General features: G+C 61.7%; 236 protein-coding genes, 5 tRNA genes and 2 pseudogenes (2 of these 243 cut by a window edge). 91 read left to right on the plus strand and 152 right to left on the minus strand.

Going from position 1 to position 230,686, the window contains the following annotated elements; translation table 11 throughout:
- Positions 1-879, minus strand: the 5' end (the start) of a protein-coding gene (locus JRN21_05690; GenBank protein ID MDG6988803.1) for a sodium-translocating pyrophosphatase. The gene continues 1,221 nt to the left of window position 1, outside the view; 879 of the gene's 2,100 nt are visible here — the first part of the coding sequence; it begins with the start codon at positions 877-879; its stop codon lies beyond the left edge, outside the window.
- 292 nt (positions 880-1,171) lie between these two features.
- Complete coding sequence (locus JRN21_05695; GenBank protein ID MDG6988804.1) at positions 1,172-2,086, minus strand: deoxyhypusine synthase; 915 nt, start codon at positions 2,084-2,086, stop codon at positions 1,172-1,174.
- Positions 2,087-2,274: 188 nt separating this feature from the next.
- On the opposite strand from JRN21_05695, the gene JRN21_05700 reads away from it, so the two are divergent.
- Positions 2,275-3,237: a hypothetical protein gene (locus JRN21_05700; GenBank protein MDG6988805.1), complete on the plus strand. Its 963-nt coding sequence runs from the start codon at positions 2,275-2,277 to the stop codon at positions 3,235-3,237.
- On the opposite strand, the gene JRN21_05705 is transcribed toward JRN21_05700, so the two are convergent.
- The 4 genes from JRN21_05705 to JRN21_05720 all read right to left on the minus strand — a co-directional run bounded on the left by JRN21_05705 (position 3,191) and on the right by JRN21_05720 (position 5,161).
- Positions 3,191-3,988: a hypothetical protein gene (locus JRN21_05705; GenBank protein MDG6988806.1), complete on the minus strand. Its 798-nt coding sequence runs from the start codon at positions 3,986-3,988 to the stop codon at positions 3,191-3,193. The genes JRN21_05700 and JRN21_05705 overlap by 47 nt on opposite strands.
- Positions 3,967-4,326, minus strand: a complete 360-nt coding sequence (locus JRN21_05710; protein MDG6988807.1) for a hypothetical protein — start codon at positions 4,324-4,326, stop codon at positions 3,967-3,969. Before JRN21_05710 ends, JRN21_05705 begins: the two co-directional genes overlap by 22 nt.
- 96 nt (positions 4,327-4,422) lie before the next feature.
- Positions 4,423-4,800, minus strand: coding sequence for a hypothetical protein (locus JRN21_05715; GenBank protein MDG6988808.1), 378 nt, complete (start codon positions 4,798-4,800; stop codon positions 4,423-4,425).
- 1 nt (position 4,801) lies between these two features.
- The gene (locus tag JRN21_05720; GenBank protein MDG6988809.1) at positions 4,802-5,161 is read right to left on the minus strand and encodes a hypothetical protein; all 360 of its coding nucleotides are present in this window, start codon (positions 5,159-5,161) and stop codon (positions 4,802-4,804) included.
- Positions 5,162-5,234: 73 nt separating this feature from the next.
- Between JRN21_05720 and JRN21_05725 the strand changes: the two genes are divergently transcribed.
- From JRN21_05725 to JRN21_05745, 5 genes are read left to right on the plus strand one after another with little or no spacing between them, the layout of a single operon-like run.
- Positions 5,235-6,683, plus strand: coding sequence for a type II/IV secretion system ATPase subunit (locus tag JRN21_05725; GenBank protein ID MDG6988810.1), 1,449 nt, complete (start codon positions 5,235-5,237; stop codon positions 6,681-6,683).
- Positions 6,680-7,378, plus strand: a complete 699-nt coding sequence (locus tag JRN21_05730; protein MDG6988811.1) for a hypothetical protein — start codon at positions 6,680-6,682, stop codon at positions 7,376-7,378. The genes JRN21_05725 and JRN21_05730 overlap by 4 nt, the downstream gene beginning before the upstream one ends.
- Complete coding sequence (locus tag JRN21_05735; protein ID MDG6988812.1) at positions 7,375-7,995, plus strand: hypothetical protein; 621 nt, start codon at positions 7,375-7,377, stop codon at positions 7,993-7,995. Before JRN21_05730 ends, JRN21_05735 begins: the two co-directional genes overlap by 4 nt.
- Before the next feature lie 32 nt (positions 7,996-8,027).
- Entirely contained in the window at positions 8,028-8,237 is a 210-nt protein-coding gene (locus JRN21_05740; protein ID MDG6988813.1) for a hypothetical protein, read from the plus strand.
- Between the two features lie 7 nt (positions 8,238-8,244).
- Positions 8,245-9,963, plus strand: a complete 1,719-nt coding sequence (locus JRN21_05745) for an ATP-binding protein (protein ID MDG6988814.1) — start codon at positions 8,245-8,247, stop codon at positions 9,961-9,963.
- A gap of 176 nt (positions 9,964-10,139) precedes the next feature.
- Here JRN21_05745 and JRN21_05750 read toward each other — a convergent pair whose 3' ends face one another.
- From JRN21_05750 to JRN21_05780, 7 genes are all read right to left on the minus strand, one after another.
- The gene (locus JRN21_05750; protein ID MDG6988815.1) at positions 10,140-11,138 is read right to left on the minus strand and encodes a methyltransferase domain-containing protein; all 999 of its coding nucleotides are present in this window, start codon (positions 11,136-11,138) and stop codon (positions 10,140-10,142) included.
- A gap of 216 nt (positions 11,139-11,354) precedes the next feature.
- On the minus strand, positions 11,355-11,744 hold the full coding sequence (locus tag JRN21_05755) for a PIN domain-containing protein (GenBank protein ID MDG6988816.1): 390 nt from the start codon (positions 11,742-11,744) through the stop codon (positions 11,355-11,357).
- Entirely contained in the window at positions 11,741-11,971 is a 231-nt protein-coding gene (locus tag JRN21_05760) for an AbrB/MazE/SpoVT family DNA-binding domain-containing protein (GenBank protein MDG6988817.1), read from the minus strand. The genes JRN21_05755 and JRN21_05760 overlap by 4 nt, the downstream gene beginning before the upstream one ends.
- A 259-nt stretch (positions 11,972-12,230) precedes the next feature.
- Positions 12,231-12,818 carry an AAA family ATPase gene (locus tag JRN21_05765; protein ID MDG6988818.1) on the minus strand — a complete coding sequence of 196 codons (588 nt, stop codon included), beginning with the start codon at positions 12,816-12,818 and terminating at the stop codon, positions 12,231-12,233.
- Positions 12,796-13,353, minus strand: a complete 558-nt coding sequence (msrA, locus tag JRN21_05770; GenBank protein MDG6988819.1) for a peptide-methionine (S)-S-oxide reductase MsrA — start codon at positions 13,351-13,353, stop codon at positions 12,796-12,798. Before msrA ends, JRN21_05765 begins: the two co-directional genes overlap by 23 nt.
- 25 nt (positions 13,354-13,378) lie before the next feature.
- Positions 13,379-14,350 (minus strand): hypothetical protein, encoded by a 972-nt coding sequence (locus JRN21_05775; GenBank protein MDG6988820.1) that lies wholly within the window; start codon positions 14,348-14,350, stop codon positions 13,379-13,381.
- The gene (locus JRN21_05780) at positions 14,347-15,048 is read right to left on the minus strand and encodes a hypothetical protein (protein ID MDG6988821.1); all 702 of its coding nucleotides are present in this window, start codon (positions 15,046-15,048) and stop codon (positions 14,347-14,349) included. Before JRN21_05780 ends, JRN21_05775 begins: the two co-directional genes overlap by 4 nt.
- 445 nt (positions 15,049-15,493) lie before the next feature.
- On the opposite strand from JRN21_05780, the gene JRN21_05785 reads away from it, so the two are divergent.
- The 4 genes from JRN21_05785 to JRN21_05800 all read left to right on the plus strand — a co-directional run bounded on the left by JRN21_05785 (position 15,494) and on the right by JRN21_05800 (position 20,276).
- Complete coding sequence (locus tag JRN21_05785) at positions 15,494-15,733, plus strand: hypothetical protein (GenBank protein MDG6988822.1); 240 nt, start codon at positions 15,494-15,496, stop codon at positions 15,731-15,733.
- 1 nt (position 15,734) lies between these two features.
- On the plus strand, positions 15,735-16,652 hold the full coding sequence (locus tag JRN21_05790; GenBank protein ID MDG6988823.1) for an ABC transporter ATP-binding protein: 918 nt from the start codon (positions 15,735-15,737) through the stop codon (positions 16,650-16,652).
- Positions 16,653-16,658: 6 nt separating this feature from the next.
- Entirely contained in the window at positions 16,659-17,396 is a 738-nt protein-coding gene (locus tag JRN21_05795; protein ID MDG6988824.1) for an ABC transporter permease subunit, read from the plus strand.
- A 249-nt stretch (positions 17,397-17,645) separates the two neighbouring features.
- Entirely contained in the window at positions 17,646-20,276 is a 2,631-nt protein-coding gene (locus tag JRN21_05800) for a helix-turn-helix domain-containing protein (protein ID MDG6988825.1), read from the plus strand.
- Between the two features lie 10 nt (positions 20,277-20,286).
- Here the strand turns inward: JRN21_05800 and JRN21_05805 are convergent, their stop codons facing one another.
- From JRN21_05805 to JRN21_05820, 4 genes are all read right to left on the minus strand, one after another.
- Positions 20,287-20,769, minus strand: a complete 483-nt coding sequence (locus JRN21_05805) for a hypothetical protein (GenBank protein ID MDG6988826.1) — start codon at positions 20,767-20,769, stop codon at positions 20,287-20,289.
- 3 nt (positions 20,770-20,772) lie between these two features.
- On the minus strand, positions 20,773-20,952 hold the full coding sequence (locus tag JRN21_05810) for a hypothetical protein (GenBank protein ID MDG6988827.1): 180 nt from the start codon (positions 20,950-20,952) through the stop codon (positions 20,773-20,775).
- 4 nt (positions 20,953-20,956) lie between these two features.
- Positions 20,957-31,075: a hypothetical protein gene (locus JRN21_05815; GenBank protein ID MDG6988828.1), complete on the minus strand. Its 10,119-nt coding sequence runs from the start codon at positions 31,073-31,075 to the stop codon at positions 20,957-20,959.
- Positions 31,076-31,548: 473 nt separating this feature from the next.
- Positions 31,549-32,922, minus strand: a complete 1,374-nt coding sequence (locus tag JRN21_05820; protein ID MDG6988829.1) for a right-handed parallel beta-helix repeat-containing protein — start codon at positions 32,920-32,922, stop codon at positions 31,549-31,551.
- 425 nt (positions 32,923-33,347) lie between these two features.
- On the opposite strand from JRN21_05820, the gene JRN21_05825 reads away from it, so the two are divergent.
- Positions 33,348-33,551, plus strand: a complete 204-nt coding sequence (locus JRN21_05825; GenBank protein ID MDG6988830.1) for a hypothetical protein — start codon at positions 33,348-33,350, stop codon at positions 33,549-33,551.
- A 197-nt stretch (positions 33,552-33,748) separates the two neighbouring features.
- On the opposite strand, the gene JRN21_05830 is transcribed toward JRN21_05825, so the two are convergent.
- From JRN21_05830 to JRN21_05840, 3 genes are all read right to left on the minus strand, one after another.
- Positions 33,749-34,513 (minus strand): SDR family oxidoreductase, encoded by a 765-nt coding sequence (locus JRN21_05830; protein MDG6988831.1) that lies wholly within the window; start codon positions 34,511-34,513, stop codon positions 33,749-33,751.
- A gap of 317 nt (positions 34,514-34,830) precedes the next feature.
- Positions 34,831-34,920: transfer RNA gene (locus JRN21_05835), tRNA-Glu, on the minus strand.
- A gap of 81 nt (positions 34,921-35,001) precedes the next feature.
- A complete protein-coding gene (locus JRN21_05840; protein MDG6988832.1) occupies positions 35,002-35,229 on the minus strand; it encodes a histone family protein in 228 nt (75 codons plus the stop codon).
- Between the two features lie 202 nt (positions 35,230-35,431).
- Here JRN21_05840 and JRN21_05845 point away from each other — a divergent pair, with 202 nt between their 5' ends.
- From JRN21_05845 to JRN21_05865, 5 genes are all read left to right on the plus strand, one after another.
- The gene (locus tag JRN21_05845) at positions 35,432-36,166 is read left to right on the plus strand and encodes a TatD family hydrolase (GenBank protein MDG6988833.1); all 735 of its coding nucleotides are present in this window, start codon (positions 35,432-35,434) and stop codon (positions 36,164-36,166) included.
- 62 nt (positions 36,167-36,228) lie between these two features.
- Complete coding sequence (locus JRN21_05850; GenBank protein MDG6988834.1) at positions 36,229-36,408, plus strand: 30S ribosomal protein S17e; 180 nt, start codon at positions 36,229-36,231, stop codon at positions 36,406-36,408.
- A 3-nt stretch (positions 36,409-36,411) separates the two neighbouring features.
- Positions 36,412-37,233 (plus strand): ParB N-terminal domain-containing protein, encoded by an 822-nt coding sequence (locus JRN21_05855; protein MDG6988835.1) that lies wholly within the window; start codon positions 36,412-36,414, stop codon positions 37,231-37,233.
- Entirely contained in the window at positions 37,230-37,487 is a 258-nt protein-coding gene (locus JRN21_05860) for a hypothetical protein (GenBank protein MDG6988836.1), read from the plus strand. The genes JRN21_05855 and JRN21_05860 overlap by 4 nt, the downstream gene beginning before the upstream one ends.
- A gap of 76 nt (positions 37,488-37,563) precedes the next feature.
- On the plus strand, positions 37,564-37,917 hold the full coding sequence (locus tag JRN21_05865) for a hypothetical protein (protein MDG6988837.1): 354 nt from the start codon (positions 37,564-37,566) through the stop codon (positions 37,915-37,917).
- On the opposite strand, the gene JRN21_05870 is transcribed toward JRN21_05865, so the two are convergent.
- On the minus strand, positions 37,914-38,306 hold the full coding sequence (locus JRN21_05870; GenBank protein ID MDG6988838.1) for a THUMP domain-containing protein: 393 nt from the start codon (positions 38,304-38,306) through the stop codon (positions 37,914-37,916). The two genes, JRN21_05865 and JRN21_05870, sit on opposite strands and share 4 nt — an antisense overlap.
- Before the next feature lie 127 nt (positions 38,307-38,433).
- The gene (locus tag JRN21_05875) at positions 38,434-39,027 is read right to left on the minus strand and encodes a threonylcarbamoyl-AMP synthase (GenBank protein MDG6988839.1); all 594 of its coding nucleotides are present in this window, start codon (positions 39,025-39,027) and stop codon (positions 38,434-38,436) included.
- Positions 39,028-39,310: 283 nt separating this feature from the next.
- Here JRN21_05875 and JRN21_05880 point away from each other — a divergent pair, with 283 nt between their 5' ends.
- The 4 genes from JRN21_05880 to JRN21_05895 all read left to right on the plus strand — a co-directional run bounded on the left by JRN21_05880 (position 39,311) and on the right by JRN21_05895 (position 43,411).
- A complete protein-coding gene (locus tag JRN21_05880) occupies positions 39,311-39,973 on the plus strand; it encodes a triosephosphate isomerase (protein ID MDG6988840.1) in 663 nt (220 codons plus the stop codon).
- A 60-nt stretch (positions 39,974-40,033) separates the two neighbouring features.
- Positions 40,034-41,299, plus strand: coding sequence for a Glu/Leu/Phe/Val dehydrogenase (locus JRN21_05885; protein ID MDG6988841.1), 1,266 nt, complete (start codon positions 40,034-40,036; stop codon positions 41,297-41,299).
- 201 nt (positions 41,300-41,500) lie between these two features.
- Positions 41,501-42,523 carry an ATP-dependent 6-phosphofructokinase gene (locus JRN21_05890; GenBank protein ID MDG6988842.1) on the plus strand — a complete coding sequence of 341 codons (1,023 nt, stop codon included), beginning with the start codon at positions 41,501-41,503 and terminating at the stop codon, positions 42,521-42,523.
- A gap of 138 nt (positions 42,524-42,661) precedes the next feature.
- The gene (locus JRN21_05895) at positions 42,662-43,411 is read left to right on the plus strand and encodes an aldolase (protein MDG6988843.1); all 750 of its coding nucleotides are present in this window, start codon (positions 42,662-42,664) and stop codon (positions 43,409-43,411) included.
- A gap of 2 nt (positions 43,412-43,413) precedes the next feature.
- Here the strand turns inward: JRN21_05895 and JRN21_05900 are convergent, their stop codons facing one another.
- The 6 genes from JRN21_05900 to JRN21_05925 all read right to left on the minus strand — a co-directional run bounded on the left by JRN21_05900 (position 43,414) and on the right by JRN21_05925 (position 47,283).
- Positions 43,414-44,319, minus strand: a complete 906-nt coding sequence (locus tag JRN21_05900; protein MDG6988844.1) for an ABC transporter permease — start codon at positions 44,317-44,319, stop codon at positions 43,414-43,416.
- Positions 44,320-44,404: 85 nt separating this feature from the next.
- Positions 44,405-45,409: an ATP-binding cassette domain-containing protein gene (locus tag JRN21_05905; protein MDG6988845.1), complete on the minus strand. Its 1,005-nt coding sequence runs from the start codon at positions 45,407-45,409 to the stop codon at positions 44,405-44,407.
- A complete protein-coding gene (locus JRN21_05910) occupies positions 45,406-45,834 on the minus strand; it encodes a PadR family transcriptional regulator (GenBank protein ID MDG6988846.1) in 429 nt (142 codons plus the stop codon). Before JRN21_05910 ends, JRN21_05905 begins: the two co-directional genes overlap by 4 nt.
- An 86-nt stretch (positions 45,835-45,920) precedes the next feature.
- A complete protein-coding gene (locus JRN21_05915) occupies positions 45,921-46,283 on the minus strand; it encodes a ferredoxin (GenBank protein ID MDG6988847.1) in 363 nt (120 codons plus the stop codon).
- 183 nt (positions 46,284-46,466) lie between these two features.
- Positions 46,467-46,850 (minus strand): hypothetical protein, encoded by a 384-nt coding sequence (locus JRN21_05920; GenBank protein MDG6988848.1) that lies wholly within the window; start codon positions 46,848-46,850, stop codon positions 46,467-46,469.
- A 70-nt stretch (positions 46,851-46,920) separates the two neighbouring features.
- Positions 46,921-47,283, minus strand: a complete 363-nt coding sequence (locus tag JRN21_05925; GenBank protein MDG6988849.1) for a hypothetical protein — start codon at positions 47,281-47,283, stop codon at positions 46,921-46,923.
- Between the two features lie 820 nt (positions 47,284-48,103).
- Here JRN21_05925 and JRN21_05930 point away from each other — a divergent pair.
- The gene (locus JRN21_05930) at positions 48,104-48,817 is read left to right on the plus strand and encodes an FRG domain-containing protein (protein MDG6988850.1); all 714 of its coding nucleotides are present in this window, start codon (positions 48,104-48,106) and stop codon (positions 48,815-48,817) included.
- 2 nt (positions 48,818-48,819) lie between these two features.
- Positions 48,820-49,908 (plus strand): DUF262 domain-containing protein, encoded by a 1,089-nt coding sequence (locus tag JRN21_05935; protein ID MDG6988851.1) that lies wholly within the window; start codon positions 48,820-48,822, stop codon positions 49,906-49,908.
- Positions 49,909-49,912: 4 nt separating this feature from the next.
- Here the strand turns inward: JRN21_05935 and JRN21_05940 are convergent, their stop codons facing one another.
- Positions 49,913-50,176 carry a hypothetical protein gene (locus tag JRN21_05940; GenBank protein ID MDG6988852.1) on the minus strand — a complete coding sequence of 88 codons (264 nt, stop codon included), beginning with the start codon at positions 50,174-50,176 and terminating at the stop codon, positions 49,913-49,915.
- Between the two features lie 351 nt (positions 50,177-50,527).
- Here JRN21_05940 and JRN21_05945 point away from each other — a divergent pair, with 351 nt between their 5' ends.
- Positions 50,528-51,391, plus strand: a complete 864-nt coding sequence (locus JRN21_05945) for a hypothetical protein (protein MDG6988853.1) — start codon at positions 50,528-50,530, stop codon at positions 51,389-51,391.
- Positions 51,392-51,403: 12 nt separating this feature from the next.
- Here JRN21_05945 and JRN21_05950 read toward each other — a convergent pair whose 3' ends face one another.
- From JRN21_05950 to JRN21_05965, 4 genes are all read right to left on the minus strand, one after another.
- Positions 51,404-52,147: a hypothetical protein gene (locus JRN21_05950; GenBank protein ID MDG6988854.1), complete on the minus strand. Its 744-nt coding sequence runs from the start codon at positions 52,145-52,147 to the stop codon at positions 51,404-51,406.
- Positions 52,148-52,225: 78 nt separating this feature from the next.
- On the minus strand, positions 52,226-52,822 hold the full coding sequence (locus JRN21_05955; GenBank protein MDG6988855.1) for a DUF3800 domain-containing protein: 597 nt from the start codon (positions 52,820-52,822) through the stop codon (positions 52,226-52,228).
- Position 52,823: 1 nt separating this feature from the next.
- The gene (locus JRN21_05960) at positions 52,824-53,699 is read right to left on the minus strand and encodes a hypothetical protein (protein MDG6988856.1); all 876 of its coding nucleotides are present in this window, start codon (positions 53,697-53,699) and stop codon (positions 52,824-52,826) included.
- Positions 53,700-53,701: 2 nt separating this feature from the next.
- Entirely contained in the window at positions 53,702-54,832 is a 1,131-nt protein-coding gene (locus JRN21_05965) for a hypothetical protein (GenBank protein ID MDG6988857.1), read from the minus strand.
- 152 nt (positions 54,833-54,984) lie between these two features.
- On the opposite strand from JRN21_05965, the gene JRN21_05970 reads away from it, so the two are divergent.
- Both JRN21_05970 and JRN21_05975 read left to right on the plus strand, forming a co-directional pair.
- Positions 54,985-55,146, plus strand: a complete 162-nt coding sequence (locus tag JRN21_05970) for a hypothetical protein (protein MDG6988858.1) — start codon at positions 54,985-54,987, stop codon at positions 55,144-55,146.
- Positions 55,146-56,453 carry a hypothetical protein gene (locus JRN21_05975; protein ID MDG6988859.1) on the plus strand — a complete coding sequence of 436 codons (1,308 nt, stop codon included), beginning with the start codon at positions 55,146-55,148 and terminating at the stop codon, positions 56,451-56,453. Before JRN21_05970 ends, JRN21_05975 begins: the two co-directional genes overlap by 1 nt.
- On the opposite strand, the gene JRN21_05980 is transcribed toward JRN21_05975, so the two are convergent.
- The 6 genes from JRN21_05980 to JRN21_06005 all read right to left on the minus strand — a co-directional run bounded on the left by JRN21_05980 (position 56,431) and on the right by JRN21_06005 (position 62,640).
- Positions 56,431-57,258 (minus strand): hypothetical protein, encoded by an 828-nt coding sequence (locus tag JRN21_05980; protein MDG6988860.1) that lies wholly within the window; start codon positions 57,256-57,258, stop codon positions 56,431-56,433. The genes JRN21_05975 and JRN21_05980 overlap by 23 nt on opposite strands.
- 223 nt (positions 57,259-57,481) lie before the next feature.
- Positions 57,482-57,554 (minus strand) — tRNA-Gln (locus tag JRN21_05985).
- A gap of 38 nt (positions 57,555-57,592) precedes the next feature.
- The gene (locus JRN21_05990; protein ID MDG6988861.1) at positions 57,593-58,723 is read right to left on the minus strand and encodes an alanine--glyoxylate aminotransferase family protein; all 1,131 of its coding nucleotides are present in this window, start codon (positions 58,721-58,723) and stop codon (positions 57,593-57,595) included.
- A 47-nt stretch (positions 58,724-58,770) separates the two neighbouring features.
- A complete protein-coding gene (locus JRN21_05995; protein MDG6988862.1) occupies positions 58,771-59,406 on the minus strand; it encodes an HAD-IB family phosphatase in 636 nt (211 codons plus the stop codon).
- Positions 59,403-61,301 (minus strand): arginine--tRNA ligase, encoded by a 1,899-nt coding sequence (gene argS, locus JRN21_06000; GenBank protein MDG6988863.1) that lies wholly within the window; start codon positions 61,299-61,301, stop codon positions 59,403-59,405. Before argS ends, JRN21_05995 begins: the two co-directional genes overlap by 4 nt.
- A gap of 535 nt (positions 61,302-61,836) precedes the next feature.
- The gene (locus tag JRN21_06005; GenBank protein ID MDG6988864.1) at positions 61,837-62,640 is read right to left on the minus strand and encodes a hypothetical protein; all 804 of its coding nucleotides are present in this window, start codon (positions 62,638-62,640) and stop codon (positions 61,837-61,839) included.
- Between the two features lie 254 nt (positions 62,641-62,894).
- Between JRN21_06005 and JRN21_06010 the strand changes: the two genes are divergently transcribed.
- Together JRN21_06010 and JRN21_06015 are read left to right on the plus strand one after the other, a co-directional pair.
- Complete coding sequence (locus tag JRN21_06010) at positions 62,895-63,161, plus strand: hypothetical protein (GenBank protein ID MDG6988865.1); 267 nt, start codon at positions 62,895-62,897, stop codon at positions 63,159-63,161.
- Between the two features lie 786 nt (positions 63,162-63,947).
- Entirely contained in the window at positions 63,948-64,313 is a 366-nt protein-coding gene (locus JRN21_06015) for a nuclear transport factor 2 family protein (protein ID MDG6988866.1), read from the plus strand.
- A gap of 385 nt (positions 64,314-64,698) precedes the next feature.
- Here JRN21_06015 and JRN21_06020 read toward each other — a convergent pair whose 3' ends face one another.
- On the minus strand, positions 64,699-65,754 hold the full coding sequence (locus JRN21_06020) for an SDR family NAD(P)-dependent oxidoreductase (GenBank protein MDG6988867.1): 1,056 nt from the start codon (positions 65,752-65,754) through the stop codon (positions 64,699-64,701).
- A gap of 473 nt (positions 65,755-66,227) precedes the next feature.
- Positions 66,228-66,941, minus strand: coding sequence for a hypothetical protein (locus JRN21_06025; protein MDG6988868.1), 714 nt, complete (start codon positions 66,939-66,941; stop codon positions 66,228-66,230).
- 358 nt (positions 66,942-67,299) lie between these two features.
- Here JRN21_06025 and JRN21_06030 point away from each other — a divergent pair, with 358 nt between their 5' ends.
- On the plus strand, positions 67,300-68,955 hold the full coding sequence (locus JRN21_06030) for a long-chain fatty acid--CoA ligase (protein ID MDG6988869.1): 1,656 nt from the start codon (positions 67,300-67,302) through the stop codon (positions 68,953-68,955).
- A gap of 553 nt (positions 68,956-69,508) precedes the next feature.
- On the opposite strand, the gene JRN21_06035 is transcribed toward JRN21_06030, so the two are convergent.
- Positions 69,509-69,778, minus strand: a complete 270-nt coding sequence (locus tag JRN21_06035) for a hypothetical protein (protein MDG6988870.1) — start codon at positions 69,776-69,778, stop codon at positions 69,509-69,511.
- A gap of 265 nt (positions 69,779-70,043) precedes the next feature.
- On the opposite strand from JRN21_06035, the gene JRN21_06040 reads away from it, so the two are divergent.
- On the plus strand, positions 70,044-71,870 hold the full coding sequence (locus JRN21_06040; protein MDG6988871.1) for a hypothetical protein: 1,827 nt from the start codon (positions 70,044-70,046) through the stop codon (positions 71,868-71,870).
- A gap of 327 nt (positions 71,871-72,197) precedes the next feature.
- Positions 72,198-72,434 carry a hypothetical protein gene (locus JRN21_06045; GenBank protein ID MDG6988872.1) on the plus strand — a complete coding sequence of 79 codons (237 nt, stop codon included), beginning with the start codon at positions 72,198-72,200 and terminating at the stop codon, positions 72,432-72,434.
- Positions 72,435-72,559: 125 nt separating this feature from the next.
- Here JRN21_06045 and JRN21_06050 read toward each other — a convergent pair.
- Both JRN21_06050 and JRN21_06055 read right to left on the minus strand, forming a co-directional pair.
- Positions 72,560-72,649, minus strand: a tRNA-Arg gene (locus tag JRN21_06050).
- A gap of 76 nt (positions 72,650-72,725) precedes the next feature.
- Positions 72,726-73,943 (minus strand): MFS transporter, encoded by a 1,218-nt coding sequence (locus JRN21_06055; GenBank protein ID MDG6988873.1) that lies wholly within the window; start codon positions 73,941-73,943, stop codon positions 72,726-72,728.
- A 77-nt stretch (positions 73,944-74,020) separates the two neighbouring features.
- Here JRN21_06055 and JRN21_06060 point away from each other — a divergent pair, with 77 nt between their 5' ends.
- Both JRN21_06060 and JRN21_06065 read left to right on the plus strand, forming a co-directional pair.
- The gene (locus JRN21_06060) at positions 74,021-75,802 is read left to right on the plus strand and encodes an ABC transporter ATP-binding protein (GenBank protein ID MDG6988874.1); all 1,782 of its coding nucleotides are present in this window, start codon (positions 74,021-74,023) and stop codon (positions 75,800-75,802) included.
- Positions 75,799-77,595 carry an ABC transporter ATP-binding protein gene (locus tag JRN21_06065; GenBank protein MDG6988875.1) on the plus strand — a complete coding sequence of 599 codons (1,797 nt, stop codon included), beginning with the start codon at positions 75,799-75,801 and terminating at the stop codon, positions 77,593-77,595. Before JRN21_06060 ends, JRN21_06065 begins: the two co-directional genes overlap by 4 nt.
- Positions 77,596-77,610: 15 nt before the next feature.
- Here JRN21_06065 and JRN21_06070 read toward each other — a convergent pair whose 3' ends face one another.
- From JRN21_06070 to JRN21_06085, 4 genes are read right to left on the minus strand one after another with little or no spacing between them, the layout of a single operon-like run.
- Positions 77,611-77,895, minus strand: a complete 285-nt coding sequence (locus JRN21_06070; GenBank protein MDG6988876.1) for a hypothetical protein — start codon at positions 77,893-77,895, stop codon at positions 77,611-77,613.
- Complete coding sequence (locus tag JRN21_06075) at positions 77,880-79,355, minus strand: cytochrome bc complex cytochrome b subunit (protein ID MDG6988877.1); 1,476 nt, start codon at positions 79,353-79,355, stop codon at positions 77,880-77,882. Before JRN21_06075 ends, JRN21_06070 begins: the two co-directional genes overlap by 16 nt.
- Positions 79,356-79,366: 11 nt before the next feature.
- The gene (locus tag JRN21_06080) at positions 79,367-79,999 is read right to left on the minus strand and encodes a Rieske 2Fe-2S domain-containing protein (protein ID MDG6988878.1); all 633 of its coding nucleotides are present in this window, start codon (positions 79,997-79,999) and stop codon (positions 79,367-79,369) included.
- 42 nt (positions 80,000-80,041) lie between these two features.
- Positions 80,042-80,728 (minus strand): hypothetical protein, encoded by a 687-nt coding sequence (locus JRN21_06085; protein ID MDG6988879.1) that lies wholly within the window; start codon positions 80,726-80,728, stop codon positions 80,042-80,044.
- A 263-nt stretch (positions 80,729-80,991) separates the two neighbouring features.
- Between JRN21_06085 and JRN21_06090 the strand changes: the two genes are divergently transcribed.
- The gene (locus JRN21_06090) at positions 80,992-83,328 is read left to right on the plus strand and encodes a hypothetical protein (protein MDG6988880.1); all 2,337 of its coding nucleotides are present in this window, start codon (positions 80,992-80,994) and stop codon (positions 83,326-83,328) included.
- A gap of 73 nt (positions 83,329-83,401) precedes the next feature.
- On the opposite strand, the gene JRN21_06095 is transcribed toward JRN21_06090, so the two are convergent.
- On the minus strand, positions 83,402-83,794 hold the full coding sequence (locus JRN21_06095; GenBank protein ID MDG6988881.1) for a hypothetical protein: 393 nt from the start codon (positions 83,792-83,794) through the stop codon (positions 83,402-83,404).
- Between the two features lie 53 nt (positions 83,795-83,847).
- On the opposite strand from JRN21_06095, the gene JRN21_06100 reads away from it, so the two are divergent.
- Complete coding sequence (locus JRN21_06100) at positions 83,848-86,367, plus strand: M1 family metallopeptidase (protein MDG6988882.1); 2,520 nt, start codon at positions 83,848-83,850, stop codon at positions 86,365-86,367.
- Here the strand turns inward: JRN21_06100 and JRN21_06105 are convergent.
- The 3 genes from JRN21_06105 to JRN21_06115 are packed head-to-tail and all read right to left on the minus strand — an operon-like array spanning position 86,364 to position 89,437.
- Positions 86,364-86,723, minus strand: coding sequence for a hypothetical protein (locus JRN21_06105; protein ID MDG6988883.1), 360 nt, complete (start codon positions 86,721-86,723; stop codon positions 86,364-86,366). The genes JRN21_06100 and JRN21_06105 overlap by 4 nt on opposite strands.
- Positions 86,724-86,729: 6 nt before the next feature.
- A complete protein-coding gene (locus JRN21_06110; GenBank protein MDG6988884.1) occupies positions 86,730-88,751 on the minus strand; it encodes a GMC family oxidoreductase N-terminal domain-containing protein in 2,022 nt (673 codons plus the stop codon).
- A gap of 26 nt (positions 88,752-88,777) precedes the next feature.
- Entirely contained in the window at positions 88,778-89,437 is a 660-nt protein-coding gene (locus JRN21_06115) for an HAD family hydrolase (protein MDG6988885.1), read from the minus strand.
- Between the two features lie 224 nt (positions 89,438-89,661).
- Here JRN21_06115 and JRN21_06120 point away from each other — a divergent pair, with 224 nt between their 5' ends.
- The 3 genes from JRN21_06120 to JRN21_06130 are packed head-to-tail and all read left to right on the plus strand — an operon-like array spanning position 89,662 to position 93,836.
- A complete protein-coding gene (locus tag JRN21_06120) occupies positions 89,662-91,026 on the plus strand; it encodes an MBL fold metallo-hydrolase (protein MDG6988886.1) in 1,365 nt (454 codons plus the stop codon).
- 39 nt (positions 91,027-91,065) lie between these two features.
- Positions 91,066-92,505 (plus strand): TldD/PmbA family protein, encoded by a 1,440-nt coding sequence (locus tag JRN21_06125; GenBank protein ID MDG6988887.1) that lies wholly within the window; start codon positions 91,066-91,068, stop codon positions 92,503-92,505.
- Complete coding sequence (locus JRN21_06130; protein ID MDG6988888.1) at positions 92,505-93,836, plus strand: TldD/PmbA family protein; 1,332 nt, start codon at positions 92,505-92,507, stop codon at positions 93,834-93,836. The genes JRN21_06125 and JRN21_06130 overlap by 1 nt, the downstream gene beginning before the upstream one ends.
- Before the next feature lie 17 nt (positions 93,837-93,853).
- On the opposite strand, the gene JRN21_06135 is transcribed toward JRN21_06130, so the two are convergent.
- The gene (locus JRN21_06135; GenBank protein ID MDG6988889.1) at positions 93,854-95,221 is read right to left on the minus strand and encodes a TrpB-like pyridoxal phosphate-dependent enzyme; all 1,368 of its coding nucleotides are present in this window, start codon (positions 95,219-95,221) and stop codon (positions 93,854-93,856) included.
- A 114-nt stretch (positions 95,222-95,335) separates the two neighbouring features.
- Here JRN21_06135 and JRN21_06140 point away from each other — a divergent pair, with 114 nt between their 5' ends.
- Entirely contained in the window at positions 95,336-95,842 is a 507-nt protein-coding gene (locus JRN21_06140; GenBank protein ID MDG6988890.1) for a hypothetical protein, read from the plus strand.
- 1 nt (position 95,843) lies between these two features.
- Positions 95,844-96,800 carry a carbohydrate kinase family protein gene (locus tag JRN21_06145; GenBank protein ID MDG6988891.1) on the plus strand — a complete coding sequence of 319 codons (957 nt, stop codon included), beginning with the start codon at positions 95,844-95,846 and terminating at the stop codon, positions 96,798-96,800.
- A gap of 70 nt (positions 96,801-96,870) precedes the next feature.
- Here JRN21_06145 and JRN21_06150 read toward each other — a convergent pair whose 3' ends face one another.
- The gene (locus JRN21_06150) at positions 96,871-97,398 is read right to left on the minus strand and encodes a hypothetical protein (GenBank protein ID MDG6988892.1); all 528 of its coding nucleotides are present in this window, start codon (positions 97,396-97,398) and stop codon (positions 96,871-96,873) included.
- 106 nt (positions 97,399-97,504) lie between these two features.
- Here JRN21_06150 and JRN21_06155 point away from each other — a divergent pair, with 106 nt between their 5' ends.
- Entirely contained in the window at positions 97,505-98,230 is a 726-nt protein-coding gene (locus tag JRN21_06155; protein MDG6988893.1) for a hypothetical protein, read from the plus strand.
- Positions 98,231-98,253: 23 nt separating this feature from the next.
- Complete coding sequence (locus JRN21_06160) at positions 98,254-99,486, plus strand: isocitrate/isopropylmalate dehydrogenase family protein (GenBank protein ID MDG6988894.1); 1,233 nt, start codon at positions 98,254-98,256, stop codon at positions 99,484-99,486.
- Between the two features lie 9 nt (positions 99,487-99,495).
- On the opposite strand, the gene JRN21_06165 is transcribed toward JRN21_06160, so the two are convergent.
- Both JRN21_06165 and JRN21_06170 read right to left on the minus strand, forming a co-directional pair.
- Complete coding sequence (locus tag JRN21_06165) at positions 99,496-99,771, minus strand: acylphosphatase (protein MDG6988895.1); 276 nt, start codon at positions 99,769-99,771, stop codon at positions 99,496-99,498.
- Between the two features lie 3 nt (positions 99,772-99,774).
- A complete protein-coding gene (locus JRN21_06170) occupies positions 99,775-100,392 on the minus strand; it encodes a MarC family protein (GenBank protein ID MDG6988896.1) in 618 nt (205 codons plus the stop codon).
- Between the two features lie 60 nt (positions 100,393-100,452).
- Between JRN21_06170 and JRN21_06175 the strand changes: the two genes are divergently transcribed.
- The 3 genes from JRN21_06175 to JRN21_06185 are packed head-to-tail and all read left to right on the plus strand — an operon-like array spanning position 100,453 to position 103,514.
- Positions 100,453-100,779 (plus strand): iron-sulfur cluster assembly protein, encoded by a 327-nt coding sequence (locus JRN21_06175; protein MDG6988897.1) that lies wholly within the window; start codon positions 100,453-100,455, stop codon positions 100,777-100,779.
- Between the two features lie 55 nt (positions 100,780-100,834).
- Positions 100,835-101,824, plus strand: a complete 990-nt coding sequence (locus tag JRN21_06180) for a phosphate uptake regulator PhoU (GenBank protein ID MDG6988898.1) — start codon at positions 100,835-100,837, stop codon at positions 101,822-101,824.
- A gap of 46 nt (positions 101,825-101,870) precedes the next feature.
- A complete protein-coding gene (locus JRN21_06185) occupies positions 101,871-103,514 on the plus strand; it encodes a CTP synthase (protein MDG6988899.1) in 1,644 nt (547 codons plus the stop codon).
- Here JRN21_06185 and JRN21_06190 read toward each other — a convergent pair.
- The gene (locus JRN21_06190) at positions 103,503-104,438 is read right to left on the minus strand and encodes a hypothetical protein (protein ID MDG6988900.1); all 936 of its coding nucleotides are present in this window, start codon (positions 104,436-104,438) and stop codon (positions 103,503-103,505) included. The two genes, JRN21_06185 and JRN21_06190, sit on opposite strands and share 12 nt — an antisense overlap.
- Before the next feature lie 52 nt (positions 104,439-104,490).
- Here JRN21_06190 and JRN21_06195 point away from each other — a divergent pair, with 52 nt between their 5' ends.
- The 3 genes from JRN21_06195 (at position 104,491) to JRN21_06205 (ending at position 107,168) form a co-directional block, all read left to right on the plus strand.
- A complete protein-coding gene (locus JRN21_06195) occupies positions 104,491-105,075 on the plus strand; it encodes a hypothetical protein (GenBank protein ID MDG6988901.1) in 585 nt (194 codons plus the stop codon).
- Between the two features lie 67 nt (positions 105,076-105,142).
- Positions 105,143-106,186 (plus strand): hypothetical protein, encoded by a 1,044-nt coding sequence (locus tag JRN21_06200; GenBank protein ID MDG6988902.1) that lies wholly within the window; start codon positions 105,143-105,145, stop codon positions 106,184-106,186.
- Positions 106,187-106,241: 55 nt separating this feature from the next.
- Complete coding sequence (locus JRN21_06205) at positions 106,242-107,168, plus strand: hypothetical protein (GenBank protein MDG6988903.1); 927 nt, start codon at positions 106,242-106,244, stop codon at positions 107,166-107,168.
- Positions 107,169-107,174: 6 nt separating this feature from the next.
- Here JRN21_06205 and JRN21_06210 read toward each other — a convergent pair whose 3' ends face one another.
- Complete coding sequence (locus JRN21_06210) at positions 107,175-107,435, minus strand: ribonucleoprotein (GenBank protein ID MDG6988904.1); 261 nt, start codon at positions 107,433-107,435, stop codon at positions 107,175-107,177.
- Positions 107,436-107,476: 41 nt separating this feature from the next.
- Between JRN21_06210 and JRN21_06215 the strand changes: the two genes are divergently transcribed.
- A complete protein-coding gene (locus JRN21_06215; GenBank protein MDG6988905.1) occupies positions 107,477-108,217 on the plus strand; it encodes an AAA family ATPase in 741 nt (246 codons plus the stop codon).
- Positions 108,218-108,382: 165 nt separating this feature from the next.
- Complete coding sequence (locus JRN21_06220; protein ID MDG6988906.1) at positions 108,383-108,718, plus strand: hypothetical protein; 336 nt, start codon at positions 108,383-108,385, stop codon at positions 108,716-108,718.
- Here the strand turns inward: JRN21_06220 and JRN21_06225 are convergent.
- Complete coding sequence (locus tag JRN21_06225; protein MDG6988907.1) at positions 108,693-109,022, minus strand: hypothetical protein; 330 nt, start codon at positions 109,020-109,022, stop codon at positions 108,693-108,695. The genes JRN21_06220 and JRN21_06225 overlap by 26 nt on opposite strands.
- A 224-nt stretch (positions 109,023-109,246) precedes the next feature.
- On the opposite strand from JRN21_06225, the gene JRN21_06230 reads away from it, so the two are divergent.
- A complete protein-coding gene (locus JRN21_06230) occupies positions 109,247-111,037 on the plus strand; it encodes an NFACT family protein (GenBank protein ID MDG6988908.1) in 1,791 nt (596 codons plus the stop codon).
- Positions 111,038-111,046: 9 nt separating this feature from the next.
- Here JRN21_06230 and JRN21_06235 read toward each other — a convergent pair whose 3' ends face one another.
- The 4 genes from JRN21_06235 to JRN21_06250 are packed head-to-tail and all read right to left on the minus strand — an operon-like array spanning position 111,047 to position 115,744.
- Positions 111,047-112,867 (minus strand): (Fe-S)-binding protein, encoded by a 1,821-nt coding sequence (locus JRN21_06235; GenBank protein MDG6988909.1) that lies wholly within the window; start codon positions 112,865-112,867, stop codon positions 111,047-111,049.
- A gap of 53 nt (positions 112,868-112,920) precedes the next feature.
- On the minus strand, positions 112,921-113,853 hold the full coding sequence (locus tag JRN21_06240; GenBank protein ID MDG6988910.1) for an electron transfer flavoprotein subunit alpha/FixB family protein: 933 nt from the start codon (positions 113,851-113,853) through the stop codon (positions 112,921-112,923).
- Entirely contained in the window at positions 113,850-114,617 is a 768-nt protein-coding gene (locus tag JRN21_06245) for an electron transfer flavoprotein subunit beta/FixA family protein (GenBank protein MDG6988911.1), read from the minus strand. Before JRN21_06245 ends, JRN21_06240 begins: the two co-directional genes overlap by 4 nt.
- Positions 114,614-115,744 (minus strand): acyl-CoA dehydrogenase family protein, encoded by a 1,131-nt coding sequence (locus JRN21_06250; protein MDG6988912.1) that lies wholly within the window; start codon positions 115,742-115,744, stop codon positions 114,614-114,616. The genes JRN21_06245 and JRN21_06250 overlap by 4 nt, the downstream gene beginning before the upstream one ends.
- Before the next feature lie 134 nt (positions 115,745-115,878).
- On the opposite strand from JRN21_06250, the gene JRN21_06255 reads away from it, so the two are divergent.
- Both JRN21_06255 and JRN21_06260 read left to right on the plus strand, forming a co-directional pair.
- Positions 115,879-117,246, plus strand: a complete 1,368-nt coding sequence (locus tag JRN21_06255; protein ID MDG6988913.1) for an MmgE/PrpD family protein — start codon at positions 115,879-115,881, stop codon at positions 117,244-117,246.
- Positions 117,247-117,288: 42 nt separating this feature from the next.
- Positions 117,289-118,296: an LLM class flavin-dependent oxidoreductase gene (locus tag JRN21_06260; protein MDG6988914.1), complete on the plus strand. Its 1,008-nt coding sequence runs from the start codon at positions 117,289-117,291 to the stop codon at positions 118,294-118,296.
- Here JRN21_06260 and JRN21_06265 read toward each other — a convergent pair.
- Positions 118,280-119,182, minus strand: coding sequence for a prenyltransferase (locus JRN21_06265; GenBank protein MDG6988915.1), 903 nt, complete (start codon positions 119,180-119,182; stop codon positions 118,280-118,282). The two genes, JRN21_06260 and JRN21_06265, sit on opposite strands and share 17 nt — an antisense overlap.
- A 77-nt stretch (positions 119,183-119,259) precedes the next feature.
- Between JRN21_06265 and JRN21_06270 the strand changes: the two genes are divergently transcribed.
- The 4 genes and pseudogenes from JRN21_06270 (at position 119,260) to JRN21_06285 (ending at position 123,859) form a co-directional block, all read left to right on the plus strand.
- A complete protein-coding gene (locus JRN21_06270; GenBank protein ID MDG6988916.1) occupies positions 119,260-119,877 on the plus strand; it encodes a hypothetical protein in 618 nt (205 codons plus the stop codon).
- A 79-nt stretch (positions 119,878-119,956) separates the two neighbouring features.
- Positions 119,957-121,942 carry an acetoacetate--CoA ligase gene (locus tag JRN21_06275; GenBank protein MDG6988917.1) on the plus strand — a complete coding sequence of 662 codons (1,986 nt, stop codon included), beginning with the start codon at positions 119,957-119,959 and terminating at the stop codon, positions 121,940-121,942.
- Positions 121,943-121,980: 38 nt separating this feature from the next.
- Positions 121,981-123,321, plus strand: a pseudogene (locus JRN21_06280) (hypothetical protein).
- 40 nt (positions 123,322-123,361) lie between these two features.
- Positions 123,362-123,859 (plus strand): Zn-ribbon domain-containing OB-fold protein, encoded by a 498-nt coding sequence (locus JRN21_06285; protein ID MDG6988918.1) that lies wholly within the window; start codon positions 123,362-123,364, stop codon positions 123,857-123,859.
- A 9-nt stretch (positions 123,860-123,868) separates the two neighbouring features.
- On the opposite strand, the gene JRN21_06290 is transcribed toward JRN21_06285, so the two are convergent.
- Positions 123,869-124,783: a branched-chain amino acid transaminase gene (locus tag JRN21_06290; protein ID MDG6988919.1), complete on the minus strand. Its 915-nt coding sequence runs from the start codon at positions 124,781-124,783 to the stop codon at positions 123,869-123,871.
- A gap of 93 nt (positions 124,784-124,876) precedes the next feature.
- Here JRN21_06290 and JRN21_06295 point away from each other — a divergent pair, with 93 nt between their 5' ends.
- A complete protein-coding gene (locus JRN21_06295; GenBank protein ID MDG6988920.1) occupies positions 124,877-126,055 on the plus strand; it encodes an acetyl-CoA C-acetyltransferase in 1,179 nt (392 codons plus the stop codon).
- Here the strand turns inward: JRN21_06295 and JRN21_06300 are convergent.
- Entirely contained in the window at positions 126,036-127,691 is a 1,656-nt protein-coding gene (locus JRN21_06300; protein MDG6988921.1) for a long-chain fatty acid--CoA ligase, read from the minus strand. The genes JRN21_06295 and JRN21_06300 overlap by 20 nt on opposite strands.
- A gap of 333 nt (positions 127,692-128,024) precedes the next feature.
- On the opposite strand from JRN21_06300, the gene JRN21_06305 reads away from it, so the two are divergent.
- From JRN21_06305 to JRN21_06320, 4 genes are all read left to right on the plus strand, one after another.
- Positions 128,025-128,528: a hypothetical protein gene (locus JRN21_06305; GenBank protein ID MDG6988922.1), complete on the plus strand. Its 504-nt coding sequence runs from the start codon at positions 128,025-128,027 to the stop codon at positions 128,526-128,528.
- Positions 128,529-128,792: 264 nt separating this feature from the next.
- Positions 128,793-129,908 carry a DUF373 family protein gene (locus JRN21_06310; protein ID MDG6988923.1) on the plus strand — a complete coding sequence of 372 codons (1,116 nt, stop codon included), beginning with the start codon at positions 128,793-128,795 and terminating at the stop codon, positions 129,906-129,908.
- Between the two features lie 3 nt (positions 129,909-129,911).
- Positions 129,912-130,694, plus strand: coding sequence for a di-trans,poly-cis-decaprenylcistransferase (gene uppS / locus JRN21_06315; GenBank protein MDG6988924.1), 783 nt, complete (start codon positions 129,912-129,914; stop codon positions 130,692-130,694).
- A gap of 40 nt (positions 130,695-130,734) precedes the next feature.
- Positions 130,735-131,199, plus strand: a complete 465-nt coding sequence (locus JRN21_06320; protein ID MDG6988925.1) for a hypothetical protein — start codon at positions 130,735-130,737, stop codon at positions 131,197-131,199.
- On the opposite strand, the gene JRN21_06325 is transcribed toward JRN21_06320, so the two are convergent.
- The gene (locus JRN21_06325) at positions 131,196-131,591 is read right to left on the minus strand and encodes a hypothetical protein (GenBank protein ID MDG6988926.1); all 396 of its coding nucleotides are present in this window, start codon (positions 131,589-131,591) and stop codon (positions 131,196-131,198) included. The genes JRN21_06320 and JRN21_06325 overlap by 4 nt on opposite strands.
- Positions 131,592-131,680: 89 nt before the next feature.
- Here JRN21_06325 and JRN21_06330 point away from each other — a divergent pair, with 89 nt between their 5' ends.
- Entirely contained in the window at positions 131,681-132,358 is a 678-nt protein-coding gene (locus tag JRN21_06330; protein ID MDG6988927.1) for a hypothetical protein, read from the plus strand.
- On the opposite strand, the gene JRN21_06335 is transcribed toward JRN21_06330, so the two are convergent.
- On the minus strand, positions 132,355-132,768 hold the full coding sequence (locus tag JRN21_06335) for an NUDIX domain-containing protein (protein ID MDG6988928.1): 414 nt from the start codon (positions 132,766-132,768) through the stop codon (positions 132,355-132,357). The genes JRN21_06330 and JRN21_06335 overlap by 4 nt on opposite strands.
- Positions 132,769-132,891: 123 nt before the next feature.
- On the opposite strand from JRN21_06335, the gene JRN21_06340 reads away from it, so the two are divergent.
- Positions 132,892-133,209: a helix-turn-helix transcriptional regulator gene (locus JRN21_06340; GenBank protein ID MDG6988929.1), complete on the plus strand. Its 318-nt coding sequence runs from the start codon at positions 132,892-132,894 to the stop codon at positions 133,207-133,209.
- A gap of 84 nt (positions 133,210-133,293) precedes the next feature.
- Positions 133,294-134,355 carry an inositol-3-phosphate synthase gene (locus JRN21_06345; protein ID MDG6988930.1) on the plus strand — a complete coding sequence of 354 codons (1,062 nt, stop codon included), beginning with the start codon at positions 133,294-133,296 and terminating at the stop codon, positions 134,353-134,355.
- Here the strand turns inward: JRN21_06345 and JRN21_06350 are convergent.
- The 3 genes from JRN21_06350 to aspS are packed head-to-tail and all read right to left on the minus strand — an operon-like array spanning position 134,330 to position 140,979.
- Entirely contained in the window at positions 134,330-137,056 is a 2,727-nt protein-coding gene (locus JRN21_06350) for a hypothetical protein (GenBank protein ID MDG6988931.1), read from the minus strand. The genes JRN21_06345 and JRN21_06350 overlap by 26 nt on opposite strands.
- Positions 137,057-137,108: 52 nt before the next feature.
- On the minus strand, positions 137,109-139,640 hold the full coding sequence (gene radA, locus JRN21_06355; protein ID MDG6988932.1) for a DNA repair and recombination protein RadA: 2,532 nt from the start codon (positions 139,638-139,640) through the stop codon (positions 137,109-137,111).
- A 37-nt stretch (positions 139,641-139,677) separates the two neighbouring features.
- Positions 139,678-140,979 (minus strand): aspartate--tRNA(Asn) ligase, encoded by a 1,302-nt coding sequence (gene aspS / locus JRN21_06360; GenBank protein ID MDG6988933.1) that lies wholly within the window; start codon positions 140,977-140,979, stop codon positions 139,678-139,680.
- A gap of 181 nt (positions 140,980-141,160) precedes the next feature.
- Here aspS and JRN21_06365 point away from each other — a divergent pair, with 181 nt between their 5' ends.
- A complete protein-coding gene (locus tag JRN21_06365; protein ID MDG6988934.1) occupies positions 141,161-142,036 on the plus strand; it encodes a hypothetical protein in 876 nt (291 codons plus the stop codon).
- Here the strand turns inward: JRN21_06365 and JRN21_06370 are convergent.
- The 8 genes and pseudogenes from JRN21_06370 to JRN21_06405 form a co-directional block, all read right to left on the minus strand.
- The gene (locus JRN21_06370) at positions 142,008-143,171 is read right to left on the minus strand and encodes a hypothetical protein (GenBank protein ID MDG6988935.1); all 1,164 of its coding nucleotides are present in this window, start codon (positions 143,169-143,171) and stop codon (positions 142,008-142,010) included. The genes JRN21_06365 and JRN21_06370 overlap by 29 nt on opposite strands.
- Positions 143,168-143,788 carry a TIGR00296 family protein gene (locus JRN21_06375; protein MDG6988936.1) on the minus strand — a complete coding sequence of 207 codons (621 nt, stop codon included), beginning with the start codon at positions 143,786-143,788 and terminating at the stop codon, positions 143,168-143,170. The genes JRN21_06370 and JRN21_06375 overlap by 4 nt, the downstream gene beginning before the upstream one ends.
- 28 nt (positions 143,789-143,816) lie before the next feature.
- Positions 143,817-144,236, minus strand: a pseudogene (locus tag JRN21_06380) (hypothetical protein).
- A gap of 58 nt (positions 144,237-144,294) precedes the next feature.
- The gene (locus tag JRN21_06385) at positions 144,295-145,386 is read right to left on the minus strand and encodes a tyrosine--tRNA ligase (protein MDG6988937.1); all 1,092 of its coding nucleotides are present in this window, start codon (positions 145,384-145,386) and stop codon (positions 144,295-144,297) included.
- A gap of 27 nt (positions 145,387-145,413) precedes the next feature.
- Positions 145,414-145,863, minus strand: a complete 450-nt coding sequence (locus tag JRN21_06390; GenBank protein MDG6988938.1) for a COX15/CtaA family protein — start codon at positions 145,861-145,863, stop codon at positions 145,414-145,416.
- A gap of 33 nt (positions 145,864-145,896) precedes the next feature.
- Positions 145,897-146,232: a thioredoxin gene (gene trxA / locus JRN21_06395; protein ID MDG6988939.1), complete on the minus strand. Its 336-nt coding sequence runs from the start codon at positions 146,230-146,232 to the stop codon at positions 145,897-145,899.
- Complete coding sequence (thiI, locus tag JRN21_06400; GenBank protein ID MDG6988940.1) at positions 146,225-147,481, minus strand: tRNA 4-thiouridine(8) synthase ThiI; 1,257 nt, start codon at positions 147,479-147,481, stop codon at positions 146,225-146,227. Before thiI ends, trxA begins: the two co-directional genes overlap by 8 nt.
- 54 nt (positions 147,482-147,535) lie before the next feature.
- Positions 147,536-148,402 (minus strand): heme o synthase, encoded by an 867-nt coding sequence (locus JRN21_06405; GenBank protein MDG6988941.1) that lies wholly within the window; start codon positions 148,400-148,402, stop codon positions 147,536-147,538.
- A gap of 89 nt (positions 148,403-148,491) precedes the next feature.
- Here JRN21_06405 and JRN21_06410 point away from each other — a divergent pair.
- Positions 148,492-148,648: transfer RNA gene (locus JRN21_06410), tRNA-Tyr, on the plus strand.
- 308 nt (positions 148,649-148,956) lie between these two features.
- Here JRN21_06410 and JRN21_06415 read toward each other — a convergent pair.
- Positions 148,957-149,853, minus strand: a complete 897-nt coding sequence (locus tag JRN21_06415; protein MDG6988942.1) for a Rieske 2Fe-2S domain-containing protein — start codon at positions 149,851-149,853, stop codon at positions 148,957-148,959.
- Between the two features lie 480 nt (positions 149,854-150,333).
- On the opposite strand from JRN21_06415, the gene JRN21_06420 reads away from it, so the two are divergent.
- The 3 genes from JRN21_06420 to JRN21_06430 all read left to right on the plus strand — a co-directional run bounded on the left by JRN21_06420 (position 150,334) and on the right by JRN21_06430 (position 151,720).
- Positions 150,334-150,525 carry a hypothetical protein gene (locus tag JRN21_06420; GenBank protein MDG6988943.1) on the plus strand — a complete coding sequence of 64 codons (192 nt, stop codon included), beginning with the start codon at positions 150,334-150,336 and terminating at the stop codon, positions 150,523-150,525.
- Between the two features lie 53 nt (positions 150,526-150,578).
- The gene (locus JRN21_06425) at positions 150,579-151,073 is read left to right on the plus strand and encodes a hypothetical protein (protein MDG6988944.1); all 495 of its coding nucleotides are present in this window, start codon (positions 150,579-150,581) and stop codon (positions 151,071-151,073) included.
- Between the two features lie 62 nt (positions 151,074-151,135).
- Positions 151,136-151,720 (plus strand): ribosomal protein L13e, encoded by a 585-nt coding sequence (locus JRN21_06430; protein MDG6988945.1) that lies wholly within the window; start codon positions 151,136-151,138, stop codon positions 151,718-151,720.
- On the opposite strand, the gene JRN21_06435 is transcribed toward JRN21_06430, so the two are convergent.
- Positions 151,717-152,637: an 8-oxoguanine DNA glycosylase gene (locus JRN21_06435; GenBank protein MDG6988946.1), complete on the minus strand. Its 921-nt coding sequence runs from the start codon at positions 152,635-152,637 to the stop codon at positions 151,717-151,719. The genes JRN21_06430 and JRN21_06435 overlap by 4 nt on opposite strands.
- 80 nt (positions 152,638-152,717) lie before the next feature.
- Here JRN21_06435 and JRN21_06440 point away from each other — a divergent pair, with 80 nt between their 5' ends.
- Entirely contained in the window at positions 152,718-154,025 is a 1,308-nt protein-coding gene (locus tag JRN21_06440; GenBank protein ID MDG6988947.1) for an aspartate aminotransferase family protein, read from the plus strand.
- Between the two features lie 30 nt (positions 154,026-154,055).
- Here the strand turns inward: JRN21_06440 and JRN21_06445 are convergent, their stop codons facing one another.
- The 11 genes from JRN21_06445 to JRN21_06495 all read right to left on the minus strand — a co-directional run bounded on the left by JRN21_06445 (position 154,056) and on the right by JRN21_06495 (position 166,291).
- Complete coding sequence (locus JRN21_06445) at positions 154,056-154,670, minus strand: superoxide dismutase (GenBank protein MDG6988948.1); 615 nt, start codon at positions 154,668-154,670, stop codon at positions 154,056-154,058.
- Positions 154,671-154,701: 31 nt separating this feature from the next.
- A complete protein-coding gene (gene fsa / locus JRN21_06450; protein ID MDG6988949.1) occupies positions 154,702-155,367 on the minus strand; it encodes a fructose-6-phosphate aldolase in 666 nt (221 codons plus the stop codon).
- Positions 155,368-155,400: 33 nt separating this feature from the next.
- On the minus strand, positions 155,401-156,336 hold the full coding sequence (locus tag JRN21_06455; GenBank protein MDG6988950.1) for a transketolase family protein: 936 nt from the start codon (positions 156,334-156,336) through the stop codon (positions 155,401-155,403).
- Positions 156,337-156,338: 2 nt separating this feature from the next.
- Complete coding sequence (locus JRN21_06460) at positions 156,339-157,025, minus strand: ribulose-phosphate 3-epimerase (GenBank protein ID MDG6988951.1); 687 nt, start codon at positions 157,023-157,025, stop codon at positions 156,339-156,341.
- Between the two features lie 4 nt (positions 157,026-157,029).
- Positions 157,030-157,851 (minus strand): transketolase, encoded by an 822-nt coding sequence (locus JRN21_06465; GenBank protein ID MDG6988952.1) that lies wholly within the window; start codon positions 157,849-157,851, stop codon positions 157,030-157,032.
- Positions 157,848-158,888 carry a hypothetical protein gene (locus JRN21_06470; GenBank protein MDG6988953.1) on the minus strand — a complete coding sequence of 347 codons (1,041 nt, stop codon included), beginning with the start codon at positions 158,886-158,888 and terminating at the stop codon, positions 157,848-157,850. Before JRN21_06470 ends, JRN21_06465 begins: the two co-directional genes overlap by 4 nt.
- 31 nt (positions 158,889-158,919) lie before the next feature.
- Positions 158,920-159,426, minus strand: a complete 507-nt coding sequence (locus JRN21_06475) for a hypothetical protein (protein ID MDG6988954.1) — start codon at positions 159,424-159,426, stop codon at positions 158,920-158,922.
- Between the two features lie 25 nt (positions 159,427-159,451).
- Positions 159,452-162,403 carry an MMPL family transporter gene (locus JRN21_06480; protein MDG6988955.1) on the minus strand — a complete coding sequence of 984 codons (2,952 nt, stop codon included), beginning with the start codon at positions 162,401-162,403 and terminating at the stop codon, positions 159,452-159,454.
- A 75-nt stretch (positions 162,404-162,478) separates the two neighbouring features.
- Positions 162,479-162,790: a Rieske (2Fe-2S) protein gene (locus JRN21_06485; protein MDG6988956.1), complete on the minus strand. Its 312-nt coding sequence runs from the start codon at positions 162,788-162,790 to the stop codon at positions 162,479-162,481.
- A 100-nt stretch (positions 162,791-162,890) separates the two neighbouring features.
- Entirely contained in the window at positions 162,891-163,598 is a 708-nt protein-coding gene (locus tag JRN21_06490) for a nucleotidyltransferase family protein (GenBank protein ID MDG6988957.1), read from the minus strand.
- Positions 163,599-163,738: 140 nt separating this feature from the next.
- The gene (locus JRN21_06495) at positions 163,739-166,291 is read right to left on the minus strand and encodes a hypothetical protein (GenBank protein MDG6988958.1); all 2,553 of its coding nucleotides are present in this window, start codon (positions 166,289-166,291) and stop codon (positions 163,739-163,741) included.
- Positions 166,292-166,590: 299 nt separating this feature from the next.
- Between JRN21_06495 and JRN21_06500 the strand changes: the two genes are divergently transcribed.
- Entirely contained in the window at positions 166,591-167,097 is a 507-nt protein-coding gene (locus JRN21_06500; GenBank protein ID MDG6988959.1) for a zinc ribbon domain-containing protein, read from the plus strand.
- 67 nt (positions 167,098-167,164) lie between these two features.
- Here the strand turns inward: JRN21_06500 and JRN21_06505 are convergent, their stop codons facing one another.
- The 5 genes from JRN21_06505 to JRN21_06525 form a co-directional block, all read right to left on the minus strand.
- A complete protein-coding gene (locus JRN21_06505; protein ID MDG6988960.1) occupies positions 167,165-167,929 on the minus strand; it encodes a hypothetical protein in 765 nt (254 codons plus the stop codon).
- A gap of 65 nt (positions 167,930-167,994) precedes the next feature.
- Entirely contained in the window at positions 167,995-168,816 is an 822-nt protein-coding gene (locus JRN21_06510) for an ABC transporter permease (protein ID MDG6988961.1), read from the minus strand.
- Positions 168,806-169,894: an ATP-binding cassette domain-containing protein gene (locus tag JRN21_06515; protein ID MDG6988962.1), complete on the minus strand. Its 1,089-nt coding sequence runs from the start codon at positions 169,892-169,894 to the stop codon at positions 168,806-168,808. The genes JRN21_06510 and JRN21_06515 overlap by 11 nt, the downstream gene beginning before the upstream one ends.
- Positions 169,887-170,330, minus strand: a complete 444-nt coding sequence (locus JRN21_06520; protein MDG6988963.1) for a MarR family transcriptional regulator — start codon at positions 170,328-170,330, stop codon at positions 169,887-169,889. Before JRN21_06520 ends, JRN21_06515 begins: the two co-directional genes overlap by 8 nt.
- An 86-nt stretch (positions 170,331-170,416) precedes the next feature.
- Positions 170,417-171,016 (minus strand): TOBE domain-containing protein, encoded by a 600-nt coding sequence (locus tag JRN21_06525; protein MDG6988964.1) that lies wholly within the window; start codon positions 171,014-171,016, stop codon positions 170,417-170,419.
- Positions 171,017-171,077: 61 nt separating this feature from the next.
- Between JRN21_06525 and JRN21_06530 the strand changes: the two genes are divergently transcribed.
- From JRN21_06530 to JRN21_06550, 5 genes are read left to right on the plus strand one after another with little or no spacing between them, the layout of a single operon-like run.
- The gene (locus JRN21_06530; protein MDG6988965.1) at positions 171,078-172,130 is read left to right on the plus strand and encodes a substrate-binding domain-containing protein; all 1,053 of its coding nucleotides are present in this window, start codon (positions 171,078-171,080) and stop codon (positions 172,128-172,130) included.
- Positions 172,131-172,174: 44 nt separating this feature from the next.
- Positions 172,175-172,906 (plus strand): ABC transporter permease, encoded by a 732-nt coding sequence (locus JRN21_06535; GenBank protein ID MDG6988966.1) that lies wholly within the window; start codon positions 172,175-172,177, stop codon positions 172,904-172,906.
- Between the two features lie 28 nt (positions 172,907-172,934).
- Complete coding sequence (locus JRN21_06540; GenBank protein MDG6988967.1) at positions 172,935-173,540, plus strand: ABC transporter ATP-binding protein; 606 nt, start codon at positions 172,935-172,937, stop codon at positions 173,538-173,540.
- A 51-nt stretch (positions 173,541-173,591) separates the two neighbouring features.
- On the plus strand, positions 173,592-174,365 hold the full coding sequence (locus JRN21_06545; protein ID MDG6988968.1) for a uridine kinase: 774 nt from the start codon (positions 173,592-173,594) through the stop codon (positions 174,363-174,365).
- Positions 174,343-175,185: a hypothetical protein gene (locus JRN21_06550; GenBank protein MDG6988969.1), complete on the plus strand. Its 843-nt coding sequence runs from the start codon at positions 174,343-174,345 to the stop codon at positions 175,183-175,185. Before JRN21_06545 ends, JRN21_06550 begins: the two co-directional genes overlap by 23 nt.
- Positions 175,186-175,425: 240 nt before the next feature.
- Here the strand turns inward: JRN21_06550 and JRN21_06555 are convergent, their stop codons facing one another.
- From JRN21_06555 to JRN21_06595, 9 genes are read right to left on the minus strand one after another with little or no spacing between them, the layout of a single operon-like run.
- Positions 175,426-176,184: an electron transfer flavoprotein subunit beta/FixA family protein gene (locus JRN21_06555; protein ID MDG6988970.1), complete on the minus strand. Its 759-nt coding sequence runs from the start codon at positions 176,182-176,184 to the stop codon at positions 175,426-175,428.
- Positions 176,185-176,189: 5 nt separating this feature from the next.
- A complete protein-coding gene (locus JRN21_06560; protein ID MDG6988971.1) occupies positions 176,190-177,176 on the minus strand; it encodes an electron transfer flavoprotein subunit alpha/FixB family protein in 987 nt (328 codons plus the stop codon).
- Between the two features lie 4 nt (positions 177,177-177,180).
- A complete protein-coding gene (locus tag JRN21_06565) occupies positions 177,181-178,326 on the minus strand; it encodes a (Fe-S)-binding protein (GenBank protein ID MDG6988972.1) in 1,146 nt (381 codons plus the stop codon).
- Between the two features lie 7 nt (positions 178,327-178,333).
- A complete protein-coding gene (locus JRN21_06570) occupies positions 178,334-179,233 on the minus strand; it encodes a hydrogenase iron-sulfur subunit (protein ID MDG6988973.1) in 900 nt (299 codons plus the stop codon).
- Positions 179,230-181,761 carry a CoB--CoM heterodisulfide reductase iron-sulfur subunit A family protein gene (locus tag JRN21_06575; protein MDG6988974.1) on the minus strand — a complete coding sequence of 844 codons (2,532 nt, stop codon included), beginning with the start codon at positions 181,759-181,761 and terminating at the stop codon, positions 179,230-179,232. Before JRN21_06575 ends, JRN21_06570 begins: the two co-directional genes overlap by 4 nt.
- Positions 181,754-182,314 (minus strand): 2-oxoacid:acceptor oxidoreductase family protein, encoded by a 561-nt coding sequence (locus JRN21_06580; protein MDG6988975.1) that lies wholly within the window; start codon positions 182,312-182,314, stop codon positions 181,754-181,756. The genes JRN21_06575 and JRN21_06580 overlap by 8 nt, the downstream gene beginning before the upstream one ends.
- Entirely contained in the window at positions 182,311-183,195 is an 885-nt protein-coding gene (locus JRN21_06585; protein ID MDG6988976.1) for a 2-oxoacid:ferredoxin oxidoreductase subunit beta, read from the minus strand. Before JRN21_06585 ends, JRN21_06580 begins: the two co-directional genes overlap by 4 nt.
- Positions 183,192-184,331: a 2-oxoacid:acceptor oxidoreductase subunit alpha gene (locus tag JRN21_06590; protein ID MDG6988977.1), complete on the minus strand. Its 1,140-nt coding sequence runs from the start codon at positions 184,329-184,331 to the stop codon at positions 183,192-183,194. Before JRN21_06590 ends, JRN21_06585 begins: the two co-directional genes overlap by 4 nt.
- Positions 184,332-184,345: 14 nt before the next feature.
- Positions 184,346-184,609 carry a 4Fe-4S binding protein gene (locus tag JRN21_06595; protein MDG6988978.1) on the minus strand — a complete coding sequence of 88 codons (264 nt, stop codon included), beginning with the start codon at positions 184,607-184,609 and terminating at the stop codon, positions 184,346-184,348.
- Between the two features lie 182 nt (positions 184,610-184,791).
- Between JRN21_06595 and JRN21_06600 the strand changes: the two genes are divergently transcribed.
- Positions 184,792-185,829, plus strand: a complete 1,038-nt coding sequence (locus tag JRN21_06600; GenBank protein ID MDG6988979.1) for a hypothetical protein — start codon at positions 184,792-184,794, stop codon at positions 185,827-185,829.
- A 94-nt stretch (positions 185,830-185,923) separates the two neighbouring features.
- Here the strand turns inward: JRN21_06600 and JRN21_06605 are convergent, their stop codons facing one another.
- Complete coding sequence (locus JRN21_06605; protein MDG6988980.1) at positions 185,924-186,136, minus strand: hypothetical protein; 213 nt, start codon at positions 186,134-186,136, stop codon at positions 185,924-185,926.
- Between the two features lie 104 nt (positions 186,137-186,240).
- On the opposite strand from JRN21_06605, the gene JRN21_06610 reads away from it, so the two are divergent.
- From JRN21_06610 to JRN21_06645, 8 genes are all read left to right on the plus strand, one after another.
- A complete protein-coding gene (locus JRN21_06610) occupies positions 186,241-187,551 on the plus strand; it encodes a translation initiation factor IF-2 subunit gamma (GenBank protein ID MDG6988981.1) in 1,311 nt (436 codons plus the stop codon).
- A 3-nt stretch (positions 187,552-187,554) separates the two neighbouring features.
- Positions 187,555-187,920 (plus strand): hypothetical protein, encoded by a 366-nt coding sequence (locus JRN21_06615; protein MDG6988982.1) that lies wholly within the window; start codon positions 187,555-187,557, stop codon positions 187,918-187,920.
- Between the two features lie 60 nt (positions 187,921-187,980).
- On the plus strand, positions 187,981-188,784 hold the full coding sequence (locus tag JRN21_06620; protein ID MDG6988983.1) for an NAD+ synthase: 804 nt from the start codon (positions 187,981-187,983) through the stop codon (positions 188,782-188,784).
- 48 nt (positions 188,785-188,832) lie between these two features.
- Entirely contained in the window at positions 188,833-189,417 is a 585-nt protein-coding gene (locus JRN21_06625) for a DNA-directed RNA polymerase (protein ID MDG6988984.1), read from the plus strand.
- A gap of 6 nt (positions 189,418-189,423) precedes the next feature.
- On the plus strand, positions 189,424-189,609 hold the full coding sequence (locus JRN21_06630; protein MDG6988985.1) for a DNA-directed RNA polymerase, subunit E'': 186 nt from the start codon (positions 189,424-189,426) through the stop codon (positions 189,607-189,609).
- 4 nt (positions 189,610-189,613) lie between these two features.
- Positions 189,614-190,135: a DUF359 domain-containing protein gene (locus tag JRN21_06635; protein MDG6988986.1), complete on the plus strand. Its 522-nt coding sequence runs from the start codon at positions 189,614-189,616 to the stop codon at positions 190,133-190,135.
- Between the two features lie 63 nt (positions 190,136-190,198).
- Positions 190,199-190,540, plus strand: coding sequence for a hypothetical protein (locus tag JRN21_06640; GenBank protein MDG6988987.1), 342 nt, complete (start codon positions 190,199-190,201; stop codon positions 190,538-190,540).
- A 119-nt stretch (positions 190,541-190,659) separates the two neighbouring features.
- Positions 190,660-190,812 carry a 30S ribosomal protein S27ae gene (locus JRN21_06645; GenBank protein ID MDG6988988.1) on the plus strand — a complete coding sequence of 51 codons (153 nt, stop codon included), beginning with the start codon at positions 190,660-190,662 and terminating at the stop codon, positions 190,810-190,812.
- Here JRN21_06645 and JRN21_06650 read toward each other — a convergent pair.
- The 10 genes from JRN21_06650 to JRN21_06695 form a co-directional block, all read right to left on the minus strand.
- Positions 190,809-192,434 (minus strand): hypothetical protein, encoded by a 1,626-nt coding sequence (locus tag JRN21_06650; GenBank protein MDG6988989.1) that lies wholly within the window; start codon positions 192,432-192,434, stop codon positions 190,809-190,811. The genes JRN21_06645 and JRN21_06650 overlap by 4 nt on opposite strands.
- A complete protein-coding gene (locus tag JRN21_06655; protein MDG6988990.1) occupies positions 192,431-193,117 on the minus strand; it encodes a hypothetical protein in 687 nt (228 codons plus the stop codon). The genes JRN21_06650 and JRN21_06655 overlap by 4 nt, the downstream gene beginning before the upstream one ends.
- Before the next feature lie 40 nt (positions 193,118-193,157).
- Positions 193,158-193,616, minus strand: coding sequence for an Lrp/AsnC family transcriptional regulator (locus tag JRN21_06660; GenBank protein MDG6988991.1), 459 nt, complete (start codon positions 193,614-193,616; stop codon positions 193,158-193,160).
- 86 nt (positions 193,617-193,702) lie between these two features.
- On the minus strand, positions 193,703-194,056 hold the full coding sequence (locus JRN21_06665; GenBank protein ID MDG6988992.1) for a 30S ribosomal protein S6e: 354 nt from the start codon (positions 194,054-194,056) through the stop codon (positions 193,703-193,705).
- A 34-nt stretch (positions 194,057-194,090) separates the two neighbouring features.
- Positions 194,091-195,860, minus strand: a complete 1,770-nt coding sequence (infB, locus tag JRN21_06670) for a translation initiation factor IF-2 (GenBank protein ID MDG6988993.1) — start codon at positions 195,858-195,860, stop codon at positions 194,091-194,093.
- A gap of 47 nt (positions 195,861-195,907) precedes the next feature.
- On the minus strand, positions 195,908-196,327 hold the full coding sequence (gene ndk / locus JRN21_06675) for a nucleoside-diphosphate kinase (protein MDG6988994.1): 420 nt from the start codon (positions 196,325-196,327) through the stop codon (positions 195,908-195,910).
- Entirely contained in the window at positions 196,324-196,506 is a 183-nt protein-coding gene (locus JRN21_06680) for a 50S ribosomal protein L24 (protein MDG6988995.1), read from the minus strand. Before JRN21_06680 ends, ndk begins: the two co-directional genes overlap by 4 nt.
- 96 nt (positions 196,507-196,602) lie before the next feature.
- Positions 196,603-197,538 carry a hypothetical protein gene (locus tag JRN21_06685; protein ID MDG6988996.1) on the minus strand — a complete coding sequence of 312 codons (936 nt, stop codon included), beginning with the start codon at positions 197,536-197,538 and terminating at the stop codon, positions 196,603-196,605.
- Between the two features lie 30 nt (positions 197,539-197,568).
- On the minus strand, positions 197,569-198,126 hold the full coding sequence (locus JRN21_06690; protein MDG6988997.1) for a hypothetical protein: 558 nt from the start codon (positions 198,124-198,126) through the stop codon (positions 197,569-197,571).
- Positions 198,127-198,132: 6 nt separating this feature from the next.
- Positions 198,133-199,446 carry a cell division protein FtsZ gene (locus JRN21_06695; GenBank protein ID MDG6988998.1) on the minus strand — a complete coding sequence of 438 codons (1,314 nt, stop codon included), beginning with the start codon at positions 199,444-199,446 and terminating at the stop codon, positions 198,133-198,135.
- A 110-nt stretch (positions 199,447-199,556) separates the two neighbouring features.
- On the opposite strand from JRN21_06695, the gene JRN21_06700 reads away from it, so the two are divergent.
- Positions 199,557-200,132 carry a VWA domain-containing protein gene (locus JRN21_06700; GenBank protein MDG6988999.1) on the plus strand — a complete coding sequence of 192 codons (576 nt, stop codon included), beginning with the start codon at positions 199,557-199,559 and terminating at the stop codon, positions 200,130-200,132.
- A 136-nt stretch (positions 200,133-200,268) separates the two neighbouring features.
- On the opposite strand, the gene JRN21_06705 is transcribed toward JRN21_06700, so the two are convergent.
- The 14 genes from JRN21_06705 to JRN21_06770 all read right to left on the minus strand — a co-directional run bounded on the left by JRN21_06705 (position 200,269) and on the right by JRN21_06770 (position 211,708).
- On the minus strand, positions 200,269-200,487 hold the full coding sequence (locus tag JRN21_06705) for a 30S ribosomal protein S28e (protein ID MDG6989000.1): 219 nt from the start codon (positions 200,485-200,487) through the stop codon (positions 200,269-200,271).
- The gene (locus JRN21_06710) at positions 200,484-200,870 is read right to left on the minus strand and encodes a 50S ribosomal protein L7ae (GenBank protein MDG6989001.1); all 387 of its coding nucleotides are present in this window, start codon (positions 200,868-200,870) and stop codon (positions 200,484-200,486) included. Before JRN21_06710 ends, JRN21_06705 begins: the two co-directional genes overlap by 4 nt.
- Before the next feature lie 60 nt (positions 200,871-200,930).
- Entirely contained in the window at positions 200,931-202,646 is a 1,716-nt protein-coding gene (gene gltX / locus JRN21_06715; GenBank protein ID MDG6989002.1) for a glutamate--tRNA ligase, read from the minus strand.
- Positions 202,640-203,683, minus strand: coding sequence for a polyprenyl synthetase family protein (locus JRN21_06720; protein ID MDG6989003.1), 1,044 nt, complete (start codon positions 203,681-203,683; stop codon positions 202,640-202,642). The genes gltX and JRN21_06720 overlap by 7 nt, the downstream gene beginning before the upstream one ends.
- 10 nt (positions 203,684-203,693) lie before the next feature.
- Positions 203,694-204,425, minus strand: coding sequence for an isopentenyl phosphate kinase family protein (locus JRN21_06725; protein ID MDG6989004.1), 732 nt, complete (start codon positions 204,423-204,425; stop codon positions 203,694-203,696).
- Entirely contained in the window at positions 204,425-205,351 is a 927-nt protein-coding gene (mvk, locus tag JRN21_06730) for a mevalonate kinase (protein MDG6989005.1), read from the minus strand. Before mvk ends, JRN21_06725 begins: the two co-directional genes overlap by 1 nt.
- The gene (amrB, locus tag JRN21_06735; GenBank protein ID MDG6989006.1) at positions 205,348-206,193 is read right to left on the minus strand and encodes an AmmeMemoRadiSam system protein B; all 846 of its coding nucleotides are present in this window, start codon (positions 206,191-206,193) and stop codon (positions 205,348-205,350) included. Before amrB ends, mvk begins: the two co-directional genes overlap by 4 nt.
- Positions 206,194-206,202: 9 nt before the next feature.
- On the minus strand, positions 206,203-206,895 hold the full coding sequence (locus JRN21_06740) for a 30S ribosomal protein S2 (protein ID MDG6989007.1): 693 nt from the start codon (positions 206,893-206,895) through the stop codon (positions 206,203-206,205).
- A gap of 14 nt (positions 206,896-206,909) precedes the next feature.
- Positions 206,910-207,119 carry a DNA-directed RNA polymerase subunit N gene (locus JRN21_06745; GenBank protein MDG6989008.1) on the minus strand — a complete coding sequence of 70 codons (210 nt, stop codon included), beginning with the start codon at positions 207,117-207,119 and terminating at the stop codon, positions 206,910-206,912.
- A 6-nt stretch (positions 207,120-207,125) separates the two neighbouring features.
- Positions 207,126-207,557 (minus strand): 30S ribosomal protein S9, encoded by a 432-nt coding sequence (locus JRN21_06750; GenBank protein ID MDG6989009.1) that lies wholly within the window; start codon positions 207,555-207,557, stop codon positions 207,126-207,128.
- Between the two features lie 2 nt (positions 207,558-207,559).
- Positions 207,560-208,000: a 50S ribosomal protein L13 gene (locus JRN21_06755; protein ID MDG6989010.1), complete on the minus strand. Its 441-nt coding sequence runs from the start codon at positions 207,998-208,000 to the stop codon at positions 207,560-207,562.
- The gene (locus tag JRN21_06760; GenBank protein MDG6989011.1) at positions 207,990-208,343 is read right to left on the minus strand and encodes a 50S ribosomal protein L18e; all 354 of its coding nucleotides are present in this window, start codon (positions 208,341-208,343) and stop codon (positions 207,990-207,992) included. Before JRN21_06760 ends, JRN21_06755 begins: the two co-directional genes overlap by 11 nt.
- Positions 208,340-208,966 (minus strand): DNA-directed RNA polymerase subunit D, encoded by a 627-nt coding sequence (locus JRN21_06765; GenBank protein ID MDG6989012.1) that lies wholly within the window; start codon positions 208,964-208,966, stop codon positions 208,340-208,342. The genes JRN21_06760 and JRN21_06765 overlap by 4 nt, the downstream gene beginning before the upstream one ends.
- Before the next feature lie 189 nt (positions 208,967-209,155).
- Positions 209,156-211,708, minus strand: coding sequence for a hypothetical protein (locus JRN21_06770; GenBank protein ID MDG6989013.1), 2,553 nt, complete (start codon positions 211,706-211,708; stop codon positions 209,156-209,158).
- Positions 211,709-212,206: 498 nt separating this feature from the next.
- Between JRN21_06770 and JRN21_06775 the strand changes: the two genes are divergently transcribed.
- Genes JRN21_06775 through JRN21_06785 form a run of 3 tightly spaced genes read left to right on the plus strand, consistent with a single transcriptional unit; the run spans position 212,207 to position 213,653 of the window.
- Positions 212,207-212,698, plus strand: a complete 492-nt coding sequence (locus JRN21_06775) for a 30S ribosomal protein S13 (GenBank protein ID MDG6989014.1) — start codon at positions 212,207-212,209, stop codon at positions 212,696-212,698.
- 2 nt (positions 212,699-212,700) lie between these two features.
- On the plus strand, positions 212,701-213,243 hold the full coding sequence (locus JRN21_06780; GenBank protein MDG6989015.1) for a 30S ribosomal protein S4: 543 nt from the start codon (positions 212,701-212,703) through the stop codon (positions 213,241-213,243).
- 5 nt (positions 213,244-213,248) lie between these two features.
- Positions 213,249-213,653: a 30S ribosomal protein S11 gene (locus JRN21_06785; protein MDG6989016.1), complete on the plus strand. Its 405-nt coding sequence runs from the start codon at positions 213,249-213,251 to the stop codon at positions 213,651-213,653.
- A gap of 3 nt (positions 213,654-213,656) precedes the next feature.
- Here JRN21_06785 and JRN21_06790 read toward each other — a convergent pair whose 3' ends face one another.
- On the minus strand, positions 213,657-214,607 hold the full coding sequence (locus tag JRN21_06790; GenBank protein MDG6989017.1) for a winged helix-turn-helix transcriptional regulator: 951 nt from the start codon (positions 214,605-214,607) through the stop codon (positions 213,657-213,659).
- A gap of 154 nt (positions 214,608-214,761) precedes the next feature.
- Between JRN21_06790 and glmS the strand changes: the two genes are divergently transcribed.
- On the plus strand, positions 214,762-216,528 hold the full coding sequence (glmS, locus tag JRN21_06795) for a glutamine--fructose-6-phosphate transaminase (isomerizing) (GenBank protein ID MDG6989018.1): 1,767 nt from the start codon (positions 214,762-214,764) through the stop codon (positions 216,526-216,528).
- A 67-nt stretch (positions 216,529-216,595) separates the two neighbouring features.
- On the plus strand, positions 216,596-217,597 hold the full coding sequence (locus JRN21_06800) for a deoxyhypusine synthase (GenBank protein MDG6989019.1): 1,002 nt from the start codon (positions 216,596-216,598) through the stop codon (positions 217,595-217,597).
- A 23-nt stretch (positions 217,598-217,620) separates the two neighbouring features.
- On the opposite strand, the gene JRN21_06805 is transcribed toward JRN21_06800, so the two are convergent.
- The 20 genes from JRN21_06805 to rplX form a co-directional block, all read right to left on the minus strand.
- Entirely contained in the window at positions 217,621-218,835 is a 1,215-nt protein-coding gene (locus tag JRN21_06805) for an adenylosuccinate synthetase (protein ID MDG6989020.1), read from the minus strand.
- 1 nt (position 218,836) lies between these two features.
- Positions 218,837-220,312, minus strand: coding sequence for an IMP dehydrogenase (gene guaB, locus JRN21_06810; GenBank protein ID MDG6989021.1), 1,476 nt, complete (start codon positions 220,310-220,312; stop codon positions 218,837-218,839).
- Positions 220,313-220,498: 186 nt separating this feature from the next.
- A tRNA-Ser gene (locus JRN21_06815) sits at positions 220,499-220,640 on the minus strand.
- A 31-nt stretch (positions 220,641-220,671) separates the two neighbouring features.
- Positions 220,672-221,682, minus strand: coding sequence for an RNA-guided pseudouridylation complex pseudouridine synthase subunit Cbf5 (locus JRN21_06820; GenBank protein MDG6989022.1), 1,011 nt, complete (start codon positions 221,680-221,682; stop codon positions 220,672-220,674).
- 1 nt (position 221,683) lies between these two features.
- Entirely contained in the window at positions 221,684-222,244 is a 561-nt protein-coding gene (locus tag JRN21_06825) for an AAA family ATPase (protein ID MDG6989023.1), read from the minus strand.
- 10 nt (positions 222,245-222,254) lie between these two features.
- Positions 222,255-223,232, minus strand: coding sequence for a DUF106 domain-containing protein (locus JRN21_06830; protein ID MDG6989024.1), 978 nt, complete (start codon positions 223,230-223,232; stop codon positions 222,255-222,257).
- Positions 223,233-223,805 (minus strand): adenylate kinase, encoded by a 573-nt coding sequence (locus JRN21_06835; protein ID MDG6989025.1) that lies wholly within the window; start codon positions 223,803-223,805, stop codon positions 223,233-223,235.
- A 2-nt stretch (positions 223,806-223,807) separates the two neighbouring features.
- Positions 223,808-225,247 (minus strand): preprotein translocase subunit SecY, encoded by a 1,440-nt coding sequence (gene secY / locus JRN21_06840; protein ID MDG6989026.1) that lies wholly within the window; start codon positions 225,245-225,247, stop codon positions 223,808-223,810.
- Between the two features lie 10 nt (positions 225,248-225,257).
- The gene (locus JRN21_06845) at positions 225,258-225,620 is read right to left on the minus strand and encodes an uL15 family ribosomal protein (GenBank protein ID MDG6989027.1); all 363 of its coding nucleotides are present in this window, start codon (positions 225,618-225,620) and stop codon (positions 225,258-225,260) included.
- Between the two features lie 40 nt (positions 225,621-225,660).
- Positions 225,661-226,134, minus strand: a complete 474-nt coding sequence (locus JRN21_06850; GenBank protein MDG6989028.1) for a hypothetical protein — start codon at positions 226,132-226,134, stop codon at positions 225,661-225,663.
- The gene (locus JRN21_06855) at positions 226,135-226,764 is read right to left on the minus strand and encodes a 30S ribosomal protein S5 (protein MDG6989029.1); all 630 of its coding nucleotides are present in this window, start codon (positions 226,762-226,764) and stop codon (positions 226,135-226,137) included.
- On the minus strand, positions 226,764-227,348 hold the full coding sequence (locus JRN21_06860; protein ID MDG6989030.1) for a 50S ribosomal protein L18: 585 nt from the start codon (positions 227,346-227,348) through the stop codon (positions 226,764-226,766). Before JRN21_06860 ends, JRN21_06855 begins: the two co-directional genes overlap by 1 nt.
- A complete protein-coding gene (locus tag JRN21_06865) occupies positions 227,345-227,779 on the minus strand; it encodes a 50S ribosomal protein L19e (GenBank protein ID MDG6989031.1) in 435 nt (144 codons plus the stop codon). The genes JRN21_06860 and JRN21_06865 overlap by 4 nt, the downstream gene beginning before the upstream one ends.
- On the minus strand, positions 227,763-228,191 hold the full coding sequence (locus JRN21_06870; GenBank protein ID MDG6989032.1) for a 50S ribosomal protein L32e: 429 nt from the start codon (positions 228,189-228,191) through the stop codon (positions 227,763-227,765). The genes JRN21_06865 and JRN21_06870 overlap by 17 nt, the downstream gene beginning before the upstream one ends.
- A gap of 4 nt (positions 228,192-228,195) precedes the next feature.
- Positions 228,196-228,741: a 50S ribosomal protein L6 gene (locus JRN21_06875; protein ID MDG6989033.1), complete on the minus strand. Its 546-nt coding sequence runs from the start codon at positions 228,739-228,741 to the stop codon at positions 228,196-228,198.
- Entirely contained in the window at positions 228,731-229,123 is a 393-nt protein-coding gene (locus tag JRN21_06880) for a 30S ribosomal protein S8 (protein MDG6989034.1), read from the minus strand. The genes JRN21_06875 and JRN21_06880 overlap by 11 nt, the downstream gene beginning before the upstream one ends.
- A 9-nt stretch (positions 229,124-229,132) precedes the next feature.
- A complete protein-coding gene (locus JRN21_06885; protein MDG6989035.1) occupies positions 229,133-229,294 on the minus strand; it encodes a 30S ribosomal protein S14 in 162 nt (53 codons plus the stop codon).
- Positions 229,291-229,818, minus strand: a complete 528-nt coding sequence (locus JRN21_06890; GenBank protein MDG6989036.1) for a 50S ribosomal protein L5 — start codon at positions 229,816-229,818, stop codon at positions 229,291-229,293. Before JRN21_06890 ends, JRN21_06885 begins: the two co-directional genes overlap by 4 nt.
- Complete coding sequence (locus tag JRN21_06895) at positions 229,815-230,543, minus strand: 30S ribosomal protein S4e (GenBank protein MDG6989037.1); 729 nt, start codon at positions 230,541-230,543, stop codon at positions 229,815-229,817. Before JRN21_06895 ends, JRN21_06890 begins: the two co-directional genes overlap by 4 nt.
- Positions 230,543-230,686: the end of a 50S ribosomal protein L24 gene (gene rplX / locus JRN21_06900; GenBank protein MDG6989038.1), read on the minus strand. The gene runs 147 nt beyond the window's last position; only the last 144 of its 291 coding nucleotides appear in the window; the start codon falls outside the window, past its right edge — the gene reads right to left on this strand; the stop codon is at positions 230,543-230,545. Before rplX ends, JRN21_06895 begins: the two co-directional genes overlap by 1 nt.

The following is a 230,686-nucleotide window of genomic DNA, read 5'->3' on the forward strand; positions in this document are numbered from 1 at the left end:
CACGGCGGCGATGACCAGCGTGATGTTCAGCGCACGGAGCGGGTTGGACTTTATCGACTTCCTGATGTAGAGGCTCCCCACCATGGCGCCGACGATCCCAGAGGCACCGAGCAGGAGCGGATAGACCAGGAGCCCCTCCCCCACGCCTGCGGGGATCAGAGCCCCCAGTATCATCACGGCTATCGTCGTCACGACGTAGGACTCGTAGACGTCGGCCCCCATCCCGGCGCAGTCGCCGACGTTGTCGCCGACGTTGTCCGCTATCACCGCAGGGTTCCTCGGGTCGTCCTCGGGGATGCCGGCCTCCACTTTCCCGACAAGGTCGGCCCCGACGTCCGCCGCCTTGGTGTAGATCCCCCCGGAGACCCTCATGAACATGGCGATGAGCGAAGCGCCGAACCCGAGCCCCGCAAGAGTCGCAGGGGAGGAGGCTATGGTGTTCGAGTAGAACAGGTAGAAGGCGGACAGCCCGAGAAGGTCGAGCCCGACCACGGTCATCCCCATCACGCCCCCGCCCCGGAAGGCCATGGTGAGGGCGCTCCCCAGCCCCGACTTCGCCGCCTCGGCGGTCCGGGAGCTTGTCCTGACGGTGACAGCCATCCCCACGTACCCCGCGAGGGCTGAGAGGAAGGCCCCCACCCCGAACCCGACCGCGGTCGCCCCGCCGGTCGCGTTAGGGTAGTCGATCAGGCCAAAGATCAGCAGTATGATCACGACAGCCACGGGGGCGATGATGCGGTACTCCCTCGCGAGGAAGGCACCGGCCCCCTGTTTGACGGCGTCTGAGATCTCGACCATCTTCGGGTTCCCGCGGCTCTGGCGCCTCAGGTACCCCCACAGGGCGGCCCCATAGAGGAGGGCCAGGATAGCGAGCCCCAGGGCGAGATACGCGCTCGTCCCGTTGGGCACGAGACCGGATGAAACAGATAAGGTCGGAAGGGGGGTCTGCAGGGTCCCGAGGCCCGGTAGCAAGCGACGCCTGACGCCCTCAGCTTCAGTTTAAAAGAATTGGGGAGGGACCGCGTCAGGTTCGTTTCGAGGGCGCGAGAGGCGGGGGGAAGGGAGCAGGGGACTCCCTGCCGGGCGCGTATCGGAGCCGAAGGGGATCAGCTGCCAAATGGAGCGAGGCACAGCGTCACGTGATTCGGCGTCCGGCATGCGCCCCGCGAGGCTACTTCACCAAGGAAGAGTAGAGGAGGGGCAAGAGCACTGTGGCGTCCCCGTCGACGGTCACCTGCTTCGCGCCTGGCTTGACCTTCCCCCAGGAGATCGCCTCCTTCATCCTCGCTCCGGACAGGCTCCCGTCGAACTCCTGGGCCGTCGTGATGTACACGGCGTAGTCCAGCCCGCCCTTGAAGGCGTTCCACCAGATAACGTGGTGCTTGGAGATCCCACCCCCGAGGATCAGGGCGCCGGACCTTTTCGACTCGAAGACCAGGTCGCTCAGCATCTGCTCGTCCTTGAGCAGGTTCAGGTGGAACTTGTGGTTCTGGGAATACTGCCAGATCTGATATCCGACGGCTCCGTCCGTTATCCCCGGCACCACCACAGGGATGCCGTTCTTAGACGCCCAGTAGAGGATTGAGTCGTCCTTCAGCCTCTTCCCTATCTCGGCGCAAAGGCCGGCCGTGGAGATCTCCGTCCCCGCCTTGGACACGATGGAGTCGAGCCACCCGGCCATCTTCCTTTCGATGAGGGCGCCGTAGTTCGCCTGGGGGATGAACACGTTCCCGAGACGGTGGACCCCCTTCTTCCGCAACAGGCTGTCGTCGGCCTCGAAGCTCCCTTCGTAATACCCGCCGAAGCTCCGGGCTATGTCGTGGTCGAGCGTCCCGCAGGTGGTAATCAGCACGTCGAACCACTTTTCCTTCACCATGTCCCTGATGACGCCCCGGGTGCCCGTCGCTATCAGGTCTGCCGGGAAAGACAGGAAGTTCAGCGAGTCGCCGTCTTCGAGCATCTCCTTTACGATGTCGACGGACTGGCCGATCTTCCTCGCGGTGAAGCCCCCGGACTCCTTCAACTGCCTCAGCAGGTCCCTGGACGAGTCGCTGGTCAGGCGGATGTCCTTCACTCTGGCGGGCATGGCCACCCCGTTCCGGGAACTCGACTTGAAGGTTTCTGGCGGGGCGCCCGGCGGTCGTCCCGCCCTGCACTTTCGAGGGACGGGCGCCTCTCTTCTGCCTTCCGCTCCGCATGGGGCGGGCACCGGTCCACCCGGGCGGACGCCGCGTACCCGTCGAGGTGATGTGCGCCGGCGCCCAGGTCGGCGGCATGCAGAACGTCGAAGCCGACTGCTGTGCCCACTGCTCGGTCCCTCTCTCCGACACAGGAGACGAGCTGGTGTGCCCTAGCTGCGGCGAGGTCCGGGAAAAGACGGTGGTGGAAGTAGGGCTCTCGCCCAGACCTTCGGTGTTCGGGCGGCCGCACCTGGGGAGCTACATGGGGTCGAAGTGGGCGACGATGAAGGAGAGGTCCTCAGTGGGGGTCTCCGGGTCGCAGACCGGGTACCTGCACATGAAGGCCGTCTCGGACTTCGCGGGAAGGGACGACGGCCCCGAAGTGGAGTGCGCGAAGATGATCGAGCGGGTCGCCGAAAAGCTCGGCATCCCCAGGTTCGTGACCCTTCAGGCGGCGGCCATAGCGAGGAAGGTCGTCGCCAATCCGCCCCCGAGGCGGAGGCTCAACGTCGCGGAAGTGTCCGCCTATTCCCTGGTCGCTGCCAGCAGGGTGGAGGGGGTGCTGTCTGCGAGCGTCAGGGAGATCCTGAGAGCCCACGCCATGCTGGGGCGGAGGGTCACGACTTCGGCCATCATCCAGCTCTCCCTCGAGTCACCCGTGAAGACATACGCGAGGGGACCGGAGGACTACGTCACCCGGGTCGTGGGGCGACTGTCCCTGAACCAGGGGCTCTCCAGGCGGCTCCGCCAGGAAGGGGTCCCCCAGACCGCGTACTTCGTCGACCTCCGGACCCTGGCGCTGGAGCTGCTCCGAGCGACGGACAGGGTGTCCATGGAGGGGAAGAGACCCTGCGCGCTGGCGGCGGCCGCCGTCTACTCGGCCGAGGTCTGCCTGTCGCTTCTCGAGCGAAGGAAGCGACGCGTGACGCAGAAGGAGCTCGCGGACTGCGGGGACACTTCTGAGTACACCATCAGAGAGCAGTGCGCCTCGCTCTTCGCTCATCCCTTGGCTAAGATAAGGGGGTCAGCGAAGCTTGTCCTGACTCCTCGAAGCTGACGCCGAACTCTCCCCCTAGCCCTTCGACCCCCGCCTGCGAAAGTTGGACCGAGTAGGCTACGGAGCACCCGGAGGCGTCTGTGACGCTGTAGGACACCCCGAAAGAGAAGCCGTCAGCCCGCGCCCTGGCTCCCGGGGACCCGGCCGCGGCGTCGACTATCCCCTCCACGGAGCTGTACGAGCAGTCGACCGGCCCTGACCCGTCGAGGGCCTCCGACACCGCCCGGAAGGCGGCCCCGCAGTCGGAGACCGCGGCAGGGAGGCGGACCCCCAGATGGACCACGTGCACCTCGGTCCTGTTGAAGGAGACATCAGGTGAAGCGCCCCCGGTCGCTGAGACATGGAGCGCGATGTTGACGTCGCCCGCCACCCCTCCGTCCAAGGGAGCCAGGGCTGTGAGGTTGTCGCCCTCTCCAGAGCTGCCGGCTGGCCGCGCCTGGACCACGACAGTCATGTTCCCGGCCCGTTGGCGATAGGATGCCGAAGCGATCGCGGCGGACGCCGTCTGGTTGGCCGTCGGGCACGCGAGCGGAGAGGCAGACAGTGCCTCCTGGACCATGTACAGGACGTTCGCGGCTCCCGTCAGCTCCATGACCCTGAAGCCGTCCGCCGCGGAGTCCTCGGCGTTCGCCTGGGCGTAGAGGCTCGCCCTCCCCTGCGAGGAGGCGTAGACTGCAAGGCTCGAAAGCAGAAGGAGCGAGAAGACCACGGCGGACGCCGCCGAGGCCGCTATGCCTGAGCGCCTGACCAACCTAAGAGCGTCACCTCGAGCGGGATCAGATCCAGGTCCAGCGAGACAGACGTGGCCCCGGGCGGAGGTCCGCCGCAGGAGAAGGAGCCGATGGTGGCGGAGAGGGCGTAGGTCGCGTTGGAGGCCGAGGCCAGCTGGGAGCAGATGGCCGCAGGGGGCGTCTCGAGGAACCACTCGACCCCCTCGGATTCCGCGAAGGAGACAAGCATGTCCCTGAGCGTCGTCTTGACCCGCAGGCGAAGGGCCGCGGCGTCCCCGGCCGCGGGGCTCATGAGCAGGATACCGGTGATTGCCGAGGTCCCTATCAGGACCGCGACTGCGACGTCCACGAACATCAACGCGGGAACAGCCCCGGGAGGATCAACGCGAGAGCGAGCAGCGCGAGGGAGATCAGCACCGCGTACATCACGGCGACGTCGACGTAGGTCTCTGCCTCAGCCAGCCGGTACCACCTCTATCACCCCTCCCACGAAGAGCGCGAGATAACGCTCCGCCGGGTCGAGCGTGGCGTTCGCCAGCTCCCATCTAGTCCGGAACGAGAAGCTCCCGGACCCGTAGGAGACCGCGACAGTCCTGCCTCCGAGCGTTATGGCGTCCGACCCCTGCGGCGCGCCGAAGGAGAACCGGACCCTCATCCCGGGCTGCAGCGAGTCCAGCACCGCGCGGACCCCGTCCGCGCTCCTCCAGTCGGCGGCGGCGCGGGCGCCGCTGGCCGTGGACATCAGGGCGGGAGAGAGGACGAGAAGGAGGGCTGCGGCGGCAGCGATGTAGAGGGCCCATGAGCCCATGGCGCCGACCGAAGATGCGGGCATGCTAGCCCACCGAGACGGTCAGGGCAGACCGCTCCGCGTCAAAGGCCACCACGTGGACCCCTTGAGAGACGCTCACGACGAAGTCGCACGGGAGGGAGACAGGCTCCGCGGCGGAGAAGACGCCTGCCGTGAACAGGAGCGTCTCCCCTGAGCAAGATATCTGCGAAGCGGGGAGGGACAGCTCCGCCTCCGACCTCCCTTCCGCCACGGCCTGCGCGGCGAGGCCCTCTACAGCAGACGACGACGCCCCGAACTGCACCCTCGCCTCGAAGTTGAGGAAGGAGCCGTATGTCGCAGCCGACCCCGCCACGAAGAGGGCAGACACCATGACCACGAGGCAGTACTCTACGAGCTCGGCCATCGCGATACAGGGCGCCCGCAGAATATAACGCCCCACCCTGCCCCTTTTATCGACTCGCCGCTTCTGAGAGGGAGTGCCGTTGGGGTTCCGCCTGGCCGGGGAGTTCCTGAAGGCGGTCCGCAGGAGGGACCGCGAGCCGGACCCGGCGCCGCTCCTGGTGGAGCTGCTCGCCGCCCCCGAAGGGCCGGGGTGGCGCTCGGAGCATTTCCCCTTCTGCTACAGGGTGGCTTCGGAAGGCCCAGCCCCCTACTATGAAGTCGCCTGCGCGCTCCCCCAGCCGGTGATCGGTTCGATGAGGAAGGTCGTAAGGGACGCCTCCGAAGAGCTGGACCCGGAGGAGGTCGTCCCGCTGACCTTCGCCCGGCTCGTGGAGGTCATGACCCGGCTGACGGCTGAAGGGCTCGCCTCGTCCGGCGTCATGCAGAGGATCAGGGAGCTCTCCGAGCTTGCGGCCTTCGAAGCGCTCGGGCTCTCCAGGGTGCTGGCTCTGGCCAAGGACCCGCAGGTGACGGAGTTCTTCGTCGACTCGGAGGACTCCCCCATTTACCTGGACCACGTGTCAGCGGGGAGGTGCGAAACATCGATCGTCTTCACGCGGACAGAGACGGATGCGATCAAGACCCACCTGGACACTTTCAGCGGATACACCCTGGACTACCAGACCCCCTCCCTGAAGAACGACCTGACCGTCGGCGGGGCGGTCCTCAGGGTCTCCCTGGACCTGGACCCCGTCGCAGTGAACAGGTTCGCCCTCGACGTCAGGCGGCTGAACGTGTCGACCCTCACGATGCCGCGGCTCGTCAAGATGGGAGTCATCTCCGAGGAAGCGGCAGGTTTCCTGGTCGGATGGCTCGAAGCCGGAGGGAACGTCACAATCGTGGGGGAGACAGGGACGGGAAAGACGACCCTCCTGAACGCGCTCGACGCGAAGGTCGGGCGGAGGCTCCGGCGCCTCTACATCGAAGACGCGGTGGAGACTCGGGACATGCTGGCCGAGGGGTACCACCAGATGAAAGTCAAGGTCGACCCTTTCGAGCGCGGGGCCGGGGCTGGGAGGACAAAGGAGTCCGAGATAGTCAAGGCCCTCCACAGGTCCCCCGACATCGTCATACTGAGCGAGATCCAGTCGGAAGAGCACAGCAGGGCGTTCTTCCAGGCGCTGGCGTCAGGGGCAAGAGGGATCCAGACGTTCCACGCTTCCACCGTGGAACAGGCGGTCAGGAGGTGGGTCAACCTGCACCACATCGCGGAACAGAGCCTCCTCGACCTCGGCGTCCTGGTGCAGATGGCTAGACCAGACAGGCTCAGGCAGGAGAGGTACGTCAAGCGCGTCTGCGCCGTCGCGCCCGAGGGCGAGACGCCCAGGATCGTGGAGGTGTTCGCCAGAGACCGAGAGGACAGGCTGAGGCGCATGGCCGGACCTTCCTGGCCGGTCCTCCCTCAGGGGGTCGAAGGGGAGGCGCTCCGGGAGCGCGTCGAGGCAGCGCTCCGGGACATCGGGTCCGAACCAAGGATGCCATGAGGTTCGCGTCTCTCGAGCACTACGGCCTCTCCGCCTGGAGGGTGGCAGCGTGCGGGGTCGCCCTGGCCTCGGCGGCCTGGCTCGCAACGGGGTTCGCGGTGGGAAGCGTCCTCGGAGGGGCGAAGTCCCCGCTCCTCTACGCCGTCGCCGCGCTCGTGTTCTACGCTGTCGTGTCGGCTCCCAGGAGGATGATGGACAGAGAGAGGGCGAGCCAGGCGAGGGAGGCGGTCCCGCTCTCCTGCGCGATAGGGGCGCTCCTCGAGGTCACGCGGTCGAGCGCCAAGACCCTCGTCATGCTGACCCCCGGGGAAGAGACGATCGCCGCGCACGTCAGGGGTGCGGCGAGGGCGACCCTGCTCGGAGAGGACGTGGGGGCGTCGGTGGAACGCGCGGCGAGAGCCCTCGCCGCCTACTCCGCGGCAGGCGCCCTCAGGATGATCGGGGGGAACCGTGCGGGGTCGGCGAACCAGGACGATGAAGAGGTCAGGGGGCTGGAGCTCTCCTCGGAGCTAGGGAAGGAGACCAAGCTCCCTATGCTCATGACGGCGTGCTTTTTCTCCCCGATACTGCTCGTCCTCTATGCCGTCTTCGCTCACCTTTACAGCTGGGGGAGCCTGGCCGAGCTCACCGCGCTGGAGTTCGTCGTCCTCGACGTGGCGTTCTATTTCACTGCCATAGGCGGAGACGGAAGGTGAAGTCCGACCTCCCGGCGCTCCTGGCCCTCCGGAGGGTGCTCCAGTCCGCGGCCGACGGCGAGGGGATCGCGAGGTCCGTCGTCGAGGAGATGCGCGACCTCTCCCCGGCAGGAGCCTTGGCCGCCAGGAAGGTGCTGCTGGGGAACCCCCCGCCCGTCGCCCTCGGTCCGCTGCGAGACGAGTCTGGGGAAGAGGTGGCGACGCTCGCGTCGCTCATAGCCTCCGCCGCCAGGAGCAGCGTCCCAGCGGTAGGGAAGAGCGGAGGCGCCTTGGCGGCGACCCTTGAGCGCTGGGTGAAAGCGCGAGAGAGCAGGGTGCTCGAGCAGAAGGTGATGAGGTTCCGGAGCCTCATGACGTCGGCGATCCTCGGAGCCGTGACCGGCTTGCTGGCGGCCCTGGGCCCCGTGGTAGGGAGCATCCAGTTCTCAGCCCCTCCGATAGGCCACGGGGGGCTGGTCTATGGCGCGGCTGCCATGACCGCCGTGAGCTCCGGGATGCTGGGGGCGTACATGTCAGGGAGGGGATTCTACGTGAACGTCGCCCTTTCCCTCTGCGCCTTCGCCCTGGTGAACTCCCTCGCATCCCCCCTGGGGAGCCTGTCCCCTCTCGGGGCGTAGCGCGTTAAATAGCGTCGGCCGCCTGTGGGGTCATGGGGATCGTCCGTAGGCTCAGGGTGAGCAGGAGAGGGGCCCAGCTGATTGAAGAGGCTCTCCTGCTTTCCGTCGCCCTCGTGGTCCTTTCCCTCCTGGTCGGAGGGATAGAGTCCATCCTGAAACAGAGCGCCGCGTACAGCTCCAGCGTCTGGAACTCCATAACGAGCTCCTTCAACGGCATCTTCGGGTCGCTCTTCCACTGGTGAGGAAGCGTTGGGACAGGCGAGCGAGCTTGCGGCGCAGATTGCGTGGAAGCTGAAGCCCCAGTCGGCCCTGGGGATCGACGACCTGCGGATGGGAGACGGGAAGTACGTCCTGTCGTCCGACGGCTCGAAGGCGAGGGGAATCGCCTTCTTCAGGGTCGGGGTCCCGGACGTGGCGGACGAGCGCCGGATGGACTACTCGGCAGCGCTCAAGACCGCCCTGCAGCAGCAGAGGATGAAGGGTCTCTTCGAAGGGCTGCGCCGGGCAGGGCTACCTTTCGCGTACGTCATGCTGATGAGCGAAGCGGAGCCGGACGGAGCGGCTGCTCCACTGCTCGAGTTCGACCTTGTGGTCGGGACCTGGGTCGACTGCAAGAAGAAGGAGGACCCCGGGGCCGTCCTGGAGCAGCGCGCGAGCATACTCTCAGCCGCAGTGAGCGTCGCGCTCCCGAACGCCAGGGTCGAACGGCTCGTGAGGAAGGAGCTCGCGGGGTTCATGAGGTCCATGCTCCTCCCCGGAGGGAGGCCGGCGCTGCAGAAGGCGTCTGCGGCCGCCGCCGGGGCCCTCTGCACGTTCGAGGAGATGTCTCCCCTCTCCGGGAGCCTCGACAGCGCTCCCGACTTCTACGTCCCCAACGCGTCGGAGTCAGGCGCGGACGGCATCGTCCTAGGGGCCGTGAGGTCTGGAGGGCGCGAATACCACGACTTCAGGCTCCAGCTGGACGACCTTCGGAGGCACGTGAGCGTCCTCGGGATGACGGGCTCGGGGAAGTCGACCACGGCCGCCGCCATAGTGAAGCAGGCCGTCGAGGAGGGGCTCCCCGTCATGGTCCTGGACTGGCACGACGAATACGGAAAGCTGGTCGCGGACGCAGGCGGGAAGGTCGTGGCGCCTGGCACGGACGATTTCTCGATCAACCCCCTCGAGGTGGGGCCGGGGGCGGACCCGGCGGAGCACGTAGCCATGGTGTCCGACATTTTTTCCGACATCTACCACTTCAGCCACCCCCAGGCCTACATGTTCCGCAACGCGCTCCAGAAGCGGCTTGGCGAGACTTCGGCGGACGAGGTCCCTACGATCTCGGCGCTGGTCAAGACCATCGAGGCCTATCCGCTCAGGTCGGCTTACGACAACGAGACGAAGGTGGCGTTGCTCAGGAGGCTCGTCCCCCTCACCCAAGGGCAGTCGGGGAAGGCGCTCGGAGGCTCGGGCCCTCTGAAGCTCGAGGAGCTCCTGAGCACAGCCGTCTGCGTCGAGCTCGGGCACATGAGGGACATCCAGTCCAGGGCCGTCTTCTCTGACGTGATGCTGAAGATGGTCTACGAGGAGAAGGTGAAGCGGAAAGGGAGCCTGGACCACCTCACCGTGGTCGAAGAGGCGAGGAACATAGCGCCCGCGAGGCGGGCGGAGGACCCTCCTTCGGTCGGGGAGAGGATGGTCTCGGAGCTGCGGAAGTTCGGGGAGGCGATGATGTTCGTCGCGCAGTTCCCCAGCCACGTGGCAGCCGAGGTCGTGAAGAACTCCGGGACGAAGGTCGTGCACAGGCTGGCATGGCCCGACGACGTGTCGCTGATCGGAGACTCGCTCGGGCTGAACCAGAAGCAGCGGGAGCATCTTACGCGGCTAAAGGCAGGGGAGGCGGTCGTGGGCCTCGCACGGATCCAGAGCGCCATCCTGGTCCAGGTCAGGCCTGACTTCCAGGCCCCTGAAAACGGGGAGTTCCCCTGACCCGGCTTGGTTCGCGTCGGCAGCGCAAGGCAGGGCGGAAGGCGCTCGGAGCTTAGCACGCTGGGGCTGACTTGCCCTGTCCCCGGCGCCGACCTTCGCCGACACGGAGCTCAAACGTCCGTGACGCAGTTGCGGACTTGTGTCCAGCCCGAGCGCTTTGGGGAGGCGGAAGTACCTCAGGTCGCGTGCTTCCTGCGGAAACCCTCCCCCACCCCGCGGCGCACCCTCGGTAGGGACCCGCCCTTCCTTCCGGAGACTACTATCGACAATCCCGCATCCCAGTCGCAAGCGGCGTGCCGCCGAAGCCATTGGTCTCGCGAGTGGGTCAGCCTTATCAGCTCGCTGTATTCCTCTGGAGACAGATGTGCCGCGCCGATTCTCAGCTGGCGTTCCGATAGCGCGCTCTCGATGATCCGTCGTTCCGTACGAGTCGTCCGATAATCGTCAGGTGAGCGTCCATACCCCCAAGCGTTGAAACGGATCTGGCTGAGACGAAGATGATGCAGTAGGCCCATGAAAGACGAGGCGGGCCACCGCGGACTTCCGATTCCTGAGGGTGGGCCAGACAGGCGCAATCGCTCCGCCTTTTGAGTGAGCTGGTGAAACCTTCTAGAACCTGTGAAGCTGTCGGAAACCTCGAGCGAGTCGACCCCCGTAAACCCCATTCCCCATGGGCCGCTCACCGCCTCGCCCAAGCTCACCGTCCCTCCGGGACGGCAGACGCGGATCATCTCACGGACTGCCTTTTCTGGGTCCGTGAGCACGCCGACGCTCGTGTAACTTACAACCGCATCGAATGCTTCCTTCTCAAATGGAAGGTTATAGGCGTCCCCCACCCGAAACGAGACGTTGGAGATTTGTGCCCTTATCGCCTTCCGCGCTGCATGGCGGATGAACGCATTCTCCAGGTCAATGCCGGTGACGTGCCCCGGGGCCAATCCCTCGGAGAAGTATAACGCCATCGTCCCAGGCCCGCAACCAACTTCAAGGACTTCCATTCCTCGAGTCAGCCCAAAGTAGTCGAGGAGGACAGGAAGTAGCTCCGGACGAAAGCGCATGGCCCGAGACTGTTCCAAGTCCCTGATGGTTTGGATCTCGGTCCAACGACGAGGAGAGTTGTCCATCTCCCAATCGACCACAGCCTGCCTGTTATTTGGACGTATCAGCCCAAGCAAGGCTTCATCACCCTGCTAGCTGCGGCGGTTCTGTTGATCTAGCACCGTGACGGGCCTAGACATAGTGAGTTGCAAGCGCCCGACTCGGGGTGAGTCCCTTGGGTTCTTGAAGAAGACAACTGATAGGACAGGACGGACAGGACAAGGTCTGATTTGGTACCTGAAAGACAGGGAGGAAAGGTAGGCGCGCCTTTTTCGCTGCGGGGCGTCGGTGGGCTACCTAATCCACTTCAAAGTGACGCCGTCGATTCCCCGAAAATGTGGATCGTCTGTATAACAGGGAACATTGAGGATTCTGGCCGTGGAGGCCATTAGGCTGTCGGCAAAAGGGACGCCGTGTTTGTGCTTGATAAGAGCAGCCTGAGTCGCTACTTCTTTGTCGACGTCGACGAGCCTGAAATCCCTTGCTAGGGAATTTGCCCTAAGTTCGGCTACATCCCTGCCCTCCTTCTCCAAGGTCAGCTTGTATATCTCCGAAAGGGCCGCGGTTGAAAGGTAGTTGGGCTTCGAGCGCAGGAGAGCCCTCCTCACTTTCTCCCTTGTATCGGCCTCGTCGGCGTAGAAGAGCTCTATCAGGAATCTCGTATCGTAGGAGCTGCCTTTCACTCTTCCTCGGCTCTCATTTGGTCCAGCAGCCTCTTCATCTCCTCGACGGAAGCCCGCTTGGATCCTGAGCCTATCAACTCAAGCGTGCCCGTCGCCTTCCGGAACAATATCCCCTTCCCGGTATCTTCGACCTGCAACCTCGTCCCCTCGTAGATTCCATACTTCTCTCTCAGCTTCACCGGCACGGTCGTCTGGCCCTTGCGCGTTACCACCACTTCTTCGGTCATACTAGGTTCGAGTAGTATATGGTTGTAGTACTACTTAAGCCTCCCCGTTCCAACTTTCGTAGATTTCGAGGTTCGAATCGTGGGATAAGTCATCCCTGACTACGTCGTCGAAACCGAACCCATCCCGAGCCAATTCGCCACGGGCACGGACGGGAGTCGGACCCTTGTCTGGCAGGTGGTCCAGATATCAGCGCCATTTTCGTGACCGAAATGGCACAACCAGCCTGCCGATGCTGGCGCAGGCCAGGCGGGAGGACGTTCAGGACGGCGAAAGCAGCGCCCTGAGCTTCGGTCCGGAGTCGTAGTTCAGGGTCCAGTCGACCCTCGTTCCGCGCGGCGTGCCCCCGAAGGCCTCCACGACGGCCTCTGCGGCCTCTGACGGGGCTGCGTGGGTGGTGTCCACCTCCGACGTCTTCTTCGCCCCGAAAGCGGCGAAAGCCTCGGAAGACACGAGCCCGATGAGCTCAGCTTCCAGGTTGTCCGACAGCTTGGGCGCGGGATATCCCCTCCGGGTCAGCCTCTGTTTCAGCACCCCAGGCTCGCACCTGAGGACCACGACGGACACGACCGACCGCGCGTCGACCGCGTGAGGGAGCAGGTGGCCGTAGATCACCGCTGGGAGTTCTATCCCCCCTGAGACCCTCGCTCGAAGCGCTTCCGTGTCGACTGACAGGTCGTCACCGCTGCCTGCCGCGAGGTCGTATGAGCGGGCGAGGTCGTTCAAACCGTGGACAGGGAGCCCTAGCTTCTTCGCCACGAGCGGAGCGACTGATTTCTTGCCTGTCCCGGGGGTCCCAGTTATCCCGAAGACCCCGCCGGCGGCGCTAGACAGCCTGGGCCTGGGCAGCCTTCAGCTTCGCCTTCCAGTGGGACCTGAACTTCGCCAGCTTCGGGGCTATCACAGCCTGGCAGTACGGCTTGGAGGGGTTCCGCCTGAAGTACTCCCTGTGGTAGTCTTCAGCCGGGTAGAAGGCCGCGAGGGGGGCCACTTCGGTGATCACGGGGTTCCTGAAGACTCCCTCCCTGGTGAGCTCGGCGATAGTCTCGTCGGCTTCCTTCTTCTGCCTGGCGTCAGAGTAGAAGATGACGGACCTGTACTGCGTCCCTACGTCGGCCCCCTGCCTGTTGAGGGTGGTGGGGTCGTGGGTAGAGAAGAAGACCTCGAGGAGCTCGCGGTAGGAAATGGCAGAGGGGTCGAAGGTGATCTGCGCCACTTCTGCGTGGCCGGTGACGTCGGTGCAGACCTCGTCATAGGTCGGGTTGGGGACGGTCCCTCCCGCATAGCCTGGGAGCACTCTGATGACCCCCTGGAGCTCTGAGAACACCGCTTCGGAGCACCAGAAGCAACCGCTCCCGAAGGTGGCCGTCTCAGTGCCAGGCAATGTAGTTTGAGTGGTCTCGCCTGCATTAAAGCTTGCAGGTAGCGCCGCCGGCTATCCTCAGGGCGCCGCCGTTGAGGTCGATCACGGCCGCCCTCATCCCGTCCCAAACCGGAACCGGCCAGGGGAGTTTCGCATGCAACCTCGGCCCCTCGGCGGCGGTGATCCTCGCGGGCGCCATCTCTCCAGGGAGCTGGAGGTGGAGGTCCCGCGGCGCCACCTCCGACTTGTAGAAGGAGGACTTCGCGAACTCCAGGGTGACCTCGTCTGCGAGGGTGAGAGACCCGTCGTCGAGCCAGTGGCATCTGTCCAGGTCTTTGGGCTCGACCCCCCTCAGGGAGAGCCCCACCCTTATCCCCCTGCCGGCGGAGTCGAAGTCGACGTCGTTCACCTGGATCCCCTTGACGTCGGCCCTCAGCCCGGCCGGCCCCGGCACAAGACGGAGCTGATCGTGGATCGAAACCTCCCCTGAAAGGACGAACCCCAGGGCCACGGTCCCGACCCCCTTTACGGTGAACGCCCTGTCCATGTAGATGAGGGTCCCCGACCGAGGGAAGTCCCTCCTCGCGGATGCCCGGCCTAGGTCTATGGCCGCAGAGGAGGTCTGGCGCTCCTCGACGTCGAACCCCGCTACGGCAGTGCCCCGCAGAGCGGACCTAGCCGCCTCGGGGGTGGAAGAGCCGTCGAAGAGCTCCAGGGTCCCTCTGAGACCGAAGGCCGCGACCAGGAGGGCGAGCTCCCCGTCTGGGGCCGTCAGCCTCCCGGACTTCGGGTAGAGGTAGAGGGCGTGGTCCACCATCGAGGCTATGCGCGAGTAGCCCTGGACCTTTTCGGGGAAGTCGGTAGCATCGAGCAGAGAGTAGCGCCTTCCGCCTTCCGTGCGCGTGTAGACGGCCATCCCCTCTGCTTCGCTCTTCTTCGCCACAGCCGCGGCGAAGGCGGACTTGGTCTCCGCGTCCGACCCGAAGATTCCGACCGCGACCCCTTCCATCTGGATCACTTGTGCGCCTCGGGGGCAGCAGTTGGTGCCTCTGCACCGGGAGCGATGGGAGGGGTGGGCCGGTTAGCGAACTGGTGCACCGCGACCGCGAAAACGGCGAACAGGGGGATGAGGAGGAGGTCGTTGACCGCGACCAGAGCCTCCGCGAACCAGAAAGCGGAGAACGTGAGGAGCAGGCCCGAGACCACCACCTTCATGTTCGCCTGTTTGATCTTCCTGACCTGGGACCTGAGGACGAAGGTGGCCACCGCAACCACGGCTACGCCGGCTACGAACCCGACGGTCGCGGACCCGAAGTTCTCTGGTATGAGGCCCACCAGCACGATGGACGCTTCGAACGCCTCCACCGCCCCCACTGAGAAGCCGGTGTACATCAGCCCCTTCTCGAAGGCCTCGGTCGGGAACCCGGTCGTCCTGCTCCTGACGACAGAACGCCTGGCGGACCTTGCGAGTCTCTGCCCGAAGTAAAGCAGCAGGACGGCCCCGACCAGCCTGACGAAGAGGAGGGGGAGGTACGAGACCAAGTCCCCCACCAGGAAGGTGGGGAGGAACACCACCGCGGTCCCGGCGGCCACGTAGAGGAAGGCGGCATACCTTCCAGACTCCGCGAAGAGGGCAAGCCCCACCGCGGCGGCTTCTGCGAGCTCGAGCATGGTGATTCCCAGGGCGGCCAGGAGGATGCCAGGGTCGATGCTCAAGCTAGCACTCCGCTGGCGGGAGGGTTCCCTTTCTCGGCGACAGAAAGGGTAGAGAGTCCCGACGTCCGGTGGCCGGCGCTTCCAGCCGGTTCGAGGGCTTCTCCTTCCGGAGCCGCGAGCCTCGTACCCCAGGATACCGGATGCGCCCTGGCGAAGCCTGCGGGACCGCGCCCGTGATTTTCAACAGTCTCCCTGAAGCAGGCCTCTAGTTATCCATTCCCCGCTCCGCCAGATTCTAGGGTACTTTCGGACGCCCTCCGAAGAGACGGGACGCCGCAGGGAGGGTCACTTCGGCTCGACCATTCAGCAGCCATCGGAGTCCGTGCGCCAGGTTCGGACGGCGCGGCAGCCTGCTGTCCCGAAGTTCAGACGAAGGAGGCTGAGAGCATGTTTATCACACCCCTGCAGGAAGTTGGAGAAGAGCTGAGCGCACGAATTGGCGGTGTTGACCGTTGACAAAGCAATCTTGATCATTTCCGTCACCGCCATCATAATCGTCCTGGCATACATCTTCCGCTTCGGAGCGCTGTTCCGACCAAAACAGACCGGCGCAGGAACAGATTCAACCCCGGAGGCCGGCAGGGCAAGCACCCTTCTGACCCGGCCTGGCGCCCGCCTCGTTATAGGAGCAGGAAGAGCTGTTTCGGATGCCGACACGACGGTCCGGCTAAAGAACGGGATGTAGCTTGATCGACACCGATGGCCTAACGAAGAAGTTCGGCGACAGCACCGCCGTCGACTCGGTTACCCTGCACGTAGACGAAGGGGAGGTGTTCGGGTTCCTGGGTCCTAACGGCGCGGGCAAGACCACCACTGTCAGGATGCTGACGTGCCTCGTTTCCAAGAGCTCCGGCAGCGCCACCGTGGGGGGTTACGAGATCGCGAAAACCGCGGACCAGCCGAAGATAAGGAAGATGGTGGGCCTCCTCACGGAGAACGTAGGCCTGTACGAAGAGTTGAGCGCCTACGACAACCTGGACTTCTACGGCCGGTACTACAAGATCGGGGAACAGCAGAGGAAGGAGAGGATCAGGTATCTCCTGGAGATGCTGGGGCTCTGGGACAAGAGAGGCGCCGCAGCAGGGACGTTCTCGAAGGGGATGAAACAAAAGCTGGCGATCGCGAGGGCCCTCGTCCACGACCCTGAAATCCTGTTCTTGGACGAGCCGACGGCCAGCCTGGATCCGGAGGCCGCGAAGACCGTCAGAGACTTCGTCCTTGAGCTGAAGAAGGAAAAGAGGACGATCTTCCTGAACACCCACCTCCTGGACGAAGCGGAAAGGATCTGCGACCGGGTCGCCATCCTCAAGACGAGACTGGTGGCCACCGGGAGCCCGCAGGAGCTCAGGCGCTCGCTTACAGGCAGGAAGGTGAAGGTCCAGCTTCAACGCGTCGATGACGCGATGGTTTCCGCTGTGAGCAGTATGGGGTACGAGGTCGGAGAGGTGACAGACGACAGCTTCGTGGTCGGCCTGAATGAACCAGAGACGGAGAACCCTGAGATAATTAGGTCGGTCCAGAGCGCCGGAGGAAAGGTGGTCTTCGTCACAGAGGTGGGGTCCAGTCTGGAGGACGTCTACCTCAAGCTGGTGAAGGGAGAGTAGACGCTCGTGGACTTGCAGAACGCCTGGAATGTAGCCCTGAAGGATTTCAAGACATACTCGAGAAAGCCTTCTGTCATCTATGCGACGGTCGCCCTCCCCCTGATAGTCGGAGTCGGCTTTCCGCTCATCATCAACTACTCGCTCCACCGGACCGTCAAGGGACTGAGCGCAGCAGCCGCCCCCGGGCTCATGAACTCGTTTTCCATCTGGTTCCTGGTCGGGGCGGCGATCATCCCGACCGCTCTCGCTTCCTACAGCCTCGTAGGAGAAAAGGTGCAGAAGAGCCTCGAGCCGATGCTCGCCACCCCCATGACAGACGGGGACATCCTGCTCGGCAAGACACTGTCTTCTTTCCTCCTCCCTGTCGCGGCGCTCTACGCCGGCTCCATATCCTACATGGCGCTCATGGACTATTTCACCCACGGCGTGCTGGGGCGTTACTATTACCCTAACTGGGACATCGGAGCGATACTCCTCGCGGCGCCTTTCGCCGCCCTGCTCAGCGTGGAGGCGAACGTCGTCATCTCCTCCAGGATGACCGACGTGCGGAGCGCGCAGCAGTCCGGAGCGCTCATCATGCTGCCCTTCGTAGGGCTCTACCTCGTGTCAGAACTCGGATTCTTCACGCTGAGTGACACCAACCTGGTCATCCTGGCCGGAGTCCTCGCGGCCGTCAGCGTCGCCATGTTCTTCGTGGCAAAGGCGACATTCCAGAGGGAAGAGATACTCACCAGATGGAGATGAAGGAAGCAGGCGCCGCGTCTGACACATGGCAGACGGCAGCCCCTGCGAGCCGCACGGTGAGGCACCCGGCCCACCCGACGCGGCTGCCCCTTTGTAAAGAAGGATTCAGGCACAGTCTTTAAGGCGAGCAACCCATCGAAGCGGTGCCGGTTAGAGACGTGGAGCGACCTCGGCGTAAGGGGGTGAAGTGAGCTTACGGGTTACCTGGAGGGGGCGCGAGGAGACGAGGAGGGGGAAGGCGCGAGGACGGTGAGCTCTAAGAGCGCAGCTTCCGCGAGAGGACGCGCGGAACCCCTCAGGAAGAGGGACACCCCGGTCGAAGCCCAGGCACCTAACGCGCAAAGGGCATTCAGGCTCCTCTCCAACCCGGCCAACGCACTCATCCTTTCGGCCCTGATGGGGGCGGAGTCTTACCCCCGCCAAATCGCTCAGAAACTGGGAATGCGGGAGTCCCACGTGTCGGAGCGCCTCAGAGCCCTCGAGGAGCTGGGCTTCGTGAAGAGCCGTTGGACAAGGGCGAGAAGCCCTCAGAAGAACGTCAAGACGTACTCTGCGACCGTACGTTCGCTCAGGATAGGCCTCGATGCTGGCGGGGTGAGGCTGGAGGCGGCCGGAGAAGGGGCGGGAGGGACGATCGAGCTTGAACAGCCGATGTACAGCGTGACAGTCCCAAGGTTCTCTACGTTCGTCGGACGTGAGAGGGAGCTCCGCGCCCTGAAGGACAAAGCGGCCGGGCTGACCGTGGTGACCGGGATAGCAGGCATCGGAAAGACAGCCCTCGTGTCGAAGTACGCCCAGGACTGGACCTCCGCGGGGCGCGGCTTACGCGGCGTCTTCTGGCACGACCTGCGGGAGTCGGACAGCCTCAGGTACGTGCTGGCCAAGCTTGGGAGGTTCATGGATGGGAAGGGGACAGGGCGGCTTTCACGTCTCATCCAGTCCGGAGCATCAGAAGAAGGCACCCTGATAGACGCCGCCGCGCGCGAACTCCGCAAAGGGCGGTCCCTAATCGTGTTCGACGACTACCACTTCTGCAGGGACAGCGGCGTGACGCGCCTAATCCGGCGGCTCGCCGACTCGGCCGTGACTAGGACCGTTGTCGTGTCGAGGGCGCGGCCCACCGAGCTATACGTCGGGAGCGGCATCGTGCATGAGCTCCGCCTGAGCGGCCACAGCGAAGCAGATGCCAGGAAGCTCTTCGAGGAGAACGGGGTACACCTGGAGAGCAGCGAGGTCGCGCGCATCAACGCGGCGCTCAAGGGGCACTCCCTCGCCCTGACCCTCGCCTGCAGCTCCGTAGGAGCCATGGGGAGGGACAAGGCGATTGAAGCGGCCCTATCCACGGTGCGGGACCACGTATTGTTCTGGATAGAGAACGTTTTGGAGGAGCAGGAGCTTGGAACCTTGGAGAGCCTTTCAGTGCTGAGGGGGCCCTTCCCACTGGAAGCGGCCCGGGCGGTAGGGCCGAGCGGGTCGAGGGACGAGGTGCTGCTGCACAGGATGGCCGCCCTCGAAAGGGCAGGGGTGGTGACGAGGACGGGGAACAGCTTCGCCGTCCACGACCTCGTAAGGCAGGTGGCGGGCCAGCTCCTGGGTTCGTCTGCCGCTGCGCACGCGAGGGCAGCCGCGTACTACGAGGCCGAGGGTGAGAGGCGTTCGTCGCTCGAAGCCATCTACCACTACGTCAAAGCAGGGCAGACAGAAGCGGTCGTAGGCAAGTACCTCGGCAATGACGAATTCACAAAGATAGTTGACGAGGGATACGCGGAGCCCCTGCTGCGACTTTGCGAGGAGCTTCTCACCAGCACCGCGCAGTCGCACGAAGGGGAAGGCAGGGTCACGGGATGGCTCAAGATCGTCAGGGCATACCTGCTCTGGAGGACCCAGGCGTCGTACTCGCTCGCTCTGAGGAGCGCCAGGAGCGCCGGGGCCATCGGCAAGCAGTGCGGAGACCAGGTCCTTGTAGCCGCGTCATTCCTGAACGAGGCGCACGTGCTGTCGTCCCTTGGGAACAACCGGGGCGCGGAACGGGCGTGCAGGAGCGGCCTCAGGGTTCCCGGCATCGAGACAGAAGATCCGGCCGGGGCCGCTTACCTGAAGGAGACGATGGCAGACCTGATGGCGACCGAAGGGAAGTTCGAGGAGGCGATACGCTTCGGCTCGTCTGCGGTTAGCTTTTTCCAGAGGATAGGGGACCAGAGGAACCTCGCAGGCTCCATGGGGGGCCTGGCCGTCTACCACTACATGAAGGGGGACATCGGAGGGGCCGTCTCGTTGCTGACGAGGGCTCGCGCGGAAGTGCCGCCAGGGAACAAGGTGATGGCCGAGTTCGTAGAAGAAGCGAGCGGGCTCGTGATGGAAAGGGCGGGAAAGAAGATGGAAGCGCTCCTCCACCTCAACCGGGGGATACGTCTCGCGAAGGAGTCAGGGAACCGGCACGCCTTGCTCGAAGTGCAATCTGAACGGATTTTGCTGAGGTGCAAACTCGGCGACCTCGCCAGGGCGAGAAAAGAGATGGGAGAGGCCCTGGAGCTGAGGCGGTCGACAGAGCGAAGGTACTCCCTTGGGGTTCTGGAGCTTGCAGGCGCCGGCATCGCTCTGGCGGAGGGGAATGACGACGAGTGCAGGGCCCACCTCAGGAAGGCAGGCATGCTGCTTTCCGACGATGCCGTGTCGAGGGGGAGGGTCGCGTGGTGGAGAGGCGTTGCCGACGCGAAGGAAGGGCACCAGTCTTCCTCCAGGAGACGCCTCACCGGGGCGGAGAAGCTGTTCGAAGGCGTGGGCGCAGACGGCTACGCCAGGCAGGTGGCCTTGGTGAGAGCCAAAGTGAACGGGTCGCCCCCGAGAAGTGCCAGCGAGGCGCTGGCGCTCGTCTGGTGACGCCGGCCCGCTAGTGGAACCCCGCGGACACCATCGCGGCGAGGGTCAGCAGCATCAGCACGAGCTCGACCGTGGACGCCAGGCCGAGAGACCTCTGAGCGCTCGCGAGGCCGTCCCTGGGGGCGCCGTTCTGAACCAGCGCCGTGAGCCGCCTGCCCGCAGGCACGAGGGCCACGAGCGCGAAGAGATAGGTCGACAGGCCGAGGACTCCCCCCGCCGCCACGGCCAGACTCCACCAATCAAGGACGAACGGTCCATCCCAGGACATCGCCACGTACAGAGCAGCGCCGGAGGCAAGTAGCATAGGCACCACCGTGTTGAGGAACCTCTCCATCTTCGGGAAAAACCGAGTCACGAACTCTGAGCTGGACTGGGGAGAGAGGGCGGAGACGACCGGGCCCAGGACAGCGAAGAAAAGGACGGCGGAGCCTATCCAGATGGCGGCGAACAATATGTGGAACCATGCGATGAAGGCTATGAGGAGGGAGTCCAACAGTCACCCTTTCCGCCTACGGCCGGACCCCTCTGGCACCAAGCCGAGAGATTCGACGAAGCGCCTGACAGCGTCGTCAACCACCTCGTCCCTGCCTGCGTAGCCGAGCCTCCCAGCTATCTCGTCGAGGGTGCTGACATATGTGTGGCGTATCTTTACCTTGACGAACTGGTCTGCCTTCAAATCGTCAGTGCCACCAAGCCCTCTTTCTGCTGACCATGAGCACTCCAGCTACAACGGCTAGAAGGACGACCGCCAAGGCGATCTCGGCATACTCCATGGCTGTGGCCTGTGGGGAGGCTGCATACACGGAAGTCGTCGATGCCGTGGTCGTGGTAGTGAGCGGCGGTGGTTCTGGAGTTGTCGCTGTTGAAGAAGTTGTTGTCGTGGTGGTAGACGAAGCTGCCGTAGTGAATGAAGTCGTTGTGGCGGATGAAGTCGTCGTAGTGGTAGTGGTTGAAGTCGTCGTAGTGGTAGTCGTGGTTGAAGGTGTGACGGTGAGCGTGAATGCAGCCGTCTCAGTGCTGCTTCCACCGCTCGCGGTCACCGTGATGGAGTATGTGCCTGCGGGGGTTGTGGAAGAGGTGGGGATGGACAGAGTGGAAGTGCAACTCGGGGTGCAGGAGGTCAGAGAGAATGTACCAGGAGCCTCCGATGGAAGGCCCGAGGCTGATAAGCTGACTGGCTGGGTGGAGCCTGAAATGAGCGAGACGGTGACCGTTGCGGTGGCTGTGCCGCCCTGGGTCACGCTCTCAGATGAAGGAGAGACAGAGAGCGAGAAGGCGAATGCGACAGGCGAGGGCGGGGTGGACGGAGGCTGCGCAGCGGCGAACGGGGTGCCTCCGAGCTCAGAAACGCCCACTGAACCGCAGAGTGTGTCAGGCGAAGCGAACGTGGGACCGGAAGCCTCGACCCATGCCCCTTCGCCGACGGAGTAGTAGTAGAGCAGATCAGACGACGAGACCCCTGACAGGGTGAAGCAGACCGTGGCGCTCCCTGCAGAGGCGCCGACCACGCCTACGTCGAAGTAACCAATCGCTGTTGTTCCCGTTTGTGCGGAGAGGCTGGTCGTGCCAGGCGGCGTGGCGACGTAATCGAAGGTGTCGACGCCGACCGAAGCCCCCGGCGCGATTCCTGTAAGGACGACGTTAATCCCGTTGGAGAGGGCGCTGTCTGCTGAAGCCGCGCCAGTGCCGTTCGCGACGGCCGTGACGAATAGCTCTGTGAGGGGGGACGGCTGGACCACGTAGAGCGTTCTAGTCAGCGTCTTGATGACGTTCATGCCGTCTGTGAACGTGGCCTCGACGACCCAGGTGCCGTTCTGGCTCGGGGTGAAAGTGGACGATGCGCCTGAGGACGAGAGCGCGGTTAGAGAGGAGCTGACTGGCTGACCTGCCGGCGAGAGCCACGTGAACTGGACGTCCTTGGAGAGAGGGTCGTTCGTAGTCGCAGTGGCGTTGAGCGGCTCGCCTGGGGCGACGTCGGTGGCGTCCGTGGTCAGGGTGTACGTCAGGGGGGCAATTCCTGCTTCGGCCCGGAACGCCGAGCCCATGGTCATGTTAGCGTAGTTCTCCACACTAGGCGAGACCAGGACCGTGTAGTTGACCCCCTGCAAGAGAGGAGAGGACGGGACGAATATCGCCTCGCTCGTCAACGGCACACCCCCGGGCGAGAGCTGGGAAGACACAGGGAAGATGGTCCCGGTCACGTTCTGGCCTCCGTTGGAGGAGATTGCTATCGTCGTGCCGTTGAGGGTCGACGCGCGCATCAGTTGGTCGAAAGAGAGCTCGATGAAAGAGCCCGTAGAGTTTGAGAACACCGAGACGCCTGAGACTGAGGGGGGCGACGAAGGCGACAGGTCTATGTCGACACCTGTGGCTGGTGGCGGGACGTAGACCACTATGCTGCTGGCGGTGGAATAGCCTGGGGCTTGGACAACTACCATGTACCTGCCGGCGGGCACGAACCAGGCGTATCTACCCCCTTGGTCAGTCTCCTGTGGGTTGAGCTGGCCGAACCCCGACGCAGCCCAAGGCACCCACTGGCTGGTGGTGGAGTTGTACTGGAGGACAATGACCGTGGCGTTGGCGACCGGGTTGGTGAGGAGGCCTGCATAAACCACACCGCTGGGGTCGTACTCTTGATTCACGTTGGAGACCGGGTGGGTACCGCAGTTGATATCGCCGCCTAGTGTTGAGATGTCGTTTTGAACCTGGTTGACAATGGAGTTGAGATAATCGTTGCCTACGGCGACTACCTTCCCCGTGACTGCGCTCACCAGGAAGTCGAAGGGGGCCGTCGCCATGTTGTAGAGGTACTTCGCGCCCTCCGCCACGTCCACAAGATGCTCGTCTGCGAAGATTAGGTTGAGGTAAGCCTTCTGGCCTTCGCCCGGCTGCAGGTTCAAGAGCGCACACTGTGCAAGGTTGTTGAGTTCCTGATTCATGTTCTCCAGCGTGTAGAGGTTCTTCCCCGCGTCGTACAAAGAGACGAAGGTACTCAACGCGCTTTCAGACTTGTATACGAGTTCCGCCTTGTCTAGGGCGCTTGCTACCTTGATGGTTGTCGCTTCACCTCCAGAGCCGGCTCGGCACACTGCAGGGTAAGTCACGCAGAAGTCGTAGGCCTTGCTCAGGATCCCGCCATTGTAGGACCACATGAGCTTGAAGAGTGTGCCTATCGGGTCGACGACGCCTCCTGACGCGGCCAGGTCACTGGCTGCACCGACGACCTGCGCGTCGTTTGGTACGAAATACGAAATCTGCAGCAAGTTCACGGTGCTGTTCAACGCCGTCACCGACACGCTGAAGTTGTACACGGGGAGGCCGCTCGATAGAGCCTGGACGATCTGCGCCTGGGTGAGGTCCATCGAGTAGTTGGCCGTCAGACTCCCGGTTGAAGTCATCAAGAACGTCCCGTTGGGGAGAGAGATGGTCTCGGAGAAGCTCGTCGAGCTCTCCGACGTCAATGTTATGTTGAAGACGGGGATGCCTGACACCGATTGGTCTGGCGGCAGCTTCTCCGGGAGCGTCGGCGTAGGGAGAGTGCCGTTGTACTTCGGATAAGGCAGTTGAAGGTAAGTGACGCTTATCGTCCCATCCCATCCGCTTTCCCACCAGCTACCGCTAGGAACGTTGAACGACACGCTGTAAACTCCGTTGGAGCCGAGCGAGGCATTCCCGGAGACGGAGTGGCCGAGGTGCACCGCCACCCCAGTCACGTCGTTTGGCTCGTTGAAGTATAGGCTGAACGAGATCGGCTCGTATATCTCTATCACGTAGGGGAACTGCGCGACCTGGGTTGAGGGGTTCCAGCATACCAGCCTTCCATCAGACTGGTCCATGCACATCTTTGTCAGCTCTACCTGGCCGTCGACGTAACCGACTTCGATGGTCTTGGAATAAAGAACCGTCCCTCCGTTTGTGCTCGCTTCTGCGTGCAATTCGTTGGCGGACGAGTTCCCGACGTCAGGAAGCGAGAAGACCCCCTCCCAGTACCCCCCTGCAGGGACCAAGACGCTCCCGAGCACGGTCTGGTTGTCGTATACGGTGACGGTGCTGGCTTGCGGGGCCTGGCCCGACACGGACACGTTCAAGGAGGCGATCGATGAAGGCGCAAAGATGGTAACAGCGTTGGTCTGAACGTCGGCTGTCCCGATGAGCTCTCTCTGGACCTGGTTCTGGACGGAGTATGAAATGTAGACGCTCGAGCTGAGCTGAGTGGCGTTCAACGACTGCGAGAGCAGGAGCTCGTAGGAGACGATCCCCGATTCGCCTGCCGACAGTTCGCCGACCGGCACGTAGTAGTAGCTCCCGTTCTGGATGACTCCCTTCGCTTGCAGCAGGTTGAGCGCGATGCTTCCAGGGACGAGGGACGTCTGAGCAGGCACTTGGAGCTGCAGCGTGACATTTGCAAGGGTAGTCGTGGCTGTGCTGTTGTATGTCCCCCGAATCTCTACCACCCCCCCGGGTGCGCTCACAGATGGCAAGGAAGCAACGCCGTTGCCCTGCTTGCCCGTGAAATAGACGCCTGCGGAGAGCTCGACGTTTCCGAGGTTCGTTATCTGTGCCTGCGAGATGCTCACTTCAACGCTCCCGAAGAGCGTTTGCACCTGGCTATTCCTGCTGGATAGCTGGAACTCGAACTCCCCAGGCCCGGGCGGGGAGTATGATAGCGACGCACTCAAGTTGGAAATCGAGGTCACGTACAGAGCGAACCCAGTCGCGTTAACAGAATAGACGTTCGCTGACCAGCTTGAGACGGGCTCTTCAGGGGAGCCCGAGACGATTGTCGCCCTGACCAGGCCTTGTTGTGCCGCGTAGAGCGAGATAGTGGCGTTCCTTGAAGGGTTTAGCTGTGCCGAGTCGCAGACCAGAGGAAGACCGAACGAGTATCCGTTCCAGCAAGCTTTCACAACCTCCCCTGCATATCCGGCGAACTCGAACGGGTTCGAAGAGACGTCATACTCCTGCCCATTCGCGTCCGTGAGCGTCGGGTCTTTGCCCGCGTGGGCAGTCGTATAGCCGTAGACGAAAGGCAGGAACTGCGTCTGGTTGAGGTACTTCACAAACACATCGACGGCCACACTGCTGGGCCCGACTAAGGGTATGTTGAGGTCGAGGACGGTGGTCAGGCCTGGGGCGATGGTCGTATCTTCGAGGGACGAGGAGAGGAGCTGTGGCGAGGCGGCATAGGCTGTTGCTTGCCCCGAATAGAAAGCCGCGCTGTACCCTCCCGTCGCGTTGGTGAGCGCGCTGTCCGTAAGGGTCACGCCGTTGATCTGCTCGTCGATAGTGACGCGCGCGTCCGCGACGACCGTCCCGTTGCTGTAGGAGACAAGACCCTGGAGCGTGCCTGTGGGCAGAGGCTGCAGCTCTATGATGGGGGTGGTGCCGTTGACCGTGAACGACTCGGCGGCGGGGGTCTCATAGGGCAGGCCCGTCCCGTAAAGGTTGGTGGTGATTGTGAGGGTCGCACCTGACGGTGAAAGTACAGATGGCGTGAGGCCGCTGGAGTTGGTGGTGAGCAGCCCCGCGACTCCGCCAGTCCCCGAGAAGGTCAGCTGCACGCCTGCCACCGCGGTGCCCTGGGCGCCCGTGACCAAAGCGTGGGCACTCTGAATCTCGAATGAAACAGCGTTGCTTCCTGGAGCAAGAGTCACGGTCTTCGTTACGCAGAGACCGTCGACGCATGCTTGGACTGGTTCAGCCGAGCCCGAGGGAAGCCCTGTGAAAGCCAGCGTGCCTGTCCCCCCTGTGACGAATTCGAGCCCGGGGACTGAGACCGACACCCCGGAAACGGGGCTTCCGTCGGGCAGAACCGCGCTGACCTGGAGGGAAGAAGAAGAGACAGGGACGAATGTGGCGTTGAGCGGGGATATGATTGATATGGCACCGATCGAAGAATAGATCGAGGAGTACCCGGCCGATGTGAAGAGCTCGTTGGCGAGGGGGTCGTAGACCACCGCCTGCTGTCCAGGGAAATACCACCCGTTGTTGATACGGTAAATCGTCGCCCCGTCGTAGACCGCGCCTGCCGCCCCTGTCGCCGTATCGTAGGAGGCAAGGATGGGAGACCCGCCCATGGTCACGGCGACGTAGACCTCGTCGTTCGACGGGTCATAAGCTGCCGCCATGGTGCCGCAGACCTCACCCCCTGAGGAGCAGGGGAGCGACGTAATCGCGATGACGTTCCCCGTGGTCGCGTTTATGGTTGCCAGCTCGAATGGCAGACCGTCTCCTACGGTGTATATCGTCCCTGTCTTGCTGTCTACCGCCATGGCGTCAGAAAGAGGGACGCTGGAGTTCGCTACGATAGCACCTGTCGAGCCGTTGATCGCGTAGAGCCTGTCGCTCCCCTCCACGTAGCAAGAGTAGATGACCGACCCACACTCCGTTCCTCCGAGGGCATACACATACCCGGTTACAGGGTCGTAGGCGATCGCGCCGGTGGCGGACGGTTGGGCACCCAAGCTGATGTTCCCTGACAGGGTGTTGGTGGAGGCGTCTATCACGAACACGAACCCCCCGTTGCCGCTGCTGCCTGTCACGAAGACCTTGTTGCTGACGGGGTCGAAGGCTGCGGAGACCAGGTTCACCCCTTCGAAGGGACCGCCGGTCGTCGTGTTGACAGGTATGGTCGCGACGACGGTCTCGGTCATGGTGTCGAACACGGTGACATTGTCGAATTTCTGGGAGTAGCAGGCGTACCCTCCACCACCGGAGAGAGTAGCGCAGTGCGCGGGGGCTACGCTGCTCTGGCCGCTGACGACGTAGAGATACCCGTTTGTGGGGTCGTACACCATCCCTCCGATTGATACAGCCGAGACAGGCACGTTGCCTTCGACCTGGCCCGTGGTCGCGTTCAGGAACCACAGAGTGTTCGTCTGCCGGTCGGCGACGAAGACCAGCCCGTCGCTGGCGAAGGCCAGAGAGTCTGGCGTGGCCCCGAGGAGTATCTCGGACACCACTGTGTTAGACGAGCCGCCGACTACGGAGATGGCGTATGAGCCAGGGGACGACGCGTACACGTCTCCGTTCGCTGGGTTGGCCGCAGCGATCGTGTAGAGAGGGCTTCCCTGCTCCCCGGCGAGCCCTGTGATGTTCGCGGCCATGGCCCCTGTGGCGGGGTTGACGGCCGACATTCCATACACATTTGGAAATGGAGGAGGGAGGATCGGGTCGGAGACGTAGATGTAGCCGTTCTCTGGGTCGAACACCGTGTCAGCCGCGCATGCCATGGGTCCTACCTTGGCCAATGTTGAGCTGTTCGCGTCAAACGAATACATCCCCCCTCCGCCGCAATTCACGTAAGAAACATAGTAGTTCCCAAAAGCAAGGTAAGCCAAGCCGGTGTGGCTGTCGTACGAAATCGAGTTGAGGTTGTTGAGTCCGGACGTCACGTTCGAGAGCACCGCCCATGGCGAAGGCTTCAGCGCGAGGATCTCTGACCCTGAAGCGGTGCTGTTCTCGAACTGTCCGCCCAGATAGACCGTACCGCGCGCCGGGTCGACGGCCATGAGCGAGAGGGACCTGAAGGCGTCGGTGGAGACCGTGAAGTTGGATTCGACCGCGCCTGTAGTCCCCGACACGGCGTAGACCACTTCATTCGTGTATGTTTCAGAGGAGTTTGTTATCTGAACTAGGGCGTAGAAGGTGCCGGTGGAGCTCGCGAAGCCTGCGGATTGGACTCCGGTGATGTATTCGGCTGCGGAGGGATGCGGGAGGAGGGGGGCGACCGCGACTATCGCGCCGTCGATTGGATTGATGATCGTGACTGTGGCGCCCAGGTAGTAATCCAAGACCCCGTTGGAGTCGGCGTTGGAGAGGACTGAGCTGTTCGTCACGAGCAGGTAACCGCTCGATGGATCGACCGTAACGGTGTCTACGCCGACGACATTGAACTCCTGAATTATGCTCTTCGTCGTCGCGTTCACCCCCAAGATTCTGTTCGGAGAGGTAGAGCTCAGGGCGTAGAGCATCCCGTTGACCGGGTCGTACGTGAGCTGCCGAATCTGAGTGTTATAGGCGCCAAACGCAGTGAGCGCCGAACCCGGGTATGTCGTGCCATTGTAGAGGAGCAGCTGCTCGGAATAGACGAACCCTACGTCCTCGGTCACCCCCGAGCCGTTGACGAGCACCATCTGCGTGCGAGGGGGGACCTGGGGAACATACGGCCCCACATCAGGGAGCGTGTAGGGATAGTAACCGTCAGGGAAGCTGTAGTCTATCGTGCTCGAGGTGGACGTCTTCGTGACGTTCGCGAAGGTCACGGTCCAGGTCGTCCCCTGGGGGAGGCCCGCTTCGACGAAGGCGACCTGGTAGGTAGGCCCCGGAGGGAGGTAGCCGAACTGGGAGGTCGGCTGAGCGAAAGAACACGACTCGGGTGAGGTGGTACATCCGGGACCAGTTGGCCAAAGCACGGTCACCGTGTAGGTCCCGCCTATCCAGCCAGGACCTCCGGTGGTGAAGTTGTCGGAGAAGAGGCCAGTGGTGGCGTTGACTGCTACGGTGTCAGAACGGATGACTGCGCCGAGCGGGTTCGTCAGTGTCACCATGGCGTAGGTGGTGAAGTTGACAGAAGGACTGGCGGTCACGTTTCCGTTGACGAGCACTGTCTCTGTGCCGGAGTAGAAAGCAGAGTTGGTGTGGACATACACGTTGAGTATGCCCGCGCGCCCGAATATGGAATACTGGAGCGGGATTGAGATGTCTGACCCGTTCAAGGTAGCTGTGCCGCTGTACGGCGACACGCCGTAGCCGATGACCCCCAGATAGTCCGACCTTCCGACCGAGGACACGACGTAGGTGTAGTTCCCGTTAGCCTCTGTGAAAGAGACGGAGAACGGAGAGATTGCAGACGACTCGAAGCCGCTGAGGTTGGCGCCCCAAAGCTCGCCGTCTGGGAGCCCCGACTCAGTGAAGGTGACCGTGTAGCAGCCGGAACTGGTGAACTGGATGGTCTGCGACACGTCGCTCCCATTGACTGCGAGCATCCTCGAAGGTAGCGACGCGCAGTAGCCGTCCTTGGCGGTCACGTTGAGCTGGTAGACGCCGTTCGGGGCGGAGTACGTGATGCTGTTCGACGTCGCGTACTTTGGAGCGGTCCCTGCTATGACCGTCCCCCACTCGTCTCCGGACGGGAGGCCCGATTCGGTGAGCGTGATGTTGAAGCGCGTGTCATATATGACCGAGACCGTCCCTGAACCTCCACTCACGTCATACAGCTGGTTGTTGGATTGGTCGAATGCGATCTCCCGTGGCCCGCCGCTCGAGTATGCGAAGCCCAATAGGGCCTGCCCCCCCGTCAGCATGAACCCTACCGCCTTTCCCGTGCTCGGGTCTATCGCGCTTACGTTCTGTGGGTAGGAGCCGACGCTTGCGGTCGAATACAGGTACCCGTTGGCTGGGTCGAATGCCAGTCCGACGGGGCCGCATGTGCTTGAGACGTATCGGTATCCGCAGGAGACCTCGATGACTGAAGAGGTGTTTGCCTGAGGGTCGACCACGTCGATGGGGTAGGAGATGACGCCGTCAGATCCAGGAGTGTATGCGCTGTTCTCCTCGAGGTAGATCGTGCCACCAGGCGTGATGGTAGCTGTCCCTGCTCCTAAGGAGGATATACCGGTGTTTTCGGCTGGAATGGGTATCGTTGCTACCACTGAGTTCGTGCTGTTGATTCCAAACATGTCCGCGTGGCCGACGACGAAGGTCGCGCCGCAGAACCAGGTTGTCACGTACATGAGACCGTCATTCGCGTCGTAGACTGGTGCGAAGGTCCAGCATCCGCCAAGGCTGTCTATGGAGGTAGCGATGGAATTGCTGGTGGCGTTGATGATGACCACATTTTCCGTGCTGAAGGAATTGCCCGTCACGTACACCTCGTTGCTGGAAGCGTCATATGCGACAGCGACCGCACCGAAGTTGCTCGGCAAAGCGATTGACTTCAGGACGGTGTTGTTGTTTGTGTCGAAGACGACGACCACGGGAGTCGGGCATCCGGACGAGGTCACGTAGAGGTACCCGGTGGTAGGGTCGAGGGTCAATGCCGGCCCGTAGGAACCGCACTGCGTGTCGGCAGAAGGGACCAACGTCGTAGAGCGCACGACCTTGTCTGTCGTGGGACTGATCTCGAAGACTGTAGTGTTGCTGCTGCCTGTGACTCCGGCGACGTAGATCATTCCATTTGAAGGGCTCGTGGCGACAGATTCGGGGGTCGCAGGTGGCACCGCGCCATCGAAGGGGTTCGGCACGTCCCCCGGAAGGAGAGTGTCGTTGCTCAGGACGAGGGTGTTCTCCACGTAGCCGGCGGTGCTGTTCGGCGGGATGGGATTCCCTCTGGGGCTCGTCTGGGAGCTGGTAAGGGCCGAGAGAGGCGAGCCTGACAGAGCAGGTATGGGGGCGGTCAGGCCGCCATAGAGAGCAAGCATTCTTCCCCACAGCCAGGAGCTGAGATGCGTTGCGGTGGACAGCGCCGAAGTCCCGCTGGCGACGATGCCGCTCCATAGATTGGAAAGCGCGTCGAAGGCGTTCGACATCAAGAGTCCGAAGCGCTTCGACAGCGGGCAGCCTGCGCAGTTCAAAGGGTTCGGCGACCCGGACATCACCGGGACGACATTGGCCACCAGCACGCTTTCGCTGGCATAGTTCTGCTTGGGAGCACCGACGGTTGGGGGGGACGGGGTGAACAAGAAACCGAACCCTCCGAGGTTCACGACAGGAATTACCGTAGCAGAGGAGACCATCAAAGCGGCTATCACAAGCGAGACCGCCTTTTTCGGCCCGGCGCTCTTCGGGCCCGATATCAAGGTGCCTGGATGCACCCCCCAGGCTTCGGGCGGTACGGCACGTGACTCTCGCGGCTCCGCGGTGTGACGACCAAGGGCCAAGTTCAGGAGAGGAAGGCAGCGGAGATAAGGCTCAGGTTTCCCGACTTTAGGAAACTCGGCTCTTCACCGGCCTCTGCTGTGAAGCGGGAGGGCGACGCATGGACGAATAGGGAACTCTGATTTCTAGGCGAAGCCCGCCGCCACCATAGCGGTGAGCGTAAGGAGCATCAGCGCGAGCTCGACCACCGAAGCACGGCCGAGCGACCTCTGGGCGCTCACGAGCCCGTCCTTGGAGCCGCCGCTCTGGATCAGTGCCGTGAGCCGCCTGTCTGCGGGGACGAGACTACGCGGGCAGAGACCCTTCCTTCAGGCGGCCCCTTTGAGCGCTGTGTGCAGAATCTGTCCGGATCTACGAAAACAGCGAGAAATCGAAAAAGGATGGGCGTCGGCCCTTAGCCACGTTTCCTCACCGAGAGGACCATGGCTGCGAGGCCGAGCACTATCGCTACTCCTAGGGCTGTGTATGATACGATGCTCAGGGTTGACACCTGGCTGTTTGTGCTGTTGACGGTCGAGCTCAGGGAACCGACCGTGCCTGAGAGGGCGCTCAGCCCGCCGCTGAGCGAAGAGAGGGACAGCTGGGAGACGACTGCTCCCTGGACCGGAACTGTCACGGTGTGGTCGAAGCTGTTGTCGGAGAGGACTGCGGTTTCAGTCGCGTTCGCCGCGAGGACTCCGAAGAACTCGTTGTGTATGAAGTTCCCAGAGATGATGGTCTGCGTCACGACTGCGGAGCCGCTTATGGCGCCGATCAGGGTTATCCCGGTGGTCTTGGGGCCGAAGCCGGCGTTGCCGCTGACTATGTTCCCGACGACTCTGGTCCCGGAGACCAGGTCGCCCGGTGTGTTGCTGTGGACTATTATTCCGGGTATCAGGTTGTTGAGGACAGTGTTGTCGATTACGCTGTTGTTTATCGCTGAGGTGTGAGGGATGTCGGCGGCGACCACTATGCCTCCAGGGAGCCCGTTGCCGACATAGTTGGAGCTGACCACGTTATCGGTCACGCCCTCTCCGGGGTTGTACGCCGCCACCACTATTCCGCAGCCGCCGGCGTTGCCTATCACGGTGTTGCCTGTGATGACGTTGCCGAAAGCGGGGTTCGGAGTCCCGTTGCTCAGGCCGCCGGGGTTAATGTGCCCGTCGTCGGCCACCCCGATCCCTCCATCGGCGACGTTGTTTATGACAGTGTTGGCTGCGACGGTGGAGTTCGAGGTCCCGACCAGTTCGATGGCCTTGTTCTCCTCAATGCAGGGAGAGGTGGGCACGGCGGGAGCCGCTGGACAGACAGAGGGCCTGAGGCCGTTGTTAGCCACTAGGTTGCCCTCGATAGTGACGTCGACTGAATCCTGGACGAAGATCCCGTGGTTGTCTGCGTGCGACACCGTGAGCCCTTCGATTACGGTCCCGCTCGCGGCGGGGCCTATGACTTCTATGCCGTAGGTCTGTCCGATGGCGTTGACCACAGTTAGGGACGCCTCTGAGCTGGCCGACTCGATGGTGACGCGCTTGGTTATGTTCACCATCTCGTTGTAGGTACCGGGCTCGACGATGATTATGGAACCGCCGCTCGCCACGGAGACCGCGTGCGAGATGGTCGCATACGGGGCGGTCAGAGATCCCGTCCCGGTCACGTCGCTCCCCGCTGGACTGACGAAGATCTGCGGAGGGGACTGCGCGCCGGCAGGCAGGGCACCGGCGGCGCCGACGAACCCGGCGAAGAGCAGAGAGCACAGGAGTAGAAACGACTGAATGTTTCGCCTTTGCATTTTCGGCACCTTGAGACGTCTGCACGTAGTTAAGCGGCGGGTTTCCTTGAAGACGGAAACCCATCCGTGGGCGTAGCTCTGCTGACCCGCGCATCACGGCGGCCGCAGCTTGCGTCCCGAAGAGGGGACGGGGCGTCACGCCCGTTGAGAATTCTGACCCGAGCGCCCCGGGCGAGATTTAGACCGCAGATGGGTATGAATTTATGGCCTCGGGGAACGGGATAGGTTCGAAGCCGCGCAGTGAACATGTTCGAAGGGGCCCGCGTAAACAGCCGAGCGAGCCCTTGGTCGTGACGACCAGATGCCGGATTCGCTTCTCCGTCCTGCCGGACCGAGGCAGGGGCCTTTGACTGGCCTTTCATGCAGCTGTTTGACTGACGGCAGGGTTTAGTAAACAGCGTAGAGGAGAGCCACGACTTGCCGCCATGAGAGACGCAAGGAAGTTCGTTCTGGATTGGCTCGCCGCAGTGAGCATCATCACACTGGCGATTGTGCCCGTTCGCTTTTACTTGTTCTCCGGGAACGACTGGCTCGTCGGCGCCGTTTCTGTTCTCGCTCTTGCTTTCGTGGTAGCATACTTCCTCGTCGCTCGGCTCTGGAAGCCCAGTGTTGTCGGCTTGTCTCCCTGACGACCATCGTTCCGAGGAGACGACTTGGTCGATAGATCGCCCCGACGAGAACTGGGCGGAATGGCATCTGAACACGGTAAACCGTGCCCCGGGACAGATAGGGGCGGGCATTTGCATACCCGTGATTGCTTTTGGAAGCCCGTGGACGAGGCGCCCGTTGGTCCCTAGGCCCCTTGGGGCTGGATGGATAGAGTGTGCTAGAGGAGCGTCCAGCCGCCGTCGATTACGATGCACGAGCCGTTCACAAGGGACGACTTGTCGGACGCCAAGAAGAGGGCCAGCTCGGCGATCTCGCCCGGCTCGCCGGTCCTCGGCAGCGTCGCCATCGCCTTCATGAGGTGTTCCATCCCCTTAGGGTCGGGCGCCGTGCCCCCTACCCCTATGTTGGTATTCACTGCGCCGAGGACCATGGCATTGCACCTTATCCCCGCGCTCCCGTACTGGGCCGCGATGCTCCGCGTCAGGCCGATGAGGGCATGCTTCGAAGTCGTATAAGCGGCTCCCGCTACCCCTCCGAAGAACCCGGCCACCGAAGCCGTGTTGATTATCGACCCTCTGCCAGACGTTTGCATCAGCGGGATGGCGCGCCTGCTTGCACGGAAGGGCGCGTTGATGTTGATGTCCATGACCTTCTCCCAGACGCCGTCCGGGGTGTCTACTACCGGGCGGACCCCGTCCATGATCCCGGCGTTGTTGCAGAGGATATCCACCTTGCCGAACACCTTCGCGGCGTGGTCGACCATGAGGTCGGGACTCTCCTTGAGGGAGAGGTCGAGGGTCATCCCTTCCACCTTTGCCGGGCTCTTGGCCCGCGTTTCTTTCACCACCTGGTCGACCCTATCTGAGACGACGTCTACCACCAGGACGGACGCTCCGTTCTCAGCGAACTGGTTAGACATCGCCCTGCCGACCCCGGAACCTGCGCCGGTGATTATTGCGACTTTGCCGTCAAGTATGCCCATGCGCGGCTCGGCGCGTGCATCGCAGATAAGAGCGGCGGCCGGTTCTCGATAGTGAGAATGGCCCAAGTCCACGATGATCTGGGCTCTGATTCCACTAAATCTAGCTGCCCGATTATCCGCTCACGGAGGTCTTTCGCACGCCCTCGGGCGCGTCTTGGCGAACCTGTAGCATGCCCGGGGGGGCTGGCCGCTGAGCGGGCCGATGTTCTCCCTGCGGTCTCGAGCTGTCTTCCAGAGCAAAGGTCCTGCCCGAATTCGTCCCAGGCGTTCCCCGCGGCCGCGTTTGGGCAACGGAAGCATATGATGCACTCACGGGATGCCCCGGGCGAGATTTGAACTCGCGTCGCTAGCTGTCTCCCAACTACGTCGAGAGGCTAACATGCTTGACCGGGCTACACCACCGGGGCTCGGCGTGCCCTCAGAGAGAGTGGATATAGTGATTTGCCCGTGAAAACCGCGAGTTTTCAGGCCCCAGGCGGGCCGATCCCCTATTGGTTCGGCTTCAGGATTTCTTCGGCTGCCAGCTTGATGTCTGAGGGCTTGACCGTCTTCCTCCCCGCGTGAGCGGCGAGGGTCACGGCCCTCTTCGATATCTGCACGCCCAGGGCTTCGAGCTCTGACCGGAGCTCGATGGCCGCGTCGTCCCCCACCCTTTCCGCCCCGGCCTTCTTTATCACCCGGTAGACGGCCGCAAGGCCGAACTCCGAACTGGACATACGCCCTCGCATTAGACGCGGTGTATTTAAAAACCTTTAGCCCCTTTCGCCCTCTCTCCGGTCTGTTTTCGGCCCCAGAGAGCCCAGGTTCGCCCCTATTCGAAAAATAGGGGGAAAAAATGCAGTCGGTCGTTCACACGTCCAGCTTTATGACGGAACGCCATAGCGTGGCCTGAAATACCCACCCGAGCCTAGGCAGGGTGTGCGTTTCGTCGATTCCCACCTCCACCTCGACTCCCCAGACGCGGAGAGGGTCGTCTCCTACGCCGAGGCCAGCGGGGCGGTCCTGCTCCCCTGCGGGGTCGACGAACGGTCTTCGGTCGCCCTCCTTCGCGCCGCTGCATCCCATAGGGGGCTGGAACCGTTCGTGGGGGTCCACCCATCCGAGGCGACGAAGTCAGGAGACTTAGGGTGGCTCGGAAGAGCGCTCGACGGGGCAGCGGGAGTCGGGGAGATCGGGCTCGACCCCTCCTACTCCCCCACTGGTCCGGGGAGCGACCAGCTGAAGGCGTTCGAGGCCCAGCTCGAAGCGGCTGAGAGGAGGGGGCTCCCGGTGCAGGTGCACTCGAGGGGGGCCGAAGCGCAGTCGGTGGAGGTCCTTGGGAGCTACAGGTTGAAAGGGGTCCTCATGCACTGGCTGGAAGCCGAGGACGCCCTCGGCTCGGTGATGCAGCGTGGGTGGTTCGTCTCATTCAGCCCTGCCCTGATCTATTCGAAGAGGGTCCAACGCGTCGCGAAGCGGTGCGACCCTTCGCTGGCGCTCACCGAGTCGGACAACCCCGTCCCCTATGCCCCCCTGGGAGGAGTCGGAGGCACCCCGCTCGTCCCATCTGTCGCTTTCAAGCTGGGGGAGCTGTGGGGGAAGCCCTTCCAGGAGGCCCTCTCCCTGACGTCAGGGAACGCGATGGGCTTCCTAGGACGGCTCTCGAAAGGTTAATGTTGGCACTCGGGCGGGCTTGACGGAAGTTGGACAGGACCAGGAGGCTTTCAGAGGAGATCATGCAGAGGCACCCCGAGGCCTTCGGCATCGACTTCGAAGCCAACAAGAAGGCTCTCGAGGAGATGGCGATTATCCCTTCCAAGCAGCTCCGCAACAGGATCGCCGGCTACATCACCAAGACTCGCCAGGGTGACGCTGAAGACAGCGAAGAGCCGGCCGTAGAAGAGTCGAAGGAGTAGGCCTTGGCCCTGGCGACGGCGGGCTTCTCCCTGGGGATCAGGGCCGTAAGCTCGCTCCGCCCCCACGAAGAGACCATCCCAACACACGTCAGGGACCTCGTCGCGGAGATGACCGGCGACGGCGTGCAGAAGGACCCCATCATCATAGACAGGGATACGGGGACGGTCCTCGACGGGATGCACAGGATGGCGGCGTTCAAGGAGATGGGAGAGGAGAACGCGGTCTGCTGTTCGGTCGAGTACAGCTCGAAGGCCATCACTCTCGGCCGATGGGCCAGATGCTACACGTTGAAAGAAGGCGACTCGGCGGCAGCCGCCGTCGCTGAGGCGGGAGACGCGAGGAGGACGTCCCTGGCGGAGGCGTTCTCAGCCCTGCAGAGGCGAGAAACGCTCCTCGCCGTTTTGACCTCGGACTCGGCCTACCTGATGGGGGGGCGCGGGACGCAGGACGAGGTCGGAGCGGCAATGGCCATCTTCGATGGGCGCTCGGAGAAGGAAGGGTGGCAGAGGCGGTTCGTCCCGGAAGACGACGTCGACGTCGAGCTCCAGGCGAAGAGGAGGATAGTGGTCATCCCGAGGAGGCTGACCAAGGACGACGTCGTCTCGGCAGCAAGGACCGGCAGGCTCTTCCCCTGCAAGACGTCCATGCATTTGATAGACCCCAGGCCGGTGGCCGTCCGGTTCCCTCTGGCAGAGCTGCGGTCCGCCACGACGGAGACCCTCAGGAAGAGGCTACCGGACGGCGGGGGGCGGTTGGCCCCGGCCGGTACGAACTACGACGGGAGAAGGTATAAGGAAAGGCTCCTCTTCCTGAACACGGAATGATCAGGGTGAAGTGCATGGGGCACATTGCCAGCGCCGTCGGTGCCGAGGAGGTGTCGCTCGCCGAAGGGGGGATCGAGGCGTCCGAAGTGGTGGAGAAGGTCCGTGCGCTGGCCGCGCTCCGAGACCCAGGGTTCACGAGGTACAATACGCTGGTCGTCGTCGAAGATGGGGAGGCGTTCGTGCCCGCAGGGAGGGCCGTGCTGATCCCTGACGGCGCGAGAGTCGCCTTGGTCCCCTACTCCCACGGCGGGTGACCACGACCTGGCCCGAGCGAAAGCATTCGTCTGCAGCGGTTCCCTCACCCCCGACCTGGCCAAGAGGGCCCTCAGCATGGAGAACCCCGGCTCGGTCGTCCAGGCGGTGGGCCGCGAAGCGGCAGACAACGAGTTCTTCGTCGAGATGCTGGCCGCCCAGACATTCGAGGCCATGTCGTCTGGGAGCATGCTCGCGAGGAAGCCCGAGATAGACCTCCTCCTGAGGCTCGCTGGGACGACCCAGATCAAGAAGGCCATAGAGACGCGGGGGGCGAGAGGCGGCGCCCCGTTCATCGCGATCGTCGCCGGTCTGGAGGACCCGAAGCGTCCTCCAGGGTTCTCTGGGGAGGAGCTTCCTAGCCGCAGGCTGAGCAGGGCCGAGCTGCACAAGATAGAGCGGGCGGCTCTCTTGGGAGCGGAACGCGGCTAGACTGCCCGCTTGAGCTTCTGGATGCTGACTATCTCGTCGGGAGAGATCACGGATATCCCAGAGTATTCCCCGAATATCTCCAGGAGGACTATCTTGTCAGGCGACTCCAGGTCGACCTTCCTGTCGACGGCGTCGGCGAGGGCGTCGATGAGCTGCTTGTCAGTGTATGGAGACTCCCTCGCTTCGATTGTTATCCTGAAAGTCTCCCCCGGCCCTATCCCTGCGGAGAGCTCCTTTACCGTCTTGACGATCTCCTCCACCTTCGTGTCCACCACCCGGTGGACGGGGATTATCCTGAGTATGTAGTGGACCCTGAACGGCTCGGAACGGACATATTCTGTGATGAACGAAATGAGGGCCTTCGGGTCCTCGACGTCCACCTCTATCACCCCGTCATAGGCGGACCTGTCTATGACCAGTTTCCTTATCCCGGAGAGCAGGGCGATCTCCTTGAACTCTGCGGAGGCTCTCGCCTCGAGCCCCTTGCCTGACGTGACTACGAGGTTCGTCCGCCCTTCACTTCGTTTCGACCCCGACCGGACCGGTTCTTAAGATTGTGACCACCCCACCGACCACTCTGACGACGGTGGACTCGGCTCCCGACGCCGGGCCCCCGTCGAGTATGAGGTCGACTGACGCCCCAAGCTGCCTGCGGGCTTCGTCGGCGCTCTTCGCCGAAGGCCTCCCCGAGATGTTCGCGCTCGTCCCGGTCAGCCACCCGCCGCAGGCCGAGATGAGCTCGAGGCATCCGGGATGGTTCGGGACCCTCACCCCGAGATATGGCCCCTGGCTCAGACGGTCCGGTACGCGCATCTTGAGAGGCGCCACGATTGTGAGCGCCCCCGGCCATCTCGCTTCCGCGAGCTGCCTGGCCTTCGAGTCGAGGTCGACTAGGTCTCTGGCCTTGTCGAGGGAGCTGCAGAGCACCGGGACGGCCTTCGCCTCCCTCCCCTTGGCCGCGAAGAGACGGTCGACGGCGCCCTCGTTGAAGGGGTCGCACCCCAGCCCGTAGACCGTGTCCGTCGGATAGACCACAAGCCCCCCGGCCCTGACGCTCTCCGCGGCCCTCGCGACCGACCTGACGTCCATTGGAAGGATGGCCGCGGCCAACGGCAATCGTTCGCCTGGAGTTTCTGTTAACCTTTGTTTTCCGGCGGAAAAAGCGGCGGACGAGTCTGAGACCGCGACGTTTAATAGGGCAATCTAAATCGGCGGGCGAGCATGTCCGAAGAGGACCAAGAACTTGACGAAGAGCTGGACGAGGACTTGGACGAAGACGGCTGGGAAGAGGACTCAGACGACGACGGGGCGTAGTGCGACCCCTGAGCCGGACAGCCATTCCTTCTACGCCACCCTTTAAGACACCCTGCAGCCGCTCGACACCGCACCTCCGTTGAGGACGATTATCGTAAACTGCAAGAACTACCCTGAGACGATGGGAGACGGCTCGCTGAGGCTGGCGGAAGCTGTGAAGGCCGCCGGGGAAGATCTGAGCGTGGAAGCGATCATCGCCCCTCCGCTCCCGATGCTCGCCCTGGTGGCAAGAACGGGGGCGAAGGTGTACAGCCAGGCCGTGGGAAGCGAGGTCGGAGACAAGACCACGGGAGCGGTGCTCCCAGAGGCCGCTAAGGCAGCCGGCGCCGTGGGGACCATACTGAACCACAGCGAGTCCAGGCTCCCCTTCTCGGAGCTGTCCGAGCTGGTCCCCAGGGTGCAAGGGATGAGGATGGGGGTCTGCCTCTGCGCCAGGACGACCAGAGAGGCGTCGGTGCTGGCCTCCCTCTCTCCGAGATATGTCGCCGTCGAGCCGCCGGGGCTCATAGGCAGCGGCATCGCCGTCTCCCGGGCGAAGCCCGGCCTCGTGCAGAAGACGGTGTCGGCTGTAAGGGAGTCCGGGTTCAAGGGAGGCATCCTGTGCGGTGCGGGGATAGTGTCAGGCGAGGACGTGAGGAGGGCCGTGGAGCTGGGGGCGGACGGGGTCCTGGTGGCGAGCAGCGTGGTGAAGGCGCAGGACTGGCGGTCCAAGGTGACGGAGCTCGCTGGTTCTCTGATGTGAGAACCGACGCTTCCTGTTATATAGAATATTAAAAAGGCCAAATTTGTGGCTCAGAAAGCAATGATGGAAGAAACCAATCAGGCTAAGCCTAACCCGTTCGAGAGCGCGACCCAGCAGCTGCGGAACGCCGCGGGGTACCTGAAGCTTGACGAAAACACGTTCCAGATCCTCTCCGCGCCGAAGAGGCAGCTCACGGTCTCACTCCCCGTCAGGATGGACAACGGGAGCGTCCACGTCTTTACCGGATACCGGGTTCAGTACAACGACGCCCGCGGCCCGTTCAAGGGCGGCATAAGATATCACCCCGGGGTCACCCTGGACGAGGTGAAGGCCCTTTCCGCGTGGATGACTTGGAAGACCAGCGTCGCTGACATCCCCTATGGGGGCGCCAAGGGAGGGATCATCTGCGACCCCAAACACATGTCTCAGCAGGAGCTCGAGAGGCTCACCCGCAGATACGCGGCAGCCATAGCGCCGTTCATCGGCCCGTACAAGGACATCCCGGCGCCCGACGTCTACACGAACGCCCAGACCATGGCGTGGATATTGGACACCTACAGCGCCCTCGAGGGGCACATGTCCCCCGGCGTTGTCACCGGGAAGCCCGTCCCGCTGGGCGGGTCGCTCGGCAGGGACAAGGCGACCGGCAGGGGCGCGGTCTTTTGCACGGTAGAAGCGGCCAAGGTGAACAAGATCGACCTGAAGAAGGCGACCTTCGCGGTCGAAGGCTTCGGGAACGCCGGCTCCAACTTTGCTGAGATCCTGCAGGGGTACGGTCCCAGGCTCATGGGAGCCAGCGACTCTCAGGGCGCGATCACGAGCAAGACGCCGATCGACGCGACCAAGCTCATCGCCTACAAGGAGAAGACCGGCTCGGTGGTCGGCTTCCCTGGGAGCCAGAAGGCGTCTGAGAAGGAGCTGCTGCAGATGGACGTCGACATACTCAGCCCGGCCGCCCTCGAGAACACCATCCTCCCAGAGATAGCGAAGGGGGTCAAGGCGAAGATAGTCACGGAGTGCGCGAACGGCCCCACTACGCCGGAGGCAGACAAGATCCTGCACGCCAACAAGGTCTTCGTCGTCCCGGACATCCTGGCCAACTCAGGCGGAGTGATCGTAAGCTACCTGGAGTGGGTTCAGAACCTCGAGAGGATCGGATGGACAGAGACAGAGGTCAACGACATGCTCCAGAAGAAGATCACAGGGGCCTTCGGAGACGTGCACGCAGCCAGCCTCAAGCACGATACAGACATGAGGACCGCCGCGATGATAGTCGCGGTCGGCAGGGTAGCCGACGCCGTCAGGACCCTCGGCATATTCCCATAGGGCAAAGCAAGGGCGCCTCCAGTCTTTGGCCGGACGCGCGGCTCCCACCGTTCGGCCCGGAGATACTGCGGCTGCCGACGGAGGCTGGGCTCGGGACTTGCCGCCTTCGCACGGCCCTGCCCTGCGAGGGAGTCGGCAGGCTCTTACGCCGGAGCGGAGTGCCCGTTATTAACGGGCGTTCTGGTTCCCCGACGAGGAAGCATGAAGATCGGGATTCTGAGCGGCGGAGGAGACTGCGGCGGGATCAACGCTCTGATCAGGGCCGCCGTGCACCGGGGGGAGGAGTACGGCTATGAGATGGTGGGCATCCGGAGGGGATGGGCAGGGCTGGTCGAGCCCGACACCTTTCACCTAGCCTACGAAGCCGTCGAAGACATAGTATCGGAGGGAGGGACGGTCCTCCTGACGAGCAGGACGAACCCCTACAAGAAGGAGGGAGGCCCGGAGCTTGTCATGAAGAACGTGAAGAGACTGGGCCTCGACGCGCTCTTGGTGATCGGCGGAGAAGACACCCAGGGGGTCGCCCACAGGCTGGCGTCCGCCGGCCTCAAGTTCGTGGCGGCGCCGAAGACCATGGACAACGACCTCTCCGAGACCGACGTGACCTTCGGATTCGATTCGGCGGTGAACGTCGCCGTCGAGGCCATCGACAGGGTGAGGACGACCGGGGAGTCGCACGAGAGGGTCATGGTGGTCGAGGTGATGGGAAGAGACGCAGGCTGGGTGGCGGTCCACGCGGGGATCGCCTGCGGGGCTCATGTGGTCCTCGCCCCGGAGGAGCCGGTGGACCTGGACGAGGTATGTTCGGTCCTCGATCGGAGGAAGAACGCAGGGAAGAGGTTCTCGCTGATAGTGGCTGCCGAGGGGGCCAGACTTGCCAACGCCTCGCAGTCGACGGTCGGCCAGAGGCTCGACCAGTTCGGGCACCCCATCCTGGGAGGGATCGGGGCGCTCCTCGCCTCCGAAGTGACCAAGAGGACGGGGCTGGAGGCCAGGGAGGTAGTCCTGGGGCACCTGGTGCGCGGGGGCCCCCCTTCGGCCTTCGACAGGGTCTATGCGACCAGGCTCGGCGCTGCGGCAGTGGACCTGATAAGGGAAGGGAGGTCTGACGTCATGGTCGCCCTTCACGGGGACGAGGTAGTCCAGGTCCCGGTCGAGAAGGCGCTGAGACCGAAGAACGTGAGCACGGGCCTCCTGAAGCTTGCGCAGTCCTTCGGCCGCTAGACTCGCCGACAGGACGAGGCATGCACCGGAGGTCAAGTTCCTAGAGGTTGTATGGTATCGTCCCCTGTCGGCCGCGGGGAGGGGCTCGGACCTGGCGAGGGTGGCATCGTTAAATACGCCGGACGAGGTTCGGGTTTCATGAGACACGAGCGGATGGCCCCGTTCCTGAAGGACGGGAAGAGCATGCTCCTGGCCTACGACCAGGGGTTGGAGCACGGCCCATCGAAGGACTTCGACGACAGGAACATAGACCCCGCCTTCATCATGGACATCGCGTCCAAGGGAGGGTTCTGCGGGGTGATCTTCCAGAAGGGGGTCGCTGAAAGGTACTACGACGGGAAGGTGCCGCTGATGATAAAGCTGAACGGGAAGAGCAGCCTCCCAAAGGGGGAACCGATCTCGAGCCAGGTCTGCAGCGTCGAACAGGCGGTCTCGCTGGGGGCGAAGGGGGTCGGCTACACCATCTATCTCGGCAGCGAGCGGGAAGCCAAGATGTTATCGGAGTTCGGCAGGATTCAGGAGGAGGCCCACGAGAGGGGGCTCCCTGCGGTCGCGTGGATCTACCCGCGAGGAGAGTCCGTCCAGAACGACACTTCGAAGGAGATCGTCGCCTACGCGGCGAGAGCGGGGCTGGAGATAGGAGCAGACGCCGTGAAAATCAAGTACACGGGCGACCCCGCGACGTTCTCCTGGGCCGTCAAGGCGGCTGCGGGGGTCAAGGTGTTCATGAGCGGGGGTCCGAAGGCGCCGACCGACGAGGGCTTCCTGCAGCAGGTCCGCGGGGTCATGCAGGCGGGGGGGACGGGGGTCGCGGTCGGGCGGAACGTCTGGCAGAATCAAGACCCGCTCGCTATCGCCGAGAAGCTCGGGAAAGTCATCTTCGGCTGATTTTAGTTCGACAGAAGCCGCCAGGACAGGACTATCCCAAGCGCCGAGAGGACCAGTGCGAAACCGGCGAGGACGCTGAAGTCGACCCAGAGAGGCGCCAGGACATGGTACCCCGCGGCGGCTGCCGAAGCGGACCCTGAGCCTAGCAGCATCTGTCTCACCCCGTCAACGGCGTAGCTCACGGGATTGTATTTCACCACGGACTGGAGCCAGGATGGCATTATGGCGACCGGGAGCATGGCGTTGCTGGCGAAGAGGAGAGGGAGGTTGAGGAGGTTGATTATGGCCATCTGAGTCTGCCAGTCGCTGGACCTGAGAGCGAGCATGACGAAAAGCGAAGAGAGCCCGAAGGACATCAGGAACAGTATCACGAACGACCCTCCTATGGTGAGCACGCTGAAGTGTGAGGTGTCCATCTGGACCCCGCCCACGCTTCCCAGGACGACCGCGATGACGAGGACTATCGCCGCCTGGATGAGGGACCGCACCGTGCTCTGGGCGATCTTCGCGACCACGATGGCTCCCCGCCCGACCGGGGTGCTCAGCGCCTTGTTCATGAACCCGAATCTCCTGTCCCAGACCACTGACATACCTGAGAAAGCCGCAGTGAACAGGATGATGAAGGCCAGCATCCCGGCGGCGAGGTAAGAGAAGTAGCTGCTGGTGCCAAAGGTGCCGAGGTTGAGGGCGCTCGCTTCGGCCGGTGTCACCCCCGGGAGGCTCGTGAAGATCTTACCGATATTGAAGGCGAGGCCAAACAGGCCGAGCCAGACCACGGGCTGGACCAGGGATATGATCAGCTGGATGGGGTTCTTGTACCACTTCACCAGGTCCCTGTTGGTAAGCGCCCACAGGCCGTGGAGGGGGCTCTTGTTGAGCTTGGGAGCCGCCCGGAACGACCTTTCCATCTCCCGTTCCTTCCGCTCCTCCTCTATCACCTGCTCTTGCGTCGTGACCGTGGACCTTGCCGGGACGTCCTCTGCCACCTTCATGTCACCTGCGGGCCCTCATCATGGTCACCCTCTGCTTGAACGCGTCCATCTTGCCGGCTTCCTCCTCCCTGATGCTGCGCCCGGTGAACTCCAGGTAGGCTTCGTCCAGGGTGGGCTTGGTGAGCGATATCTTGGTCACGTGCAGTCCCTTTGACCTGATCAGGTCGATGACCTTGATTGAGGACTCCTCGCCTGCCTCCGACTTTATCCTGTATTCATGGTCGGTCTTCTTGACGTCCTTCACCAGCGGTATCTTCTTGATGTCGTCCGAGATGTCCGGGCCCGCCTCAGCCACCCCGACCACGATGACGTCTCCGCCGATGCTGGCCTTCAGCTCGTCCGGGGTCCCTATCTTTATGATGTGGCCATGGTCGACGATGGCTATCCTGTCGCAGAGGGAGTCGGCTTCCTCGAGATAGTGGGTGGTGAGGAAGAGCGTCATCCGGTAGTCTTCCTTGAGCATCCTGATGTACTTCCAGACTGCCGCCCTAGTCTGAACGTCGAGTCCCAGGGTCGGCTCGTCCAGGAAGAGGAGCTTCGGGTAGTTTATCAGACCGCTCGCAAGCTCGAGCCTCCGCCTCATCCCGCCGGAGTAGGTGCTCACCTTCCTGTCAGCCGCGTCCTCGAGCTCCACGAGCCTGAGGAGTTCCATGGCGTGCGGCTTCGAGTTGCTCCTTGGTATCCCGTAGAGGTCCGCGCAGAGGATGATGTTCTGCAGCCCCGTCAGGTCTTCATCCGCGGTGTACTCCTGGGGGACGACCCCCACCCTCCTCCTCACCTCGTTGGGATGCTTGTGGATGTCGAGGCCGTCCACGGTCGCAGTCCCCCCGGACGCCCGGAGCAGAGTGGTGAGCATGCTGATTGTGGTGGTCTTGCCTGCGCCATTGGGTCCCAAGAACCCGAATATCTCCCCCTCGTATATCTCGAAAGAGACGCCGTCGACCGCCTTCAGGCTCCCGAAGGACTTCGAGAGACCTTCTACCTTGACGATTGTCTGCTGGCTCATAGGCTCTTCTCCAGCCTGGATACCCTCGTTGCGAGCTCCCTAATCTGTTTGGCGCTGGCGGCGAGCTTCTCGTCCTTCGACTGGGCGAGGTCTTCGAGATATGAAAGGTTGTTCGAGATCTCTCCGAGGGTCCCCTCCACGGATCTCGGCTCGATTCGGCTCGCCTTGGCGGGCCAGTCCGCCTCGGCCCTCCCCTGCGGAGTAATCTCATACTTGTTGTCCGTCTTGCGCTTCTTTACCAGCCCCTCCTCGGCCATCTGTTGGAGCATAGGGTACACCGAACCAGGCGAGGGCCTCCACCACCCCCTGCTCCCTGACTCCATGGCATCCATGATCTCAGCACCGTTCATCGGCTGCTTGGTAACTATCATGAGGATCCACGTCCTGAGGCCCCTGTGGGCGCGTTTCGTCCAGTCCATCCACATATCGGTAATCCTATATCGGTTTTCCGAGTCAGTAGTTAAACCTTGCTCAGCGGTGCTCGCTGGACGGTCTGGGAGGCGCGGTGCCCCTAGCCGCCCTTGACGATGTAGTCCCCAGTCTCGGAGTCCCTAAGGTAGATGGCCCTCCACGGGCATGACTCGGCCGCCCGCTTCAGTCTCTCGAGCTCGACGAGGGTCTCATCTGCGTCCGCGATCCCCAGGGGCTCGCTTCCGATCTGCCTCCGTTCCAGGGAGAAGTGCTCAGGCGCCAGGACCGCGCAGAACCCCGTCCCGAGGCACAGGTCTTCGACGATGCCTGCCTTCACTTTCTTCCCCTCGATGGTCACTATCTCTATCTCTCCACGCTTCTGGAGGTTGGCCTTTCTGATGTCAGGGTTGCGCACTACGGCGTCGGAGATGGACTCCCCGTGCCGCTTGGCGTTGAGGAGCATCTTGTACGCCTTCTCGGTAAGCTCCACGTTCTGGCTCATACCCTAAATCCGCGCGACCGGTATTTCTCTGCAATCCCTAATCCGGATGCATTCCCGCTGCACCCCCGGCGGCGGCCGAGGCGTTCCTGGCGAAGACGAACGGCGTTAGAGGCCCTTCATCTCGAAACTGGCGCCGTAGTCGGACTACGCCTGACCAGCCTTCCCCCGGCAGCGTTGGCAGAACCTCTCGCTGCCCGTCATCCGCTGGACGTAGAAAGCATCCCCGTTTGCACAGATGAAGAGGGCCGCCCTGTCAGGGTCCTCGCTCTTGGCTCGCCTGTAGTTCTGCGTCCAGTACGCCTCCGTTAGGACCAGGTCGTCTCTCTCGCTTTTGATGCCCAGGTCCCACGCATAGCGCTTTGCCACCCTGACGTCCGCGTCCACTACCTCCTGGGTACCCTGGAGCGCTTTCTGCACGAACCCCTTGAGCTGACCGGCATCGGGTTCCCTCCCGTACCTTATCATCCGCGAAACATACCTACCGGGACAGACATGAACGCCGATCGTCCCTCCCTCGACGTACTCCATGGCTGCCTTGCCGCCACAGTGGGAGCACTTCGCCTCAGTGGCGAGCAGCGTCCGGGCCGTGTCCGCGGAGCTATTTTGCAGTGGCTCCACCCTGGAAGTAGGGGCTGTTCAGGAGGTTGGCTACGGCACGCCTCGTCAGTTCCACCCCTTCCGAGTAGCCGGTAAGGACGTGACGGATAGTCCCATCCTGCATCTCAAGGAACACCTGAGGTATCAGATAGTCCTCCGACCAGTCTCCGTACTTCCGGACGAGGTCGTCTGCGATCTTCTCCTGGTCAGGATTGTCGATGTCGTAGTCGTGGAAGTCAAGCCCTAGCCTGTTCGCGGCATCCCTTGCAGGCTCGACTGTGGTTGGGTGGCAGTGCGGGCACCAGGTCGCATGCACGACGTGGACTCCCTTGACCTGCTCCGCTCGGTCTTTCGATTCTTGCATGTCTCTGGCGGGCGCTGCGTTCATTTAAAATTGACTGCGTCAGGCTGGAGGCTGGGGTCGCAGTGGGGCCAGGGGAGGGAAAACAGCCTGGCTCGGGACCTGTTTGATAGCCCAGCCAGTGGCTGCTGCTGGTTAGGGGGGTCCAGAAGGCGAGAGGATGACTCGGTTCGGCCCCCATGGAGTGGCCAATGGTTCGAGACGGAAGGGATGACTCTGCAAAGCAAATCCGTTGTCAGAACTCGTAATGTTACAATCGTTCCGACTTGGCTAGATGACTCCAGCTTGGATAACGCGAGTTCCCGTTCGACTCCCGTGTGCCTCGGCGTTTGGTATTCAGCGCCTCCGACGGCCAGCAGTCGAAACGCGGCTTGATTCGTCAGACAGGATAGCGAAGCTTGAAGTCGAGGTAGCGACAGTGAAAAGAGAGAATTAGTTGGAATTTGCCAGCACCCGAGCAGTTCGGTTAATGCCCAGTTTACCAGTGAGCCATCTTAGGGGGTGAAGAAAGTAACCCGGCTAGGCTACTGCCGTCTTAGTTCCATAGCTTTTTTGGCTAAGCGAGGAAATTGCAGGCGTCAGAAGAGGAATCGAGGATTTATTCATAGCAGTGGCAATGATTTTCAGTCGCCAAGACAGATGCATGCAATCATTTCAGGTTTCTAGGACATCCAAGTTGGAATTCGAACCTATTCATCCCAGACACTTCGGACGCGACTACACCTTCGTGGCAACCCGCTTAATAGAGTGAAACCCTATAAATTCAGCATAAACATGACAGACGGCAGGTCTCTTGCGATTTCCCGATAGAACGATTAGGTCGGTGAATGATCTGACATCTTACCTTGAAAGCGATAGCAGGACGTTCTCAGGGCCGGTCTGGTATCGAGGCCAGTCTGATCTCCAGTGGAATTTGAAACCATCAATCTATAGGCTGAAGAAGAGCATAAACGAGATGGACCTTCTGAAACGCTTCAAACTCAACGCCACTATGCTCCTTGATGGCCTCCCAGACAGACCATACGAATGGCTTTTCGTTATGAGACATTATTCCGTCCCAACACGCCTCCTGGATTGGACGGAAAGTCCTCTAGTTGCAGCCTACTTCGCGGCGAGAAGACGAAGAAAGGCAGGGGCAATATGGGTCTTGTCTCCAATAAGCCTGAATAAGCAGGAAGGTCGTTCGTTTACCAACATCGACACAAGCCTCCCTTCGTTCGGAGAAGACCCAGGAATCGTGAACCAATACGCACCTTCGAGTGAGTTTGAGACTCAACCGGGAGCACTCCCTCCCCTCGCAATTAGCGCCCCTCGAAACAATCAGCGCATGCAAGCTCAACTGGGCACCTACACTATTCACCATCTTCGGAAGACACCTATTGAAAGAGTGGGGGACGCTACGCACGTATGGCGTTTTATAATTCCAGGATCGTACAAGAAGAAAATAATGAAAGAGCTTCGGACTCTTGGGATAACGCAATTCCAGATGTTCCCCGAGTTAGAGAGTATCGGAAGGGCGATAGCAGAAGAGGTCTAGAATTGGCTCATCTGAAGATATACCCAATGGGAAACTCCGCCATCCTGACTATCAACTACCTACGTAATTCAATCGATGTCAGCCCACCATACCAACGAAATAGTGACATCTGGACCCGCGAGAAGAGACAGTTGCTGATTGACTCGATTTTGAACAATTTCGACGTCCCAAAGATATACTTCCACTTGCTCAGCAAGCCCCGCATCCTTGCCTCTGGCAAGGCGGCTTCATACGCCATAATTGATGGTAAACAGCGACTGGAGTCGATTTGGAAATTCCTTGATGGAGAATTTCCTCTAGCCAGTGACTTCAAGTTCAGGTCGAACCCCTCGCTCAAGGTCAAGGGGATGTCTTACGCCAAGATGTCCTTGAAGTACCCAGAACTGAAAGTCGCCTTTGACGGTTTCAATCTTCCTGTTTGGATAGTCGACACCGACGACGTCGAGCTCATAGAAGAGATGTTTTCAAGGCTTAACGAAGCAGTGCCTCTAAGCTCTGCTGAGAAGCGTAACGCCCTGGGGGGCGTCATGGTCAAAGCAATAAAGAAAGTCTCCACTCACAGGTTCTTTGAACGGAAAGTCAGGATTACCAACAGAAGATATCAACACTTGGAGGTTGCCATTAGGCTTCTCTTTCTCGAGTATACCATTCAGAGACGTAACAAGGTCATAGACACCAAGAAGTTATACCTCGACCAGTTTGTCAAGTCGTATAAGGGAAAAGTCAGGAGGCCGCGTTCAACTGATTTGGTGAGAGACGTGACGAAAATCTTGGATGTGATGCTTGACTACTTTACAACCAGAGATAGGCTCTTAAGATCCCAGGCTGACGTTCCAATCTACTACCTCCTATTCAGGTACGCACTAAAACAGAAAAGGCTCGGGAAGCTCAGCAGGAAGGGCTTGCTCCGCTTCGAGACACTCGTAGCGGAGAACCGAGAGCTTGCAGAATCAGACATTACCAAGGCAGATTTCGACTTGCTGGAATTCGACCGAATGTCAATCCAAGGGACCAACGATGCGAGCTCAATCAAGGAACGCCTGAGAATCATGGCTGAGTACTTCCGTCTCAAACGAATATACATCAAGTAGACCCTCAGCCTACGAAGTCGTGACTCTCTCTCTCGAACGCCCAGGCCCTTGGCTGAACCTCCCTAAGTTGTGCCTTGAACCAGAGCCTGCAGTCACCGCAGACGGTAGTCAGGAGAGTGGGACTTGCCGCGTAGATCCACCTCTCGCCCTCGGGGACCTCGAACTTCCTCTCCATGCACGGTCTCGTCATCTTCAGGTAGCAGATAGTCGGTTCCACAGGCAACGAAGCCGTCGCACGTTCCGCCTCGACTTCGCGTTTGTGGGCCACCTGCTTCGCTTGGTCACCCCTTTGCTGTTCTTTCTGGAGCCTACGGCAATCTCCGCAGACAATCCGGACCTCTGGACCGCCAGGGGTTTCTACGTCATAGATCCAGACGTCATCGGGCCGGGCAATTAACCGACGCTTGACGCAAGCCTCGGCCGCACCAAGATCGCAATACCACATTCTCCTGCGGCGGGACGGGGATGCCCGCTTGCCCAACTGTAGGGCCATCGGTCGACTTGCTTTAGGGATTGTGCTACCAAACTGTATTGCCTTTGGCGTGAAATAGGCTATGCTTCAGTAGCCGAGTCATGGTCTCATACCCACTTTAAAAATCAGCCACGTAGCGATTCGGTGATGAAAGACCCCGAAGGTGGTTCCAGAGTCCCGTTCTTCTGGCGGACCCCCAGATTGCTACTGATTATGCTGATTTCTCCTCTACTAACTACCGCAGCCGGTTCTCTTTTGTTGTTAGGAATCGGGAAAGGAGGCGGTCTAGTGTCATTTTATGCGGCAGTCGTAGTCTTGCTCGGCGAGCCTTTGGCGGAGGGGATCCTGCTCTTGCGTTCTGCTAGCAGTGTACAGGTCGAGATTGGCGAGAAAATTGCCTCGGATCTCCTTCATAGGCTGGGAAGGTTGAGTGGTATGAAATTGGGGGTTATCCTAATGGCGATAGCGATGATCCTGCTCGTTGTCATCCCTGAGGATGCGGCAATAGTCTCGAGTTCGACGGCCTCGGCGAATGCATACGCCGTCTCAATCTTCTATGTAGGAGGCCTCCTATTGATTGTCATGCCTTTCATGATTTGGAGCCCAAAGCACTGGTTCTTGCTTAGGGTGAACTTGTCCGGAGTGGTCGATGAGACCGTGAATGTGAGGACAGCACTAAAAGACGCCGTAGAAGCATTCAGTAGCTCCCTTTGGGCTTTGAGGGGGAGCAGAATCTCTAACGCGGCAATCGTCCGACTTGAACTCATTCCCCGAAACGACATTCGTGGCTTGGCACTGAAGCTACAGTACGCGGCGAAGAAAGAGGACTCGGAGTCATTCGTAAGCACTATCGCTTCTGCGACTGCCTTGAATCCAAATCAAGTCTTGGAACGAATGACTTGGCAAGACTATGCGGATCAAGTGGCGAAACTGACGCCCTTCGTCGTCGCGGTTGTTGCTTTCGTAGTAGTTCTGATAGAATTTCCGCACTACATTCCGTCTGTCGGTTAACACCTCAAGGATTCAGCCTTCCGTCCGGAATACCATAGGAACCTCAGCATACTGATTTGATTCGAACCCTGCCTGGATAGACCCCTCATAGAGTCTCCCTTCAGCGTCGTTCGCTTTGATATGCACTGCCAGATTTTGGAGGCCGCGGAAGCCACCAGTGTTTCCGCAGTTGTACTCGATATGCTGATTCCTGGCTAACTCCAAGGGTTTCATCACCATCCATTCCTCTCGGAACCTATACGAGACCTCAATGCTGGCATTACCCCCTACATTCCATGCCACCAAATAGTAATCCCTCCAGAATACCTTCGTCTGGCGTGACCTGACATTTACCAAGAACTTCGGGCGGAGGAGAGCCACGTGTTCGGCCTTGTCTCTCTCCTGTAGGAGCAGGAGTTCCTCGGTCTTTCCAGCCATGCTCGCCATATGCCGCTCTATCTTGGAGAGGCTCTCTACAGATTTGACGGTGGCTTCAGAGACAGCCTTTAGTTCCCTGGTCACTGATTCCAGCGTTCGGACGAACGCTTCGATTTGCCGTTCGGTGCTCCTTTGCAACTCCCTGTTGCTCGTCACCATGATGAGATATAGGGCAAGGATCGTCATCGTGGTTGTGCCCAAGGTGAGCAGGAGGAAGCTGGGCCAGAGAGGGCTTGTAATTCCGAACACGAGAAGAGCGAGGGCGTACAAACACCAAGCTCTCTTCAGCGTCACTTTCTGACGCAGTGCCTCCGCAATACGTTTCGGCACCCCTTCCAACGCATACCGTGTTACTCTTGCTCGGTTTAAGGCGTCCTCTCCGCATATGGCTATTGCGCTACCAAAGCTGTTCCCTGGTTAGTCGACCTTCCTGGTCCTGCTGTTGTGCCCCCTAGCCTCGAGAATCCTGTAGTACAGGTATTCATCATTGACCAGCCTAGAACGTACAGCCCCAGCAACGAAGTCCGCTGCTTGGACACACCTATCGGACGAAGAATCCTGCTGCCTCACGGACCTGATTTTCACTGCTTCAGATTCGAACGCCTGCATTCGTGCCTTGAAATCCTCGAACAATTGTCTTCTTGCCCCTGCATCCCAAACGAATTGGAGCGTGTTGGAATCGCTCACGTTGGGGATTGTTGATGCGATAATCTCTCTGGCTGAAGTTTGAAGAATCCTCTCTAAAGGGTCGACAACATTCCTGTCACTATGATAGAAAACCGATCCAGTGAAGAGTGCCTTTTCAACGATTATGTTCAGGACCCGGGTCTTGGTCTCCTTTGTTGAGTTGGCGAACTTCAATTCGGCCGAGGACCTGCCTAGATCACGAGCCACGGTGTCCAACTTCGTACTAAGGGCCGCGACCAATCCTGATTGAATTGCAAGGAATCCGACCACGACCTTCGGTGGCCTTAGGTCTCCTGATTCATCGATGAATATCTGCCAATGAACCATTTCATCTCACCTTGAACAAGAATTCCTCGCTCGAATATGCAGGTTGCACTTCGAACCCATCAGACCTCCGGGCGAGTGAGACAATTTGCTCGTGGGTAACATACGATGTGGGCAGTATTTTCTCGTTGATGAGATAGAGTGCCCCGATGGTGGAAGCGAACTCGATTCCTTTGAGAGAGACGAATGCGACGTTCAACCAATTGGCAAGAGTCGATTCGGGGAGAGGCAGTGGGCGGCGGCCAGTAAAAGAAAACGCCATGGTAGAGAAGTAATCGACTGGCAATCTCTTGAACGAGTAAGAATGGAAAGCCTCTGCAAAGCCTCGTTTCTCCTGAGGTTTGAGCCCCAGTCCGTTGAGCAACCGCCATCTCGCACGTCCGTTGTGCAGAAGCGTCCTAGGACTGAGCTCCCTTGGAACGGGTGGCTCAATGAGTCTAAGGTCGTCTCCCGCGTGTTGCCACATCTCTTCCCAAGCTCGTGCAGAGCTATCGCCGATTTCCTTTGTCTGCACAATGCTGTACCTTGAGATTCCTCTCAAGAATGGTACTAGGAAAGACCTGTCTCTTTGGAGCAGCAGGGCCAAAGTTGTGTATAACGGAGGTCCCTTTTCATCTTGCCACAGTCTTAGAAACGCCCGTCCTGCTCCAACTGATATCGTCCAATTCTCTTCTATCAGACCAAGTTCCCTTGCTAGACTGAAGTGAGGTTCAGGTGCTCTCCTTCCTCCAGGGGGTGAACTTGATGCTCTGAATAGTTCCCAAGCATAGTCCTTGTTTCCTGGACTTTTTGAGACGGCCTCTATCGCAGTGTGAAGCTTTGAGAGATTTCCCGCCGTTTCGATGATATAACGCATAAAGGCGACAGTCATGCCTTCCACGGTCAGATAGACTTCTTTACAAGAACAGAATCGAGTACCGGTGCTTGGTCAAGAATGGCGACAGACATTACATTATCCATCAGCTCCATCGCTTCCTTGGGTCTAAGTGCAACAGTTAGACCCTGGTCTTTGAGCAGCTTGACCTTATTGATTATGAGTGAAATTGCCTCCTCCGAGAACGGATAACTTGCAGCCGTAATCGAATCCTTGGTCTTGGTTTTTGCCTTTAGGGCGGCTTCCTTTGCGTCGAAGTTCGACTCTCGCCGGTATCGAATCACTTCGTAGATGAATGAACCGAGCTCCTCCTCCGTGTACTCATCGAATGTGATGAAGTTAGTAGCTCCAATCCTTCTTCGAACTGTCTCATTAGTCAAGACATACGGAGCTTCCTCGATTGTCCTGCCAGTGAGTGCAAAGACCGTGCCCATTGGTCCGCCCTCTCCCACAAGGTCCCTGATTGCTTCAGTGAAGGAATTCAAGCTGTCTCCGACCAAGGGTCTTGTAAGTTCGAACTCGTCAATTAGCAGGATGACGGGTTTCCTGCGAAGTTCACGGTGCAGAGAGAATAGGCCCTGAAGCACAGACACCTGATCTTGTGGACCGAGTGGGTTATTCCAAACTTCCAGGTCGTCTTCCTCTGTTCTAGTAAGCTTCTCTCCGTTGAGGAACCTCCAAAGCATGTTCCAAGAACCAAGCCCTTTCTGGACCACGTTCGCCAAGTCCTTCCCAAGCGTCGATTCAAGGCTCAGGTTTATTCCCTTGTGGTCTGCTGTCCAAGATTCCAGTCCTACACCGGCACTCTCGAGAGCTTCGTCGAGAAGTTGTTTCACCTTTTCGCGGCCGTACGCCGCAAGAATAGAGCGGTACAGTTCCAAGAAGGTGCTACGCCGGTGGAGAGGAGGGGTCTCGACGTACAAGCATGATGCGTCGTGTAGGTTGTATTCAATGAATCGAAGCAATTGTGTCTTACCGATTCCAAGAAGTCCATAGAAGACGTAGTGAGGGGATCGCTCAATGGCCAGCTTTCCCTTGATCATCCTGACGTAGTCCTTCGCATTCGAACTTCTTACGAGAAAAACAGATCCGTCCTTCTTTGGGTCTAGAAGAAAGGAGTTCTTTTTGAGCCCGTACAATGCATTGACCTACGAACAACGAATGACGAACGGCACAGTATAAGGTTTCCTTCGAAGACTTTCTGTCACTCGGGGAGACCTGGGCGGTACTATCGGATACTTTACTACGTTCCTGGTCATATACGATTTATTATATACTGCAGGATTCCAAGTTGAGCGGGGACTTGGGGCAGAAGAAGGTCACATCAATCAAGGTTGACGAGGATCTCTGGGGGGAGTTCAAAATTGAAGCAATACGGAGGAAGACCTCCGTGGCGGAGCTCCTTGACGACACAATTCGGAAGGAGCTTGGGAAGGAAGAGGAGTCGGCTTAATGACCGGCACGTCACAGGGACAGACTACCCTCACGGAGTCCTACGAGAAGGATTGGACGATGGCGAAGGAGAACGACCAGGAGGGCATCCACAGTATTCACATCTATCCCGCCCGAATGGTCCCCCAGGTGATTAGAGATCTAATCAAACTCTACGGTCAAACGGGCGAACCGCTTGGCGATTTCTACGTCGGGTCGGGGACAGTGGGGGTCGAAGCTCTCAAGCTCGGCTATGACGTGGTACTGTCAGATATCAACCCACTCGCACAACTTCTCACGCGTGTAAAGTGTCACTATATCGAACCACCCAGGCTTGAAAGCGTCCTCGAGAGGATTAGGAAGAACTTTGAAATCGCGAAAGTGACGGAGGAAGAAGTCGCACGGGTCAAGGAGGAGATTCCCAATGTCGACTATTGGTTCAAGCCAAATGTAATCAAAGACCTGTACGCTTTAAGGCGAGAAGTTTTTGCGACCCGTGACGAAGAGATCCGCGACTTCTTCAAGGTCTGTTTTTCATTGACTGTCAGGAAAGCGAGTAATATCAGAACAAGAGAGTTCAAGCTCTACAGGCGATCAGACAAGAATCTTAGGACCTATGCCCCCAATGTCCAGAAGATTTTCATTGCGTCCGCCTCGAGGGCCATTCGCGGAATGCCCTCAATCAAGGGCATCAGAGGAAAAGCGACCATTCTGAAAGAAGACGCGAGGCACACGGGACTAATGCCGGGCTCACTGGGGACAATTGTCACGAGCCCCCCATATGGTGATAGCTCGACCACTGTTGCCTACGGGCAGTTCTCGAAGTATCCCCTTCTGTGGTTAGGATATGACGTCGACAAAGTGAAGGACATTGACAAGGTCTCTCTTGGAGGCAAAACCAGCGGTGACGGAGACGTGGCAAATGTCCTGAGCAAATCACCCTCGCTTACAGAGGTGAAAGAGAGGGTGGGGGCCCGTGACCTTGAAAGAAGCGTGGTTCTAACGCGATTCTTCAGGGACTACGACGATGGCCTGAAGGAGATGCGGAGAGTGCTGAAAGATGAGAGGAAGTGTGTGATCATCATAGGCAACAGAACCATGCGTGGGGTGAAGATACCCACGATTCAAATAACTAGGGAATTGGCCGAAGCTGGCTGGACAATCAACGGGAAGCCTAAGAAGTTCGAGTGCCTGGAAATCAGAGAAAGAACCATCTATCAGAAACGGATGCCTTATGTTGGAACACCCCAAGGTAGGAAAGATGCAAAGTTATGGGAGCCTTGCGACCTGATAATGAATGAAGCGATTATCGTCCTAAGGTCAATCTAACGCCTTCTTGCTTGAAGTCCCCGAGATCACTCGGAAGATCTGAGAGCTTCCTTACCCATGGCATAGGATTTAGTGCGTCTGTCTCCTTGACATCGTCTCTGACGTAAACAATGAGATTGTGCTTCTTGAGCCTATTAGCCTTCTTCTCGCCGAGTCTCTTGTCGATTGTCAGAATGTATCCTCTTCTACCTCCGGAGGCGATTCCGACGTTCGCCCACCACCTCTCGGCGAGAGTATGTTGGCAGGCCATGAAAATCGCTTTGTCCGGAGTGGCTCTAGCTGTCTTGACATCGGGGACCACCAGATCAGTGTGACCAAGTTCTGCCTCCACCTCCCCTTTGGCCCTTTGGCACGGGATATCGATTCGGTTAAGGAGCCTAAGAACGATTTCCTGGAAGGACTCTCCCGCTCGTTTCTTTCGCATCTGTACAACAGTAGTTTGGAACTGCCTGATTAGAGGGAAGGAGTCCCTGACCACTTCTCTTACGACATCCTTGAGGGTGTTTGAAAGCGACCCTTCTCCATCGATAGCCCCGACGAGGGCAGCTCTGTGCATCTTCTGGATTTGCGACCCGTAAGCGTCCATCCAGGCGACAACAAGTTCAGGAAAAGCTTTCGCTTCTGACTCCATGAAGCTAGCGTAATTTGCCTCCTCGACATCTAGGATGGCTCTGCAAAAGTTTCTACTCACGAAACTGTTTGTCAGCTTGTCATCCAGTTCGTTGAAGGCAGCGTCTAGCATCTTTGGCCACGGAGGGAAGGAGGCTTTCGCCTTCGCCAAAATCTGAACCTCGGTCGCCTTCAAACATCCATGGGGGAGTCCAATTTGCTTTTGAACCCTTGCTACTTGACTGAACAGAACCCTTGATTCCAATCAGAATCAGGGTACCAAAGCTCACGCCTGAAGGCCGCCCATGATTCGCCTGCCTGGCATATTTTGTTTGTGATACCAATTTGGTAGTCGGAATCTGATATCGGTAGCCTACGGAGCTTGAAATATACTCTAATTAAGAAAAGAAGCTCAAAAATAGCCCGGCTAGGATTCGAACCTAGGTCGAAGGCTCCAGAGGCCCCCATCCTTGACCACTAGACGACCGGGCTGCGAATGAAGGTTTGATTTCAGTGGCGATAAAAGGGTTCTATGCCCTTCTCGACGTTGCAGGGACGCGACCCGGAGCGACGCCAAGCTCTTCCATTACCGACCCCATCTGGTCAAGGGACCGCCTCAGGACATCGGGGCGCAGGATACCGAAGTGACCGATCCGGATCATCCTGTCCTTGTCGTCATATATCCCCCTCGAGACCATTACATGGTGCTCCTCCTCCAGCGTCCTCTGGATTGGCCCCGCCTTCCCCTCTTCCACCCAGAACGAGGTGACCGTGTCCGCCCTGTGGCCCTCCTCGGCCACTAGCCTCTGGCCCCACTCGGCGACCTTGTCCCTGGCAATCTCGCCGAGCTTCTTGTGGCGAGCCCACCTGTTCTCTATCCCCTCCTCCTTGACCTCCGCCAGCGCCTCCCTCAGCGCCTGGAGGACCTGGGTCGCAGGGGTGGCAAGGTACATCTTGGGGTCTTCCATCACGGGTTTCCAGCGCGTCAGGTCCATGTAGTAGGACTCGATCGGCGCCTTCCTCTTCTCCATGTGCTCGATGGCGCCCTTCGAGACCGCCAGGAGGACCGCTCCCGGCGCCCCTGCCAGCGCCTTCTGCGAAGCCGTGAAGACGATGTCCGCTCCCAGCCTGTCGAAGTCCAGGGGGACACCCCCGATGGCGCAGACGGAGTCGACGACCGAAAGGACCCCAGCCTTCTGGCACTCCTCCACCAGCTCCGTGACGGTGTTCGACACAGAGCTCGAGGTGTCCACGTGCGTGATGAATACGACGGAGTACTTCGACTTCCGGAGCTTCTTCCTGAGCGAGTCAGGGTCTGCCCCCTTCCCTTCTGGGAACTCCAGCTTGTCCGCCTTGGCCCCGTGAATCTGGTTCAGCAAGAGCATCCTGCGACCGAAGTAGCCGTTCGTCAGGGTCAGGGTCCTGTCCCCATGGGCCACAAGGCTTACGACCGAGGACTCCATCCCTATCGTCCCCGAGCCTGTGAAGACGAACTGCACCCCCTTCTGGTTCTTGAAGACGTACCTCGCAAGGGATACGGTATCCTTGAACATCGAATAGAACTCGGCCCCTACGTGCGGGAGCTGCGGCGCAGCCATGGCGTCCCGTACCCGCTTGGAGAGGTTGGTTGGCCCCGGAATCAGAAGAAGACTGTCTCCCACGTCAGACCCGCCTTCCCCGACCACTCGGACGGGTAAAAACCCTCTCCCTAGGGGATATGGTCGAGGACCTGGGTGAGCGTGTCGATGTGGATTATCTCCGGGTCGGGGACTCTGGTGGTATGCGCGAGCATGAAGCCGAGCCTGGCGGACTTCAAGAAGGCGAGGTCGTATATCGTGTCCCCTACTGCGATGGTGCTCTTCGGACCGATTTTCAGCCTCCTTAGGAGCTTCGCGTAGGCGAGGTCCTTCCGGGTGGGGTCGACCCTCCCAACCCCCATAGGCTGCAGCACGCCGCGCCTGTCGAACCTCAGGCTGTTGGCCACCCAGTGGTCGATCTTTAGCGTCTCGGCGACATCCTTGGCCAGTATGTCGATCCCCGAGGTCACCAGCGCGGTCTTCAACCCGCGGGCCCTGAGGTCCTCGAAGAGCCCGGGAGCCTCGTCCCGTATCTTGTATCCGGAGAGTATCGTCTCGATCTGCTTCCTGGTGGTCCCCTTCGGCCAGCAGGAGATGTCCCTCCGCATGAACTCGTTGTAGCCAATCTTCCCTTCGGAGTAAAGCTTCAGCGACTCGGCGCCCAGGTGTTCCGTGCCGAACGCCTTGTGGATGGCGACCCAGCTGCTGTTGTGCTCCAGCACGGTCCCGTCGAGGTCGAAGGCTGCGAGCCTTATGCCTTGGTTCAAATCCTGTCTCTGACCGGGACCCCTATGAGCCTCATCGCCTCTGCCAGGACCTGGCTCGAGGCGTCCACCAGCGCCAGGCGGGCGTCCCGCAGCTCGGGGTCGGGCTCCTGGTTGACCGGGACGCTCTCGTAGAAATTGTTGAAGGCGACCGCGAGCTCGTGTGCGTACCGGACCACCTCCTTCGGGGAAAGGAACTCCCCGGTGTCGTTGGCGCTTATGTCGAGCATGGACATCTTCTTCCCCAGCGCCTTCTCCTGCGGCTTCGTGAGCTTGGCCGCCGATTCGGCGTCTATCCGGGGCTTCCCCTCCGTCTTGCCGAGGATCCGCCTTGCCCTGGCATAGGTGTACATCAGATAGGGACCCGTGTCCCCCTGGAACTGAAGGGCGTCCTCCAGGTCGAAGACTATCATCTTGTCGGGGTCCTGCTTAAGCAGCTCGTACCTGAGCGCGGCTACGGCTACGGCCTCGGCCACGTCTGAGACCCATCCCTCGGCCTCGGAGAGGTTCCTCTTCTTTGTCTCGACCTTCGCCCTCTCCTTCAGCTTGTCGAGCACCGTGTCAGCGTTCACGTACAACCCCTTCCTCCCAGACATATGTGCGAACTCTCCCTCAATCTCGAACCCGAGCTGGGAGGCCGTCTTCTTCGACAGCGAAACCACCTCGTAGCTCCTGTGGAGGTACCTCCTGGAAGCGCCCTCTCTGAACTCGTCGAGCACCTTCGCGACTATCCTTTGGAGGTAGCTCTGCCGGGTGTCGATGACCGACACCGCCAGGTCCGCCCCACCGAACCGGACTTTTCCCTTCTTGCCGTCCAGGGTAGTCGAATAGAGGACCCCTCCCGGCTGGTCCTTGGAGTACTCCTCATAGCCGAAGGGGTCGCCTATGACCCCCACCTTCCAGGCCGCGTAGGGGATGTCTTTGGCGACGTACACCGCTGTCCCGTCCGACCTCACCACGACCTTCTCTTCTCCCGTGTCGGGGTCGGGGATCACCCAACACCCCTTGTTCTCCCCCTCGGTCTGGAACTTCACGTACTTCATCTTCTTCAGCGACTCGAAGATCTTCTCCCACATCCCCGAGTGCACGATTTGAGACTCCCAGTTCAGGAGGTCGTAGGAGGCGCCCAGCCTCCAGCAGGTGGAGAGCTGCGCGGCCAGGATCTTCTTCACTATCTTCCGGGTGTACTCGGCTATCTCCCCGTCTCCCTTCTCGATCTCCCTGAGGACGAGGGATTGCTTTGCCTTGAGGGACGGGTCTTGCTCGTAGGCTTTCGTGACCTTGGTGTAGACCTGGTCGCCGCAGTAGACGTCGTACTTTACGCCTGGCGGCGCCTCGTCGGGGAAGCCCATGAACTTGAACCCCACTACTATGTCCGCCACCTGGGCCCCGGAGTCGTCCACGTAGTTCAGAGCCTGGACCTGCTGCCCCAGGTACCGCATCACCCTGACCAGGGAGTCCCCGAGGACCAGGTTGCGGACGTGGCCGATGTGAAGGGCCTTGTTCGGGTTGACGTTCGTGTGCTCGATCGCGACCACCTCTCCCCGCTCCCTCACGGCGCCCAAGTCCTTCGACGAGGTGATGCTCGCAATGCTGTCGGCCATAAACCGCGGATAGCTCAGGCTGAAGTTGACGTACCCCCCCTTGTGAGGGACGACGGCCCCGATGTACTGTGACTTCTTCGCGAGTTCCATGGCCCTCGAGCCGATCTCTACGGCGATGTCCCCAGGCTTCTTCCCCGTCTCCTTAGCCAGCCGTATCGGGACCGCGCTTGCCAGGTCCCCGTATGAGTCGTTGGGGGGGAGGTCGACGTCAGCCACCGCTTTCTTGTAGCCCAGGTCGTACAGGGCGTCGGCAAGCACCTCCTCGACCTCAGCCTGGAACTCTAGGAACTTCAACTGTCGGCGGACCGCCGCCCTGTGCGATAAAAGCTCTCGTCGGGGACGTCTCTTGGGTCGCGCTCGGATGGAACGGTGCGATGCAGGGCCCCTTAGGGGGAGCGGGCCCTCTGCTCCTCGTGGCAAGTGAGTCAGGCGACCTCTCTGTCCTCGACCGTGGCGAGCGCGGGCCAAACGAGGTTCGTTCCGAGCTGCCCCAAGACGAGCGGGGTGGGACTCCCGCCCGACGAGTTTGAGGCCGGGACGGCAGTCCAGCGACAATTCACCCTTGCCTGAACTCGAACTCGCAAAAGTCGTCTCCGCGCGCCTACAAGCGTTCCTTCGTAGGCCTGTGGATTTCGCTCCTAAAGCGGAGAAAAGCGGGAACGAAGCGGGCCAGGCACCAGAGCCTCGTCCGGTTCTTCGCTGGAGGTATCTCCTGAGGCTACGTTCCCAAAGTTAGATCACGAAATGGTCGGGCTTTATGACCGGGGCTGTGCCTCAGTACCCCCTGAAGCGCTCACCCTGTTTTGATATCTAGCTTCGCAGCCCGAGCCTAGGGCCTACCATGACCGCCTGAAGAGGCGCCGCCAAAGGTCACGGTGAAGCTGGAGCCGTCCGAACTGAGGGACGAGGTAGTAGCCAGTGTCTTCCCGTTGTTCGTGACCATGTTGATGCTGGCCACGGACGAGAAGGTACCGAACGACTGCATGGTGCCGCCGATCGTGGCGTAGCATGTGCCGCTCACGCCCGTGTTGTCCTGTCCGTAAGATGCCGTCCCGAAATTGGCGAGGGTCGTCAGGCTGCCGCCTATCGCGGGCCTCTCCGTTATGCACTCCGCGTTAGCGAGCTGCGCACCGCTGACCGTCGCGGCGGTAGAATAGCTGTTAGCGCCGTCGGTGACCGTCGCCGTGCACGAGGCGCCGCCTGACACTGCGCTGCAAGTCACCGTGACCGAAATCACGTCTCCCGGAGAGGGATTCCAAGTGGCATAGGTGGGCGCTGCTGGGTAGAACTCCGTCCAGGCGGAGTAGACAGGAGAGCCCTTCGTACACTGCACCAGGGTTCCCGCCTGTTCGACCGTGCTGTCACTATACCCGTCGATTCCGGCCCAGAAGGCTGCGTAGGTCGTCTTTTTCGAGCAGCTGACCGAGGGTTGGACGAACGAGCCAGACACAGTGGTCACAGTCCCCGAAGAGCCGGTCACGGCGTAGCCAGCCCAGTTGAGGCTGGACTCGGAACCGCTCGCGCGGAGGTTCGGAGTGAGGACCACGGACGCGGCTGCCAGAGGAGTCACGCTCAGCAAGGAGAAGAGCACCAAGCACGAAGTCGCGATTGTCGCGAAGTTCCTCGACTTCAACGAGAGATTTTTTGGGACGATGTTCTATTTAAACCTAACATCTTAGGGACATTGTTAGCTCCGTCGCACAGCCGTTTCATGGATTATCCATTGGGTCATGGATGAGTAACGAGGTCTTCCGACTCGAGAGATGCCTATGGCCCTAAGGTCGGGATTACCGGACCGGAGGCAAGACTGCAATCTGAAACTCTGGACACCATGCTCGCTTCTCCGGTGGACTTGCTCGAAGAGACGGGAGTCGTCACCCAAGAGGAATGGGAGCGGAGAATCAAGAAGAAGTTGAAGACATAAAGGAAACGAGCAAGGCAGGCTTTGCGGTCAGGTTTGCTCTGCTTGTGCTTCTGACCGGCGGTGGGATCGGAGCAGTTCTGGTTGTCGAAACTGGTTTCAACACGGGGATACCGAATCTCGTGTTCCTCCCAATAGGCCTGGGATACCTTTTGCTCATGTTCAGCTGGGCAGTCAAGTTAGGCCTGAGACGGCAAGCCTCCAAGAAAAGGGAAAGTGGCGTGCAGAGTTGACGGAGTCCAGCTTAGGGGCTCGTCGCTATCTGGAGTTCGTGGCGTCCCAACCGCACAGACGCAAAGGGGCCTTCGAGACTTCTCCCGCCGACAGACCCCCTGCTGGACAGGCTGCTCAGACCCGGCCGGTCCCGCATAGGCATTCTGCACAGGTGGTCATCTTCCCGCATACGCTGCACTTCTCGAATGAGTGGTAGTGCTCGTCAAAGCCCTTGCTCTGTGGGCACTCCAGGTCGTTCTTACATACGAACATCCGGGCGCTCCGACCAGTAGCCCCTCATTAACCTAAGCCGGGAGGCGAGGAGAGGCCCCGATCGAGCGCGCCCGGCGTGCAGGAGCGCTGGTTTCTTCCGCTGAGCATGCGGCTCTCGGCCTTCGTGGCTATGCCCGGCCTCTTTTCCTGACTTCAGATCGGCGCTGGCGTGCTAACGGAGGACGCCCTTCCACGTTGCCGGTACAGGGCCCTTGTACACGACCTCGTTGGCTCCGACAAAATCCGCGAGTCGATCGATGGTCTCCCCGATCTTGGATGAGACGTCCTTGCCGCCGGGTGCGCTTGAGCCTCCGTCTGACCGTTTCTTCGTCGACCCTGAGGGTTCTGACCGCGCTCGAGTGGGTGACCCTCACGTTCCACTGGGGCTCCCGAGTTCCTTGAATATCTTCACGTCAAGGTCGTCCATGCGGTACATGGGACATCGAGAAAACTGGCGCTACCGGATTGAGCTTGTCGGATTTCCTCATCGCCGTAGGGCGAGAGATATTAGCAGGGCGGAAGCCCTGCGAGGCGTGCAGCCAGCAAAAGATGCGGTCGGCGTGGTCACGTCGTACATCAGTGCCTTGGATCGCATGGACTACGAAACTGCCATGACCTTCCTGCACCAGCAGGTCAGAATCAAAGGACCTGCTGGCGAGACTTTCGGGAAACCCCTCGACTTCGTCGAGATGCTCCGGAGGTACCGCGGGAGGTACGACGTCAAGAAGGTCTTCTCGGAAGGAGACGACGTGTGCGTATTTTACGACTTGAAGACCACAGGCCCGACGGTGTTCATGTCCTCCTGGTACCAGGTCAGGGACGGGAAGATAGCATCCATCCAGACCGTCTTCGACCCGCGAGCGTTCGGCCTGCCAGCTGTGGAAAGGCCCAGCGAGTGAAGGCAATCAGGATCCACGCCCGTGCTGGTCCGGAAGACATTGTCTACGAGGGGGCTCCCGTTCAGGCCGTGGAGGACAGCGAGGTACTCGTCAAGGCGCAAGGGCCCGGGGCAATCCCATCGAGTTCCCCGGAACCTTCCCTTCACCACGGTCGACGGTGACGGCCGCCTGCACACCACGCACATTTCCAGGGCGCTAACCAAGAGACCTGTTGTAGGCACGGGCCCGGAGGGGCCTGAACCTATCATGGGTTCGAATCTCTATGTGTATTCGAAGCCGCTAGCATTCGATTGGTTTACCAATCCAAATCCGGGGTTGGAGATTGCGGCGCTTCAGACTTGGGAAAGAGCTGCGGGGCCACGACTGCCGCGTAAATCAGATCAGTCTATCTTCCTTTCGTCGCTCTCTCGTCCAAGGCTTTTCGCAGTCTCGCCGCGAGTTCCGAATCTGTCAGAGGATCCGTTTGGCCGCCGTTTACTTGGATAAGTCGTGCGAGTATGTTATCAATCACTTCGGTCGCGGTATCGCGGTCGCTGACGAGGTACCTTGGCTTCGGGCTGTCTGAGTATAGCGCGTCGTAGACCGCCTCGGCCACTGGTGTAGGTTCTGGGTATATGGTGCGCTCAAGGACGCCTGGGGTGTTCACGTACCAGTTCCAGACCTGCTTGATTTGGTCCCGAAAGGCCGATCGTTCCCATTTGGTGTCGGCTTCGCCCCGCAGGAGTTCCCACGCATTGATGGCCATTCTGCTTCTATATGCCATCGGCTCTATTGTGCTCACGCTGAGCCCGAGCATGGCCAATTCTTCTCGCAAGATTTCGGTATAGCCTTCTAACGCGTGCTTGCTCGTCCCATACGGTCCCAACCAAGTGTCAGTCATGAAACCGCCTATCGAGCTAATGTTCACAATCCGCCCCTTGGACTCCACGAGCAAGGGGCCGAAATCGTGTATCATTCTATGGATGCCGACGAGGTTGACCTCTAGCACTCGATTGAATTCCTCGACCGAGGTATCGATCAAGGGACCTAGTCCTGTGACGCCTGCGCTGTTCACGAGCCCATGGAGCCCCCGCCCCGATTCACGGACTGTCTTTGCTCCCCGTCGTACATCTTCGGAGTTGGTTACGTCGAGTACCAGAGGGGTGACATTGGGCAACTTTGCAAGCTCGGCCGAGTCCTTCTGCTTGCGAACACCTGCGTAAACGTCGCGTCTTTTGGAGGCAAGAAGCTCGCAGATGGCCCTCCCCAAACCACTGCTCGCTCCTGTGACTATGACAGGGCCCTCCGATGGCTTCGGCAAGGTTCCGAGCCACAGAATACGCGGCGCGACAATAAAAGCCTCACCGTTCTCGTACAGCCGGAGTGTTTGACTTGGCCTCAACACAGAATAGCGTGAATCAATCCGCATCCGCCACATGGAGTTCATTCTGAGCCATTTCATCCCGGACCAGGTGGGGTCCGGACCCATTATGGGTTCGGATCTCTTTTGGGAGCGCGACTGAAGCGGAAGAACTGGACTAAACCGCTCCATTGTGTCAGTCGCAAATGGGACTGACGTCTCGGGTCGGATTTGAGCTAGCGTGCGCTGGCTCAAATCTCAACACGGGAGCTTCCACTTCAATGTCAGTCCTGGGCCGATACAGGTCTTCGCCAATGTCACAAACACGTCAGGCGAATCCATATCCGGGTAGACGCAACGATCGACGGCGAGGACGCAGGCGTATGTGGTTATGGCGCCAACGCTAATCGGACCATGGCATGCAGTTCCGAGATTATCCCCCGTCCCACCTGCTCCCAGATTTCCCCAACTAACAGTCACGCTTTGACGCTGTCGCCTTACTTCGGCAATGGTAAGATGCCGACGGGCTCGTGCTCTTTTACAAGCGCACAGATAGGCTGTCCTTAGCCCAGAATTCAGCTCGAGAGGTCATCTTCGCCCAGAGGCGAGGCCCTTCTGTAGAAGATGTCTCCGCTGGGATCCGGGTGACGCCGGACGATCCCTTGTGAGGCCAGCATGTCGCACGTAGTCTGCACTTCGTCTGGGTCTAGTTCGACCTTGAACTGATCTTCGACCTCCTCCTCGACTTCAAGCACACCCTTCTCCTGCATGTCCGAAAGGACCCTGACTATTTTGCCCGCGAGAGTTGCCGTCGAAGGTGGTTCGGGGATGGCGACAAGCTTCTGTCGCCCCGCCTTGAGATTATCGATTATGGGGGCCCAGTCCTTCAACCCCTTTCCCCTTCGCTCTTCCGCCTGAACTATCAAGAACGATCGCTTAGTACCGTTGTCCTCCCAGTCCAGTTCGAAGCCAGGCCTCTCTAGCCGTCCTCCATGTGGCCTGACGGATTCGATTGATGGAATAGGGATGAATATGTTTGGCGGCCTTTGCGGTATCTGGTCGATGCCTTTGACTTCCGAAAAGACGAAGTTGGCCTCGAAGATGCCTACCGGGAGCTCCACCGACTTCTCATCTGTGCAAACGAAGATCAACCTTCTGTCAGTCAGGACCAACGTACCTTCGACCTCGCCGAATCCGAAGTCAGCCTCCAACTCCTTCCTGGCACCGGTCATGCTCAGGGTGGCCCCCTGTTCTTGCGCCAGTATGACTTCTGAAGACTGGCCGCTCAAGCTGGAGTTCCGTTCAGTGGGAGCATTATAAGTGAATCGAGCGTTGGACAGAGCGTGTCCCGACACTAAGATGCCACGATACCCCCGCGCGCGAATGGGACTTTGCAATTCGATGACTTGAGGTGTCAGACGACCCCGGAAGATTCTTTGGAGCAACTAGCCGTAATCAGGCTCTGATGGCCAGACAGAACCCATTCTGAGCGATTCCATGACGGGCCCGGCGGGGCCCCGACCCATTATGGGTTCGAATCCTTGCCACCACGCAAATTCGCGCTCTCTCGTTTGCGGCGAGCAGGTTCGTTATGCCGGGGCATATGCCGTATATATGACGACGCCCGTACGATGGCCTGAGCCGTCATTGGAAGGCACAATGATGGATTATCCGTTGACGCTTCCGCGCGTTTTGGAACACGCCGCCAAGATATTCGGCAAGACCGAAATTGCTTCGAGGATGCCTGACAGGTCGATTCACCGGGAGACGTATGTCGACCTGCACCGGCGGGCCAGGGCGCTGGGCCGGGCTCTACAGGACGCCGGGCTCAAGAGGGGGGACCGTGTCGCGACCCTCATGTGGAACCACTACGCGCACATGGAAACTTACTTCGGGGCGCCGGCAGCCGGGGGCGTCCTCCACACTCTTAACCTCAGGCTGCATCCGAACGACATCGCCTACATAGCTAATCACGCTTCCGACAGGTTCCTCGTCTTGGACGACGTCCTTCTCCCGCTCTTCGACAAGTTCAGCAGGGCCGTGAACTTCGAAAGGGTGCTTGTGGTGCCTCTGACAGGGAAGCCGGTCCCGCCGCCCTACCTCAACTACGAGGAGTTCCTCAAGGGTGCCAAAGGGGAACTGGAATATCCTGACCTTGACGAGAAAGAGGCTGCGGCCATGTGCTACACGTCCGGGACCACGGGCCGTCCCAGGGGGGTGGTCTACTCCCACAGAGCCATCTACCTGCACTCCCTCGGCCTGCTCCTGAGCGACTTCACCGGCCTGTCCAGCCGGGACACGCTCTGCCCTGTAGTACCCATGTTCCACGCCAACGCCTGGGGCCTCCCCTTCGCGGCTCCCATGGTGGGGACGAAGCTCGTCTACCCTGGTCCGTATCTTGACCCTCCGAGCCTCCTGGACCTCTTCGAGCAGGAACGAGTCACTGTGACGGCCGGTGTGCCGAGCATATGGCTTGGGATGATCGGCACTCTTCAGAAGGAGCCGGCCAGGTGGTCTTTGGCGAAGGGGATGAAGATGATAGTCGGGGGGTCCGCCGTGCCGGAGAGCATGATCCGAGCCTACGATAAGTTCGGCCTACGGGTGATACAAGCCTGGGGGATGACCGAGACGGCGCCTCTGGGCACGCTGAGCTTCCTGAAGGGAGGGATGGACTCCCTGACCGATGACGAGAAGTATGGTTACAGAGCCAAGCAGGGGATACCCGCCCCCCTGGTGGAGGTCCGCGTGGTCAACGACAGGGGGATGGCCCCCTGGGACGGCAAGACGACAGGAGAACTGCAGGTCCGTGGGCCCTGGGTCGCGGCCAGATACCACAACCTCCCGGAGGCGGGCGAGAACTGGAGCGAAGATGGGTGGTTCAGGACAGGTGACGTCGCGGCTATTGACGCAGAAGGCTACGTCAGAATCACGGACAGGATCAAGGACCTCATAAAATCAGGAGGAGAATGGATAAGCTCGGTGGACGTGGAGAACGCGATCATGGGCCACCCGGCCGTCGCCGAAGCCGCGGTCGTCGCTGTCCCGCATCCGAAGTGGCAGGAAAGGCCGCTGGCCGTGGTAGTCCTGAGGGCAGACTTCAAGGGGAAGGTGCAGCCGGACGAGCTGAGGTCGTTCATCGCCCCGAAGTTCGCGAGCTGGTGGCTCCCCGACGCGATAGTCTTCGCCGACGAGCTCCCCAAGACCGGGACAGGCAAGGTGGCGAAGATACTCCTGCGCGACCAGTACAAGGAATGGAAGTGGGCCGAGCCCCCTGTTCCTCGGGACACGGCACCGTCGATGTGACAGACTACCACGCCCGAGCCCAAGGACCTCTGGCCACAAGGATTCTCCAACCTCGGGCCACCACCATCGCAGAAGCACCGGAGAGGAGATTACGTAGTTCACAGTGTTGGAGCCAGGAGATGATTCCGGACCATTGGGTTCTGCTTCTCGACTCTGACATCTATCATGACGACAACGGTGAAAGCGCAAGCTGCAGCCAACCATTCCCGATTGACACCGCTAACCTCGCAGGTCGTTGTACCTTGAGGGCCTGGGTGTCACCGCCCCCAGCGCCGGCATTGGGTTGGCACCCGTTTGACCTGCTGCAGAAGAGGTTGGATCAGGCTATGTCTGTCAAACAGAGTTCGTTCTGAGCTGTGTCATCACGGGCCCGGTGGGGTTCGCGACAGAAGTGTAACAAATACCTTCCTTTTTTCTTTCACATTGCTTGTCATATGAGTGAATCGGGTTCGATTCCGGAGGGATGCGATCAAGAAATTGAGTGGGTCCGACGCCAAAGCAGACTCGCATCACTGCGCTGAGTAGAAAAAAAGAGGAGAAGATGGTTTGTTCGCTACGGACAGGCGGAGTTGCCTACCGCGGTGAACATGCCCAGATTTCCTTGTAGATGGAAGAAGTCCAGACCGGGGGTCCCGTCGTGAGACATCGGACCCGAATTGAAGTTCATCATTGCGGCAGAATTCGACATGTTCATTGCGCCGCAAACCCCGTTGTTGGATGGCGAAGTCGCGAAGGTTGCTGGACTGATGGAGAAGGTCGTCAGGAGCGCGAAGGCTGCAAGGAGAGTCAGGGCAACTGTTTTTTGGACAGTGATTTTCTTCATGCACCAGGAGCGGCGGACGAAAAATAGTTACCCATTTTTCCGCTGGTTTGCTACCTCGGGATTCGCCGGGAGGCGCGGCTCGGGGACCGGAAGAGAGGACCATCCCTTTCAGACCCGTTTCCGGCCCAGACATGCCAAAATCTTGCGCTTTTCAAGATCGGGGCGTTTTCCGAAGGGTGGGGGCTCCCGGGAATATTCGCCGGGCTACTGGGCCTCTCTTTGAAGCATTAATTACCGGAACAATGTTCCAGAGGAGTCTCGGGACTTGAAGCCGCGGAGAGGAAGGACCATGGCGACCAGGTCCGCTCCGGAGGCCGGCGGGGGAGCGGGCCCATTCGGGGACAAGAGGAGGACCGGTTTCGGGTTCGAGTCGAAGAGGGCCGAACGCCTCTTCGAGTGCATGGTCGACGCCTTCGTGAACGATCACATGAGGAAGAAGCTGTCTTCGGACAGTTCAGGTTGGAGGGACCTGGCCCAGCTCGCCAGGATGATGAATGTCCCACCGTCGTCCGTCTATGGCAGGCATGGAGGGGTAGGTCCCGAGTTCGGCGAACTGGCAAGAAGCGGAATGGTCGAGACCAGCGTCGTCACAGGCCAGCGGGGAAGAGGGGGCGCCGTCACGCGCTATCGCATTGCGTACGAGAGGGAGCCGATAAGGGATTACGTCAACGAGAGGGTAAAGGGAGCGCCTCGTGCCGAGGCGGTCAAAGTGCTGCTCCCGACGAACCACGTGGCAATTCTGCCCTTCGTAAACATGAGCCCCGAGCAGGCGGACGAATACCTGGCCGATGGCCTTACAGAAGAGCTGATCTCCACGACTTCAAAGGTCTCCGGGCTGAGGGTGGTCTCCCGCACCTCAGTGATGCAGTATAAGCAGTCTACGAAGTCAGCCGGCCAGATAGGGAGGGAGCTGAACGCGGGAACCCTTCTCGAAGGGAGCGTCAGGAAGGCAGGTGGCAGAATCAGGGTGAACGTCCAGATGATTGACGCAAACAGGGACCTGCACCTTTGGGCCGAGAGCTACGACAGGAGCCTGCGAAGCCTGTTCGCGATTCAGAGCGAGATTGCCGAGAAGGTGGCAGGGGAGCTGAAGGTCCAGCTCCTGCCCTCCGAGAAGGAAGCCACAGAGCTGAGAGACACAGACAATATTGAAGCATACACATGGTACATCAGAGCGACGCAGCTTCTCCATCAGGGGACGGAAGAAAGCCTCAGAGAGGCGGTCGAGTTGTTCGAGCAAATCATGTCGGTTGATAACCAGTTCGCGCGAGCCTATGCTGGTCTCGCGGAGGCTCTAGACGCCTTGACAAGTCAGAACTTTGAGGATTTCGCGACTGCAGTTGGGAGGGCCGAAGCCGCTGCTTGCAAGGCTTTGGAAATCGGACCGAACCGGCCCGAAGCCCATGCGGCAATGGCCTGGGTCTTTCTTGCTTCCGACAGGATTCAAGAGGCAATCTCGGAAGCAAAGAAGGCCGTCAGCCTCAACACGAATTTCGCCCGGGCCTACGAGATGTTGGGAAGCGCCTATTCCTCGTTGGGAGACCTGGAGCTCGGAATCGAGAGCTTGGAGAAAGCAAGTGCGCTGAACCCTCTCTCCTTCCAAATCGGCCACCTCCTTTGTCATGTGTACCTGGCTGCGGGCAGAAGGCGCGATGCCCTCAGGGAAGTGGAGCGGTTGAACCAGCTGCATCCAAGCAATCCCCTGTCCTTCCATTGCTTGGCTCAATATCACATCGGGAGCAGGGACCTAGAGAACGCCCAACGGGCTGTTGATGCTGGGATGAAGGTCGATCCCCAGGCGCCCGTACTGATAATCGATCAAGGAATAGTATACGCCTTGGCCCAGAAGAGGCAAGCCGCAGAGGAGCAGCTGCGAATAGTCGAGAGGAATGACAAGGAATCTGTGCGACTTTTCGGGCAGGTCTGGATTTGCGCCGCCTTGGGTGACTTTGGCAAGGCCTTTGAGGCACTGATGAAGCAAGCGGAAACGCATTCATGGTATACTCTTATGAAGACGGAGCCTCTGTTCGAAGGGCTCCGGAAGGACCCACGTTTCGCAGAATTCTGCGCGAAAGTTGGACTGCCCCCTTGAATCAGGAAGCTAGGTCGCCTCCGGTCGCCTCAAGTCGGCACCTTCTCCCCGACTTGGAACCTTGAGGACAGAATCCGGAGGGGGAGGAGCTCACCCTATCCTACTGCTGATCTTGCAGAGGTTGGTTGACTTGGCTTCTATCGTAGTAAGAACCGCCTGGGCTGGGAGTCCGACTGCTAGCTAACCGTCAGTAGTTTCAGTTCTGCCCCGCCGCCTTATCTTCTTCTAGACTCTGGTCTCGAGCGAGTAGGGATTGGCAGATGGCGACATTGCGACGAAGCAGCCGGGGCCAAGGGGTTCGTTTCCCACGACTTCCGCGTCTTCTGGATGGGCCACAAGGGCTCAATCGAAGCCGTATACACAACCAATCACCGCAGGCTCCCCGAATCGCTCCTCCCAGAGATGAAGGATTCGTTCCTCAGAGCGGAGCCATACCTTGAATCGGAGCTTGACGTGGAGGCGGAGAAGAAGAGGAGCAGCATCATGGCCAAGGACACCCAGGCCGACGCAGTGACGCTGGGCGGGCTCGCAAAGCTGCTAGAAGTAGCGGCGCGAACAGGCTAGCCCAGCGCAGACCGTGGCCCTGGCTGAGGCAGCGGAGCAACTGATCAACCAGGGGTGGACCTTCGCGGAGGTCCTCCCGAACGGCAAAGTGGTCCTGAACAGGGGTATTCGTAACAGTTCTGAAACGGGCCCGGTGGGATTCGAACCCACGGTCTCTGAGCTTTCGCACTTCAGCTTCGGAGGCTGACGCCCTATCCGTGCTGGGCTACGGGCCCAATCGCCCGGCCGTAGGGGGCCCCGGATAAACACTGGCCCCCCGTTCTGCAATTCTCCCGCGCCCCGGACCTGCCGCTAGCCGGGCGCCTTCGTAACACCCGGGGGAGGCTTGTATCTCCTGAAGAACCACCAGTAGAGGCAGAGGTTGGCGGCGAGCACCGCTCCGTAGAGCGCGAAGGGGTAGTCTATCACCATGGGGTCCGCTTCCAGGGACCCGAACTCGAACCCTGAGAAGTAGGTCCCCCCTGCGGAGAGGGCGAGCCTCGCCGTCTGGTTTATGCCGAAGGCGGCACCCCTTTCGTCCTCCGCCACCATGTCCATCATAGCCGCCTGCTGGATGGGGAGAGCCATCACCCTGGTCGCAGGCAGGAGGAGATAGATGAAGAGCGACACGGGGAACAGGCGGACCAGAGGCATCACGACGGAGAGCACCACGGAGGCGCTTCGGGTCGCCGTGATCCCCTTCAGGAACCCGAGCCTCCTCTCGATCTTCGGCGCCAGGAGCAGCGCGAAGGAAGCGATGAGCCCCGACACCCCGGCGTAGATGTTCATCTCCTGCCTGGTCACCGAGTAGAGCGCGATGAAGAACGGGATGAGGTAGGGGGTGACCAACCCCTGGCTGAGCCCGTTCAGCATGCCAGTGAGGCTGAACTTGCCTATCGCAGCCCCTGACTTCAGGGTAAGGGACCGCCTCACCGACTTCCCCGTCCTCACCATTGGGGTCAGGAGCACCGACGCCACGCCCAGCACGGTCGCCACCGCGAACACGTCCTGTATCGTCCCGAACCCTCCGAGATAGGCCCCCGCGGCCGAGGCTATCCCGGAGACGAAGGCAAGGAGGGAGTAGAACCTCGTCCTGTCCTTCCTCGAGGTCAGCTCCGTGGTGAGGATTGACTGTATCGGCTGGGCTGCGCCACCCACCCCGCCCCCCGGGAGGGACCCCGTCGCCGATATCCCCCCGATGACGGCGGCGAGGAAAAGAGACGGGACGCTGGTGCTGACCACCACCAGGACTGCGGAAAGCGGCAGGAGCGCCAGCGCCACGACGAAGGTGAGCCTCCTCCCTACCAGGTCGGCGGCGATTCCTATGCCGAGCCCCAAGACGGCGGTGGCGACGGTGGCGGAGGCGTACATCACGCCGAGTAGGACGTACCCCAAGTGCAGCTCTTCGAGCACGAGGAACGGGAAGGCGACGTTGATCATCCCCGCCGAGACGCTCCTGAGCACCCTCAGGGCGGCGAGGAAGGTCAGGGAACGGCTGTCTGTCGTATCTGCGGGCCTAGATTCTTCCAAAACGGGTGTTGAGGGGCCCTCCGGTTGCCGCTATAAATCGGGTCCCTGCGCCGATTTAAGAAGACGCCGGGGCCGGGTTGCTTTGCACGGCGGAGCTGAGGTTGCTAGACAGGTATCTGAGGTTGTTCGGCCTGATGAGGAAGCACTGGCCGATAGCGGCAGTGACGTTCGTCAGCGTCACCGCCCTTACCGGGTTCCGGGTGCTCGTCCCCTTCCTCACAGGTGGGGCGGTCAACGACATCGTGAGCGGGTCGCCGATATCGTCCATATCCAAGATCGCGGTGGAGGTCGTGGCTGTCAGCGCTGCGTCTGCGGCGTTCAGCTTCGGGCTCAGCTACGGAGGCCAGGCGCTGGGCCAGAAGATGATCTACGACCTGCGCAACATGATCTTCACGTCCATCCAGTCACAGTCCTTCAGCTTCCACGACAGGAACGAGACCGGACAGCTCATGTCGAGGGCCACCGGGGACGTCGAAGCCGTCCGCAGGTTCGTCGCCTTCGGCTGGGGCCAGCTCCTGTCTAACGTGTTCCTCGTCGGAGGGGTCGTGGTCTCCTTGGTCTACCTCAACCTCTACCTCGCAAGCGTAGTTGCCGTGGTCTTCCCGCTGATCCTCCTCCTCAGCTGGAGGTTCAGCCGGACCCAGGGCCCCTTCTGGCGGCTCACCAGGAAGAACTACGGCGCCATGAATACGGTGCTCCAGCAGAACGTCGCGGGGGCCAGGATAGTGAGGTCGTTCTCCGCTGAGGAAAGCGAGGTCTCGCGCTTCGCCACGACCAACCAGGCGTACAGGGACGGCATCGTGGGGTCTTCAGCCGTCCGCGCGATCTACACCCCGCTGCTGAGCCTCGTGATCAGCGTCGACCTCGCGGCGCTCTACTACTTCGGCGGGGGACCGGTGATCGCCAAGACGATATCGATCGGGGACCTGGTCGCTGCTGCGAACCTCCTTGCCCTGCTGGGGGGACCGAGCAGGTTCCTGGGCCAGCTCATCCTCATAGGCCAGAACGGCATGGCGGGGTTCGACAGGATCCTGGAGGTCGTCGACGCGGAGGCAGAAGTGAAGGACAGGCTGGGGGCCCTCCCTCTTACAGGGGTGAGAGGGGACATAAGGTTCGAAGGCGTGAGGTTCGGGTACGGGAAAGGCAGGGAGGTCCTCCAGGGGATAGATCTGGAGATCCCCGCCGGCGAGGTGGTCGCCTTCGTCGGGGTCTCCGGGTCCGGCAAGACCACCATGGCCAACCTGGTCCCCCGCTTCTACGACGTCGCCTCGGGCTCGGTGAAGATCGACGGGAAGGACGTCAGGGACATCACCCTGAAGTCTCTCAGGGCTTCCGTCGGCCTGGTCAGCCAGGACATATTCCTCTTTTCTGCCACCATAAGGGAGAACGTCTGCTATGGGAAGGCGGACGCCAGCCAGGACGAGGTTGAGAGGGTCTGCAGGCTGGCCAACGCCGACGAGTTCATAGAGAGGTATCCCGAAAAGTACGGGACCAGGGTCGGGGAGCGAGGGGTCACGCTTTCCGGTGGGCAGAAGCAGAGGATAGCCATCGCGAGGACGCTCCTCATGGACCCGCGGATCCTCATCCTCGACGACTCCCTCTCGAGCGTCGACGCGGGGACCGAGTACGCCATCGGGGAGGCGCTCAAGGAGGTGATAAGGGGGAGGACCACCATAATCATCACCCAGAGGCTGGCGACGCTGAGGCTCGCGAAGAGGATAGTCGTCTTCGAAGCCGGGAGGGTGGTCGAACAGGGGACCCACGAAGAGCTTCTGAGGCTGAACGGAGCGTATGCGAGGCTCTACCTGTCGCAGTACGCGCCGCAGGCCGTCACGGAAAAGGAGTTGGACCCTCGGTGACGCTGCGGGGGATGTACATCGGGGACGACGACCCCGACTCGCGGAAAGACCGGAAGTACAGCGATGGGTTCCTCCTGCGCCGACTGGTGGGGTACGTCTTAGGGTACAAGCGGGACTTGGCGGTGAGCCTTGGTGGCCTTCTTTTCACCGCGGCCGCGGGAATAGTAGGACCCGTCCTGCTGGGGTTCGCCATAGACGCCATGGTGGCTGGGAACCTCGGAGGGGTGGCCACCTTCGCTGGCTCCTACGCCATCCTTTACCTCGCCAACTACGTCGCAGACAACAGGCGGACATACACCATGCAGCTGGTGGGGCAGAACTCGTTGAGGGACATCAGAAGAGACGCTTTCGACCACCTTCAGCGCCTCTCCCAGTCGTACTTCTCGACCAGGGAGACCGGGCGGATCATGTCGTACATAATGAACGACGTCGACGCCGTGGAAGACTTCGTGACCTTCCAGCTCCCTCAGGTCCTGTCCGGTTTCCTAACCATAATCTCCATCGTGCTCATCATGCTTTTCTTCAACCTGGAGCTGAGCCTAGTGTCGTTCGTCGTCATCCCGATACTGGTAGCAGTCACCTTTGTCTTCCAAGGGAAGATCACCCGTAACTTCGTAGAGACCAGGAAGAAGATAGCCATGGTGACGGCCAAGCTCCAGGAGGGGATAAGCGGGGTCAGGGTGACCCAGGCTTTCGTCAGCGAGGGGAGGGTCTCGGAGAACTTCGACGCCGTGAACAACGAGAACATGTTAGCCAACCTGAGGGCGAACAAGTACACGTCGGCGTTCAACTCTGTGGTCCAGGTGATCGAGGCCCTGGGGCTTGCCCTCGTCATCTGGTTCGGGGGGACCGAGGTGCTCGCGGGGCACATGCTGGTGGGGACGCTGGTGACGTTCATGCTCTACGTCAACGCGTTCTTCAACCCGATAATCCAGCTCACGACGTTCTACAACTCATTCCAGTCTGCGGTCACGGGGCTGGACAGGGTCACACAGCTCGTAAACGCCGAGATACAGGTAAAGGAACCCGAAACGCCCCTCACCCTCGACGGAGGGGTCGGGTGGGGAGTGGAACTGAAGGAGGTCACCTTCGGGTACTCAGACGACCTCCCCGTCCTGAGAGGGGTCAGCCTGAAAGTTGAGCCCGGGGAAGTGGTGGCGGTGGTGGGGGCCACCGGCGCGGGGAAGTCCAGCATCGTCAACCTGGTCGAGAGGTTCTACGACCCGCAGCGGGGAGAGGTACTGGTGGGGGGGAAAGACGTGAGGCGCCTCCGGTTCGCTGATTTCAGGTCCAGGATAAGCGCGGTCCCTCAGGACCCGTTCCTCTTCGAGTCGACCGTCGCCGACAACATCAGGTACGGGAAGCCCGGAGCATCCCTCGAGCAGGTCAGATTTGTGTCGAAGTCGCTGGGGGTGGACGAGTTCGTCGCGTCTCTACCGGACGGTTACGACACCATGGTGGCAGAAGGAGCCACCAACCTGTCGATGGGCCAGAAGCAGCTCATCTGCTTCGCCAGGGCGCTCCTGCCGGACCCCAAGATACTCATCCTGGATGAGGCGACCTCCGGGATCGACCCGTTTACCGAGCTGAGGGTCCAGCGCGCCCTCGCGTCCATGGTGAGGGGGAGGACCACGATGATAATCGCCCACAGGCTCTCCACCATAAGGCTGGCCGACAGGATAGTCGTCCTGGACTCCGGGCGGGTGGTCGAAGAGGGGACGTTCGAGCAGCTGATGTCCAGGCCGGACGGGACGTTCGCGAAGATGTATGCACTGCAGACGCAGCAGGGCTGACCCGGGTCCGGCAGCTCAGCCCAGGGCCAGGTTAGATACGAGGAGCACCATCAGTGCGAGATACCCCAGGGCGAGCCAGGTCTGGGACGGGAAGCCGGGACCCTTCTTCGACCTGTAGATGTAGGAGATCATGGCGAAGGCGAGGAGGTCGACGCTCAGGTAGAGGGCGAAGGTGTCAGTGCCCGCCTGGGTCAGCGGGTTCAGGAGCCATAGTACGGAAGTGGTGACTGCCTGGAGAGCTACCAGGAACACCACCTGGAGGGCGGCGAAGGAGGCGGCCACCCTCATCTTTCCTTCCACCCTACCTCGAGGAACCTGACCCTCCTCTTCACGCTCCCGGTCCTAAGGTCGAGCCTATAGATCAGGAAGACGCTCCCGAGGACGTCGAGCGTCAGCAATACGGACGAGGCCAGCAGGGACACTGCATCCCCCGCCGTCCAACCGGACAGGAACGCCCCGACGGCCCCATTGAGGAGCCATGCCATCGCAAAGGCGCCCGCCGCCACAAGCCCTGCGAACGCAAGGCCTGTCTTCAGCTCGGAGCGGGGCACCTCATTCGCCGGCCCCAAGGGGAGGCGGTTCCTCGCACGCGAGTACATGAGCCTATAGATCACGAAGGAACCGAGCGTGACTAATAGAGCAGTCCCGCCTATCACGAGCGCCGCCTGTTCGATGGGGATTATCTCGCCGGGGGTCACGAGCCCCCAGTAGGACAGGACCAACACCTCGGCCACAAACACGGCGCCCAGGGTGGTATAAACAGGCCGCCTGGACGTCTGGCGGCTCTTTCCTCTGTCTATGAAAGGCAGGAGCACGAGCACGGCGAAGATGATGGTGACGACCGTGAGCGCCGCCGCCAGCCCGGTGGTTCCTTCGAAGACCTTGATCTTGAGCACCTGATAGACCCAGAGGAAATACCAGTCTGGCTGCGGGATGTACTGCGATGCTGCGGCGGGCGAGTACTCGGGAGGGAGCGTGAGCGGGAAGAGGGCCGAAACCAGGAGCATCCCGGCCCCGAAGAGGAGAGAAAGCTCGAAGAGGTACATCGTGACGTCGGGGAAGATGGGGACCGTCTTCGACTTCTGCTCCTCGGTCGCCCCCGAGGTCGGTTCGCCGACCCCGTGAGTCTCGAGCATGTACATCTTCACGACCAGCAGGATGAGGAGGACCGCGGGGAGGAGGACCACGTGCATGTCGAAGAACCTCAGCAGCTCCGCTCCGTCGCCGCCGTTCCCCACTATCAGGAAGGTGATGAGCGAAGAGAGAGGCTGAGGGAGGGCGCTCACCATGCCGACGCCGACGTCCGTCGCCGACTTCGAGACCACGGTCCAGGGGAGAAGGTACCCGGTGAACCCGAACCCTAGGGTGACGAACCCCATGAGCATCCCCACTATCCACATTACCTCCCTTGGCCTCTTCTGGATGGAGACGAAATACCCGCGCATCATGTGCATGAACGCCAGCATGATCATGGCGTAGGCGGTGTAGAGGTGTATCGTCTCCAGGAACCTCCCGTTGTAGACGCTCTGGAAGATGTACTGGGTCGACGAATAGGCCTGGGTGGGGCTCGGGACGTAGTAGAGCATCATTATTATCCCGGTGACCCCTTGTATGACGAAGGCCACCACCGTCAGGGCTCCCAGCCAGTAGAATGGATTGAGGGCGTACTTCGGGACCGGGCGGAGGAGAGGATAGCTCAGCCCCAGGCGTGAATCGAACCATCCCGCGACGCGCTGGAGCATCCCCTCTTTCTCAGACATCACAATGCCTCCTACGAGGAAGCCACAGGGGTCCCCCCCTGCAGGTCGTAGTTCACGTCGTTCGACCCTGTGTTGTGGTTGAATATGGTCGGCGGCCACATCCCCACCGCGTAGATGTCCCCAGAGCCGTCCACCTCCAGCTGGACCTGAGGGACGGGCCTCGGCGTCGGCCCGCTTACCACCTTTGCCTCTTCGGTCAGATCATAGACGCTGCCGTGGCAGGGGCAGTAGGCTACCGGGGCTGTCGCTACATAGGACGGGTCGACCTTGGGGGAGGTCCCCGAGGCGACATACCCCCAGATGCACCCGAGGTGCTGGCAGACCTGGCTGAAAGCGACTATGTCTCCGTCAGGCCCAACCCCTCTCTCGGCCTTTTCGCCCACCTTGACGAGTACGTTCGGTTCGTTGTCGAGCGGGTAGTTGAAGAGGACGGCCACGTTGGTCGAAAGCGCGCTGACGCTCGAGACCTTTACCCTGGGGAAGCCGCCGCCAGTGGTCTGGGTCTGCGCGGGGACGGCCGGTATGATGACCGCCTTCATCACCGAGGCGATCCCGGTCACGGCGAGGACCCCTGATACGGCCGCGGCCGCCTTCAGGAACTCGCGCCTGGACCCGTCCTTCTCCCCGGACTCTTGGTCCGACATCAGCGACCGACCACCGCCGGAGAGGATGGCCGACTCAGTTTGTCAGCTCGCCACCAGGTTTCCGGTCATCCAGCCGGGGGACGACATGGCGCACTGGGCCCCCGTCAGCCCACAGCCGCATAAGGTCTCGCAGAACCAGATGAAGGTCCCCGGGCTGGCGAGAGTGAAGTACGCCACCACCGTAGAGCTCAAGGGGACGGGGATGTTGAGGTTGATCGAAGGGACCGTGAAAGTGTGGGCTACTTCAGAAGCCGGGACCGTAGACAGCGTCACTCCGCCTGTCGGGACAATCCCTGACGGGCCCTGAGAGGAGTTCACGTTGTCGTTGGAAGCCACGAAGATGGTCCCGTTAGTCGTACCGGAGACCACGTTGTCGCTCGGGATGGCGAGCGAGGCGTTGCCGTCGTCATAGTTCACTATCACCAGTTTGATCAGGCGGTTCGCCGGGAGGCTGATGTCGGCCGCCGACTGCAGCCCCGCCGGCCCGAGGACGTAGTAAGCCGGCTGGTCTCCCGCGCTCGCGTTGAACATGTTGTTGGTGGTTATCACAAGGGTGACGACGTAAGGAGAAGACGTCGACGAGTTGATCGCCGTGGTCGTGCTCGTGACCGTGGTCACCGAGCCTGTCTTCGGGCCCAGCGCGACCGCCGCGCCGTATCCGGAGAGTATCAGTGCGGCAGCGAGAACTGCGACGGTGAATCCGCCGGCCAGTGACGTCTTAGCGCTCAACTAACTGGTTCGGTTGCGGAACTGATATAAGCAGTCTGACCTTTCTCACTTTTGAAAACGAGTGGCATGACGGCGGCTCGGATGCAGCGTCACACGGCTGCGACCGACGTGCGGGCGCATGCGAAGCGGCCGCGGAAAGAAGGCGGGCCGCAGGGGCGTCGAGATTTCCAGGAGATCCACTTACTGCTGACGTCGGGCCTTCGCCCGACGCCTCGGACTTTCGCGAACAGATATTAACGGCTGAGAGGATGACGGCCCACTAGATGAAATTTCTTTTCGTGACTGAGGAAAGTCTGTCCGCGGATCTTGCATGGCAGCTGAAGAAGGAAGGACACGAAGTGAAGATGTACTGCCACGGGCAGGGAGAGAAGGACGTAGGTCTGGGCTTCTTCGAAAAAGTCGACGAGTGGGACTCGCTGAAGGACTGGGCAGACGTGTTCGTATTCGATGACATAGGCTTCGGGAACAAAGCGGACCAGCTGCGCGCAGAGGGCAGGTTCGTAGTTGGCGGCACGCCGTACACGGACAAGCTTGAGCTCGACAGGGAGTTCGGCCAGTCGGAGTTGAACTCTGTCGGCGTTGACGTCCTGCCGAGCTGGAATTTCACGTCGTTCGATGACGCCATCGACTTCGTCAAGAAGAACCCGGACAGATACGTCCTGAAACCCAGCGGGAAGGCGCAGAGCGAAAAGGAACTCCTGTTCATCGGCCAGGAGCCGGACGGAAAGGACGTCCTGCAGGTGCTCGAGCACTACAAGGCGAACTGGTCCAAGAAGATCAAAGAGTTTCAGATGCAGAAGTTCGCCGAAGGTGTGGAGATAGCCGTGGGAGCCTTCTTTAACGGAAAGGAGTTCGTAATGCCTGTCTGCGTCAATTTTGAGCACAAACGTCTCTTTCCTGGCGAATTGGGGCCGAGCACGGGCGAGATGGGGACCGCCACGTTCTACACCAAGGACAGCCCCGTCTTCGAGCGGACACTGCAGAGAGCAAAGGAGAAGCTGGCCGCCAGCAAGTACGTCGGATACGTCGACATCAACTGCATCGCCAACTCGAAAGGCATCTGGCCCCTCGAATGGACCTGCTACGACGAGACGACGGAGATACTCACGAAGTCCGGATGGAAGAAGTACTTCGAGGTCGAGATGGGAGACGAGACGCTGGCGATCGAGCCGAAGACGCGGGAGATGAGCTGGAAACGCATCACCGGGCTTCTGGTCAAAACATATCGGGGAGAGATGGTTCACTTGGGAGCCGCCGGCAAGGCACACTCCGGTCTCGACGCGCTGGTCACGCCAGACCACAACCTCTTGGTGAGCCGGTCCGGGAGGGTGGAGTTCGCGAAGGCCGGAGGGTTCCCAGCCTACGGCGCACGCGTGGTCAGAAGCGGGTCTTTCGCTGGGAAGCGCGTGAAGAGCATAGAGATCCCAGGCTACGTCGAACAGAATCAGGCGGGAAAGGACGGGAGGACGACGGAGACTCTCCATCAGCCTGTCCTAGTTCCGGCTGGGGCGTTCATGGGGCTGCTGGGGCTGTATCTGGCAGGAGGATCTGTGACGGGCGACCGTCGCATCGTCGACTTCTCTCAGAGCAAGGAGAGCCGCAGGCGAGACGAGACAGAAATGATACTGAAGGCGACGGGACTGAGCTACACCTTCCAAGAGGACAGAGGCTTCCAGATCCCCTCGGCCCAGCTCGTCAGGTTCCTGGACGAGTTGGGGCTCTCGGCTTTGAGCGCCGACGGAAGGTTCGTCCCAAGTCGGTTCAAGGACCTTGCACCTGAGCTGCTTAGCTCGCTTTGGCGCGGCTATTCGCTCGGCGAGGGGGACAACCGCAGAGGCGCTCGGGGACAGAGCGTGGCCACCGCTTCGCGCAGGCTGGCCGACGACCTCCAAGAGATCATCATAAAGTGCGGGAGCATCGCCAACATCAGCGCAGGAGAACAGGAAGAGACAGTCTCCATCGGAGGGGGTCCCCGGAGCTGGGACCTGAACGGGCTCCCGGTCCGGACTCGAAACATCGACTGCCCCCTGGACGATCGGACGGTCTCAAGGGAGGAGTACTCTGGCGTCGTATGGGACGTCGAAGTGGAGGACTGGCACACGATGCTAGTGAGAAGGAACGGCAGGCCCTACTTCGCCGGGAACTGTCGGTTCGGGTATCCCACGATAAGCATCCAGATGGAGGGGATTACAAGCGAGTGGGGCCAGTTTCTGTTCGACATAGCGCACGGGAACGACGCCCAGTTGAAAACGAAGAAGGGATACCAGGTGGGAGTCGTGGTGGCAATCCCGCCCTGGCCCTTCGAAGACGAGAAGGCGTTCAAGAAGTACTCAGAGGGGGCGACGATACTCTTCAGGCGCCAGGCACATGACGGCGTGCACATAGGGGAGGTAAAGCAGGAGAACGGAGACTGGCGCATCGCCGGAAACTCCGGGTACGCGCTCGTGGTCACAGGGTCTGGGGCGACCATGGCAGACGCGATAGACAAAGCCTACCAGAACGTGAAGAACGTCATGATCCCGAACATGTTCTACAGGAGCGACATCGGCCAGAGGTGGACCCACGACAGCGACATGCTCATCAGCTGGGGCTACATCTGAGAGCGTGAGACACGGGCGCGCGTCCCCGATGCCTGGCAACCGCTCCCGATGCCAATGGGGTCAGAGGGTGCTTCTAGTCTTCGCGCTTCCCAGGCCAGGCCCACGGGTCTTTCCTGCTCCCCGACGCTAGGAAGTAGGCGGTGAGGCCGATGATAGCGACCTCGGCGATCGTCCCTATGACGATGGTGGCGGCGGCCACCAGGTCTCCGCCCTCTATCAGACGCAGATGCTCAGGCTGCGACCAGGTCACCAGGAGAGCTACGGCGGCGAGGACAAGCCCCAGGTAGTAGGACGCCCTTGGCCTTACGAAGGTCAGGGCGCTGTCCGCGACGAAAAGGACCCAGCCGAAAGCGACGGAGTCGAAGACGAAGGCAGGGAGGACCGGGTAGACCTCCACGAGGAACGGGACCCCGAACAGGGTGGCGAAGAGTATCGAGACCTGGATGGCCCTCTGAATCGATGCCAACAGACCGCCCGACACCCGTACCTTATTTCAACTATGCCGCTCACGAAACTCTTTTGAGCCCTGCGGCGGGCGGGCGAACTGTGGACACAGGGGTCCGAAAGACGTTCCACCTCCCTGAGTCGAGCGTTCACTACCCTCGCCCGCTCGAATACAGGACCAGGCACGTAAAGGTCGAGCTCGACGTCGACTTCCAGAAGAAGCGTATCACAGGCTCCGCGACCCTCGACATCGATCCGATCAGAGGGGAGCTCGGGCTCGCCCACTTCGACGCGGTAGGTCTCGAGATATCGAAGGTGTCGGTCGACGGCGCCCCCGCGGAGTACGAGCATGACGGCTCCATCCTCGCGGTGAGCATGCACCCGAAGGCAGGGAAGCGCTCGGTAAGGGTCGAGTACTCCGCTTCCCCCAAGATGGGGCTGTACTTCACCGGCCCCGACAAGGAGCACCCGGAGAAGGAGGTCCAGGCATGGACTCACTCCGAGACTGAAGAGGCGAGATTCTGGTTCCCCTGCCACGACCATCCGGCCGACAAGTCGAGCAGCGAGCTCGTCCTCACCGTGCCTTCCGAGTTCCGGGTGATTTCTAACGGGAAACTGCTTTCGACCAAGGTCGAAGGAGGGAGAGCCACTTTCCACTGGCTGGAGGAGATCCCCCATTCGTGCTATCTCACGTCTTTCGTCGCCGGGAAGTTCGGGGTGGTCACTCAGGAGGCCCGGGGAGTCAAGCTGAACTACAACTTCCCGGAGTCCAAGAGAGAGGACGTGCTCAGGTACTTCGGGGAGACCCCGAAGATACTGGAGGTCTTCGAAGACATCATCGGTGTGAAGTACCCGTACCTGAAGTACGACCAGACCACGGTCGAGGACTTCGTGGCCGGAGGCGAGGAGAACCTCAACGCGACGACCCTCGCCACAAACTACTACGCGGACGCCGCCTCGGAGGAGGACTTCTCGGCCACCTACGCGTCCCCCTACCAGCGGGCGGTGGACCTGGTCGCCCACGAGTTCGCCCACCAGTGGTTCGGAGACTACGTCACATGCGCCGACTGGCCCCACGCCTGGCTGAACGAGGGGTTCGCGTCATACTTCCAGGTGCTGTACCTGGAGAAGACGAGAGGGGTGGACGAGATGACGTGGGCCCTGGCCGCGAGGATGGAGCTCTACTTCGAGGAAGACGGGAAGGAATACAGGCGCCCGATCGTGGAGAGGGACTACATCCGGCCCGACGACATCTTCGACATGCACCTCTACCCCAAGGGGGCCGCGAGGCTGCATGAGCTGAGGTTCCTGATGGGGGACGGCGCCTTCTTCGACGGCATATCGCTGTACCTGAGGTCGTTCGCCCTGTCCGGGGCCGACACCGACGACTTCCGGAAGGCGATGGAGAAGGCAAGCGGGCTGCAGCTCCAGGAGTTCTTCGAGCAGTCGTTCTACAAGGCAGGGCACCCCGAGTTCGAGGTGGGATACTCTTGGGACGAGGCTGGGAAGCTGGCGACGCTCAGGGTCAGACAGACCCAGAGGACCGAAGATGGGACCCCGGTGTTCAAGCTCCCCTGTGAGGTGGTATTCTACGTGGGGGGCGAGAGGAGGAGCTTCAGGGTCGGCCTGGACTCGGCCGACCAGACATTCACCTTCACCCTTCCCTCGAAGCCGGCCATCACGGAGTTCGACCCGAAGGGGTGGCTCCTCAAGAGGGTGAAGTTTGACAAGATGACCAACCTCCTCCTAAACCAACTGAAGGGCAGCCAGGACGCATCCAGCAGGGCGGAGGCAGCGAAGGAGCTCGGGAAGCTGAAGGACGGGGGGACGATAGAAGGGCTAGCGCAGGCGGCCGAGACGGAGCAGTTCTGGTACGTGAGGGCGTGCGCCCTGAAGGCCCTGGGGGGGATAGGGACGGACGGCGCGCTTCAGGCGGTCCTCCGGTCCGGGGCGCCGAAGGACAGGAAGGTGAGGAGGGCAGTGGCGGCGGCCCTCGGCTCGTTCAAGCAAGAGGAAGCGAGGAAGGCGCTGATGGAGATGTTGGAAGCGGACCCGAGCCCCTTCGTGAGGTGCGAAGCCGCCCTCGGACTCGCGAAGTCGTGGCCCGAAGGGGCCCTCCCGCACCTGAAGAAAGCGATGGTGGTGCACACGGTCAACGAGGTGCTGGGGGAGGCATCGGTGGAGGCCATGGGGAAGCTGAAGAGCCCTGAAGCCGATGCCGTGATCAGAGAGTCTCTGGCCTACGGTAAGCCGACCAGGGTGCGGGTCGGCGCGCTCAAGGCGATAGACGCGAGGGGGTTCGTCCTGGAAGCGGAGGTCCCGATACTCAGGGAGATGCTCAGGCACGACAAGGAGTACAGGGTCAGGCAGATTCTGGTGAGCCTGGTCCTCATGAACGTGCTTGACAAGAGGTTCCTTGACGACCTGAAGGAGGCTGGTCGGTCAGACCCTCAGCTCGGGATCAGGAGGAAGGCGCTGGATGTCTACCACAGGACTGCCGAAGCGGCGGAGACCTCAGGCGAGATCTCCAGGCTCAGGGCGGAAGTGGAGCAGCTCAGGGAACAGAACAGGAAGCAGGCCGCCTCCCCCGTCTAGGGGGCGTCCTTCCTGAAGCTGTCTCCCCCGGTCGAGGTGACCCTGGACTGCTTGGACGAGAGGAGCCGCTTCATCTTGGGCCCCATGACGTCGAAGACCTTGGCAATGTTGTACCCCGACTCTTCGAAGGCGTGCCTGTCACGGGGGGTGTAGATCTCCACGGAGACCTCGTAACGGGCGTGGGACTTCGACGGCTTCTTCGACTTCACCACCGCCCTGATCTCCTCGATGGACGGGTAGACCCTGCAGAGCTCGTCCGAGAGCCTCTCGAACTTCGCTCTCGCCTCGGCGGCCTCCGTTGGCTCCTCGGGGAGGCCGACTATGTAGTACGGCGCGTCATGCTTGGCTGAAGTCATTCTGGGTCATCGGCGTCCACCCAGGGAGCGCTTTATGGATTCTGCGGTCCTCAGGGCCATGGCCATGATCGAGATCATGGGATTGACCGCGGGGGTGGTGGGGAAGACGCACGAGTCTCCCACGAAGAGGTTCTTCACGGAGTGGAGCTCCCCAGACGGGGACGTCGGCCCCAGAGACGGATTAGAGCTCATCCTGCACGACCCCATCAGATGGGCGCTGTAGAGCATCATCCTGTTGGGCCGGACCCCTTGCCTTCGCAGGGCCGCGGAGAACGAGTCCAGGTCGGAAGGACCGACCTTGGACGTCCCGTCTCCAGCGAAGACCTCCGAGTTGTGGGTCGTCCAGATCCCGACGGCGCCGGCCGCAGAGAGTATGCGGGCCGTCTCCTCCATCCCCCTCACCAGGGTGTCCTTGTCGGCCCTCTCCATGTCGTAGGTCACCTTGGCGTAACCGTCCCTGCCGACCTCGACCCTCCCTGAACTCCTCTCCCTCAGGAGCACTATGGCAGAGGAGGAGCGGGCGTAATACCTCTGCATGAACTCCTTGTGGCGGCGCCCGTTTATCCAGGGGATTGACATCGCGAAAAGACCCGGGTGGGCGGGAGCGGCCTCGACCCAGAACCCGTGGTAGGTCCCGTCCAGGTCGATGAACTTCCAGACGGCGACCGTCTGCGGGGGGCCTTTCCAGGGGTCGACCGGGTCTTCGAACACCCCACCGACCGCGACCGTGGGGTCGAGCCTCAGGTAGGCCCCGACGTTCCTGTCATTCACGCCTGACCTCAGGAGCAGGGCCGGTGTCTCGATCCCCCCGCAGGCGGCCACCACCGCCCTGGCGGATATGTCGAGCCTGAACTCTCTCCCCCCTGACCTGCAGGTGGCCACCGCTCCCTTGGCGGCCCCTCCTTCGATGACCACCCTCTCGACCCTGGCGTCGAAGACGAACCTCGCCCCCTTCGACTGGGCTGACGGAAGATAGGTCAGCGCCGTCGACTGCTTCGCCGCGTAGATGCACCCGTAGGTGCAGAAGTCGCACCTCTGCCTGCACCCTACGGCGTTACGCTCGATGACGTGGTAGTCTGTCCCGTCCTTGTATCCGAGGGCCTTGCACCCGTCGCGAAGGACCCCGTTGTTCCTGTTGAGCTGGCTTTCGGAGGCGCTGACATTGATCCCCTTCCAGACGGAGTCGAGCATGGACGCGAAGCCGGGGCCAGCGACCCCGTCGATCCCGAACTCGCTCTCCCACTCGGAGAGGACCCGGAGAGGGGGCTTCAGGCAGGTGTTCCAGTTCACCGTCGTCCCCCCGCCCGCTCCCCTTCCGGCGAGGAGGACGAAGGAGAGATCCGTGGTGGCTGCGGTCCCGCTCTGCTGGAAGAGCTTCTGCATCATCCTCATCTCGTCCTGTCTGAACGTCTCCGAGGTCTCGTACGGCCCCTGCTCGACCACTATCACGCTGTATCCTGCTGAAGCGAGCGAATCCGCGATGACGCTCCCACCCGCGCCTGAACCCGCGACCACCACGTCGCAGGTCAGCTTCGTGTCCTGTTCCACCCTGATGGGCATCAGCCTGAGATGTTCGGGGGTCGGGACGGGGGCGTCGTGCGACGGGCCGGGGTACCCGATCGCCTCCCAGTTGGGGTTGAGCCCGTCTGGGCCGGCCGACGCGTATGCTAGGAAGAGAGCCAGCCTCTTGATCGCCTGGAACGCGGTCCGCTTCAGGGGGAGAGCGCTGTCCCTCCACGACTCGAGGTACGACTCCCTGGCTTCGGGGGAGAGCGAAGAGAACCTGGAGGGACGGCCGCTGAGGAGCAGGTTGTAGACGGGGCTCTCGACGACGGAGAGCACCCTACGGAAATCCCTGGCGTTCCCAGGCTGCATGGAGGTCTCCGCCGCCTCCGCGAGGAGCGAGTCGACGGACATGTCAGACGCTCCCCGCCCGAGGAGGCCTGACTCCCCGGGGATCGCTGGAAAGAGGGTGTCGCAGAGGGCCCTGAGGGCGCCCCTCTCGGAGGCGGTGAACTCCAACGGCACCGCCTCCATCCTGGCTCCTTTTCTGTTTAGACCCCTAGGACCACCGGGACGTCGGCTACGGAAGCCACCACGAGGTCGGCACCCTCGCTCCTGAGCCTCTCGGCGGAGTAGCTCCCTGTGGCCACCGCGACCATCTTCACGCCGGCCCCTCTGGCGGCCGCGATGTCATAGGGGCTGTCCCCCACATAGTAGACGGACTCCACCGTCGGGCCGAATCTCGACGCTGCCATGGCGAGCCCCCCGGGGTTAGGCTTCATCACTATGGTCTCGTCCCTGGTGAGGACGAACTCGAAGAGGTCCGTCAGCCCGGCCCGCCTGAGGGACACAGAAGCTGCGTTCCGTCCGCTGTTGGTAAGGACGGCGATCCTCACCCCTCTCGACTTCAGGCGCTCGAGGGCTCCCCTGACCCCCGCGATGGGCGCCGTGGTAGAGGCGCTCACCGCCTCGAATCTGTCGAGGAGGTCGAACGCGGCCGTCCTGAGGCCTTCGTAGCGCCCCTGCTCGTCGGTCGACGTCTGCGAGCGCGCGGCGTCGAGAATCGTCTGCGTCGGGGTCTTGAGGTCGATCCCGGCCGGATCGTACCCCCTCCTGGCCAGCTCTTCTATGAGCGCCTGCCTGGTCCCCTTCATGTCGAACTGGAACGTGACGAGGGTGCCATCGACGTCGAAGATGGCTGCGACTGTCATGTTAGCACTAGATCTTTCTTTTCGAGAAGAGGATGAGGATGGCGACCCCGACGAGGCCTATTGCGACGACGAGCACCGCGATGGCGCCTAGTGTGTCGGAGTCTGAGCCCGCCTGGAGAAGCGGCAGGAGGAGCACGGTCTCCTCCGAGACCGCGTTCGTATTTATCCGTTCCCGGGCCCGAGGCGGTCGAACCGTTAAGTAGGTTGCACCAGGTCTCCCTCACGTGTACCCGAGGCTTACCTGCTACGGCGGAGTGGGGGAGATCGGAGGGAACAAGTTCCTGCTAGAGGACAGGGGCGCCAGGGTCCTCCTCGACTTCGGCACCGGATTCTCGGACGGCTCGGACTACTTCGGCGGAGGGATAGAGCCGCGGCTTGTCAACGGGGCGGGCGACCTGTTCGAGTTCGGGCTCCTCCCCGAGATTCCCGGGCTCTACTCGGAGAAGGCGCTTCAGAACACTCGCCTGAAGCACTCCGATCCCGAAGTGGACGCCATAGTCCTGAGCCACTACCATTCGGACCACATGGGGAGGATCGGATACACTGACCCGAAGATCCCTGTGTACTGCGGCGAGACCACTTCCCTGGTTCACTCAGCCTACAGCGACTCTTCCTCGTCCCCGCTCGACGACCATGACATCAGGAAGTTCAGGACCGGAGACAGGTTCAGGGTAGGTTCGATGGAGTTCATCCCGGTCCACGTGGACCATTCGATCCCGGGCGCCTACGGGTTCGTGATACACTGCGGCGACGCGACCCTGGCCTACACGGGAGACTTCAGATTCCACGGGCCCGCCGGTTCCATGACCCGAGACTTCGTCGAGACGGCCGCCAAGGAAGGACCAGGGACATTGCTCACGGAAGGGACGAGGGTTAGGGAGAACGACGACGGGGCCAACACCAGCGAGGGTCAGGTCATGGAGGAAGCAATGAGGCTCGTGGGCCGAACCAGGGCCCTGGTCTTCTCTTCGTTCAGGGGGAACGACTTGGACAGGATCAACACGTTCCACGCGGCGGCGGAGGCATCTGGGAGGAGGCTCGTGGTGTCCATGAAGATGGCCATCCTGCTGGAGAAGCTCAGGGCCGACCGGAAGCTGAAGGTCCCCAGGGTCGGGAAGGACGTGGGGGTGTACGTGCGCAGGAAGAGGACCGGGAGGCTGGACGACTCCGATTACTTCTCTTGGGAGAGGCAGTTCCTCGGGGACGGGGTCAGCGCCGCCGAAGTGAGGGCAAAGCAGCGCGAGGTCTTCCTACACCTGGAGGCATGGAACTTCCCGGAGCTCATCGACATCAAGCCGGAGAGGGGAGGGACGTACATACACGCAGCCACGGAAGCGTTCAACGAGGAAGGAGAAAGGGAAGAGTCGGTCATCAAGAACTGGGTGGACCACGTGGGGTTCACCTACACCCAGCTGCACGCGTCGGGGCACGCCCCCATGCGGGAGGTGAAGGCTCTCGTGGACGGCGTAGGAGCCAGGAAGGTGATACCCGTCCACACTGAGCACCCGGAGATGTTCGCAGAGTTCAGGAAGGGGAAGAAGTGGAAGCTAGCCCCGCCCTCGAAAGGGAAGCCGCTTCCCCTGGCCTGAGGACTCAACCTTAGAAGATGGCCCCGCAGACCCCGGTCCATGAGGACCGAGGAAGGGAGGGACCTCGCTGAGGCCGCCGTCTCGGTCGCGCTGAAAGAGGGAGCGTCCTACGCCGAGGCCAGGGTCCAGACGACATGGGAGAGGGAGTTCGGGCTGAAGAACGGGGAGCCGCAGCCGTCATTCTTCGTAGAGGGGTTCGGGATAGGCATAAGGGTGATTTCGCGGGGCGCCCTCGGGTTCTCCGCAACCAACGACATGAGCGTCCGCGCTGTGAAGGAGGTGGCGGCGAGGGCGGTAAGGCTCGCACGGGCCTCGGCCCAAGTCCTCAGCGAGCCCGTGCTGCTGGACGGCACGAAGGGGGCCAGGAGGAGCTGGGCAGCCCCAGAGACGAGACGGGTCGAGAACGCCGACCCGGCCTGGCTCCGGGGGGTGCTCCAGGACGTGGAAGGGAGGATCGCGGAAGACAGGGCGGGGGTGAAGATCCCCGGGCGGCTACTCTACGCTGCTGCCGAGCTCCAGGAGAGGTACTACGTGAACAGCGACGGGGCGCGCGTCACAGGACGGGTCCCGCGGGTCGGGTTCTTCGGCTCCCTGACGGCTGTGGACGGCGGGAGCACAGCTCAGAGGTACATCCAGCAGGCGGAGACGGGAGGGCTCGAGGTCATGGAGCGGCTCAGGATCTCCGACCTCGTCGAAGAGGAAGCCAGGGCGCTGGGGAAGGTCCTGAAGGCGAGGTCGGCGCCTCCGACAGACGTGGTCGACGTCGTGCTGAGCCCTGAGCTGTCCGGGATAGCCGCGCACGAGTCAGTGGGACATCCGCAGGAGGCGGACAGGGTCCTCGGGAGGGAGGGCGCCCAGGCCGGGGAGTCCTACCTGAAGGCTGACAGCCTGGGGATGAAGATAGGGAGCCCCGAAGCGAACATCAGCGACGACCCTACCCTGCTCCGCTCGAACGGGTACGTGCCTGTGGACGACGAGGGGGTCCCGGGGAAGAAGAGGAGGCTAATCAAGGACGGGGTGATCAGCGAGTTCCTTCACAACAGGACGACGGCGAAGAAGTTCGGGTTGAAAAGCAACGGGGCGGCGAGGAGCGTGTCCTTCGACAGAGAGCCGATCATCAGGATGTCCAACACGTTCGTGGAGCCCGGAGACTACACCACTGAGGAGATATTCAAGGAGGTGAAGCACGGAGTCTACTTCAAGTCCTACACCGAGTGGAACATAGACGACAAGAGGCTCAACCAGAGGTACGTCGGCCTCGAGGCCTACCTCATCGAGAGGGGAGAGCTGAAGGGGCTGGTGAGGTCACCCGTCCTGGAGATAACCACCCCCAAGCTTTGGGGGAGCGTGAAGGCCAGGAGCAGGCACATGGAGTTTGAAGCGGCGACCTGCGGCAAGGGGGACCCCCAGCAAGGGGCGCCCGTATGGACAGGGGGACCGGAGACGCTCCTGGCCGGGATAAAGCTCGGGTCGAGATGATGGATCTAGAGGAGCTGAACGAGGTCGCGGTGGGGGCGGCGAAAGCCCTCGGGGTGGACGACGCGGTGGCGATAAGCGCGGAATCCGCCGACAGCATGATCAGGTTCGCCAACAACTCGGTGACGGTGGTGAACAGGGTGCAGGAGGCCGAGCTGGTGGTCTGCCTGGCCAGGGACAGACGGAAGGCGATCGCTTCCACGTCGAACCTCAGGCCTGAGGCGGTCAGGAAGTTCGTCAGGGACCTGTTCGCGTCACTGAAGGGGCTCCCCGAGTCGGAGTACGTCCCTCTTTCCAACGCGAAGGTGAAGTTCGCGCCGAGCAAGCTCGGCTACGACAGGAGGCTGGAGGATGTGGACCGGGAACTCCCCGCCATGGCGAAGTCGGCCATCGACTCTTCCCTCGGGGCGGGAGGGAAGCGTTCCGCGGGGGTCATAGACGCTTCCAAGGCGACCGTCGCCATACTCACTTCGGCCGGGACGAGCGGGAGGGACTCGAAGACGGCCATCACGCTCAACATACGAAGCTTCGCCGAAGGGGAGGCGAGCGGGCACGGGCTCTCCTGCTCGTCCGCTCTGAAGAGGTTCGACCCCGAAGGGGCCGGGCGGCGCGCCGGCGAAGGGGCGAAGAGCATGCGCGGAGCCAAGGAACCCGAGGCCGGAAAGTATGAAGTCCTCCTCAGCCCGACGGTGGCGTCCAACCTCGTCGAGACGGTCGCCGGCGCTGCCTCGGCATTCTCTGTGGACGCCGGGACCTCCTACCTCGCTGAGAAGCTTGGGAGGAAGGTCGCATCGGCAGCCTTCAGTCTCACGGACCACGGGGTGGTTGAAGGCGGTCTGGGCGGGAGGGTCTTCGACGACGAGGGGACCCCGACGAGGACGAACAAGATAGTCGAGAAGGGGACGCTCAGGGGATACCTGCACAACCTCACCACAGCGAAGAAGCGGGGGGTCGGGAGCACGGGGAACGCCGGCTTCGTCTCGCCTCATCCATGGAACCTCGAGGTCGGGGAGGGCGACGCCTCCTATGGCGAGATGGTGAAGGAGATGAAGAGGGGGATCGTCCTTACGAGCAACTGGTACACCCGGTTCAAGAACTACAGGAGTGGGGAGTTCTCGACCGTGCCGAGGGACGGGGCGTACATGGTAGAGGGAGGGAGGGTCTCAGGGCCGCTCAAGGGGATGAGGGTCGGCGACGACCTCCTCAGGCTCTTCTCTTCCGTCAGGCTCCTCTCCAAGGAGAGGGAGTGGATACAGTGGTGGGAGGTGGACACCCCCACCCTCTGCCCCTGGATCCTGGTGGACGGCGTAACTGTCACGAGGGCCTACGGATAGGAAGCCGCGCCGGGCGGCTACCCGACAGCCGGGAGTGCTTCCAAGGCCCTGCCGAGGTCGGCGGCCGCGGGCTCGTAGTCGACCAGCCTGTCGGCCAGCTTGTCCTCGTAGGCCTTCAGGTCGAGGAGCCCGTGCCCGCTCAGGTTGAACAGTATCGTCTTCGGCTGGTTCTTCCTCTTGCACTCCAGCGCGATGTCGATGGCCGCCTTCACGGCGTGGTTCGACTCCGGGGCCGGGACTATTCCCTCCGTCTGGGCGAAGAGCAGTCCCGCGTCCATGACCTCGTTCTGGCTGTAAGCCACGCTTCTCATGAACCCCTTGTCTATCAGCATGCACATGGACGGGGCCTTTCCGTGGTATCTGAGCCCTCCGGCGTGTATCGGAGGGCACTGGTAGGAGTGGCCGACGGTGTGCATCTTGATGAGCGGAGTGGTCTCCCCGGCGTCGGCGAAGTCATACCTGTAGGACCCCCGGGTCGTGGACGGTACGGCCTTGGGCTCTGACGCGACGAACTCGGCCCTGCTCTTCCCTCGCAGCTTGTCCCGCATGAACGGGTACGCGAGCCCTGCGTAGTTGCTCCCCCCGCCGATGCATCCGACTATGTAGTCTGGGTCGGCGTCGAACTCCTCCATCTGCAGCTTCGCCTCCTGCCCGATCACGGACTGGTGCGTCAGGACATGGTTCAGGACGCTCCCAAGGGCGTACTTCGTGTTGTCGTGCGTGACGCAGTCCTCGACGGCCTCACTGATGGCTATCCCCAGGCTCCCCGGGTGGTCGGGGTCCTTCTCCAGGAACTTCCTCCCTGCGTCCGTCCTCGCGCTGGGGGACGAGTGGACCTCGGCCCCGTACACCTCCATCAGGGTCCTCCTGTAGGGCTTCTGGTTGTAGCTGCTCCTGGTCATGTACACCGTCAGGTCGATGTCGAAGAGGGCCGTCGCGAGGGCCAGGGCGGTCCCCCACTGGCCGGCGCCGGTCTCTGTCGCGAGCCGCTCCGTCCCCTCCTTGCGGTGGTAGTACGCCTGGGCTATCGCCGTGTTGGGTTTGTGGCTCCCGGCCGGGTTGAGGTCCTCTCTCTTGTAGAATATCTTGGCAGGCGTCCCGAGCCGCGCCTCGAGTCGGGTCGCGCGCTGCAGGGGGGTCGGTCTGCCCAGCCTGAGGTACGCCTCGCGGACCTCTTCGGGGATGGGGATGTACTCCTCGGTGGAGACCTCCTGCATGACGCACTCCTTCGCGAAGAGCCGCAGGAGAGGCTCGGGGGCCATCGGCTTCAGGGTCCCAGGGTCCAGGGGAGGTGGGAGCGGCTCCGGGAGGTCGTGCTGTATGTTATAGTAGTTCGCGGGAAGCTTGTCCTCGGAGAGGACCGCCTTAAGCTGGGTTCTGCTCATGGACGAGGCCGCCCCTCCGGAGATTAAATCAACTCCTGCGCACATCTGTACATCCGAATCCTGCTTACGCAGGGCCGGAAACGCTCAATAGCGCACACTTCCGGACATGATTTCGTGTGGGCCAACGTAAGGAAGCAGTTCGAGAGGCAGGTCGTGCGGCCAGACGTCGTCAAGAAGATGATCGCGTGCGGGATGAGGGTGTCCGATGACGAGAAGATCTATGTCGACGACGTCGAGGTGGACTACTCCGCGGTCGCTCGGGCCGTTGACGTGGACAGGCGCGTGGTGAAGCAGACCGTAGAGCAGATCCGGAGGAACGGGTACCTGTACTCCCTCTTTTCGAAGACAAAGCCCCTGGGGACCAGCCTGGTCGACCTGGTAAGGGAGCTCGGCTACACCGGCATCGTGGTCCAGGCCGACCCGAAGTCCGCAGGGATCATGGCCGCGGTCGCGGAGATCCTTTCACGGCACGGGATGGTGGTGAGGCAGGCGGTCGCCGAGGACCCCGAGATGGTCCCGGACGCGACGATGACGCTCGTGGTGGAGGGTGAGCTCACCGGTCAGGCGATGGAAGAGCTCCACTCGCTGAAGGTCGTCAGGAGCATCAAGATCCTGAAGTAAGATGCCGCCCAAGTTCGACGTAGCGGTGATGCACGACTACTTCGTCGACAGGCTTGTCCACGTGAAGGGGATAGACGGCCTCATGGGCGAGGTCACACGCAAGGCGGCAGAGGGGGGCGGAGGCATCCATGGAGTCGTGCAGGAGGAAGTGAGGGGCGGGAACGCAGTCAACTTGGCCCACGCCCTCTGCAGGCTGGGGCTCAGGACCCTGCTGATAACCCACTGCGAAAAGGTCCACGAGCACCTCCTGAGGAAGAGCTTCCAGGGGCTGAAGGCGGTGGTCAAGGTGAAGCCGCTCCCCGCGGGGCTCACCGTGGCCATCGAGGAAGACGTCAACGTGATGCTTGGAGACGGGAGAGGGGCTTCGGACTTCGGTCCTTCCCTCCTGGACGAGTCTGACTGGAGAGGGCTGGCTGGCTCCCGGGTGGTCTGCTCCGTCAACTGGGCGGCCAACAGAAGGGGGACGGAGCTTCTTTCGGCCCTCAGAAGGCGGCTGGGGACAGAGAAGACCATCTTCGTGGACCTCGCGGACTTCCGCGACCAGCCTGAGAGGTTCGCAGCGCTGCTAGCGTCGATGAGGCGGCGACGGCTGGCAGACTGGGTCAGCATGAACGAGTACGAGGCGAGGGCGGCGGCAGCCGCTTCGGGGATATACGAGCCTGACAGGGCCGAGGCTTGCATGCGGCTTGCCAGGAAGCTGGGGGTCGTGCTGGACGTGCACTGCGTGGACTCGTCCTTCACGAGCGAAGGGACCCGCGTCACGGCCAGGAGGACGAAGGTAATCCGGACGAAGCGGCTGACGGGCGCAGGGGACGTGTGGGACGCGGCTTCGATATTCGGACGGCTTGACGGGATGGAAGAGGGTAAGCGCCTAGAGTTCGCCAACAGGGCGGCGAGGCTGTATCTCGAAAGCCCTGACCCGGTCCCCCCGACCCTGGCCCAGGTAAAGGGACCATAGCGCTGGGCTCCTCACTCCCCACTGCGCCATCGTCGGACGCAGGCAGAGACGCTGCCGCCGTGACGGAGGTCTACTTCTCGAGCATCCTGGAGAAGGTCCAGGCCACCGTGCTGAGGATTTCGTTGAGGCGCGCGTTTTCCCTGTAGTTCTCGATGATTAGCTTCCCGATGGAGCCGTTGGACTCTTCGACGTCGAAGCGCAGCTCCGACCCCTTGGGGAGCTTGCCGCCCTTCACGAGCTCGTCGTCCTTGGCCTTCATCCCCTGCAGAATCTTCCCCAGCAGGAACGACTTGAAGGGAGGGGTCGCGCTCTTCAAGACGACCCCGGAGGGCTCCACCGACACGGCATCCGAGGTGATCGAAGCGGTCGCTATCACGTCTCCTCCCTTGTCTCGCTTGAGGGTCCTGACTTCAGGGGCTTCCTTCGACTCCGCGAGCATCTCGATGGCGGGCCTGAAGGTCGATGCCCTCAGGGTGGCGTCGACGTACTCCAGGGTCTCGTTGAGCCTGTCGATCTCTTCCCGCAGGTGCGCTATCCTCCCCTCCAGCCAGAGCTTGAGCTCGGCGGCCTTCTTCACGTCGGAGTCCGGGGCGGACATAGTTCTGAGTCTCCTGGGTTTCCGCTAAAAACCTTGGCAGAGGAGGTGCGCCTTGAGAGGGACGGCCGTGAAAGTGTTAAGACCGCACCCCCACGAGCCCCGCTGTTTGCTGAGCGTCAAGCGCAGGAGCGCTTTGGTGGCTTCTGCGTCCGTATTCGCCGCCCTCTACGCGGTGTTGGGCGCCATCCCCGTCTCCAGGCTGATCCTCGGCTCAGGGAACTTCCTCACGGCCAGCAACTTCACCACTCCCCTGGCGGGGATGGTCTTCGGGCCCTTTGTGGGGGGGTTCGCTGTGCTGGTGGGGGACATCCTCGACGTATACGCGGGGATAATCGTCTTCCCCACGGGGATTTCCATCATCGTCGCCGACCTAGCAACGGTCGCGGTCGCAGGACTAGCCTACACCGGGAGGAGGAAGGCGGCCCTCGCCCTCCCGGTCGCCGTCATAGCCCTCTACTGGGCGGACCCCATCTCGCGCCTCTTCGTCGACGGCGTTCCCTTCACCTGGCTCCACATGGCGTCACTGGTCCCTCTGGCAGGTGTCCTACTTCTTGAAGGGAGGGGGAGGATCTCGAGGCTCAACCCGGCGTTCGTGGTAGGCGTGACGTTCGGCGCCCTCCTCTGCGGCCAGCTGGCCGGGACCCTGGTAGGCCAAGAACTCTCGGTCAGGATCTTCAGGACGTTGTCCGAGCAGGACTGGCGGAACATCGTCCCGCTGTTCTTCTCCCTGTACCCGGTCGAAAGGACTTTCTTCACCGCGGTGGGGTCCCTGGTGTCCATCCCTGTCCTCCGGGCCCTCTGGCGGAGGCAGCACCGCGGCCAAGGTCCCTGAGCTGGCTTCGGGAGCAGGCTTTAATGGAGTTGCAGCAGGGCGGAGCTGCCGTGCCTGAGCGAGACCTGCCTTTCGAAGCGGCCGTAGACCGGTTCCGGGGGCTCCTGAAAGAGCAGGCAGAGCGGGCGGAGAGGATAGGCAAGCCCACGGAGTGGCTGGACTACGCCACCCTGGACAGGCTCGTCATAGGGGTGATCGGAGGCGACGGCATCGGGCCAACGATAGCGAAGGAGGCGAAGAAGACCCTCGAGGTCCTCCTTTCGGCTGAGCTGAAATCGGGGAGGGTGGAGATACGCGAGATCCAGGGACTGACCATCGAGAATAGGGCGAAGCAGTCGAAGGCTGTCCCGGACGAGGTCCTCGAGGAGATCAAAAAGTGCCATGTCCTGCTGAAGGGGCCGACCACCACCCCTGATGAGGGGAGCGGCCTCCCCAACCTCGAGAGCGCCAACATTGCCATCAGGAAGGCGTTCGACCTCTTCGCCAACGTGAGGCCCGTAAAGGTCCCGTCCCAGGGGATAGACTGGGTCTTTTTCAGGGAGAACACCGAAGGAGAATACGTCCTTGGAAGCAAAGGGGTCATGGTCACTCCGGACCTGGCGGTGGACTTCAAGGTCATCACACGCCCCGGGAGCCAGAGGATCATCCGACTGGCCTTCGAGCACGCCAGGAAGACCGGGAGGAGGAAGGTGACGGTCGTCACCAAAGCCAACGTCATAAAGACAACCGACGGACTCTTCTTGGAGACCGCGAAGAGGGTGGCCAAGGATTTCCCAGAGATCAGCTGGGACGGGTGGTACGTAGACGTCTTCACCGCGAAGCTGATCGACGAGAAGAGGCGGAGGGAGTTCGAGGTGGTGGTGCTTCCGAACCTGTACGGCGACATCGTCACCGACGAGGCGGCCGAGCTTCAGGGCGGGGTGGGGACGGCGGGGAGCGCGAACATCGGCGCGAGGTTCGGCATGTTCGAAGCGATACACGGGTCTGCCCCGAGGATGGTGGCAGAAGGAAGAGAAGAGTACGCCGACCCCCTGAGCCTGATGAGGGCCGGGGTGATGCTGCTCGAGCACGTGGGGATGCTGGAGAAGAGCAGGAGGCTCTCCATGGCGCTCGACGTCTGCGGGGTCTACGAGCAGAAGCTGAAGATAACCGGCCGCTCCGACGGAGCGAAAGCGTCCCAGTTCGGAGACTACGTCGTCTCCGCGCTGTCCGACCCGCACCTCGAAGAGAGGTGGAAGGCATACCAGAAGAGCTGACCGCTCGCTTCAGCGGATGCGGAAGTCCCTGTAGTTCCTGATAGCCGCGTCCTGCGTGTCCACGCCGTCGACCCTTGCCCGTGGTGGGCCGACCCTCGCCCAGTCGATGACGCGCCTGACGTTCCTGTCGTCTCCTTCCAGAAACGCCTCCACGGAGCCGTCCGGGAGGTTCTTCACCCAACCGCGGACCCCCAGGTCCGTCGCCATCCTGGCCATGTTCGCGCGGAACGACACCCCGTGGACTATCCCGCGTATCTTCACCCTCGCCGCGCGGGGCACCTGCACCACCTACAAGCCGGGGAAGAGGCCCTTCAGCCCTACCGACACGAAAGAGACCGCCAGGGCGGCGATCAGGAGGGCTGTTATCCGCGACAGGGCCACGGTCCCGTTCTGGCCGAGAAACTTCCTCACCCAGTCCGAGCTCGAAAGCACGGCGTAGCTGAGGGCAGCGTTGGCGGCCACCACCAGCAGGGCGACCAAGGGGCTGTATGGGGGCGCGGAGATTATGACCACCGTGGAGATGGCGCCGGGGCCGGCAAGCAGTGGGGTCGCCAGAGGGAAGGCAGCGATGTCCGAAGGCTCCAGCCCCCTTGAGCGGTCCCCGTCCCCCTTCAGGTGGTCCACCGCGACGGCGAAGAGGATGATCCCTCCGGCCACCCGGAAGTCGTTTATGTTGATCCCGAAGATGTCGAAGATGAGCCATCCGAAAAGAGCAAACAGCGCCAGGATCACCGTGGAGATGACCACCGCCTGCTTCACAATCTTCCTCCTCGACCCTGAGTACCCCTCCGTCAGCCCGATGAAGATGGGGACGGTCCCGACGGCGTCCACGACCGCGAACAGGAGCACGAACGCCTCCAGGAAAAGCGCGGTGTCGAAAGCGAAGAAAGAGGCTATCCCTGACATCGTCGCGACGCCTCAGGTGCTGAAACGGATAAATAAGAAGTTGAGAGCCTTGGGAAAGGCTTGTCCCAGGTCGAACAGTCAGCCATAGACCAGGCCATGTCCAAGATCATGGACCCTGAACTCGGCAAGCCGATCACAGATCTCAAGCTGATAGACAAGCTCTCTGTCTCGGGGACATCCGTGGACCTCGAGTTCCACCTGACCGCCCCCTTCTGCCCTCCGATGTTCGCGCTCCAGATAGCCGCCGACATAAAGGCGGGACTCCTCTCGGTTCCGGGGGTGACTGACGCGAAGGTGACGCTCCGAGGCCACTACCTGGCCGACGCGGTCAACAAACAGGTGAACAAGCCGGCCGCCCCCAGCCCCGTTAGCGGGCCCGTCCCTTAGGCCCCGCCCGCTCACCTCTAGAAGGGTTATAGAGAGCGAGAGGTCCCGCACGCTCGTGCCGGCCAGGAAAGCGATCGAGATGGGAGAGAGCACCATCCTCGTCTCGCTCCCGAAGGAGTGGGTGAAGAAGAACGGGATAAGGAAGGGGGACGACATCTCTGTGGAGGAGATATCGCCACGGAAGCTGATGGTGAAGCCCTACGGGGGGCGGGAGGAGGAGCAGAAGCAGGTGGTCATCGAATATGCGGGGGGAGACATCGACCGGGTCGCCAACGACGTGACCGGGGCCTACCTGCTCGGGTTCGACCTGATCAAGGTAGCCGGCGACAGGGCGATATCGAGAGAGGACAGGCAGGTCATAAGAGACACGATGAAGAGGCTGGTCGGGCTGGAGATCCTCGACGAGGAGCCCAGGAGCATCACGCTGCAGTTCCTCCTCGAGCCTACGGTCATCACCCCGGACAACATCGTCAGGAGGATGTCGGGGCTGCTTGACGGGATGCTGGCCGACGCAGCCGAAGCGCTCTGGAAGGGGGACGCCAAGCTCCTCGGGCAGGTGAACGAAAGGGACGACGAGGTCGACAGGCTCTACTTCCTCCTGGTGAGGGCGACCCGGGCGGCGGTGGTCAGACCGGAGGTCGCCGAGAGGTACGGGCTGACTCCCGTGGACCTGCTGGACTACCGGGTCCTGGCCAGCTTCCTTGAGAGCGCCGGGGACGCGGTGAGCGAGCTCTCGCTGAAGCTCAGGGAGAGGAGGGTGCCAAGGCAGGCCGCCAGGGAGTACGTCTCATGCATCAGGAAGCTGAGGGAGATGAACGGGCTTGCCACCCAGGGGTTCCTGTCGAGGCGGGCAGGGAAGCCCAGAACCGTCAACAGGAAGATGGACGCTCTTTCCAGGGAAGTCACCACACAGCTCGCGGCGGCGGCCAAGGTCTGGGGAACCGACGGGGCCGACGCAGCCGCGGTCCTCGCGACCCTCGAGAGGGTGAGCCGGTTGCTGGTGGATGTTTCCGACCTGGCTGTGATCACACAGCAGGTCCAATGACAGAATCGCTCGTAACCCTTAACTATCGAATCCGAGCCGTCGGTATATGCCGAAGTATCTCTTTGTGACCGGAGGGGTCATGTCAGGCCTTGGGAAGGGGATAATCACGTCCTCGGTGGCGAAGCTCCTCCAGCTCTCCGGCATCCGCGTGTCCTGCCTCAAGATAGACCCGTATCTCAACTTCGACGCGGGGACCATGAACCCCTACACCCACGGGGAGGTGTTCGTCACCGACGACGGCGGGGAGACTGACATGGACATCGGCAACTACGAGCGGTTCCTCAACAGGGACATGACCAGGGCCAACAATATCACGACGGGGCAAGTGTACAAGAAGGTCATCGACGACGAGAGGAGGGGGAGGTTCCTCGGCAAGTCGGTGCAGATCATCCCCCATGTGACAGACGAGATCAAGAGGATGATACGCGAGCTGGCGGCCAAGGAGAGGGTGGACGTCCTCGTCGTAGAGTGCGGAGGTACCGTGGGGGACATCGAAAGCCTCCCGTTCCTGGAGGCGTTCAGACAGATGAGGATGGAGGACGGGCCCGCGAAGACCCTTTTCCTACACGTGAGCCTGGCCCCCGAGCTCTCTGTCGTGGGGGAGATGAAGACGAAGCCCACGCAGCACAGCGTCCAGGAGATGAGGAGGATAGGGGTCCAGCCTGACATCATAGTCATCCGCGGAAGCCGTGCGCTCCCGGCGGACGCGAAGGAGAAGATCGCCCTGTTCACCAGCGTCCCCGCCGAGAGCGTCGTTTCAGACCCGGATGTGGGCTCGATCTACCTGGTGCCGCGGCTCTTGGAGAAGGGAGGCGTGCTGAAGCCCATCCGGAGGCAGCTGGGCCTCCGAGGGAGGGCCGTGATGCACGGGTGGAACTCCGTCGCCGACGCCTTCGGGGAGCACGGCTCCGCTGTGAGGATAGCCATGGTGGGGAAGTACGCCAACCTGGCTGACAGCTACGTCAGCGTGAACCAGGCCCTAGCACACGCCGGGGCGGCTAACGGAGTAGACGTGCGGATATCGTGGATCGAGTCGGAGGAGATTGAGAGGGACGGCTCGAAGCTCGGCCTCATCGACGCCTACGACGGCGTGGTCATCCCACAGGGGTTCGGGGGGAGAGGGATCGAGGGGAAGATCGCAGCCGCCGACAGGGCGAGGGTAGCCGGCGTCCCGTTCCTCGGGCTCTGCTACGGGTTCCAGCTGGCGAGCGTCTCCTTCGCCCGAAATGTCCTAGGGCTGAAGGGGGCCAACACCACGGAGGTGGACCCGCGGACTCCGTACCCCGTCATCGACCTTCTGCCCGAACAGAGGAAGGTCACCGACCTCGGGGGGACGATGAGGCTGGGTGGGCACGACGTCCACATCGAGAAGCCCAGCAGCGCCTTCGACATCTACGGCAAGGAGAAGATCAGGGAGCGGCACAGGCACAGGTTCGAGCTCAACCAGGACTACCTGAAGAGGTTCGAGGAGAACGGCATGAGGTACACCGCGTTCAGCGACAACCACAGGCGCGCCGAGATAATGGAGCTCGAGGGGCACCCCTTCTACATGGGGACCCAATATCACCCCGAATATGTGAGCAGACCGGAGGAGCCCGAGCCGATCTACGTCGCCTTCGTGAAGGCCTGTGCGGGGAGGGCCGAGGAGCATGGAAGACGGAAGGAGAAGGCCAGGCACCTAGCCCGCTGAATATCCCTTCGCCAGCCTGATGGCCAGCTCCGCCACCTCGCGAGCGCCCCCGGAGAAAAGGTAGACGTTCGGCTCTATCCCGGCTCCGCCCTCGTCGACCACCGCGTCGAACGCCCCTCGCCGCGACCCCAGCTTCTTCGCCAGCGCCTCGACCGTGGGGTCGTCGTGACCCGCGGCGCGATCGCCCCCCAGGACGACCGCCTTCAGGCCGGCTTTCTTCATCACCGCCGCCATGGCGCCGTCGTAACGGAGGTTGATGCACGCGCGGAAGGCCGGCCGCCTTGCCCTGGCGAGCAGCAGTACCTTAGCCATGTGGGCCGACGCGCCGGCTTCGGGGGGGAGCATCCCCTTGGCCCGGTCTCTGACCCTCACTATCCTCCCGGGGACGGCTACCACGTCGGAGGGGCTCTCCGCGTCGTCCGGGGCGCAGGCGACGTTCACTGAGACCTCTGGCATGACGGCGACGAACCAGGGAGACGCCTCTAGCATTTTCACAGCCTCCTTGACCTCCGCGACGGCCTGCGCCCTGGAGCTCCTGGACCCGCCGTACTCCCGGAGGCACACGTCGCACCCGGAGAGGTCGGGGTACATCTCGCGGTGGGCGGGGCATGCCCACCCTCTCGCAAGAAGCGAGTCCCATATGTCCGCCAGCGCCCGGACGCCGTCGACCGGGCTCAGGACCGCCGCCTCGGCCAGGAGGTCAGCGTACCTGTCGGCTTCCGCCTTAGAGACCGAGAGCCGGGAAAGGAGCGAGTAGGCCCTCCCCTGGTCTGAGGAGAGATAGACGCTGACCGAGGCCTGGGTCGTCCCCAGGAGGGACCCTATCCTGTTCTGGGAGTAACCCCGGGAACGGAGCCGGGCGGCCACCAGCTGCCTTACTGACGGGAGGAAGACCTCGGACATCAGCTCGTCGGGAGGGTGCAACATATAAGTGACTTATTTGGCCATTTATAACCTTCCCCGTCCGCGCCCCGCCATGAGCGCCACGGAAGGGAAGCAGGAGAATGGGTCCCCCGGCGAGAGCACCAAGCTCGCCGTCGTGGCGGTCTTCACCGCCCTGGTGGCGATGGGTACTTTCTTCTCGGTCCCGATCCCGCCCCCCGTGTTCGAGATCATCTGGTCTCCCATCGTCTTCCTGGCGCTCGCCTACTTCACCGACCCCGCGACGTCGTTCACGGCCACTGCGTTGGGGGGTTTCCTGGGGGAGGCGCTCAACGTCGCCTACAAAGCCGGCGGGTCCCCCGTCTATCCGTTCGGGATGGTGTGGGCGACGGGCCCCGAGATACTGTTCGTCTACTGGGCGAGGAAGAAAGGGACGAGGACGCTCGCGCTCGCGATGGTAGCGGCGACGGTCTACGAGACCCTTGGGTTCTTCCTCTCCGACTGGGCGTTCTACGCCTACGGGCTCTTCGGGTACGGGTCGCCGACCGATGCCGTCACCTCGTTCTGGGCGGCGTTCCCCGACATACCTTCCACCATGTTCCAGGTGGTCTACGTGCCTGTGGTGCTCTACGTCATCAAGACGGCTGCCCCCGCGTTCAAGAGGCTGGGGTTCGGATAGTACCATGGCCTGGAAAACGGGTGCGCCGTCGGTGGTTTAATTGGCTCGGCCCGGCGCGCCCCCGCGGATGGATTCTCCAGGGAAGGAAGGTCTGCGCTTCATGGAGCGCGCGGTCTACGGACATCTCGGCAGGCCGACGCGCAGGCTCAGGGTCGGCCCCGGGAGGGGGCTCGACAACGCCGTCATCGAGGCGGGGAGGGGAAGGGCGCTCGTCGTCACGGTCGACCCGATATCAGCCGTCCCGGCTTTCGGGATGGAGCTCTCGGCCTGGCTCAGCGTCCACCTCGTCGCCTCCGACTTCACTGCTTCCGGGGTCGACCCCCAGTTTTCGGTCTTCTCCTACAACTTCCCCAGGGAGATGGCGGAGCCGGACAGGGAGCTGTACGTGGCCTCGGTAGGAGACGAGTGCCGCAGGCTCGGGGTCACCGTCGCCGCAGGCCATACGGGGAGCTATCCCGGAGGAGGATACACTGTGATAGGTTCCGGGTCGATGCTGGGTTTCGCGTCTGAGGGGTCCTACGTGACACCGTCCATGGCTCGGGAAGGCGACGCGATACTGGTCACCAAGCACGCCGGCATAGAGGCGACCGCATCCCTCGCCCTGTCGTTCCCGGCGTTCACTGCCGAGAGGGTCGGAGCGGCAGCAGCGGGGCGCGCCGCCGGGCTCGCCCGCCAGTGTACCACCGTCGAGGACGCCAGGTCTGCTAGGAGGGCCGGGATCGGGAGGCATGGGGTGACGTCCATGCACGACGCGACCGAGGGGGGCGTCCTGGGCGCCCTCGAAGAGATGGCCTGGGCATCGGGCCGAGGCTTCAAGGTTGACGCTGAGGAGATTCCGGTGGCGGCCGAGGCGGAGGCCGTCTGCGGCGCGTTCGGGATCGACCCCCTCAGGACCATGGGGGAAGGGGCGCTTCTCATCACCTGTTCTCCTTCGAAGGTCCGGGAGCTCGAGAGGGCGATGTCGAAAGCGAGGATAGACCTCGCCGAGATAGGGACTGTCGAGCGTAGCGGAGGGCTGCTGCTCAGAGGGTCTCGAAAGAGGGCCGCGGCCGGAGGATCGGACCCATACTGGGCGGCCTATGACCGCGCTGTGCGGCGCGGCCTGAAGTGACCGGCGCATCCTCAGGCGGGTCCATGGCGGCGGCTCCGGAGACCTCCTGATAGGCTTGATTAGAGGGAGCGAGGGGCGCGAGCCGGAGATCAAGCTGTCCACCACGGAGAACGCGGCCAGAGTCCTGAAGTCGGTCAAGGATGAGGAGTGGAGGACGCTCGCGGGGTTGGAACGTTCCACGTCAGGGTACGGCACCGCCGACGTCGGGAGGGTCGCCCGCATGAGCCGCCTCCCCCTCGAGCGGGTCCTGTTCGCCACAGACGCCCTGGAGAAGAAAGGGCTGGCCATGCGGAAGGGCCGCGGGTTCGCGCTGACGAGGGAGGGGGTGGAGGTCATGGCCCTCAAAGACTACGTGAAAAAAGACCTCATCTTCGCTCTAGGGGCCGTCATAGCCAAGGGGAAGGAGTCGGACGTCTACGAAGCGCTGACTGAGGAGGGGACCGTCTACGCCCTCAAGCTCTACAAGATAGGCAGGGTGAGCTTCACGAGCGTCAGGAAGAAGAGGGTCAAGGAGGCAGCCGAGTTCAGGAGCTGGATCACTGCCAACTACGGCGCGGCCAGGAGAGAGTATCAGGCGCTGCGGAAGCTCGAGGGCCTGTCCTCCTCGTTCCCCCGGGCCGTGGCGTACAGCAGGAGCACCGTCCTCCTAGAGGAGGTGTCAGGGGTGAGGCTCTCTCAGCGGCCCTACCTGCAGGACCCGGAGGAGATGCTGAAGACGACGCTGGGCCTCATGAGGAAGGCTTACCTCGACGCCGGGCTGGTCAACGCGGACCTGAGCGAGTACAACATATTGACGGACGGCGCCGCCGTATGGCTCATCGACTGGCCACAGGCGGTCGGGACGTCCCATCCGAACGCCAAGGAGCTCCTGATGCACGACGTGAAGGCGGTGGGGACGTTCTTCAGGAGGGCTTATGGTGTCGAATCGGAAGCAGAGAAGGAGTTCGACTATGTGGTGGGCGCTGCGGAGAGCCCCGACTAGGTTCCTCTACAGCCTGTCTTCTATCCTGACGTAGAGGACGTTGTTCCCCCTGATCACAACCTTGCCGTAGTTGGCCACTTTGTTGCCGTTCTCCGACTCCTCGGCGTCGACCAGTATGACGTTCATGTATGGGTCGACGTTGGACATCTTCCCTCTGTACTCGATCTCGTTCTTGAGCCTGACCGAGACCTGCTTGTTCACCGCCTTCTGGAGGTAGGTGAGCGGCCGCCGTGTCTGCTGCGGAGGCGGGGGTAGCTGAGGGCTCACTGCGATAGTTTGGGCTCCGAATCACGGTTAAAAGGACATCGGTGCGGAAAGGAGATGAGACGGGGCGGAGAGCGACGGCAGGTCATTTAGAGGGGGCAGACATCGCGATCAGGAGGTCCGCTTCGTCCAGATACTTCAGTTCGGGGTCATCCGGGCTAGACCAGCTGCTCGGCGGAGGATACAGGACGGGGACGATGACCGAGTTCTTCGGGAGGAGCAACAGCGGGAAGTCGCAGCTTGCGATGCAGGCCGCACTCGAGGCGGCAGTGAAGGGGGACGGCGTCCTGTACGTTGACACGGAAGGGGGTTTCAGGCCTGAGAGGCTCGAGCAGATCGCCCGTGCTCGCGGGTGGCAGACGGACGGCGCTTTGCAGCGCGTGATCTTCGTGCGGTCGGACTCCGCCGCCGAGCAGGTCGAAACCGTGCGCAGGATGCAATCGAGGAGCGTCACGGCCGGCTGTAGGCTCGTGATTGTGGACACCCTCACCCGCAACTTCTCTTTGGACCTCCCTGGTAAGGCGAACCTCCCGAGCAGGCAGGGGTCCCTCGGCGTCCACCTCAGCGAGATGGCGAGGGACGCCTATCTCAACGAGAGGGCATACCTACTGACTAACAGGGTCACATTCGGCCCGACGAAGGACGTCGGCGTGGGGGGGAAGACCGTGGAACAGCTGGTCCACGCCTCAGTGCTGCTCGAGAGGCAGGGGACGGCAGTGAAGGCGACGGCGTTGGGCTCGGGGAGCCAGGCTGTCCTTCAGATGGGGGCGGCAGGGGTCATCTGACTACGCTCCGCGCGAGCCCGCGCGGGGCCGCATCCGATGGGGCAGACGGTGTGTAGTCCCTGGTCGGTGCCTGCCGGTGACCAGGTCTTGTCAAAGGCGTTGGACACCAAGGTGTAGCAATGTAAATCACCTGATTAAGGAAGGTTAAATATCGTCACAACGGTCGTGCTCACGGCTAAGGTCGTGCAGGCGAACATAGCGTCCATACTCGAGTCGATCGCGAAGTCTGACCTGGAGGACGCCAAGAGGAAGATACAGGCGCTGATGCCGGAGGTCAGGACGGAGAAGGAGCGAGGGGGCCTCCTTGCGGCTTCGGGCATTCTGACGAGCATATCAAAAGGGAAGGAAGGGACCATGCAGACCTGGGACGGCCCCAGGCTGGAGAGGGCGGCGAGGACGATTTCGGGGAGCCAGATGGCAGACGACTTCGACCAGGGGTACGCCGAGGCCTTGGTGAGCTATTCGAGGTTAGTCGCTAGTAGCCAGCGTTCTGCAGCGTGAAGAATATCATCCACGTGAACAGGAACACCATCACGAACCCTCCTATGCCGGTGGTGTAGATCTTCCCCTGCTGCTCCTTCGGGAGGCCTCTGTACCACCCGAACCAGGCGGCGTAGTAGGACAGCAGATAGAAGGCCATCCCGATGCTGACACCGGTGAGCCAGTCGGTCCCGACTAGGAACTCGGTCAGAACACCCCCGACGGCCGCCAGCCCGATTCTCATCCAGTACAGCCTGTCAAAGGCAGGCGTAGGGTTGGCTTTCGTCGCTGGACCCTCCAGCTTGGGCGTCTTGGCGCTGACCAAAGAAAAGACTCGACCGCTCCGCGGTAACTGCGTTTATAATGTTTCAGACCCGAAATGAGAAACGTTCGGTCCCCTTAAGCGGTCAGGCGGAGCCTGAGGCAGGCGTCGTCGGCTGAAGCGCTCTGTTTCCCGGCTCGCATCCCGCTTTCCCGCAGAGGAGAGAGCTGCGAGGAGCTCAACCTTAAGACCGGCGCTGGCCTCGACGGCCCAGAAGGGACCCGCACGTGGCTGAGCTCTCAGGTATCGAAGTGGCAGTCTTGGTCAAGGAGCTGCAGGAGAGGCTCATAGGGTGCTATGTGAACAACATCTACAGTGCAGGAGGGTCGCAGGTCTTCCGGCTCAGGAAGCCGGGAGGCGAGGAAACCTGGCTCGTCGCATCTCCGAAGAAGGGAGTCTGGATCTCTTCCGACGTCAGCGAGCGCGCGGAGACTTCCAGTTTCACCTCGAGGCTGAGGTCGGAACTCGAAAGGGCGAGGTTCGTGGGATCCTCTCAGCTCGGCCTGGACAGGGTCTTCGAGCTGGACTTTCAGGGGAGGGAGAGTCGGAGGCTGATGGTCGAGATGATGCCGCCTGGCAACATCGTCGTCCTCAACTCCGAGGGGAAGGTCACTCTGGCACAGCACGACGTCCGGGCGAAGTCGAGGGTCGTGGCGAAGGGGGTCGACTACGCCCCGCCGAAACAGGGGAGGGTCAGCCCCCTTGGCGTCGGCCCGGTCGAGGCCAGGGAGATCCTCGCCAAAGAGCCTACCCTGGGGAAGGCGATCGGGAGGCACGTGGCGCTTCCGAGAAAGTACGTCGCCGAGGCGCTCCGGAGGCTGGGGGCCGAGGAAGGCGCGCCTTCCTCCTCGCTTGCAGGCAGAGAAGAAGAGATGGCGGCGGTCCTGACAGAGATGGTCTTGGAGGCTCGCGACTCGCCCAGGCCATGCGTCTGCACGACCCCCGACGGCGATGAAATCTACGCCTTCCCTCCCCAGGGGCTGAGCGTGAAGACCCGGGCGGGCACTATGTCGGAGCTCTGCGACTCCCTCCTCCTCAGGGAAGCGACGGAGGCCACCCTTGAGCCTGGACCTGAGGAGTCTAAGCGAGCGGAACTCCTTGCAACCGCCGCCAAACTGAGGCACGAATCAGATACTCTGCTGGCCGACGCTGCGAGGGCTAGGGCCGCCGCCGTGGCTGCAAGGTCAGCCGCGGTAGAAGAAGCGGCAAGGCACCTGGAAGGCGCCGGTCTGAAGCCAGCGAAGCCTCCGTCGTCTCCTGCCGCCGCCTCGTCCGCCCTCTACGACTGGGCGAAGGAGCTCGAAGCGAGGTCCGCCAATGACCTCGAAGCGGCGGCAAAGCTCCAGAAGAGAGCGGCCAGGGCGGCCCCTGTCAGGAAGCCTGCTGCGAGGCAGTTGTCTAGGGCGAGGGGTGAGTGGTACGAGAGATTCAGGTGGTTCGTTACCAGCGGAGGGAAGCTGGCGGTCGGCGGGAGGGACGCGCAGACCAACGCCTACCTACTCGGCAGGCACATGGAGGAGAAGGACACTGTGTTCCATGCCGACCTTTTCGGGTCCCCTTTCTTCATCCTGAAGGGCGGGGCGGCGCAGACGGACGAGGAAGTCAAGGAGGTCGCCCAGGCCACGGTCGCTTTCAGCAGTGCCTGGAAGACGGGGCTGGGGTCCGCGGACGCCTACTGGGTCGGGCCCGGCCAGGTCAGCTCGTCGGCGCCGAGCGGGGAGTATCTCCCCAGAGGCAGCTTCGCGATCAAGGGGAAGAAGAACTTCGTCTCCAAGGTCCTGGTCGAAGTCGCCTTGGGGCTGGACGGAGACGGGCGGGTCATGGGAGGGCCCGAGGGGGCGGTGAAACTGAGGTGCCCCCACTACGTAGTCCTAAGGCCGCACAACGAGAAGGGGTCGGAGACCGCAAAGAAGGTGCTCAAGAAGTTCGAGGGCCAGGAAGGGCCGCGGACCGTGACCATCGAGGAGGTGCAGAGGGCGCTACCAGCGGGAGGGGGCAAGGTGCTCAGGAGCGCCTAGCCTTGCAGGTCAGGGGATGCAGTCGGCCACTATCTCTGCCACGTCGCGCACGTCCATCCCTGTGTCTGCCACCTTAGTGGCGTCGTCCAGCATGGAGAGGCAGAACGGGCACTCGGTCGCCACCGTCTTCGCGCCGGTCTCGGAGGCTTCCTCCGTCCTTATCCCGGCTATCGACTTCTGTTGGGGGACCTTGTACCAGTAGTTGGAGCCCCCTGCCCCGCAGCAGAAAGTTTTCTCTTTCCTCCGACCCATCTCTCTGACGTCTGAGACGGCCGCCCGCAGCATCTCTCTGGGTTCGTCGAACACGTTGTTGTACCTCGAAGCATAGCAGGCGTCATGCAGGGTAACGGAGATGCTCTGGACCTTCTCGGGGGGGACCTTCACCTTCCCCTCCCGTATGAGGTCGGAGATGAGCTGCGTGTGGTACACGACCTCGTAGTTTCCGCCGAACTGGGGATACTCGTTCTTGAGCGTGTTGTAGCAGTGGGGGCAGGTGGCGATTATCTTTCTCACGCCATAGGAGTTGAGCTTCTCGATGTTCTGCAGCGCCAGCTCCTGATACCTCCCCTCTTCCCCCAGACGGCGGGCTGGGTCCCCCACACACATCTCCTCCCCCCCGAGTATCGCGAAGGAGACACCAGCCTGCCTGAGTATCTTCGAAAGCGCCCTGGCTATCCTCTGTGCCCTCTGGTCGAAGGACGAGATGCACCCGACCCAGTAGAGGTACTCCACCCCTGGTTTCGAAGCAAGCGTGTCGATCCCAAGGTCCCGGGCCCAATCCCCCCTGCTCGCGTTCTTCAACCCGTAGGGGTTCTGGCTCTGGGCCAGGTTCTCCAGCAGGGCGGCCTTCTCCTTGTCCACCTTCCCTTTCGCTACCAGGTCCCGCCTTAGCTCGTAGACTATGTCGAGGTGCTTGACGCTTACGGGGCAGCTGGCCACGCAGGCGCCGCAGGAAGTGCAGGACCAGAGCTCGTCCTCCCCCACGACGCTGAAGGGGCTGGCTCCGGCATCCGGACCGCGGGCAAGCAGGCTTACCTTCCTCACGAGCACCCGAGGCGACAGGGGGCGGCCGGCGGCCGTTGCCGGGCAGGCGGCTTCGCACGCTCCGATCTCGACGCATGAATCGAAGGCGAGGCGCTGGGAGCCGTCGAAGTCGGAGACTTTGCTCACCCCCACGCTGACCTGGGAAGCGTCCGTCTTCCCCGACATCACGTCGGCCAGGTTGAACGGCGTCTTGAGAGCCGACAGGGGCCTGTCGAACCCCCCCACCAGGTTGACGCTCGGCCTGCTATAGTAAACAGCTACCAGGGAGTTCCGGAGCGCGCCCAACAGCAGGTCCGCATAGACCAGCGACGGGAACCAGATGAGGACGAGCTCCGAGGTGGTCAGGCCGATGGCGAGCATGAGGACGACCTGGAGGAGGGTGGAAGCAGACGTGAACTGCGCTGACGTCCCCAGCTTCTCCTCTTCCTTCTTGCTTCTGGAGTACACCTGGACCCGCCAGACGAAGGACGCCACCAGCCCCGCGGTCAGAGGGACAGAGACCACCAAGAACAGGACCTTCAGGGGGTAGAGGTATCCCATCCCCGGGTCCAAGACCGCGTTGGCCATCGTCACACCGATTCCCAGGGCTATCGAAAGGTGCATCAGGAAGACAGGGTCCCCGGACCTCAGCCTGCGGGTCTCGTCTTCGGCGAGGCCGAGAAGCCTCCTGGGGCCGATGCTGGTAGAAGTCGCCTTGGAGCGGCGCAGCACCATGAGGCCTGCGAAGACGACGCTCGCCAGAGAGACGAGGTAGACAGCCACGTATCCGAGGTCGAGCCCCGCCATGTGTCACAGCCGGGTCCTTCGGGCACTAAAGGATGTCTCTCGGCTGCAGGACCTCATCGTCGGGCGGCCAGCGCCTTCCGCAGGGCGGGGACCAGCTGGTACAGGTCCCCGACAATCCCGTAGTCCGAGGCCTGGAAGATGGGGGCGTCCTTGTCCGTGTTGATGGCCGCCACTATCTTGGAGTCCTTGATCCCGGCGATGTGCTGGAGCTGTCCCGAGATCCCCACGGCGAGGTAGAGGTCAGGCTTGACGGTGACCCCGGTCAGGCCTATGTGGTACTCCTCCGGCAACCAGCCCAGGTCGGACGAAAGGGGCCTCGAGCAGCCGAGGGCGCCGTGCATCTCCTTCGCGAGATCTTCGAGCAGCGGGAGGTCTTCCTTCTTCTTCACCCCCCTCCCCGCGGAAACTATAATCTTCGCCGACCTCAGGTCCACTGCGCCGGCCGCCTTCTTCTCCCTGCCGACAACCTTCACCAACGGCTGGATCGGGCCGACGTCGACCTCCCTTGTCTCCCCAGGCGCTGCGTCCGTCCTGGCGTAGTGCCCCACTTTGACCGTCGCGACTGCGGGGAAGGGGCAGCTCAGCTTCGCCACGACCTTCCCGGCGAAGACGTTGCGCTCGGCGGTCAGGGTGCTGCCTTCGGTGCCTAGCCTCGACGCATCTGAAAGACACCCCACAGAGAGCTTCGCGGCGAGCCTCGACGCCACCTCTCGGCCGTTCCTCGTCGCGCCGATCAGGATCGCCACCGGTGCCGCCTGCTTCGCCGCCCTCGCGAGCGCTTCGGCAGCCACCTCAGGGGATATTTCCGGGGACGCTGGCACTTTCAGGAGGAGCTTTGGCCCCGGAGACCGCACACCCTCCCGGAGGGCGCCTATCTCGACCACCACGGCTTCGGCTGAAGGCCCCTTCGCCACCTCCGCCGCCGCAGAAGCGACCTCGTTCGAGACCCCTTCGTTCTCGGAGTAGGCCCAGACCGCAGGGCTCACTTCGCGAGCACCCCCTCCTTGGTAAGGGCGTCGACGAGCTTGGCCGCAGCTTCGTCCGGGCTCCCTTCGATGAGCACGCGCTTCCTCGCCGACTGCTGCGCGGACATGGACACGACAGACGCCTGTCTGTACTCTCCCGGGGGGAGGAGCTGGTTTCCGTCGAGCTCTTCCAGGGGCTTCTTTCCCGCCTGCATGATCTGTATGAGAGTCGGGTAGCGCGGCTCGTTAATCTCGCTGACCACGGACGCGACCAGGGGGAGGGGCGCTTCCACCCTCTCGACGCTGTCTTCGAGCGAACGCTCCACCTTCGCCAGCGGGCCATCGATCTCGAACTTTCTGGCATACCCCACGAAGGCAGCCCCCAGAAGCTCCCCCAGCATCGGTGGGACCTGTCCGCTGTAGGTGTCAGACGACCCTTCCGAGCAGAGGACCAGGTCGAATGGGCCCGCCCTCCTGATGGCGGCTGCGAGGAGGCCGGCGGTCCGTATCGTGTCGGTGGCGGCCGTGTCAGAGACCGCCAGGACCCCCCGGTCCGCCCCCATGGCCAGCGCCTCCTTCATCGTCTTCTTCGACTCGGCGGTCCCTACGGTGAACACCACCACCTCCCCCTGATGGGCCGTCCTCAGCCGGAGCCCCTCCTCCACGGCGTTCTTGTCGAATGCGCTCATGCGGCTCACCGCCCCGGCAAGGACGGGCCTTCCGGAGGGATCCGTCTTCAGCTCTGCCTCGTCGACAGCATGCTTGACGCAGACTGCTATCTTCACGGTCCCCTCGCCATCTCCCGTCTCGCTATCAGCATGCGGAGCACCTCGGACGTGCCCTCGCCTATGGTAAGAAGCCTTGCGTCCCTCCAGTGCCGGTGAAGGTCATCGGTGGTGTATCCATAGCCGCCGTGAATCTGGATGGCCTCGTCGCAGATCCTCAGCGACGTCTCGGTCGCGAAGACCTTGGCCTGGGACGCCTCCGAGGCGAAGTCGTCGCCCATCTCCTTGACCCTCGAGGCGTAGAGATAGAGGAGCCTCGCGGCGTCTATCCCTGTCTTCATGTCTGCTATCTTCGCCCTGACGAGCTGGAACTCCGAGATCGGCCTGCCGAAGGCCTTCCTCTGCTTGGCGTAGGCCAGCGACTTGTCGTAGGCGAGCCTAGAGATCCCGACGTTGAGCGCCGCCACCACTATCCTGGCGCCGTGGAGGATCTCCTTCGCGTAGTCGGCCCCCCTTCCCTCCTCGCCGACCAAGTTCTCCTCCGGCACAGTGCAGCCGCTGAATATCACTTCGTGGGTCTTCGAGCCCTTCATCCCCAGTTTCTTGAGCTCCCGGCCGAACGTCAGCCCCTTCGCTGGCGCGTCGAGGATAAAGCAGGACGGCCCCTTCTTGGTCTTCGCGAAGACGAGGTAGACGTCCGCCTCGCCGGCGTTAGTGATGAACATCTTGGATCCGTTGATGACGAACTCCCCGGCCTTCCTCTCGGCGCTGGTGGCCATCGTCCCTGCGTCGGACCCGGAGGCGGGCTCGGTGAGGGCGAAGGACGCCAGCTTCTTCCCCGTGAGCAGGCCCTCCAGCCTCTCCTCCTTCTGGCTCTTGTTTCCGAACTTCAGCACTCCCTCGGCCACGGCGTTGTGTATCTCGACACTTAGGGCCATGGAGGCGTCCGCCGTGCCCAAGAGTTCGACGGCCATGGCATAGATAGAGAATGGAAGCCCGAGCCCACCGTACTCAGCAGGGAAGGGGATCCGACTCATCCCCTGCTCGAGCAGCGCCCTCCGAGGCGCCGCGATGGACGCCTCTCCGCTGTCGAGCTTCGGGGAGAGGGGAAGGATCTCCCTCTCCATGAAGGCGCCCAGGGACGAAAGGACTTCGGAGCAGTTCTGATGGTCCGCCTGGTGCAGCATGCGAATGAGCCTCCTGTGTTCGGCGCTGTAGATCGCCAAAAGGGAACGCCTGACGGCGCCGACTTTCGGCGAGATTTAATGGTTAGTCCGAATATATGAGAATTCCTAAAAGCTCACACGACCGGCCGGTCCCCATGGACCTGGCTGGCCGGCTGGCGAAGTATGCCCTCTCGACAGAGTTCAGGAATCTCGACTCCACGACCGTGAAAGAGATGAAGGCGAGGGTCGTGGACGCGCTCGGCTGTGCCCTGGGGGCGTTCATGGAGAGGCCAGTCGAGATGGCTAGACGCTCCGCGCTCAAACTGAGGAGCGGAGGAAAGTCCAGGATCCTGGGGACCGGGAGCAGGTCGTCTCCAGACTTGGCCACGTTCGTGAACGGCTTCATGATCCGCTACTTCGACTACAACGACACATACCTTTCGAAGGAACCGGCGCACCCCAGCGACAACCTGGCGCCTAGCTTCGCCGTCGCGGAAGCCGAAGGGTCGACCGGGAGAGAACTCCTGGCCGCGGCCGTCGCGGCCTACGAAGTGCAGTGCAGGCTCTGCGACGCGGCGGACATAAGGCACAGGGGGTGGGACCACGTGAACTACGGCCTGGTCTCCTCGTCACTGGCCGCGTCGAAGCTGATGAACCTTCCCTTGGCGAAGGCGACCCAAGCAGTCAACCTCGCCCTCAACGGGCACATAGCGATGAGGCAGGTAAGGGCAGGGGAGCTCTCCATGTGGAAGGGAGCGTCCTTCGCCAACGCGGCAAGGAACGGGGTCTTCGCCGCCTCCCTCGCCAGAGAGGGAGTCACAGGCCCTTCGCCCATCTTCGAAGGAGAGATGGGGTTCTTCCGGCAGGTGTCGGGACCCTTCGAAGTCGATACCGACGAGTTCGGCGGGAGAAAAGGGAAGTACAAAGTCAACGGGACGTATGTGAAATATTGGCCCGCCGAGTACCATGCCCAGTCCGCCATCTGGGCCGCCCTGGAGGTCAGGAAGAGGGCGGAGGACGTGCGGAGGGCAGAGTCGGTCGTGGTCCAGACCCACGAAGCGGCGTACACCATCCTCGGGAAGGACCCCGAGAAGTGGGCCCCGAAGACGAAGGAGACCGCAGACCACAGCCTCCCCTACATGGTGGCCATGGCCCTGCTGGACGGGAAGGTCGACAACTCGACCTACTCCTCGGCCAACCTGAGGGACCCCCGGAACCTCGCCCTTGTGGCGAAGGTCAAGGTGGTGGAGGACCCCGCGTTGACTTCGTTTTACCCGGACAGGGGGATGCCGAACAGGGTCACGGTGTCTTTCGCCGGAGGCAGGAAGGAGACAGCTCAGGTCGACCTGCCCAAGGGGCACCCGGCTAACCCCATGACGAGGGACGACATCGAAGCGAAGTTCTTGAGGCTGGTGGGGAGGTACATGGATGAGTACCACGCAAAGAGGGTCCTGAAGCGCCTCTGGGCACTGGAAGAGGAGAAGGAGGTCGGGAGCGTCCTTGGACTGCTCCGCGTCAGCTAAGGCTGCAACGCTTAAAGCGTCTCACGGGGAGCGACCTCGGAAATGAGACTGGGGCTGGGTTTCAACCCCGTGCTCACCCTCCAGGACGCGGTTGCCACGGCCGTCAAGGCGGAAGCCCTCGGATTCGACTCGATTTGGATGCACGAGACCCTCTACCAGCGAGACGTGGTGACATATCTCTCCTGCATGGCGTCAGGGACGAAGAGGGTCGGCCTCGGGTCAGGCGTGATTAACACGTTCACTAGGCACCCGGTTACCGCCGCGACCACCTTCGCTACGCTGTCCGAATCCTCGGGGGGGAGGGTGACCCTCGGCCTGGGCTTGGGGAGCTTCCCCACGATCCCCCTCATAGGCCAGCAGATATTCCCGGTGGAGAAGACCAGGCCCCTTCAGAGGATCAAGGAGTACGTCGAGGTGGTGAAGCTCGTCTGGTCTGGGGGCAGGGTGGACTTCGACGGCGAGTTCTTCCAGGTCCATGGCCTTACCCTGGGGTTCAAGCCCAGCGGGAGAGTCCCCATATTCATAGCGTCACTTTCTCCGAAGATTCAGGCACTCGCGGCCACCGTGGCGGACGGGGCGATCCTTTCCCCGGCTCTGAACACCGCCTGGGGGACGGAGCGGATGGTCGACAACGTCAAGCGTGGAGAGGCCAGGAGCGGGAAGCGGGTCGAGCGCGCTTCCTACATGCTCACCTCCCTCGCCTCCGACCCTGCCAAGGCGGTCCAGGTCGTGAGGGACTACTACTTCTTCGCATATCAGCTGGCCGAGGTCGTCAGGCCCGAGGTTCTCGCCCCCTACGGGATCGGGGAGGAGAGGCTGTCCCCGATGAAAGACGCCTGGAAGAAGGGAGACATAGCAGAGGCAAAGAGGTTGATACCTGAGGAAGCCATCAAGGCGCTCACCATCACGGGCACGGGTGACCAGGCCCTGGACAGGCTGAGGGAGTACGAGAGGTCCGGTGTCACCCTTCCCATCGTCATGCCCATAGGAGACGTGGGGTACGCGATGGGGGAACTTGCGGCTGCCCTCCCTGCTAGGCCTGCAGGGTGAACGGGAAGAAGATGGCCAAGACCAACGACGCCATGTAGATGAGCGAGAACTGGAGAGCCAGCGCGGCCGTCCTAGGGTCCGCGTTGTCAGGGACGTCGCCTTTGAGCATCGCGACAAGCCCCCTCGCTCCAGGTACTGTGAGGAAGACCAGTACGGACCATAGAGGGAGCAGCCGGACCGCGACCCCCGAGGCCACCGCCACGTAGGCAAGCCCGAGGAGGACGGCGTAGAGCCTCTCGCCTCTCTTCGCCCCCAAGACCACGGCCAAGGTTCTGGTCTTCACCGAACCGTCGTAGCCGATGTCCCTTATGTTGTTGGCGAGGAGGACGAGGGCGACGAAGATCCCGATGGGGACCGAGGCGGCCACCGGCGCCAAGGAGAATGTCCCGGTCTGGACCATGTAGGAGCCGAGCGGGATCAGGAGCCCCCACATTGCGAACACCGTGGCTTCCCCCAGGGCCCGGGCCTTGAGGACGACAGGGTCTGCGGTGTAGAGGACGCTCCCCGCCATGCCTATCCCCACTACGACGAGTATCCATAGGTTCGTGGCCAGGGCGAGGTATGAGGCCGCTGCCAGGGTGACCAAGTAGAGGGTCAGAGAGAGGGCCAGTATGCTGGAGAGGGGAGCCTGGCCAAGGGCCGCCGGGTGGAGCCTGTACTTGGTGGTGGGAGCGCCTCCCCTGTCTACTCCGTGCTTCACGTCGAAGAAGTCGTTCAGGATGTTTGTCGCCCCGTGGAACGCCACCATGCCGCCGAGCGCGACCAGATAGTACAGCGGATTGAACCGGCCGGCGAGCGCCGCCACGAGGGTCCCCATGGTCACCGAAGAGAACGTCATTGTGAAAGACCAGGGCCTCATGGAGATGAAGGCGGTCTTGGCGTCCATGAAATCGCGTTGCCAACTCAGGTATTTACGGTAGCACTCGCCGAACGGCTTTAACGGGAGCCCCGGCGGCGCAGGGGTTGGCCCTGACATCCAGGCTCGTCGTCGGGACGGCCGCGGTGGTGCTCTCCATGGCGGTCCTCTTCATGGTTCCGCCCGGGTACTTCGTCGCCGCCACCTTCCTGGCCACCGGGTGCATGATCGCCTCTGCCTACTCCCTCGGCGCGCTCGGGACATCCAGGAAAGCAAGCGCCAGGGCGGCTGCGGTAGGGCTCCTGTCGGCGCTGTTGCTGTACCTGGTATTCGTCGCCGCCGCCGCAGGCGTCTCTGCCTTCCACCCCTTCGGCATGACGGCCGCAGACGAGACTTCGATATACTCCCTCATCGCCTCGTCGTCCACTCCGTCGTACCTGCAGGTCGTCGTCCTCTTCTTCGACGCCGCGGGGTTCGAGTCGTTCTTCAGGGGGGTGCTTCAGCAGAAGCTCACCCCCAGGTTCGGGACGGCCAGCGCCTTCGTCGTGGCGCTCGCCGATGCGGGGCTCCATGCGATCAGTCTGAACCCGCTCTGGGTCGGGGCGACTTTCGTCACAGACCTTGCCTGGGGGCTCACGTTCCGTTACGGCGGAGGGAAGCAGGCGAGCTTCGTCAGCCACCTCGTCTGGGACATCGCGATATTCATCGTGAGGCCTGTGACATAGACGCCGACAACATCGGAGGCAGCGTCAGACCGGCCGGGTCGCCGCTTATATCGGCCCTCACGCTCGGGGCGCGTCGCCTATGGCAGAAGGGGACCTTCTCTGGGAGCCGGATCCGTCCTCAGCGAGGAGGACGAACATGTACTCCTACCTCAAGTGGCTGGAGAAGAAGGGGCACACCTTCCAGGGGTATGGGGACCTCTGGCGGTGGTCGGTGGAGGACCTGGAGGGGTTCTGGGGTTCGGTCTGGAAGTACTTCGAGGTGGCCGACGCGGACTATCCCGTGCTCCCCGAGAGGAAGCTGCCGGGCGCGAAGTGGTTCGAAGGCGCCGAAGTGAACTTCACTGAGAGGGTCTTCGCGAAGAAACGGGAAGGCGATGCGCTAGTCTTCATGGTGGAAAGAGGGTCGGCGAAGTCGTTGGGGTGGGCCGACCTCGAAAGGAAGGCTGGCTCCCTTGCGGCGAAGCTGGTGGAGCTTGGCGTGGGGAGAGGCGACAGGGTCGCCGCGTACGTCCAGAACGGCCCCGAGGCGGTCATAGGCTTGCTGGCTTCGGCGAGCATAGGGGCGGTCTGGTCGAGCTGTCCGCTGGAGTTCGGACCGCAGTCTGTCATCGACAGGTTCGGCCAGATAGGGCCGAAAGTGCTCATCGCCGCGGACGGATATGGCTACGGAGGGAAGTGGATAGATAGGGCCGAGGAGGTGGCGGCGGTCAGGAAGGCGGTCCCAAGCATACGGGAGGTCGTAGGAGTGTCCGGGGGGAGCAGGGGGAAAGGGATCCCCGGGGCCATAGGCTGGGACGGGGCGGTGGAAGGAAGGTCGGAGTTCGAGTACGAGTTCGTCCCCTTCGACCATCCGCTTTGGGTGCTGTACTCCTCGGGGACCACGGGCCTTCCCAAGGCGCTGGTGCACTCCCAGGGCGGGATCCTGGTCGAGCTCCTGAAGTCCCTGGCCCTGCACAACGACGTCAGGGAGGGGGACCGTTTCTTCTGGTACACGACGACAGGGTGGATGATGTGGAACTATCTGATGGGCGGCCTCCTCCTGGGAGCGACGCTGGTGCTCTATTCGGGGCACCCTTCGTGGCCCCGCCCCGACTCCCTCTGGAAGGTCATGGAGGAGACAGGGACGACATACATGGGGACGAGCGCCGCCTACCTGTCGGCAAGCATGAGGGCCGGGGTCGAGCCACGAAGCGCGTTCTCCCTCAAATCGCTCAGAGGCATAGGGTCCACCGGATCCCCGCTCTCCCCGGACTCCTTCGAGTGGGTCTACTCCAAGGTCAAGGACGACGTCTGGCTCGAGTCTCTTAGCGGGGGGACCGACCTCTGCACGGCCTTCGTCACAGGCTCCCCAACCCTCCCGGTCTACTCAGGGGAGCTGCAGTGCAGGGCGCTCGGCGCCAGCGTCCAGGCGTTCGACCAAGGGGGGAACCCCGTCGTCGGGAAGGTGGGGGAGCTGGTGATAACCGAGCCGATGCCGAGCATGCCCGTCTCCTTCTGGGGAGATGACGACGGAACCAAGTATCGGGAGAGCTACTTCGGGATGTTTCCAGGCGTCTGGAGGCACGGCGACTGGATCAAGATCACGGGGAGGGGGACCTGCGTGATCTATGGGCGCTCGGACGCCACCATCAAGAAGCTCGGCGTCAGAATCGGGACGAGCGAGATCTACAGGGCGGTTGAGAAGGTACACGAGGTCTCGGACTCGCTCGTGGTTGACGCCCCTGGGGGAGGCTCCGAGGAGATGGTCCTCTTCGTCTCGCTCAGGGGAGGGGCAGTACTCGACGACGCCCTCCTTTCCAGGATAAAGAACCAGATCAGGACCGACCTCTCGCCCAGGTACCTTCCCGACAGGGTGGTCGCCGTCCCAGCCATCCCGAAGACGCTCAACGGAAAGAAGCTCGAGGTCCCTGTAAAGAGGATCCTGGCCGGGGCGCGCCCTGACGACGTCCTCAGCAAGGGCTCGTTGGCAGACCCCGCTTCGGTGGACCGCTTCCTGGAGCTCGCGAGAGAGAAAGGGGTCGGTATGGGAGCCCGGAAGGACAGGCCGGCCTCGGCGGAAAATTAATACCCAGCCTTCAGGGGGGAAGATGCGTGACTAGCCAGAGGAAGGTCTACGTCATCTCAGGCGGGGTCACGAAGTTCGCCAAAGCCCACCCGGACATGGACTTCCGACTGATGGTGAAGCGGGCCTTCGACTACGCCATGAAGGACGTCCCTGACCTGAAGGCGTCAGACATCGAGAGCAGCAGGATATCATACTTCTCCGACCACTTTGCGAGACAGCTGAAGGCCGCGTCCATGGTGCAGGACTACCTTGGCCTGAACCCCAAAGACTCGAGGAGGGTCGAGTGGGGAGGAGCGACAGGGGGCCAGGCAATACAGGCGGGGTGGGAGACGGTCGCGAGCGGCAGGAACGACGTCTGCCTGGTCGCAGGGTTCGAGACGATGTCGCACGTGGAGACCTGGAAGGGGAACGAGTTCATCGCCCTGGCTTCAGACACCAACTTCGACTATCCGGTGGGAGGATTCTACACGGGGTACTACGCGCTGATGGTCCAGAGGCACATCTACGAATACCTCAGGAGGGGAAAGTTTGCTGACATAAAGGACGAGAGGAAGGCGCAGAGAGTCGCCACCGAGGAGGCGAAGAGGCTGATGGCGATGGTGTCTGTGAAGAACCATGTGAACGCACTTCACAACCCCTACTCTCAGTACCCCGAAAAGCTGGCCATGAAGGAGGCGATGGGGAGGGAGATGATCGCGTTCCCTCTGAACAGGCCTTCCATCTGCACCATGAGCGACGGCGCGGCCGTTGTGATCCTGGCGTCTGAGGACGTCGCTTCCAAATACACCGACAGGCCCGTCCTGATAAAAGGGGTCGGCTGCGGCACTGACACGATGAGGCTCGCCGACAGGCCCCATGGGAAGGTCCCCCTCTTCTCCTGGGAAAGGGCGGACGACTACGGGACGCTGAAGTATCCTGGCGTCCACTCGTTCAGGGCCGGCAGGGCCGCCGCCCTGGAGGCATACAAGAACGCCGGGATCACCAACCCGAAAGAAGAGCTCGACTTCGTCGAGCTCCACGACGCCTACGCGAGCTCTGAGATTCAGACCTACGAGGACATAGGGCTCTGCAGGTACGGCGAAGGTTACGACTTCGTCGACCAAGGGCACCCGTTCCTCGAAGGGATGGACTACGGATTCAACCTCCCCCACAAGGGTACCATGCCTGTCAACCCGTCCGGAGGGCTGATCGCCTGCGGCCACCCGGTCGGCGCCACGGGGATCATGCAGGGCGTGTTCGCCCTCTGGCAGCTGCAGGGTACCATAGGGAAGCACTTCGGGGACGACACCCTCCAGATCAAGGACGCGAAGAGGGGGCTCATCCACTCGCACGCGGGGACAGGGAGCTCGGTGACAGCCACGATAATGGAGAGGGCGTAAGATGCCGGAGCCAAAGAAGTTCAGGAAGTTCAGGGACGTGATGAAGGAGGTCAACAAGAAAGGCGCCGCCATCTATGAGAACCCGGCGGGGACACACGACCTGGTCGTCCTCTCACCATACAGCATCAACTACATCCACAGCTATGCGGAGGACACCCCTTTCTTCCTCGGGCTGGCAGAGGGGAAGCTCATGGGGAGCGAGTGCAAGAAGTGTCATTACAGGTACGCCACCCCCCGCAGCCACTGCATGGAGTGCGGGTCGGAGACGGAGTGGTCCGAACTACCGCTCGAGGGAAGGGTGCATTCGTGGACCACCTGCTACTTCGGGAGCGAAGAGTTCTTGAAAGAGACGCCATTCAACCTGGCCCTCGTAGAGTTCGACGGGGTGGACACTCTCTTCCTCTCGAGGCTGAAGGGGGCGGAGGAGAAGGACATCTACATCGGCATGAAGGTCAAGGCTGTGTTCAGGAAGGCGCCGAAGTACCTGGTCTCAGACGTGCACTTCGTGCCTGCAGAGCCGAGACCCGGGAAGAAGTGACGTGAGCCTCTAGGGGTTCACGGGGGTAAGCCACTTCGAGTAGCGCTTTATCCTTCCGTGGACGGCTCCGTCGTAGAGCTTGGCAAGCCGGTCTGTTATCGGGGTCCCGTTGTCTCCGATCTTCCTGCCGTCTACCTCGCTCACCCTCGCTATCCCGGCCGCAGTCCCGCTGAAGAACACCTCGTCTGAGGTGTAGAGCTCCTCCTTTGTGGCGTCGTTTCTGTAGAACTGAATCTTTTCGTCCTTGGCGAACTGGATCACCGTGTCCCTCGTGATCCCCCTGAGTATCCCCGAGCTCGCCGGGGGTGTGCTCAGGACCCCGTCCTTCACCCTGAATATGTTCTCCCCGGGCCCCTCGGCCACCATCCCGTTGGTGTTCAGGAGAATCGCTTCGTCGTACCCGGCGGAGAGCGCCTGCATCTTCGCCAGGGCGGAGTTGGCATAGTTGGCCGCGCACTTCGCTTGGACAGGCATGGCCCTCGAGTCGATTCTTACCCAGCTCGAGATTGTCGCCCTGACCCCATTCTTCGACGTGTCGCCCAGGTAGGCACCCCACTCGAATGACGCAATGGCCACGGAGATCTTGCTGGTCAGGGGGTTGAGCCCCATCTCGCCGTAAGCGGTGAAAGCGATGGGACGGATATAGCACTCCTTCGCCGGGTTGCTCCTGACGAGCTCGACGCACGCCTCCGTGATCTCTTTCGCCGAGTACCCCAGGTCCATCCTGTAGATTTTGGCGCTGTTCAAGAAGCGCTCGACGTGCCCCCCGAGTCTGAAGATGGCCGTGCCGTTGGGGGTGTTGAAGGCCCTGATGCCTTCAAAGATGGCCATCCCGTAGTGCAGCCCGTGGGTCAGGACGTGTATCTTGGCGTCGTCCCAGGGGACAAGCTTCCCGTCCATCCAAATCTTGCTCTGGGCATTCATTATGAACCCGGGCCCTTCTCCGACTGTATTTAGGGAAAGCGCTTTCCCCGACGGGCGTCGTTTATTACCCAACCTTGCCGGAGCGTTGGGGGTATGGCCGACCCTGTGATACTCTCCGCCTGCAGGACCCCGATAGGGAAGTTCGGGAGGAGCCTAGTCGGCGTTGCGGCTACCGAACTTGGCGCCCTCGCAATCGAGGAGGCCATGAAGAGGGCGAAAGTCGCCCCCGACGAGGTGGACGAAGTCGTGATGGGGAACGTGGTCTCGGCGGGGCTGGGCCAGAACCCAGCGAGGCAGGCTGCGGTCCATGCCAAGGTACCTTTCGGCGTCGGGTCGTTCACGGTGAACAAGGTGTGCGGCTCAGGGCTGAAGGCGGTGATGCTCGCCGCGCAGTCCGTGAAGGCAGGGGACTGCGAAGTGGTGGTGGCGGGCGGGATGGAGAACATGAGCAACGCCCCCTACCTAGCCAAGGGGGTCCGCTGGGGGACGAAGTTCGGGGACGCGAGGCTCCTCGACGGCATGATAACGGACGGGCTCTGGGACGCTTACCATAACTACCACATGGGGATCACTGGGGAGCTCGTAGCCAAGCGGTTCAGAATCGGCAGGAAAGAGGCAGACGAGTTCGCGCTGTCGAGCCACATGAAAGCCGCGAGGGCGTCGCGGACCGGAGACTTCGAAGATGAGATAGTGAAGGTGAAGATAAAGAGAGAGGATGGAGAGATAGCGGAGTTCTCCAAGGACGAGTGCATCCGCGGGGACACGACGATCGAGAAGCTCTCCGGTCTGAAGCCGGTGTTCAAGCCGGGCGGAGTCCTCACCGCGGGGAACTCGTCTCAGCTCAGCGACGGCGCCTCCGCCCTCGTCGTCGCTTCGGAAGAGGCGGCGGACAGGCTGGGAGTGAAGCCTCTCGCGAGGATCACCGGGTACGCCACCGGTGGGCTGGAGCCCGCCAGGGTGATGGAGGCGCCCATCCCCACCACCAAGGCGCTGCTCAAGAAGGTCGGACTTGGGGTGGGCGACATAGACGTCTTCGAGCACAACGAGGCCTATTCGACCGCTTCGATCGCGGTCCGAAGCGCGCTCGGGGTGGACGAATCGAAGTTCAACGTCTGGGGGGGCGCCGTGGCCCTGGGCCACCCCATAGGGGCGAGCGGGGCGAGGGTGCTGACGACTTTGATATACGGGCTGAAGAGGAGAGGAGAGAAGACAGGGCTGGCGACGCTCTGCCTCGGCGGCGGGAACGCGGTCTCTATGGTTGTGGAGGGCTGAGCTCCCGGAGCTTCCTCCGGAGCACCTTCCCTATGAGCGTCTTCGGGAGTTCCTGGACGAACTCCACTTCCTTCGGGACCTTGAACCTGGCCAGCTTCCCCTGACAGAACTCGACCACATCCTCTTGGGTCGTCTTCTTCGACGGGTCCTTCAGCACAACGAACGCCTTGACAGCCTCTCCGCTGAAAGCGTCAGGGATGCCCACGACCCCCGCCTCCTTTATGTCCGGGTGCTCGAAGAGGACGTCCTCCACTTCCCTGGGATAGACCTTGAGGCCCCCGACGTTAACCATGTCCTTCTTCCTGTCCACGATGTAGAAGTATCCGTCAGGGTCCATCTTCGCGATGTCCCCGGTCAGGAACCAGCCGTCCTTCAGGACCGCTTCAGTCTCGGCCTTCTGGTTCCAATACCCCTTCATCACCTGCGGCCCCCTGACCGCCAGCTCGCCGACCTCCCCTGTGCCGAGCACCTTGTTCCTGTCGGCCAAGTCTACTATCTTCGCGTCTGTCTCCATGAACGGGGGCCCGATGGAACCGTCCTTCACTTCGCCTCCGCTCACCGGGTTACAGTGGGTTACAGGGCTGGTCTCGGAGAGCCCGTACCCCTCCACCAGGCTCGCGCCGGTCAGCTCGATGAATTTCTTCCTGACCGCGGGAGGGAGGGCGGCCCCTCCGGAAAGGCAGGCGCGGATCGATCTTAAGTTGTATTTCCCTGCCTCGGGCTTGCTGTTGATCGCTATGTACATGGCCGGGGCCCCCGAGAAGATCGTCACCTTCTGATTCTGTATCGTCTTCATGACTTCCTCCACATGGAAGCTGGGGAGGAGGACCAGGGAGGCCCCGGCGGCGATCGGGGCGAGCATGGTCACGGTGAGTCCATAGATGTGGTAGAGCGGGAGGACGCAGAGCGAAACGTCTTGCTCGCCTATCGGGAACAGGTTCATTCCGTAAATCGCGTTGGACACGAGGTTGTAGTGGGTGAGCATGGCGCCCTTGGAGACCCCTGTGGTCCCTCCCGTGTACTGAAGCACCGCGACGTCGTTGACGGGGTCGACCTTCGCGTACCCGACGATGGGCCGGTTGGAGCGGACAAGCTGGACGAAGTCCACGGTGTCCGGCCGCTGGACGTCCTTCACCCCCGCCAGCCCTGCCAGCCTCCTCTTCAGCGGAGGGAGGTAGTCCCCGACTCCCGTAGCGACGACCGTCCTGAGGCTGAGCCTCCCCCTACACCCTTCCAGGCTCTTGAACAGGTCCATCCCCTTCGCTATGGTCCTGCTCGCGACCACCACTTCTGCCCCGGAGTCCCGGAGTTGGAATTCAAGCTCCCTCTCTTTGTACACCGGGTTGCACATGACTGCGACCGCCCCAGCCTTCAGCACGCCGAAGTAGGCGAACACGAGCTGCGGGATGTTGGGGAGGAAGATGGCGACCCTGTCGCCCTGCTTGACCCCGAGTGACTGCAGGGCTGACGCGAACCGGGAGGAGATGTCGTCAACCTCCGCATAGGTGAAGTCCCTCCCCTGATAGTGGAGGCACCGGTTCGCTGGGTGGAGCTTCGCGGAGTCCGTCAACAGAGAGTAGAGTGGCCTGACCTCAGGGCGGGGGGCGGAGTACCTGGTCCCGACCTTTGCATTCATCCAGGGACGTGCGGGCGTCGCCTGCAACGGCTCCCTTCGGCCGCTCTGCTTGACTTAAGCGTATCCCCTACACAGTCGGTGCTGCTCGATGGACGCGCGCCGGTGAGGCTGCGGGAGCGCGTTCGGGCTTGCAGTGACGCACGGTCGGCATAGGCAGGAAGACACCGAGCCCCGTCTGCCTCGCAACGCGAAGGCTCAGAAGGTGCAGGAGCGCTCGGAGGGCGTGGCGCGGGCGGGCTTACATAGGCCGAGCAGCCCACCACTGGAGATAAGGGCTTGAAGCCGCAGACTTGGCTTTTGATTGAAGTTCTCAACCGTCTCGCCAGTCGAGGGATGCAGATGGTGGGCCTCAGGGCTCTAGAAGAGATTGCTGCGTCCTACCCCCTCCGAGGCATAGACCTAGAGGGGAAGACGGTGATTGACGTCGGCTGTGACTGGGGAAACTCCCCTCTTTACTGGCGTATGCGGGGGGCTTCGAAGGTCGTTGGTTTCGAAGCTGACCGCAAGAGGATAGCTTGGATGAAAGCTCTCCGCTCGGAGCCTTGGTTCGACTTCAGGGGACCGTGGAGGGGAGAGACGCCCCCCGGTGACGTCTTCAAGATCGACTGTGAAGGGTGCGAGACGAACCTGGACATAGAAGCGCTCCGACAGTACTCCCTCTGGTTCGTAGCAATCCACCCATCGTCAGTCACGGCCAAGCTGGGCCTTCCTGAGACTGTCGGCCTCGCTCCTAGACTGGAGGCCATCGGTGGGGAAAAGGTCTACGCGGTTCCTGGCGAGACCATGTACCGCGGAGGTGACCTTGCCAGGTCTCTGCCGCCCCATCGCGCCAGGTAGCATCTGACCGGGCTCCGACAAAGTTCGACCGTGACCCGCGCCCAGCTGGAGAGCGTGGCGCGTTACTTTTCTGGTCACTGGGCGCGACGCTCAGTCCGAACAGCCCCGTCGAGGACGAATGTCTACGCCACGAAGCCGGACGGCCGACATCTGGACGAGAGGATGTCAGTCCTCGTAGATTTTCAGAGGAGCGTGGATTGTGACGCGAGCCACCGCCCAATCTAGCCTTAAGTATGAACATGGAAGGTGCCGAATCTGGGCGAAATGTCTCAGGCGGAAGAGAAGTACCTCGTCCTCTGCGTCGACAGAGACGACGACCTCGGGACCAAGGCCAAGGTGAGGTCTCCGGTGGTAGGCAGAGATGCCGCACTAGGTGCGGCTTCCAAGCTCGCGCTCGCCGATCCAGAGGAAGCCGACGCCAATGCGATATTCGCAGCCGTCAAGAAGTACGACGAGCTCACGCACGCGAAGATCCGTTGCGAGGTCGCCGTCGTCTGCGGAGACCCCAACAGGGGGTTCGAAGCGGACAGGAGACTAGGGAAGCAGATCTCGTTCCTGCTCCAGGGGTCTGACTACTCGGGGGTGGTGCTGGTCTCCGACGGGGGGGAGGACGAGCACGTAATGCCCATCATACAGAGCATCAAGCCCATCGTCTCCGTCCAGAGGGTGACGGTGAAACACAGTCAGACCGTCGAAGAGACATACGAAGTCCTGGGGAGATACGTAAGGATGCTTGTTTACGACCCGCACTACTCGAAGTACGCCCTCGGGGTCCCTGGCCTTGTCCTTGTCCTGGCGGGGATACTGATAGTCGCGAACAGGACCCTCGAAGCGGGCATCGCCAGCCTGCTCGTCATCGGCGGCGCGTTTTTAGTCCGGGGCTTCGGGATAGACAGGACCGTCACAGGGCTCCTCCACAGAGGGCCGACAGGGTTCCTCCGCTTCTTCTCGCTGGTAGCCGGCGTCATCGTCGCCATCGCAGGCCTGTTCACAGGGTATGTGACTATGCCCGTCAGCATGGTCAACCTCGTTACCACCCAGCCGAGTGAGATACTGGTGTACGGCGGCGTACTTGCGGGATACTACCTCGGAGGGAGCCTGGACCTGGTGTGGGCCGGCATTGCCATCTACACCGCGGGCGCCCTCCTTTCTCACGTCGCCCGCGAGAGCGCCCGGTGGACCAGGGACGCATTCGTCCTCGTGATGCTCGGGATCCTCTACCTCCCGCTGCAGACCTTCTCGGTCTTCCTGGTAAGCGGGACGGCCAGGTCCACTTTCCTCCTGGTCTCCGCGGTTCTCATAGGGCTGGCCGCCATATTCGCCCTGACAAGCGTGATATATCCGCGGATGCGGACGAGGGGCGCAGCCGAAAACGAGTAGCACATGTTGGAGTCAGCGCTCAGGTATCTGGGAGCCTACAAGGTCTACGAGAAGAGGCTCAAAGCCCAAGTCAAAGGGGAAGAGATTCCGGGCCACATCGGCATCATCCTTGACGGGAACAGGCGCTGGGCCCAGTTCCAGGGAGTCTCCCAGGGATTGGGGCATGAAGAGGGGGCGAACCGGGCGGAGGAGCTGCTTGACTGGTGCCATGAGCTTGGCATCAAGACGGTGACCCTCTACGTCCTCTCGACCGAGAACCTGGACCGGACCCCCGATGAGCTGAGGGAGCTCTTTGTGCTCATCGAAGCCAGGCTGAGACGGCTGCTCAGCGACCCCCGGATAGTCAGGTACAGGGTCAACGTCAGGGCGATAGGGCACCTGGACCTCCTCCCCGGCTCCATAGTTGACCTCCTGCGGGAGATAGAGAGGAAGACGGCCGAGTACAGCGACCACTACCTGAACATCGCGGTCGCCTACGGAGGGCGCGCGGAGATAACCGACGTGGTGAGGTCGGTTGCACTGGACGTGAAAGAGGGGAGGCTGAGTCCCAGGTCGATAACGGAGGAGACCGTTTCGAAGAGGCTCTACACCGCCTATCTGCCTAACCAGGAACCCGACCTGATAATCAGGACGTCAGGGGAGGAGAGGATGAGCGGCTTCCTGCTCTGGCAGGGGGCGTACTCTGAACTGGTCTTCGTCGACGTCTTCTGGCCTGCGTTCCGATACATCGACCTTCTGAGGGCGGTCCGTACCTATCAGAAGCGCAGGAGAAGGCACGGGAAGTAAGGGAAAGATTATAGCCTGACTTCACGAGAGGGATTCTGAGATGAAGGTAACCCTGGGCACGTTCAAGGACAGCGGGGACGACCTCGCCGCGTTCCTGGAACCAAGGGTCGGCGCCAAGCCGTCGCTTTCCGGAGGGGTCATGGAGATCGACGATGGGGGTCTCAGAGAAGGGGTGAAGCCACGTCATGTGAAGACGTACATTAAGCGGTTCCTCTACATGAAGGGGGCCAGAAAGAAGTACAGGGTCTTCGTGTCAGGGAAGGAACTCACCATACAAGAGATAGTGGTGGGAGAAGAGGCCGAGGAGGAGAAGGAGAAGAAGGAACCTAAGAAGGAGGTAGAAGAGGAAAAGGAGGTAACCGACGAGAAACAGGAGGAGGCGGAGGCCCCTGCCGACGCGGAGGCGGAGGAGCCTTCCAAGGAAGAGGCAGAAGAGCCGAAAGCGAAGCCGAAGAAGGCCGCACCAAAGAAGCCTCGGGCCGCCAAGAAGAAGTCGGAAGACTAGCCTCTTACCCTACCCTTCCTCACCCGCTTCAGCCTTTCTCTCCTGAGGAAAGCTCTCAGATAGTTCCTCGCGTCCCTTAGGTCCCTGAGCGCGAGTCGGAAGTCCCCAAGCGTGAAGCTGTCTGCCCCCTTCGACAGGCTCTTCAGAGCGAACTGCATGGCCTGCCTCTCGTCGGGAACGGCGTATCTCCCCAGGGGGATGAACCGGCCTGGGTTCTCCTCCTCGATCTCGAGCCTGATGAACGCGATGCTCTTCTCTATCCTGGCGTAGGCGGCCCAGACCGACCTGACCTGCGCGGCTGTCGCCTCTCCCGATAGAGACCTTGCAACAGACTCCAAGGCTGCCTTCGCTTCGCCGAGGTCTCCTGCGGTCTCGGCTCTCCACTCGCTCACGGCCCTCTCGTCGACTCCCGCGGAGAATCCAAGGAGAGTCGCGTTTGGTCTCCGATTATTTATAACCAAGACGGAGGCGGCGGTCTTGTTTGCCGAAGAAAGACGAAGCAAGAATCGGCGGCGCTTGCTATGTGGGCCTCGATTCGATCCTAGACCTCGGAAGGCTGTCCTGTGCCCTCGAGAGGGCGCCATTTCCCCTCTTCGCTTTCAAACAGGGGAAGACAACGAGGATCGCGGCTCAGGCAGACCTGTTCATGGGGACCCCCATCTTCTACTACTTCGACAACGGGACGGTCGACGAGTTCCTGGCCTACAGGACTGCAGGTGACGGCGAAGAGGTCGTGTTCGTCAACTCGGCTGCGAACGCCTCTTACCTCTACGCCCCGATAATCAGGGTCCAGAAGATGGCGAAGCCGCTCGAAGAAAAGGACGGGTTCCAGGACAAGTTCATGTCCGTGGAGGTCGAGAACGTGTCTAGCCTGGTGAAGGTAGGCGCATACAAGACCCTCTTCGAGGAGCCCCCTCTCCCGCTCTTCGGGTTCCGGGACGGCTCAGGCTGGGTCCTGGGGACCTTCGCGCGCATCGACGACTACGAGGAGGCGTCCATCTTCTTCTACACCAGGGTCAAGGAGGAACCTTCGGGCTTCATCAGATACACCTACGACAGGATTACTGAGACGACCTACGTGAAGCGGACAGACGAGCCCGGGTACCATTACATCAAAGTGGTGAAGCTCGCGGGTCCCCACCCCCTGGTGGAGTTCTAAGCCGCCCCGCTGACGAAGCGTTCGGCCTCGCTCAGGGTCACCTTCGAGTTGTCGTAGGAAGCCTTCAGCACAGCCTCCTTGTATGCGAACCAGCCGAACCCTTGATGCTCGAAGGATATCCTGACCTTTTCTGTGCTCGTGGACGCCAGCAGGTAAACCACCTGCTTGTGTATGTTCTTCCTGTCCCTCCTGTAGTAGTACTCGATGATCTTCCTGAACCCTGGCAAGATTCTGATCTCCCTCAGCCCCGTCTCTTCCTCCACCTCCCTCATCACCGTGTCGAGCTCGGTCTCCCCTTTCTCCACGCCCCCTTTGGGGAAGTCCCACCTCCCTCCGTTCTGGAGGAGAAGGTACCGCCGCCCCCCGGGGGTGTCTCTGAAGACGACCGCCCCGGCAGACCTCTCTTCCATGCGGTTGGGACCGCGGAGCGAAATTATTTAGGGTTCCCCCGGCAGACTCGCCAAACCGTTTTAACCGCGCCGAGGGGCTGCAGGGGCCGCCGGGTTGGACCGCGAACGAGCGACGAGGGGCAGTTGCACTTCCTAGAGAGGCTGAAAGAAAAGGTCCAGAAGGAGAACCTCTGGTTCTTCATCCTCGTCCTCCTCTCGAAGGAAGAGAGGTACGGGTTCGAGCTCAGGCGGCTGATCAACGAGGAGTTCGGGTTCTGGAGCGGCAACGTGACCGCTTACCGGGTCCTGTACGATCTGGAAAGGTCGAAGCTGGTGAAGTCCGAGACGAAGGACAGGCGGAAGTATTACACGATAACACGCCTCGGGCGGAGGGAACTCGAAGAGGCCAAGGAGTTTCTGAAGACCCTGACAGCCGAGCATCCCTGGGAGGCTGGGAGTTGAGGCGCTCCGACCGTCTGGAGGGGGAGTTATTTTACAACAGTAAAATAGTGGGGAGAACCACCCCGGAGACCAGGTGATTCAGGGCTGGCAAAGATCAAGGTAGCCATAGCCGGGGTCGGGAACTGCGCATCGGCGCTCATCCAGGGGGTCCAATATTACTCGAAGAAGGGGGCGAGCGAAGGGCTGACCTATTGGGACGTCGGAGGGTACACGCCGAGGGACATCGAGTTCGTGGCCGCCTTCGACGTCAACTCGAAGAAGGTGGGGAAGGACCTGTCGCAGGCCATTTTCGAGCATCCGAACAACACAGAGAAGATCGTGGACGTGCCCAAGCTCGACGTCCGGGTGAAGAAGGGGCCTGTCCTCGACGGGATAGGGAAGTACCTGAAGGACGTGGTCGCCGTCTCAGGCCAGCCAGACCAGGACGTGGCCCGGGAGCTGAAGGATAGCGGAGCTCAGATGCTCCTGAACTACCTCCCCGTCGGGAGCACGGCGGCGACGGGGATGTACGCCGAAGCGGCCCTGAAGGCTGAGGTCGCGTTCGTGAACGCGATCCCGGTGTTCATCGCGTCTGAGAAGAGGTGGGCAGACAGGTTCGCGGCGGCGGGGCTCCCGGTGGCCGGTGACGACGTCATGAGCCAGGTAGGGGCCACCGTGCTGCACAAGACCCTTGTGAAGATGGCTGTCGACAGGGGGGTGAAGGTCGACGAGACGTATCAGCTCAACATTGGAGGAGACACCGACTTCCTCAACATGCTCGAGGAGAGCCGGCTGAAGGACAAGAGGGAGAGCAAGACGAGCGCCGTGAGGGCGATGTCTCCCTACGAGGTCCCTACAAGGATCGGCCCAAGCGACTACGTCCCCTTCCTGGACAACGACAAGGTCTGCTACATCTGGCTGAAGGGGCGGTATTTCGGGGGGACGGTCGTGAAGATGGACGTCAAGCTCCACGTGGTCGACGCCTACGACAGCGGCGGGGTGATGGTGGACGCGATAAGGGGGACGAAGATAGCGCTGGACAGAGGGGTCAGCGGCCAGCTTGAGAGCCTGTCGGCGTTCTGCTTCAAGCACCCCCCCAAGCAGATGCCTTATCCGGCCGCCAAGGCCGCCTTCGAAGAGTTCACTTCGGGGAAGCTGGAGCGGTAGCCATCCTTCTGAGGTAGAAGGCGACCGCCAAAGTCACAAGCAGGATGAACCCGGTCGGGATGATGTATCTGAGGAGCACGTTCTCCGTTATCACAATCCCAGAGTTCGCAGGGACGATCCCGTTCACGGTGCTCCCGCCATAGACGAAGGTCAGCTTCGCGCCGCTGAATGGCACGCTGATCCCTGAGCTCGCCACCGCGGTGGCGTTTGCCGACGCGCTTCCGTGGGGGGCCAGAGACCCGACGTACACCGTCATGTCCCCGGATGTTGCCTGGGCGTTCTGCAGCTCTGACAAGGCAATCCCCGAGGGCAGAGGGAGCGTGAAGTTGACGTCAGAGACCTGCAGCCCCGAGGGGTTGGTGATCTGGACCAGGATCTTGAATGGCTTCCCTTCTTCGGGGGTTGTCGGAGTAGAGGCTACAGTGACCGAGAGAGGCGGATAGACATAGATGTGCGGGACTGGGCTGTCCAGTGTGAACTGCGTGCCACCGTAGTAGAAGGTCGCTGAAAACGGCGTCCCGGAGAGGTTCCCATAGATCTGCGAGGTCGTGACCCGATAGGAGAATGTGACGTTCCCTGAGCCTGGGATGGACCCAGCCGTCTGGACCAGGGAAGGCGCATTGCTTACCACGTCGAAGGTGTCGGCCGAGGCTTTCACGGAGGCGTTGAACAGCGGCGCCGACCCCTGATTGGTTGCGAGCACTGTGACGAGAGACGACATCCCGCCGAACAGCTGAGCCGGGGCATAGAGCTTCTCCAGCCTCAGCCCGGCGCCTACGGCGACCGGGTTGGAGTACCCCGTGATTCCGGTCCCGGCAGCGACTGAAGTGAATTGAGCCGGAGGGAGGACGAAATTGAGTCCGGTGGTGAGGTTGTACGTCATGGAAGACCTCACGGCGGTAGAGACATTTATGGTCGGGAAGGCCACCGTGATGACATCCCCGCTGCACGACGTTCCGTTGTTGAACGCCTTCCCGCACCCCAGGCTCGGCGGAACGTCGAGGGTCGCCGTGAAGTTTGTCACTCTGACGAAGGAGAAATCAGACACGGTGAAGGTCAGCGTCACGTTCATCTGACCGTTCGAGAGCTGGGAGATGCCGACCCCCGACGTCATCTGCGGGAAGCCGATTTGCATGCTCGTCTGCGAGAAGTAGTCCGTGAACACGTTCGACGTGGCGTTCAAAGCATTCCCGCTCGGGTCCTGGTAAGTCACCCCGTAGGACTTCGCGATGAAAACCCCGGTGAGGCCGGAGGCCTTCTGGGTCACGGTCACGTTGGCAGTCCCTCCGTCCGCCGCGAGCCCGGCTACCGACTGGCCCCCAGCCACCACCGACAAAGCCGGCAGCGTCCCGACGTTGACGAGCTTCAGGGTCAGGCTCTGAGCCGTCCCGACAACCTTTCCTAGGGGCCCGGACGGGACGACTACTGCATAGACCACCGCGTCGGCCTGGTTAAGCGAAAGGCGGATCGGATTGAGGGTGGCGGTCGCGTTGAAGGTCGCCTTCCCCAACTTGTACTGATACCTCACCGTCGATGCGGGTATCGTAACCTGGCCAGCTGACGACCCGGAGAACTCGAGCCTGTACACCGGAGTGATGGTCTGCCCAGGTGAGATGGTGGAGTTGGTCACCGAGTAGTTCCCGTCGAGGTAGGTGAACCCCGAGGTGGAGTTCCACCAGTTGTCAGAGAAGGTCAATCCTGTGACCGCTGTGGAAGTGGATAGGTCCCTGAAGGTGAGGGTGACGGCCAAGTCGGTTCCGCTACTTCCGCCGTTCAGCACGCCGACGTCTACCGCTCTTGTCGCGAGCAGCGGTGCCGGCTGTTCCGCTACCGTCGCGTTGAGCCCGAACACCCTCTCCCCTGGGGCGAGGGAAAGCGAGTAGGACCCGGAGTGCGATGCTACATCGTTGGTGACCGATCCCGCTCCCGTCGAGCTGACTGACCCTGCCAGGGCCCTCACCTGGATCGTCGAAGAGGAGCTCCTGTTGGAGGCCTCCAGAGATGCTGCCGAGCTCCCGAAGTAAGACAGGATGGCAGGGGCGCCCGCCGAAGTCAGAGCCGAGGTGCTGATGGAGCCCACCAGCAGCGTGCGGCTAAACCCGGACGAAGTGGCGTTCCCTTCCAGAATGACGAAAGGAGAGCTGGTCGAGAGCCAAGACGAGGTGGCTATGTCGGCTGCGAAGCCTCCCTCGGAGGTGGGGAGGAGGCGGAGAAGTGTGGCCGGCATCAGGCTGGCGAATGACACAGGGCTGTAGAACGAGTAGACCCCTGACGAGTTGCTCATCGAGACGAAGTCGGTGAGCAAGTAGGAATCCGCGGCTGCCGCTGCCGCGGACGCGTGCGCATAGGTGTCGGCTCCCACGGTGAAGAACATCCCCTGCGACGGGACGTAAGGGAGCCCGAGCGCGCGACCCGTCAGGTTGTACCCGCTGGGCCCGAAGACCTGGAAGTCAGACAGCCAGCCGGCGCCGTCGATCGCGGATATGTTGTACCAGCTTATCCCTGGGGTCGACTCCAGAGCGGAGAGGTGCCCCGTTCCGTTTATACCTCCGAAGGAAAAGTACCAGAGGGCATCAGACCCCGCGATGTAGACGTTGAGCTTCTCGGAATAAGGCGTCTGGGCGTAAGCCTGCTGAAGCGGCAGGGCAGACAGCAGCATTAGGGCAACGACGGCGAAGGCGAGCAGCCGATAACGCTTCAAACGAGACAGGGGTGGGCGCCCGGTTCACCATATAAAACCGTTGGGCGGTTTCTCACTTCTTTCTGGTGCTTTCTTCGGAGGGGTCGTCTACCCCTCTGTCGTTCAGGACGAACACCGTATCCCTCTCGGGGTGGTAGGGGCTGTCGACCATCCGGGCGATGCGGTTCTTGGCGGCCTTCCTCAGGTAGATTCTGTAGGTGCTGGTATGAGCCACCACGTGCCCCCCCGTCGGCCTAGTGGGGTCCCCGAAGAACGAGTCCGGGGCCGCCTGGACCTGGTTCGTGACCACCACGGCGATGTTGTATATCTCCGCTGTCCTGAGAAGCTGATGCATGAAACGGTTGAGCCTCTGCTGCCTCTCGGCGAGGGTCCCGCGCCCCAGGAACTCCGCCCTGTAGTGGGCCACGGCACTGTCGAGTATGACCAACCTCACTTTGTTCGGTTCGATGATCCTGCCCAGGTCCTTGACGATGAGCTCCTGGTGGGCGCTGTTGTACGCCCTGGCGACGGTTATCCGTGAGAGCACCTTCTCCGAGTCCAGCCCCCTGGCCTCGGCTATCTCCTGGATTCTCTCCGGGCGGAACGTCCCTTCGGTGTCGATGTAGACCGACCCGGCGTCGAGACCTCCTTCTCCCCTAGGCTGCTGGGCCATCACGCACAGGGTGTGGCAGATCTGGCTGTTGTGGAGAATAGTGGGCATGTTACCGCTGACGAAAGCGTGGTCTCCTGGGACCTCGAAGTCGTACACGTAGTCGTCATACCGCTCCTCCTTGATTTCCATCACCGTGTCCCAGTTGAACTCCATTGCCCGTTCGACTGTAGCGACGGTGTCGTTCAGGACCCGGATTCTACGTTCGGCTTCCTTGGCAACGGCGTTCCTGAACGCTTCTACTTTTTCCACGGGCAGTCCGCGGCTGAAGTAGTTGTTGAAGCCGGCCTTCGACAGCCCCATCTGCGAAGCGAGGGAGCTTGTCGGAAAAGGAAGCGAAAGGGCATACCTTCTGAACTCTGCCCTCGATGTCAGCCTTGCCTTTTTGACGCCTTGCAGAACCAGGACCATCTCGCCTGATATCTGCCTTAGGGATCCGGTCACCGACCTCGCTAGTTTCTCGCTCAACCCCTCCTTGGCGTGCGCCGACCTGGTCAAGACCTCGTACAGGGCCCTGCTCCTCCGGAGGGCGGCTGTCCGTTTCAGGCGCCTGGAAGAGACCGCCGCCTTGACGCAGGCGCGGAGCAGGTCGCCCGCGGGGACGCGGTCTTCGCTGCGTCCTGTCCGTGAGCGAGGAGTCCTCTTGCTTTTGAGCGGAGTCCGGGATATCTTCTCCCTGTCAAAGCCTGCAACCCGGAGTCGGTAGCGCTCCCCCGTAGCCGACTGCTTGGCGCCGAAGGTAGACGCGACGCCGAGCCTTGACAGCAGGTAGGAGACACCCTCAGTAAGCTCCTTGCTGTTCGACGACGCCTCAATGTCGTCTCCTTTGGCGCGCCCGTCTCCTTCAAAATACCCTGAGAGGAAATGGCGGACAGTCTCGTCGCAACCGTTGAGGACGCAGTCTGGGACGAACTTTGTGGACGAGTCACACTCGGCCAACCCGCCGAGGAGGGATTTCACGGGACTCTGGAGCAAGACCACGGCTGAGTGATCGTCTCCTCGCGATATTGTCGGGGCGAAGCCAAATCTGCGATTCAGGTAGTCCTTGGTCCACCGGATTGGTTCCGAATCTGCGCTGGTGATGGACAGAGTGTCCTTGGTCCCCCCGGCGGCATAGAGCCCTAAGAAGAAGGCGTCATCGTTTGACACGTCTGCCCTGCCTGGCAGGACGAGTCGCCTAGGCGTCGCTATCTTGTCGCCCACTGACAGGGCACCTGAAGGGACCCATCTGATCCCTCCCCCAGAGAGGACCATCGCCATGTGGGGCTTTGCGAGTCTCAGCAGCCTGCCCTGTTCGGTCTTGACGGCCAGGACTGATCGCACGCGCTCGCGATAGAGGTACGAAGCCGGAGTTAGCGTGGAGTCGAGCCCCACGACGTTCACCCCTTTCAGGGGGACGACGGAACCAGCATCCAGCGGCTCCTCCCCGTATATCGACCTGTACTTCTCGTAAGTCGTGGAGATTGGTTCAAAGTGGATGTTGGCGTCGTTGCTGTAGAAGACCCGCGTGTCCCCTGCGACGCATTTTCCGCTGCCGAACTCCCCGAAGAACTCCGTCATCGCCCAGGTCTCTATCCCCCCGCCGAGCAGATCGTCTAGGTTCTTCGAGCCCGTCGAGACCCTGTCGATGGCCTTCCTCTTCACGAGCAGGTCGGCGGCATTGATGAAGTCAGGCTCCAGACGGTTCAGCTCCACCAACTTCTTCCTCGCCTTGTTGTTGAGCTCAACCGCCTTCGAGACGTCTATGTCGACCGCATCAGCTATGTCCATCGGACCAGCGGTGGCCAGGTCGAGCACGGTCTCGATGCCCGCGTCCTTCAGCTTCTGCTTCGTGGCGGGTCCGACCCCCGGAAGGGTGTCGAGCTCAAGATCCTCCTCGGTGGTCTTCACGTCATCCTCGGCTCCGTCCTTCTTCTCCACCTTCGCCCCAGCCAACTTGACTCGCGAGCGTCGTCAGGTAGATAAGTCTGCACTAGGGGGAGATCCGTGAAAGTGTTCTGGGGAACAGGCTCGCGGACCTGATGTGCCTGAGGCCTGCAATCCACCTCGTGGTCCGCTCGACCCCGATGCCGAATCCAGAGTGCGGGGGCATCCCGAACTTCCTGAGCTCCAAGTACCATGAGAAGGACTCGGTCGGGAGGTCCTGCTTCGCTATCCTGTCCATCAGCTGCTGATAGTCGTGAATCCTCTGACCGCCGGTGGCGAGCTCGCCGATTCCTTCTGGGGCTATCAGGTCGGCCGACTTCGTCACCTTTGGCCTGTCCTCGTAGGTCATGTGGTAGAAAGAGCGGGCGGTCAGAGGGTAGTCGGTCACGAAGAATGGCGAGTCCTGGGTCAGGCTAACCGCTCTCTCCGCCTCAGTAGGGAGGTCATCCCCCCACTCGAATGGGAACCCCTTCTTCTCGGCCACGGACCTGGCCTCGTCGTAGGTCATCCTCTGGAAGGGGACGTCCGGCTGCTTTATGGTCCGGCCCAGGACTTTCAGCTCCGCCTGCCTATTGGCGATTACCCGCTCTACCATCTTGGACAGCAGCCCCTCCTGGACTTCCATGTTCTCCTTTTGGTCTGCGAACGCCTGCTCGGCTTCGATCATCCAGAACTCGGTAAGGTGCTTGGCCGTCTTCGACTTCTCCGCCCTGAACGCTGGCTGGAAAATCCATACCTTCTGCAGCGCCGGGAGCGCGGCTTCCTCGTAGAACTGCGCGCTCTGGCTGAGGTTAGCCTTCTTGCCGAAGTAGTCCAGAGAAAAGAGGGTGGACCCTCCCTCCACCGCAGCCTGCACGAAGGTCGGGGCGCTTATCAGCTGGAACCCGTGGTCCCTGAAGAAGTCGAAGGCGGCCCCTATCACTTCCGCCCTTATCCTCATGGTCGCGATGGCCTTGGGCCCCCTGATGCTGAGGTGGCGCTTGTCGAACAGGTACGAGGCAGACTTCGCCGCGGTGCGGGTTATGGGCCAGGTTTCGGCTGCAGCCACCACCTCGAACTCCCTGGCAGAGATTTCCTTTCCTCCGGGAGCCCTACGGTCCTCTCTCGCGTCACCCCTGACGGCCACGGCGGTCTCCAGGGTCGCTCCCCTGGCTGCTTCGAACGCCCCCCCTGGCGAGCCCTTTCTGGCAGACACCTGGATGTATCCCGTGCCGTCACGTATCAGCGCGAACACGAGCCCCCCTACGGTGTGCTTCCGGGCGACCCATCCCTTGACTTCGACCTCGCCGCCGGATTTGCCGGCGAGGATGTCCGCTGCACACGCGCGTGCGTATCGGGAGCCCTCCATGGTTAAGGAGGGCTGTGCGGCACGTGCTAAAAGCGTGATGCGGGAAAAGCTCAACGTTAAAGCGGGCACAGAGGACGCCGGACAGCGGTTGGAACGAAGGGCCGCTATTCTGCGGTGGACGGGATCGGGGCGCCTAGCCGATCTGATTTCAACGGTTGAATTCAAGCTGAGAGTCGGACGTGTGGTAGGCGGCGTCCGGGCTGCCGGGTCCTCGCTGGTCGTGTCCGGTCCCGACCCGGTCCGCGTCTGCGCCCTCTTTCAGCACTTACCTGGGGCGTCGTGGCTCGCGGCCGGATACGAGGTCCGGACCGTCGGCGAGGCCGCGAAGGAAGCGGGAACGCTCGCCTGCAGGTACCTCCGCAGGGGGAGCCGCTTCGTCGTAGAGGCTCAGGGAGGGGCCGTCACCTCCGCCGACCTGGCAGGGACGGTCACGGCGAAGATCCTCGACGCCGTACCGGGCGCGAGGGTTTCTTCCGAGTCGCCCGAGATTACGTTCAGGGCCGCGATGGACCGGGCCGGAGGAGTTGTGGGGGTGGAGGTCTTCCGGGGCCCGGGAGGGGTACCCACAGGGAGGAAGAGAGTCGCCTGTCTAGTCTCGGGAGGGAAGCACAGTGCCGTCCTGGCGTGGTACGCCGTGCTCATGGGATATGCCGTCACTCTCGTGCACGTGAAGTCAAACGACGAAGGCACGATAGCCGCAGCGAAGCTCTACTCTGAGCTTTCTCACCGCGCCGACCCCAGGGGCCTGAAGCTGGTGGTACTGGAAGGATGCCCGGTGCCCGCAGCGGTGAAGGCGTACGTTTCCGATGCTGAGACCCCGGTCTTCGGGGGTTTCACCGCCTCGGGCAGCGGACCGCCCGAGTGGGCGAGAGGCGTCCAGCAGAACCCCCTTTTCCTACTGCCAGAGGAGGAGTTCGAGCCTCGGTTCGTTGCTCTGGGGATTGGAAGCGTCGGCGGAGCCACAGACTGGGGTGTCAGAGGGGACCATGAGTATCTGCGGAAGGAGTTCGGAGGTGTCACCGCCGACGTCAGCGAGGTCCTCGACCGGCTAGGGTAGAAGCCTGGAGGGCGCCGACTATGGCTGACGTGGCGTCGAAGCCGCGTGCGTATCTCCCCAGGCTCGAGGTCTTCCGCTTGTACTCCCCGCCCAGGAGCGCTGCCAGGGACCTCGCAAGCACGTCAGTGGTGAGCTGGTCCTGGCTGATCATGATGGAGACCCCGAGCTTGGACGCTTTCTCGGCGTTCCCCTCTTGCTCCGGCTGGTTAGGGATGGGTACCAGAAGAGACGGCTTCATCGATGTTATCGACTGTCCTATGGTCCCGTGCCCCGCCCTGGAGACCACCGCGTCACAGCTCTCGAAGTAGAAGTTGGCCAACGGGCACCACTCGTAGTACCATCCCCCTCCGATGCGGCGCGGCTCCTGGGCGCCCTGCGGGTCTCCCCCTGAGACGACGAAGACATACCTGTCCTTGAGCTCCTCTGCAATCCTAAGCCCGGCCCTCAGCAGCGGCGACCTAGTCCTCGGAGGCCCGGAGACCTGCCAGAAGACCTTCGGTCGGGGGTCGCCTGCCAGCTCTTCTGCCGCAGCATCCGGAGCATGGTCCTCGGTTGAACTCAGGAAGCCTACGTACCGCACCTTCTCCACCTTGCTCCCCCAGAGGTTCCTCTCGCTGATGGTGTAAGGGGGAGGGAGGTCGGGGATGAGGATGGCGTCGCTGAACTCCCAGGACCGCCCCATGACCTCTGAGGTCCCCACGGAGAGGAGCTTGCGGAGCGTTCCGGTCTTCACGTTCGAGCTCGTGAGGTTGAGCTGATTCAGGACGGTGAACACAGGGAGCCGGAGGACCTTTCCGGCGAGGACGGTGGAGAGGGAGGAGTCGCTCAGGACCGCGTCCGCGCCGAACATCTCGATGTTCCGCACCTCCAAGGCGAGCTGGCGGTAGGTCCTGGCCAGGATCATGGGCGACTCCAGGAGGGTCTCCTTAACTTGGAACTCTCCGTTATCCGAGTACTTCACGTCGGCCAGGGGAAGGCTGTTGCACCTGTACCCCCTCCCCGAGATGTAAGACGCGACCTCTCCCGAAGAAGAGAATTCGAGCTCGGCGCCCCTGGCGGTCAGCTGTCTCGCGAGCTCCAGCATCCTGCTCGCGTGGCCGAGCCCAGAGCCGAAGCAGCCGATGTAGACCTTCAATTCCGTGTCGCTGGGTCCGCCCTCGTAACGTCTCCCCTCGGCCTAGACTCGGAGAAGATGTCCGCCTGGAAGGTCTGGACGTTGGTGGCGTTGTCCAGCCAGGCGTCCATGGGGAGCCCCGCCTTCTCGCAGGCCTCGGCGAGGAAGGTGTCCTGGTCCCACCCCTGTTCGGTAGCCACCTGCGGGAGCAGGAGGCCGCTGCAGTTCCGGTTCGAGACGATGAGGCCGTCTCTGCCTATCCTGATCATCGAAGGGAAGTCCTGCCGCCTCGGAGCCGTGAGGACTTCGGGGAGGGTCAGGATGCTGACTTCGACTACTATCCGGTCGAGCTCCCCCGGGTCCACGGGAGAGGGGAAGCGAGGGTCCTCGGACGCATACACCGTCACGTCCCTGATCGCGTCTCCGAGGGGCTTGATCGGCTGAGGATAGCCGATGCACCCTCTGAGGTGCTTCACGCCGGCCTCCTGGACGTTCAACGTGACGAACACCCCTCGCTTTTCCGCCAGGAGCCCTGAGTCGCCGCCTTGCTTCGACGGCCTTGCGTGCTTCACGTGTGCTTCGAGGGTCTCCCGCGCGAGGGCCACCGCTCTCCTGCCTTCTTCGAGGCTCACCGCCAATGCGATTCTGCCCGAGGCGGCGGGCCAGCGACCTTAACTTTTTCCAGTGACTCCCCCGCCAGTAGAGGTGCCCGCAGTCGGAGCACCTGAAGAAGAGCCTGTGCCTCACTCCTACCGTCCGGGGCACTTTGCCGGCTACCTCGCTCTTCGGTACTGCTTCGAGCCGTCCGCCGCATATGGAACAGAGCGGCGGGCCCCTGACCAAGGCGATCCCGAGTTCGAATGCCGCGTCCGCCAGAGAGGCAATCCTGGCAGGGTCATCCGACCCCCTGATCAGGATAGCCGGCACCCCCTTCCGTCTGGCCCGCAGCGCGAGCTCGCGGTCTGAGGTCAGTATGACCCTTCCTTCCGCCCCGGCGAGCTCGATGAGCGCAGAGTCGTCCCCGCTCCTGAAGTAGGCGGTCTCGAAACCAAGAGCCCTCAGCTTTCGGGAAAGTGATCCGAGCATGGCGTCGGCTATGAAGCTAGCCTTCCTTCCGTGCGTGCCTGGAGCCAGGGGAGGCCGGCTATCTGGTGGTCTCGGCTGCCCTGACAAGGTCGTAGAGCCTCCGCGCGGCGGGGTCTTTCACGAAGTGCTCCCTGATGGGCGAAACCATCTCGTCCAGAGCGGCGGCCACCCCCTTCTTCAGGTCTGCCGGGTGCAGCCCCCCGGCTGCGTAGCTCTCTTCGAGCTCCCTGGCTGAGTGATACTCCACGGTCCCCCCGTACTTCTCCGGCCTCTCGATTCTGAGCGACTTCATCTTCCTGAATATGATGTACCTGCAGTACTCGACGAGGACGTTCCCTTCCAAGACCCTCGGAGGACAGTAGGCCGAGTTGATCTTACTGGCAATCTCCCCCTGCGAGTCGTGGACGAATATCGACGTCTCGGGCCTGCTCTTGCTCATCTTACTGGCTATCTCCGCGTCCAGGGCGGCGTTCTCATCGAACAGGCCGTCGGGCTCTTTCTTGCCCTGCAGCCCTATCAGCATGTGGTGGTGGACCGCGACAGGCTTCCTCCACTTCAGCTTCTCCGCGACTTCCCTCGCAAGGATGTTGGCCCTGCGCTGGTCCAGCCCGAGCTGACAGATGTCCACGTCCAGCCAGAATATGTCGGCCACCTGCATCATGGGGTAGAGCAGCTGGGCGGCCTGTATCGACTCCTTTGAGGTCCTCCCCGCGATGGTCAGAGCCCTCTGCGCCCTGGCCAGGGTGAAGTTCTGGGCGACGGTGACGACCTTCTTCCAGTATTCTTCGTTCCTCGCCGCATCGCTGGTCCAGAGTATGTCGACCTTGCTCATGTCGACCCCGGCTGCCTTCCACACTTCTACGAAGTATCGACCCACGTCCTGTATCCTGTCCAGGTCCCCGCCCATTTTGTTGTTCACCCAGGCGAACCAGTCGGCGATCCAGAGCTTCATCTTCACCCCCGCCTTCTGCATGTCTTCAACGAGGATGGGGCGGAGTACGCCGAAGGGGAGGTGGGCGAGGCCGCTGGGCTCGAACCCGTCGTAAGCTGTCGGGTGCTGGGTCGTCTCGAGCAGGTGCCGCAGTTCGGGTTCGGTGATTATTTCCTCGCCGACACCGCGGATGAGTCTGAGCCTTTCCTCCAGGTCCAACGCGTTTCTAGGGCCTGCACACCGTTGTTAAAGGCTTGGAGGCCCACGCGACCTTGCGAAGGCAGCGACCGTCACCCCGAAGGTGAGTATCGCCACAGCCTGGTGTGCCGTCGTGGTGAGTGGGGCCTCCGACTGGGCGATCACGAGCCCTCCCAGCATCACCTGGGCGATGATCAACCCCATGGCCACGTAGACCGCCGTCTTTACCCCCCTGTCAGCGTCCTTCGCCCTCCAGAAGGCGATGGTCGTCAGAAGGAGGAAGAGCGTCGAGAGGGCGGCGAAGATCCTGTGTGTGTACTCCATCATGGGCGCGAGCTGCAGCGGCGGGAAGAGACCCCCCAAGCACGTGGGCCAATCCTGCGGGACGCTCGAGCCGCATGCGCCTCCGAAACCCGCGACTGTCACGTAGGCTCCGACCACGATAACCGTGAAGAGTGAGAACACCGAGAGAAGGAGTAAGACGTACTTCGCTTGCATGCTGCGCCCCTCTGCATCGCGGAATTTATGGCCCTACGGGTGCCCGACCAGGGAGTCTACCTTCGTCTTCAGGACGGCCGAAGGAACGGCTCCGACGACTATGTCTTCGACCTTGCCCTTTGAGAAGAACATCACAGTCGGGATGCTCATGATGCCGAACTGCGTCGCCAGCTCCTGGTTGGAGTCCGTGTCCACCTTGACGAACTTCACCTTCCCCTCGTATTCCTTGGAGAGCTGGTGGATGACAGGCTCCATCATCTTGCAGGGCCCGCACCAGTCGGCATAGAAGTCTACGACCACGGGGCGTGGTGACTTCACCACTTCCTCCTGGAAACTGCTCCCCTGCACGACAGTCACTGAATCAGTCATGTGCTTCGCCTCCCCTTCCCTGTTCATAAATCTGCCTTGGGCCGGACCGGGGTCCGGCTCCCTGGAGGGCGCTCGGGAGCTGGGAGACCTTGGCGACGTCCCCCACAGGGTTGTAGGTATAGAGGGTGGCGTTCTCGACCGTCCTCCAGACGAGGTCCTGAAGGCGGAGTCGTTTTACGTACTCGTCAATCAGCTCCCCTTTCACCCGGGTCCGCGGATGGCGTGTGACGATTGCACAGCAGTCCTTGTACTCCTCCAGCGAAGGCTCATAGGTGGAAATCCGCCGCGCCAGGGCGATGACCTCCTCCTTGTCGTAGGAGAGCAGCGGCCTCAGGATGGGAAGGCCAGAGCCTCTGTCGAAGGCGGCGAGGTTCCACAGCGTCTGAGAGGCAGCCTGAGACAGCGAGTCGCCCGTCGAGAGGGCGACGGCACCGAACCGGGGAGCGAGCGCCTCTGCGGTCATCCTCATGAACCTCCTGAAGAGGGAAGGCTCGAGTTCCACAGGGGCTCCGGCGGCGGCGATCTGGTACTCCGCGAATGGCACCAGGACCATGGTGCTCTTTCCGCAGTAGCTGGAGAGGATCCTGACCAGCCTGGTCACCTTGCTCTCTACCGCTGACGAGGGGGTCGGAGCCAGGTAGAAGTGGAGGTACACCGGCACACACCCCCTCTTCATAAGGAGCCAGGCGGCAACTGGGGAGTCGATCCCCCCGGAGAAGAGATGAAGGACCCGACCCGCGGTCCCTACGGGCAGGCCCCCGGGCCCCCTGGTCTTGTTCGAGTAGACGAGGGCCCTCGTCTTGGTGACGTCGACCCTGATGGACACGTCAGGCGCTGACAGGTCGACCTTCAGTCCGGTCTCGCTCTCGACGGCCGCCCCGAGCTTGACCGCGAGATCGTGCGATGAAAGCCCGAACCCCTTGTCGGAGCGCCTCGGCTCGACCTTGAAAGTATTCCCAGGGGCCTTTTTCGCTGCGTCGAGGACCGCCGCCAGGATGCGGGCATACTCGGGTTCGACCGCGGTGACGTTGGAGTACCAGGCGACGCCGAAAGTCCTGCCGAGACGCTCAGAAACCTCGCCTTCTGCCCCTTCGGCTGTGACCAAGAACCGCCCTTCCCTCAGCTCGACCACTGGCTCCAGGCCGTTCAGCGCCCGGATGAGGTTCCTCCTCAGGGCGCGGACGAACTCGGGCCTGTTCCGCCCCTTCAGAGCCACCTCGGAGTAGTGGACAACGTACATCTGTTTCATGGCGGCCGGACGGCCGCTCCCCACCCTCGGATAAAGCAGTTGAGGGGAGCCGCGTCAGTGGAGGACGGCCGCGACCATGGCCACGAGGAAGATCACTGCGAGGTAGGGGCTCGAGAACTTGAAAGCCAGCCAAGCGTTGTCCTTCGTAGGGGACCGGAACAGCTTGATGTTGGTCGCCAGCAGGAACAGGTCGAAAACGAGCGCAACCGCCAGGTAAACGTAGAACCCCGGTCCGAGGAAATAGAAGATGTAGAGGAGGCTCACCGGGATCAGGAGGAGCGTGTTCACCACGATGTACCTCGACGCCACCACCGGTCCCACGACCGAGGGGAGCATCGGGATGTTTATCGCCGAGTAGTCCTCTTCAGTGATCACCGCAAGGGACCAGAAGTGGCTGGGGGTCCAGACAAAGACGAGGGCCCCGAGGAGCCACCCTACGACCGCGCTCTCCGAGGTCACGGCGTACCACCCTGCTAGGGCCGCGCAGCTCCCGGCGAACCCGCCGAGGACGATGTTCCAGCTCGTCCTAGGCTTGAGGAACAGCGTGTAGACCGGGACGTAGACGAACGCACCGAGGACGATGAAGAAAGTGGCCAGGTGGTCGATGGTGAAGAGGGCGACCAGCACCCCTGCCGCAAGGAGGCCCGCGCCAAGGACCAGCGCGTGCGAAGACGGGACTATCTTCCCTGACGGCAGAGGCCGCCCCATCGTCCGCTTCATCTTCGCGTCCATCCCCATCTCCAGGTAGCTGTTCAAGGCGAGCGCCCCGCTGGACGCCAGGGCCCCTCCCACGAGCACGCCGACGAGTACCTGGGCAGAGGGGATCCCCCTCGCAGCAACTACCGAAGAGCCGAGAGCCGCCATGAGGAGCAGCGGGGTTATCTTCGGTTTGGTAAGTGCGAGATAGTCTGACAGGCTCACGAGGCTCAGAACGACGCCCCCTCGGCGTGTATTTTGAGTTACCTGCTGGCTGAAACCCTTAAGAAATCTGCAGCAGGTCGGCCGCCCGTCCCGCAGTAGCTCAGCCTGGTAGACCCGAAAGGGGCAGAAAGCTTCCGGCTGTAGAGGTCGGCCATCGGCTGACCCGTTCAGCCTACTCAGGCCACAGTCACCGGAGTGTCGTCGGCTCAAATGGGCCGCAAGGCCCTGAGGTTCCGACCTGCGGGACAGCCACTCAGCCTTTCTCATAGTCCCGAACCGCCTTCGAACCGTCGTACGACGATGAGCCACGGAACAGTGATGTCTTCTGCAAGGCGGACGGGATCCCTAGTTTCTACGTTTTCAGTTTCAAAAAACGACGGTCTCGCTGGACCGTACGTCCTTGGGCTCCCCTGCAAGCCGTAGGGCGCAGATGCTCTAGGCGTGCGCTTAAGCCCACGATTAAGGCGGACATCCAGGGAAGGCCCTAGCGGCACTCACGCGTCCTTCGGACGACCCCTGCAGGGCCGGTCGAATCGACTTCGGGGACCCCCGGGCTAGACGCCGCACGGTCCCGGGTCGCTTACCCCCGTGGGGAAAAGGTTCCCCGATGGGTCCACCCGGTACTGTATCTGTGGGAGGTCGATGGTAGCAGGTCCTCTGACGACCTTCCCCGAGGTGTCGAACACCGAGCCGTGGCAGTAGCAGACGAAGGCGCCGGCCGACTGGTCGAAGGAGAGCTGGCAGCAGGTGTGGGTGCAGAGCATGCTGAGCGCCGTGACGGAGCCGTCGGAGTTCTTTATCAAAACGTCAGGGTACCCGGTGGGATACTCGAAATAGGCCGGGATCCCTACGACTAGGTCGTTGACGTTCGCCACCGACCCTTGCGCCTTCCCCGAGCTCGTAGTCTGAGAAGGCGCGGGAACAGGGATCTTTATCGACCCGAGTAGGACCCCGACCCCCACCACCCCCGCGACTGAGACCAGGGCCTTGATGAAGCCGCGCCTGGTGTAATCGAGGGCCCTCCCACTCCTCGTCCTCCTCTTCGCCAAGTAGCGCGCGTGCGGACGCCCCAGGATGCCGGCCGCGATTATCCCCCCTTGAAGCGCCAGGAGGATGTCGAAGGCGCCCAGCCCGAACAGGTAGCGGGCAAAGTACGGTATCGTCATGTGATACTGGGGGGCGGTGAAGACGTCCCCGCCCTGCAGGACGAACCCGAGCACGCCGGCGGCTATCGAGGGAAGATAGACTGATTTCGAGGAACCAAGGCTGTAGATTCCGAGGACCAGGTCGATGATGACTATCATAATCAGGCCCACGGCGTGGGAGACGGCGAGCAGCCAGAGCGATTTGTCCGTCGCCAGCAGGTAGGTCCCAGCCGCCGACGAGAGAAGGAGCATGGCCCCCGTGACCATCTGCAGCCTGCGGAGCCCTCTCTTCGCCGTCTGCTTCACAGAGGCGGGTCCTCCAGAAGAGACGGCCCGTGCGCAGCCGGCACAGTCCCTCTTGCACTTCCCCTTCGGACCTGCCCCGACCTCTCTTCCTTCACGGCTGGGAAAAGACTGCAACAGGCTCAGGAGCCAGGGCGCCGCCTTTTGTAGTGATGCCTTGCGGTGCAACCGTCGGACCTCGACGGGGAGCGGGCCGTTCCCTCCTTCTCGTGACGGTAGAAAGAGCACCGGGCGCTCCCCACGGCTGGCCCGAGGTCACGGCACCTCAGCCTCAGGTGGACACCGGTATGGCACTCGGTGCGTCTGAGGGTCGTCTGCCGGTCAGGACTGAGACCCGCCTAGGTGTCCCCTTCTCTTCCAGTCCGCGCAGACACCTCAGCAGTTGCCTTCCTGCCTGGAAGCGATGTCGCCCCGTTGTCAACCCGCTGAAACCGGTTGCTGCCAAACACATATTGAGGCGTCCAGCCGGGCCTCCCAGACTTCATGAAGATTTGGATCCCGGTAGCCGTGGGAGGGCTGATCGTGGTCGCCTATGCCCTGTTCTTCGCCATGAGCGCGGCCGAGTCACGGGGGGCGACTTCTTTCGGGATAATCAACTCGGTTGGCCTGGTAGGGGTGTTCGTCGCCCTGATAGCCGCCGGTTTCATCTTTCGGCGGGCAACGCCCCAGAGATGACGGGCGCCCCTAGAAACGCTTAAGAAATGTGAGAGGGTTGCTGGGGGAGAGACTTGGACAAGGAGTTTCTCGCCATCTCGGCCGTGTTCATGCTCCTGGGGATAACCGGGGTGCTTCTCTTCAGCAGCATCATCCCACCGTACTACTCTATCCTCCCGGTTATGACGCCTAGCTTGGACGGCTGTTACTGCCTGATCTCGAGCCCTGAGCCGACGGCGGCCCAGAGCACTTCCAGCATCATCCTAGCCCTCGGGGTCATGTTCCTGCCGATGGGACTGATGAAGGGAGGGCTCCCGTCCTTCAGGAGAGGGCCGACCACCGCCGCCCCGGCCGTCAGTCTCCCAGGTGGGAGGGTCGCGAGCCCCATAACGATAGGGAGCGGGAACTACTTCGCCTTCGGTCTGGTGGTGCTGCTCATAGGGGTGGACGCGCTTCTTGTCCCCGGATATCTGCTATTCGACAACTTCTACTATGTGCTGGCAGGGGCGCTCTTGTCTGCGGCCGGGATAGTCTCGGTCCTTTATGGGCTACGTAAGCCGAAACAGTAGGCTCCGACTGTCCAACTTCAGGGAACCGTTTTAACCCTCGTCGGAATGGGCTGGTCGGAACCTTGAGTTCGACAGCGACCAAGAAGCCCAAAGGCGGCAAGAAGATGGGCGTCGTGAATGAGACGGAGGCAGGCATCAAGAAAGCAGAGACCGCAGTGAAGAAAGATGTGAAGAAGCTGGCGAAGGAGGCAGAAGGGAGGAGACCGAAGAAGACAGGGCATCCAGGGCCCGCAGGACGTCCGCCTGTGGCGCTGGTGTCGTCGAGGCACGGCGGCGAGATGGTTTCGAGGGAGGGGAGAGGGTTCTCATTTGGCGAGATTTCCGGAGCGGGGCTCGCCCCGGCCGTCGCGTCCAAGTGGGGTTTGAGGGTGGACACGAGAAGGAGGAGCGTCATCGACGGGAACGTGGCCTCTATCAGAGGGTGGGCCGCCCATCCGAGCATCGCCGGGCGCGCGAAGGGGGAGGCAGAGGGCGTGGAAGGAGGAATGGAGAAGGCAGGGAAGGAGGTCGAGAAGGAAGCGGAGAAGGTCGCCGTAGTGGCAGAAAAAGCCGTGAAGAAAGCAGGGAAGGAGATCAAGAAGACCGAAAAGACGGTCAAGGAAAGGGCGGAGAAGAAGCCCCGACCGAAGAAGAAGGACGCCGCCTAGGCAGGCTCCTGCTCCCTGACGGCCATGTACAGGTACTGTTGCGCATACCCAGCGTATTCACCGAACCGCCTTCTGACAGACTCGGACAGCTTCGAGTAATCCCCGGTCGAGATCTTCGCCTTCCCGTCCCGCTTCAGGCGTGCGAGCAGGGGAGGCGGAAGGAGGTTAGGATATGAGCGGGCGAGCGCCCTCGCGATCCAGACGTCGATAGGAAACGCCTCGTCCTTGTCGCACGAATACAAGAGCACGCAGTCAGCGACCTTGGGGCCCACACCCAGGAGGACCTTCTCCCCGAACAGCTCCTGCAGGAGCAGGGCTCGAGCACCCTCGTACGGGAGGGCGGCGACCGCGTCAAAGTTGACCCTCCCACCCTCCACCGACGCTGCGACCTTCTTGAGGAAGGGCGCCCTGTATCCGAGCCCGCATTTGGCGAGGTCCGAGCCAGAGGCCTCGGCCAGGGCCCTCGAGGTGGGAAATGACATGTAGCTTGCACCGGCATGGTCGAAGGGACGTCCGTACCTGTCGCAGATCGAGGCGACCATCTTCTTTATCCTAGGGATGTTGGCGTTGGTGGCCAAGACGAACGAGGCGAGGCACTCCCACCTGTCCTGCCTGACGAGCCTGAGACCATAGAACCTTTCTGCCGCCCTAGTCATCGCGTCGTCCTTGGCTATGGCTGCGATGATGTGGTTGAGGTCGTCGCCGAGCCTGAAGTAGCGGGCCACGAACGAGGGGTCGATCTGGTCCGAACTGGATTCGCACCTGAGCACATCCACCTCCTGCTTGACCTTGAGCACCCCACCGGCGACCACGCCATACCACCACTCTTCTCTCCTGCTCCACCTGAACACCTGCCCGCTCTCCAAGGTGTGTTCCAGGCTGAAGGGAGAATCCAGGGGGACGGTGAAGGCGGGCATCCGACGTCAGGAACCCGCGTGGGGCGTTAAATGGCTGTTGCGGGGGGCCCTTGAAATAAGCGCCGCCCTGGGGCGGGCCGTTGCCGAGAGACTACGAATCGAGGACGCGTGGGTCGAAGCGGCTCTTCGAGCGGGGATCGAAGGTCTTCGCTGGAGGAATCAACCACAACGCGAGGTACTACGAACCGTACCCCATAGCCGTATCCAGGGCCAGGGGGAAACACATCTGGGACGAGGACGGGAACAGGTACACCGACTACTGGATGGGGCACATGGCCCTGATACTGGGGCATTCGCCTCCGGCCGTAGTAGATGCTCTCCGGAGGCAGATCGCCAACGGCACCCACTATGGGATGGGGAGCAAGACATCCGTGGAGCTCGCCGAGGAGGTGCACAAGGCCGTTCCCTGCGCCGAGATGATGCGGTTCTGCAACACCGGCGCGGAGGCGACGATGTACCTTGTGAGGCTCGCCAGGGGGTACACAGGTAAGAGGGTGGTCATCAAGATGGCCGGGGGATGGCACGGATACAACACCGAGCTGAACAAGGGGGTCCACCGGCCGTTCGACAGGAGCGAAAGCGCCGGGATACTAGAGGAAGAGCAGGCGTATGTGAAGAGCGTCGCGTTCAACGACCTCCCCGCCGCCGAGGAGGCGGTCAAGAAAGCAGAGGAGGACGTGGCGGTGATCTTCCTTGAGCCCGTCCTCGGCGCTGGCGGCTGCATCCCGGCCGACAGGGAATACCTGAAGGGGCTGAGGGAGCTGGCGGACAGGACAGGGGCGCTCCTGGCCTTCGACGAGATAATCACCGGGTTCAGGGTCTCCCTCGGAGGGGCACAGGAGTACTACGGGGTCACCCCGGACCTGGCTTCCTTCGGGAAAATCGCTGGGGGAGGGCTCCCCCTGGGCTTCGTCGCCGGACGGAAGGAGGTGGTGTCCCTGGCGGACCCTACCCGGAAGGAGAAGTTCGTTTCAATAGGAGGCGGGACGTTCTCGGAGAACCCTCTCTCGATGGCCGCCGGACTGGCGACGTTGCGGTATCTCAGGAGTCATGAGAAGAGCGTCTATCCGGCCCTGGACAGGATAGGGAAGGAGGCGAGGACGAGCGTCGACAAGGAATTCGCCGACGCTGGGGTCGAGGCCCATACGACAGGGCTGGGCTCGCTCTTCCTCACCCACTTCGGCGGGGTGCCCAGAGACGCAGAAGGGGCCGCCGGGAGGGAAAAGAAGACGAAACTGGGATACGCTCTGTATCTGATGTCCAAGGGGATCTTCATCCTCCCCGGTCATCCGGGCGGTATCTCGACGGACCACACGCCGGAGGACATCAAGAGACTGGCCTCCTGCAGCGGGAAGTTCGCCGAAACGATGGCGAACCAACAGAGATAGTCACTGAAAAAATCGGAGGCTTGAGGAAAGCTACCGGACTGCCTTCCCCAATCTCGCGTCGGCTTCTGACCAGTTTACCACGTTCCACCATGCGTCGACGTACTTCGCCTTGTCGTTGAGGTAGTCCAGGTACCAGGAGTGCTCCCAGAGATCGCTCGCTATGATGACGGCCGACTGCGCGATGTGGTTCAGGTTGTGCTTCTCCACCTGCGAGATGATCAGCTGCTCGCTGACTGGCTCGTAAATGAGCATCGCCCAGCCGCTTCCTTCCACGGTCTTCGATGCGTCCGAGAACTGCGCCTTGAACTTGTCGAACCCTCCGAAATCTTTGGTTATCTGGTCTGCAAGCTTTCCTCCGGGCGCGCCCCCTCCCTTGCCTGCGGGGGCCATGTTGAGCCAGAAGAGAGAGTGCAGGATGTGTCCGTCTGCGTTGAAGCCGTAGTCACGGAGGACCGCCTTGATGTCGATCTGGGCTTCACCCTTTCTGGCTTTGTCCAGCTTCTCCATGGCGGCGTTTGCCCCGTTGACGTATCCCTGGTGGTGCTTGTCGTGGTGCAGGGTCATGATCTGCTTCGAGATGTGCGGCTCGAGTGCCTCGTATGAATAGGGCAGTGGTGGCAGTGTGTAGGTCTTCATGGGTATCAGCGAATTCTCATCATGTAAAAACTTGTTGCTGCTAAACCGTGGCCGAGGCTCTCGTCTTCTTCGCCCTCTCCCAGTCGTCCAGGAACCTCTTGAGCCCCGCGTCAGTGAGAGGGTGGTGCATCATCTTCTCCATCACCTCTGGGGGCATGGTAGCGATATCGGCCCCCACTTTGGCCGCCTCAAGGACGTGCTGGGGATGCCTTATGCTCCCCACAAGGACCTCCGCCTTCAGCCGGTAGTTGCCCCGTATCTTCACGAGGTCTTCGACCAGCTCCATCCCTCTCTGCCCTATGTCGTCCAGCCTCCCGATGAAGGGGCTGACGAATGAAGCCCCGGCTTTCGCAGCGAGGAGCCCCTGGTTCGCCGAGAAGACGAGCGTCACGTTGACCCTGGTCCCCATGGCGCTCAGCGACTTCGTCGCCCTGAGCCCCTCGGGGATCATCGGGACCTTCACCACAACGTTAGGAGCTATGGCCGAGAGTCGCTTCCCTTCGGCGACCATGCCGTCGGAGTCGGTGGCCACCACCTCCGCGCTCACGTCCCCTCTCACCTCCCTGCAGATGGCTCCGACGATCTCCTCGAACTCCCCGGGCTCCTTGGCGACCAGCGTCGGGTTCGTGGTGACGCCGTCGACCACCCCCATCTGGTTGAGCTTCTTAATCTCTGCAAGGTTCGCTGTGTCGAGGAAGAGCTTCAATGTGGGTCCGAGCCTCCTTTTGATAGATAAAGCCTACTCCGGCCTGAGGCCCAGTGCCGCCTGCTCTATGTTCGCGGCCGTGAGCCCGTACTTCTTCAGCAGCTCCCCGGCCTCGCCGCTCTCTCCGAACGTATCCATGACGCCTACGCGCTTCATGGGGGTAGGATGTTGCTCTCCTAGGACCTCTGCTACCGCCGAGCCCATCCCGCCCATTATGTTGTGCTCTTCGGCCGTCACAACCCTGCCGCAGCTCCGGGCGACCTTCGTAAGCGCCTCGGAGTCGATGGGCTTCACAGTGTGGAGGTCGACCACCGCCGCGGACACCCCCTTGGCCTTCAGCGACTCCGCAGCTTTCAACGCCTCCGGGACCATGATCCCGCAGGCCACGAGGGCGACGTCGCTCCCTTCCCTGATGACGTTCGCCTTGCCGAAGCTGTATTCGAAACCGGCCTCATAGACTATGGGGGTGGACGCCCTTGGCAGCCGGACGTAGAACGGGCCAGGGATGCTGGATATCGCCTTGACCATCACTTTGGTGGAGACGGCGTCGCCTGGGACGATCACCTTCATCCTCGGTATCGCCCTCATTATCGCGATGTCTTCGACCTGTTGGTGCGATGCGCCGTCGGGGCCGACGGATATGCCTCCGTGCGAGCAGACCAGCTTGACGTTCAGGTTCGGATAGGCGATGTTGTTCCTGATTTGGTCGACCGACTTGCCTGGGACGAAGATGGCGTAGGTCCCCGCGTAGGCGACCTTGCCGGCCAGCGCGAGCCCGGCTGCTATGGAGACAAGGTTCTGCTCGGCGATCCCCACGTTGAAGAAGCGTTGTGGGAACTTCGTGGCGAAGACCCCCGACTTCAGCGAACCTGTTGTGTCCGCACCCACGACCACCACGTCTCTGTTTTCGGCGCCGAGCTCCAGAAGCGCGTCGCCGTAGGCGTCCCTCATGGCTGCGGCCTTGGACAGCATCAGCGGCCCCTCCTCGCTTCCTCGGCCTTGCTCCTCAGGACCGATATCGCACTTATTGGATCGTCCTTACCATATACCCCGGCCCCCGCGACGAGGACGTTCCCGCCCCTCCTGACGACCTCCCGGACGTTCTCGGGCTCCACCCCTCCGTCTATCTCGATGTCAGTACCGAACCCGCCGTCGCTTATCATCTCCCTCGCTCTCTGGATCTTTGGCATCACCGACATGTCCATGGTCTGACCGCTGAACCCGGGGGTGACTGTCATCACGACCAGGGCGGAGATCTTGTCGAGCCGGTCCAGGGCCCACCCTGGGACCTCGGTCTTCGGCTTCACTGCGAGCCCCACCTCCTTCCCCTTCGCCTTCACGGTGCGGTAGAGCTCGTCAAAACCGGGACCGTCCAAAACCTCGGCATGGAATGTAAGGAGGTCGGACCCGGCGTCGAGGAACTTGCCCACGTACGCTGCAGGGTTGTCGACCATCAGGTGCGTGTCGAACTTCAGGTCTGTGCGCCCGCGGAGCGCCTTCACGGTCCCGGGACCGAAGGTGATGTTGGGAGCGAAGTGGCCGTCTATGACGTCCAGGTGAATCTGGTCGGCCCCACCCTTCACAGATATCTCCACCGCCCTCTCGAGGTCGCCCAGGTCCCAGGCGAGAATCGACGGTGCGATCTTGATGCCGTCCAACCCATCACCCTAGCTCGCTTAGCACGTCCCCGAGCGTGTCCTTGGTCGGGGGGGTCCCGTGGTACCGAGGAGACCACTCCATGAAGGAGATCCCCTTCCCCTTGACCGTGTGCGCGACTATGACCGTCGGCCTGTTCCTGGTGCTCATGGCCAGGTCGAAGCCGTCCATTATCTGAGGCAAATCGTAGCCGTCCACCTCTATGACGTTCCAGTTGAAGGCCCTCCACTTCGCGGCCAGGGGCTCGAGGGGCATGACCTGCTCTGTCAGCCCGTCCTGCTGGATGCCGTTCCTGTCGATGATCGCCGTCAGGTTGTCCAGCCGGAACTTCGAGGCAGACATTGCTGCCTCCCAGACCTGCCCCTCCTGTTGCTCGCCGTCCCCCATCAGCACGTAAGTGCGGAACGACTTGCCGTCCAGCTTGGCGGCGAGGGAAGTCCCGACGCCGAGAGAGAGTCCGATTCCCTCCGACCCCGCGGGCGCCTCGATCCCGGGGATCCCCATCGAGGGGTGTCCCTGAAGGCGAGACCCCAACTTCCTGAGCGTCATGAGCTCCTCGACCGGGAAGTACCCTGCCTGGGCGAGAATCGAATAGAGGAGAGGCGCCGCATGGCCCTTGCTCAGGAAGAACCTGTCCCTGTCCGGCCACTTCGGGTTCTTGGGATCGAAGCGCATGACCCTGAAGTACAGGGTGACAAGGAGCTCCACCGCCGACAAGGACCCCCCGGGGTGCCCGGAGCCCGCCTCTGCGAGCGCCTCCAGGATGAGCTTCCTGGTGTTCTTCGCGATCTCCTTCAACCGGGCTACCTCCTGGGCAGTCTCCACTATCTTCTCACCGGCGCCTGGATTATGTGCCTGACGAAGTCCTCCGCCCCCCGGGCCTTCGACTCCAAGTCATGGAGAGAGAGCGAAGCGATCCTGGGGAGCTCGCTCCTGGCCTGCCCTGCTACGTTGCTGAGGACGGCCGCCTGGTATGGGTTCCCTCCCGACGCCACCGCCAGGCCGAAGACTCCGGTCATGGCGTCCCTCACCCCCACCTTGCTGAAGAGGTTCTTCTTTCCTTCTACCGGAGGGAAGAAGGTGACGTTGTCCTTGTCGAAAAGCGCCACCCCCTGCTCGCCGCGGGTGATGAGTATGGCCCTCGACTCAAGCCTGCTGAGCAGGTTCACCCCCATGTTCCTGAGGCTGGTCTCGTTCACCATCGCCATCCCGGTGGCGTGCTCCGCCTCTTCGAGGTTGGACTTCACGTAGGTGACGCCAGAGAAGTCCAAGTAGTGCCGCATCTTGGGCTGGCCTACCACTATCTTCCCAAGGCCTTGGGCCACGGAGACGATCCCTCCGATCAGGTGGCTGGTGATGGCCCCTCTGTCGTAGTCAGAGAAGATCACACAGTCGGCGTCTTTGACCTGGGGCTCTGCCTTGGCGAGAAGCTCCTTCGAAGTGGCCAGTGGGGCGTCGCGCCTGTCCTCCTTGTCCACTCTGAGCGCATGGAAGTTGTTGACCAGATACCACGTCCTGAGAGAAGTGGGGCGGCTCGCCTCGGTCACAACGCCGTCGAAAGAGAGGCCGTATTTTGTGAACTCCGACTTCAGCCAGGTCCCATACTCGTCCGGCCCTATGAGGCCGACCAAACTCACGGACGCCCCAAGGGAAGCGAGCTCCCTCGCCAGGTTCGCAGCCCCTCCCGGCAGGAGAGTCTGGCCGACGAAGTCCCCCGCCGGGACCGGAGCCTCTCGGGCGAGCTTCCTAGCTGCTATCTCCACGAACCGGCTCACAAGCAGGTCGCCCACCACCAGCACCTTGCGCCCCTGGAACTGGCGAAGGACCGCGGTCAGCTTCTCCCCGTCGACCGAGTCCAACGGCAACCTTTTCGTGCTCGCTGAGCGCGCCGCCTAGTTAAGGTTTGACGGTTTTTTTCATGGCCCGGCCCTTCTGCTCCTCCCACTTCTCGGAGAGCAGATCCTCGATGACCTCCACCGCCTTCCTCACCTCCCTGTCCATAGCGAGAGGGTCGTATCCCTTTGGGGGGGCGTAGTCGAGGAACTTCTGGTTTGGGTCAGCTCCCAGGAAATCTCTGCTCGACTCGTAGATGGACATGAGCGCGGGACCGTCGAGCTTCCTCAGCTCAGATTTCCAAGCGTGGTGGAACCCCTTGTCGGAGAGGAAGGTGACTTTCACGTCCCCTTCGGCTTCCTTTTTCACGTCCTCCCAGAAGACCCTGTCGAACTCGCTGGCGTGCACCTCGCCTGTTTCTAGCTTGGTTCTGTAAGACTCCACCAGAACGCGGACCCTCTCCGGCTGGATCTCGAAGCGGGAAGCGACTTCCTCCTTCGTGAGACCGATCTGCGTGAGATGATAGGCGCCCTCCTCCATCACTTCCTCGCTTATCTCGTCAGAGGACAACAGCCCTCTGAGGCCGCCCCCCTCTTTAAGATGTGCGCGGAGAGTCTTCCCTCTCGAAGAGGGATCTAGACCGGTTGAGATGAGGTACCGGGCTCCACCAGTTCCACCTCCCCATGGCAGACATCACCGCCGGGACGAGGTATGTCCTTACGACCAGGGCGTCGACCAGGATGGAGAAGGCGAACGCGAAACCCACTTCCTTGAGGAGGAGATCACTCGAGAGCATCAGGGCGCCCAGGGATCCTGCGAGTATGACGGCGGCGGCGGTGATGATGCCCCCGGTCTGTTCGATGGCCCCTATGATGGCGTCGTCCAGGTGCTTGCCCTTGGTCGCCTCCTCCCGGATGCGAGTGAGAATGAAGATGTTGTAGTCCATCCCCAGCCCCAGCAGGGCTACAAAGAGGAAGAGCGGGATGATGAACAGCAGCTGGTAGTCGAACAGCTGTTGGAAGACCAGCCTGGTGACCGCCAGGGTCCAGACGATACTCATCAGGACGGAGAATACTGCGAAGATGGGGAGGAACAGGGAGCCGAGGACCGCCAGCAGGACTAGGGCGACCCCGACGGCCACCAGAGGGACGATGGTGCTGAACTCAGCGTCGAAGGTGCTCTTCGTGTCGAGCGTCGACCCAGAAGCGCCCCCCATGTAGACCCCGGTGACGCCCGGAGCGCTCCCGAAATCCGAGTGCAGGGAGTGGCGGAGTGCCTGGGCGTCGGCAATGGCGGCGGTAGAGTAGGGGTCGATCCCGTATGTGACCGTGACCAGGATGGTCCTGTTGTCCTTCCCTACCCCCTGCATCATGCTGTCGAATGTCGTCTTCCCGCTGCTGGTGGAATAGTTGAGGGAAGCAAAGTCTACCGGCTTTCCGAAAGGCATCGCAGGGCCGGTCACGTTGCGGACGCCGGGCGAAGCAGCGATCATGGCCATGGCCGCCTGCACCGTCCCCATCTCCTGCGAGTCGAAGGAGGTCCCGACGACGACAGGTTGGTCGAATGTCATGACCACGTACGTGGGGAACACCTTCCCTCCGCCGAACGAGTCGGCGAGGATGTTTGACGCCCGAATCGACTGGAGGTTGCTCGGGGCGGCTGAGATGAAGTTGAAATTGGGGGTCGTGGTCGCGTAGACATACAGCGCGGGGCCCGTCGCGAAGAGGGCGAGGACGATGAGCGCCTTCGCCCTCTTGACTGAGAAGGCGCCGCTCCTCGAGAAGTACCCTCTCTTCCCCTGGAGCTTGGCGACGTAGGAAGAAGAGTATCTGGCGAAGCGAGTCCCTGAGTTGGGCCAGAAGGTACGCCCTGCCACCATGCTGACCACCGCCGGGACGAGAGTAAGGGCGACGAGCAGGGCGACCAGCACCCCAAGTCCGACTACGTATCCGATGGTCCTTAGAAAGACGACCGGGATGGCTGCTAGCGCCAGGAAGGAGACTATAACAGTCGCTCCGCTGGTGGTGATGCTCTCTCCCGCCCAAGTCACCGAGGTCCCTATGGCTTCTTGGACGGTGCCGCCTCTCACCCTCTCCTCTCGGAAGCGCGCCAGGATGAAGACGCTGTAATCGGTGCCCACCCCGATCAGGATGGTGAGGAGTATTGTGGGGACGGTGAAGTCGACCTTAGCGACGAAGAGCCCGACGATCACGATGAATATCTGCGAGATGCCTAACGCTAGACCTATGGTCGCGAGGGTGATGAAAGGCGTCACGACAGACCGGAAGAAGATGCCTGTCGCGGCGATCAGGAGGACTATGGTGACCGGGAGGATGAGGGCCAGGTCGGCCTGGGCGGACCCCCCGAAGTCGTAGGAGATGGCGTCTTCGCCGGTCACGAGCGCGGACTGGACGCCGGTGCTCCTGTTCGCGGACAAAGCGGACGAGACGGCGGCCCTGACTGCGACAACGTTGGAGTTGGAAGACGCGTTCAGCCCGAGCGAGACTATTGTGGTGTTCCTCGAAGGCGACACCAGGGACGAGATGAGCGCGGAGAGCGCGCCATTGAGGTGATAGCCCCCCGGGGCCCAGACGATGTCTCCGGCGAGCGAATAGAGGCTGGCGTTGTCATAGGAGCGTCCGAGTGTGAATGCGGACGCGACGAACGTAGGAGAGTAGCCGGTGGAGTTCGAGATGTATCCGACCGCGAACGCGGCGAGCCTCTGCGCCGCCTGGGCGGCGGAGTCTGTCGTGTACTGTGCAAGTGAGATGTTCTTCAGCATGGCGTCACCGAAAACCTCGGCGCCAGGGGAGTAAGCAGCCAGATATTCCTCCCCCGCAACCCGCGCGGCCATGGAGCCCCTGGCCGGGATGGTCATGTTGGTCGAGGCTGCGTCCGTCCAGCTGGACACCCAGGTCGAGTTGAAGAGCGCGAGGACATGAGACGAATAGAGCCGGTAGCTCGTGGCGTTTGACGAGCTCAGATACGAGGCGGTGCGGTTGTATGCAACGGAGTCCGCGACCGTAACGCTCTTGGTCGAGGCAAATGTTGAGTTCCAGATGTTGAGATAGAGCTTGGGGACCCCCAGCAGCAGGCTGCTGGTCCCGTTGGCGCCGTCGTAGGCCGAGTATGCAGCCGTGTTCACCCCGCGCAGGGCCGAGTAAAGGCGGGAGTAGACGTCGACAGTCTGGTTGAGCCCCTTGATGCTAGGGTCGGACTTCAGGTCGCCTACCAGCTGGCTGACGAAAACCTGGACGGCAGGGCTGCTGACGTTCTGCGAAGTCACGACCACCAGGAGGGTGCTGTTGGGGACCGTCTTCGGGAACTCCGCGGAGATCAGGTTAGAAGCCTTCACCGACTCGAGTTGCTGCCCAGTAGTGGTACCGAGCTGGAGCGAAGTGACCTTCCCTTCCTGGGAGATGACCGGGACCACCAGCACGAGCGCGACTATCCAGACGGCGATGATCACCTTCCTCCGCGCATAGACGAACCTGCCTAGGCGCCCGAAAATGGCAGAACCCCTGCCTGGCCGTGCGACCGAGACCAACGAAGGGCCCCGTCAGGGTTCGCTAATAAACCGAGAACCTGCGGCCCTCAGTTACGAGGGATGGGTGGCCCAGCTCTAGCGTTTCTTAACGTAGAGGAACCCGCCTTCCTCCTTGACGTCGTAGAGGGGCTCGTCCCGGAGCGGCTCGTCAAAGACCCCCTTTCCTGTCTTGAGGTCCCAGACGGTCCCGTGCCCCGCGCACGTGACCGCCGTCCCGTCTAGGGTCCCCTCGGACAGGTCCCACTCTTCGTGGGTGCAGTAGGCCCCGATGCCATAGTACGTCCCATCCACGTTGGCGATGAGGACGTAGCCTCCCTCGACTTCCACAGTCCTCATGCTGTCTGGCGGGACCTTGGACGCTTCGACCGCCTTCTTGAACTCGGCCATGGGAGAACCGGAACCATCGGGTGCTAAAATATCTGCCGGGCCGGAAGTCATAGGCTCGAGACCATCGCAACTGAGGAGCGAAGCGCACCCAGGCGCTGCTTTACAATCGGCCGCCCTGGGCCTGCACTTGGAACGCTTCTTCTAGCTCCTTCAGGTCTTTGATCGAGTCTACGAAGGACCAGTCACCATAGTACGGATATGAGAGCAGCTCTCCGTGCTTCACCAGTCTGGGGAACGTGTCCCTCTCTATGTCGCCCCTGTCAGGGAGGCCTTTGATGATCTTCTGCGGGTTCAGGATGTAGACGCCGCCGTTAATCCAGACGTCAGGGAAAGCCGGTTTTTCGTCGAAGTCCCTGACCATCTTGAGCTTGTCTATCTTTACCACGCCGAACCTAGACCTGTATGGGACCACGAGCATCGATGCCGACATCCCGCCTGCCTGGCGGTGATCTTCCACCATCCTCCTCAGAGGAAGGTCAGTAACTATGTCACCGTTGGTCACTACTACCGTGTCGTCTGACTTGCCGGACAGCGCCCTCTTTATCCCGCCTCCCGTCCCCAGGGGTTCGTCTTCGACTGAGTAGTCTACCGGGACACCTGCGTACCTGTCCCCAAAGTGCTCCTTCAGCCTCTCCCACTTGTAGCCGCAGGCGAAGGTCACTGTGTCGACCCCTCCGCTCTTGACGAGCCATTCTATCTGATACTCGGAGATCGGGCGTCCGTTGACTGGAATCAGGGCCTTCGGTTTGTCGTCGGTGAGGGGCCGGAGACGCATCCCGAGCCCCCCGCTGAGGATGATGGCTCTCAATGTCCCCACGTAGGGTCGCGGCCGGCTTCTATGCGATAAATACTTTCCCGAGGGCAAGGAAAGGCGACACCTAGAACCGCCTCGGAGGCTTCAGCTTACGCTAGGTGAATCAGAAACAAAAAGGGAGGAAAGCTGTCTGTCTAGGACAGCTTTCTTACCAATATGGCTAGTTCTAGTACCAGGGTGATGGCTGCGAGCACCGCGACCACGAGTACGTAGGTCGAGGTGTTCCCTATGCCGCTGGTGTTCGAGGCCGCCGTGCTGGCCGCCGCCGCCGCCGACTGGGCTGCGGTAGCTGCCGAGGAGGCGCTCGAAGCGGCTCCGCTCACAGCAGATGCGAGCGAAGTGAGCTGGGTTCCGATCCCGCTGACGCTGCTCTGCAGGCTCGTCACGTCCGACGTAAGGGTCGTGATGGAGCTGCTGATGCTGGTCAGAGAGCTCTGGATGCTTGTGAGTGTGGTGGAGAGGCTGCTCACCGCGCTGGTCACGCTGCTCATGGCAGTGTTGAGCGCAGCGAAGCCGCCGTAGATGTAGTCACCCGTGGTGGTGACGTTGAAGTAGGCGTAGGTGGCGTAGTTGTAGACTCCGTTAGTGCTCATGTTGGGGCCTACACGGCTTAAGACCTCGAGGAGCTGGTGGCCCGCTGCGTTGTTGGCCAGGGTCACGACGTGCTCTCCAGGCCTGTACCCCGCGGTGGGGAAGGTGAAGGAGAGGTCGCCGGTCCCGTTGGCCATCAGCGCGCTCGTGGCGCCGCCTTGGCTCGAAGTGATGGGGAGCTGGTTGTTGTCGATTGTCGCGGTGTAGAAGATGTTGCCGACGACCGAGGCGGCCGAGAGGCGCTTGAACAGCGTCTTGCAGCCGAGGTGGAGCGCGTCGCCGATGGTGGTGCCGTCCTTGTTGCATCCGGGCGCGAGCCCTTCAGCGGTGGCCGTCAGCCACCCTGAGGTGCCGACGTCGTTGGAGTTGACCGAGCCTGGAGTGATTACGAGGGTGGGCGTGATCGTGAAGTTGCCGCTGCCCTCGATCCCCGCGGGGTGCGCCAGAGCGAGTTTGATGGTCTCGCTCGCGTTGTCGGCGATGCTCACGAAGGTGTAGGTGGTGTTGGAGAGAGCGACGACCTTGTGCGGCAGGAGCCCGTAGGCGTTCGGGACCGTGAAGCTCACGGCCGAGGTGAACTCGCCGTTGGAGCCGATGGACCCGTTGACCACGTTGTAGGCTTGGCCGTCACCGAAGGCCATCTCAGTCCAGTAGAGGTACTGGACGGTGTTGGCTGGGAAGCCGTAGGCGCTCACCGTGACGGTAGAGCTCGGGTTCGAGGACGGCCCGTTGGCCGCGCCCGTCACCGAGTCGGTGAGTATGAGGGTCGGGAGTATGTTGATGGTGAAGTTGTAGTAGACCCCGCCCTGGTCGACCCACACGTTGTGGTGGCCCAGGCCGAGGATGGGGACGGTGACCGTGGTGTTCCAGAACCCGCTTGCGTCCGCGGTGACAGCCACTGAGGTCATGGCCGTCGACTTCGCGACGGAGGCGGTTGCGCCTCCGACGAGGAAGGTCACAGGCGCTCCGACCTCAGAGTTGTTGCCCGCGATGTAGAGGGTCCCGAAGACGTTGGCATCGACAACCGCCGGGTCGGCGATCGTGATGGTGCCGACCGTGCCTATGGCGCCGGTGTCGTTGCCGTAGAGGTGGCTGAGGGTGAACGCGTCAGCGCCCACGAAGGCGCCGGCGTTGCTGTAGGATGAGATCGAGGCGATGCCCCTGCTGAACTCGTGGAAGACGGGTAGGTTGAGCGCATACTCTGCGCTGTCGACCACATACGGGGTCGAGGCCTTGTCGTTGGCCGCGAAGACCGTTATGGGTACCGTGGTGTAGATGTTGGTGGTCTTCTGGTTGATCACCTGCATCGCGTCGACCATTGGGGTCGCCGCGGTGGTGAAGTAACCGCTGCCGGTCGAGACCCCGCTTATGAGGGTCCCGGTCGTAGTGGTGTTTGCTCCCGTCCATCCGGACGAGGAGAAGGTGTAGTTGATGTCAACCGTGAGTCCAGATGGGAACGCGCCGCCGGCCACTGCCACCGGAGTCCCTGGCGCCCCTGAGGTCTTGCTCAGGAGTAAGCCGGGCTGCGGGTAGAGCGTGCCTGCGGTCACTGCGACGGCGCCAGTGGAGCCGTCGTAGATCTTGATGAAGTTGTAGGAGCTGTTGATGTTAAGGGGGATTGGCCCTACGACCACGTCGGTGCCAGCTACGTTGCCTATGTACCATGTCCCTGTGATCCCTTCGCCGAGCGGACCCTTCACCGCCTTCAGTGCGGGGGCGGTGTTCGAGAAGTCAGCTACGTTGAAGGTCGGGCCGTACTGGACGTCGGAGGCGCTGATGTGCGAGAACCCGTCGAGGCTCATGAAGAGCTGGAACTGGGTCCCGGAGAAGGTCACTCCTGGGTGCGAGAAGTCGATGGCGAAGGGTAACGCAGCGGTCGCGACGTTGTTCTGAGCGACCGTGTCGTTCAGGATCCCTGCCGTGACGTTCTCGGAGAGGGTCGCGTCGGTGACGGTCGTGGCGTGGGTGACGTTGGGGGTGACGTAGGCCAGGCTGGCGTGGCCAGTCGAAGCATACGTCGGTGCGATCGGGATAATCATGAGGAGCGCAGAGAGAGCGAGAAGAGTTGCAAGTAGTATAGAGCTAGTCTTATTCATGCGTACGCTTGATAGCGTAGACAAATCTGTTTTCGGGTCCGCTCCCTGGAATTCCTATATAAGCTGGGTGGACGAATCATCCATTTTCCATAATATCCGCAGGATTCGGGGTGTGATTCCAACCGTCTGCCATCAGACAGGGCAGAAAAGAGGTCCATCTGCTACTGATGCCTTGGTCTGGTCCCCCTTTGGCGGACGGACCGAGGACGTCGCCTTTCGGCTTGGCGGTCGTAGGGGACAGAGTGGAATGCACAGGCTGTCAAAGGCTTAACTACGAAACAGTTCTGTATAATCGGGGTTTGCCCTACTGCTCCACCTGCGGGAAGGAGGTCCAGTCCGGGGTCAGTTTCTGTTCAAACTGCGGAGCTCCCGTGGGACAAGCTCAGGCCCCCACTTTCGTAGGGCACGCCCCGCCCGTCCACCCCGCCCCCCCGGCCCCATCGAAGCCGCCGCTCACCCTTCCTTTGACACTTCTGGCCCTGTTGGTCGGCGTGATCTATCTTTTCATGGGGACAATCTCCCTCGGCGTCAGGTCAGGTTACGTGGCCGCCCTGGTCGTGGCGCAGCTAGCACTGTTCGGCGTTGGCATACTCTCCCTCGCAAGTGTCTATGGGTTGGTCAAACGTAAACGATGGACGAAGAAAGAAGGGATGGCGAACGCCGTCGCGGCCATTCTCGTGGGGGTCCTGTTCGCCGTGTTGGCGAACGCCCTGTTTTTAGCGCTCGCGGCCCTTGGCATAGTCCTTGGAGGCGCACTCCTCTACTACCTCGGGCGCCCCGCCTCGCAGCAGTTTCTGATTGGATGAAACAGAGTTTCGGAGGGTCCGAGGTCGCGGCCGGAAGGCGCTTGGTTCTCTTTCCGAGCTAGCGTCGTCAGCTGACAGTGAAGTCCACCGTGTGCGTCACTGTTCCCCCACCACCGCCTCCAATGGAGTAAGTCAGGCTCAGCGTCTCCCCCTCCGTCACCCCTGAAACCACCATGCGGACGATTATCCAGCCGCCGCCAGAAATGTCGGGTGAACAGTGGCTCCCAGTCCCAGCGGTGCAGAGATATACCCCGCCGCTGGAGTAGTATTTTGCCGTCCACCCCCCAACCAGGGTCGTCCCAGACGGAACGACGTCGTGTATCTGGGATGGGCTGATCGTGTAGCTCCCGTTGTCCACGACCTTGACCGTTACCGTGGTGTCGCCCGTCGAGCTGTTGTACACGGCGGTTTCGGATGCGAAGTACCAGGACATTCCGGTTGTCGAAGTCGAGGTCGCGGTCGTAGTGGAAGTAGTTACGGTTGAAGTCAAAGCTGTGGAGGTCGACCTAGTGGTGCTTGTGGTGGTGGAGATAGTGGACGAGCTTGTGTGACTGGTCGAGCTGGAGGTGCTGGAAGCCCCTGACGTAGTCGTGGAGGCGACCTCCGTGGACAGGATAGGTTGGGTCGTGCTCGCGGCGAGAGACGAGGAAGAAGTGGAAGCCAGGGAAAGCGTATTGGTCGAACTGGGCGGCTGGTAAGACGAGCTCGAGGAGGATGAAGATCCGACAGAGGAACTACCTTTAGGAGCACCCACAGCCCCTGGGAGAGCCACATAAGCTGCCGCCGCAACCAAGATCACTGCGACGACAATGACTACCAATACGGTACGCATCTATGATTCCGCTTGTTCTGTCTGGTATTAAAGCCGAGATACTCTGCGCTGACCTTCAGAGGTGCTCAGGAGGCTATACGACGTAGAACCAGCGATGCCAACGACAGCAGGGCGAGGGTGTAGGCTGCGAGGACAGCGAGGTCGGTCGGAAGCATCGTAAAGTTCTGGGTCAGCAGGAGCGCCCGCACCGCCTGGACACCATAACTCAACGGGTTCACCTTCGCGATCAGCTGGAGCCACTCTGGCATTATCTGCGTCGGATAGATGGCGTTGCTGGCGAAGAAGAGGGGGAATATTATCACCTGGCTGAGCCCCATCATCCTGTCCCTTGTCCGGGCAATGCTGGCTATCACCATCGATAGGCTCGAGAAACACATGGCAAGGAGTACCACGACGCCGAAGACCCCCAAGACGTACAGAGGAAAGACGCTGATCCCTGTCCCGATGGCGATGGAGAGAGCGAAGACCAGCACCCCCTGGAAAATCCCCCTTATGCTCGCCGCCAGAGCTTTCCCGACGATGATCGACGGGCGCGGGGCAGGGGTGGCGAGGAGCTTGTTCAGGAGCCCGAGGTCGCGCTCCCATACCAGAGTCACCCCATAGAAGATCGCGATGAAGAGCACCGACTGGGAGAGGATCCCAGGCGTGATGAAGGCGATGTAGCTGAACTGGCTTGGTGCTATGTCCCGGACGCCGGCCAGGGCAGATCCGAAAACAAGCAGCCAGAGAGCCGGCTGAATCGCTCTGATCCAGAGCTCGGAGGAGGCGTGCCTGATCTTACGGGCCTCCATCTCCGCGACCACCAAAGAACTGGTGACGAACCTTACCAGGACTGATCTCTGGCGTTCCTCGAGGGTAGCAGCTACCACGCCAGCCTCACCTGGCATGCTTCCTGAAGCTCCTCCTTGCTGACTTAGCCTGCCTGAACTCCTCGGCCTCGCCGATGCGCGTTGCCGTGTACTTCAGGAAGACGTCGTCCAGGGTGGGTCTGCTGACTGAGATGGAAGAGACATCCACTCCAGCCGCCTCGTAGGCCCTGACTATCTGAGGCACGCCCTCCTCCGCTCGCCCGCCCACCAGGATGACGTCTTCTCGTCCTCGGGCTCCCCTGCCGGGACCAGGGCCGTCGTCCTGCTTCATGAACTCGAAGCCGAGAGGGAGGACGACGGGCCCGCTTCCGAGCCCTCCCGAACCACCGCCGCCCACCCGGACAGAGACGAGCTCCCTCCCCACCCCCGCTTTCAGCTCGTCGGGAGAGCCTGAGACCACAATCTTGCCGGCGTTCATTATCGCAATCCTGTGGCAGAGCCTGTCCGCTTCGAGCATGTCGTGAGTGGTGAGGAAGATCGTGGTCCGGAGCTCTTCGTTCAGCTTCCTCACGTGTTTCCACACCTCCAACCTGGCCGCCGGGTCCAGCCCGATGCTCGGCTCGTCCAGGAACAGGACGCTGGGCCTGTTCACCAGAGCCTGCGCGATTTCAAGCCTCCGCATCATCCCGCCTGAGAAGGTCTTGACCAGGTCGTCTGACCTCTCGTCCAGCCCCATGTATTGGAGGGCTTCCCTGATCCGGGCCCCTCGCTCCGCTCGGTCGACATAGTAGAATTTCGAGAAGATCAGGAGGTTCTCATACGCCGTGAGGTCGCCGTCCACCGAGACCTCCTGCGGGACGTACCCCATCACCTGCCTGACCGCAGCCTGGTTAGCCAAGGCGTCGACGGAGCGGATGAAGATGCGTCCTGAGGTCGGGGAAGTGAGCGTCATTATCGACTTTATCACTGTCGTTTTCCCCGCGCCGTTTGGCCCGAGGAGTCCGAACACCTCTCCTTCCTTCACGTCGAATGACACGGAGTCGACCGCCCTCAGGCCGTTCGGGTAGACCTTCGTCAGGCTCTCGACCCGGACCGCAGAGCTCAGGCCGGGCGCCTGAGACCGTACCGGTTCCTGACCGGTGGTCATGTCAGCCAACCCCTTCGGCCCTCCTCAGGCCTTCACCGATGGGCTCGGGCCCCGCGACCTTCCTGAGGAGATTCTCGAGTTCCCTCCTCTCCCTCGCGTCCAGCCGCTCGAAGAGCGCCGAAAGGTTCCCAAGCTGCTCCCTCCGCCAGGACGCGACCGTGTTCCCCCCCTCTTCCGTCAGCATGACTCTGACCTCCCTTTCGTCGTCCCTGTTCCTTTCTCTTGACACCAGACCCGCTTTCTCCAGCCTCTTGACCGACACCGACGCGGTGCTCGAGGTGCACTCCAGCCTATCTGCCAGGTCCTTTATCCTCTGGGGGCCCGACACGGAAAGCATCCGGAGTATCCAGTACTGCTCTTGGGTGACATCCCCTCTCCCGACGGGAGAGGAGCTGCGCCACTTCCTCCAGATCCGCATGAAGAGGTCAGGAATCTCCGAAGCCAAGGCTGAGCCTGACGGGGTGCGAAGCAGGATTTAATTAATCTATCTATTCATTTGATGGCCTAATGATTTGAGTGTGAAGGGGAGCGTCAGAGGTGGAGGGGCCGCTCCGTCTTCGCAAGGACCACTTCCGTGGCCTTGACGATGGCCTCGACCTCGTCCCCCGGTTTCAGGTCGAGGTCCTCGACTGCTTCGTTCGAGATTATCGAGGTAAGGCGTCCTGGCCCCCTGATCTCCATCTTGACCTCAGATGTTATGGGCCCCTCCCTCACCTCCAGGACCTTTGCCCTGATGCGGTTGCGCGCGCTGAGCCTGTAGCTGATGTGCTGCCAGAAGTCCTTGTCACCCAAGGCGCCGAAGAGATACGTGTTCAGCTTCCTGTACTCAGAGATCAAGGCAGTCCCCTCCGCCGTGAGGGAAGCCCCTCCGCCGCTCGCGCCTCCAGCCTGCGCCAGCACTATCTCCCGGCCGAGCTTCGTCTGGATCGCTCTAATGCGATCCCAGGCGCCCCGGTAGGAAATCCCCGACACCTTGGCAGCCGCAGATATCGAACGTCTCTCCGCTATGTTGTGCAAGAGCAGGGCATCTATGTGATCGATGGTGGCCCCGCTGGCATCCTTCAAGACAAGGGAGAAGCTGGGCTCGAACTCGGCTGTCCTGGGCGCGCTTCCCTGCTTAGCACGGGTCAACGGGGCACAGCCACAACACGCCAGCTTAAATAGGCCGTTATGCATGGCTCTGCATATCGCTATGCGCCTGACCAGGAGAGGTGTCTCGACAGTCGCGGTTACTGTCATCGTCATACTGATAGTGGTCGCCTCGGTAGGCGCCTACGCGTACGTCACCTACTATGGGACTGGGAAGCCGAAGGTCCCGCTGATAGTCTACACCGCCGACCTGTACACGCGAGAAGCGAGCTACCTCTACAGCGGCTTCTCCAACTCCACCGGGGTCCCATATGCGGCCCCGAACGGCGGCGGCTCGAACGCCCTGGCCACGCAGATCGCGCAAGGGACCCCCGTAAGCGTATTCATTTCAGTCGCGAAGCCGACCCTCGGGTCGGCCGACTTGGGCACGCAGTACTCCGGGTGGGGGATCGCCTTCGCCGCCGACCAGATGACCCTCGGCTACACCAGTTCCGCCGGACAGCCCAGCGAATTCCAGCCGATCCTCAAAGCCTATCAGGCGGCGAACTCCTCGAACAGCGCCGCCGACTGGAAGGCCTTCTTCTCAGACCTGGTATCGGGGTCGGTCAAAGTCGGGATTTCCAACCCCAACACAGACCCCGCAGGCTTCCGAGGGTGGATGGTGCTTGAAGCCGCGGGCGCAGAATATGCCGGGAACTCCTCCTACTTCACAGACATGCTCCTGCAGTCGGGGAGCAACGTCACTCGCACCAGCGCGTCCGACCTCGTCGCCCCTCTCCAAGCCGGGCAGATCCAGTTCCTCTTCATGTACAAGTCGTCTGCAATCTCTGACCATATCCAGGCGCTGAACCTGCCCAACCATGTGAACCTGGGAGACCCGGCGCTGTCCAGCTTCTACTCTCAATTCAGCTATCAGACCACATCGGGGCTCCAGACGGGAGGGCCCATCTATCTGTACGTCACAGTCCCCAAGAACAGCGCCGAGACGACATACGCGCTGCAGTTCGTAGTCTACATAGTCCAGCACTCGTCTGACATGTCAGCGTTCGGGATGGTCCCTCTCAGCCCGGCCAAGCTCTACAACAGTACGCAAGTCCCGGCCCCCATCGCCCAGCTCCTCACGAGCGGGACGCTCGTTGAGAGTGGAACCATCTGAACTGGCTACGTCCCCTCGCGTATGTCCCCCTTGCCCTCCTCGTCTTGCCTGTCTTCGCACTCCTCTACTGGGGGTTCGGGCCCCTCTTCTCCGCCGAGGGGTTCAACGTCGGGGTCCTCAGGTCCATAGAGGTCACCCTGCTCGCATCCGGACTGACCGTGGTCACGGAGATACTTCTTTTCACCCCCCTTGCATATCACCTGGCAAGAAGCAAGAACGAGGCAGCCGAAACCCTGGCGGACATCCCTGCCTCCATCCCCCACCCCATCATCGGGATAGCCCTGGTCGTCCTCGACAGCCCCCTCACCCCGACGGGGAGGTTCCTGAACTCGATAGGGATCAATTTCTTCGATACCCTGCTTGGGATGGTCGTCGCACTGACCATAATTTCCGCTCCGATATACATCAAGGCGATGCAGCCCTTCTTCGAATCGATGAACAGGGCCCCGGAGGACTTCGCCCTGGGGCTCGGGGCGTCGCGCCTGAAGACTTTCGTCTCGGTCGCGCTCCCCAACTCGGGGAACGGGATAATGGGCGCGTCCCTGATCGCCCTCAGCAGGGCGATGAGCGAGTTCGGGTCAATCGTGATAATCTCCTATGCGCTTCTGTCATTCCCCCTGGGGCTGGGAGGTGTCAGTCCGGCGTCCGTGCTGATCTTCAACCTCTACAGCTCAAACGGCCTCAACGCCGCTGTGACCGCTTCAGCGACCCTGGTCGTCGTGTCCATCCCCATCATGGTGGCGTTGAGGGTCGTCAAGCACAGGGCGACAACTTAAGCACCCCTGAGCGCGGAGCCCGCCTCGTTTGCTTGACGTGCAAGTCACGTTCCAGAGGGGGAACCTGGTCCTATCGGGGGAGCTGCACGACGGCGGGTGCATCTGCCTGTCAGGGCTAAACGGGTCTGGGAAGACCACACTCCTCAACGTCGTCGCCGGGAACCTGAGCCCGAAGACGGGATATGTGAAGGTCGGCGGGGCTGATGTGACCCGGCTCCCCTCCGAGAAGAGAGGGGTGGTGCTCGTCAGCCCGGACTCTCTGATCCCGCACCTAGACGTAGAGAGGCACCTCCGCTGGGGCGCCGAGGTGAAGAAGGAGCCCCTCGACGGGGCGACGCTCTCAGGAGTGAAGGACAGGCTCGGGATTTCGTTCTCCGGGCGCGTTGACAGGCTGAGCCTGGGTATGAGGGAGAGGGTCTCGCTTGCCACCGCTCTCCTGTCGAGACCGAAGGCGATACTGGTAGACGAGGCGTTTTCGAACATCGACCATAGGGACGACTTCGTGTCCGCCTACAGAGGACTCTGCGCTGCCGGGGGGATCGACCTAGTCTTCACGACGCAGCAGCAGTCGGAGGCGAGTCTGGCGGACCACCATTACGAGATGGTAAACGGTAGGTCGAGCAGGCTCTTCTGAGTTGGATTCCCTGGACTGCTTAAATACGAACCTGGACACGCCGCGGCTCCGATGAAGAGTTCTTCTGGCCTCGCAGAGTCATTGGGACCATCAGAGAAAGGGTTCAGGCTCCTCCCTGACTCCTGGGTGGTGAAGGTCGGCGGCCAGAGCATCATAGACAGAGGGAAGGCAGCCCTCGTCCCAGTAGTGGAGGAGCTGACGAGGAACTTCCTCGCAGACAAGAAGATCATAATCGGGACCGGAGCGGGGACCCGGGCGAGGCACATCTACAGCCTTGCCATCGAGTTCGGGCTCCCCACGGGCGTCCTCTCGGCCCTTGGCGCGGGCGTCGCCTCTCAGAACGCGCGTATGGTCGGATGGCTACTTTCGAAATATGGAATACCCGTCCTCAACCCTGGGGAGCTCAGCTCCAAGCTCGCTTTCGACCTCGAGGAGAGGAGGGCGGTGGTCTTTCCCGGGATGCCTCCCTATGCCTTCTGGGAGAGATACCCCAACGTAGGGCTCATCCCGCCGCACAGGACTGACACCGGGTGCTACCTAGTGGCGGAGACGTTCGGGGCCGCCGGCATGCTGTACGTGAAAGACGAAGACGGCCTGTACGCAGATGACCCGAAGAAGAACCCCGACGCAGAATTCATACCGAAGGCATCGCCGAAGGAGGTCATGGGCATGAAGCTCCCTGACCTGGTCGTCGAGCAGCCGGTCCTCGAATTCATGGCGCTGGGGAAGCATGTGAGGAAGATACAGATAGTTAACGGCCTTAAGCCTGGGAACATCACCAGGGCGCTGAGAGGGGAGCAAGTTGGCACAGTCATCGAAGCATAGGGGAGAAGACTACCTGCTGAGCGGCGAGAGCCGCCACGTGCAGTCAGGCTTCATGAAGGACTCGCTCCTGAGCGAGAAGACGAAGAGGCGCTCCGAGGCGTCGGTCTACCCCCTGATGCCGAGCGTGACCGCGATCCAGATAGGAGGAAGGCTAGTCGATTCCGGGAGGGACGCGATTCTCCCCATTCTGGCGGAGATTCGCAGGAACCTGAAGCAGCACAAGGTCATCGTGGCTGCCGGTTCCGGCAAGAGGGCGAAACATGTCCTTGCTGTGGCGAACGACCTGGGTCTCCCACTTGGCTTGAGGGCCGAGCTGAGGAGGCTAGACACCGAGTTGAACGCCCACATAATCGGAGCCCTTCTGTCACCTTACGGCATAGCCGAGCTGACTCATGCGGAGATGGTCCACATGCTCCCAGCGATGCTCGAGATATCCAGGGCGGTGGTCTTCAACGGGGTCCCTCCATACGACATCTGGGAGCACATCAGGGCAGACGCGTCTGAGCCCCCTACGGGAGCCGACGCAGGGGTCTTCCTTTTCGCCGAGACTTGCGGGATGAAGAGGGTGATCTTCGTCAGGGACGTCGACGGGATCTACGAGGAGGACCCGGTAACTCACCCATCAGCCAAGCTCGTCAAGAGGGCCATGGCCGGCGACATGAGCACGAGGCCGAGCACCTGCGTCGACCAAGAGGTGTTCAGGCTCCAGGCGGCGGGCCGGCATCAGATAGACGTCTCGGTCGTGAACGGGCTGAAGAGAGGCGCACTCTCCACCGCCCTCAGGGGCGGGAACCCCGGGACTCTCGTCAGAGCGCACTGAGGAGCAGGCCTCGCCCGGCCGACCAGACGCCTGCGATTCCGTTTGGCTCGTTCCGACAGGCTTGTTGACCCCCTTTGTCATTCGTTCTTCTCGCTCAATGTGGCCACTCGCTCCTCCCTGGATCGCGCAAGCCAAACCCGACGACTGGGAGACGCAGGCAGAGTGGTCGTCACGGCAGCCGCGTCCTGACGAGGACGTTTCAGCGGGGGTCACCAGCAGGATGTGACATTCGAGAGTAGATTATCCACGGATGACCTTGACAAGCCTCTTCACCACTTCGTCGTCAGACCCTTGTATGAGTTCTTTCTTCCTTTCCGGGCTCCGCATCATGCTCAGCCCGATGACTTCGGTGCGCGAGCCCTCGAGGCCGACATCTCCGGTCGCGAACCCGAGGTCCTGGTTGCTCATCACCCTGAGCTTGAATTCGTTCTCCGCCCACCTCTTCCTCCGGAAGTCGGGGAACCTTGGGGAGTTGCATCCGAGCTGTACGCTCACCAGGACAGGGGGCCTCACCTCCACTGTCTCATGGCCGTCTGTGACCTCGCGCCTAGCCCTCAACTTGTCCCCGTCGACTCCGATTTCGCTAACATAGCTGACCTGCGGGATGCCGAGCCAACCCGCGGTGCTCGGCGGGACCTGTTCGGTGCTCCCGTCGGATGACGCTTCTCCACACATCACCAAGTCGAACGGCTTCAGCTTCTCTATGCCCGCGGCGAGGACCCGCGACGTGGCGTACGTGTCAGCACCTCCGAACACCCTGTCGCTGAGCAGGACTGCGTCGTCCGCCCCCATGGCCACCGCCAGCTTGAGGAAGGGCTCGAACGAGGGCGGCCCCATCGAAAGAACCGTCACCTTCCCTCCCGTAGAATCTTTCAGTTTGAGCGCTGCCTCCAGGGCGTTCTTGTCTGCGTCGTTGATCACGTTTTCCACCCCTTCCCTCACTATCGTCTTCCGCTGTTCGTCGAATTTGATCTGCTCGATCTTAGGAGCGACCTTCATGCAGACTATTGTGTTCGTGTACCCCCGCCCCCGAGCTCTGAAATCAGCCTGGGGACAAGCTTCCTTGCGTCCCCGACGACACAATAGTCAGCGTGCTTGAATATTTCAGCGCATGGGTCCGAGTTCACTGCCACCACAGTCTCCACATTCCTCAGCCCGGACGTAAAGTGCGCCGCCCCGCTCACCCCCACCACCACGGCCAGCTTAGCACTCAGGCTGACGCCAGTCGAGCCGACCACCAGGTTCTTGGGGGCCATCCCCTTGTCAGCCAGAGGTCTCGACACGCCGAACGTCGAGCCTGAAACTTCAGCCAGCTCCTTCGGCAACGTCAGGTCGTCTTTGCATCCCAGCCCTGCAACTACCACCCTCTGGGCCTTCCTCACGCCCTCCCCATGCTGGACAGCCCTCTCGACCACCTGGCACCTGACATCCTCGGGTTTGAGCGCCACTGGGAACGGTTCCACCGTCCCTGCCTGGTCCGTGGGGGTAGGCGCCGGGAATACGCCGGGCCTCACCGTCGCCATCTGGGGCCTCCCTTTCTTGCACTTGCAGATCGCGACTATGCTTCCACCGAATCCTGGCACCGAGCCTAACAACATGCCTGTCCCCCGCTCAATCTCCAAGTCGACCACGTGGGCCATGAGGCCCGCCCCGAGCCTGACGGCCAGCACCCCGGCCAGGGCGGTGCCGTTGTGGGTCGCCCCAATGAGGAGGATGCCAGGGTCCCGTTCCTTCACCATGGCCGCGACCACGTCAGCGTACGCTTCCGCGGTGAAATTCTTCAGGACCGGCGAGTCGGCCGCCAGCACCAAGTCGGCCCCCCTATGCGCGCACTCTTCGGCCAGCGCTTGGACTCCCTCTCCCAGAATGACCCCAGTCACCCTTGCGCCGAGCTTGCCCGCTATCTCCCTGCCCTTTCCGAGCACCTCGTACGAGGAGTCCTCTACGACGCCATCAATCTGCTCGAGGAAGACTAGCACTCCGTCGGCCATACGACTAACCCTCTCCGTTCCCTACGAAGCCTGCGAGGATTTCAGCGACGTCCCTAATCATCACCTTCGAACCGACAGTCTTGACCCCATCCTCGAAGTTGAGGACGCAGAAGGGACATGCCGTGGCCATGACCGAGGCGCCTGACTCTTCTGCCTGGGCGATCCTCTTGTGGCTAGGCCGCGCCCCCTCTGACTCGACGTACATCCCGCCTCCTCCCCCACCACAGCAGAGGGCGTTGCTCCTGTTGTCATCCATCTCGTTCAGCTTGAGGCCGGAGACGCTCTCGAGGAGCTTCCTAGGTTCTTCGTATATCCCGCCGTACCTCCCGAGATAGCACGGGTCGTGATACGTCACCGTCTGGCCGTCGAAGTCGTCGGCACGTTCCAGCTTGAGTTGGTCGTGGTCGAGCATCCCGGAAAGGAACTCCGTGTAATGGAGGACTTGAGGGAGTGAGCCGTACTTCGGGTAGACGTCCCTGAAGACGCCGTTGCTGTGAGGTGAAATCGTTATGATGTCTTCCGCTCCTATGTTCTTGAACGACTCGATGTTAGACTGGGCCAGCTCCTCGAGGAACCCCTCTTCGCCAATTTGGTACACCTCGTCCCCTGAACTCTTCTCCTTGTCCCCGAGGACTGCGAAGTCGACTCCCGTGGAATTGAAGATCTTCACCAGCGACCGGGCGATACGCTGGAGGCGCGGGTCGAAAGAGGCCGCATCGTCCAGGTAGAGGAGGTGCTTGGCCGTCGACCCCACCTTTACTTTGAGACCCTCCGCCCACCTCATCCTTTCGGTCTTCTTCCCCTCCCAGGCGGTCCCCTCTTCGTAGACCCTCCAGAGCGCGCTTTCCAGCTTAGGAGGGACCTTCCTGTCCTTGTAACTCAAGCCTCTCAGAGAGTGAATCACCCCCGTGATCTCCACGCCTCGGGGACATGCAACCTCGCACTCCTTGCAGGTTGCGCATTGCCACAAAGAATCGGTGATAGCCAGCTCTCTGATTGCAGTCTGGGCTCCTCGCATTATCCTCCTTACGGGGACGTTCATGGGGCAGACCGCCGTGCACGTGCCGCACTGGTAGCACGAGGACAGGGAGCCAGGGACAGTCTCCGAGAGCGCCCTGCTGAATTCGACGTCTGGGGACTGGGCGCTCATCGCCTTCTTACGCCCCCCTCGCCTTCACCTTGGCGGCGGTCGACTGCAGCTCCGCTTCGGACAGCTTGGCGACCAGTTCAGACATCTCGGTCGCCTTGTCAGAAAAGCGCCTGGGCTCTGCGGCGCTGACCCACCAGAGCTGCAGGCGGTCTGGGCTCACCCCCCTCGCCTTCAGCTGTGTCCTCCACCGCTCCACCCGCTTCTCCGTCTGGAGGTTCGCGTTGATGTAGTGGCAGTCTCCCGGATGGCACCCGGTGACCAAGACCGCCCCCACCCCCTTGGAAAACGCGTGCATGACCAGCTTCTGAGAGACCCTCCCGGAGCACATCGTCCTGATTACACGCGTGTTGGACGGGTACTGTATCTTCATGACCCCCGCCAGGTCTGCCCCGGCGTAGGAGCACCAGTTGCAGGCGTAGATCAGGACCTTGTTGTTGGCCCCTTCCTCCAGGGCCGCATCCACCTGCGCCATTATCTGCTTGTCAGTGAACCCTTCTTGCGTGAGCGCCCCCTCCACCATGCACTCGGCCACGCAGGTCCCGCACCCCTGGCAGGCCGCCGCGACGAACTCGACTTCCTTCCTGACCTCGCCCAGTATCGCTCCGTAGGGGCAGACGGAGATGCATCGGCCGCACTTGGTGCAGATTTCGGGGCTGACCACGGCCACGAAGGGCTCGCGTTCGACGACGTTCCTCGAGATTATCGCCGACACCTTCGCCGCGGCCGCCAGCGCCTGGAGCGCCGACTCCTTCACGTTCTTCGGGTATTGGACCGTCCCCGCGAGCATGACACCCTGCACCGCGGCCTCGGCAGGTCCCAGCTTCGGGTGGCTCTCGAGTGCGAACCCCGCACGGTCCACCGTCACTTTGAGCTGTTGGAGGACATTCCCTTTCTCACTCTCGCTCATGGCGACCCCCTCTTACGTACCAGTCCGACATTCAGGACCGTGAGGTCGGTCGGGAGCACTACGTCCCTCCCGCTCAGTTCGTCCTTCACCACGAGGTTCCCATTGGCGCGCTCTATCGAGTCCTGGGGGAGCGCCTGCTGGGGGTACTGGTAGAACCTTACTCCCAGCTCGCCCGCCTTCTCGTACTCCTCCTCCCCGAAGCGGGTGAATGTCCTGATGTCTTTGTAGAGGACGTTGACCTCGTTCCCCTTCTCCTTCAGCCTGACCGCCTGGTTGATCATCGTCTGGCAGCAGAACCTAGAGCACCCATTCGCGTCGTTCCTTGACCCGACGCAGGAGATGATCGAGACCTTCTTCCCTGCGACTTTTTCCATCATCCCATCGAGCTCCAAGCTAGTCACCACGTCCGGGTTCTTTCCATATCCGAACTCGGTGGGCACATAGGGTTCCGCTCCGGTCGCGACCACTACCGCACCTGCGGTGAACTCTGTTCCGTCAGTAAGGCGGACGTCATAGCTCCCCACGAACCCTGATATCGTCTCGACGGTGGCCGCGGTGTGGATTTTCGCGCCGCTCTCCTTCAGCTCTCTGAGTAGAGGGGCGAGTAACTCCTTCGACTCCACCCTTAGTGGTGCCACTTCAGTGACCGAGTTGAGCAGTCCGCCGAGCGATTCCTGCTTCTCGACCAGGTGTGCCTCGAACCCCTGCTTTGCGAGGTTAGTCGCAGCGACTATGCCGGCTATCCCTCCTCCCACCACCAGCGCAGTCTGGGCGACCGGGAACTTCATTGTCTGGAGGGGCTTCATGTTCAGCGCCCTCAGCACGGACATCTTCACCATGTCCTTCGCCTTCTCCAAGGCACCCTCCCTGTCCTCCTTGTGTACCCAAGAGTCCATGTTCCTGATGTTGGCCATGTCCAAGAGGTATGGGTTCAAGCCTGCGCGGGTCAGCGCACCCTGGAAGGTGGCGTAGTGGGTCTTGGGAGTACAGGCAGCCACGACTATGCGGTTGATCTGCTTGTCCCTGATGACGGCGCTCATGTCGTTGAGGGTGCTCGCGCCGCAGGAGTACGTCTGGTCTTGGACGTGGACCACGTTGGGGAGCGTCTTTGCGAAGTCCAGGACGGACCTAATGTCGACCACCCCGGCGATGTTGGAGCCGCAGTGGCAGACGAAGACCCCGATTCTCGGGGGCCCCTCGGTGCTTATCTGAACTACTTCGGCGGGCTGGGGCCAGGACCGGTTCTTCACGTGGGTGAGGGCCTTCGCCACCGCCGCCCCTGCTTCAATCACGCTGTCAGGTATGTCCTTCGGGCCGGTGCTGCACCCCGCGAGGTAGATGCCAGGCCTCGTGCTCGAGTTGAAGCCCCCTTCCTTGTCAGCCGACGCGAAGAACCCATCTGGGCCGAGCCCGATCCCTATGGTGCGCGCAAGCTCGGGGGTCCCTCTGGCGGGTATGGCGGCCGTGGCGAGGACGACCATGTCGTAGTCTTGCTCAATCTTCTCCCCCCCGTCCTCGGTGTTCTCGAAGAAGACCTTGATTCTCTCTCCGTCAGGCGAGACCTTCGCGGGCCTGGTCCTAGTGAATCGCACCCCTGCCGCCCTGGTGCGGTCATAGAACTCGTCAAAGCCCTTCCCATAAGCCCTGATGTCCATGTAGGCCACATCGACTTCCTTGACGCCGTGGTCCTTGAGCTGGTACGCCTCCTTGATGCCATACATGCAGCAGATTCTCGAGCAGTAGGGGGCCAGTCTCTCGTCTCTGGATCCGGCACAGAGGACAAAGAGCACCCTCTCGGGGTGGTTCCCGTCCGACGGCCTGACGATCTCTCCCATACTCGGTCCCGACGCCTGAAGGATCCGCTCCAGCTCCATGGACGTCAGGATGTCCGGGTGCTTCCCATACCCGAACTCCCTGAGGAGCGTCGGGTCGAGCAGGTCGAACCCGGTGGCCACCACGACCGCGGCCACCTCCCTTTCGATGAGCGCGGGCGTCATGGTGAAGTCGATGGCGTTAGGCCCGCATGCGTCCGTGCACCTGCTGCAGGGGAGCAGGTTCGGAGGCTCGTTCAGGCAGTTCTTCTCATCGACCACGTAGGGTCCGGGGACTGACTGCTCGATAGGGGCATAGATCGCCTTCCTTGCCGCCATGCCGTAGTCGAACTCGTTCTTCACTATGACAGGGCAAGCCGTCACACATTCGCCGCACCTCGTGCACGCGTCTGTGACGTACCTTGCGTCCTGCTTGATGAGTACCTTGAACCTCCCCGCGTCGCCGTCGACCTGCTCTACCTCGGCCATGGCCAGTAGCTCGATGTTAGGGTTGAGCCCCACCTCGCTCATCTTCGGGGACTCGATGCAGATGGAGCAGTCAAGAGTCGGGAAGTTCTTGTCCAAGACCGACATCTTTCCCCCGACCGTGGGGCTCCTCTCCACCAGGGTGACCTTGGCTCCGGCGTTAGCGGCGTCTAGGGCCCCCTGGATGCCCGCAATGCCTCCCCCGATTATCAGAATCCTATCTTCAGACAAGGCTCTCGATGCTCCTCCCCTTCGCCTTGTTCGCGAGTTCGGCGCCGACGCTTAGCGCCTTAACGTTCAGCTCCGCGGCCCTGGGAAACCTCTCGGCAACTGCCGCCTTCAGTGACTCGAAAGACTGCGGGGACGCCAGCGCCGCCATGGCGCCGAGCATCACGATGTTCATCACCATCTTTTTCCCGAGGTTCTCCGCTGCCTCCCCCGCAGGAATCGGGAAGACCCGCCTGTCTCCCACCACCTTCGACAGGTCGACCAGCTTCTCCTCGGTTACGACGACCCCGCCAGGTTTCACCATTTTCAGGTTAAGGTCGAGACCTTCTTGGTACATCGTCACCAATGCGTCGAGTTTCGATACCAGCGGGTAGTCGATGGGCTCGTCTGAGACGACGATGTCTGCCCTGGACCAACCGCCGGTCACGTATGGGCTGTATCCTTCAGTCACGACGGCTTCCTTCCCTTCATGGAGGGCGGCTGCGCTGCCGAAGATGTGCCCTGCGGTGATTGCGCCCTGGCCTCCGAGTCCCGTGATCCTAGCTTCGAACTTCATTTCTTCGCAACCTCCTGGGGAGCGACCCTCGCCCTCAGATCCGCCAATGCCTCTTGGTAGGTGGTCCTCCTCCTGTCGACGAAGTTCCCCACAACTATGCTATCTTCAGGGCGCGCAGTCATGCCGATCTGGGAGAGGTCGGCTCGATGGTCGACCACAGCCTTGTCCCTGAAGTACTTCATCATGTCGAGAGGATCGGGGAACCCGTTGAACTCCCCGAAGGTAGGCGGACACGGCGAGATGACCTCCATGAAGGCGAACCCCTTCACCTCCATCATCCTTCTGATGGCGGCGGTGATTTGCCGGACATGCAGGGCGGTCCAGCGTGACACGAATGACGCCCCAGCCGCGGCGACGAGATAGGGGACGTTGAAAGGGGACTCGACGTTGCCGTAGGGCGACGTGTGGGTCTTCGCCCCGAACGGGGTGGTGCCGCCGTGCTGTCCGCCCGTCATCCCATAGTTGAAGTTGTTCACCATGATGACGTTCAGATCGACGTTGCGGCGCGCGGCGTGGATCAGGTGGTTCCCTCCGATGGCGCCCAGGTCCCCGTCCCCGGCGACCACGGTGATCTCCAGTTCTGGTCGGGCCACCGCCATCCCGGTCGCGAAGGCGACCGCCCTGCCATGGGTGGTGTGGTAGGAGTCGAGGTTCAGGTACCCTGAGACCCGCCCCGTGCACCCAATCCCCGATATCGAAATCTGTCTGTCACGCGGAATCGTCGACTTCTGGATGGCCCTGACGTAGGCCCCCACGACGATGCCGATGCCGCACCCAGGGCACCAGATGTTTGGGAGCCTCTCTGATCTGATTAGCTCGTCGTTGACGTGATGTTGTACCTTGATTTCAGAACCGCCCTGGCGCGTCTGTGGGGTAGTCACGAGGCGACCACCGCCTGCATGGCGTCGACTATAGCCCTGGGCTCAATCAGTGTCCCCGGCGCCCAGTTGGCCCCCACCACCGGGCAGCGGGAGTTCTCCCTTACCGGGTGCACCATTTGTCCCGCGTTGATTTCCGCGACGACTATCCCCGATACTTTCCTGCTGAGCTTCTCGACCACCTCGTCGGGAAAGGGCCAAGGGGTCTGCAGCCTCAGGAGCCCCGCCTTGATCCCCTTCGCTCTGGCGCTCTTTACGGCGGCCAGGGCCGAGCGAGCTGCGCTGCCGTATGACACCACCGCGACTTCGGCGTCATCGAGGAACTTCTCCTCCCATCGCCATATCTCGCGTGTGTGGTTCCTGATCTTCCCCGCCAGGTGCCTGGTCATCCTGTCGGACCAGTCGTGGTCAGTGGTCGGATACCCGAGCGAGTCGTGGGTCAGGCTGTCAAGGTTCCCGTGGACGCCGGTGCCCGCGATCGGCATCGGGTTGAAGTCCCTGGCATAATCGAAGAGGGGGTGTTCTTTGTCTAGTGCGGTTGGCAGTTCCACCTCCAGTCTGTGGACGACTTCGACCTCCTCGGCAGGAGGCACATGAAGGCGCTCCCACATTATCCCCACCACCTGGTCAGCCATGACGAACACAGGGGTTCGGAACCTCTCGGCGGTGTTGAACGCCTGTACCGTGAAATCGAAGAACTCCTGGACGGTGCTGGGGGCATAGGCTATGGTCTCCAAATCCCCATGGCTCCCCCACTTCGCCTGCATCATGTCTCCCTGCCCCACCAGGGTGGGAACACCGGTGCTAGGCCCGGCCCTCTGGACGTTCACCAAGACGATCGGAGCCTCCATGATGTATGCGAGCCCAATGTTCTCCTGCATCAGGCTGAACCCGGGCCCCGACGTCGCCGTCATCACCTTGGCGCCTGCGAACGAGGCCCCAACGAGGGCAGCCATGCTCGCGAGCTCGTCTTCCATCTCGATAGCGTTTCCGCCCACCTGAGGGAACCTGATGCTGGCCCTCTCGAAGATCTCAGATGACGGCGTAATCGGGTACCCCGCGTAGAACCTGCACCCAGCAAGTATCGCTCCTTCGACGCACGCGAAGTTCCCCATGGTGAAGTAGTCCCCGGGCTTCATCGCCCCCGTGCTGCTCACTGCAGCGGCACCTCCTTGGCGTAGATTGCGAACTCGGGGCAGACGGCCTGGCACATGCCGCAGTTCACGCAGTCGTTCTCCTTGCCGGCCTTCACCCTCGGATGCCGATACCCCGAGGCGTTAATCTCGTCCGACATCTCGAGCACCTCGTTCGGGCAGAAGGTCCAGCAGTAGTCGCACTCCTTGCACCTCTCGGGGATTATGTAGACTCGCGCGAGCGGCTTCGAAAACTTCGATGCGTTGATTGGCTCGCGGGTAATCGCCCCCGGGCCGAGTTCTTTCTTCCCGACCGCGAGTCGTTGCGTCAACGAATCGCGGCGGCTCGTAAAACTATAACATCATTTTGTAGTCGAAATAGTACCTGGGTCGTATATTCGATTAATGCTAACTAATTAGGGAATAGCGGTAAATCCTCGCCACGTCTACAAGACGGAAAGTTCCATTGAAAGTCCCGATGAGCCTGTTCGGCACCTTCGCTCCCACGGAGTGGAGTGAAGAGGTCTACACGACCCGCCCACCCTTCGTGGTGGAGAACACCTCTGGGCGTGTCTTCGTGGTGCCGCGGGACTCCGTGGCTGAAGCGCGCATCGATAAGGTCTCCGCTTCGCTCGGGCTGAAGAAGGTCCGCCAGGGGCACGTCAGCTTCCTCGTTCATCGCGGGTCCGCCGTCAAGGCCCTCAGAGAGTTCGATTGGTTCGTGCGCCGGGAGTGGAGGAACAACGAGTTCAAGGCGCTGTGGGCCCTCGCCTACCTCGGCGAGAGGGAGGACTGGCTCAAGGTCAGCGTTGGGCTGCAGGAGGTCGCCGAAGCCTCAGGGCTTACTGTGAAGGAATGCGGCCAAGCCCTTCAGAAACTCTTCCACTCGAAGGACGAGAACGGCCTCGCCCAAGTCCTGACCGAGTTCGCGTCCGACAGGAGGCTCATCCAGCAGACCCTGGACAGGAAGGTAGCAGCGCTCCCCATATGGACCGAGGAGATGCTGATGTCCGTGCTTTGCACCGGCCCCGGAGGCTCCGTCGCCGAGCTGTACGAGGCGATCCTCGCCCAGGGTCTGAGCATAGGCGCCGTATACAAGCTGGCCGAACGCCTGAAGACTCAGGGGTACGTGTATCCGCTGAGGCACTACAGGGTCAACGAGAGGGGCCCGATGAGAGAGATGCTCTCGGCCGACTGCAGGAACTGCTTCTTCGGCTACTCCAACCCGGACGTATGCCTGGAGGACACCCTGAGGCAGATCGATGACGTGCTCGAGCGAGACTACGGCAGGCGACCCACGAAGGAGGAGAGGGCGGCACTCTACAACGAAGTGAAGTCGATCCCCTACGCGTCAAGGACCAACAGGAGGGTCTTGGCGAGCCTCAGGCTCATGCGCGAGATGGACCGGATGGCGACGGAGGGGAGGGTCTCGAGTGTGCTCAGGAAGATTGAGGAAAGATATGGCGTCGACCTTCCGATCAAAACAGTTCAAGAGCCGGCCTAGCAGACGTGGTCAGGGTCCCGACAGAGAGTCCCTCAATACCGGACGGTCGTGACCGTGCTGGTCATCCCAAGGAGCCTGTGAGACGGTATCTCGACTATGATGTTGCAATACCCCGCCGGCCGAGATAGGACGCCAGGACCATGGTGTAGCACGACCCGGAAGAGGAAGGAGTCTCGTCCATCGCCTGCGCCCCGAGCCGAACCGTCTCTTCCGCCAACACCGGCGGCTTCCAGATGGATCTGATGTCCAGGGTCAGCGGGCTCTCCGGGGCGGTGTCGGACGCGTCCTTCGTCTTTGCGGCCAGCATCAGCACGCCCGCGGCCGCCTTGGGTCTAGCCCAGTCCTCGCCCCCTTGAGCCTCACCGGGCCTTTCACAGCGTCCTGACGGAAACGCCGCCGGTACCACTACAGATGTTTCCGCCGAACTTTAAAAGGCCCTTCAGAACGTGCACCCTATTGTCAGGGCAGAAGCTCGTAGAGCCAGCGCCCGAAGGGCCAGTCCTTCCCAGGCAGCCGGAGGTCAACATCGGGACGGCGGGGCACGTGGACCACGGCAAGTCGACCGTCACCCAGAGCCTTACGGGCGTCTGGACAAGCGCTCATTCTGAGGAACTGAAGCGGGGCATCACCATCAAGGTAGGGTATGCCGACGCCGCGTTCTACAGGTGCCCCGTGGACCATGGACCGGGGAGCTTCTCCACTAGCAAGGTCTGTACCATCGACGGGAAGAAGACCGACCTGCTGAGGGCTGTGAGTCTCGTAGACACGCCGGGCCATGAGAGCCTGATGACGAATATGCTCGCCGGCGCCTTCCTGATGGACGGGGCCCTCCTGGTGATTGCGGCCAACGAGCCTGTCCCCAAGCCTCAGACCCGGGAGCACCTTCAGGCGCTCCAGATGCTGGGGATGAAGAAGATAGTCATCGCTCAGAACAAAATCGACCTGGTAACCGACCAGGAAGCCGAACGGAACCACGAACAGATACAGAAGTTCGTCTCAGGCACGGTCGCCGGAAACGCCCCGATCATCCCCATCTCGGCGCAACAGAAGCTCAACATAGACGCGCTGATTCAGGCGATAGAGGACGTCATCCCAACCCCAAAGAGAGATGCAGGAGCCAGCCCTCTCATGTACGTTGTAAGAAGCTTCGACGTCAACAGGCCGGGAAGAGAGGTCGGAGGACTGGTCGGCGGGGTGCTGGGAGGGAGCCTCACCAGGGGTGAGCTCAAGGTCGGAGACGAGATTGAGCTGAGGCCAGGCATGGTCGAAGAGCGGAGCGGAAAGTTCGTACCTGTGATCACGAAGGTGTCGAGCCTTGAGACAGGCGCCGGCCAGACAGAGAAGGTCGGCCCCGGCGGGCTGGTCGCCGTAGGCACTCACCTCGACCCGACGTTCGTCAAGGGGGACCAGATGGTCGGGAGCGTGATAGGCAGAGCAGGGACCCTTCCGGACACCCTCGAACACGTCACATTGGACGTGGCGCTCCTCGAGACGGCGGTCGGGTCGGCAGACCTCGTAAAGGTGGAGAAGGTCAGGCTCGGAGAGACCGTCAGGCTCAACCTCGGGACGGCATCGTCGCTGGCTGTAGCCACCTCCGTGAGGGGAGACGTGGTGGAGCTGGACCTCAAAAAACCCGTGTCGATAGAGATGGGGATGCGCGCGGCGATAAGCAGGAGGATTTCCGAGAGGTGGCGTCTCATTGGCTCGGGCGTCCTGAAATAGGGCTTGCAGGTCATTTTCGACAGCAGCTTTCTGATGGGCGTGGTCGAGAGGCCGACCACCTGGTTCGAAGATATGGTCGACGACCTCGGCGGGTTCCAGCCTCTGCTGCTCGAGTGCGTAGAGATAGAGCTCCGGAAGATCTCTGAAGGGAGCGGGAAGAGGGCTAGGACAGCAGGCGTGGCACTGGCCCTCGCGTCCAAGTTCGTCAGGATCCCCTGTGGTGCCGGAACGGTCGATGACGAGATTGTTTCTGCCGCAGTCTCCGCCAAGGCTGCCGTAGCCACGACAGACAGGGACCTCGTGCTGACTCTGAAGTCGGCTCACGTTTCCGTCGTAACGCTGAGGGGAAACAGGGTAGCATTGGATTGACGCTCCCGGAGAGGTCTCTCAGAAAGGCTGTTAAGCACCGACGCCGCCTGCCAGACGGCCTTGGCGTCCGTCCCCAAGATACGCGCCAGCGAAGCTGAAAAGATAGCTTCCTTCATCGGTGAGGTCGTCGAGGGGGCCTCCGCGAAGGGAGCGGTGGTCGCCCTGAGCGGCGGAATAGACAGCTCCGTCGTGGGCGCCCTGTGTGTGAAGGCCCTCGGAAGGGAGAAGGTCTTGGGGTTGCTCCTCCCGTCAGACCATACGCCCGAGGAGGACACGAAGGACGCCCGTTCGTTGGCAGACTCCTGGGGGATAGAGACCAAGACCGTCCCGATCACTGGGGTCGTGAAGTCGATTCTGGCGTCCGTGGACGTCGAAGGGACAAGGGTCGCCAGGGGCAACTTGGAAGCCAGGACGAGGATGGTGATTTCATATTTCTATGCCAACAACCTGAGTTACCTTGTGGCCGGGACTGGGGACAGAAGCGAGCTGGCGCTGGGTTACTTCACCAAGTTCGGCGACGGAGGCGTCGACTTCCTCCCTATTGCGCATCTCTACAAGACGCAAGTCAGGCAGCTAGGTGCTCATCTTGGGCTCCCGAGAAGGCTCGTCGAGAAGCCCGCTTCTCCGCAGCTGTGGAAGGGACAGAAGGCAACCGACGAAATCCCAGCCGAATACGACAAGCTCGATGCGGTGCTTAGCTCCCTCCTCGACCTCAAGGCGCACGCTAAGGAGGCGGCCTTCAGGGGAGGGGTACCTGTCAGCGTCGCCGAGAAGGCCCTTGAGATGCACCGGAGGTCTGCCCACAAGAGGGCAATGGCGGTGTCGCTCCTCGACGACCGGCAGAGACCGTCTCATGGCGGCTAAAGATTAAAATCGCTGATTCGAAGGGGTGCGATAGTTTCTGGATAGTTCATGTTTCAACTAGTCGAACTCAACGACGTAGTCAGGGTCCCCCCCGAGAAGTTTGGGTCCCCCCTCGAGAAGGTAGCTCTGGAGCTGCTGAAGCTGAAGTATGAGAGCACCATCAACCCGGACCAGGGGTACCTCGTCCTAGTCACGAAGGTTGACGTGGACAAGGTAGGCAAAATCATCGCCGGGGACGGCGCCACCTACCATAGGGTGAAGTTCGAAGTGCTCTCGTTCTACCCCCTGAAACAGGAGCTGGTCGAGGGAGAGGTAGTCGAGGTCACCGACTTCGGTGCGTTCGTCAGGATCGGACCAGCCGATGCACTGCTGCACCTGAGTCAGATAATGGACGACTACCTCACCAGCGACGTGAAGTCCGGAATAATCACCGCCTCCCAGAGCAAGAGGACCCTCCGGGTCGGGAGCAAAGTCAGAGTGAGGATAACAGCGGTCAGCCTCGGCCACGGAATATCCATGGGGAAGATAGGCGTCACATGCAGGCAGCCGTTCCTCGGCGCTTTCGAGTGGATTGATGAAGAGGTGGCGAAGGCAGGGAAGGCTCGGAAGGCTGCCGAAAGAACGGAGAAGTAGTAGACGATGAAGGAACTCGCCTGCCGCAAGTGCAAGGCGCTGACGACCGAGAAGGCCTGCCCCAACGACGGCTCGACGGAGCTCAGCAACGAGTGGTCGGGGCTCATAGTCATAATCAACGCTGAGAAATCCCAGGTCGCAAAGACCCTCGGGATCACGAAGCCAGGCAGGTACGCGCTAAAGGTAAGCTAGCCCCTTGCCTCGGGCGTACAGGCTCTCTGGAGAGCTGAGGCAGACCCTCTCGATCCCTCTCGGGCGGGTCTTTGACTCGAAGGAGTCGGCAGAGCCGGGCTTCAGACGCCTCCTGACCGAGGCTTCGATGCTGATCACGGTCGGAGACAGGGTGACGGAGACCGCCGGGTCCCTCGGCAGGGTGCCCGACATCCAGGTGGTGGACGGCCTGGAAAGACGGGACAAGAGGGAGCCACCGTCGGTCCCCTACACCAGGCTCGTGGAGGTGAAGAACCCTGCGGGGGTGCTCACGGCGGAGGCGATAGCGGGGATGAGGGACGCGTTCGGGGGGAGGAAGCCGGTGAGAGTCCTCGTCGACGGGGAGGAGGATCTCATGGCCCTGCTGGCAGTTGGAATGGCGCCGGTCTCCGCCATGGTGCTCTATGGGCAACCGGGGGCGGGTGTCGTGGCAGTGAAGGTGGACGGGGTGTCGAAGTCGAGGAACAGGGCGCTCCTTGCGAAGATGGGAATCAAGAGGCTCGCCTAGTTTCACTCTGTTTTCAGTGGACTCTTCAACTTAATATCCTCGTGAAATCCGGGTGGGCCAAAGTTGCAGGTCGAGAAGAAGTCCGAGTCCAAGGTCCTGGACAGGTCCTACGTGGAGCTGTTCCTCGACGACAGGGCGGGGAAGATATCCAGGAAGGAGGCGATAGCGGCGGTAGCCCAAGAGATGGGGGTCCCACCCGAGAACGTCGCCCTCATAAGGCTGGAGGGCCAGTCGGGGACCACCAAGCTCACCGGAAGGTTCTACGTTTACGGGTCTGCCGAGTCAAAGAAAAGAATCCACCTTAGGTATCTCGAAGAGAGGACGCTGACCAAGGAAGAGCGCGAGAAGCTCAAGCAAGAAAGGAAGAAGAAAGGCGTCGCCCCCGCCCCAGAGGCGAAGAAGTAGGTTTGTCGAAGCAGCCGTCTCCAGCTCCCGCACCTCCTGCTGCCCCGGCGCAGCCCACTCCACCTGCCGAAGAGAAGAAGCCGGAGAAGAAAGAGAAGCCGAAAGCCCCGAAGCGGAGGATACAGGTCCACAAGCTCTACAAGATAGACGGGGAATCCCTAAGCAGGCTAAGGAAGGAGTGCCCGCGATGCGGCAAGGGATACTTCATGGCCCAGCACGGCAATAGGCTCACCTGCGGCCACTGTGGATACACGACCTACCTGAAGTCCTAGGCATAGACGGCCATCAGGTCCTTCAGCATCCTCGCCATCCCGGGAGTGAGGAAAGGCCTGAAAGGCCCGAAGTACTTCGACCCCCTCGCCTTCGCGACGCTTGTCCTGTCGCCCCCCTTCGAGTACGAGTCGAGGAAAGCCGTGGCCACCTTCTTCATCGAATCTTCCCTGTTCGAGAGCTTTGCGGTGTAATAGAGGAACTCGGCCACGTCCCATGCCTGGTCTCCGCCGGCATATGCTTGCTCCAGGTCGGTCAGGTACAGTCCCTCCTTGGCGTCTATGACGTTGCTGGGCTTCGCGTCACCCAGCGCCATCCCCCCGCCGTGGACCCGTGCCATGAGGGCGCCGTAGGCTGAGACGGAAGGCATCTCCTCCGCCCCCCCTTTCAGGAAGGAGTTGATCTCCGAGGCTAGCGTGGGCCCCTCGACGTAGTCTTTGATCAGAATCCGCTCGGCGGGAGCCACTGCCAGTATCTTGGGGACGAGCACCCCCTTGTCCCTCAGGGCGAGGGTCGACCCGTACTCCCGCTCCAACCGTGACAGGGAGCCGGTGCTGAACTTGTTGGCCGCAGACGCCCAGATCCCGAGCAGGGCCCACTTCAGCGACCTCACATCTGTGTAGTTCTTCACGACCACCGACTTCGACATGGCACCGGCCGTGAACGTGAGCACCCGCGTCGTCGAGTAGGGTTCCCCGATGTCCCTTTCCGCCGTGGAATAGGTCTCGAATCCGAGCATGCCGGCTAGCTCGCTGACCAGAAGAGACGCGTCTGGTATCACCGAGCCTTCTCGCAGCTGCAGGAGCGACCGGGGACGCTCAAGGGGCCCGAAGCGGGGCGGGGCCTCTCTCATCCTCCTGAGTTTCGACAGCGCTTCCCTGCTGAACACCGAGGGACCGACCCTCCCTGCGTACCCGTGGACGGCGTACTGCGTCACCCCGCGAGCCGTAACAGAGAACATCGATTGGACCCTGGTGAAGGCGTCGCCTCTGAGCTTTTCCGGGACCATCTTGACCCCGTCCGCACCTGCCACGATCAGCCCCCTTGACTGGAGCGGCTCGACGGCGGCCCGGAACCCTTCGATGGAGATCCGCCTGTTTTCGTCCCCGAGCTTCGACGTGTAGGTGTGGACGTAGCTGTAGGCCGCGGGGGGGTAGATGGAAGACCTCCTGTGGAGCTTGTCGAAGAGGAAGTAGTCATAGGGGATCAGAAGGTGCCGTCCGAACTCCCCATAGTCCGAGGAGAGGTCGAGGAGCGCTTCGATGGCGACCCTCCGCTTGTACTCGAGCTCCACCGACCGGAAGAGCTCGGGGCTTGAGAGGGGCTCGTAGACGTTGAGCAGCCGGCCCACTACGAACTCCCCGAGGTAGGAAGAGCGCGCGTCCTCCACCATCATCCCCTCGTCCACCATCAGAGCCGAAGCCTCCAGCGGGGAGTCCACATACCTGTAGCGAACCCCCTCTTTGAAGCGTTTCAGGACGACAATCAGGTCGTAGTCTGAGTCGGGCCTGGAGTACCCCGCTACCTTGGACCCGTAGGCGGCCACCCCCGAGATCTCGGCGTGACCTGCCAGACCCTGTGCGAGCCCCGCTAGGGAAACTCGCTCGGAATCGGTCAGCCTCAAGCCCGGGTCTTCTCTTGCAGCTCGGCGACCTTGGACAAGACTGCCGGATCAAACCTAGTCGAAGCCACAGCCCCCATAGGGAGCTTCACAAAGTTCTCTTCGGGCCCCACCCACCTTATCGGGAGGTTCTTGCCTATCCAGGACTCTCCGACCTTTTTGTTGAGGGCGGCGTCCGAGAGGTTCTCCTTGAACTTGCGGCTCAGCAGGGAGACGAGCGCCCTTTCGGAGAAGATCAGCTTCGGAGGCACAAGGTGCTCCGAGTCTGCGTACGACGCCTCGTAGAGGGTGGTAGCCACTTCGTCGCTGGCCACGTCCTTGGTGCTGAGCCTTCTCACGAGCTCGATGTAGTGGGTGAACTCGTGGGCTGCCACGGCTTCTATGGTGGCCTTCGTGCCGAACGCCACCAGGGCGGCTGAGAACTGGACGAGTATGAGGACGCTACCGTTGACGGTCGTGGGGATCACCCTCGCGAAGAGGACCCCCATCTGTCCATACTCTGCCCCGGTCTTGGAGACCGGAAGGCTCGGTTCGATGTAGTAAGGAGGATAACGGAGCCCGCTTGCCCTTTCGACTCTGGTCACTGCTCCCTGGACGTATCCCAGCCTGGTCCGGACCTTCTTGGCCATGACCCTCGGCACCTTTCCCTGGGCCACCGCCTGGTCGAGCAAGATCAGGGGGTCCACGGTTTGGCGACCGTCCTCCCGTGCATATGAACCTTGGGGGCTATTCCACTATCCTGAACGTCACCGGAGGGTTTCTGCGTGAGACCTCCATGAATATCTCGGCATGCATCACGCCCTGGTTCTTGCCCAGCACGTCGTAGACCGCCCGGTGCAGCTCATCCAGTGACTGTCCCTTGAGGTTGACGATGATGTCGAATCTTCCCGTCACCTCCCTTATCAGCCGCACTCCTTCGACCTTCTCGATCTCTCTCAGGACCGTTTCCCTCTGCTTCGGGTCGATGTTCAGGCCGGCCAGAGCCCCGGCCCTCATCCCGAGCCGGTCTTCGTTCACCATGACCGTGAACTTTTCGATGACGCCCCGCTTCTGGAGCCTCTTTATCCTGCTGTACATCACCGACAGGTTGACCCCCATTTCTCTGCTAAGCTTCGGGACGGACATCGATGCGTCCGCATAGAGAGAGGAGAGGATCCTCATGTCGAGGTCGTCCAGCCTAGCCATGCCTTTTCGAGGGGTACGCTAGATATTTCTACTTTTCAGCGTTGATGGCCCGATGATTTGATGAACTTCGGGCAGAATTGCAGAACCTAAGCAGGCTTCGCTTCCACCAGCTTGCCGTTTAGCTGGTAGGTCTCCTCGGTGATGGTGTTCCCCCTGACGTACTTCCGCTTCTTCACCCCTTCTTCCTTCCCCCTGTACCCGACCCCCCTGGTCATGAGGACGTAGTTCTTCCCGCCGCCGAGTGTGTCAGCCCTCATGGGGAAGCCTGCTTTGTCGCTTCCTCCCGTGATCATGAACTTCCCGGCGAGCCCTATGGTGGCCCCGTCGATGATGTCTCCTATCTTCCTCCCGATCAACAGCTGTGCACTCGCGTCTTTGACCTCCTGGGCCTCTGACTTGCCGGTCTTGGGGTCCGACAGAACCAGCTTGAAGCTGACCAACTGAACCGGCTCCGAACCTGACTGGTAGATAAACCTAGAACCCGTACATCGGGTCGGACTTTGATTTTATCGCGACTATCTCTTCGAGGACCTCTCGTTCTGCTTCGTTTAGAGAGCCCAGCAGCTTCGTCCTCAACGCCTTTGCTTCGTGGCTCCGGGGCATGGCGTAGAGCGTGTCGTTCTCCCTGACCTGCCGCCCCAGGGTCGGCCCGTCAACAGAGATGGCCACCTCGTCTCCGTCCTTGGCCTCGGGAAGCGCCTTCCCTTGGTCCTGAATCTGCTCCACGGTCCCCAGCTCGGTCCCCAGCGTGTTCATCAGACGGACCTTCGGGCGCAGCCTCCCCGCGATAATCTCTACGCCGAAGACAGCCGGGTCTCTGTTTCTGAAGAAGGCCCCGGGTATCGCCTTCAGCTTGCACGGCCTAGTCAGGCTGGACAGCGCTGCCTTTTCGTCAGACTCCCTCTTCGCAGCCGCCCAGTTGACGTAGCTGTCAATCACTTCGTAGATGATGGATGACACGAAAATCGAGCTGGAGCTGGCGTGGTCTTTTGCTTCGGGTAGGACCTTCGAGTCGAATCCCAAGATGGCTCCGAGATACGGGTCGTGCTCACCTACAACCTGGGCGTCCACTATGTCGTTCTTTGAGATGTCACCTATGTCAGCCTCCCTCACAGGGACCCCCCTCTCCTCGAGCATCCTGAGGACCGCTTCGAGCCCCCCTATGCTCCCAGCCTTCACGATGACCCCCATGTTGTCGGTCTTGACGACGATACTCGAAAGTTCCTTTTCCATCTCAGCCTTCAGTAGCTGGAATTCCCTCTCCGAGAAGAAAGATGCGACCGAAGACCCGGCCACCACTCCTCCGAGGTCGGGAGAGACGAGCTTGACCCCCGCGGCTGCGTACACCGAGTCTACCGGTGTGAACTTGTCCCTAGGGTCCCTCATCTCGTCCAGGGGTTTCGGCATGAAGAGGGCCTTGACCTTCGACTTGAACGCCCCGTCCCTACTCACCAGTGCTATGGAGTCGCCCACGCGCAGGGCGCCTTCCGTGAGGATGACGTTGGCTGTCTGGCCAATCCCCACCTCCTCCTGCATCTCGAGGATTATCCCTCTCGCTGACTTTGCGTCCGCCACCTGCAGCTTCCCCTTCAGGAACTGCTGGGCAAGTCCGATAAGCATGGCAAGCATCTCAGGCATCCCCACCAACGCCCTGGCAGATACCGGGACCACGGACACCTGCTGGCGGAAGTCTTTGACCCGGTAGTAGGCGTCCGACTGGAAGCCGAGCCTTGAAAGCCCCCCCACCACGTTGTAGAGCCTCTCCTCGAGCTCGTCCCCCCACGTCGGAGGCTGTTGCTTCATGACCTCCTGTAGCGCGCCCTTACTTCCCTTCCTCCAGCCGGCGATCATGTCGATCTTGTTGAGGGCCACGAGGAACGGCACCTTCCGCTGTTTGAGTATGTCTATGCTCTCCAGTGTCTGGTTCTCGAGCCCCTTCAGCACATCGACGACAAGTATAGCGATGTCCGCGGCAGACCCCCCGCGTAACCTGAGGTTGGAGAAAACGGCGTGGCCAGGGGTGTCAATCATGAGGAGCCCGGGAATCTGCAGCTCCCCTCCGGCCCTGTCCAGCAGGGGCCCGCAGATCTGCACCAGTGTCTCCATGGGGAAGTAGCTGGCGCCTATCTCCTGGGTAATCCCCCCAACTTCACGGGCCTGAACGCCCGTTCCTCTGAGACTGTCAGCGAGCGAGGTTTTTCCGCTATCTACGTGGCCAAGGATGACCACTACAGGCTGTCGCATCCGGCCGCTCTCCACCGACACTTCCCATCCAGCCCCTTAAGATGCCCTCACCCTCGCGCCTTGCCAAAAAAGGCCGCTTCCTCGTGTGCAAAGCTCTCTGACGAGTCCGACGCGTGGATTGCGTTGTCTGTCAACCCGAGCCCTAGGTCTCCCCTTATGGTCCCCGACGCCGCCTCCCAGCTCTTGGTCGCCCCGACCATCCTCCTGACCGTGGCCACGGCGTCTCTGCCAGATAGGACCACCCCCACCACGGGCCCCGAGGTTATGAACGCGACCAGTTCCCCGAAGAACGGCTTCTCTTTGTGGACGCTGTAGAACTCTTCGGCCTGCGGCTTGGACAGGGTCTGCATCCTGAGCATTTTGATGACGAACCCCTTTCTCTCGAACCGCCCTATGATCTCGCCGACCAGCCCCCGTCTCACTCCGTCGGGCTTTACCACTATGAGTGTCTCTTCGGTCGCGCTCATTTCTTCTGGGGCCTCCTCGCCCATTTCAGCTTGCGAGGGTCCCGTCCGAGCTTCAGGTCGTTGACCTTACATTTCGATGAGCAGTAGGATCTGGTAGAGCCGTCGTTCTTCACGAACAGGATGCCGGAGCCGAGCCTGACTTCTCTGCCGCAGAAGACACATTTCTTTGGAACGTACATTTCAGGCTACCGCACCTCGACCTTTCGGGTCCCTTTGAAACTCGGAATATAAAGACGGCGCCCCCCGAACACGCTTACGCCCTTCCCTTGGCAGCCCTAGGACGGAACCGTTCCACCCAGGAACCTCATCCAATACTGTGCTTCGACGATCAGCCTCTGGGCGAAGTCCTTCGGGTGGGCTACCACTCCGTCCAGTGCCTTGGCTATGGTGTCCGGTCCCAGGTTCGCCAGGCCCTCCAGGTCAATGCTGGCCGCGCCTGTCAGATGCCTCAGCTTCTGGGCGAGCTCCAAGTCGTGGAGGTGTACCCCTTCGAGGTCCCCGCCGTCGGCGAACGCGCTCGCAAGAAAAGACACGTCCCCCGAGAGAACGATGTCCTTGACAGAGAGTCCCCGCGACTTCATGGTGGCGTAGAGATGGCTGTAGGAGACCACCTCCTCCAGAGAGAGCACGGCGAAAAGGGTCCTAGCGGCAGGCATTTTCCTGATCCCTCTGCGCTCGGAGACCGTCCTCTTCAGGTCGACCAATGCGACGAACGGGAACACGTAGTCTACCTGCTTTCCCACCTGCTTTGACATCTCCTGTCTGAACCAGAGCTTCAACGACTCCTGGCTTTCCAGCCCCGCGGGAGTCCTGGTGGGCGGCAAGACCCAGACCCCGGACTGGACGAGCTTGAAACCCGTGGCGATGAGCCTGTCTCTGAGGCTCACGGAGCCTTTCTTACTTTTCGACCTCTCGTAGGACTTCAGCAGCAGGAGGGCCTTGACTTCGCCTGGATAGGACTTTATCAGCTCCTCGACAGTTATCCCTGAGTTCTTGAGCTGCCAGCCTAGCCGGCGCACGAGGCGCTTGCACATCAGCTCGTGGTCCTCATACGTGGCGGGCGCCGCGTGGTCCTCGCCGTCGACCTCTATCCGCTGGATGACCGCCTGAGCCAGCTCGTCGTCCTTGGGGAGGGTTGTGCCGCTGGTAATCTTGCTGAGAGGGCCCCGCACCTTGTCAAAGAGACCGGTGATTCGCTTTACAGCTGACACGCTACCGGCTCCACCTGGGTTGATTGAATTCTAAAGCTTGCCTTCGGGCTGCGACGAGAGCCTCCGTCTGACGGCCTTCCGTATGTCATCAAAGGCCTCCACCAGCTTCTTCTTTGCAAAATATTCGTCCGAGTCTGCCACCTCCACTCGGTCGCCGTAGATTGTGACGTCCCCGATCCTCAAAGGAGAAGGGATCCCCAGGATGGCAGAGAGGCCCTCGACCGTCTTTGGGAAGGTCGCTCCGGACCTGAACCCAAAAGTGTTGGCACCCTCTGACTTGGAGGGGGTCGGGTCGAGGGGAATCACGAGCCCGCTTGAGCTGAACGCTTCCAAGACTCTGCGCTGGACCTCGCCGATGGCCCGACGCGCGCTTTCCTTCTCCTTCCTCAGGGCGGAGGCCCGATCCTGGTGCCCTGGGTCGGACCAGTCCATGCCTATCAGCGCATAGAACGCCTTGTCCTTCTCGTTCCGCTTCGGGTCCTGCTTAATCTCCTGGGAGAGCGCTTCGAGCTCGGCATCTATCGCCCTTAACCTCCTCTGCTCGTCCAGGAGCCGTCCGGCTTCGACTTCCAGCTCGGTGAGGTCCAAACTCCCCTAACCCAGATGGCTGGAGACTTCAATCACAGCCTTCTTGAACTCCTCATGGGTCAGGTTCCGGGTCTGGTACTCGTCCTTGTACGAGTCCCAGGCGTCCTCGGCTTCAGCGATGAGGGGGAGGAGCTTCTTACTGATTCCCTTGATGTTGAGAAGGATGAGGGCAGAGGCGGGCTCCCCTGGAAGGGTAGGGATCTTGATGAAGATCACGCGCTTGTCCTGGATGGCGTACTTGTCGGCGAGCACCTTTTTGAAGAACTCTCTGTCCTCGGCTGTCAGCCGCGAGCTGCTTTTGATCAGAACGCAGGCAGAGTCGGTCTTCCCCTTCTCGATCTCTCCCTCCTGGGAGATGTCGAAGAGCAACCCGTCGTTCCCTTCGTCCAGGGCCTGTTCGATGGCCCGGATGTCAGACCCTCCCTTGGGGACGAGCGGGATGAGCCACGGGACCACGAACTTCGGCTTGCTGGCCGCGAGCCAGGTCCTGTAGTTGGACATGTCCCACTCGGTCTCCCGGATGAACGAGTCCATGAACTCGGCTATTACGTGGGCAGCCAGCAGATTCATGTCTCGGTAGTCGTGCCACCCGACTCGGATCTGCTTCGGCAGCTCGTCGACTATGGACGAACGTGAGTCGAGCATCCCCTTGAGCTTGTCAGCCTGGAAACGGAGCTCCTTGTTGTCCATAAGGATGGGAGCGTCCGAATACCGGATCTGGTAGGCCATGTTCAGCACCACGCTGATGTGCGCCGGCCCGTAGATGATCGGGTCCCACCCTATCTCTGGGAGGACCCCGAAGGTGGCGATGGTGGCATGACCCAGGGTCGGGCTTTCCTTGACATATGCCATGAACTCCGAAGAGAAGGAACCCCCGGTGCCGCCCCCCATGCTGAAGGGGACTATGAAGCCCCTCACGGGTTCGGGTGAGATTGCCTGAATCCTGGACGCGATGTCCTGCTTGCCGACTATCTCGTTCCTGAACCTTCCACGCCCTTCAGCCCAGTTCCTCGCGGCGCCTCCGAGCCCGTAGACCGCGTGCTTGTCCTTCATGGCGAAAAGCTGCGGGTACGACTGAAGTATCAGGTTAGCAGAACGCGGGTCCAAGTCTACCAGCAGCGCCCGCGGAACAAGCGGAGTCTCCCCTCTGCGAAGCGAAGCGCCGAACCTCAGTATCGTGCTCCCATACCTCCTCAGGACTTCGAGCTGCTGCTTCTCGCCTTTGAGGGTCGGAGCGCTCGGATTGGCCCCGACGTCCATGAGGACCCACCTGTACGCCTCGGCGCCTATCCCCACGCCCGCATGTCCCATGCACGCCATTATCACCGGATTGGGGGCGAGAGGAGCCTGGTTAGCTAGGCTGAACGCCAACGTTATACCTCGCCTTCCATCTTTTTTATACGTTTGTTGGGGCGGATGAAACGTCGGCGATGAGCTACGATGAGTCCAAAGCGAGGGACGTCATCTTCGTCATAGACGGCTCCAGGAGCATGGGAGGAAAGCTGACGTCGTCCGGGATGAGCAAGATGGAGATCGTAAAGACGGGGCTGACGAACTACATCGCCGAGCGTTGGCCCGTGTCCTATTTCCCCTGGCCGATACGGATGGGGATCTCGTTCTACCGCCTCCTCGGGACGCCGGGCTCCACGCAGATCGAGGTCGTGGTGCCGCTTAACCCGCCTCCTGCCTCACTCGAGCTCTACAGACTGGAGGAAGCTGGCTGCAGGGGCGGGAGCCCGCTGGCCGACGCCCTCAGGTATGGGATCAAGAGCACGTCTGACTCGATGAGGAAGGAGAAGGTGGTCAAGCTGGTAAGCGACGGAGGGAACGACGGACCTCCTGCGAAGACCGTGGCTGACGAGCTGAGCGGCTCGTCGGTAGTTGTGGACGTCATCGAGCTTTCGAACAGCGCGTCGGGGGAGCTGAGGGACATCGCGGCCATGGGGCATGGCGCCTACCTCCGGCCGCAGAACCTAGCGGGGTTCGAAGCCGCGATACGAAGGTAGCTGCGCGCCGAAGCCCCTCCTCGCAGAGGGGAGGGTTGAAGCAAGGGACGGGCCGGAAGATTTGAGGTACGAGGCAGTACAGAAGGAGGGCCGTCTGACAGGTCAGGGCAGGCTTCAGGAGGTAAACGGTAATGTCCTATTTCAGCTTCCGGGCCTCGCGTTCCGTCTCTCTCAGGACCAGCACGTCCGCCAGCCTGATGGGTCCCTTCACGTTCCTGGTCAGAATCCGCCCCTTCTCCTTCCCCTCGAGAATCTTGACCCTCACCTGTGTGATTTCGCCGGCCACCCCAGTTCTTCCCACGATCTGGACCACCTCGGCAGGAGTTAGTGTTTCCGCTTCTCTCTTGCTGCTCATACGGCTTTCTTCAGCCTCGAAAGCTCCTGGGTGACCTGCTCGAGTATCTGAGAGCCTTCACCGGCGTCAAGGACCGCCGCAGAAGCCGTCGAGACGTCTATGCCAATGGCTGGGCCTATCTGGTCTTTCGAGGGGACGAACACGTAGGGGATCTTCCTCTCGTCGCACAGTATCGGCAGGTGGGCCACCACCTCAGGCGGGGTAACGTCCTCGGCGATCACGACGAGCTTTGCAACCCCCCTCTCGATCGCCTTCGTGGACTCGTTTGTCCCCTTCCTTACCTTCCCCGTGCGTGAAGCCTGCCTCAGGACCTCGTAGGCCGCTTCAGATACTTCTTTCGGAGTCTCGAATTTGATGTAGTAGGGCTTCTTGTCTGGGGTCATCTTTCAAATCTCCCAGCCTGGCCCATCTCGACCGTCATATAAACGGTTGGCCTAGGAAGGCTAGCCGGAGAGGATGAACTTCCCGGACGAGTCGAGCCTGCAGAAGCCGAACCTTGGGAACTGGACTATGTCGCCCAGCTCGAGGGACGAGGCAGCATTCTCGACATATCCGGTCACCTCCCTGAGGCTGTCCTTGTTGTAGACGTCACCGTCCAGGAAAAGTTCCCCGGGAATGGAGACGGTCGCGTCAACGTGGTCGTCGGCGACCCACTGCAGCTTCTTTGACTCGGGAAGCACCCCATCCCCGGCATACCTCGCCTCAAGGGAGGCGCCCATGGACAAGAGCTCGACGTTGTAGAGGTCCATGAGCCTAAAGACAGCGCCTTCCTTGAGGTTCTTCGCGTCAGCAGAAGGGATGTAGAATCGGCCTGCCGTTGAGACCTTCCTCGCCCCCAGGTCCTTCTGTGGATGGAACGGAATCATCACCTCCTTCCGCGGAGCCCCTTCCACGACCAACCCCACAGGGTCCGGGACGAAGAAGACCCTCCTGGAGACGGGGTCCAGGAGTTTCCTGTTGATGGACAGGAGCATGCTCCAGTCGTACTCGTGCTCGGTCTTTGTGTACCCCACCTGGAGGGTGAAGTCGTGTATCGCCTGCGGGACGACCCCCCGCCTCCTCAGGCCGTCCACCGTCGGCATCCTCGGATCGTCCCACCCGGAGACAACATTCTTCTCGACCAGGGGCCTGAGGAGCCTCTTCGAGACGGGGGTCCCCTTGAAGTTGAAACGCGAGAACTGGATGACCTCGATCCGCCTGAATTTCAGGGCGTCGCGGATCAGCTGCTGAAGCTCGTCGCGGAACTCCGAGCTCCTAAGAACGTGAGTTATGCGACAGATCTCGTCCTCAACGGCGTTGGCCAGGTCATAGGTGGGCCAGAGCGAATACTTGGTCCCTGTAAGTGGATGAGGCTGGGAGATTACCCTGAAGAGGTTCGTGTCCCGGAGCGAGTAGTTGGGGCTCTGCATGTCTCCTTTGAACCTGATCACATAGGCCCCCTCCTTGTGCTTGTTCGCGAGGAGTTCCTCCCAGACCTTCATGTTCACATCGATGGAGCTTCCTCTGTGCTCGCAGGGGGTCCCCTCGAACCTGAGGCGTTTGACCTTCGCCTCGTCGCAGGAACAGGCGTATGCTCTCCCGAGCTCGATCAGCTTCCTCCCGCTCTCGTATATGACCTCCATGTCGTCCGAGATGCTCTTTTCGTGGTCCCACCTGACTCCCAGCCACTCGGTCCCTCTCCTGAAGCTGTCGTAGTACTTCGGGAGGACTTTCCGGGGGTTCGTGTCCTCGAAGCGGAGCCAGAGCTCACCGTCGTACATCTCTTTGTAGAGGTAGTTGATTGTCCAAGCCATGGCGTGCCCTATGGTCATGTACCCAGACGGCTCGGGTGCAAGGCGGAATGCGGCCTTTCCCTTGACGGCGTTGGGGAGAGGCGGAAGGCCCACCCTCCCCCTCTCTTCATGGTGCGCCTGCGCCCCGGGAAACTTCTCTGCCAGGAGCTTCTCCTGCGCTTCAAGCGTGAGGGCGTTCACCCTCCTGGCCGCCGCGGCCGCCTCCTTCGAGACGGCTCCCGCCCTAGACCTGAGCTCTGGTATCTCCCCCAGCACCCTTCCGACAATGGCCCCCACCTCTGCCTTCCCTCCATGTCTGGCCGCGTTCGAAAGGGCCGCCTCCTCTATCGCGTCCAGCGCGTCCTTTCCCAGCTCTTCGGCTACCATTCCCTCTCTACTGCGAACTTTGCGAAGGAGCGGAGGAGCCCCACGGCTTTCCTGTCACCTTTCCACGGGATACCCTCCAGGGTAGATAGCGAGTCTTTCAACAGCTCCGCAGCCCGCTTGCGCGCGTAGCCGACTGCGTCGTACCTGTCGACGAGGCCGAGCACGAAAGCCACGTCCTGCCTGGTCTTCTTTTCCCTGCTCTTGTTCATAATGGAGACGACTCTGTCCCTCTCTCCCTGGGTCGCTGCGGAGAGAAGGTGGAGGAGGATGAGGGTCCTCTTCCCTTCCAGGATGTCGTCAGACTTCACCTTGCCGTATTTTTTCTCGTCTCCCACTAGGTTCAGCGAGTCGTCCTGAATCTGGAAGGCGACGCCCAGCTTCGTCCCGAAGTCCTCCAGGTCGGAGAGGACCTTTTCACCCGCACCCGCCACTATGGCCCCCAGCCTGCACGGGCTCGCTACAGTGTACCATGAAGTCTTCCTGGTGCACATCTCGTAATAGTCCTCCTCCTTCAGGTCCCACCTCTTTGAGGCGACCCACCCGAGTTCCATATGCTGCCCCTCGGTTGTCGCGTCCACCATCCGCGAGAACTCCTCCATCACCCTGAACGTCCGCTCGAGGCCGATCCTCGAGCGGTTCCTGAGGAGCGCTTCCCAGGTCCTTGCGTGGAGGGCGTCTCCGGCGTTAAGGGCGAGGGACTCCGGATACTTCTTGTGAAGAGCAGGCTCGCCCCGCCTCAGCTCCGACCCGTCTTCGATGTCGTCGTGCACAAGTATCCAGTTCTGAAAGAGCTCTATGCATGCGGCTGTGATCATCGCGTCCTCTTCTTCCCCTCCTGCGGCCTTGCAGGCCGTCACGCAGAGGAAGGGCCTCATCCCCTTCGCGGGTCGAGACGGGTAGTCCCTCATCATCGTGTAGAGGAGGCGGACCTCCCTGACCGGGCTGGTCTTTGGTAGCACCTGGTCGAGTATGACCCTGTCCACCTCTGACTTCACACGTTTCATTTCGTCTTGGAGGTTCGGCACTTTCCCGGCCACCAGCCTTCCGCTAGGAGCGGACTACGGTCCCGTAAAAGTCGAGCCCCTTGAGGGCCTTCGAGAACTCGTTCCGCCTGTACCCGGAGACGAAGCAGACCCTCGACCCTCCCGCCGCGATTTTGGCCGCGGCGTCGAGTTTGGCCTTTATCCCCCCGGTCGTGTCGTCCCCTTCGGAGACCTTCATCCGTCTTATCTTCGACGGGGTGAGCTCAGGTATGATGACCCTGGTGTTCCCTTCGTAGACTCCGTCGACGTCGAGTGCGAAGACGCTCCTTTCGGGCTCGAGTATCTTGGCTAACTCCTGCACGATGAAGTCTCCAGATATGACCTTGAACCCTGACGGGGCGAGGCTCACGTCGCCGAAGGTGACCGGGGTAAGCCCCTCCTTCAGGAGCCCACGGAGCCAAGATGCCACCGCGGTTGCCCCTCCCCGGCTAACCGCATCGAAGGGGGAGAAGGGATAGGGGCTGAGCTTGTACTCCATCATAGTTTTGCAGACCAGCCTGTTGAGCTCATACATTGCTCCCCTGGTCTGCGCGACTCCGACCGCCGGGGCCTCCCCGACCTCGGAGCTGAGCCCGTGCTGCCTGGCGACAGAGTGACCGAAGGAACCGCCGCCGTGGACCACGACTACCTTCTGGTCGGAAGAGGCTATCTCTTCGGAGAGGGCGGAGACCACGTCAGGCCGATACGAGAAAGGCTTCGACTTGTCGGTGATGACCGAACCGCCGAGCTTGGCCACTACCGCTCTAGCCAGCTTTTCACTCCCTCGACCGGCACCTTTGCTATGAACGTCTCGAACCCTCGCGCCGTCAGCCCCGAAACTATGCTTTTTTCCTTTGCTTCCGGCGCCAGCGCTATGACGCTCCCGCCTCCCCCGCCCCCCGTCAGTTTCGCGCCGTAGGCGCCCTCCGAAGCGAACAGCTCGACCATGGCGTCCAGTTCTGTGCTGGAGACCCCTACCGCACGGAGGGCGGCATGGTCGATGGTGAGGATGGACCCCACTCCTTTCACGTCTCCCCGCTTGAGGAGCTCCGCCGCCTCCAGGCTGAGGCCCCCCACTGAGGCTGCCAGCATCCCGAAGAAGCCGGGGAAGCGCTCTCTCATGAGCGAGACCTTCCTTATCTGAGTCTTGGTCCTCCTGCTGACTCCGGAGAACGACACTATCAGCCTCCTCTCGCCTCTAATCTCGACCTTCCTGGGCTCCTCCCCAGGCTTGAAGAGCAGGACCCCTCCGGAGGCGCAGACCGTTGGGTCGACCCCGGACGGCCTACCGTGTATCCCCTGCTCGCCTATCATCGCGAACCTGACGAGCTCGTCGGTCCCAAGGCCGAGGGAGTACAGCCTCGAGACTGCGGCTGCTGCCGCCACCATTGTGGAGGCGGAGGAGCCGAGCCCAGCCCCCTGGGGTATCGAAGAAGAGACTGAGACATTCACCGCGGGGCTCACCGAGAACTCCTTGGCCATAGCGTCCACGACGTGTTTCAGGGGGCGGAGCCCCGCCGAGTCCGCCGGGAAGCGGTCCGAGTCGGCACGATAGCTACCGGAGGGCGAGACCTCCACCCTCACCTTTCGGGGGAGGGCAGCGGCGAGCGCCCAGGCTCCGTGGACGACAAAGTGCTCCCCGACCACGATTGCCTTCGACGGCGCCTCGGCGATGGCTTTCAAGTGCTGACGAATCGTAGGGCGCCGTAGCCCACGACTTGAAGGTTATCTCCGGAGGTGTCGCCGCTCGAAGCATACTTCAGGAGCTCCGCCCTTCCGAGCCCCAGGGACCTGGCGGCCATCATCACGGTGGCGATGGCGCCGTAGCCGCAGGCGGTGACTCTCAGCCTCTCGAGGGTGGAGTAGAAGCCGTCTACGTCCATCCTGACCACCTGCCGGAGGAGCGCCGTGTCCTTCTCGCGCGCGCTGACAGCTGGCTCGTAGTGGGTGAGGTCTGATGAGGCGACAAGTATCCCTTTCCTGTGTTCCAGGATCTTGGCTACGGCTGCTGAGACGACCCCTGCAGTGTCTTGGTCCTGGAAGAGGAGGGATATAGGCAGCAGCGGGACAGAGTCTCCATAAATCCTCTGGAGGAACGGGAGCTGCACCTCCAGGGAATGCTCCAGCCTGTGGGCCTGGGGGTCGAAGGATACTATGCCAGCCAGGTCGGAGAGCTCTTCGGCGGCCTCCGGGTCTACCCGCATGCGCCCAAGCGGGGTCTCCCAGGCCCCTTCCTTGAAGGTCGACACCCCGCTCCCGATGCCATAGTGGTTGGGAGCCACGACGACGATGAGGTCGGGGTCGCGCAGCGAAGAGGCGTGGTAGTACGAATGGGCCGCCACGGGGCCAGAGTAGACGTACCCGGCGTGAGGGGACACCACCGCCACGGTCTTCGAGGTTGCAGGAGCAGGCGGGAGTTTCCCCGGCCCGAGCCGATGGAGATAGCATCCGTCTATCAGGTCCGCCAGCTCGTGAGGGTCTGACGGGTAGAACTGATCGGCTACCGCGGGCTTCCTTACTGACAAGGGTCGGCGCTACTCGCGCCGTTCTGATATCCTTTCCTCGGGGATGTCAGGCTTCGGCTCCTCCTCCACCTTGGTTTCGAACTCCTCTATGCCATACTTCATGGCCTGATCCTCGGCAAGCAGGCCCGAGCGTACCAGGGTGGACCTGGCCAGAAGCCAGAATATCGCCGCTATGGCCTTGCGCCCGCGGTTGTTCCCCGGGATGACAAGGTCTATGTCGTCGGTGACGTTGTCAGTGTCGCAAACGGCTATGACCGGGACCCCCAGCTTGGCTGCCTCAACCATCGCCTGCATGTCCGACATCGGGTCCGCCACCACCACCAGTTCCGCGTCCAGATGCCCCGGGTACAGCGGGTTGGTGAAGGTCCCGGGCATGAACCTCCCTATCCTGGACATCGCCCCGGTGAGCTCGCAGAACTTCTGCACCGCCACCGCCCCATGCTCCCTACTGGTGTAGACAACCGTGTTCTTCGCCCCCGTCGCGGCTATGAACTTCCCTGCCACGTCGATCCTCTCGATGGTCTTCGCGTAGTCGATGATGTGCAGCCCGTCAGGTCTTGGCCGCGCCGTGAACGCCTCCATGGTCTTCGTCCTGACCGGGGTCCCTATCCTGATCCCGGTGGCCAGGAGCGCCTTCTCGGAAAGCCCGGGAGCCACGAGTTTGTCGGCCGACCCCGCGTCATCGTCGTCGAATTCTGACATGCCGCCGCCCTCCCTCAGAGCTCTGACTTGCGGCTGTAGAATGGAAGGACCTGGTCGATCACGTCTATCGACGAAATGAGCATCCGCCTGCAGCAGTACCGCTTCAGCCCCAGTTCGTCGAGGACCTTGCCCGGCTCTTCTCCGCCCTTCACTCTGGCCTGAAACGGGACGAACTTGTCGCCGATGAGGTTGCCGCAGGTAAAGCAACGGATGGGTATCATCATGGCAGTCTACCTGTACGACTTCTGGCGCTTTCTCCTCGCGCCGGGTCCTCCGAACTTCTTTGGCTCAGCTTGTCTCGGGTCGCCCGAGAGCAGGTATTTATTGTATGCATTGAGCCTATCTCTGATTTCGCTCCCCCTGACCTGGTCCACGTAGGCCCTGGCTATCGCCATGGCAGCGGCGTCCGCCTGCCCCATGAACCCTCCTCCTGAAACGCTCACGTCCAGGTCGTACTTCTCTCTGAGGTCTCCGACCACTTGGACCGGTGCGAGGAGGTGCAGCCTGGCCGGTTCGGGCTCCCAGAGCTCCACCGGAGTGCCGTTGACCCGTATCTTACCCGCGCCCGGGAAGATGGCGGCCGTCGCCCTCGCGGTCTTCCTCGACCCCGAGTACAGCTTCGGAGGCTTCTTGGTCTGCAGTTTCTGCGTCTGCGCCGGCATCGCTACTCGTTCCACCCCAGGCTCTTGGAGAGGTCGGCCATGGTCACATAGACTGGGATCGGCCGGGTGGCCGCCGCGTCATCGAACTTCATCAACTTCGACCCGTCGACCCCCTCCGGGACCCCTATGTAGACCCTGAGCCTCTTCATCGCGACCGCGCCCTTTGGCTTCTTCCTCGGGACCATCCCCCGGACCATCCGTCGGAGGATGTTGTCTGGCCTCCTCGGGTGGATGGGACCATAAATGGGGTTCACCTTGCTGGCGAGCTCCAGCCGCTCTTTCCATTGGTTGATGACGGAGGTCCTGGACCCTGAAACGAGCGCTTTCTCGGAGTTCACTACCACGACCCTCTTACCAGAGAGGAGTAGCTTCGCGACCTTGGAGGAGAGCCTTCCTGCGATCTGATTGGCCGCGTCCACGTAGACCGTCTCTTCACCTGACAAGCTTTACACCGCTCCCCTTCGGGTACTTCTTGAGGAACTCCTCGAGCGTGAGGGCAGACCCTCCGATGGCCTCGATTTTCGCCTTCGCCGATGTCGAATAGGAGAACGCTCCCACCACCACCTTCTTCTCCATGACGCCTGTCCCGAGGACCTTGCCCGGTACAAAGACCGGCTCCCCGTCGTCCGCCAACCGGGATATCCGCCCCAGGTTAACCTCGACCCTTGTGCTCGACGGGTAAGACAACAGGGCTGACGCCTCGCTCCAGATGCGCGCCTTCTGCTTCTTGCCGGCTCTCTCCAGCAGCACCGCGGTCCTCCTGGTCACCGGGTTGTCGGCGGTCAATCGGGCCCACCTACCGCGACCTGTATCTCCTTCAGCTTCTTTTCGAGGAGTTCGATCGCCTTCAGCACGATCTGCTTTGCCGGGAGCCCTCCGGCCGACTCCACCGCGAGGACGAAGGTGCCTTCCTTCTTCCCGTCTGTGAGCGTCGCGACCGTGCACGGCTGCCACTTCGCGTGCTCCTTCCCCCTTCCCAGCCTGGCGTAAGCTTCGAGTTTGACCGACTGCCCTGCTGCGAGCTTTATCAGAGGGATAGACTCACTCACTGGCCTGACGTCGCGGTCTTCAGAGACCAAGTCCCCTGATGTCACCGTCATGACTTTGTCTTTCCCCTTCGCGTCCAGGACGAAGAGTACCCTGCACTTGTGACACCCGAGGGGGTTACCGCAGTCGCACTCCTCCGGGAGGTTGTACCTTTCTAGGTCAGTCCTGATGGGCACCATGCCAAGCCTGTGAGCGAGTATCTCGTCGTAGAGGACAGAGGAGTTTTCCAGAATCACTACGTCGTCAATCGCCATGGATGGGACCTCGGCGATGCAGAATCTACGAATTGCGTTGGCGTAAGACCTGTCGATTCCCTCGAGCTGGAGGGCGACCGAGCTCCCGCTGTCTTCGAGCACCTTCACTTCTACCGTTTTCTAGCCCACCAGCCTATAACGTAACATGAGACGACCAGTTTCGGGCGTCGGGTCTGCGTTGTGGTTAAAAAGTTAGCGGGTAGGGCTTGGCATCGAGCCCGGTCGGGGCGGGCTGCCGCATCAAGCTTCAGCTTACGCTAGGTGAATCAGAAACAAAAAGGGAGGAAAGCTGTCTGTCTAGGACAGCTTTCTTACCAATATGGCTAGTTCTAGTACCAGGGTGATGGCTGCGAGCACCGCGACCACGAGTACGTAGGTCGAGGTGTTCCCTATGCCGCTGGTGTTCGAGGCCGCCGTGCTGGCCGCCGCCGCCGCCGACTGGGCTGCGGTAGCTGCCGAGGAGGCGCTCGAAGCGGCTCCGCTCACAGCAGATGCGAGCGAAGTGAGCTGGGTTCCGATCCCGCTGACGCTGCTCTGCAGGCTCGTCACGTCCGACGTAAGGGTCGTGATGGAGCTGCTGATGCTGGTCAGAGAGCTCTGGATGCTTGTGAGTGTGGTGGAGAGGCTGCTCACCGCGCTGGTCACGCTGCTCATGGCAGTGTTGAGCGCAGCGAAGCCGCCGTAGATGTAGTCACCCGTGGTGGTGACGTTGAAGTAGGCGTAGGTGGCGTAGTTGTAGACTCCGTTAGTGCTCATGTTGGGGCCTACACGGCTTAAGACCTCGAGGAGCTGGTGGCCCGCTGCGTTGTTGGCCAGGGTCACGACGTGCTCTCCAGGCCTGTACCCCGCGGTGGGGAAGGTGAAGGAGAGGTCGCCGGTCCCGTTGGCCATCAGCGCGCTCGTGGCGCCGCCTTGGCTCGAAGTGATGGGGAGCTGGTTGTTGTCGATTGTCGCGGTGTAGAAGATGTTGCCGACGACCGAGGCGGCCGAGAGGCGCTTGAACAGCGTCTTGCAGCCGAGGTGGAGCGCGTCGCCGATGGTGGTGCCGTCCTTGTTGCATCCGGGCGCGAGCCCTTCAGCGGTGGCCGTCAGCCACCCTGAGGTGCCGACGTCGTTGGAGTTGACCGAGCCTGGAGTGATTACGAGGGTGGGCGTGATCGTGAAGTTGCCGCTGCCCTCGATCCCCGCGGGGTGCGCCAGAGCGAGTTTGATGGTCTCGCTCGCGTTGTCGGCGATGCTCACGAAGGTGTAGGTGGTGTTGGAGAGAGCGACGACCTTGTGCGGCAGGAGCCCGTAGGCGTTCGGGACCGTGAAGCTCACGGCCGAGGTGAACTCGCCGTTGGAGCCGATGGACCCGTTGACCACGTTGTAGGCTTGGCCGTCACCGAAGGCCATCTCAGTCCAGTAGAGGTACTGGACGGTGTTGGCTGGGAAGCCGTAGGCGCTCACCGTGACGGTAGAGCTCGGGTTCGAGGACGGCCCGTTGGCCGCGCCCGTCACCGAGTCGGTGAGTATGAGGGTCGGGAGTATGTTGATGGTGAAGTTGTAGTAGACCCCGCCCTGGTCGACCCACACGTTGTGGTGGCCCAGGCCGAGGATGGGGACGGTGACCGTGGTGTTCCAGAACCCGCTTGCGTCCGCGGTGACAGCCACTGAGGTCATGGCCGTCGACTTCGCGACGGAGGCGGTTGCGCCTCCGACGAGGAAGGTCACAGGCGCTCCGACCTCAGAGTTGTTGCCCGCGATGTAGAGGGTCCCGAAGACGTTGGCATCGACAACCGCCGGGTCGGCGATCGTGATGGTGCCGACCGTGCCTATGGCGCCGGTGTCGTTGCCGTAGAGGTGGCTGAGGGTGAACGCGTCAGCGCCCACGAAGGCGCCGGCGTTGCTGTAGGATGAGATCGAGGCGATGCCCCTGCTGAACTCGTGGAAGACGGGTAGGTTGAGCGCATACTCTGCGCTGTCGACCACATACGGGGTCGAGGCCTTGTCGTTGGCCGCGAAGACCGTTATGGGTACCGTGGTGTAGATGTTGGTGGTCTTCTGGTTGATCACCTGCATCGCGTCGACCATTGGGGTCGCCGCGGTGGTGAAGTAACCGCTGCCGGTCGAGACCCCGCTTATGAGGGTCCCGGTCGTAGTGGTGTTTGCTCCCGTCCATCCGGACGAGGAGAAGGTGTAGTTGATGTCAACCGTGAGTCCAGATGGGAACGCGCCGCCGGCCACTGCCACCGGAGTCCCTGGCGCCCCTGAGGTCTTGCTCAGGAGTAAGCCGGGCTGCGGGTAGAGCGTGCCTGCGGTCACTGCGACGGCGCCAGTGGAGCCGTCGTAGATCTTGATGAAGTTGTAGGAGCTGTTGATGTTAAGGGGGATTGGCCCTACGACCACGTCGGTGCCAGCTACGTTGCCTATGTACCATGTCCCTGTGATCCCTTCGCCGAGCGGACCCTTCACCGCCTTCAGTGCGGGGGCGGTGTTCGAGAAGTCAGCTACGTTGAAGGTCGGGCCGTACTGGACGTCGGAGGCGCTGATGTGCGAGAACCCGTCGAGGCTCATGAAGAGCTGGAACTGGGTCCCGGAGAAGGTCACGCCTGGGTGCGAGAAGTCGATGGCGAAGGGTAACGCAGCGGTCGCGACGTTGTTCTGAGCGACCGTGTCGTTCAGGATCCCTGCCGTGACGTTCTCGGAGAGGGTCGCGTCGGTGACGGTCGTGGCGTGGGTGACGTTGGGGGTGACGTAGGCCAGGCTGGCGTGGCCAGTCGAAGCATACGTCGGTGCGATCGGGATAATCATGAGGAGCGCAGAGAGAGCGAGAAGAGTTGCAAGTAGTATAGAGCTAGTCTTATTCATGCGTACGCTTGATAGCGTAGACAAATCTGTTTTCGGGTCCGCTCCCTGGAATTCCTATATAAGCTGGGTGGACGAATCATCCATTTCTGATTCTATCTTCGGTCAGAAACGTCTGTTTTAGCCTTGTCGCGCAAATAAACACGCGATTGCAGCTCTTTTCGACTGAATCTGATGTCTTGGACCTCTGAAGCTGACCAGGGGCTGAAATCTCTGCTCCAATCATAGGTGGCGACGCCCGACAGCAGACCCGTGTGTGGTCCTGAAGAACCGCCGGGGGGCTCCGCAAAAAGCGGCGGCGCCTGCGGAGGCAGGTCTCTTCGAGGGTCCCGTCAGGCCCTTGCGGACGGCTGACACCCGGGTGACGACCCGTCGCCCCGTGTTACCTGCTTTGGCCGTCCCCCGGGAGGCAGTCGACCACTGGCGGGACTAGACACCGGTCCAGAAACCGTCTCATCTCTTCAAACCTTATAACGGAAGAGCGAAGGGCAGATTCAGAAAATGTCGGACTCCGAGTTCAGGCACCTGGTCAGGATATCAGGAAGAGACCTTGAAGGGGGAAAGAAGCTCGTCGTAGCACTCGCTGACCTCAAGGGTGTAGGCTACAACTTCGCTAATGTCATAACCAAGAAGCTCAATCTCGATCCGCGTGTCCGGCTCGGGACCCTCACCGATGAGCAGGTGGGGGAGGTCGAAGCCGCGATACGGGATACGTCGAAGTCAGCCCTGCCGAAGTGGTACTATAACCGACGGAACGACCCGGAGACAGGAGAGGCAAAGCAGCTCCTTGGCGCGGACCTAGACTTCGCTCAGAAGAACGATATAGAGGACGAGAAGAACATCCAGAGCTGGAAGGGAATGAGGCACAGCCTGGGGCTGAAGGTGAGGGGCCAGAGGACGAGGACGACGGGGAGAGGTGGAAGGACCGTAGGGGTAAGGAAGGCGGCGCTGGTCGCCGCGGCGAAGGAGGCCGCCAAGAAGGAGGAGAAGTAGCGTTGGGTGACCCGAAGAAATCTAGGAAGCAGTACAGCAGGCCGAGGAGCCCTTGGAGGGCCGACCAGCTCGCCCAAGAGCTGTATCTGTTAGGGACGTTCGGGCTCCGGAACAAGCGCGAGCTCTGGAAGGTGCAGACCCAACTGAGCTCGGTGAGGAAGCAGGCGAGGACCCTCCTCGCCGCGACTGAGGAAGTCAGGCTCCGCGAGGAGAAGAAGCTGCTGGACAGCCTCCAGAAGAGAGGGCTGATCAGGGAGGGGGCGACACTGGACGACATACTCAGCCTTACCGTCGAAGACATCTTGGGCAGGAGGCTCCAGTCCATGGTGTTCAAGAAGGGAATGGCCCTTTCGCCTCTTCACGCGAGACAGTTGATAGTCCATGGGCACGTCTCCGTGGGAGAGCGGACCATAACGGTTCCTGGGTATGCGGTCGGAGGGAGTGAGGAGGGGACAATCAAGCTGACAGGAGGCGCGCCTCCCAAGGAGGAGGCCCAGCCAGAGCAGAAGGAAGTGGCCGCGGAGCAGCCGGCCCAGGTGCAGTGAGGAGCATGTCAGAGGAGGAGGCCCTAGTCGACCGCTGGGGGGTCTGTCACATCTATTCATCTTACAACAACACCATAGTGCACATCACCGACCTGACTGGCGCAGAGACCATCGCCTTCTCATCCGGAGGGAGGCACGTCAAAGCGGACAGGTTCGAGTCGTCTCCATACGCGGCCATGCGGAGCGCCTCGGCTGCCTCCGAGGTCGCGAAGTCGAAGGGGATAACCGCGGTCCACATTAAGGTGAGAGCGGTGGGCGGCACCGGGCCGAGGACGCCGGGACCGGGAGCCCAAGCGGCGATCCGTGCCATCGCCAGGGCGGGGTTCAAGATCGGGAGGATCGAGGACGCCACTCCCATTCCCCACGACACCACCAGGAAGAAGGGCGGAAGAAGAGGGAGAAGGGCGTAGCCTTCAGTACTGTTTCAGCACGTCTACCGAATCGACCTTGCCGTCACCGTCCCGATCTGCCCCCCTGACCAAGGCGGCGTACTCCCCCGAGCGGTACTTCTGGAAAAGGATGTCTGCGAAGTTGCAGGCCCCGATTATCCCCGCCTTGGTCGCCGCGCCGGTGAGCCCAGCTATCACGACACAGACTTTGGAACGGTCCCAAGGGTTCTGCACCTTCTCCACTATGCAGTCCAGCTCGGAGTTGTAGGAACGAGCGTCTCTGTCGACTATCGAACTCCAGAGGCTCCCCTGGCTGAAGCGCAACGGCAGGCTCGGGTTGAGTTCCTCCGCTATTGCGTTGTTCCGGGGGCCACCGACGACAACGAGGTTGGATCCGAGGAGCTTCTCTGCCTTCAGGTCGACATCGAGCTTGACCGGGAAGACGGAAGGGAGGTTGACGAACTGCCCCAACGCGAACCCCAGCTGCACGGCGTAGTGGCCGTCGCGAGCCTGGGTCCCTGCCGCCCCGTGCTGCACGGGGGACCCCACAGCTATCCAGCCACCGAACTCAGCGCCTTGGAAGAACTCCTTGAAGAAGCGCCCAAGGGCCCTCGACCTGCCCGAGGAACGTAGTGACGGAAGCGGCTCGCCTCTGACCGGGAACTCTACAGCGTACCCGTCTGAGGCCAGGGCGTAGAGCTTCGCTTCCCCGCCCCTAATCTGCTCGCTCCTCACCCTGGTGATAAGGCCGGCCTTCTCGAGCCTCCCAATGTGGTAGTATACCGTCTGGTGGTGTGCGCCGAGGGAACGTGCCATCTCTGCCGGATACTTCGGGCCCGTCGCGAGGAGGGAGAGAATCATCTGTCCCACCCTTCCAGAGGCTGGCCTGAAACCGTCGGGCCTGTCTGACACCAGCACTCTCTTTGCGAGTCCTGCTTCCGACCTCGGGTCGAAGAGTATCTTCTCCTTTGGCACGCCTCATGCACGGTTCGCCACTACTAATAAACGGTTTTGCATGGTCAGGTCTCGGGTACCCCTTCGAGAGAGGGGACCATGCAAAGGGGGCTGAGAACGGCATAACCCGACGTTTTGCGGAGTTTAAAATCGGGGGTAGAGGCGCAGGGCAGTCGTGTGTGGGATAGTAGGATGCGTGGCTGAGGAACCGGTAGCCGGGATTCTCCTCGAAGGACTCAGGAGGGTGGAGTACAGGGGGTACGACTCGGCAGGGATGGCCACCATCAGAACGGGGACCCTCGAAGTCAGGAAGGGGATTGGAAGGATTTCGGAAATCGAGGGAAGGAAGAAGATGTCAGCCATGGCCGGGACCATAGGCATGGCTCATACGAGGTGGGCGACCCACGGCCGTGTCACGGATGAAAACGCGCATCCGCACACTTCCTGTGACGAGCTGGTGGCCGTCGTCCATAACGGCATCATCGAGAACTATGGTCAGCTGAAGAAGGGGCTGGGAGCCAAAGGACACATGTTCAGGAGCGAGACGGACACAGAAGTGATTGCCCACGTGGTGGAGGAAGAGTACCGAAGGTACAGGGACCCCCTCAGGGCGACCCTCTCGGCGACCAAGAAGCTTAGGGGGCAATATGCGATAGCTGTGATGTTTCAGGACAGACCCGACGTTATGATCGGAGCCCGCAAGGACGCGCCTCTTATCGTGGGGGTCGGAGAGAAGAAGATGTTCCTGGCGAGCGACATCCTGGCCTTCATCGGCCACACTGACAGGACTATATTCCTAGACAACCGCGAGGTCGCAGTACTCACGAAGGACAGGGTCAGAATTGTAGGCCCGGACGGGAGGGAGGTGAGGCGGAAGCAGACCCAGGTGGCCTGGGAGCTGTCTGACGTGTCTAAGAGCGATTTCGCACACTACACCCTGAAGGAAATCAACGAGCAGCCTCAGACGGTGATCTCGGCGTCCGTCCAGGAACCCGTGAAGCTGGAGGGGTTCGCGAGGGCCATAAGGAAGGCGAAGACCTTGTACATCACCGCGTCGGGGACGTCCTACCACGCGGGCCTCCTCATGAAGTTCAGGCTGAACAAGGAGGCCAGGATCAGGGCGGAAGCGGTAGTGGCCGGCGAGCTGAAGGAACACTCCGGCTTCCTGGGGAGAGGCTCTGTTGTGATAGCTTTCTCGCAGAGCGGGGAGACGGCGGACGTCCTGGAGGCCGTCAAGGAGGCGAAGCGGCTCGGTGCGAAGGTATACTCCATCGTCAATGCGGCCGGGTCAACGCTGGCCCGTGAAAGCGACGGGTTCCTGCTCCTGAACTGCGGGCCAGAAGTAGGGGTCGCGGCCACCAAGAGCTTCACCGCACAGGTGGTGGTCGCTAACCTGGTGGTCGACGCGGTGCTGGGGAAGAGGCGCTCCAATGACATCGGGGAGCTGTCTGAAGCTGTGACCGAGGCCCTGAAGTGCGACGGTCAGGTAAGGGATCTGGTGAGCAAATACATGAACAGGCCCGACTTCTACTTCGTGGCGAGGGGGTACGAGGGCCCTGTGGCGCTTGAAGGGGCTCTGAAACTGAAAGAGCTGTCGTACATCCACGCCGAAGGGATGGCGGCCAGCGAACTGAAGCATGGGACGCTTGCGCTTATCGAGAAGGGGACCCCCGTGGTCGTGCTGAACCCGACCGGCGCGACCCACGCGGATTCGCTCTCCAGCGCAGAAGAGCTGAAGGCCAGGGGAGCCGACGTGATAGGAATCTCCGACGCCGCCGATGACGCATACAGACGCTTCATCCAGGTGCCGAAGGTCCAGCCGAAGTTCACGCCGATAGTCGAAGTGATTCCGCTTCAGCTGCTGGCGTACCATGCGGCGGTCGCTAGGAAGAACGACCCCGACTACCCGCGGAACCTGGCGAAGTCTGTCACGGTAAAGTGACGCGGAGCATTCAGTAAGGCAATTAAGCGAACCCCGCAGACGGCCGGCCGTGGTATCAAGGAAAGAGGTGCTTTCTAGACCGGTGGCGACCATAGAGGTCGGCAAGAAGAGCGTCTCGGAGCTTTTGGACGAGATGTCTCAGACAGGGTTCCAGGGGAAGAAGCTGGGAGAGGCGGCGAAGATATGGGCCGAGATGGCGGAACAGAAAGGCCTCACCGTGTTCCTCGGGCTCACCGGCTCTCTGAGCACCACGGGCCAGTGGAAGATCATCAGGTGGCTGGTGGAGAAGAGATATGTCGACGTCGTGGTCAGCACGGGGGCGAATATCTCGGAGGACATCCTCGAGGCGCTGGGGTACCACTACTACCAGGGGACCTGGTTGGCCGACGACGAAGAGCTCCTTAAGCTCAAGATAGACAGGTTCTACGACGTCTACGCAGATGAGATGGAATACAGGAAGCTGGAGAGGACCATCTTTGACTTCGCCAACACGCTGGACGAGAAGGAGGTCTATTCCACGAGAGAGTTCCTTTACCAGTTCGGAGGGTTCCTCTCCAAGAAGGGGATTCCCAGCATAGTCGCGGCCGCCCACAAAGCGAAGGTCCCCATCTACTCTCCCGGGCTCATAGACAGTGGTTACGGGGTGGCCCTGAGCCTGTTGAGGCGCGAGAAGGGGAAGATGATCAGGCTCGACCAGACAAAGGACATGGAAGAGCTTGCCCAGATCGCTGAGAAGACGAAGAGGACAGGTGTGGTATACCTGGGGGGCGGCGTCCCCAAGGACACAATCCAGCTGTCGACCATTATCAAATCCCTCTCTAAAGGGGGAGAGGAAGAGACGCCTCATGAGTACGCGGTTCAGATTACAGCCGACAGCCCGCAGTGGGGCGGACTTTCAGGGTGCACCCTGGAGGAGGCGATTAGCTGGGGCAAGATCTCGTCGCAAGCCAAGAAAGCGACGCTCTACGCCGACATAACCCTCGCCCTCCCTATAGTCGCACATGCTCTGAACGAGAAGGCAAAAGGCAGGGCCCACCCTCCAGACTTGTCCTGGGTATTCAAGAACTGAGGGCGCCCGAAGCCCGGGCGGCCTCAGAGCTCGATGGTCTTGGACCGTTCTTCGCCGTGGGAGACGATGGCGACCCTGACATGCAGTCTCTCCTCCAGGTACTCCACGAAGCGGCGCCCCGCCCCGTCCAGGCCCTCGGCGAAACTTGCCCCGTGAAGGGAGAAAGGCGGGTCGAAGACAGGCTCGAACTCCTCGGGGTTCCTCAGGACCGACTGGTAGTCGGCGGTCTCCCCTCCGCGCCCCCTGTAGGCGACGCAGACCATGAACTCTTTCACTTTGGAGAGGACATCGAGCTTGGTGACAGCCACCTCCCGCGAACCGTTGAGCCTCAGCGTGTACTTCAGGGCGACGAGGTCGAGCCATCCGACCCTCCTGGGCCTCCCCGTCGTCGCCCCGTATTCGTTCCCTAGGACCCTGATGCTCTCTCCGAGTGCCCCAACAATCTCTGTCGGGAACGGGCCGCCACCGACCCTAGTGGTGTAACACTTCGTCACCCCCAGGGCAGCCCCTGAGAGGGAAGGAGGGATACCCAGAGCGGAGGGGATATACCCCGCCGTGGTGTGCGTGGCCGTGACGTACGGATAGGACCCGTGGACGACGTCGAGCAGGGACCCCTGGGACCCCTCGAAGAGGACCGACCCTCCACTTTCGTTTATCTCGACCACCCTGCCACCGACGTCTCCCAGCAGCCCCTCCAGGAGTTCCTTTGACTCGTCGGCCCAGGACAGAAGCCCGGCTGGGTTCAGGGAGAGCCCGTGGTAGAACCGCGCCAGGGGCCCAAAGTCGAACCCCTCCGCCAGGTCCATCGCCCTGGGGCTGAGCCTGAGCGCCCTCAGGGCGTACGCCGGCCCGATCCCCCTCCTGGTGGTCCCGATGGCCGAGGCGCCCCGGGCCTCTTCGAGCATGGCGTCGAACTCTCTGTCCACCGGAGAGACGAGGGCGCACCTTCCGTCCACCAGGAGTTTCTGCCTCGCTTCGGCCGGGAGGACCGCGAGCTCGTCCCTCAGCACCACAGGGTCGACGGCGACCCCTGCGCCTATGAGGAGCTGCTTCCCCTTCATCGCCCCGGAAGGTACCAGGTGGAACGTGTGCCTGTCCCCTCCCATCACCACCGTGTGGCCAGCGTTGCTCCCGCCGTTGAACCGGGCTACGGCATCGTACCCGTCCGCGAGATAATCGACCACCTTCCCTTTGCCTTCATCGCCCCATTGGAGGCCGACCACCGAGAGGTTCGGCATATCAGAGCACCCTCTGTATGTCGTGTGGGAGGCTCTCCTTGTGGCCTGCCGAAGTTATCCGCATGAACTCTGCGTTCCTCCTCAACTCTGGGAGGTTGTGGGCCCCGGAGTAGCTCATCCCCGACCTCAGGCCGCCGACGAGCTGCTTCACCACCTCGTCCACTCGCCCCCTGTAGGGGATCATCCCCTCAACTCCTTCGGGGACGCTCTCCTCGACTATTTCGCCTATCAGTTCGTCCTCGCCGAGGCCCGTCGCCTTCGACTCCCTCATCCTCCTGTCCAAGGTAGCAGCCAGGGAGGCCATCCCCCGCGTCAGCTTGTACCTCGTCCCCTCCCTGAGGATGGTCGGGCCGGGGCTCTCCTCTGTCCCTGCGAAGAGGCTCCCTATCATTACCGACGAGGCGCCCGCCGCCACGGCCTTGGTGATATCTCCCGGGTTCCTGATCCCCCCGTCTCCGATGATTGGGACGCCGCTGTCGGCGACCCCCTCGGCACTGTCCAGTATAGCTGTCAGTTGGGGGACCCCTGATCCTGTGACCACCCTGGTGACGCAGATGCTCCCCGACCCCACCCCGACCTTGACCGCGTCCGCTCCCGCCTTCACCAAGTCAGCCGCCCCCCTCGCCGTGGCTACGTTCCCGGCGACCACCTCAACGTCGCCCAGGCTCCGCTTGATCTCCCGGACGGTGTCGATGGCGTAAGAGGAATGGCCGTGGGCGATGTCCACGACGAGTGCGTCGGCTCCCGCGTCGAACAGCCTCCGCGACCTCTCCATCTGGTCTCCTTTGACCCCCACGGCGGCGGCGACCCGGAGGCGCCCCCTGGAGTCTTTAGTGGCCAGGGGGAACTGCTTCCTCTTCGTGATATCCTTCGAAGTGATGAGCCCGGTCAGGTTCCCCTTAGCGTCGACCAGAGGGAGTTTCTCTATCTTGTTGGCGTGGAGCATCTCCTTGGCTTCTTCGAGCGTCACCCCCCTCTGTGCGGTGATGAGCTCCGACCTTGGGGTCATGACTTCCTCGACCTTCCTGTCGAGGTCGTCCTCCAGGGTCATGTCTCTCCTGGTGACCAGGCCGACGACCTTCCGGCCCGGGCCCACTACGACTATCCCTCCGACATCCCTGTCCCTGATCAGCTTGACCGCCTCCCTCACAGTCCCTTCCGGCCCGATGGTGACGGGGTCTTCGATGACCACCCCCTCAGACCTCTTCACCTTCAGCACCTCGGAGACCTGCTCCTCAATTGTAAGGAACCTGTGGATGACCCCAATCCCCCCCAGGCGCGCCAAGGCAATCGCCATGGCAGACTCCGTCACCGTATCCATGTTGGCGCTCACGACGGGGACGGCAAGCTCGATCTTCCGGGAGAAGCTAGTTCGCGTGTCCGCGTCCTTTCTTGATTTCACATCAGAGAACTTCGGGACCAGGAGGACGTCGTCGAAAGTGAGGCCGACCCGGAGGTCGGAGCCGGAACCCTTCACTTGACTTCGGTTTTTGCTGTGGCTTTATAGAGATAGCGCCGCTAAGAGAGGACCCAACGGCCGTCTACACGAAATGAAGTCTCTTCTTGCGTTTCGGCATAGAGACGTCTTGTCACGGCACCCCACGACGACCGCATCGGACACTCGCTTCTTCGGGCGAAGCCGCCATTTGCTTGTTGGAAAGAACGCCGGGACTGGGACTTTCCTCCTCCCTTACGAGAGGACTTTGAACCCAGAACCCGCTTTCGCGAGACAGGCTCGCCGGTCTGACGCGATTCCAGGCTTGCGCGAGGCACATCTGCGCCCTACCAGATTAGGCGATCCCGGCGATGTGGAGCCCGGGGTGAGCCGTTTAAAACCTAACTCGGGCGCGAAGGCGGATCCTGCACCGTCTTCCTCCCGTGGCTCTTCCACATCCTGGGGTAGGTCCCCGCCTTCATCACCACCCTGTCCGTGGTCGACACCAGCCCTCGCTTGAGCGAAAGCATCTCCTGGGAGGGGATGAGCGCCTTCCCTATGGCCGCCAGTTCTCCCTTGCCCGTCATGATGGCGACCAGGTCCCCCTTCTTGATGTCCGCTGAGAACGAGAGTACCCCGGGGAGGCCCAGCCGGGCTCCGTGGCAGACGGCGTCGATGGCCGAGTCCCTGGCGACTATCCTCCCGATGTCCCCCAGTGAGTCCTCAACGGGCATGATCAGGCTCCGGATGGGACCCTCGTCCCCCGACTTCAGACGGTAGACGGCTTCGTTCAGCTGGTGCAGCGTCACCATCCCCCGCTCCTCCGTCAACGGACCCACCATCGTCCGCCTCAGCTCCACCATCGTCGCCCCGACGCCCAGCACCTCTCCGACGTCATAGATCAGCTTCCTGATGTAAGTCCCTGACTCGCAGAGCACCCGGAAGAGGCTCAGGTTCCCAGCCGACTCCTCGAGCACGAACTCGTACACCTCCCGTGTCCTTGTCTGCCTGCTGACAGAGGACCGCTGGGGGGGCCGCTGGAAAATCTTTCCGGTGAACTCGGCGGCGACCCGCGACAGCTCCTTCCCCGGTACCGACGAATGTATCCGCATCACTCCTCTGTACTCCTTCGGGAAGAGAAGGAGAAGGCTCAGCGCCCGGGTCGACTGCCCGAGCCCGATGGGGAGCATCCCTGAGACGGGAGGGTCGAGCGTCCCACTGTGTCCCGCCTTCTCCACTCCCAGGAGCTTCCGGGTCCAGGCTACCACTTCGTGGCTCGTCGGTCCCCGGGGCTTGTCCAGGGGGATGAGCCCGTATTCGATGAGGCTCTGCACCGTCCGCGAAGAAGGGAACGACCCGTATCTCGGGTCCGTCTGCTCCTCGTCGAGGACTACGGTCTTCCGCGCTGGCACTTCAGTCCCTTCGGCCCTTCACGTACTGGATGACTATTTCGGCAACTTTCCCTTCGTCGATGCCATCGGTCTCGACCACGAGGTCGAAGGGCTTGAGGTCCCTACCGAACTCGATGCCATAGATCTTCTTGTAGAGCTTGTAGTTCTCACCGTCCCTTACCGAGAGGATTTCCCTACACTGGGAGACCGGGAGACCGTCTCTCTTAGACATCCTCCCCGCCCGGCTGTCCACGCTCCCCGACAGCCATACCTTCAGACCTTCTTTCGTGAGCCATGGCACGGGGTAGCTGGTGATCACCACATCCCCCTTCTTGGCCTTCTGCAGGAGCCTCTCGTCGACCTCCTTGTCGAAGTCCGAAGAGCGCTTCCTCTCCTGGAGGAACTTCATCCCCTCCCCCTTGTCCCACCAGTCTTCCCCCCCGGGGGTGTACCCCTGCTCCACCGCCATCTCTTTGAGGACGTCGCCGCCACCCACCATGCTGACCCTGAAAGCCGCGGCCACCTGACGGGAAACAGAGGTCTTCCCTACCGCAGGCATCCCTGAGACGACTATCGCTTTCATCTGCGTCCCTTCAGCTCGTAGTGTGGAGCAGCCGGCCCAGCATAGTGGAGAATGTGAACGAGCTGAGGAAGTACCACCAGAAGAGACTGACGTCGTAGATGGCTGGGGTCTGTGTCACACCGGTGATGACAGGTATCGGTATGGGGGTGAACGCCACTACGACTCCGTATCCTCCCAGGAAGGTCGCCATCAGGTAGTAGACGAGAATCAGGGGGACCGTCGTAATCCCCATCACCTTGAACCTCGCCTTCTGGACGTTGAGCTGTTCCTGCTGCATCGCCAGTTCACGCTTCTTCAGTCGTTCGAGCTTGTCCTGCTCCTTCGCGACAGTCGCCTTCGCCTGGGAGCCTCCTTCCTTGTCCTTGGACAGCGCGCCCTTCGCCCGCTGCAGCGCCATGGTGGCTTCTCGCTTCTCCTTGTTGAACGCGTTGACCTCCGCGCGCATCCGCCTCTCGGCGTTGAGGTCGACGACCTTCCTGGTGACCAGCTGGGTCACCATGCCGAGAGAGATTGATGTGACCGTCACTATGATCGTGGAGACAGGCGGGGCATACTGTGGAATCGAGAACTTGTCCACGACGGTCGTCACTCCTGCGGTGAAGTTGATGCTGTAGTGTCCCACCGCCATGTTCGGAACCCAGAAGGTACACCCAGACAGGGTCCCCTTGGGCGAAGTCTGGCAATTGGGCTGCTTGGTAGTGCTGTTGGTCAGCTGCAGCGGTGACGTCCCGAACGTGGCTGAGACGTTCTTGCTGACGGGGAGATTCTGGCCCGAGATCACCACGTACACGCCCGGGATGTCGGACCCCGTGCTCAGCGACACCTTCGCCGCGTTGGGGGCAGTCGTAACGGTCGACTGGGGGAAGACGACAGGGCGGACGGCGTAGTAGAACACCAGGACCCCGACGACGGCGATGAGGATGTAGGTGATGGTCCTCGACCCCCCGCCAGAAGACCTGTTCTGTTGCCTCTTCTTGCCTGACGACATTTACCGCGAAGCCGCCTCCAGGACCTTGACCAGCTTCATGGCTGCCTCGTCAGCCCTCCCCTGGGAGTTCCGTACGAAGTTCACGGGTGCCCCGGTGAGGGTTGAGCTCGCAGCGAGGAAACTCTTGGCAAGGCTGAGCTCCTCGGCGAGGCTCTCGATGGTCGTGGCGTCCCGGTACCTCGACGCGTCAGACATCCTCCGCATGAGTATCTCCTCGGAGGTCGCCTCGACCAGCACGAGGTGGGTCGGATTCATGGCCCTGACCACTTCGAATGGGAGCCCCGGCCAGAACCCCTCCGGGGTCTTGATGAAGAGGTGGGTGTCCACCACCACTACCCTGTCCTTCATCCTTGCGATCCTCGAAGCCGCCACCTTCTGCAGTTGCCTCTGTTTTACGACCGGGAGCTTCCTGATCTCGTCCCTGTCCCTGATTAGCCTCCTGGCTTTGCCGACCTCGAGCATAATCGTCCCGAAGTTCACCAGCCGCGCGCCGCCTATGCTCGAGACGACCTTGCTGACTATGGTCGACTTCCCCACCCCGGGGACCCCCACCATGATGACCCGCAGACCCACGGCTAGCTAGCTCCGATAAGCCCGGCGAGCGCAGGAGAGATTTCCTCCACCTGCTCCTTGAGGAGCATCTGGTAGTACTGGAGGATGATGTCGACCATGAGCAGTATCCCTATCCCCGTCCCGAAGACCCCGAACAGGTCCGATACCCCTGCTATGAGGCCTATGAGTATGCCTCCTATGATGGTGAGGGTCGGGATGTACCTGTTGAGCATCTGCTCGATGGAGAGGCCGGAGCGCCTGAAACCGGGCACCTGGACGTCGGCGTCCATGAGGTTCTTCGCCACAGCCTTCGGGTTAAGGCCGCCTATCTCGACCCAGAGCCTGGCGAAGACCACCGCCATCCCCACCAAGTACAGGAGGTAGATGACAGAGTGGACCGGCTCTGCGAGGGTCTGCTGGAAGGACTGGGGCGGCGTGAGATAGAACACCAGCCCTCCGGTGGGGATCTGCGTGTTCGTCCCGTTGGCGCTCGAAGCGGGGAAGACGGCGAGGTACTTCATCCACCAGGGCGGGCTTGCGACTGAATAGTTCGCCAGCAGGCGGGCAAAGAACGTGACGTTGGCCCCCAGGGCCGATACCAGGATGACAGGGATGTTCGAGACATAGAGGAGCTTAATCGGATATACCCCTTGGAACCCGCGGTACTTTATCGACGTGATGGGGAGCTCTATCCTGATCCCTTCGATGTAGACCAGGACGAGTATCATCACTATGGTGAGGGAGAAGGTGAGGAGACTCGGATACTTGAAGTCCCTGATGAGAACTGACCCCAGGTTGTTGTTGAAGGACTCGCTTATCGCCTCCGGGACGAAGCCGAAGAGTTGTGTCACCCCGGTGGTCACCTGGAAGGGGATAGGGGAGAAGGTGTACCACATGACGGTCTGACACACACCGGCGAGGATGAACAGGCTCACCCCGCTGCCGATTCCCCACCCCTTCTGTATCATCTCGTCGAGGAGGAGGACTATCACAGAGCCTATCACTAGTTGTATGAAGACCACAGGCTGTTGGGACGCCGTCAGGACGCCGAGGGCTCCCCCGAACATGTAAGCCATCGACTCCCCCACTATGACTATGAGTGTGAGGAACTTCGTGGCCGAACCAAATATCGCTCTGTCAGAAGAGTCGCTCATGTCGAGCTTTATGATGTCGCTCCCCACGAGCAGCTGAAGGATGAGCCCCGCAGTAACGATGGGACCTATGCCGAGCGTCATCAGGGTCCCCTGGGCGGATGCGAAGACCACCCTGAGGAACGTGGATGCGTTGTTGGCCGCGGCTGTCCCCGTGAGGCCGTAGAGCGGCGTCGCAGCCATCACGAGGTACAGAATCAGGGCTATCCCGGTCCATACGAAGCGCTCGTTCAGGGTGGGCTTCTTCTCGGGCTTCGGGATTTCAGGGAGGACGGTGCCTACGCTCTTGATGAAGTCACGCATTGAAGCCATTGGACGTGGCTTACTCCTGGGCCAGGATTTTTCCGCCTGCTGCCTCTATTTTAGCCTGAGCTTTCTTGGTGAAGGAGGCGACCTTCACTTCATAAGCCCGGGCGACCTCTCCTGATCCGAGGAGCTTCTCCACCCCCATCGAAGCCAGGTCGAGAGACTTCGCGTCCCCGGCGAGCCCGTCTAGCTGTCCCACGTTCATCCAGCGGGAAGGCTTGACGTGCCCTGGCGGCCTGAACGGATCCCTGCCGAAGTGGTCGGGATCGTTGATTACGAGCCAGCTCCATTTGTGCTTGTGAAGGCCGGCGTTGCCGTGCCCCCCCTGCTTTCCTGAGTGACGGTGCTGCCCGATCTGGCCGTATCCGTGGGTCCGCATTCCCCTGTACCTCCTTCCCTTGCGGAGTCTGGTAGGCAGATCAGATCATCCTCCTTACGATTTCGTCGAGTTTCGGGTTGCTTCCCAGTGTCCCCTTCTCGGTGGACTGCCTGCGGAGAGAGCGTTTGAACCCTCCCTTCGGAGGTGCGAGTCTGAAGTACGGGAGGATCCCTGGGACCGCCGCGAGCCGCTTCTGCTCTTTTACCATCTGGGCGGCCAGGGCCTTATGGTCATTGAACCCGAGCCCCTTCAGTGCCGTCTGGTCCAGGGACCTGCTGGTACTCACCATCCCCCTCTTTGAAAGGAGCTCAGCGAGGAGCCCCTCGTCAACCGGAGCCCAGGCCACATAGTCCTTGCAGAGCCTCAGCATGCCCACCGTCGCGGCGTCATCCGGGACGACCGACGCCGAGAACTTCTTGGCTACCCAGAGCTCGTTGAGCGACTTCCTTACGGGAGCGGAGCTGTTGATAGAGCCGTGCAGGTTGACGACCAAGATCAGACCCATCCCAATCACCTACACGTTTAGCCCGTGCGACATTTTGAACGCGTCGTACACCGCGTTTGCCAAGGAAGACATGGTGTTCGTCGAGCCGAAGGTCCTGACCCAGGCGTCCTTCACCCCGGCCAACTGGAGGAGGTTCTTCAGAGCGGGGCCTGCGACGAGCCCCAGCGCCCGCGGCGCCGGCATTATCTCTACCGTAACGCTGCCGGCCTTCCCCCTGATCCTGTATGGGACAGAGTGCGGTCTCCCGTCCCTGCACTCCCATGAGCCGCACCCTAATTTGACCGGTATTATGTTGAGGAGGGCGGCAGTGGTGGCTTTCTCAATCGCATCCCTAGTCTGCATGGCCTTACCTTTACCGACGCCGAACCACCCCGCCCCGTTTCCGACCGCTACGACGGCGAGGAAGCGAGTCAACTCCCCGGCGTCGGTCTGCTTCTGGACGACGCTGACACCGACGACCTCGTTCCTGAGGTCTGGGAGAAGCCTCTTGACAATCTCGGCCTCGCGGACCCTCTGGCCGTTCCTGAATATCTCTTCAAGAGAGGTGATCTTTCCCTCGTTGACAAGAGCCCCCAACTTCGTCCTCGGGACCCACACCTGCTCCTGCTCTTCCTGTCTTCCCCTTCGCTGGTAGGCCATCACTTGTTCCCCTCCAAGACCGCGGCTTTCGCCTTTGCGAACGCCGACGGATAACCTTCGGGCTTGAACCCCGACTTCAGGAGCGCCGAGAAGGACCTGTTGTAAGTGTCCTTGTCCTCAGAGGCCAGCTTGGTGGCGTAGTCAGCGATGGACTTCCCGGTGAGCCTGTCTTCACTGGGGAACGCCTCCTCCCCCGCAGGGACGGAGACCCCCGCGTCCACTACTCCCTTCAGGAGCGCCGCGATCCGTGAGCCGGCGATGAAAGGTACGAGCCCGTTGTAGACCACAGCCTCCTTTACCCCGGCAGCCAAAGCCTTCTTCCCTGCCAGCAGTCCGAGGAGGTAGCACGAAGGAGTCGCCTTTGACGAACCCAGCCACCCGAACTTCGCGAGCTCCTTGGAGTGTGACGACGAAAGGACCAGGTCCCCCTTCACCGTGGGCTTCACGAACTGCGCGGAGACGTTCTTGTTCGACACCCTCATTACGAGAAGCGGCCTCCGGGAGGTGATCGCTCTTTTCCTCGTACGGTAGTCCGTCGCTCCTGCGCGCCTCCTCCTGAGGAGTGGCACATGTCGGGGTTTCATTTCTTGGCCTCCTTCATGAGGTCGAGGAGGTGCTTGACCCCTCTTACCTGTCCTCCCTTCACCTGTTTGTAGAGCGTCCTGTATGTTTCCTGCGTGATCTCCTTGCGGTCTTTGGCCACCTTCAGGCGCCATCTGAGCGCCCGGACCTTGGATATCCACATCTCCTTCCGAGGGTTCCTCGCGGTAGCTGTCCCTTCGGTTGAACCTGCCCCCCTCCCGCGCTTCAGCTTCTCGGATTTCGCCCTGAATCTCCCTCTGGAGACCCCCTTCACCGGGGCCACCGTTATGGCGCCGAACCCGGCGAGCCCTCTTATGGTGCTGCGGGTTATCGCATCTTGGATAAGGTCGCTATATTCATCGTTGAACCTGATCCTGTCGACTCCGACCCCTAGGACCGACGCCGCGAGCCTGCGCTTACTCTTTAGGTTCAATTATCCTCAACCCCGTCGGATTCACGACCCTGATGCCGAGCTCCGTCGCTCTCTCCAGGATGGCGGCCCTCTTCCGGGCCCCTACGGTCCCTCCTATCCGAGCCACGTCCCTCCCTGGGACGAGGCCGTCCAAATCTTTTGGCCGGTAGACCGCTGCCTCGTAGTGACCGCTCGGATGCAGGCCCCTCGACTCAGCCGGGCCCCTGTACCCTACCCTGACCAGCGCCGGCCAACCCTTGTCCTGGCGCCTCACCTTGTTGTCCACTCCCTTCGGTTTCCTCCACTCGGGGTGGATCCTCACGTAGCGCCAGCTCTCCTGTCTGACGAAGGCGGGCCTGGCGGCGGAGAACTCCTTGCGCTTCTCCACGAGGGCCTTCAACCTGTTTTCCTCTGATTGCTTCGCCTTCGGCATGGGTTTAGGCGCCCTCCTCCTTATGGTATATGTACAAACCGTCCAGGAACACCCTCTGGTCCTTTCTGCGGATTTTCGTCGCCAGCTCCAAGTTGGCCGCGGTCTGACCGACATCCTCCAGAGACACCCCCTTCACTATCACGTCGTCCCCCTCTACGGTCACCTTGCAGTCACCCACAATCTGGGATATCCGCGGAGACCTCTCTCCTACGAAGTTCTCCACCAGCACCTGGTTTCCCTTCGTCTTTACCGTGATGGGGAAGTGGGCATAGACTACCTTCACCTTGTAGGTGAATCCTTTCGTGACCCCCTTGGCCATGTTGTTCACAATGCTGGCCACGGTGTTGATTATGACGTTGTCCTTCTTCTTGACCGAGAACGGGGAGAACGTGACGGTATCTCCTTGGACCGCGAGGTTCACGTTGATCTTGTCGAAGACCTTCCTAGAAACGCCTAGCTTCCCCTTTATGACGAGGGTCCTCCCGCTCAGGGACGCTGTCACGCCGTCCGGGAGCTTGACGGAGGTCTCCTGTATCGCCCTAGAAGACATATCCGATCAGCCTCCCACCGATCTTCTTCTCCTGGGCCTCGACGTGCGACATGACCCCCTGCGGCGTTGATACGATCAGAGTGCCCACCCCCACGGCGGGCAGGTACCTGTGCTCCCAGTCTACGAGCTTCAGCGACCTCACGGGGAACCGGGGTGATATGACCCCGCATTTGTTTATCCTCCCGAGGAGCTGGACGCGGAGCTTCCCGCCCATGCCATCGTCGATGAACTCGAACTCCCCGATGTACCTCTTCTTCTGGAGGACCTTCAACACCTCGCTGGCGAGGTTCGAAGCCGGAATGACCATGCACTCCTTCTTGTTCCTCATCTCCGCGTTCTGGAGGCTCGCAAAGAGGTTAGCTAGGATGTTTGTCGCTGGCATCTATCTCACCTAGTCATACTTCCTGAAGCCGAGCTTCCCAGCGACTTCCCTGAAGCACTGCCTGCAGAGGACGAGGTCATAGGACCTGATGACCGCCCCATACTGGCCGCATCTCTGGCAGTAGTGCGTGGACTTCCCATATTTTCTCACCTTTGGATGCCGTTCCTTCACTGCACAGCCACCCCGAAGTTGTCCTTGAAGTACTGTATCGCTTCCTCCCTGCTTATGAGGTGAGACTTGCCCACCCTGGCCGTCTTCCGGCTTCGCCTGGAGACCGAGAACCCCGGCCGCTCTAGGAGCACCGACACGTTCATCCCGAGTATCCCGATGGCCGGGTCGTAGCGGATCCCCGGAATCTCGATGTGCTCCTTTATCCCGAAGGACACCGAGCCCCTCGGGTCGAAGCAAGACTCCTGGAGCTTCTTCTCCCTTGCGACGAGGAGCTTCTCTATCAGGGGGGCCGTTCCTTCTCCTCGGACCGTGACAACCACCCCTATGGGTTCTCCCTTGTGTATGCCGAAGTCCCTCACCGAGTTCTTGGCGCGCGTCTGAGCCGGGGCCTGTCCCGTCACCTGTTGCAGGACCTTCTTCCCCCTTTCGATGGCTTCCCCTGACTTGCCGAGGCCGATGTTCACCACAACCTTCCCTACCCTGATCTTGCGCATCGGGTTCTCCTGGACGGCCTCCTGGCTCATGACGCTCCGACTCCTACCGTTATCATCGGGGACGCGGTTCCGACTGGGAAGACGAGCCTCGATGGTATCTCAGCATCCCCGCTGCTCAGGGACAGCCTCACCATCTTCTCCCTGGATATAGTCCCGGCCTTCACATCGGAGATCTTCCCGACCTGCCCAGCCCTCTCTCCCGAGAGGACGAGCCCCAGGGACCCCTTCGCGAGCTTGATGTTCCCGAGCACCTTCTGGGATGGGACCTCCATCAGCACGGCGTCCCCGGGAGACAGGTCGAGGCCGTCGTCGACCACCGACCTTCCGTCGTGAAGGCCGTACTGGATGTGCCCCCCCTTCACCTTCGTCTTCGTGCTTATCGCGCAGAGCTTCTTCTTCGCCTCTTCCTCCGTCACCTTGGCGAGGGCGAGCCCCTTCGGGGTCGGGACCAGCCTGAAGTACGACCCTTCGGCCGGGACACCTACCACGTTGAAAAGTCCAACCGGGAACCGGGGCGTCCTCCTCTCCTTACCGTCCACCAGAACCTTCCCCGTCTTCGTCATGTACTTCAGTTCTCTCGAGAGCTCCGCCATGGAAGCGAGGTCTCGGACAACCACCCCCAGAGGGTAGGACGAAGAGATGGGGTATGGACCTGGTTGGGGCTTGAACACGAACCTGCTCGACTTGCGCGAGATGTCCCAGTTTCTCGGCGCGGCAAGACGCTTCAGCTTGTTCCTTCCACCCTTCTTCCCCATCAGGCAGGCGCCTCCAGCTTCCCCTTCCTCAACTTGTCGTCAAGCGAAAGAGAGGTCACGACCAGGTTGGAAGAGCTTACCGGGACCGGGGCGTTCCCTCCCTTCAGCTTCTCCCGGTTCACCCCTTCCACGTTCACGACCCC

This window comes from Nitrososphaerota archaeon, assembly GCA_029785825.1.
Classification (GTDB): domain Archaea; phylum Thermoproteota; class Nitrososphaeria; order Nitrososphaerales; family Gagatemarchaeaceae; genus UBA183.

Coding starts and splice junctions, on each gene's coding strand:
- JRN21_06045 (MDG6988872.1), top strand. CDS start 72,198: ATGGGCCACAAGGGCTCAATCGAAGCCGTATACACAACCAATCACCGC.
- JRN21_06295 (MDG6988920.1), top strand. CDS start 124,877: ATGGCCGACCCTGTGATACTCTCCGCCTGCAGGACCCCGATAGGGAAG.
- thiI (MDG6988940.1), bottom strand. CDS start 147,481: ATGAAACAGATGTACGTTGTCCACTACTCCGAGGTGGCTCTGAAGGGG.
- JRN21_06830 (MDG6989024.1), bottom strand. CDS start 223,232: ATGTCGTCAGGCAAGAAGAGGCAACAGAACAGGTCTTCTGGCGGGGGG.
- JRN21_05730 (MDG6988811.1), top strand. CDS start 6,680: ATGAGGTTCGCGTCTCTCGAGCACTACGGCCTCTCCGCCTGGAGGGTG.
- JRN21_05920 (MDG6988848.1), bottom strand. CDS start 46,850: ATGGAGTACGTCGAGGGAGGGACGATCGGCGTTCATGTCTGTCCCGGT.
- JRN21_06740 (MDG6989007.1), bottom strand. CDS start 206,895: ATGTCAGAATTCGACGACGATGACGCGGGGTCGGCCGACAAACTCGTG.
- JRN21_06115 (MDG6988885.1), bottom strand. CDS start 89,437: ATGACAGTCGCAGCCATCTTCGACGTCGATGGCACCCTCGTCACGTTC.
- JRN21_05850 (MDG6988834.1), top strand. CDS start 36,229: ATGCAGAGGCACCCCGAGGCCTTCGGCATCGACTTCGAAGCCAACAAG.
- JRN21_06495 (MDG6988958.1), bottom strand. CDS start 166,291: ATGAATAAGACTAGCTCTATACTACTTGCAACTCTTCTCGCTCTCTCT.
- ndk (MDG6988994.1), bottom strand. CDS start 196,327: ATGAGCGCGACCGAAGAGACACTCATAGTGGTAAAGCCCGACGGAGTG.
- JRN21_05890 (MDG6988842.1), top strand. CDS start 41,501: ATGAAGATCGGGATTCTGAGCGGCGGAGGAGACTGCGGCGGGATCAAC.
- JRN21_06750 (MDG6989009.1), bottom strand. CDS start 207,557: ATGCCGGCGCAGACGCAGAAACTGCAGACCAAGAAGCCTCCGAAGCTG.
- JRN21_06435 (MDG6988946.1), bottom strand. CDS start 152,637: ATGCCCGCCTTCACCGTCCCCCTGGATTCTCCCTTCAGCCTGGAACAC.
- JRN21_06170 (MDG6988896.1), bottom strand. CDS start 100,392: ATGTCAGGGATAGCCTCTTTCTTCGCTTTCGACACCGCGCTTTTCCTG.
- JRN21_05840 (MDG6988832.1), bottom strand. CDS start 35,229: ATGTCCAGTTCGGAGTTCGGCCTTGCGGCCGTCTACCGGGTGATAAAG.
- JRN21_06275 (MDG6988917.1), top strand. CDS start 119,957: ATGGCAGAAGGGGACCTTCTCTGGGAGCCGGATCCGTCCTCAGCGAGG.
- JRN21_06305 (MDG6988922.1), top strand. CDS start 128,025: ATGCAGATGGTGGGCCTCAGGGCTCTAGAAGAGATTGCTGCGTCCTAC.
- JRN21_06530 (MDG6988965.1), top strand. CDS start 171,078: ATGCGCCTGACCAGGAGAGGTGTCTCGACAGTCGCGGTTACTGTCATC.
- JRN21_06150 (MDG6988892.1), bottom strand. CDS start 97,398: ATGTCCGCCCCGGACTCCGACGTGAAGAAGGCCGCCGAGCTCAAGCTC.
- JRN21_05760 (MDG6988817.1), bottom strand. CDS start 11,971: ATGACCGAAGAAGTGGTGGTAACGCGCAAGGGCCAGACGACCGTGCCG.
- JRN21_06250 (MDG6988912.1), bottom strand. CDS start 115,744: ATGCTGCACCAGGCGGACCATCAGAACTGCTCCGAAGTCCTTTCGTCC.
- aspS (MDG6988933.1), bottom strand. CDS start 140,979: ATGGAGGGCTCCCGATACGCACGCGCGTGTGCAGCGGACATCCTCGCC.
- JRN21_06260 (MDG6988914.1), top strand. CDS start 117,289: ATGAGACTGGGGCTGGGTTTCAACCCCGTGCTCACCCTCCAGGACGCG.
- trxA (MDG6988939.1), bottom strand. CDS start 146,232: ATGACTGATTCAGTGACTGTCGTGCAGGGGAGCAGTTTCCAGGAGGAA.
- JRN21_06195 (MDG6988901.1), top strand. CDS start 104,491: ATGAGCGCCACGGAAGGGAAGCAGGAGAATGGGTCCCCCGGCGAGAGC.
- JRN21_06705 (MDG6989000.1), bottom strand. CDS start 200,487: ATGAGCAGCAAGAGAGAAGCGGAAACACTAACTCCTGCCGAGGTGGTC.
- JRN21_05825 (MDG6988830.1), top strand. CDS start 33,348: ATGAGAGACGCAAGGAAGTTCGTTCTGGATTGGCTCGCCGCAGTGAGC.
- JRN21_06130 (MDG6988888.1), top strand. CDS start 92,505: ATGGATCTAGAGGAGCTGAACGAGGTCGCGGTGGGGGCGGCGAAAGCC.
- JRN21_06010 (MDG6988865.1), top strand. CDS start 62,895: ATGGGAGCGGAGAATCAAGAAGAAGTTGAAGACATAAAGGAAACGAGC.
- JRN21_06265 (MDG6988915.1), bottom strand. CDS start 119,182: ATGGACGCCAAGACCGCCTTCATCTCCATGAGGCCCTGGTCTTTCACA.
- JRN21_06505 (MDG6988960.1), bottom strand. CDS start 167,929: ATGCGTACCGTATTGGTAGTCATTGTCGTCGCAGTGATCTTGGTTGCG.
- JRN21_06510 (MDG6988961.1), bottom strand. CDS start 168,816: ATGCCAGGTGAGGCTGGCGTGGTAGCTGCTACCCTCGAGGAACGCCAG.
- JRN21_06610 (MDG6988981.1), top strand. CDS start 186,241: ATGTTTCCGCCGAACTTTAAAAGGCCCTTCAGAACGTGCACCCTATTG.
- secY (MDG6989026.1), bottom strand. CDS start 225,247: ATGGCTTCAATGCGTGACTTCATCAAGAGCGTAGGCACCGTCCTCCCT.
- JRN21_06660 (MDG6988991.1), bottom strand. CDS start 193,616: ATGGCTAGGCTGGACGACCTCGACATGAGGATCCTCTCCTCTCTCTAT.
- JRN21_06310 (MDG6988923.1), top strand. CDS start 128,793: ATGTCTCAGGCGGAAGAGAAGTACCTCGTCCTCTGCGTCGACAGAGAC.
- JRN21_05905 (MDG6988845.1), bottom strand. CDS start 45,409: ATGAGCCAGCAGACAATCGTCAAGGTAGAAGGTCTCTCGAAGTCCTTC.
- JRN21_06580 (MDG6988975.1), bottom strand. CDS start 182,314: ATGAAGTTCGAAGCTAGGATCACGGGACTCGGAGGCCAGGGCGCAATC.
- JRN21_06090 (MDG6988880.1), top strand. CDS start 80,992: ATGAAATTTCTTTTCGTGACTGAGGAAAGTCTGTCCGCGGATCTTGCA.
- JRN21_06745 (MDG6989008.1), bottom strand. CDS start 207,119: ATGATGATACCCATCCGTTGCTTTACCTGCGGCAACCTCATCGGCGAC.
- JRN21_06710 (MDG6989001.1), bottom strand. CDS start 200,870: ATGACCCCAGACAAGAAGCCCTACTACATCAAATTCGAGACTCCGAAA.
- JRN21_05915 (MDG6988847.1), bottom strand. CDS start 46,283: ATGCTCCTCAACGCCAAGCGGCACGGGGAGTCCATCTCCGACGCCGTA.
- JRN21_05830 (MDG6988831.1), bottom strand. CDS start 34,513: ATGGGCATACTTGACGGCAAAGTCGCAATAATCACCGGCGCAGGTTCC.
- JRN21_05955 (MDG6988855.1), bottom strand. CDS start 52,822: ATGGTTCATTGGCAGATATTCATCGATGAATCAGGAGACCTAAGGCCA.
- JRN21_06125 (MDG6988887.1), top strand. CDS start 91,066: ATGAGGACCGAGGAAGGGAGGGACCTCGCTGAGGCCGCCGTCTCGGTC.
- JRN21_05700 (MDG6988805.1), top strand. CDS start 2,275: ATGCAGAACGTCGAAGCCGACTGCTGTGCCCACTGCTCGGTCCCTCTC.
- JRN21_06590 (MDG6988977.1), bottom strand. CDS start 184,331: ATGAAGCCCGGGGACTACTTCACCATGGGGAACTTCGCGTGCGTCGAA.
- JRN21_05720 (MDG6988809.1), bottom strand. CDS start 5,161: ATGGCCGAGCTCGTAGAGTACTGCCTCGTGGTCATGGTGTCTGCCCTC.
- JRN21_06680 (MDG6988995.1), bottom strand. CDS start 196,506: ATGTACGTTCCAAAGAAATGTGTCTTCTGCGGCAGAGAAGTCAGGCTC.
- JRN21_05910 (MDG6988846.1), bottom strand. CDS start 45,834: ATGTGGATGGACTGGACGAAACGCGCCCACAGGGGCCTCAGGACGTGG.
- JRN21_06825 (MDG6989023.1), bottom strand. CDS start 222,244: ATGAAAGCGATAGTCGTCTCAGGGATGCCTGCGGTAGGGAAGACCTCT.
- JRN21_06320 (MDG6988925.1), top strand. CDS start 130,735: ATGAAGGTAACCCTGGGCACGTTCAAGGACAGCGGGGACGACCTCGCC.
- JRN21_05895 (MDG6988843.1), top strand. CDS start 42,662: ATGAGACACGAGCGGATGGCCCCGTTCCTGAAGGACGGGAAGAGCATG.
- JRN21_06160 (MDG6988894.1), top strand. CDS start 98,254: ATGGAGTTGCAGCAGGGCGGAGCTGCCGTGCCTGAGCGAGACCTGCCT.
- JRN21_06200 (MDG6988902.1), top strand. CDS start 105,143: ATGGATTCTCCAGGGAAGGAAGGTCTGCGCTTCATGGAGCGCGCGGTC.
- JRN21_06035 (MDG6988870.1), bottom strand. CDS start 69,778: ATGAAGAAAATCACTGTCCAAAAAACAGTTGCCCTGACTCTCCTTGCA.
- JRN21_06335 (MDG6988928.1), bottom strand. CDS start 132,768: ATGGAAGAGAGGTCTGCCGGGGCGGTCGTCTTCAGAGACACCCCCGGG.
- JRN21_06285 (MDG6988918.1), top strand. CDS start 123,362: ATGAAGGAGGTCAACAAGAAAGGCGCCGCCATCTATGAGAACCCGGCG.
- JRN21_05865 (MDG6988837.1), top strand. CDS start 37,564: ATGGAGAACCCCGGCTCGGTCGTCCAGGCGGTGGGCCGCGAAGCGGCA.
- JRN21_06860 (MDG6989030.1), bottom strand. CDS start 227,348: ATGAAACCCCGACATGTGCCACTCCTCAGGAGGAGGCGCGCAGGAGCG.
- JRN21_06560 (MDG6988971.1), bottom strand. CDS start 177,176: ATGGCCGACGGAGTGCTAGTCTTCCTCGAGCAGATTGATGGCGTCGTA.
- JRN21_06185 (MDG6988899.1), top strand. CDS start 101,871: ATGCCGAAGTATCTCTTTGTGACCGGAGGGGTCATGTCAGGCCTTGGG.
- JRN21_06545 (MDG6988968.1), top strand. CDS start 173,592: ATGAAGAGTTCTTCTGGCCTCGCAGAGTCATTGGGACCATCAGAGAAA.
- JRN21_06775 (MDG6989014.1), top strand. CDS start 212,207: ATGTCGGACTCCGAGTTCAGGCACCTGGTCAGGATATCAGGAAGAGAC.
- JRN21_05885 (MDG6988841.1), top strand. CDS start 40,034: ATGATGGAAGAAACCAATCAGGCTAAGCCTAACCCGTTCGAGAGCGCG.
- JRN21_06080 (MDG6988878.1), bottom strand. CDS start 79,999: ATGTCGGACCAAGAGTCCGGGGAGAAGGACGGGTCCAGGCGCGAGTTC.
- JRN21_06845 (MDG6989027.1), bottom strand. CDS start 225,620: ATGCGGACCCACGGATACGGCCAGATCGGGCAGCACCGTCACTCAGGA.
- JRN21_05975 (MDG6988859.1), top strand. CDS start 55,146: ATGACCGGCACGTCACAGGGACAGACTACCCTCACGGAGTCCTACGAG.
- JRN21_06625 (MDG6988984.1), top strand. CDS start 188,833: ATGTTTCAACTAGTCGAACTCAACGACGTAGTCAGGGTCCCCCCCGAG.
- JRN21_06880 (MDG6989034.1), bottom strand. CDS start 229,123: ATGCCAGCGACAAACATCCTAGCTAACCTCTTTGCGAGCCTCCAGAAC.
- JRN21_05740 (MDG6988813.1), top strand. CDS start 8,028: ATGGGGATCGTCCGTAGGCTCAGGGTGAGCAGGAGAGGGGCCCAGCTG.
- JRN21_06875 (MDG6989033.1), bottom strand. CDS start 228,741: ATGTCTTCTAGGGCGATACAGGAGACCTCCGTCAAGCTCCCGGACGGC.
- gltX (MDG6989002.1), bottom strand. CDS start 202,646: ATGGTAGCCGAAGAGCTGGGAAAGGACGCGCTGGACGCGATAGAGGAG.
- JRN21_06020 (MDG6988867.1), bottom strand. CDS start 65,754: ATGAAATGGCTCAGAATGAACTCCATGTGGCGGATGCGGATTGATTCA.
- JRN21_06565 (MDG6988972.1), bottom strand. CDS start 178,326: ATGAGCGCCCAGTCCCCAGACGTCGAATTCAGCAGGGCGCTCTCGGAG.
- JRN21_05925 (MDG6988849.1), bottom strand. CDS start 47,283: ATGCAAGAATCGAAAGACCGAGCGGAGCAGGTCAAGGGAGTCCACGTC.
- JRN21_05945 (MDG6988853.1), top strand. CDS start 50,528: ATGAAAGACCCCGAAGGTGGTTCCAGAGTCCCGTTCTTCTGGCGGACC.
- JRN21_06895 (MDG6989037.1), bottom strand. CDS start 230,543: ATGGGGAAGAAGGGTGGAAGGAACAAGCTGAAGCGTCTTGCCGCGCCG.
- JRN21_06255 (MDG6988913.1), top strand. CDS start 115,879: ATGGACCTGGCTGGCCGGCTGGCGAAGTATGCCCTCTCGACAGAGTTC.
- JRN21_06570 (MDG6988973.1), bottom strand. CDS start 179,233: ATGAGCGAGAGTGAGAAAGGGAATGTCCTCCAACAGCTCAAAGTGACG.
- JRN21_06630 (MDG6988985.1), top strand. CDS start 189,424: ATGAAGGAACTCGCCTGCCGCAAGTGCAAGGCGCTGACGACCGAGAAG.
- JRN21_05900 (MDG6988844.1), bottom strand. CDS start 44,319: ATGGAAAGGTCGTTCCGGGCGGCTCCCAAGCTCAACAAGAGCCCCCTC.
- JRN21_06785 (MDG6989016.1), top strand. CDS start 213,249: ATGTCAGAGGAGGAGGCCCTAGTCGACCGCTGGGGGGTCTGTCACATC.
- JRN21_06390 (MDG6988938.1), bottom strand. CDS start 145,863: ATGCAAGCGAAGTACGTCTTACTCCTTCTCTCGGTGTTCTCACTCTTC.
- JRN21_06555 (MDG6988970.1), bottom strand. CDS start 176,184: ATGAAGGTCGCTCCTAAGATCGAGCAGATCAAATTCGACGAACAGCGG.
- JRN21_06605 (MDG6988980.1), bottom strand. CDS start 186,136: ATGCTGGCCGCAAAGACGAAGGACGCGTCCGACACCGCCCCGGAGAGC.
- JRN21_05695 (MDG6988804.1), bottom strand. CDS start 2,086: ATGCCCGCCAGAGTGAAGGACATCCGCCTGACCAGCGACTCGTCCAGG.
- JRN21_05820 (MDG6988829.1), bottom strand. CDS start 32,922: ATGCAAAGGCGAAACATTCAGTCGTTTCTACTCCTGTGCTCTCTGCTC.
- JRN21_06890 (MDG6989036.1), bottom strand. CDS start 229,818: ATGAGCCAGGAGGCCGTCCAGGAGAACCCGATGCGCAAGATCAGGGTA.
- JRN21_06770 (MDG6989013.1), bottom strand. CDS start 211,708: ATGAATAAGACTAGCTCTATACTACTTGCAACTCTTCTCGCTCTCTCT.
- JRN21_06075 (MDG6988877.1), bottom strand. CDS start 79,355: ATGTCTGAGAAAGAGGGGATGCTCCAGCGCGTCGCGGGATGGTTCGAT.
- JRN21_06300 (MDG6988921.1), bottom strand. CDS start 127,691: ATGAATGCAAAGGTCGGGACCAGGTACTCCGCCCCCCGCCCTGAGGTC.
- infB (MDG6988993.1), bottom strand. CDS start 195,860: ATGCGACAGCCTGTAGTGGTCATCCTTGGCCACGTAGATAGCGGAAAA.
- JRN21_06235 (MDG6988909.1), bottom strand. CDS start 112,867: ATGGCGGGGCTCGACCTCGGATACGTGGCTGTCTACCTCGTCTCTCTG.
- JRN21_06145 (MDG6988891.1), top strand. CDS start 95,844: ATGCCGCCCAAGTTCGACGTAGCGGTGATGCACGACTACTTCGTCGAC.
- uppS (MDG6988924.1), top strand. CDS start 129,912: ATGTTGGAGTCAGCGCTCAGGTATCTGGGAGCCTACAAGGTCTACGAG.
- JRN21_06105 (MDG6988883.1), bottom strand. CDS start 86,723: ATGACTTCAGCCAAGCATGACGCGCCGTACTACATAGTCGGCCTCCCC.
- JRN21_06700 (MDG6988999.1), top strand. CDS start 199,557: ATGAGCTACGATGAGTCCAAAGCGAGGGACGTCATCTTCGTCATAGAC.
- JRN21_06420 (MDG6988943.1), top strand. CDS start 150,334: ATGAAGATTTGGATCCCGGTAGCCGTGGGAGGGCTGATCGTGGTCGCC.
- JRN21_05860 (MDG6988836.1), top strand. CDS start 37,230: ATGATCAGGGTGAAGTGCATGGGGCACATTGCCAGCGCCGTCGGTGCC.
- JRN21_06805 (MDG6989020.1), bottom strand. CDS start 218,835: ATGCCGAACCTCTCGGTGGTCGGCCTCCAATGGGGCGATGAAGGCAAA.
- JRN21_05715 (MDG6988808.1), bottom strand. CDS start 4,800: ATGCCCGCATCTTCGGTCGGCGCCATGGGCTCATGGGCCCTCTACATC.
- JRN21_06870 (MDG6989032.1), bottom strand. CDS start 228,191: ATGCCGAAGGCGAAGCAATCAGAGGAAAACAGGTTGAAGGCCCTCGTG.
- JRN21_06695 (MDG6988998.1), bottom strand. CDS start 199,446: ATGGCGTGCATGGGACATGCGGGCGTGGGGATAGGCGCCGAGGCGTAC.
- JRN21_06855 (MDG6989029.1), bottom strand. CDS start 226,764: ATGGCCTACCAGCGAAGGGGAAGACAGGAAGAGCAGGAGCAGGTGTGG.
- JRN21_06485 (MDG6988956.1), bottom strand. CDS start 162,790: ATGGCCGAGTTCAAGAAGGCGGTCGAAGCGTCCAAGGTCCCGCCAGAC.
- JRN21_06135 (MDG6988889.1), bottom strand. CDS start 95,221: ATGAGCAGAACCCAGCTTAAGGCGGTCCTCTCCGAGGACAAGCTTCCC.
- JRN21_06290 (MDG6988919.1), bottom strand. CDS start 124,783: ATGAATGCCCAGAGCAAGATTTGGATGGACGGGAAGCTTGTCCCCTGG.